We start from the raw sequence: 162,571 nt of genomic DNA on the forward strand, positions 1-162,571 counted from the left end.
AGGAGGTAATGACGATCATCGGGGTCGACGACACGGACTCGCGCGAGCGGGGATGTGTACGACCTACGCGGCGAACCGCATCGCGAGCGAGGTGACCGCGGCGGGCGGAGTCATCTCTCGCGTTCTGCTGATACGGTTGAACCCCGCCGTCGAGCACAAGACCCGCGGAAACGCCGCGCTCGCGGTGCACACGGATCTCGCGCCCGACGTGGCGTTCGAGATTGCACACGAGTTCGTCGCCGACGCCGCGGCGACCGAGGACCCGCGGACGAACCCCGGCCTCGTCGTCGCCGAGAGCGGGCCCGACGCCGTCCCGGACAGCGTCGCCGCCTTTGCAAGGGATGCCATGCGTCGCCACCACGACCTCGCGGACGCGGAGCGACTGATCGACACACACGGCTACCGGAGCGCTGGCTGGAAAAACGCCAGAGGGAAGATCGGTGCACTCGCCGCAATCGGCGCGTGGCGCGCACACGAGGACTGGACCGTCGAGTACATCTCCTACCGCGAGGCAGAACGGCGGGGAACGCCCCGAGAGATCGACGTCGACTCCGTCTTCGACGCGGCCGAGGAGCAGTACTCGCAGGCGTGGGACACGATCGACCGGGTCGAAGGACAGGCCGTCTGTGTCCCGCACACCCCGGGACCGATCCTCCACGGGATCCGTGGTGACGACGAGCAAGCGGTTCGGGCCGTCGCCGACCGCATCGAGAGCGAACCGGTCGAGTCCGCCAGGCTATTTTATACCAATCAGGGAACCGACGCACACCTCCTCGACGGGGCGCTCGGGGACGTCGAGAACGGGCACGCCTACCGCGTGGACGGGACGGTCGTCGCACCGCCCGAGACCCGCGAGGGCGGCCACGTCTTCCTGACGCTCGGCGACGAGAGGAGCGGAAACGGCGAGGCCGACGAGCAGGGGACGGAACTACCCTGCGCGGCGTTCGAACCGACCAAACGCTTCCGGAATCGCGTCCGTGCGCTCCGGGTCGGCGACCGACTCACTGTCTGTGGCGAGGTGAGCGACGGGACGCTCAAACTGGAGAAGTTCGCCGTCCGGGCGCTCGACGACGTCGAGTACGTCACGCCGACCTGTCCCGACTGTGGCAACCGGATGGAGAGCGCGGGCGCGGGACAGGGCTACCGCTGTCGTGACTGCGGAACGAGCAGAGACGGAAAAGTCGAACGGCGAGTCGGCCGTGACCTGGACCCCGGTTGGTACGAAGTGCCGCCCTGTGCGCGCCGACACATCGCGAAGCCGCTCGTGCGGGGCGGGTTCGACGCACCGATCCATCCGGAGCGGTGAGGCGGGGGCGGCGAGTCCGTCGCAGTTCGGCCCGTTCAGAGCGTCTTCATGCCGCTCCCGGTGAGCGGGACGACCACGTCGTCGTCCGGGGAGAGGACGCCCCGGTCGCGGTACTCGTGGAGGGCGGCCGTCGCGACTGCGCTCGTCGGTTCCACGTAGAATCCGTTGCGGTGGAGCCGATCGAGTTCGCTCTCGACGTCGTCGTCGTCCAGCGCAATCGCGTCGCCGTCGGTCTGCTCGATGGCATCGAAAAGCTGGCCTTTCCGCGCCGGGTTCCGGATCTGGATGCCGTCCGCGAGGGTGTTCGGCTCCGGATCGCTCTCGTCGTTGCCGAGCGCTTCGGTCAGGGCGTTCGTCGGTTCCTCGGGGTCGTCACCGTGGAGTTCGCTGGCGATCGGATCGTAGCCGACCGCCTGCGCGCCGAGCAATCGAGGCATAGCGTCGGTGTAGCCGGCGTCCCGGAGCGCGCTGAACCCAAGATACGCGCCGAGGAACAGGGTGCCGTGGCCGAGCGGGACGACGACCGCGTCCGGCACCGACCACTCGCGCTGGGCGGCAATCTCGTAGGCGAGCGTGGCCGTCCCGGCGTAAAACGCGGGGTTCCACGCGTGGCTGGCGTACCAGCCAGTCCCGGACTGGTGTGGGCCGTCGACCGCTCCCTCGCCCTCGCCGCTTTCGACGGCGTCGAGGCAGGCCTCGGTGACGTCCGCACGCGACCCCTCGACACGGATCGGGCGTGCCCCGGCCCGCTGGATGGCGACCAGTTTCGACTGTTTCACGTCCGCAGGGACGTAGATGTCGGCCTCGATGTCGGCGCGGGCGGCGTAGGTGGCGATTGCCGCACCCGCATTACCGGAGGAGTCCTCGATCACTTTCTCGACGTCGAGCGCCGCGGCCCGGGACAGCGTCAGCGTTGCGCCGCGGTCCTTGTAGCTTCCCGACGGAAACAGATACTCGAGTTTGAACTGTGCGTTCCAGTCGTCGCTGTCGACCAGCGGGGTAAACCCCTCGTTCAGCGTGACCAGCGGCGGTTCGGGAAGGAACTCCTGAAACGCCCACAGTCCGAGGTTTCGGTCGATCGAGCGGGCGACCGGCGGGGAGGTTCGGCCGGGGAGCGGTTGTTCGGCGTAATCCAGCGGTGCGCCGCAGACGCACCGCCACGGCTCCTCGGCGCTCGCGGCGTACGTTCTGTCACAGGACCGGCAGTGGAGATCAGTCGTCATGGGTCAAGTACTCGCAGGGCAGCAGGGGTGCTGCCGTCGTCTGTGCGATACTCACACACATCAGAGCCAAGAACGTTTCGCAGTCCGATGACGGCACCCGACGCTCAGTAGGTGTCGATGCTGGTCCCGACCGAGCAGACGTACTCGCCCGTCGCGACCTGTGGGAGGCGACGGGTCCGCCAGAACACGCCGTCGCTGTCCGCGGTGACCTCCGATTTGACCGTGCCGAAGACGTCGGTGATCGTAAAGAGCGTCTCGCCCGCCGAGACCCGGTCGCCCAGATCCGTCTGGAAATCGACTATCCCTCCGGAGGGGGAGCCGTACTGATCGAAGCCTGACGCGCGGATCTGTGGCTCGACCTCGCCCATTCCGGACAGGAAGTCGTACTCGTGGAGGACGTTGAACAGCCCCTCGACGCCTCTCTGTACGCTCTCCTCGTCGAGGCCGACAGCGCCGCCGAGTTCCGGATCTATCGTCGGGACCCCCTCGTCCGGCGCGGCCCGGGCAGCTGTCCGTCCGGCCCTTTCTGATCGAGAATATAGCCACAGCCGAACGTCTTGGCCAGGTCGAGACAGGCCCGGTGTTTACGATGGCGTGAGCCACAGCGGACCCGCGTCTCGTTGATCATCCGGCTGGTCGAACCCTGATGCAGATCGACGACGAGATCCGACCCCGCTGCGATGTCGAAAGTCGCTTTCGCGATCCGTTCGCTCGATGTTCCGTTCTGGTCGCCGGGATAGACGCGGTTCATCTTGGTGTCGTCGATCGGATTACGATGCTCTGCGACCTGGAAGGCGTGGTAGTTGACGATACCGACGATCAGGATCTCTCCCGCAAGCGCCGCGGGATCGACCTGGGGTACGAACTCCCGGAGCACTCCAACGCCGTTCAGTTCGTCGCCATCGCTCGCCGCCTGGAGGTACAGTCGTTTGCCGTCCTCAGCTCCGTTGATCACCGCGACCGGCAATCCCACCGGGCTGCCGTCACGGGTCTCGCCGACTTGCAGTCGCCCGGTTTCGATCTCTCCGGGGTCTGCGCTGGCGGTACCCAGCGTTGTCATTACCTACACTGCGGGATGCCACGCTCTTAGTCAATTCGGTATTCGCAAGGGCAGGAGCTATCGCTGGCGGACCGGAGACACGACCGGAATACGAAGATATCAGTGTGCGTCGTCCCACTCGTCCTCGCAGGACGCCGAACAGAAATGTCGATGTTCGACCGCTCCGTCGTCCACCCAGCTCCGGACACGGTGTGACGGGTCCCCCATGATCGGCACGTCGCAGACGACGCATCTGGGGGCGTCGTCTTCAGTGACGTCCTCCTCGAGATCTGAAGTCGGATCTACCATTGTTCCCACTGAAGTAGACGACAGGTTTTAAATGTTCTATTTCAGGGACGCTACAGCTCTCGCGCCGCGGCAACGGCCTCGTCGAGGCCCGGCGCGTCGAACAGCTCTCGGCCGAGATAGGCGTTCGCACCGGCAGTGTAGATACTGCGTGCGGTCTCGATGACGACCTCGTCGAGTGACTGGGGCTGGACATCACAGAGCGTTCGCCAGTCGGCGACGTCGGTCTCTTTTGCCTCGGCTTTCGCGGCGTCGACGGCCTCGACCCAGTCTGGCTGGGTGCGCTTGTGGTACTGGCGGATGACCTCCTTCGAGAGTTGCTGGCCGTCGTAGCTGAACCGGTTCTCGTCGAACGTGCCGACGACGTCGGCGACGCGGATCTCGTCGTCGTACAGCAGACACTCGATCTTCCCGTCCTCGTGGGTCATCCCGACCGCTTCGGCGCGCTCGGTGACGACGCGGTTGACCTCGCGGGCGACGGTTTCGAGGTCATCGATCGACGCGATGCCGGCGATCCGGTCGGCTTCCCCGCGGTCGAGATACCGGTCCGACTCCTCGTACTTCGTCGAGAACTCGACGACCGGTTCGTCGAGGTCGACCGCCTCGTCCGGCCACTCCGCGAGGTCGAGGCCGTGATCGGCCGGGGCGGTCCGGCGGCGCAGGCAGAGCCGACCGGCACGCGGTTCCGGAACACTATCTCCAGGGGGACGAGATAGTTCTCGCCCGCGGCCTCGTGGTAGGCGTCGTAGTCGTAGCTACGCCCCTCGTGTGGCAGGTCGGGGACCTGCGTGAGATCGATCGCCATCTCGGTCGGCGGGGCGTCGACGTCCGCGAGCGGGAGGACTTCGCCGTCCTCGACGACGCCGCGGTAGTGCGTCGGAACGCCCTCGCGTTCGAGCAACTCGAAGTTGTACGCGCCCATCGCACAGAGGCTGGCCCCCTTCTCCGGAATCTCGTCCGGCATCTGGCCCCAGTCGAACACCGAGTATGCGTCGGTGAAGACGAACGCGCCCCGACCGAGTTCGTCGGCGGTCGCCTCCCTGTCGACGCGGAACTGCTTGACGCTGGTCATACTCCAACTCCCGAAGTCGCGGATTATGTACCTGCCGGAACCTAACGAGCGCCCCCGTCCGAACCCACGCACGTTTTTACCACGGAGTCCCCTAACTCGGGTGATGGCCGACGGCTTCGAGACGGGCGTGGACGTGGACGACGAACCGTCGCTACGGTTCGAGCACACTCCGACCAGCGACCAGTCCTTCGAAAACGCGCTGGCGAAAGCGCGGAGTGGTGACAGACTCACGGTCGACGACGCCATCGAGTTATTCACGACCGGGAGCGAAAGCGAGGGCATCGACCGCCAGCGCAAAGAACAGGTGCTCGAAGCCGCGGACCGCCGCCGCGCCGAGGTCGTCGGCGAGGAAGTGACCTTCGTCGCGAACCTCAACAACAACGTTACGACAGCCTGTGACGTTGGCTGTCTGTTCTGTAACTTCAAGGACGCCGCCCAGCGATTCGAGAGCGACTACGAGGGCGAGAACGACGGCTTCACCAAGACGCCCGCCGAGTCCCGCGATATCGTCGACGGCGCGCTCGACATGGGGATCTACGAGGTCTGTTCGGTCTCGGGACTCCATCCCGCCTTCGCGCTGGACGACGAGCATCGCGAGATCCTGGAATCGCTCGACGACGCCGAGGTTCAGTACACCCCACCCGAGGAGTACGACGCCGATCCCGGCACCTACGTCGAGCAGATAGAGGCGATGAACGTCGACGACATCCACGTCCACTCGGTGACGCCGGAGGAGGCCTATCACGCTCGCCGCGGCACTGACTGGGAGTACGAAGAAGTGTATCGCCGACTGCGCGAGGCAGGCCTCGACAGCGTCCCCGGCACCGCCGCGGAGATACTCGTTCCGGAGGTCCGTGAAGCGATCTGTCCCGGCAAGGTCGGAACCGAGGAGTGGCTGACGGCGATGGAAGGGGCCGCGAACGCCGGCCTCGATCTCACTGCAACGATCATGTACGGCCACGTCGAAAACGCCGCCCACCGGGCGATGCATCTCGAACGTGTACGAGAGCTCCAGGACCGAACTAATGCGATCACCGAGTTCGTCCCACTCAGCTTCATCCACCCGGAGACCCCGCTCTACCGCCAGGGACTGGTCGAGGGGGCGCGAGCGACGACGAGGACGAGTTGATGATCGCGGTCTCGCGGCTCTTTCTCGACAACATCGAGCACATCCAGTCCTCGTGGGTCAAGTACGGCGACGAACAGGGCCTGAAGATGCTGAACTGCGGGGCCGATGACTTCATGGGGACGATCCTCTCCGAGGAGATCACCAAGCGTGCGGGCGGGGACTACGGCGAGATCCGCACCTTCGAGGAGTACGTCGAGATGATCGAGTCGATCGGCCGCGTCCCCGTCGAGCGCTCGACGGATTACCGGAAGCGGCGGCGACTCGACGGCGACGACGACCCGCTCGGCCCGTTGCTCGGCCCGCGCGCCGACGGGACGCCGATGCTCGATCGTCCGAAGACACCCCGTCCGGCAGCAGACGACTAATCGTCCGCGATAATGCCGCGATAGCGCTTACCGGCCGGCGATTGCTCGGTCATGGCGGCCACGACGCGCTCGGAGAGCCAGTCGTCTCCCTCCGCGACGATACCGTCGAACCCGGGAGAGCGCAGTTCGGGCGGCAAGAACCGCTCGTACACCGGTAGGCGCTCGCGAAGGGGCACCCCGGCGTAGTCCGCAATCGCTTCGAGTTCGTCCAGCGCCGGCCACGCGTACTCGGGATTGATGTGGTCGTCGGTGATCGGCGAGACGCCACCCAGATCGTCGACACCGCAGTCGATCAGTTCTCTGGCGGGAGCGAGGTTCGGTGGGACCTGGACCGAGACCTCCTCGGGAAGCGCGACACGCGCCATCGAGACCACGCGTCGCATCGTTGCGATGTCGGGCGACCCGTCCTGCCAGCGCTCGTTCTCGCTGACCGGCTGGACGATCACCTCCTGGATGTGGCCGTACCGTTCGTGCAGCGCGCGGATCGCAAGCAGGCTCTCCGCCCGGTCGCGCCAGTCCTCGCCGATGCCGACCAGAATACCGGTCGTGAACGGGACCGAAAGCTGCCCCGCGTTTTTGATCGTGTTCAGCCGCTGTCCCGGCGTCTTCTGGCGCGGGCCCGCGTGGACGTCGAGGTCGGCAGTCGTCTCCAGCATGACGCCCATGCTGGCGTTGAGGTCCGCGACGGTCGCCATCTGTTCGTAGCTCTGATCGCCGGGATTGCTGTGGGGGAGGATTCCCTCATTCAGCGCGATTTTACAGACCGCCCGCAGGTACTCGTGGATCGAATCGTGGCCCCACTCCGAAAGCTGGTCGTTGACGGCTGTGTAGCGGTCGTCGGGGTCGTCGCCGAACGTAAACAGCGCCTCCGTACAGCCCGCGTCAGCGCCGGTTTGCAGGATATCGCGAACCGCTTCGGGCGAAAGCAGCGTCGCCTCGCCCGGCGCGTCGAAGTAGGTGCAGTAGGTGCAGGTGTACCGACACGCGGTCGTGAGTGGGACGAACACGTTCCTCGCGAAGGAGAGTTCTGCCGCCGGTTCGACATCCTCCGGTCCGACGTCGAGTAGCGACTCGACGGCTGTCGGGTCCACGCTCACGTCTACGCCGTACTCGTCGGTCCCTGGGATCACGTCGTCGGGAGTAGCGGAGCCACTGATATAAACGTCTCACTCCGGGATCAATACTGCCGGGATCGGCACCAGCAAAAAACTGGATCGGCGGTAACCGCCGTCGAAACGCGGTGTCCCGCTCAGTCCGGGTTCGGTGCGGTCTGCTCCTCCAGGTCTTCCAGCGCCGTGACGACGTCCCGACGGTAGTTTTCGAGCGGCAGTTCGTACTCCTCGTCGGCCATTGCGGCGTACTCGTCCGTTTCGGGATCGAACGTGTCGATACGATCGATCGTTCGATCGGCAGTTTCGACGACCCAGCGGTCGCGGATGTCGTCGTCGACCACCGTGATCGACTCGGGCCGAACGGAGACGTTGGTTTCGCCGTCGTCGGTCTCGTAGGTCCGAGGTTTGCCGACCACCGCGACGTACTCCGGCGGTTCGAGATCGCGGAGCATCGAGGCGGCCTCGGGCTGGTACTGGCCAGCGTAGACGAAGAACGTCCCGGTCGGATCGACGATCCGGCCGCGCCAGTACTCGTTGTCGTCCCCGACGTCCTCTTTCTCGGTCAGCGTCCCGACGAAGAACACGCGGTTCGCGTGCTCGCCCGTCGGCAAGAGCGCGTAGACCGGCGCGCGCTCGTCGTCGGATTCCTTGAACGTGAAGCCTGCGTCGTTGAACTCACTGGCGAAGACGCGGCGTGCGACCTCGCGGGATGGTGCGTCACTCATATCAGATCGACCTCGCTTTGATCAGCGTTTCTTCAGCATCATCTGGCGCGTCAGCTCCTCGACGACATCCGCGAGGACGTAGCGGCCGAACACCGGCCCCTCGACGCGGTAGTACTTGCCCAGCAGTTTGCCGGAAATCTCGTCGGCGACAACCGTCGTGTCGAGCGCGTCCATCGCCATTTCCTTTGCCTCTGCGAGGGTGATGTCGGCGACCGCTTCGGTCGCTTCCTTGTCGAAGATGACCTCGTGGGCGTCGAGGCCGTCGTCGATCACGCCCTTGATACGCAGGTCGAACTCGCCCTCGCCCTCGCCGTGTTCGGCACAGCGGCCGTTCTGGAGGACGCGGGTGCAGTCTTCCTCGGGACAGCGCTTGATCAGGCCGCTACCGCTCTGGATATCGACCAGCGCGCCCTCGACTGCCTCGGTGTCGTCGCCGACTTCGATCTCCGCGTCTATCTCCTCGATAGTGGTCGTCCGGTTGAGTTTCACCGAGTGCTGGCCCTCGTACTCGTCGGTGACGACGTTTCCGAGCCGGTAGGCCTGGCCGGCTTCGAGTTCCTCGAGATCCGATTTGGCCCACTTGGTGAACTTGATCGTCCCGCTCTCGTCGCCGAGCAGGCCGACCTGTCCCACGGAGTCGCTCCGTGGCTCCCAGAGGTCGACGACTTTCGCCTCGACCGTAACCCACTGTTCGGCCTCGTCGACCTCGGCCAGTTCGACGAGTTCGCTGCCGTCGCCGCCACCGAGCGCGTCGCGCTCTGCCCCGCCTCGTCGAGGTAATGGTTGGTGACGCTGCGGCGCGCCTCGTCGACCGGCACCTTGTACTCGTCCACCAGGTTCGAGAGTCGCGACTCGATGTCGTCTACGTCTACGTCCAGGTGGTCCGAGAACTGTTCGTGTATGTCTTCCGCGTGGTTTCGAAGATCGCTCATGGTGTGTCTCGTCTCCGCTTTGTTTTCTGGTGGGAGACATCCGAGAGTAGGCCGGGATCGTATATAAATATCAGGGAGCCGCATCGGAAGTAAAACCGCAAGAGTACGGCGACATACTGCTGTCGACACGTATGAGAGACGAATCTGGTCACACGCTCGGTTTTACACCCCGATGGGTCTTAGTGGCCAGACCACCAACCCGGGGGTATGACACCGGTCGGTGGTCCCCGTGCCTGACCGCGAGCGCGTCGAGCGGTTCATTCGTTCGACCCTGCAGAACGCGGGCCGACAGGTCGCCGAGGCGAAGGAGTCCTACCGCGAGGGGAAGACAACGGCACAGTTACCGCGCGACGACAAGGGCCGGGTGCGACTCGTCTGTCGCCGCTACGCCGAGCGCCGCGCCGTCCGCCTCGATTCGGACGGACGGCCCGCCTGTTTCGATGCCGACCATCCCGACTGCCGCGGCTGTGCGGAAGACGTCCAGGAAGGCATCGTCGAAACGTGGTAACGGTTCACGAAGCGCGCGGTGAAAGTGAAACCTGAGAGTACAAGTGCCGAGCTTTCTTGCGGTTTCAGAAGCGAAGCAGCGGGGTTAACTCCGATCGCGATCAGTCGCCAGTCGCGGGCTGGACGTCCGCCGCCTCGATGTCCTCGCCGCCGACCGAGGAGCGGTAGTTATCCATCCCGTCGTCGCGCTCGATACCGAAGTTGTCGGCGTAGAGATCCTGTACGCGCTCGTATTCCTCGTCGGTGAGGGCGGGCGCGTCGCTCGCGGCCGCCCACGCGTCGATGTCGTCGGTGGTGCGGAACGTCGGCGTGACGGTAGCGACCGAGTCGTGATAGAGGAGCCACTGGATGGCGGCCTGGGCCATGGTGCGCTCGCCGCCGTGTTCTCGCGGTTGTTCACCGCTCGAATCCGCCGCGGAGCGTTGCTCCGCGCGTTCCAAAAATCGGAGTTGCTCCAGTTTCTCCCAGCCGGTCTCGTACCATGCCGTCGGGCGGTGCGAGCGGTGGTCACCATCGCCGAGTTCGGTGTCGGGAGTCACCTGTTCGTTGAGTAGTCCCGAGGAGTGGGGAACGCGGGCCATGACGCTGGTGTCGGCGCCGGTGCGTTCGATCTCGTCGACGAAGTGTTTGCCCGGCCCCTGCTCGAAGAGGTTGAAAACGGTCTGGAGTGCGTCGAACTCGTGTTCGACCGCGGCCTCGCCCTCCGCAAGCCAGCCAATGGAGGGGCCGAGCGCCCAGCCAACCGAGCCGACCCGTCCGGACTCTTTCAGTTCGTCGAGCGTCTCCAGAACGTCTCGGTCGACCTCGTCGACGTTGGCGTTGTGTAGCTGCAGCAGGTCGACGTAGTCGGTGTCGAGACGATCCAGCGAGCGGTCGAGCGCGGTCTCGATCCACTCGGGCGTGACCTCTTTCGGGAGTTCGCCGTGACCTGCCTGCGGGTTGTTGTAGAAGTCGTAGCCGACTTTCGTGCCGATAGTGACTTCCTCACGGCGGTCCGCGAGCGCCTCGCCGATGATCTCCTCGCTGGCACCGTGACCGTAGACGTCGCCAGTATCGAAGAAGGTGATCCCCTGATCGACAGCGTGACGCACCATTTCGATCGCTTGCTCTTCGTCACGGTCGCCCCACCAGTCAGTGCCGACGACCCACGCACCGAAGCCGACCTCGCTCACTTCGACGCCGCTCTCTCCGAGCGTTCGGTAGTTCATAGATGCCCGTTGGAAGTGAGGATACTTAGCGCGTGCGGATACTCACCGTGCGGAAACTTTCTTTTGAGCAAGAGCCAATTATTTTGAGCAAACAGCAGTGTAGAGATTAACTCCAGAATGGGAGTATATTTATTATCTTCCAGCTACCAGCAGTCTGTATGGAAAACCGGATCGCCGCGGAAATTAACTCTGAGGAGGGCGGGAACGAAGGTGACGAAATCGATGGCGTCGATCCCGACGAGGTCGTCGAACTGGACGAGGAGCCAGCCGTCGAAGCCGAGGGCCCGACCCCGGAACGGTTCGAGGAGTTCCTCGACGGCGTCGAGACCGATCGCGTGGAGACGGACGCGGGCGAGGACGACCCCATCGACGCCTCGATGGACGAACTGTTCGACGACCGGTAGCGGATCTCCCGGATGGCGCTGTCCTGTCCCGTCAGCTCGCCCCTCAGAGAAGCGGCGAAGGAGACCCGGACGGAAACCCCTTTTAGCTCCGGCGGATAACATGTCCCATGACCAAGCGCCACGTAAGCCTTCCAGCGGAGGCCGAGGGGGCCTAGAGGCGTTCATCGGCGAAATCGACAGGCGACTCGCATCGGACGAGGATACCTGTGCTATCGTCGAGGACGTACTCGTCGACCTCCACGGTGACCGCGAGGCCTACAATCGGTGGCAACAGGGCGGGGACGTCTCGCCCGCCGAGCAGGTCCGTCTGCAGGGGTACGATCCGTGTAACTCGACGTTGGAAAGCGAGTACTACGCGGAGAAGGACGAAGAAAAGTTCCAGCGCTCGAAACACCTCCAGTGGCTCTGGCGGCAGTTCGACGCGACACCGATGGCCGACAACGTCGAGTTCGCCCTCCGGTTCCGCCGAATGCTCGCCAACCACCTCTTCGCGGAGTGTGGTGAGAACTGCCGTTTCTTCAAGGGGATCTCGGTCACGTACGGCCACAATATCGAGGTCGGCGACAACGTCGTGATCCACGACGACGTGCATCTGGACGACCGCGGCAAACTCACCATCGGCGACCGGGTCTCCATCTCGGACGGCGTCCATCTCTACAGTCACGATCACGATATCGTCGACCAGACGGAGGTCCGGAACTACCACACGACCGTCGACGACGACGCGCGCGTCACCTACGACGCGATGGTCCGGGCCGGCTGTCACGTCGGCGAGAACGCCATCGTCGGCGCGCGCGGTGTCGTCCAGACCGACATTCCGGATCACCACATCGCGGTCGGGATGCCAGCCAAAAGCGTCAAAATCAAACCCGGATTCGAGGACAAAGCGGTTCCCGTCGACGCTGACGGCGTCAACGCGAACAGGCAATCCGAACGCGAACTCGAGTACGACCTTCCCGATGATCTGGAGCAGTTCGACGAGTTCCAGCGCGACCTCGATCCAGTCCGGTCACACGACCGATAGAGCGGGCGCTCGTCGGCGAAGAAAGTGAGAGAGGTCAGCCGACCCGTCGAACGACCGGCGGCAGTCAGTCAGGCAACGGTAAACCCACGGTCTCTGAGGAAGTCCTCGACACGTCCGGAATGGTTGCCCTGGAGTTCGATTTGACCGTCCTCGACGGTTCCACCGCACGCGAACTTGGATTTCAGGTCCGAAGACAGGCTATCCAGATCCACGTCGTTGGGATCGAATCCATCAATAATCGTTACCTCTTTGCCGTATCTGCGCTCGTCAATGCGGATCTCTATCTGTTGGGATTCCTTGGCCACGTCTTCGCAGACGCAAAGCTCTTCGGGCAGCCCGCACGTCGAGCAGACTTCCGACATTACACGTGAATGTATGCTACTATCATATTAAACGTTGTCGGGACCGGAGTGCAACGCCAGACAGCTGTTCTGCGACTGCGAGCGCTCGAATGTCGAATATACTCACTCGAACAGACGCCGAAGCCGACTGCGCTCCGCGACGAGTTCGTCGACGAGCTGGATCGCCTCCCTGGCTTCGTCGGACGTAATCGTCCCGCCGTACCGGGCCCGTTCGTGGATCCGTGCGACCCGTTCGACCCGTTCGTCGACATCGTCGACCGATGTGAGGTACTCCCGATGCGTTTCTGCGGGGTCGCGGTCGCTGTGTTCCCCGGCGAGCAGCAGTTCGAGGCGGAGGAACGCCCGTTCGACGTCGGATTCGGGGTCCCCCGTCTCACCCTGCCAGTGTAGCTGTGCGGTCCGCTGAGCCCGGTCGACGTAGCCCGCGCGGTGTGCGCCAGCGGCCACGCCGAAGAGCACGACGAGACTCAGTACAATCGTCTCCCGGGAGGGGAGCGGAACTATCGGTTCGTCGTCCTGTGACTGGTACGCGTCGGCTCCGGACAGCCCATCGGTTGATGCGTTCTCCGGAGTCTGTGAGAGGGTCTCCTCTGACGACCTCTCGTCTTCCCCACTGGGGTCTTCCTCTTCGACCGGTTCGTTCTGGCTATCGTTGGTGTCGACCTGGGGGTTCCCTGCGGCGCGTTCGTCCTCGATCCGATCCGAGCGGGTGCTATCACGTGGGCCGCCCGGCGTCGGATCGAACGTCACCCACCCCTCATTGGGGAAGTACACCTCCACCCAGGCGTGTGAGTTCAGGCCGCGGACGACGTACTCGTCATCGCCGACAGACTGCCCGGTGGAGTAGCCCGTCGCCATCCGGGCAGGGATGCCCTCGGACCGAAGCATCACGGCCATCGTCGTCGCGTAGTAGGTGCAGTAGCCCTGATTCATCTCGAATAGGAAGCCGTCGGCGATGTTGCCGTCGGGCCGGTCGACGTCGAGCGAGTAGTCTTTCTCCCCTTCGAGATACTGTTCGATGGCGACCGCGGAGTCGTACGGGTTGTCAGTGTTGGCCGTGATGTCGCTCGTTAGCTGACCGACTCGCTCCGGTTGGTCGCCCGGTAGCTGTAGATACCGGTCTTCGATACCACTGGGATAGTCCGTCCCTGCCTTGCGAAGTTGGTCCGGTGAGGCGTCCGGCCGTTCGCTTCGGATACCGTAGCTGTCCCCTTCGAGGAGCGTCCGACTGGTCACCACGCCTCCGTTTGCGGTCACTTCGGTCTGGTCGGCGATGCCGCCACGGACTTCCGTCGGCTGGTTCGCCGCGGGCATTGCACTCGTCTGGGCTTCGACGCGGTAGCTCTGGACGAGCGTTTCGGTCGACCCCGGCGGCCCGCGCAGCGGCCCATCGTAGCTTTGCCTTCCGCCTGACCGGACCCAGCTGTCGCCGGTGAACGTGTCGTAGGTGCCGACGCGCCAGTTGGCCGGTTCGTTGCTCTCGACGGTGAACCGAACTGACGGCGAGAGGTCGACGCTACCCTGCACCTGTACCTGATCGGGTGAATTCATCAGGCTCCCCTCGACGGTGTCGGCGTCCCCGCCGTTCTCTAACCCGCCGAGCGATCCGGGGCTGTCGAGTGCCAGCGGCGACCCGCTCCCGTCGGGAACGACGCTTACCGAGAGCGAGAACACGAGCATGAGAACTATCACCACGACGAGGACGTCTAGCTGCCGGAACGAGCCATCCCGCCGATCGAGTTCCCCGAACCCTACCGCGCTGGCGGCGGCGAGAACCCCGATCAGTGTTGTTTGCGCCCCGACGTCGCCGGTGAGCACGAGCGCCAGCAATGCGACACTGCCGACGGCCGCACCGCCGACGTATCGACCGCGGACGGCAAGATACCACGAGAGGAAGACGGGTGCTGGCGCGGTTCCCGCCGCCCACACCTCGGCATCGGCGATCTGGACCATCGACAGTCCGGTCAACAGCGACACGGCGTCGTTGAGCAGGACGTCCCACGATCCGATCACCGTCTGGATCGTCCCCGGAGACATCGCCAGATACCAGCCGTAGCCGACCACCAACAGTCCAGCCGCGAGCAACATTGCGGTCCGTTCGGCGACGAGTTTCGCGAGGATGGTGGCGACGAGAAGCGACACGAGCACCGTCGCGAAGACGTCCGATGAATCGTCGACGATGATCGCGATATCTCGTAACACCGTGGCGTACGATGCCGTGAGCACCAGAATCGAACCCAGCGCCAGATACCGATATATCGAGCCGATACCCAGGCCGCTCGGCATCCAGCCCGCTATCCCGGCGTCGGTCGTACTCACGGTGCCACCTCCCGGGACTCCCCGGCGTCGAACCGGGTGGCGCTCTCGCTGGGAATGGGATCGCTGTATCCGACCCGGTCGCCGCCCTGTGTCGCGACGATGTCGCCGAACGGTGCCGCCACGTGGTCCATGCTGACCGTCACGTCCCCGTCACCGCTGACAAGCAGGTCTGCACGGTCGAGGGCATCGTCGTCCGGCGTTCCGTCGGAGAGCCGAGCGAGCGCGGCCAGTACCGCTCGTCGGTGCGTTGGTCCCGTGTCGGGTTCGATCGTCTCTGTTGGCATGGTGAGACCGACCTCGAAGCCGTCGTCGAGGAGGTAGACCGCGATGCTGGCGGCCGCCACAGCCACTTCGTCAGGATCACCCTCGGCGACGTCGACGGCGATCCGAAGGGTCTCTCGCGTCCGGTTATCGACGTACTCACCGACGAGGAGGCCATCGTCCGGCTGTTTTGCGCTCGACTTCCAGTGGACGTCGCGGAGCATATCGCCGCGCTGGTACTCGCGCAGGTGAGCGAACTCGTCGGAGCCGTACTGCTCCGTGACCGTGGAGAACACACTGAGTCCGGTCGATCCAGGATCGAGACGATAAGCGGGGGGTACACGAGGAGACTGTCGGTCATCTCGACCTGAAACCGTCGGGCGAACAGTCCCAGCACGTCGGTCGTCTCGACATCGAGCGGCCCGATCCGGTGTTCGCCCCGTTTTGTGAGGCGGAGTTCGTACGAGAGCGGCCCGGCACCGATGGTCGTCGTCTGCCGGTTCCCGGTGGCATCCAGCCCCGGTCCGACGTGATCGTGGATCGTCGCCGCGGTCGGCGAGCCGGAATCGAACGTGAGTTCGACGGACCGGGTGGCACCGACGCCCCCGGGCTTTGGCATCTGCCGTTCGATCTCCGGGAGACCGCTGAGTTGTACCTGCAGGGCCGCGGCCACGAGCGCGACGACTACCGGGCCGACGACAGCGTCAAGCGACCGGGGGCCGAACTCGGCGGCCATGTATAGCCACGTCGGGACGAGTGCCATCAACACCCCACCCCGGCGCGTCGGCCTCATCGGAGCGCCCCCGTCATTCCACCGGCACCGTTGCCAGTGCGTCCTCGACGACCTCCGCGGCGGTTCGGCTGCCGTCTCCGGTACGGATCCGGTGTGAGAACACGGCCGGCGCTTCGGTCTTGAGGTCGTCCGGGAGCACGTAGCCGCGCCCCGAAAACGCTGCCCGTGCCTGTGCGCTCCGGAGGAGCGAGACCGTTGCACGGGGACTGGTGCCAAGTTCTGCATTCTCTCGCGTGTACGTGGCGAGGCGGGTCGCGTACTCCCTGATCGGCGCCTCAATGGTCACTTCGGCAACGGCCTGGCGTGCGCCGACGAGCGTCGCCGTGTCGGTGACAGCGGAGAGCGATTCGATCGGATGCGTCCCGACGACCCGGTCGAGCATCTCGACTTCGTCGTCCGGGTCGGGGTAGCCCAGTTGGAGCTTCTTTGTGAAGCGGTCGACCTCGGCCAGCGGCAGGTCATAGGTCCGGTCCGGTTCGACCGCGTTCTGCGTCGCGATGACGGTGTAGGGCTGCGGAAGCGGGCGCGTCGTGCCGTCGACGGTTACCTGTTGCTCCTCCATCGCTTCCAGGAGCGCGCTCTGGGTCTTGGGCGGTGCCCGGTTGATCTCGTCACCCAGTACGACGTTGGCGAACACCGGCCCCGGCTGGAACTCGAACTCGCGGCTCTGCTTGTTGAACACGTTGACGCCCGTGATGTCGGCCGGGAGCAGGTCAGGCGTGAACTGGACCCGTTTGAACTGGCAGTCGACCGAGCGGGCGATCGACCGGGCGAGCATCGTCTTCCCAACACCGGGGACGTCTTCGAGTAACACGTGACCGCGGGCAAGTATCGTGACGATGACGTGTTCGATCACGTCGTCCTGCCCGACGATCACCCGTTTCACGTTGTCGACGACAGACGTAGCAAGCGAGTTGACATCGTCGACCGGGACCGGTTTCGTTTCGACAGAGGATCGAGGCGGCTCGAATACGTCGGGAGAGTTAGCATCCGTCATTGTTGTGCGATGGTCCCTCCGCGACTGCAACCGCCGAGTCGCGGATAGAGCTATGACAAGATGCGGCTCCAGCAGTGAAAATCTTTGTGACGGTTACCGGGGCGAAACGAGCGTTAGATCTGCTCTACGAGGTCACAAACAGCGTCAGCGTCCGCGACGATAAACGCGTCCTCGTGGAGGGCGTCCTCGTCGGCAGGGAGGAAGAGCCGCTGGTCGCGATCGGACCGCTCGACGGAGACGATGTCGAGTTCCGTGGATTCATAGCCGAGGTCTTCTGCCGCATCGGGATCCATCCGGAGGCTTTCCCACTCCTGTCGTGATGTTCCGTCCATTATTGCTCACCTACCGGCTCGACAGCGACCGGCGTTGCTTTCTCACAGGTCAGGCCGCGACAACCGGTTCCGTCACCGAGGTCGTTGGACGTGTCGCCATCACCGGTTATATGGAGATTATCCGATTCCCAGTCACCGCCAAGGTGGCCGACCGCCGTGGCATCGCCCTCGTTGTAGACGCGAGTATCTTCGATCACGCCGCTGCCACCCCCGTCACGCGGGTTGACCTCGATCGGCGCGTACGGCAGTTCGCTGTAGACGTCACAGTTCTTGATCGTAATATCGTGACCCTTCCCGTCCGTTCCCTCGCGGACCCAGATGCCACGCATATTGACGCTCCGACTGGAGCCCCACTGCTCGCGCTGCTGGTCGGTGAGTACGACCGTCGCGCCGTCAACTGTCGAGTTCGACCCGCCGACGCGGATGTTCGCGATGTTGTTGTTCCGGTAAAGGCCACCGATCACGTTGACCTCGCCATTGTTTCCGCTGGAGCCACCCGGTGCGCTGCCATAGACGCCATTGTCAGTGAACGCTTCCATCCAGCAGTCTTCGAGGGTTACGACACCAGCGTGTTCTGGCCGCACGAACACGCCCTCCCCGTTGTCGTTGCTGCCGTCGGGTCGAGCGACGCGACGGAGCGTCACCTCGTCACCATCGTGTGCGCGGGCAGTGATGTTACCGTTACCGTCAGCGACGCCCCGCCAGGTGATGTTGTCGACCAGAACGTCACCGCCGTTGGCGGCGATCACTTCCGAGAACGTGTAACCGTCGCCGTGGTCGAACACCACGTCGCCGAACTCGCCTTCGCCGCGGACTACGAGGTCGGCGTAGCCGGAGCCATGACCGCGGGTGAACGCTCTCGTGGAGTAGTCGTACGTGCCCGCGGGGACAATAATCTCCATCCCGTCGTCGATGTAGTCCGATAACCACGCACCGGCGTCGTCGCCTTCCTTCATTCCTTCCTCGCCGAGGTGAACGACGTTCGGGTCGTCCACGTCAGGCTCGTCTTCCACACTGAATCCGCCGGTCGGTTTCGGTGTCAGAGTATCTTCCGAAGCTTTCAGATCGCTGGACCGACCGAGTAGAGCCAGCGTACCGAACAATAGGCCGCCGCCGCCAGCACCAGCGAGCCAGGAACGGCGGGTAAGGCCAGTCGAGCGTGATTCGTCGGCTTCGGTGTCATCTACCATACTCGGGTAGGGTTGGAGTAGCATAAAGGGGCTTTTCGCAGGTTACCGACTCGTTATCCGAACCATCACGTTTTATACTATTTTTTAACTACTGATAGCTGCTATCTGATTGCGGCTAACTGACACGATCAGTGACAGGTACCTATCAGGACAGCGGTGCGTAGCCACCGCGCGAAATAGTAGCTTATTCTGAGTATGGTGTGTTTATTGTTACCATGGTTCAGAGGGGATCTACCGTTACTATATTGTTTAGAGTACCGGCGCTCGGTCGGAAGCGGACCACAAAAAGCGGGGTAAACTGCCGTATACCGCCAGTAAGCTCTCCCTTCCCAAGGGCTGGGAGAGTCGGTTCAGACTGAGTAGTAGTACTCGCCGTCGCGTTTCTGTTCGCGGTCGAGTTGGCTGTCGGGCTTGTTGATCCGCGGGCGCCCGACGCGCCCGTCGCGGCGGAACGTGATCTCCAGGTTCGCGAGGAACTCGTTCATGCCCGACCGCATCGCCTGTGGTTTTCCGGCGTGACCGTGCTCGGCCGGTTCGCCGTCGAACACCATCAGCCGATCGGCCAGCAGATCCATCATGTATATGTCGTGATCGATGACCATGACGGTCGCGTCCTGTTGCTCACCGTACCGACGGATCGCGCTCGCCGCCTGCACCCGCTGTTCGACGTCCAGGTGCGCCGAGGGCTCATCGAGTAGGTACAGATCCGCCGAGTCCGAGAGACAGGCCGCGATAGCTACGCGCTGGCGCTCACCGCCGGAGAGGTCGGTGAGGTTCTGCTCCATGATGCGTTCGAGCTGGAGCGGCTGAGCGATCTCCGTGTCCCAGTACGAGGAGCCGAACTTGTCGGTGATCGACGAAAGGAACGCGTCGACCCGCATCGGCTGGTCAATATCGATATACTGCGGCTTGTACGAGATATCGAGCGAGACGTCGAGGTCGCCCTCGTCCGGTTCCAGCGAACCGGCGAGCATCTTCGCGAAGGTCGACTTTCCGATCCCGTTCGGACCGACGACTCCCAGCACCTCGTCCTTGCGGATCGTTCCCCCTCGACGTCGAGAGTAAACTCGCCCTCGCCGTAGCTCTTGGAGAGATCCGGATACTCCGTGAGCGTCTGGGCGTTGTTGACCGGGCGCGGGGCGTGCTCCTCGAACTCGATCGGGTTCGGCCGGATCCGCATGTTCTCGTTGTCGAGATAGCCGGAGAGATACTCGTTGATGCCGTTCCGAACCGACTTGGGCGACGTCACGACACCGTACGCGCCCGGGGACCCGTACGCGATGTGGAGCGTATCCGCGAGCAGGTCGAGGATCGCCAGGTCGTGTTCGACGACCAGCATCGACTTGTCTTCCTCCTCGGCGAGTTCACGGACCAGTCGGGCGACAGTCATTCGCTGGCCGATGTCCAGATACGGCGTGATCTCGTCGAGGAAGTAAAAGTCCGCCTCTCGCGCGAGACAGGCCGCGATGGCGACTCGCTGAAGCTCTCCGCCGGAGATACTATCGATATCCTGATTCATCACCGGGCCGATATCCATCCGGTCGATCAGGTAGTCGAGTTCCCCGCGCTCGTCCGTGTGTTCGAGCAGTTCGCGCGTGTTCCCGTCGAACTGGCCCGGGATCTCGTCGACGTACTGGGGCTTCCGGGAGACCTCGATGTCGCCGTCGCGCACGGCGGCGATGTAGTCCTGAAGCTCCGATCCCCGATACCGTTCGAGGACGTCGTCCCAACTCGGCGGCGACTCGTGGTTCCCCTGGTTGGGGACCATCTCGCCCGCGAGGATGCGGACGGCGGTCGTCTTCCCGATCCCGTTCGGACCGAGGATCCCCGTGACTTTGCCGTCTTCGGGGACCGGCAGGCCGTACAGCGAGAACGCGTTCTCCCCGTAGCGATGGGCCGGTTCGTCATCTAGCTCCTGTGGGAGATTGATGATCTCGATGGCGTCGAACGGGCACTTGTCGACGCAGATGCCACAGGTCTCGCCAAGACAGATCTCCTCGGAGATGTGAACCTGCTCCGGTTGTCCCTCCCGCGCTTCCTCGCCGCGGAGCGTGATACACTCCTTTCCGGTCCGGTTCGGCGGGCAGTAGTTCTTGCACTCGTAGTTACATCGATCCGGCTGACAGCGCTCCAGATCGACGACTGCGATACTGTCGTCCGCCATCTCAGAGTGAGAAGCCGGTCGTCAGCATGATGCCCCACGAGACGAACCAGAAGGCGAAGGTCATGAACGCGACGTACAGGTAGTCTTTCACGCCGCCGTAATCGTCGAAGCCGAGGAGGTCGTAGAGGGGTATCTGTGCGATGATCGCGACGACGACGACAACCTGGGCCATGCGGTCGCTCGCGGCCTCCGCGCCCGTCCCGCCGATGTACAGCGAACCGAACGCCGCGGCCACGCCGGCAAGCGCGGTGATGGTCGTAATCGTCACCGCCCGTAGGTGTTCAGCCTTCGGGCTGGCAGTTTCGGTCGACATATTTCACTATTCGGGCATCACCGGTAAAAAGGAGTTCGTTCCACTGCTATCGTTCAGTCAGGGTCGATACCGCGCGACTGCCGCAATCGAAAACGGCATCGTCGACGGCTACGCCGTCGTTTCTGGCCGTGGATCGTCGATTCCCCCGATTCAGCCCATCAGGTAGCGCAACACGGGGAACGTCTCGATCAGGGGGTCGCCACCCACCTCGAGTTGTTCGAGGTACCTGTCCACTCCGAGGATCCGGCCCGCGCCGAAGGCGGCGACCGCCAGGAACACGACGGCGTAGGTCAGCGTCGAATCGAACAGCGCCAGAAACTCACCTGCCCAGCCGCCCAGGTAGAACGCCATCATCTGGACGCTGCCGAAGAACGCCGCCAGGCGGACGAACGCGCCAGTGATCAGCGCGATGCCGATCAGCAACTGGCCGACGGGCACGGCGATGTTGACGACGTCCATCACGAGCGCGCTCTCGGCCATCGCCGCGTAGAGCCCGCTAACGGGGCTGGCCGGGTCGACGCTGTGGACGAGATAGCCAGCCGCATCGAACGGCCATTCGCTGACCTTGCCCAGACCGGCGAACAGGATCATACCGCCGATGACGAGTCGGAGCGCGACGACGAACCACGCGCTGAGCGCGTGGGGTTGGCCGTCGAGGTCGATTCCGGCGAACTGGCCTTCGAGTCGGTTTTTGCTGTTAGTTGACATCGTGATCTACCGCTTACAACTACAGCTTGCCCGGCACCCCTATTGAACTGTAAAAGTGGTTCTCATACGTTTGGAACGGCTTCGTAGCCGGGTAGGATCTACTTACACTGTCTCGGGGCCGTGAGGACTGTTCCGTGGAGAGCCAGTAATCTGTTGCAACGCCGCGGTCACCCGGGGGTAACCCCTCAATCTTTATGCCTCTGGACCAACCTGAGTATAACGATGGCTGGCACTGATGGGGAAGATATCGAAGACCTCCCGCCGAGCGCAAAACTCGTTTTCAAGGTACTAGAGTATGACGGACCCCTGACACAAAAACAGATCGTCGAGGAATCAATGCTCTCAGCGCGAACCGTTCGTTACGCTCTGGAACGGTTAGAAGACATCGGTATCGTCGACGAGGACGTCTACTTCGCCGACGCAAGACAGAGCCTCTACGAGATCGACGAGGAAGCCATGATGCGCGCAGAGAGTTCCGCTGAACCCGGAGCCTGCGCGGAGTAACGACAGTTCTGACGGTAGTTCGCTAGAACTGGGCCGTCTCGCGCGAGGGGAAGAGCAGTGTGGGGTGCGCGATGGGAAGAGCGGTACTCGGACGCACCCATCCGATAGCTACTCGCACCGATAGTTAAAGCCCCGTCAGACGGTCGTATGACGGCTGTAGGGCAGGCCGATCCGTTTTTGTCGGGCGACGCCGTTACAACAGCCATGAACTGGTCGGAGCTATTCGAGCGCGGCGAGCGTTGGACAGTCGAGGAAAGAGAGCTTATCGAAGCGCTCGCCGACCGTCGAGCGGAGCGTGCCGATGACTGACCGGGAGACGACAGTCGATCCCGCGAGCGTCGTCGCGGATGCGGACGTGCTGGCCGCCGACCTCCTCGTTGGCGGCGCGGCACGGGAGGCCCTCGATCACGTCCGATCTCACTCCTGGGTCGAGTTGCTCGCGAGCGACCCGCTCGTCGACGACGCAGCGGCGCTGATCGAGCGGTTCGCGTCCGAGAAGTTAGCGCGAGACTGGCGCGACCGCATCGAGCGCGAGCGCGTCCGTATCGAGCATCCGACGGGGGATCACCCGGCACTGGCCAGCGCGTACCGCGGGCAGGCGGCACATGTTCTCTCCTTCGATGAACAGTTGGGGAGCGTCCAGACCGGTGCGTCCCTGCAGGGGCACGTCTCCATGAGCGTCCGGCATCCGAAGGCGTTCGCCGCCGTCTTCGATCCCGAGAGTCTGTACGGGGCGCTTCACGAGGGAGAGTATCCCGGTCCAGACAGTGATCCCCGCGCCTGATCAGGCCTGCTCGGCCAGCCAGTCGGCGAACGTCGATAACGCCCGTGCGCGGTGTGAGATCGCGTTTTTCTCTTCGGTCGATAGCTCCGCAAGGGTCCGGCCGTCGTGCTCGAAGATCGGATCGTAGCCGAACCCGCCGTCGCCACGCGGCGGGACGATCCGCCCACGGAGACTCCCCTCGAACGTCTCGACGGTCTCGCCGTCGCAGTAGCCCAGTACGGTGCGGAAGGCGGCACGGTGGTTCTCCTCGTCATCGACGAGTCGCTGGACGCGCTCGATCCCGAGCGTGTCGTCGACGTACGCAGAGTACGGTCCCGGGAAGCCGTCGAGCGCCTGGACGAACAGCCCAGTGTCGTCGACCAGCACCGGCTCGTCGCCGTCGATCTCGCGATGCGCCTCGCGTGCGCCCCGTTCGACGATTGCGCCGAGGTCGTCGCTCTGGATCTCCGTGTAATCGTAGTTGACCTGTCGAACCGCCTCGGGCAGGTACTCGCGGGCCTCGCGGACCTTGCCCTCGTTGCTGGTGACGAACTGGATCATACCCGCCGGTCGGAGGCCCCGGGGAAAATAGGCGTCGGTTAGTCGTCGTCGACGATCACTTCGACCGGCTCTTCGTCGGCATCGCCCTCGCTCTCGTCGCCGCCGCGTTCGAGCCAGAGCAAGACACCGGCAACGGCCAGCACAACCCAGGAGCGCCAGTTGGCCAGATTCAGCGTGTAGCCGATGCCAAACGGCTTCTCGACCAGCATTCCCTCGCCCGGCTCCCAGTACGAGGAAAGTAGCCGCCGCATGTTCGGTCGCTCGAAGTTGTACGGTACGCCGAGAATCTCGCCGGACGTCGGTTTGTCGGCCATACGAGATGTTAAGAGCGGGGGCGTAATCAACGTTAGTGTCTAGCGAACAGTCGATACGAACTGGAGTACGGCGTGGTGTATCGAGCACCTGCACAGGCCAGCGCCGTAGCAGCAGCGTCAGCGCATGGGCCGGTTGGAAGCGTGATCGTATATAAACCTGTGAGCGGCTGCTCTATCGGCCCTCACTCGCCGTACTGGTGTGACTCGAAGGTCCGGACGGCATAGCGATAGGACAGGCCGCCTGCGAGCATCGATACCACGAGAGTAACGACGCCGCCGCTCACCACAGCGATGGGAGCGATGTTGGCAGTCGCGCTCTGGAGCAAGAATGCCCCGAGTACCGGTACGCTGCGAGCGCGAGCACGAGCGAGTAGGCGAACACGGCGTAGACGTGGGGCGTCGTGAGGCCCGCGCTGTCGGCGGGGCGAAGCCCGTCGAACTCGGGGAGCCACGCACCGATGCCGACCGAGACCCCCACGAAGGCGACGGTGAGGATGGCGGCGAACAGCCCCATCGCAACCGTTGCGACGGGCGAAGCCGTCACGCCGAGGGTCGCGAGAGCGACGAGAACCACGACCGGGAGCACGCCGACGAGGGCGGCCGAGAGCACGTACCCGCGAACGAGGTGACGCGGTCCGCCGGGCGTCGTCATCGTGACCGGGAGGGTACGGCCCTCGTTCCCGAGGGGGTTGAGGGTCGCACCCGCTCCGACGGCACCGGCACCGTAGACGGCGACGAGAACCGGGATGGACGCCGGCGCGGTGGCGGCGAGTTCGATCCCGATGACCAGCAGCAGGACGAACGGCAGGAAGACGTACAGCAACGCTTGTGGTGCCCGAACGGTCCGGCGCCAGACGGCGTAGATCACGGCCCTGGTGGGGCGAGAGAGCCAGGTCGTGGGCACTCTTTCGAGCAGTCTGGGCGACTGGTCGGTCGTCGGGGATCGGGCCGACGACTCGACCGAAGCCGGAGCGACCCCGTCGCCGAGCCACGCCCGCTCTGCGAGGTGCGCGCTGGTCCACCACAGCGAGACGCCGCCGAGCGTCGTCCCGAATAGCGCCGCACCAGCGGTCGTGACGCCAGTCCCCGTCGCCGCCGTCATCGGGATGTCGGCGTACCAGCCGATCGGTAGCCCGCCGAGAACTGCGCTCGCCCGGCGACTACCGACGAAGAGCCCGAAGTACAGCGCCACGAGCGGAGAGCCAACGAGGACCCGATGCTCGCGGACGAACGGCGAGTAACTGGCGAGCGCGAGTCCCGCAAGGCCAGCGGTGTAGCCGACCGCGGTCGCAGTCGAGGCGAGCGCGAACGCAGCGAGCACGAAGAGGACGCCGCCGAGCACCGATTCGCTCCCGGACGCGAACGCGATAGCACCGGCAAGCGACGCGACCGAGAGAAATCGACCCACTTTGAGTATCTTCGAGAGCAGGTCGCCGGCGACGAGTGTCGGAATCGGGACGGTCGTCAGCAGTCCGTCCGCCTGCTCGCGCCAGTCCTGAGCCTTCATCGTCCAGAGCATGGTCACCAGCGTGACGATAACGAAGACGATACCGACGAACCCGCGTGCGGCGACGAGCGCGGTCCCCGGCGACTCGCTGGCGGCGACCTGTCCGTAGTGATACGCGCCGGGTTCCGGATAGAGGCCGACCCCGGGGACGCGTCCGACGACGACGAGCGTGACGAACACGACGAGAAATAGCTCGAAGAAGATCCGCCAGGGCTGTTCGCGTTGCTGCCGAGCATGACGCACCGCCTCGGTTCGAGCGATCCTGACGGCCCGTTCGAGCGCCCGCCTCATAGGGGCGTCCGACCGCTCTTGTGTTCGTCGGGTGCTTCGCCGTCACGCGTGATATCGAGGAAGACGTCTTCGAGGCTCCCGTCGTCCTCTCCGTCGGCCCGCTCCGCTTCTGCCCGGGTTTTCAGGCCCTCGGGCGTCCCCTCGGCGACGAGGCGACCGTCGTAGAGCACGCCGACCGTGTCGGCAAGGTCGTCGACGACCGGCAGGATATGCGTCGAGAGGAACACCGTCATCTCGCGGCTCGCGAGGTCGGCAATCGTCTCGCGCATGGTTCGGGCTGCACGGGGGTCGAGCCCGCTCGTCGGTTCGTCGAGAAAGACCACGTCGGGTTCGTGCAGGACGGCCTGAATGACGCCGACCTTCTGGCGCATCCCCTTCGAGTAGGCGTCGATCCGCTTGCCGGCGTCCGCCGCGAGGTCGAACCGGCCCAGCAGTCGGTCGATCCGCTCGGTCGCGACCTCGTCCGGCATATCGCGGAGCCCGGCCACGTACTCTGCTGTTCGCGCCCGGTTAGCTCGTCGTACAGCGGCGGCTCCTCCGGGAGATAGCCGATATGCGGCGTGACGCTGTCGCGCTCGGTGATCGGCTGACCGGCGACGCGAGCCTCGCCCGCAGTCGGTTTCGTCAGCGTCGTGAACATCCGCATCGTGGTCGTCTTGCCCGCGCCGTTCGGGCCGAGAAAGCCGTAGACGTCGCCCTGCGGGATCGACAGCGAAAGGTCGTCAACCGCCGTCATGTCGCCGTAGCGCTTCGTCAGATCGTGCGCCTCGATGGCGGGAGTGGTCACAGTGTGAAAGCGGTACGATGTCGAGGTGTAAAACCCTGCTTACGCGGTCTGGGCGCTCAGGGACGCTCGAACTCGATCGCCGCTCCCTGTCACGACCACCTTTTCTCTCGGCCGTCGCGCTCGCGATGCTCGCGCTCGGCCTTGCAAAAGCTGGGCCAAAAAGTCCAGGCCGATCAGCTCAGGGACGCTCGAACTCGATCGCCGCTCCCTGTCCGAAGCCGACACAGAGCGTCGCAAGCCCGCGGTCGGCGTCGCGTTTTATCATCTCGTGGACGAGCGTCACGGGCAGGCGCGCGCCGCTGGCTCCGAGCGGGTGCCCGATGGCGATTGCGCCGCCGTTGACATTGAAGATGTCCGGATCGATCCCCAGTTCGTCGCGTGCGTAGACGGTCTGGCTCGCGAAGGCCTCGTTCAGTTCCACGAGGTCGTAGTCCTCGATATCCCGGTCGGCGCGGTCGAGGAGGCCACGGGTGGCAGGAACGGGACCGATCCCCATCACCGTCGGATCGACGCCGGCGACGTTGTTGGTGCCGATTTCGACGAGAACGTCGAGGCCGTGCTCCTCGGCAAAGGCCTTGCTGGTCACGAGCGTCGCCGACGCGCCGTCGCTGACCTGCGAGGCGTTGCCCGGCGTGACCGTCCCGTCGGACTTGAACACGGTCGGGAGTTCGGCGAGTTTCTCCAGCGAGGTGCCCGGGCGGATCCCCTCGTCCTCGGTGACGAGACCGTCCTCGGTCTCGATGGGGACGATTTCGTCGTCGAAGCGCCCGGACTCGGTCGCCTCGTGGGCGCGCTGCTGGCTCTGCAGGGCGTACTCGTCCTGTTCTTCACGGGAGACGCCGTACTCTTCGGCGACTTTCTCGGCCGTCATCCCCATCTGGAGTTCGCCGATGTTGTACAGTTCGGCCAGGCGCGGGTGGACCTTGTGGGTGTTCTCGCCCATCGGGACGCGGGACATCGATTCGACGCCGCCCGCGATCAGGGCGTCACGGTTGCCCGCGGCGATGGCGTCGGCCGCCGAGATGACCGACTGCATCGAGGAGGCACACCAGCGGTTGATCGTCGTTGCGGGGACGGATTCGCCGAGCTCCGAGAGCAGGGCGATGACCCGTGCTACGTTGTTGCCCTGCTCGTCGCGTTGCTGGGCACAGCCCCACAGCAGGTCGTCGATGTCCTCGCCAGTGAGACCGCTCTCGGCGAGGATGTGGTCGATCAGCGGGACGGACAGATCCTCGCTTCGTACGTCGGCGAAGACGCCGTCTTCTTTCCCCTGGGGTGTGCGATACGCCGCGGCGATGACTGGAGTCGTTTCGTCGGACATGTATCTGCAATAGTCGTTAATGAACTTAAAAACACGTAGAACTGGAAGGGGTCACTCCCGGAGTTCACCGAGAGGGACGGCATCACCACGTTTATATTCGATACCGAACCAGTGATAAATATGGACCGTTCCGCCCTCCACTCGATCGCGATAGCGTGTGCGCTCGTCCTGTTTTCGGGCGTCGCGACGGCACAGCAACAGGATCCCCAGGAGCTCGCGACAGCAGTCGACGAACTGAGTCTGACAGCCGTCCTCGTAGGCATCGCTGGGACACTGATCTTTTTCGCACTGATCGCGGCAGTCCTGATCCACCTCAAACCCAAGTACGCGAACTCGACGAACCGGCATATCCGGTCGGAGCCAGTTACGACCGGGTTGATCGGATTCGGCATCATCGTCGGGGCCGTCATCGTCAGTGTCGTACTGATACTGACGATTCTGGGGGCGCTCATCGGGCTCCCGCTGCTGCTGGCGCTCGTGGTGGTGTCGTTCGTCGGGACTGTGATCGCCGAAATTACGGTGGGTCGGTATCTCCTCGAGGAGTTCGCCGACCGGACGGAGCGCCCACCGACGACGGAGACGCTCTGGCTGGCGTTCGGCATCGGATTCGTGCTGGTGCTGGCTCTCACCTACGTACCGATCGTCGGTGGTATCGTGGGGGTGACGGTCTCCTCGGTCGGAATCGGAGCTATGGTCCAGCAGTACCGAAACGGCTCCGAGAGTACGGACGGGCAGTCGCCCGGAATCGATGACGAAACCTCGTGGACGTCGGATTCCGGATCGAGTTCCTGGGACGATTCGGAGTTTAGCGACGACGGCGGCTGGGACGACACAGCCGACGGATCCGGTGAGTGGGGAACGCAGGACGGCGATGGTAACGACGACAGTTCGTGGTAGCCGCCCCGAGCGCGGTCGTCTTCGACGGCCTTAACATTCGGCCACACCAACGTTTTCTAGAATGAGCGATGCGTCGATAGATGTCGTCGAATTTCTGCTGACGACGCGACTCTACACTGACAACCGGTCGCTCGACGAGAACGACCTGCCGCCGCGATACCGGCAAGTGTTCTGGTCGGAGGGAGAGATTGAGCGGCCGCTGTCTGCGACGAACAGCACCGCACGAACAGCGACGGGGATCGATCAGCCATGGGCCGCGATTTCGGATCTGATGTTCACCGAACGCGACGAGTTCTCCGGGTCGATCTCGCTGACCGACCAGGACATGGCCGAGGACTGGTTCCGCGACCGCATCGACGCCGAGCGGATCCAGTCGAACCCGACGCTCGCCTACGTCTTCGAGAGCGAGGTCGAGGGCGTCGACTACGATCGAGCGCGGAAGGCGAACCGCCCGATCCAGGCCGATCGCGTCTGGATCGACAGCCTGCTCGACGAGTTCTTCGACGATGACGAGGAGGAACTGCTGGACCTCGTCGACGTCCGCGCACCGGAGGAGATCGAGATGACGCTCGACGACCTCGTGCTGACGCCGGATCAGGAAAACGAGATCCACAAGGTCGTCAAAGCGATCGAGCACCGGGATTATCTGGCCCAGATCGGACTCCGCGAGATCGGTAAACTGCTCTTTGTCGGCCCACCGGGGACCGGCAAGACCACCGCTGCGCGAGGACTGTCCCACGAACTCGATCTGCCCTTCGTCGAGGTGAAACTCTCGATGATCACGAGCCAGTATCTGGGCGAGACGGCCAAAAACGTCGAGAAGGTGTTCGAGGTCGCAAAGCGACTCTCGCCGTGTATCCTGTTCATGGACGAGTTCGACTTCGTCGCCAAGACGCGCGCCTCGGACGAACACGCCGCGATCAAGCGCGCGGTCAACACCCTGCTCAAGTCGATCGACGAAGTGAGCCTCATCGAGGACGAAGTGCTCCTGATCGGCGCGACGAACCACCCGGACCAGCTAGACGCCGCCGCGTGGCGACGGTTCGACGAGATCGTCAACTTCCCCAAGCCCGATCGTGGCATGCGCTCGGACATCCTCCGGGTGATCACGCATGCGATGGACATCGAGGAGTTCGATCCCGATGCCGTCGCCGATATCACCGAAGGGCTGACCGGGAGCGACCTCCGGATGGTGCTCCGCGAGGCCGTCCTCGACGCGCTGACAGAGAACCGGACGAACCTGACCCAGAAAGACCTGATCGACGCCGTCAAGGACTTCGAGGAGCGCGACAACCTCAAGAACATGGACATGATGGACGGCGACCACGAGGCGCTGGTCGCCGGCGGCGACATCAGCGGCGGCGGAAGCGACGACGGGCACTCACACGACCACTGATAGAATGCAGGTAACGCTCCTCGGGACGGGCGATACGACCGGAACGCCGACGCTGGACTGCGACTGTGAGACCTGTGAGTACGCCCGGGAGCACGACATCGAGCGGACCCGGTTTTCGGTGTACATCGAGAACGAGCGCACCGGCGAGTCGTTGTTGATCGACGCCAGCCCCGACTTCCGCTACCAGTTCGAGCGCGAAGGCGTCGACCTCCCTGACGGCATCCTGATCAGTCACATCCACTTCGACCACCTCGACGGACTGGGGAACGTCTACCGACTGCTGAACGAGGCACCGGTCTACGCCGCCGACGAGACGGATCCAGTGACCGGCGAGAGCGTCGCCGAGACGGTCGACCGGAAGTACAGCTATCTCGACGCCATCGACGTCCAGCCGACGACCCCGTTCGAGTCGGTCCGGACCTGCGGGTTCGACGTAACGTTCGTCCCCGTCGAGCATCCGCCCTTGCTCTGTTACGGCGTCGTCGTCGAGGATCCGGAGACGGGCGCAAAGCTAACGCTTTCGGGCGATACGAGCTATGCCGTACCCGAGGAATCTCGGTCAGTAATGACTGATCCGGACCTGTTTCTCGCTGACGGCATCGTCCCGGCACATCTCTGTGAGCACCACCCAGCAGGCGGAGATCACCACGACGCCGAGGGCGTCGCCCGGACGTTCGGGACCAAACACATGACCCGCGAGGGAGCGCTCTCGCTGGCCGACGACCTCGATGCCGACCGAACTCGGCTGGTCCACCTCGCCCACTACTACCCCGTCGACGAGGCGTTCGAGGAGCCACTGGCCGTCGACGGCGAACAGTTCTCGTTGTAGGAGAACACCGATATGGCCTCGACAGCGAGAGCCATGGTCTGGGCGTCGGACGCGAGTCGTTTTCTCGTGTTGTTCCTCGTCGGTGCTGTCGGCTACGTCGTGGCGACGGTCTCCCTCATCGAGTTCCTGACCCCGCTCGAGCTGGTATCTTCGGACTCGGGGTTCTGGCGGTGCTTGGCCTGTTCCGGTACTACGCCGACGAACTCCACGAGTAGCGGGCGCTATCCGAACCGATCCAGCCCCGACTGTCGCCGCTGTTTTCCCTTCGGATCGGCGACCCATGGCGACGTCTCGGCGCGGTCGGCGTCGAAGTCGGCCGCTGGAGCGTCGGCCGCCTCGTAGCCCGGACAGTCCGAGCCACATTCGCTTGCGGCATCGACGAACCGGCCGTACCACGAGCAGTGGGGGAGACCGTCACAGCCCGCAGAAGGGGTCAGGCTCGCGTGTTTGCAGGCCGGTGCGTCGTAGGTCCGCCAGCCCTTGCCGTAGGCGCGCTCGGCGATCCGCCGCCGGGCCGTGGCTTTGGCGGCGGGACCGGCCGGTTCGACTTCGGCGCGGCCGGCGTGACGCTCCAGCAACTCGATCCCGGTCGACTCCGGGGCGAGCGGCGTCGGCTCCCGGACGACCTCGACCGGGGCGGAAACCCCATCCGAGTCGACAGCATCGGGGTCGAACCGCCAGACTCCGACCTCCTCGGGAAGCCGATTGAGATGCGCGCCCGTGACGTGGCTCTCGGTCGCCAGGACGACCTCGTTTAGCAGGCCCAGACTGACGTCTTTCCGTAGTTGAGTCGCCAGCGCGCCCGGTCGGCCGAGATCGGGTTTGTTCTCGATGCCGACGAGCCGACCGAACCAGTCGTCCGGATATCGGGCGACCTGCCGGACGTGCTCGCGGCCGTCACGACGTTCGCGCTCGAAGAAGCCGGCCTCGACCGCGCGGTCGACGACTCGGCGGGCGTACCGCGGTAGCCCGTCGATTACGGAGCGCCGGTCGCGAAACCGGCCCGGCCCTGCGTCGCTCTCGATTGCGGCGGCAGGGATCGTTTCCGGCGTGATCGCGGTGCGCTCCGTGAACGCCGGCCCCGGTTCGACGAGCACGGTATCGAGCACTCGCTTGCCGGGGGCGGCGACACCGCCACCGAGTTGGCGAGCCACCAGGTGGTCGGTCGTCGCTTCGAGGTGGGCACACAGCGATAGCTCGAACGCGAACTCGCTCACGAAGCGGGGTTAGGGTGGCCGGATAAAAAAGCTCGCGTGAATTTAGAGCGCGACTGCGATCGAGATGACGATCGCACCCATGACGATGTAGAACATGACCGGGATGAGGTTCAACCGGATTACCCGGCCTTCCTGTCCGACGAGGCCGACCGTCGCCAGCGCGGCGATGACGTTGTGGATAGCGACCACGTTCCCGATCGCACCGCCGATCATCTGGCCGCCGACGATCAGGTGCTGTGGGAGTCCGGACTGGGTCGCTACCTCGTACTGGAGGCCGCTGAAGGTGATGTTCGAGACCGTGATCGAACCGGTGATGAACGTCCCGAGGACGCCGATCGGTACGGCGACGACCGTGTAGACATCACCGAAGACGGCGGCAGTCCCGTCGGCGAGCACGACCATCATGCTGTCGCCGCCGGGCGCACCCGGATACTGGCCCGATTCGAGCATAATGCCGACCATCCCGATCACGAACACGAGCGCGACCGCCGGAGAGACGATCTTCTGTCCGGCCTCACGCCACGCACTGGCGACCTGCGAACCGTCCAGGCCGAACAGCGGGATGGCGAGCAGTGCGCTCAGCACCAGCCAGGTCCCGGGGACGTACGCCCAGTCGATGCTGTTCGTGACCTCGGTGCCAAGAATACCCTCCCAGGTCGGCGTGAACACCGCGAGGTCCGTGAGAATCTCGCCGATCGGGGTGAAGTCCCGCGTGACGATCAGCAGGACGACGAGCAGGAGGTACGGGGCCCAGGCGCGAGCGAGCGACATCGAGGGGGTATCGTCGACCCCGGCGTCCGCCGCACCGCCCGCACCGTTCTCACCGCCAGGTTCGACCGAGCCGACCCAGTAGTCAGGCCAGACGTCGCGGTCTGGGAACGTCCACTCTTCCTCGGGCAGGAAGTAGCCCGCACGGAGCGCCGCGACGGTGGCCGTGATCCCGACCATCGAGCCGACGATAGACGGCAGTTCGGGGCCAATAAAGAGCGCCGTCAGCGCGAAGGGAATGACGAAGGCGACCCCAGCGAACAGACAGAGCGGCAGGACCGGGCGGACCGGCGCGAGCGAGCGCTCGTCGGGATCGCCGAAGAAGTAGACGACCATCGAGACGGCCATCAAGGGCATGAACACCCCAATTAACACCTGATATATCGCCGCGGTTCCCGCGGCCTGCGAGACGAAGTCGGCCGCTTCCGCGGGCGACAGCGTACCGAGCGCTTCGATCGGATCTAGCGTGCCGGGACGGACGGGGACGCCGACGGCCCCGAACGTCGTCGCGATAGCGTGCCCGATCAGTGCCGCGACCACCGCCGCCATGGCGGGGAAGCCGAGCGCGAGCAAGAGCGGAGCGACGACTGCTGCGGGCGTCCCGAAGCCGGCGACGCCTTCCAGAAACGTCGCCATGAAGAAGCCGAGCAGGACGATCTGTACCCGACGGTCTTCGCTGATCGCCGCGAACCCTTCGTTGATCCGGTCGATCGCGCCTGCCCGCATCAGCGTGTAGAGCAACACCAGCGCGCCGAAGACGATCCACAGGATCTCGATGGCGAGCATCACACCCCAGATGCTCGTTGCGGCGATCCAGTCGAGTGGCATTCCCCAGACGACTCCTGCAACGACCGCCGCGGTAAGCCAGGCGACGGGCATCGACCTGACGGCGGGCCAGAGCAGCCCGACCAGGAGGACTGCGACGACGATCAGTGGCGCAAGCGCGGCCAGGACGAGTGTCGTGTCAGTCATCATATCACCGTCCTGAGAGCCGGTCTGCGTGGTCTACCGTTCTGTTGTTCGATAACCGTTCTCCGAGAGATTCCATCGCTGTACAACGACATACCCCGACCTTTCCCGAGGGGGAAAATAAATGTACGCTGTGTTCCCGCTGGGCGAGAACGCTGGCGAACCGGGCACTGAGACGGTCGTCTCCCCCGTTCTCCGGGTCGAGAACAGTAGGTTTATCAGGCGTTCGGGGCGAATCACTACCAAGATTACTGTCCCATATGTCAGATAACAATCGACAACCGGAGGTGAACATCGGACTCGTCGGTCACGTGGACCACGGCAAGACGACGCTCGTACAGGCGCTGTCCGGCGAGTGGACGGACCAGCACTCCGAAGAGATGAAGCGGGGTATTTCCATCCGTCTCGGCTACGCCGACGCCACGTTCCGCGAATGCCCAGGACTCGACGAACCGGAACGGTACACCGTCGAGGAGACCTGTCCTGACGGCTCCGAAAGCGAGGTCATGCGCACCGTCTCGTTCGTCGATGCGCCGGGCCACGAGACCCTGATGGCGACGATGCTATCCGGTGCGTCGATCATGGACGGTGCGGTCCTGGTCGTCAGCGCGAACGAACCGGTCCCCCAGCCACAGACCGAAGAGCACCTGATGGCGCTCGACATCATCGGCATCGACAACATCGTCATCGCACAGAACAAGATCGATCTCGTCGACGCCGACCGCGCCCAGGAGAACTACGAGGAGATCCAGGAGTTCGTCGAGGGCACAGTCGCCGAAGACGCCCCCGTCGTTCCGGTCAGTGCCGGCCAGGACGTCAACATGGACGTCCTGATCGGGGCGGTCGAAGAGGAGATCCCGACGCCTGATCGGGATCCGGACGCCGACGCGACGATGCACGTCGCCCGGAGTTTCGACATCAACCGACCGGGGACGACCTGGGAGGACCTGACCGGTGGCGTCATCGGCGGGAGCCTCTCGCAGGGCGTCCTCGAAAACGGCGAGGAGATCGAGATCCGTCCCGGTCGCGAGGTCGAAGAGGGCGGGAAATCGGAGTACCAGCCCATCGAGACGGAGATCCGCTCGCTAGAGGCGGGCGGCGAAACCGTCGACCGCGTAACGCCGGGCGGCCTGCTCGGCGTCGGCACCGGACTGGACCCCAGCCTCACGAAGGGTGACGCGCTGGCGGGACAGGTCGCCGGCCCATCGGGGACGCTCCCGCCGACGTGGGAGAGCTTCGAGATGGAGGTCGACCTGCTCGATCGGATCGTCGGCCAGGAGAGCGGTAGCGTCGACGAGATCAGCACGGGCGAACCGCTGATGCTGACGGTCGGGACGGCGACGACGGTCGGATCGGTCACCAGCGCGCGCGGCGACGAGTGCGAACTCAAGCTCAAGCGCCCGGTCTGTGCGGCCGAGGGTGACAAAATCGCGATCAACCGCCGCGTCGGCGCGCGCTGGCGGCTGATCGGCGTCGGAACGCTGAAAGGATAGTCGGCGATGGCACCGACAGTCGCTATCGACACCAACGCGCTGATGATGCCGGTCGAACTCGACGTCCGGCTGTTCGACGAACTCAACAGGCTGCTGAACGGGTACAAACCCGTGACGCCGCAGGCAGTCATCGAAGAGCTCCGGGCGCTCTCCGAGAAAGGAGGGACCGAAGGCATCGCAGCCAGCGTCGGACACGATCTAGCGACGGAACGGTGTCTCATCCTCGACACGGACGCATCGTACGCCGACGACGCGGTGGTCGAACTCGCCCGCGAGGGAACGGCCGACTACGTCGTCACGAACGACCAGCCCCTACAGCAACGTGCACTCGACGCGTCCGTTGCAGTAATTGGTTTAAGGGGCAAGAACAAACTCGCAATCACTCAACCATAGCCATGTACAAACGGGTCAGACTAAAAGACACAGTCGAAGTACCGCCGCGGGAGCTGGCGAACGTCACGCCGGACCTCGTGAAGAAACTGCTGCAGGACAAACTCGAAGGACGAATGGACGAGGAGATCGGCTCGGTCGTCAGCGTCGTCAACGTCCGCGATATCGGGGATGGGGCAGTGCTCCCGAACCGACCCGGCGTCTACTACGAGGCCGAGTTCGACGCCGTCACGTTCGATCCGCAGATGCAGGAAGTCGTCGACGGGACCGTCGTCGAAGTCGTCGAGTTCGGGGCGTTCGTGGGCATCGGGCCGGTCGACGGACTACTCCACGTCTCGCAGATCTCCGACGAGTATCTCGCCTACGACGGCGAGAACCAGCGACTCGCCTCCAACGAGTCCGACCAGGCGGTCGCGGTCGACGATGCCGTCCGAGCACGGATCGTCACCAAGAGCATCGACGAGCGGAATCCGCGAGACTCCAAGATCGGTCTGACGGCGAAACAGCCGGGCCTCGGCAAACACGGCTGGCTCGAAGACGAGCGGAGCAAGCGCCAGGCGCAAGCCGGTGAGAGCTAATGGCAGAGGATCGACTCGTCTGTCGGGAGTGTCACCGGGTCAACGGTCCGGACGAACAGAACTGCGTCGCCTGCGGATCGAGCAGTCTCACCGGGGACTGGGCCGGCTACGTCTATATCGCCCATCCTGAGGAGAGCAAGATCGCGACCGAGATGGAAGTGACCGAGCCCGGCGCGTACGCGCTGAAAGTCCGGTAACGTGTCAGCCGAGGATCACGGCGGCGCAGATATCGTCGTCACGCTTCCCGACGAACTACGCTCCGCGTTCAAAGAGCCGATGGGGACGGTGTACACCGATCCCGAGGAGCTACTGGAAGGGGCTGGATCACCGCTGATCGCCGTCGGCGACATCGTCACGTACCATTTCGATCGGGTCGATTACCAGCCGGACGTCGCACTCGTCGACGGGCGGACGAAGCGGCGTGATATCGCTGCCGAGGTGCGCGAGCGGGTCGACGAGCTACCGAACCGGATCGAGGTGGTCAATCCGGCGGGCACCCTCAGCGCGGAGCTACTCAGCGCACTGGAGCGGGCGCTGGCCCACCGCAAGCCGACGACCATCGTCGTCGATGGGGAAGAGGATCTCGCCACCTTACCGGCAGTGTTAGTCGCCCCAGTGGGTGCGTCCGTCGTCTATGGCCAGCCGGACGAGGGGATGGTCGAAGTGACGGTCACCAAAGAGCGAAAGACGCAGTTCCGGGCCCTGCTGGAGCGAATGGACGGCGACCACGGCCGACTGTGGACGCTACTGGAGTAAGGGTATCGTCGGAGGAAGACGAGGCTCGTTCCGGAGCGTCGGATCGCCCGATGAGATCAATCGGATCCAAGAGTGAGTTCGATCAGTCTGCGATCCTGTTCGGTATAGATCGTGACGAGGTCGTGCGAGCGTAGTTTCGGGAGGTGAACGTGATGCAATCGAACGAGCGCTTCCCCTGCTTGGCAATGTCGACCCTTTCGGCCTCGGCAATCCGTTCGGCGAGTTCCTGCACCGACAGCGTATCCTCCGCCCGCACCAACTCGTCCAGAACGCGCTTTCAGAAGCGGCGAACTGAGAACGTCGTGAAACTCCGTTGGGGCGTCGAGAAACGGATCGAAGCCGTATCTATCGACGACATCGGCAAGCGAGGAGAACGAGTTCGTAACCGCATCCCCCCGACGATTTTCGGTTCCGTGGTCGTTTGCCATCCGTATATCACCTCACGCAGTAGCTTCATAATATAGTGGGCTGAATAAACAGGTGTTTTTTTTAAATACCGAATCGACACGGCGTCAGCGTCTGACAGGCGTCGAACACCCGACAGTGCCTCGCTATCCCCCGCCATAGACACCCGTGCCCCCCGTCGGGCCGTTCGTCCGAGTCCTACCGACGCGGCGACTCGTTCGAAATGCTTTTACCCGTTTCAGAGGGAGTAATGTACAACTGAGTATCCATGGACGTCGAAATCCTTGACGAAGAAGAAAACCCGATGTTGCACCGCACCGACGTGACCTTCCAGATCGTACACGAAGAAGCGACCCCGGAGCGTCTCTCCGTTCGTGACAGCCTCGCCGCGAAGCTCAACAAGGACGCGAGCGAAGTCGTCGTCCGCAAACTCGACACGAAGTTCGGGATGCGGAAGACGATCGGCAAGGCGAAAGTCTACGAGAGCGCGGATCACGCACAGGACGTCGAGCAGGACCACATGCTCGAACGGAACAAGATCGAACTCGGCGACGCCGAAGCCGAAGAGGCGGAGGAAGCCTAGATGCCCCGTCACGAACTCTACAACGACGACGGAACCACGGAAAACGAGAAGTGCCCCCGCTGTGGCGACGCGTTCCTCGCCGACCACGGTGACCGCCAGCACTGCGGTCGCTGTGACTACACCGAGTGGGAGTAAGGCGATGCACCGAGCGGAGAGGGGCATCGATAGTTGTGAGCGGCCAGCAGCTGCGAACTGTTGTACACCGTGAGTAATCGACCGCGCGTTCTCGGGATCGAGGGCACTGCCTGGGCGGCCAGCGCCGCAGTCTTCGACCCCGACGACGGCGTTTGTATCGAGACCGATGCTTACCAGCCAGAGAGCGGCGGCATCGATCCGAGCGAGGCCGCCGAGCACATGCATAACGCGATTCCGGAAGTCGTCGCGGCGGCGCTGGATCACGCCGCAGCGCTGGGCGACGATGACCCGCCGATCGACGCAGTGGCGTTCGCCCGTGGCCCGGGGCTGGGTCCGTGTCTGCGGATCGTCGGGACGGCCGCGAGAGCGCTGTCCCAAGCGTTAGACGTCCCGCTCGTCGGCGTCAACCACATGGTCGCGCATCTGGAGATCGGCCGCCACCGCTCGGGCTTTGACTCGCCGGTCTGTCTCAACGCCAGCGGCGCGAACGCCCACGTGCTGGGCTTTCACAACGGCCGGTATCAGGTGCTCGGCGAGACGATGGACACCGGCGTCGGCAACGCCATCGACAAGTTCACCCGCCACGTCGGGTGGTCCCATCCCGGCGGCCCGAAAGTCGAAGAGGCGGCAACGGATGGTGAATACACCGCACTCCCCTACGTCGTCAAAGGGATGGACTTCTCGTTTTCGGGGATCATGAGCGCCGCGAAGCAGGAGTACGATGCGGGAACGCCCGTCGAGGACGTCTGCTGTGGCCTGCAGGAGACGGTCTTCGCCATGCTGACCGAGGTGGCCGAACGCGCGCTCTCGCTCACCGGGAGCGACGAACTCGTGCTTGGCGGCGGCGTCGGCCAGAACGACCGACTGCGGGAGATGCTCGCGATGATGTGCGAACAGCGCGGCGCGGAGTTTTACGCCCCCGAGCCACGGTTCCTGCGCGACAACGCCGGGATGATCGCCGTCCTCGGCGCGACGATGTACGAGGCCGGAGATACGATCGAAGTCGCGGACTCGCAGATCGATTCGGACTTCCGACCCGATCAGGTGCCGGTGACGTGGCGAGACGGGGAGAGTGTCGCGCGCAGCGCGACGGAACCAACGAGCGGACAAGGCCCGCGAGAGGAGAGCGTGGCGCGGAACGCCACGGAACCAGCGAGCGGTCGGGAACCGCGAGAGGAGAGTCTCCCACGCGGTGCGGTCGAATCGAATCGCCAGCAGGGTGCGGAGGCGACCGTCACCTTCGACGGCGACCGCGTCTACAAGGAGCGTGTTCCAAAGGCGTACCGCTACCCCGACCTCGACGACCGACTGCGCCGCGAACGGACGACGCTCGAAGCGCGACTCACCAGCGAGGCGCGGCGCAACGGCGTCCCGACGCCGCTGGTCCACGACATCGACCGCCGCAGGGCACGGATCACCTTCGAGCGCGTCGGGCGTGCCGACCTGCAGGCCGACCTCACCGCGGAGCGGGTCCGGTGGGTGGGCAAGCACCTCGCGGCGCTCCATGCGGCCGGTATCGTCCACGGCGATCCGACGACCCGGAACGTCCGGTTCGACGACGAGCGAGTGTACCTGATCGACTTCGGACTGGGCTACTACTCGGATCACGTCGAGGACTACGCGATGGATCTCCACGTCTTCGAGCAGAGTCTGGACGGCACCGCGGCGGATCCGCCGGCCATGCGCGAGGCGGTCGAGGCCGGCTACGTGGCCGCCGGCGAGCAGCGAGTGCTCGATCAGTTGCGAGAGATAGAAGGCCGCGGCCGGTATCAGTAGCTCACTCGACGCGCCCGAGGACTCGCGCCGGTGCGGCGTCGGCGTCGGGCAGCGGAAGCGGCGCGACGTCAAGCGTGAATCTCGTCGGCATAGCCCCGAGGTTCGTCAGGTTCTCTACGATAAGCTTTCCAGCGCCGAGTAGTGCGTGGTGGGCCGGGATGCCGTGAGTCGAGACATCCGAGTCCACGCTGCCCGTCGGATCCACGTTCAGCGCGTCGATGCCGACGTGACAGTCCAACTCGGCGATTCGCCGGGCCGTCTCGGGCGCGAGATACGGATGGTCGAGATACCGCTCGTCGGGCCAGTGGGCGTCCCAGCCGGTATGCACCACCAGCGCGTCTGCGTCCGGGTCGCTCGGCAGGACGGCGGGTGGAATCGGCTGGCCGTCGCCGTACTCGGTGCAGTCGAGTTTCAGCGCGTCCATCGTGAACGTCTCCACCGGAACCGAGTCCAGCGTCGCGCCGTCCGGTTCGGTATGGGCGGGCGCGTCGACGTGCGTGCCGCTATGGCTCCCGAGTTCGAGTGCAGTAACGCGGTAGCCATCGGCGTCGTGAGTTGCGTGGGGCCGGAGGAGACCTCCGGATCGCCAGGATAGACGGGGACGCCGGGATCGAGCGGCTGGGAGAGGTCGTAGGGTGGCATACCGCAATCGTTCGGCCGCCACCGGCCTAACGGTTCGGGACGGCGGCTACCCCGACGGAAGCGACTACTCGGACTCTGCGGGTGTCGCCGTGCCGCCCTCGGCCTCCGTATCCGGCTCCGAGTAGATCGCCTCGATCTCGTCGGCGTACATGTCGAAGATGTTGCGCCGCTTCTTTTTCATCGTCGGGGTCAGCAGGTCGTTGTCCTCGGTGAACTCGATCGGGACGAGTCTGAACTGCTTGATCTGCTCGTGGTACTCGAAGTTCTCGTTGACGGCGTCGACCTCCTGCTGGACGACCTCCCGGACGCGCTCGTCCCGACAGATCTCCTTGGGCGAGTCCGGCAGGTCGATCCCCTCTTTGTCCGCTCGGGCGCGGATCCGCTCGAAGTTCGGTACCAGGAGCGCGCCGACGAACTTCCGGCCGTCGCCGACGACGAAACACTGCTCGACGACCTCGTTCGAGGCGAAGGCGTCCTCGATCGGGGCCGGTGCGACGTTTTTGCCCGTCGAGAGTACGAGTAGCTGTTTGGCCCGCTCGCGGAAGACCAGATAGTTGTCGGGGCGTTGCTGGACGATATCGCCGGTCCGGAACCAGCGGCCGTCCTCGTCCTCGACGAACGATTCCTCGGTGGCCTCTGGCTTCTCCCAGTAGCCTTCGGCGACGTTCGGGCCCTGCACGAGCAGTTCGCCGACCTCGCCGAGCATGTCGTCGAACTGCTGGCGGGGAACGACCGAGGTGTCGATCTTGACGTCGATCTCCGAGAGCGGCAGGCCGATAGTCCCGATCTTGGTGTCCTCTGCCGGGTTCGTTGAGACGACGGGGGCGGTCTCGGTGAGGCCGTAGCCCTCGTAGATCGGTAGCCCCATGCCGTGATAGAGTCGGCAGAGATCGGCCGAGAGCGTCCCGCCGCCGGAGTTCATGATCTCGAGCTTCCCACCGAGGGCGTCGCGGACGTCCGAGAAGACGAGCGCGTCGGCGATTTTCATCTTCGTTCTGAGACCGAGTCCCGGGGCGGAGGCCTGCTGGTACTCCTTGCTGACCGCGGTCGCCCACTCGAAGATGCGCGCTTTGAGATCTGACTCCTGGGCCTGCTCGCGGATCGCATCGTACATCTTCTCGTACACTCGCGGGACACTCGTCGACGCTGTCGGCTGGATCGTCTGGAAGTCGTCTTTGAGCGTGTCGGCGCTCTCGGCGTACCCGATAGTGGCACCGACGGCAAACATCAGGTAGTGGCCGACAGTCCGCTCGTAGACGTGCGCGAGCGGCAGGAACGAGACCGTATCGGTCTCCGGGGTGAGCGTCGGCAGGTCAGCACCCTTGTCGGGCCGGGGTGCGTACCGCCGGTAGGTCTGGTTGACGTTGGCCCGCAGATTACGATGGGTGAGTTTGACGCCTTTGGGTTGGCCCGTCGTCCCCGACGTGTAGATCAGCGTCGCGAGGTCGTCGACGGCCGGTTCGTCGAGCCAACTCTCGTACGCCTCGGCATCGAAGGCGGCATCGCCGATCTCGTAAACATCGGCAAGCGTGTAGATCCCCTCGTCCTCGCGGTCGTGATACTCCGGATCGAGGTCGTCCATCGACACGACAAACTCCAGGTCGAGATCGTCGGTGACCGAGAGCACGCGTTCGAGATGCTCCTGACTCTCGACGACGACACCGTCCGCGTCGGGGTCGTCGAGCAGGTACTCGACCTGTTGTTCGGACGACCCCTCGTATATCGTCGTCACGACGGCACCTGCTCCGAGCAGTGCAAAGTCGCTCTGGGCCCACTCCATCCGGGTATCGCTGAAGATGGCGACGCGAGCGCCGTCGTCGACGCCGAGTTCGCGAAAGCCGGCCGCCAGTCGCCGGACGACATCGTCCATCTCGGCGTAGGTGATCGACGCGAACTCCCCGTCGGGAGCGGGATCGATCACCGGGCCGACCAGCGAGCGGTCGTAGATCCCGCCCTTGTAGCGCTGGGCTGGTCTGTCGGCGTTTCGGTCGACTGTCTCGGCGAACAGTCGCGGGATCGTCGACATCCCCGTTACTTCGTCGGAGTACTCCCGTTCCGCCTGTCGCAAGCTCATGGGTTGACTGACAATATCTTTCAATAACAATAAATCAGGTGGGTTATTTCACCCCGAAACAGTGGTCACAAGTCAGAGAGCGGCGAAACTCTTCTCGACACGCAGAGTCAGTCCTCGTACATATCTTCGACCCGGTCCTCGAAGTGTTCGAGGATGTTCCGGCGTTTCTTCTTCATCGTCGGCGTCATCAGGTCTTCGTCCTCGGTGAACTCCTCGGGGACGAGCCGGAACTTCTTGATCGTCTCGTAGGACTCGAACCGTTCGTTGATCTCCTCGACTTCGGCCTCGATCCGCTCACGGACGCGGTCGTCCTCGATGAGTGCGGTACGGCTCTCCGGCAGATCGAGTCCCTCCTCCTCGGCCCAGGACCGGAGCCCCTCGACGTTCGGCGCGATCAGCGCGCTGACGAACTTCCGACTATCGCCGACAACCATGCACTGCTCGACGACTTCACTGGAGGCGAAGGCGTCCTCGATCGGTCCGGGCGCGACGTTCTTGCCCGTCGAGAGCACCATGATCTGTTTGGCGCGCTCTTTGAACTCGATGTAGTCGTCGGGGCGCTGGTGGACGATGTCGCCGGTGCGGAACCAGCGCCCGGTGTCGTCCTCGGGCGTCTCCCCGCCGTCGGCGGACGCCTGCTGGCTCTCCAGTTCGGTGAACGCCGACTCGGTGGCCTCGGGCTTTTGCCAGTAGCCCTCGGTGACGTTCGGACCGCGGACGAGCAGTTCGCCGACCTCGCCCGGCAGGTCGCTGAACTCACCCGGTCCGACGAGGCTGTCGTCGATGTGGACCTCGACATCGACGACGGGCGGCCCGATCGTCCCGACTTTCGGCTCCTCGGGGGGTTGACCGCGACGACCGGCGATGTCTCGGTCAGCCCGTAGCCCTCCATGATCGGCAGGCCCATCCCGTGATACAGCGCACAGAGCTCCGGTGAGAGGCTCCCGCCGCCGCTAATGAAGAAGTCGATGTTGCCGCCCAGTGCGTCCTTGACGGTGCTGAAGACCAGTTTGTCGGCGACGGTCCGCTTCGCTTCGAGGACGACCCCGGGGTCGTCGGCCTCGTGGTACTGCTGGCCGACATCCGTGGCCCAGTCGAAGATGCGCGCCTTGAGGTCGGACTCCTGGGCCTGCTCGCGGATCGCGTCGTACATCTTCTCGTACACCCGCGGCACGCTCGTCGCGGTCGACGGACCCACGAGATCGAAGTCCTCCTGGATCGTATCGGAGCTTTCGGCGTAGGCGACGCAGGCACCCACCCCGAACATCAAAAAGTGCCCCGCCAATCGCTCGAAGACGTGGGCGAGCGGCAGGAACGAGACCGTCGTAGTGTGTTCGTCGATGACCGGCGTGTCACCCTTGTCGGGCCGCGGACCGTACCGGGTGTACACCTGATTGACGTTCGACCGGAAGTTGGCGTGGGTCAGTTGGACGCCTTTCGGCTGCCCGGTCGTACCGGAGGTGTAGATCAGACTGGCGAGGTCGTCGACGGAGCGCTCGTCCAGCCAGCCCTCGTACTCGTCAGGATCGAAGCGTTCCGCGCCACGGTCGTGGATCTCCGCAAGCGTGTAGATATCGTCGCGGTCGTAGGCGTCGTCGTCCTCGTCGTACGTGTCCATCACGACGATGAACTCCAGATCGAGTTCGTCCTCGACCGAGATGACGCGATCCAGTAGCTCCTCGTTCTCCACGACGACGCCCTCCGCACCCGGGTCGTCGAGCAGATACTGGGCCTGATGGGACGACGAGCCAGTGTAGACCGTCGTGACGACGCCCCCGGCGGCCAGCACTGCGAAGTCGGTCTGGGCCCACTCCATGCGGGTGTCCGCGAACAGGCCGACTCTGGTGCCGTCGGCGACGCCCAGATCACGAAAGCCGGCCGCGAGATGGTGGACGATATCGCGCATCTCGGTGTAGGGTATCGCCCGATAGTCGCCGTCCGGTGGTTCGGCTAACACCGTCTCCGTGAGGGAGCGATTGTAGACACCACCCTTGTACTGCTGTGCTGGCCGGTTCGCGTGGCGCTCGGCCGCTCCCTCGAACAGCCGCGGGAGCGTCGTCAGCTCCGTTACGCGATCCGAAAACGTCCGTTCGGCATCCCTCCAGTTCATACTGGTGTGACTGTTCACCATCATAATAAAACAGTATGAACGTAGGGAGAGTTTGGAGTTGTTTTACCGCTGATCGAGATAGCCCAGCACGCCACGGACGTTCATCGCCGTCTCCGCCCGGGCCTTGTGCTCGCCCCAGACCTCGATGAGGTCCTCGTCGACGCCGTCGACGAAGTGATCGACGACTGCCGCCTCATTACGAAGCACGTTCCACTTCTGTTCGACCTCCTCGACCCACTCACTGAGCACCGACTCGTACTCGTCGAGCAGGTCGTCGGTCGGATGGGGACCGAAGTGGGCGAACAGCAGCGTCTCGGGGTCGATCGCTCGAATCGTCTCGATATCGTCAAGTGCCGTTTCGAGATCGAAGTTGGAGGGTGGTGAGGTCGGTTCGACGCGTTCGAGGTCGGGCACCCAGATCCCGGCGGCGTCGGCAGTGAACACGGCATCGTTGGCCGGGTCCTCGAAGACGACCTGATGGGGCGCGTGGCCCGGCGCGTGGTGGACGTGGAGTTCGTGATCGCCCAGATCGACGACGTCGCCGTCGATCAGGGGCTGAAGCCGATCCTCCGGGACCGGTTTGGGGTCGGTGTAGTACTCCCACTGGTCGCCGACTGCGCGTTTCGTCCCCTCGACGAGTCGCGAGGGGTCCGCGAGGTGGGGGACACCGATCTCGTGGGTGTATACGTCCGCGTTCGGGCAGTCTGCCGCGAGAAAGCCCGCACCGCCGGCGTGGTCGAGGTGGACGTGTGTCGGCGCGATCACTTCGATATCGTCGGTTGTGAGGCCGGCGGCCTCGATGGCGTCGAGGACGTGTTCGTAGTTCGTCCCGATGCCGGTGTCGACGACTGCGGGGCGCTCGGCGTCGAGAACGTAGACAGCGCCGTAGCCCGGCGAGTCGTACATGCCGGTGTCGACGTAGTAGAGGTCGGTACATGCACCAGTCGTAACGTCAGAGACGTCGCCTGCGGCCATATCGGAAGGCCGTGCGGGAGGGTAAAAGAGGTTGCCACCGATTCCACGGAGTTTCTTCCGTGAGAAACGCTTATAAGAACTGGGGGAGGAAACAACCAGTCAATGCGCTACTGTCACGAGTGTGGGGCCGAAGTCGGGTCAAAAGCGACGGAGTGTGACGAGTGTGCGGCGAACCTCATCGGGTCGACATCGGACTCGCAGGGGGCTGTCTCGAGGGACGGCGGGTTTCTGGCCAGCCTCACATCGCTGTTCGACCGTGGCGGAGCGGAGGACTCGTCGGCGACATCTGGGACGGAGACAGGCGGCGCGAGCGACGACGAGTCAGGCGGCGAATCCTCCGACGACGATGGGATGTTCGCGTCGATTACGAAGCGGTTCGGATAGGGTGCATCGACACGGTTTTGCCATATGCACCTGAATAGGCCGATAAGAATGCTCGATAGGACGACCCTTCGTGACCGGGCCGACGAGGTCCGGGAGGCGCTGGCAGCGCGCGGTGCCGACGCGGACCTCGACACCGTGCTCGAACTCGACGAGGAGTGGCGAGAGCTAAAAGCACGCGGCGACGAACTGCGCCACGAACGCAATCAGGTCAGTAGCCGGATCGGCGAACTAAAACAGGACGGCAAAGACGAGGAAGCCGAGGAGGCCATCGAGCGCTCCCAGTCGCTCAAAGCCGAGATCGAGGAGATCGAGGACCGCGCCGACGAACTGGCCGAGAAACTCGACGCGGCGATGCTCGAACTCCCGCAGGTACCCCACGAGAGCGTCCCGGTCGGCGAGGACGAGGACGACAACGTCGAGACCCGACGCGAGGGCTTCGACGACCTCCGAGAGCTACCCGAGGAGATCACGCCACACTACGACCTCGGCGAGGACCTGGAGATCATCGACGAGGCCCGCGGCGCGAAGACGACCGGCAGCGGCTTTTACTTCCTCAAGGGCGAGGGCGCACAGCAGAGCACGCCCTGATCCAGTTCATGCTGGACCTCCACCGCGAGCAGGAGTACCACGACGTCTTCCCGCCGGTCCCGGTAAAAAGCGAGTCGATGCGGGGCACCGGACAGCTACCGAAGTTCGCGGACGACGCTTATCGCGTCGGCGGGAGCAACGAGGAGGCCTACGACGACGACGACCTCTGGCTCTGCCCAACCGCGGAGGTCCCGGTCACCAACATGTACGCCGACGAGATCCTGCTCGCCGACGACCTGCCGCTAAAACATCAGGCCTACACGCCGAACTTCCGGCGCGAAGCGGGCGAACACGGCGTCGCGACACGCGGCATCGTCCGCGTCCACCAGTTCAACAAGGTCGAACTCGTCAACTTCGTCGAACCCGAGGAGAGCTACGACCGACTGGAAGAACTGCTCGACGAGGCCGAGGAAGTCCTCCGACAACTCGGTCTGCCCTACCGGATCCTCGATCTCTGTACGGGCGATCTCACCTTCGCCTCGGCGAAGACCTACGATATCGAGGTGTGGGCTCCCGGCGACGACATGGAGGACGGTCCGGACGCCGGCGGACGATGGCTCGAAGTCTCCTCCGCGTCGAACTTCGAGGAGTTCCAGGCACGCCGTGCCGGACTCCGCTACCGGCCCGAACGCCACGAGTCGGCGGAGTATCTCCACACGCTCAACGCGTCGGGGACGGCCGTCCCCCGCGTGATGGTCGCCATCCTGGAGTACTACCAGAACGAGGACGGCACCGTTACCGTTCCCGAGCCGCTGCGCCCGTACATGGGCGGCAAAGAGCGCATCGAGGGCCACGAGCCAGTCGGCGAGTCGGCGCTCGGAGCGGGAGACCGCGAGTAGCGCGGACGACGGTCGTTTTTTACGATTCGACGCTATCGGAGTGGCTCTGCGTGTAGGTTCGGACGCTCGTAATCTGCTCGTCCGAAACGGTATGGACGTCGACGAAGCCAAAGAGCGCCTCGTCGTTCAGAATCGAGTAACTGCCCCTGAACAGCCGCGCCATCCGCGTGCAGAAACACCCGCTCTAGCTCGTGGGCCGTGTCGGTCATCGGCCGCCCATCGCGCATAAACGAGACGAACGCGGTCCGACCCTCGAACGTCCGGTCCGGCCGGTAGTGGATAAAATCGGAGGCGATCAGTGACGCGAGATCGTCGTAGTTGTGCTCGTCGAGCGCGGTATAGAACGCTCGGACCAGCGGTTCGGCATCGGCCATGGGGTCGACTCCGTGCCGAAGACTAACAAACGCTGTGGACCGGAACGATCATCTGCGAGGCGCGGAAAGGAGCGGGCATATGGTCTATGCGGATCTCCACGCCCACACGACGCGCTCTGACGGGTCGCTGACGCTCTCGACGCTGCCCGACGCCGCACGCGACGCCGGGGTCGCCGTGGTCGCAGTTACCGACCACGACCGCCTCCATCCCGCTCTCGACCGGGCGATCAACACCGTTGACGGCATCACCGTCGTCAGCGGCATCGAACTCCGTGTCGAGACGCCAGGCGGTCAGCGGATCGACCTGCTGGGCTATGGCGCACGTCCGACACCGGCGCTAGACGACGAACTCACGCGGATCCAGCGCGACCGGATCGAGCGGGGGCGGGCAATGATAGATCGGTGTGAGAGCCGCCTCGACGTCGATCTCGGCCTCACGGTCGAGGAGGGATTCGGCCGGCCGCATCTGGCCAGAGCGATCGACGCGCATCCCGATACCGACCTGAACTACGAGGAGGCGTTCGCGGAACTGATCGGCAATGATGGTCCGTGTTTCGTCGCCCGCGACGTGACACCGTTCGAGGAGGGCCGGCGGCTTCTGGACGAGGCGTGTGCCCTCGTCGGACTGGCACATCCACTCCGGTACAGCGACCCCGAAGCCGCACTGGCGCTGACCGAGCATCTCGATGCTGTCGAGCGGTTCTACCCGTACGGCCGGGAGGTCGACACCGCGCTGGTCGACCGGGCGATCAGCGAGTACGACCTCGTCGCGACGGGCGGTACGGACGCCCACGAGATGGAGTTAGGCCGGGCAGGACTCGACGAGTCGTCGTATCGGCCAGTCGCGGCGGCACTCGAACGCGCCGAGGATTGATCCGGGAGGTACCGAGAACGTAGCGTTCAAACGGGGTCGGCCCGTACGGTCTGGTATGCAGTGCCATTACTGTGACGAGACCGCGACCGTCGCCGCCGAGTCCGACGGCATCAAGGTGGGCCTCTGCGAGGGTCATTTTCAGGAGCGACTCGAAGAACTTGCTGAATCCGACGCTCTGGACGAACTGCGGGAGAGCGTCGACGTCGATCATCAGGAATAGTCCCCCGACCGGTCGAACGAGTGCTTCGGCTCCTGTAGCGGCGTCGCCCCGTGCGCCTGGGTGAGACGACCCCGAGCATCCTCCGTACTACGTCCCGGAGATGCACGCCAACCAGTTCACCGCGAACGACCGACCCCCATCGGTTTCCGGCAGTCCTTGCAGAGAAACAGATCATTGTTCTCGTACAGTGAAAAGCTACCATCCTCTTCGACCTCGAACTCTCGAACGGAGTCCGTCTCGAAGTCGTCGATGGTCTCGTGTTCGGCACCACACTCGGAACAGGTGAGTGACATATGCGATCATCTCTCGCTTAGAATAAATGCTTATACCGGGTGTGCGAGAGCGATACACGGCGGTCGCAGGGCCGTTTAGTGCCCGACTGTCTCGTCTCCCGTGCGGACATCCGTGGAGATTAGTGAAGGGAGCACTGCCTGTGAGTATGGAGCAGATGGACGGCACCTCAGTCACCGCCTGCGAACGCTGTCCCGAACTGTGCGCGTCCCGGAGTCGGATCGTCAACGGCGTCGGCCCCGAGGACGCCGCCATCGTCTTCGTCGGAGAGGCCCCCGGCGCAACCGAGGACGAGCGCGGCGAACCCTTTGTCGGCCGGAGCGGCGACGTACTCGACAACGCGCTCAGAGATGTCGGACTCGCCCGTACGGACGTTCGGATCACCAACTGCGTACGCTGTCGTCCGCCGGACAACCGCGATCCGACCAGCGAGGAACTGGCGAACTGCGAGTCGTATCTCGACCGCGAACTCGAACTCGTCGATCCGGACGTGATCGTCACGCTCGGAAAGGTTCCGAGCGAGCACCTCCTCGACCGATCCGTCGGAATTACGTCGGAAGCCGGCAGCGTCGAAGAGGTCCGGATCGGCGGCCAGTCGCGGCGTGTGCTGTTGTCGGTCCATCCGGCGGCGACGCTGTACGACCGCAGCCAGCGCAGTACCTTCGAAGAGACCATCGCCACCGCAGCGGATCTCGGCGGCGCTGGGGGTTCGGGTGGCCAGTCGCGGCAGGAGAGTACGAGTAACGAGCGAGAGAGATTTGCGGGGAGAGAACCCCCGCAGTGACACCGTGAGAAGACGGAGAAAGCAGGTATGCACCCCCGGTCCGGAGAGTAACCGACGATCACCCGGCAGCGATATCTGAGCGAAACGGAAGGAACTTCCCGACCGAAAGCAAACCGTGAGGTATGAGCCAGCAGACGGATACGACGGAGTCAGAGACCGCCTCGGTCGTCGTCGTCGACTACGGTCTGGGGAACCTCCGAAGCGTCACGCGCGGCCTGGAGCGCGTCGGCGCGACCGTCGAGATTACCGACGACCCCGAGGCGTTCGCGGCCGCGGACGGCATCGTCCTGCCCGGCGTCGGCGCGTTCCGCGAGGGCGTCGAGAACGCCGGCCCCTACCGCGAGGCGCTCCACGAGGCCGCCGAGCGCGGGCAGCCCTCTTCGGCATCTGCCTCGGCATGCAGATGCTGCTGACCGACAGCGAGGAGGCCGACCACGCAGGCGAGGGTGACGTGAAAGGCCTCGATCTGATCCCCGGCACGAACGTCCGGTTCGACGGCGACCAGAAGGTGCCCCAGATGGGCTGGAACGAACTGAACGTCGAACGCGAGCACCCGCTGGTCGACGGCGTCGACACCGTTGCGTCGGAGACGCACCGGGCAGACGGGGCCGCGTCTGGCGGTTCCGTCGATGGCGAGTACGCGTACTTCGTCCACTCCTACTACGCCGAACCCGACGACGACACGGCAGTCGTCGCGACGACCGACTACGGCATCGACTTCCCGAGCATCGTCGCCAACGAGGAGGGCAACGTCTTTGGGACGCAGTTTCACCCCGAAAAGAGCGGCGAGACCGGGCTGACGATCCTGAAGAACTTCGTCGATATCTGCCTCGAAGAGTAGCCCCACGTGGCTGTGAGCGAAGCGTCGACGAGGCTTCGCCGCGTCAGTTTATGGCCCAGATTTTTCGAGGCGTGGTTCGCGAGCAGGGCGAGCGAACCCAACGATGAAAAAGGTGGCCGAACGAAGAGCGGCGAGACCGGGCTGACGATCCTGAAGAACTTCGTCGACATCTGCCTCGAAGAGTAGTGGAGCGGTCGTTGCAAGTGTTTTTTTACGTCTTCGGGAGGGAATGTACGACTGGTATGACAGTACTATCGACCTCCGACGAAGGGAAGTTTCTCATGGATATCGAGGCCGAGCAGATCGGAATCGTGACCGAAGTCGACACCGACGAACAGGTCGCGTACGTCGACCCGGACCCGGATATCGCGGACGCGGTCATCCAGGGTTTCGGCTTCGGTGCCGCCGCAGATGACGACATCGAAGTGCCCGCAAACAGCGTTGAGACGGTGACAGACACCGAACTCCGCGTCGCCCGGGACCTGTAGGTCGAGGCCCCCGCTATCTTCGCTCGGCCAGTTCCGCTCGCAAGTCCTCGAGATCCATGTCTTTCATCGCGAGAAGCACGAGCAGGTGATAGACGATGTCGGCGCTCTCGTAAGCGATTTCGTCGGCATCGTCGTCTTTGGCCGCCAGAATCAGTTCGGTCGTCTCCTCGCCGAGTTTCTCCAGCACTTCGTTTTCACCCTTCTCGTGAGTGAACAGCGATGCCGTGTACGAATCTTCGGGTAGCGTTTCCTTGCGATCCTCGATGACGGCGAACAGCTCGTCGAGTACGTCCTCGCTCATGAAAGGGCAGTCGGTGCGGAGCGTATAAAGTGACCCGTCTCCGCTTCGCTACGCCAGCTCTGCGACGTCCTGGATCGGATCGAGATCCTCGAACTCCGATGCGGGCCGCGCGCCGGCCGCGAAGACGTCCGGTGCGACCTCGATGCTCGCATCGGTCCGGGAGGCCAGCGCCAGCGAGTCGCTTGGCCGGGCGTCGATGGTCGTCTCGCCGCGCGGGGTGTCGATACACAGGTCGGCGATGTAGGTGCCGTCCTCGACGGCGGTGACTTCGACGTGGCGGACGCGTCCGCCGAGTTCCTCTACGACGTCCAGGAGGAGGTCGTGTGTGAGCGGCCGGCCGATGTCCTCGGCGTCGATTCCTCGGGCAATGCTGGCGGCCTCCTCGAAGCCAATAAAGATCGGTAGCACGTCGCTTTCGTCTTCGACGGACAGGATAACGACGGCGACCGGCCCCTCCCTCGTTCCGGCGACCCGGACGGCATCAATGCTCGCCTTCATACTACCTCGCACGGTGTCCAGAGAGAAAAGTCCACGTCCCGCAGGGGGTGATCCGCCAGACTGCTTACACGGAGGCGTCGGCGGCCACGAACAGCGCAAGCCGGTGGAGCCGACTATCCTCGGTCAACTCGGGGTGGAAAGAGAGTCCGACGACGGGTCCCTGTCGGACGGCCACGGGGCGGTCGTCCCACGAGGCAAGCACGTCGACGTTCGGGCCGACCTCGTCGATCACCGGCGCGCGGATGAAGACCGCGGGGAACGGGTCGTCCAGTCCGTCGACCGGAAGCGGTGCTTCGAAGCTATCCTTCTGTCGGCCGAAGGCGTTGCGCTCGACGGTGACGTCGAGGATATCCAGCGTCTCGACGCGGTCGTCCCCGGCGTCTTCGGCGGCGACGATCAGGCCCGCACAGGTCGCAAGGACCGGCTTGCCTGCCGCGACGTGCTCGCGGATCTCGGGCGCGATGTCGTCGCGATGGATCAGACGGGAGATGGTCGTCGACTCGCCGCCGGGCATCAGGAGGACGTCACAGTCGGGAACGATGCCTGCAGATCGAATCGTCCGGACGTCGACCTGTTCGCCGACGTCATCAGCGGCACGCTCGACGGCATCGACGTGTTCGCTCACGTCGCCTTGTACGGCGAGCACGCCAGCAGTAATCGTCATTACCTGTTGTAGGAATCTGAACGGCAAAAATCTCGCGTCTTCGGCCAGTATCGAAGGGGTGGCTACGCTGGTCTCAGATCCGGATGCCGTAGACCATGATTCCCAGAAGATGGATGAAAATGCCGAGTGCTACGGACGCAACCACGACCGTTCGCGGATCTATCTCGATCGCGTTACTGTCCTCCGAGTCGAAGTACCGGACCAGTCCTGCACTCGACATCAGCCCACCGCTGTTCTCGCCGCTACCACTCATACTCGACACTGATCGTCGGGGGTAACTAAGTCTTTCGACCCCTCTTCACCGCTCGTGCGAGCGATCGACGAAAGTGGGAAACCCTTATGCGCGCACACCTGAAACACCCGATGTACGTATCATGACTGTAACGCTGAAAGACTTCCATGCCGACTGGTGCGGCCCCTGCAAAACGCAGGATCCCATCCTCGAAGAGATCGAGGAGGAGTGGGGCGACCGCTTTGCCCTCGAAAAAGTCAACGTCGACGAGGAGCAGGATATCGCCAACGAGTATCAGGTTCGGTCGCTACCGACCCTGATCGTCGAGAACGAGGACGGCATCGTCGAGCGGTTCGTCGGTGTCACCCAGCGCGAGGACATCGAGGACGCCCTCGAATCCGCGGGCGCCTGAAGCCGATCGTTTTCGAGCGGGTGGAACGAGTTAGAACTCCGCGAACCAGTAACAGACCAGCACCGCCAGTGTCCTTCCGTAGAACGCGACAGCGCCGGGTCAGCCGAGCGCCACACGCCGAAAATTCAGTTACGCCCCACCGATCAGAACGAAGAGCGCGAGGACGTACGCGACCGGAGGGAAACGACAGGAGCGTCCAGAAGCGAGTTACAGGAATCGGACGCCGACGTCGTGCATCCCGTCGTTGTGTTTTGCGATATTGATGACCAGCGGTGTAATGCTCTCGACTTCGGCCGCGTTGGCGATCGGTCCGGCGTCGAGCACGCGGATGCCGTCGATCGATTCTGCCAGCATCGTTACGGTCCCCTTGGCATCGCCGTCGTCGCCGACAACGAGGGTGTCCAGATCGAGTTCGATATCGAGATTCGCCAGTCGGTCAGCCGCGAGGTTGTGAAAGGCACCGACGACCGGCACGTTCTCGGGCGCGGCCTCCGCCGCGACGGCAGTGACGCTTCCCGCACCGGGGCGGTGATAGTGCATCCCGTTTTCGTCACCTTTCATGCCCACCGCGGGCGAAACGAGGATGGTTTCGTCGTCCAGTCGATCCGCGACCGCCTCTACGGTGTCGGAGACGTGATACGGCGGGACGGCGAGGACGACGATGTCCGACCGGTCGGCGGCCATCGAGTTCTCGAAGCCCTTGATCGTCTTCTCCAGTCCTCTACTATCGAGTTCGGTCTCGTACTCATCGGCTTTGGTCCGGGCCTTTTCAGGGTCTCGAGAGCCGATCAGGATCTCGTGATTCGTGTCGTACGCCCAGCGCAGGGCCAGTCCCTGTCCGATGTCGCCAGTCCCACCGAGTAGCGCGATTCGCATACTCGTCCGGTAGACCGAGCGGGGCAAAAGGGTTGCGTGACCGGCAACAAGAATTGGCGCGTGGTGGAGACCTCAGTCGAGGCGTTCGGGCAACTCGGCGACCGAATCGAGCACGGCCGTCGCCCCCGCATCCTCGTACTTTGCCGTTCCTGCCGCGCCGGAAAGCCCGCCGGTCAGGACGCCGATGCCGTGATACTCTCGGTCAGGATCCGCCTCAGCGGCGTTGACCGCCGTCCTGATGTCGTCGAGGGTATCGCCGACGAAGACCACGGAATCGGCCTCAAAACGCTCCGCGAGCGTCGTCAGCGCGTGGGGATGGGGCTTTCCCGCTTCCCAGTCGTCCATCGTGAACCGCCGCTCGGTGGGGACGTCGAGACCGGCCCGCTCCAGGGCGATTTCCGCTTCCGCCTCCGGGCGACCGGTGACGACGCCGACATCGTAGCGCTCGATGAGTCCCTCGCGCGTCTCGGCGTCGAGCAGGAGCGGTTCGTCGTGGATGTATCCGCGCGTCTCGGCATCCGGCTCACCGCCCTCCAGTTCGCGATACAGATCACTGCCGAGGTAGAGTTGCTGGAAGACGTCCCGGAGTCGCTCGGGATCCCAGCGATCCCGGACGAAGGTCCACGCGTCCGCGTCGAGAGCCTCCGCAGCGACGCGTTCGGCGGCGTCAAGACCGCCGCCGTGCTCCGCAATGGCGTCGGTAAAGGCCGCGATATCCAGTTCCATCCCCTCCCGCTCGGCGAGGACGAACAGCGCGGCCGCGTAGGTGAGTTCCCAGTCGTTGTTGAACCCGCCGGCGTCTTTGAACGCCTGCACGTCGGCCTTCTCGATCGTATCGCCGTACACCGTCTCGACGGATTCGAGGATGGCCCGCCGGTAGGAGTTCTCGACGTCGACCACTACGCCGTCGATATCTAGTACGACCGCATCGGGGGCGAGGTTGGGGGCTTCGGAGTCGCTCGGGGCGTCGGTCATAGACGGCCGAACGGCCGCCGGGACTAAGGACGTATCGGCTTCCTGTGGGAGCCCCAGTTAGCCGGGACCGTCCCGTGCCCAGTACAGCGTCTCGGTTGGCAGCGTCTCGCGTTCGACCGGAATCACGGGTTCGTCGCCGCCCAGCGTTGTAAAGACGAACTCTGCGTTCTGCTCGCGCGCGACGGCCGCCACAGGTCGGTGTAGCTCCGGCGGGAGATCCAGCGCGTAGACCGCGTCCACGTCGGCGTAGATATCCGGATCGGGGACTGTGACGTCGTCGAGGACGAACGCGACGCTCTCTGGGACCGTACGGGGCGTAACGTCGGTCGTGGTGACACGGACACCACGGTCGGCAAGCGCGCTGGCGACGTCCGGCCGCCGGCCGACGCCCACTTCGACGACGCGGTCGAAGCGGGCTAATCGATCGACGATCGGACCCGAATCGGCGTGGGGCATGGCGGGATGTTTATGACCGCCGCGATATTAGGCGTTCGTATGCTCGTTGACGTCGTGCCGGTGGGGGACGTCTCTGCGCGAGTCAAGCGCGAGGCGTCGGCGGGGTTACGGACGATCTACGACTGCGATGTCACCGTCCATGAACCCCAGCAGATCCCAGACGGCGCGTTCGACGCGAACCGTAACCAGTACCGTGCAGAGGACTTCATCGAACTCGCCAGCCGCGTAGGTTCGGGCGAAAAGAACATCGCGGTGACTCCCAAAGACCTGTTCTACCGGAAGCGGAACTACGTGTTTGGCCTGGCCTACCTCGACGGCAACGGGAGCGTCGTCTCCACGTATCGGTTACAGACCTCCAGCGACGGCGGCTTCTCCGAACGCGACTCCGAGGAGATCTTCGGCGACCGCGTGCGCAAGGAGATCGTCCACGAGATCGGCCACACGTTCGGTCTCGAACACTGCAACAACAAACGCTGTGTAATGAACTTCTCGCCGACTGTCAGGGAGGTCGATATGAAAGAACAGAGCCTCTGTGGCACCTGTCAGCGACAGGTGCTCTGACGGCACTCAGCTCTCGTCGTCGCCTGCGCTCTCGCTCATTCTCCCCGAGTAGTCCCAGCCATAGACCGTCTCTGGGTCGATCCGAATACGGACCTCCTCGCGCTCGTCCGAAAGCAGGTTCTGCGCCAGGTCCGAGTCGGCCCCGCCGAGATACCGCTCGACGAGCGCATTGAGCAGTGCCTTCTCCTCGTCGGCGTCGACGTGGGCGACGCCGTTGCCGCGCACGCCACGGTAGGGCGGATCGTTCGTCGACACCTCGAAGGCGACGGCGTCGTCCGCGCGGACGAAGCGGACGATGTCGGCGCTGGCGGAGGTCGCACACTCCAGATAGCCATCCCGATAGCGAAACCACAGCGAGAGCATCCAGAGGTCCCCGCTGGGCCGATGACAGGAGAGTCGCACCGGGACGACGGTCGAGCGCAGGAACTCTTCGACGGTCTCGGGCGGGAGCGATCCACGGACGGTGAAAGGTAGCTCGGAGGACACGCGTTCGACCCAATTCTCGGTGGCAATCGACAAGTAGCTTTGGTCGACGCTGGATAATTCTCCGAGCAGCGGAGCGGTTCGCGTCGAATCCCGACCCCGTTCATCATCTCACAGCAGACGCGCTACTCCTCGTCCCACAGCGTGTACAGGGCCTCCCGTTCCGGTTCAGTGAACCGCTCGCCGTCAAGGAACAGGGCTGGCTCGTCGGCCGCCAGAACAGCGCCGATATCCGCGGCCTCGATTCCGGCGTCGGCCAGCGCGTCAGCGCGGCCTCGATATCGGCCTCCGAGACCGTCGCCAACACGGCCCCGGAGCCGAACGCGTTGAGCGGGTCGAGGTCGAGCGCCGCACAGAGGCGCGCCGTCTCGGTCCGTACCGAAATCGCCTCGGTCTCGACGTCCAGCGCGACACCGGACGCCGTCGCCAGTTCGATCAGCCCGGTGAAGACGCCACCCTCGGTCGGGTCGTGCATCGCGGTCGCCCACTCCCGCAGGACGCGCGCGTCGGGAACCACGCTGATCTCGTCGAAGAACTCCGCTCCGCGGTCGAGGACGTCGTCGGGAATCCCCTCGAGGTCCTCACGGAAATCCGTTGCCAGGATCGCAGTCGCCTCGATCCCCGCCCCCTTTGTCAGCACGACGCGGTCGCCCGGTTCCGCGCCGCCCGTCAGGACTGCTCGATCGGTCCGACCCATCGCGGTCATCGACAGTATCGGGCGGGAGAGCTGGTCGACGTACTCGGTGTGGCCGCCGACGATGGAGACGTCGAGGGTGTTCGCCTCTCGTTCCATGTCGGCCATGATCGCCTCGATACGATCGCTCCCGTCTGCGTCCATCACCTCCTCGCTACTTGGCACCTGCAGCACCGCAGTCAGGAACTCGGGATCTGCCCCACTGACCGCGACGTCGTTGCAGGCAACGTGGACGCCGAGGGTGCCGATCCGCTCGGTAGCGAGCGAGATGGGATCGGAGGAGATGATCAGCAGTTCGTCGCCGAGGTCGATCACCGCGGCGTCCTCGCCGTAGGCCGGGCCGACCAGGACGTCCTCGCCGACCCCACCGGTTCGATCGAGCACCGCCGCGAGCGCCCCGGGATCGAGTTTTCCGACCATCGTGTCGATATCTGCGGGCGACGCCCTTTGCAGTTGCGACACCAACGGACAGGAGATTCCGGAAACGACATGCTCGTTTACTGTGGTGTGTACGGTAGATGAGTAACGCTGTGGACGGGGCTCAGAGTTAGCTGTTTATGTCGGGTTACCACAGCAGAACGTGTTCTGGACGGCCAGAGAACGCCGTCTCAAACGTAACAGACCGCCTTATTCCGGCACGACTGCTTCGTAGAGATATCCGACACCCACTGCTGCAGTAAATACGCCGATCATCAGCAACTGCCCGACAGCGGCTACCGATGGACTCCGGGCCGTCTCTCGAATCCGCTCGGGCACCCGCTCCGTGAAGAGGAACTTCAGATAGCCGGTCTCCTCACTGCCGACGCCGTCCGATTCTCCTGCCATTCGTCGCTTCGACACGCCCTGTTCGAAGGCTCGTGACAACAGCCATGGAAGCTTCGTCCGGCGTTCGAATACCTTGTGCGCGACGACGGCCTCGGGGTTGTACACCACTCCACGACCGTATTCGGCCCGCAATCGATCCCCGACCTCGGCGCCTTCCGAATTACTGTACGAGTTCGCGTCCCGTCCGAGGCTTTCGTCGAATCCACCGATGTCGAGGAACACATCCCGGCGAAAGGAAATATTCGATTCTGAAGGTGTTGCGCACTTCTGTATCAGGTTCAGCAAACCCTGGATACGTGACGCCGACTACCCAGTCGAACTCCTCGGGGAGGAACCAGGGACGGCCGACCAGCCACTCGCCAACCATCCGCCCGCCAGCAGCAAGCGCGTCGTGCTCCTCGTAGGTCCGAACGAGTGTGTCGATCCAGTCCTCCTCTGCAACCGCGTCGTCGTCGATGAACGCGACGATGTCGCCGGAGGCAGCTCGGCGCCCTTCGTCCGACTGTAGGATATCCCGCGGTTCTCGTCGTTGTCGTGAACGATAACGTGTTCGTGCTCGCCGAAGTCCGTTACTGCGCGCTCGAATACCCTCGGATTACCATCGATTACCAACACGATCTCGATCGGTTCGTAGGTCTGTTCGAGGATGCTCTCGACGGCCTCCGTAAACGCGTCGTAGCGATCCATCGTGTAGGTACAGACGACAACGGAGACGTGCATTCGTTCGACAGTGTCTCAACTGGGTCAATAAGGGTTGTGAACCATCCGTCTCCCAGTTGTCGGTCGAAGTTAGATGGTAAGCCGCCATTAGCAACGAGAGACAGTACCGCGTCGATGCTGTCGCTGTTCCGACCGGTCGAAATACCGACAGAGAGTCCACGAAGCGATAGATTAAACCAACGTTACCTGAACTACAAGAGCAGGTACTCTGGTCAGTATGGATCCACTCATCCTTCTCGGCGCTGTCGTCGTCCTCTTCCTTACACTCTGCCTCGGTACCATCGTCCACGAGCACGCTCATGCGCTCGCCCTGCAGGCGTTCGACGTCGACTACCGGATGGACTGGCTCGGCGGTCGAGACGGTATCGGACGGCTCCGCGCCGGCGTGCTCGGCACGTGGGCGTCGGTGACACCGCGACTCTCCGAGGATACCTCCGTCACGGGGCTTCGCCTCGCCGCACTGATGCCGCTCACACTGACACTACCGTTCGCACCCGTCGCACTGGGCATCGTCCCCGACCCGATTTCGACGGGGAACCCATACGCGATTGCGGCCACTGGTGCGTGGCTCGCCTGTGCACTGCCGAGCCCACAGGACTTTTCGACGGTCTGGTACGCCCATCGGCTCGTCGACGAGCGAGCTACGGTCGTCGAGTGACCGTCGGCAGCCGGGAATATATCAGCGCTCGGAACGATACAAAAAATAATGTGTATTCGGTACAAATCTAGCATGTATGAGTGACCACGACGACAGGAGTTGGGGGCAATTCGTCGAGGAGATACCCGACGACAACGTCGTCGACAGGTTCGATGGCGCGGAGCCGAAGACGGCGACCGAAATCGCCGACGCGCTCGCCTGTACCGAGTACGAAGCCCGGAGCAAACTCGATGCGTTGTGCCGTGCGGGGGAACTCGACAGGAAGCGCGTGCGCGAGGAGCCACCGCTGACGGTCTGGTACCGGCCACGTGCAACCTTCGTCGGCGAGGGGAGCGAAACGGGCCAGCCTGTCGGCGAACGAGTCTCCGAACTGCTCGAAGACATGGACGTGCCCGGAACGAGCGGAATGATGTGCGACTGGCGGCGCGACGCGATCCGCGCGGCATTCGACCAACTCCGGGAAGTTACCGAACTCGACGAGGACGAACTGCGGGCGGAGGTGTACCCCGCACACTCGGCAGGCTACGACGATGCGACCGAGTGGTGGGAGATGGTGTCCGCACACCTGGGCGACCTGCCAGGCGTCGTCGAGCCACGCTGGGGCGGCGAGACCTGGCGCTACGACGGTGAGTGAAAAACGGCTCGTCGCCGCCAGTCTCAGTAGATCAGTTCGTCGTCGCCTTCGATCATGTACAGCGTCCGCGCCGAGATGTTGACCGCGTGATCACCGACGCGTTCGAGATCCCGGATCGTCAGCAGGAGCCGGGACACGTCGTTCATCACCGCTTCGATCTCCTGGCCGGAGCCCTCGGTGAACTCGCGTTCCAGCAGATCTCGGACGACGGTCTGGCTGGCCTCCTCGCAGAGCGCATCGATCTCGTCGTCGCGATCCGATATTTCGCGGCAGGCATCGGGATCTTCCTCCGAGTACGCCGCCATCGCATCCTCGACCATCTCGTGTGTGAGATCGCCGATCCCCTGAACGTCGACCTCCGGGTAGACGTCTTCCTCGGCGTCGTACGAGTACTCCGCAAGGTTCGTCGCGAGGTCACCGACCCGTTCCAGATCGGTGATGATCTTGAACGACGAGGCGATAAAGCGCAGATCGCCGGCGACTGGCTGTTGGAGCGCCAGAAGATCGATACAATCCTGTTCGAGATCGAGATATAGCTGGTTGATCTCGTGGTCACCTTCGATGACCTCCTCTGCAACTGCCTCGTCCTTTTGTTCGAGCGCGTCGAAACTCAGCCGAAGCCGTTCGAGGACGAGCTCGCTCATATAGAGAACGTCCTCCCGAAGGGACTCCAGTTGTTGTTGGTAGTCCTGTCGTGCCATACTCGGCCAGAGATCCGCCGGCCGTATAAGTGCTGTCCGATCGGGCAAGCTTGCCACAGTATGGGAACCGATAACGGTGAACGTACTAACGGGCGGACTACCGACTCCTTTTACCCGCGCGGACGGTAAACGACCAGTATGAGCGACACCACGGAGCGGGTCGGGACGCGCTGTCCGTCCTGTTCCCCTGACGAACAGACTGTCCACGAGGTGCTCAAGCCCGGCGGACAGGCGACCGTTCGCTGTACGGAGTGTAGCCACGTCCACAAGATCCGCATCGAAGAGGAGCGAACCGTCCAGCGCGACGTCGTCGTCTCCCAGGAGGGCGACTCCTTTTCGGCGACGGCCGAACCGCCTGCCGACGAGCAACTCGCGTCCGGCGAGGAGTTCGTCCTCGACACGCCCGAAGCGATCATGACGGTCCGGATCACCAGCCTCGAACTCGAGAGCGACAAGCGTGTCGACGAGGCGAGCGCCGAGGACGTCAGCACGATCTGGACCCGCGCGGTCGGAAACGTCGGCGTCAAGACGACGATCCACCCGCAGGACGGCCGCCGCGACGAGAGCAAAAGCGTCACGCTGCAGGTCCCCGGCGACTACGAGTTCACCGTCGGCGCGACCGAGGAACACGGCGAGGAAGAGTTCAGTGTCGAAGGAATCGCAGTCCGCGACGACGCGACCGGCTACGAGTTCGACAAACTGGACCGTGACCGCGACACGGCTGTCGCAAAGGATATCAAACGGCTGTACGTGCGCGACGAGACGACGACTGCCTGGTCTGCCTGGTAGCCGATGACCGGGGGATCGCCCGCCGACCGTCGCAACCGGATGGTCGAGCGCCTCGCCGAGAGCGGGCGGATCACCGACGAGGCGACGCTCGACGCGCTGCGAGCGGTGCCGCGCCACGAGTTCGTCCCCGAGGCCCGCCGTGACGCCGCCTACGAGGACCGCCCCCTCCCGATCGACGACGGCCAGACGATCAGTGCCCCGCACATGGTCGGGATCATGGTCGAACTGCTCGACGCCGCCCCGGGCGATACTGTCCTGGAGATCGGTACTGGCTGTGGCTATCATGCCGCAGTGACCGCAGAGGTCGTCGGAGCAGAGAACGTCTACTCCGTCGAGTACAGCGACCGGCTTGCCGAGCAGGCGCGGTCGACACTCGACGACATCGGCTACGGCGACATCTCGATCCGTGTCGGTGATGGCCGGGACGGCTGGCCGGAGCATGCGCCCTACGACCGTGCCTATCTGACCTGCGCGGCCAGAGAACTCCCCGAACCAGTCGCCGAGCAGGTGTGCCCCGGCGGCCGAATTCTCGCGCCGATCGGCCGTCGACGGCAGACGCTCGAACGGTTCGACAAGCGTACCGACGGGACGCTCGAGCGGAGCGCGCACGGCGGCGTCCGGTTCGTACGGATGCGGCGTTGAAACCGCGTGCCACGCCGGCGACTCTTATATTGAACGACCGATAGCCAGTCGCGCGATTGATTACGCTCCGGATCTATCCGTCGACTATGGAACCCGCAATCCTCCGCGACGACATGGTCGATAGCCTCGAACACGAGGCAAAGCGGGTCGTCCGGAGCGAACGGATCGGCCTCGCGATGCGTGAAGTGCCGCGCCACGAGTTCGTCGAGGCCGAACGCGCCGCCTACGCAGATATCTCGCACCAGGAGCACGGCACCCGCGTCCTCTCACCGAGCGACGCCGCCAGACTGCTCGAACTGCTCGACGTCGAGCCGGAGCAGTCGGTGCTGATCGTCGGCGTCGGCGTCGGCTACACCGCGGCCGTGGTCGCCGAAATCGTTGGCGCACGAAACGTCCACGCGGTCGATATCACCCGATCGTTGGTATACCAGGCCCGCGAGAACCTCGCGGCAGCGGGCCACGAGGAGGTGCTGGTCGACTGGCGGGACGGTGCCGAGGGGCTACCGGAGTACGCGCCGTACGACCGGATCCTGCTCGAGGCCGCCGCGGTCCGGCCACCGCCCGCCCTGCACGACCAGCCAGCCGCCGATGGCAAACTCGTAATGCCCCACGGCACCGGCGAACAGCGGCTCTCGGTCGTCGACGCCAATGGCGACGTCGAGGAGCACGGCAACGCCGCGTTCGCGCCGCTGCTCGTCGAGGGCGAACAGGCCGACGCCATCGAGCGCAACCGGACCGCACGCGAGGACCGCGAGCACGCACAGCGCAGCGCCGAGTCGCGACACGGCTGGGAGCGCGACTGGATCGACTGGGACGGCGTCTAGTCGTCGATCACCAGTAGCTCGGTGTTCTCCCGCTGGTCCTCGTACTCGGTCCCCGCAGGCGGATTAATCTCTATCTCCAGAGTACCCTTGTCCTGATTGTCGCGTAGCTCCGGCGAGATACTGACTGTGGCCTCGCCGTTCGCATCCGACTTCTCGTTCTCGATGCCGTCGATGCTCGCAGTGCCGCTGGAGACGATCACCGTCGCCCCTTCGACGGCGTCGCCCTGCTCGTCGATCACCGTGAGATCGACCGAGTTGTAGCCAGCGTTGATCACTTCGTCGTCAGGCTGGACGTCGAGTTCCGTCGTCCCGAGCGTACCGACCCCCGAGAGCATAGACATCATGATGCTGAGACTCGCGACGCCGACGACGATGGCGATGACGAGTCTGATCGGTAACCCCTCGATTGCCCGGTCATCCAAGCGGAACGCTTCTGAATCGCATGGCCACCGCTGGCCGCCCCATCGTATATAAACAGTCGGCTCAGGTGCCGTGGCTGAATAGGATGATCCTACTCACCGGTCCCGAAAGACAGGTCGAGTGCGGGCGCGCTGTGAGTGAGCGACCCCATCGAAATGACGTCGACGCCCGTTTTCGCGTACGCCGGAACGTCCTCGACGGTGATTCCGCCCGAGGCCTCCGCGAGCGTCTCGTACTCGGCCAGCAGTTCGACTGCGTCGTGGGTCTTCCCGGGCGTCATGTTGTCGAGCAGGACGATGTCCGCTCCGGCCGCCGCGGCCCGTGGGGCATCCTCGACTCGCTCGACCTCGACGTCGATCTTCGTGGCGAACGAGGTCTGCTCGTCGAAGCGCGTGATCGCCTCTTCCAGCCCTAACTCCGCGATCTGGTTGTCTTTCACCATCACCATATGCGAGAGGTCGAGGCGGTGGGTGTCGCCGCCACCCGCGACGACCGCCCGCTTCTCGACGCCGCGGAGACCGGGCGTCGTCTTGCGGGTCGCCGCAATCTCGACCGTGCTGTCCGCCCCGGCCGTCGCTTCGTTCGCCCGTTCGACCGCACGGCGCGTCTTCGTGGCGATACCGGAGGCGTGGCCGGCGATATTCACGGCGACGCGCTCGCCGCGCAGGACGTCGGTAGCCGCCCCCTCGACAGCCAGTACGGTATCACCGGTGTCGACCGGGTCGCCGTCGGCAGCGACTGCGTGACGTCGACGTCGAGGTACTCGAAGACGGCTTCGGCGGCGTCGAGTCCGGCGAGGACGCCACTCTCTTTCGCGACGAGGCGGCCGGACGTCCCGCCGGGGACTTCGTTGGTCACGTCGTGATGGCCCAGATCCTCACGGAGCCATCCCTCGATCTGTGAGTCCGTGATCATCAGTCGTCCGCTGGCTCCGCGACCTGTTCGGTCGCCTCGTCGAGGTAATGACAGCCGACTGACCGCTCGTTCTCGGCCGCGGCGCGGGCGATCAGTAACGCGGTGACGCTGGCGTGGCGTAACTCGTAGATGTCCCGTGCGGTTCGGGTCCGGACGTAGGCGTCGACCTCGCCCTTGAGGCGGCGCAGTACCGCGGCGGCGCGTCCGAGTCCGTCGCGGTCGCGGCGCAGACCCACGTACTCACCCATCACGCGACGCAGGCGCGTGAACTTCTCGGCGGCAAACCGGGGCGGGAGGTCGGGGTCGCTATCGAGCAGATCGGCGGCCTCGATCGGTCGGGGCTCGTTGCCGACCGCCGTCTCGCCCGCCCGGAGTCCCCAGACCAGCCCTTCGAGCAGGCTCGTCGAGGCAGCCGGTTCGCGCCGTGGACGCCGGTGCGGGCACACTCGCCGACGGCGAAGAGTCGGTCGAGGCTCGCCCGACCGCGGTCGTCGACGGCGACGCCGCCACAGAGGAAGTGCTCGCAGGGTGTGACCGGGATCCCCTCGGCGGGATCGACGCCACGCTTGGCACACCGGTCGGCGAGGTCGGGGAACTCCCCGCGAAGTCGAAGGTCGACACGTCGAGACGGACTGTTCCCGTCTCGGACCGTTCGCGGGCGACCGCACGGGCCACCACGTCCCGCGGCGCGAGTTCGGCGTCCTCGTGGACTTCAGGCATGAACCGCTCGCCGTCCCCGTTCAGCAGGTGTGCGCCCTCGCCGCGGACAGCCTCGCTGATCAGCACCGTGTCCATCCCCTCGGTCTCGTCGGCCTCGGCCACGCCGTCGGCGGCCTCGTCGAGCGCCGTCGGATGGAACTGGACGAACTCCATGTCGGCGACGTCCGCGCCGGCGAGCGCCGCCATCCCGATGCCGTCACCGGTCGATCCCGACGGGTTCGTCGAGTGAGGATAGAGCGATCCGATCCCGCCGGTCGCCAGTACGGTCGACCCGGCAAAGACCGGGTAGCCGGTGTTGGCCTGCTCGCTCCCTGGGGTCCGGTCGAGTTGTGCGCCGTGAACTCGCCCCTCGTGCGTGATCAGGTCGAGCACGGCCGTATCTTCGAGAATCGTCACGCGCTCGTGATCGTCGAGATACGCGAGCAGTGGTCGGAGGATGTGCGTGCCCGTCTCGGCGTTGACGTGCATGATCCGGTCCTCGGAGTGGGCCGCCTCGCGGCCGTAGTCCCACTGCTCCCCCGTCGATTCGGCGCCCTCGTCTGCCGTATCGAACTCGATGCCGAGCGTCTCCAGCAGGACGTCTTCGACCGCCTCGTTGGCGCTCTCGACGAGTACGTCGACCGCCTCGGGGTCGGCAGTGTCGCTACTCGCCGTGAGGATATCCCGTTTGAACTGCTCGGGGTCGTCCCGGGAGACGGCGATGCCGCCCTGCGCCCAGTCGGTACTCGCGTCCTCGGGGCGTTCGGCCTTCGTCGCGACGAGCACGTCGCTGCCCTCACGTGCGGCCGCGAGCGCCGCGGCACAGCCAGCGATGCCGGTGCCGACGACGAGCACATCCGCGGTAGTATGGTCACCCATCCTTTCACCCCTGAAGCTCCAGCATCCGGTTCATCGCCACTTCGGCGAGTTCTTTCTCCCGTTCTGCGACCTCGATGACGTTGCGTTCGCGGCCCTCGACCAGCTCTTCGAGCACCCACGTCAGGTAGTTCGGGTCGATCTGGCGCATCGCGTTGCAGTCCATGCAGGCGTCGCCACACAGCGGCAGGACGTTCACATCCGGATGCCAGCGGTCGAGGTGGTTCGCCAGGTGGATCTCGGTACCGATCGCCCAGGTGTCGCCGGGGTCGGCCTCCTCGACGACCTCACAGATGGTACTCGTCGATCCGGCGATATCGGCCGCCTCGACGACTTCGCGGCGACACTCGGGGTGGACCACGACGTTCGCGTCAGGGTGGTCCTCGCGCATCGTCTCGATGTGATGCTCGCGGAACCGTTCGTGGACCTGGCAGTAGCCGTCCCAGAGGATGATGTCCGATTCGGCGACCTCTGCGGCGTCTTTGCCCTCCGGGTCCCACGGATCCCAGTCGGCGGTCTCGTCTTCGAGGCCCAGTCGGTGGGCCGTGTTCTCGCCGAGGTGTTTGTCGGGCAGGAAGAGGACTTTGTCGCCTTTCTCCAGCGCCCAGTCGAAGACGAGGTGGGCGTTCGAGGAGGTACAGATCGCTCCTCCGTGCTCGGCGGTAAAGGCCTTCAGGTCGGCGTAGGAGTTCATGTACGTGATCGGGATGATATCCTCGTCGGGCGCGGCCTCGGTGATTTCGGCCCACGCGGCGTCGACCTGCAGGGCCTCGGCCATCCCGGCCATCGGACAGGACGCCTCCATGCTCGGCAGGATCACCGTCTGTTCGTCGTCGGTGATGATATCCGCGCTCTCGGCCATGAACGTCACGCCGCCGAAGACGACGTACTCGGCGTCCGCGGCGGCCGCTTCCTTCGATAGCTGGTAGGAGTCACCGATGAAGTCGGCGTGTTCGACGATCTCCCGTCGCTGGTAGTTGTGGCCGAGGATGACGACGTCGTCACCCAGTTCGGCCAGCGCGGCCTCGATCCGCTCAGTCCGCTCGGCTTCGTCCAGTTCCCGATATCGTTCGGGTAACTGTTCGAGGTTGTCGTATTTGAAGAGACTCAGGTCGGTATCGATTTCCGCTGTTTCCATTCGTGGCACAATATGACACCAGTGGTTGATCTACACTTCAGAACCGAACTATGAAAAGATTTTCTTTTCAATAACATCTATGTATCTCCAGATGTCGTTAGATTAGAGGTATGGAAATATTACGTGGGCTATTTCCCGGGATAGGAGACTGAAATCTAACGACCGGGCGAACACAGTGAAATACCACTCGTCGATATCGGAGGGACCTCTGAACGTCTCAAGCCGCGTCTCGCGAGCGTGTTGCAGTTTCTGGCGCGTGAGTTCCTCCGGCCATACGATTATGCTCCGGACACGCGTTACTCACCGTATGGCAGACGATCGAAATAGTCGAGACAAACAGGCTCGCGACGCGGACGAACGGCAGCGACAGCGCGAACTCACAGAGGCGGTCGAACGAGGAGACGAGAAAGAGCCGCCACGCGAAGAAGTCGTCGCCGAACCGCCTCAGGAATGTCACCGTCGGGGCTGTACCGAGTCACCCGACTTCGTCGTCGTCGAGCGGTATCAGGAGGAGACCGGACACGGGGCGGTCGAGGCGACGGCGTTCCTGTGTCGGGAGCACACGAGAGAGGAGAGTCCGGCGAATCTCGACGGCGTCTATCCGGGCTACCGGTTCCGCGTCGAACCGCTTTCGAGTAGCTAACTGGCCGAGACAGCGACTCACCGCACGACGACGACGGGGACCGGGCTCCGACGGAACACCTGCTCTGCGACGTTCCCGACGAAGAGTCGCTCGGCAATGGTCCCCCCGTGAGTGCCGATCACGACGGTGTCGTACTCCTCGGCCTCGTTGATAATCGCCCGACCAGGATGGCCCAGTTTGCTCTTGGTCTCTATTTCGATGTCGTACTCCTCGGCGGTCTCGCGCGCGGTTGAGAACACTTCTTCGGAGAGTTCGGCCGTGGCTTCCTCGAGATCATCAGCGAGTGCGAGTCCGGTCGCCTCGCCCCACATCGGGGAAGGGCCCCCGACGACGTGTAGAACCGTAAACTCCGCGTCAGGGAAGTGTTCGAGCGCGTACTCCAGCGCTTCGCGCGCCATCTCCGAGTCGTCCATCGGGACCAGAATCTTGGATGCCATAGGAAAAATACGAGCGAAACGGGCTTAACCGTATTGTGAGGGAATCATACGGTAAATATACTCGGCTCTACTGTATCTCTCGGTTGGATCGGAGACGGGAAAACGTGCGACGGACTCGTTTCGGATATCTGCTCTGGTGACGTGCAACGACGAACGCGACGCTGGCCCAGTTAGCTGTCGCCGTCCGTCTCTGCAACCTTCTTTTCGACAGTCTCTTCGACCTTCTCGTCCACCGTCTCCTCCACGGTCTCTTCGACTGTTTCCTCGACTGTCTCCTCCACATCGACCGCCTCCTCCACGGTCTCTTCGACTGTTTCCTCGACCGTCTCCTCCACATCGACCGCCTCCTGGACAGTCTCTTCGACCTTCTCTTCGACCCTTTCTTCGACGGTGTCACCGACGGTCTCCTCAACCCTCTCTTCCATCGTTTCTTCGACTGTTTCCTCCACCGTCGCCTCTACAGTCTCCTCGACTGTATCCTCCATCGTCTCGCCAACCGTTTCTTCGACTTTTTCGCCGACCGTCTTTTCAACGGTTTTCTCGACCCTCTCACCGACCGTTTCGCCGACTGTATCCTGTACCTCGCCCTCGCTCGGACGGCGGTCGACACGCTCGTTAACCTCGTCGATCTGGTCGCGTACCTGATCGACCTCTTCCTCGACCTGTTCTTCGACGCGCTCGGAGACCCGCTCCTCGACCTGTCGGGTCATCCAGTCCGGATCGAATCGACCCATCTTCCAGACGACGTGGATGACGTACGAGGCGATGATTCCCAGACCGAACGCGACACCGGTTTGCGTGCCGACAGTGACGATGATTATGATGGCAGCCAGCAACATGGCGCCGTAGGCCATATCGACGAGAAAATCGATTCTCCTCGGATTCATCGCGCATCACCGTTCGGAGAGAAATATGTCGTATTCATGTGAAAGTAACTCTTATTAAGCATTACTCCCCCACGTAGTAATATCCGTGGATTTAGTTCGCACGTCGCTCTGTGGGGCGAAACGGCCGAGGACGGTCGGAACCCGGAATCCTTTCCTCGGGAGCAACCTAACACGAAGATATGTTTACAGGAATCGTCGAGGAGACGGGCGAAATCGTCTCGCGAACGGAGACCGACGACGGCGTTCGGCTACGTGTTAGTGGAGAGACGGTCACCGACGGCCTCGAACATGGCCAGAGCATCAGCGTCAGCGGTGCCTGCCTGACCGTCGAGGAGTTCGGCGACGACTGGTTCGAGACGTTTCTGGCCGCAGAAACCGTCGAGAAGACGTATCTCGGATCGCTCGACGAGGGCGATGCCGTCAACCTCGAACGCGCGCTGGCAGCAAACGACCGCCTTGACGGCCACTTCGTGCAGGGACACGTCGACGGTGTCGCAGAGGTCCGTGACATCCGTCAGGTCGGCGAAGACTGGGAGTTCGAGTTCGGCGTCCCCGAGGAGTTCGACCAGTACGTCGTCGAGAAGGGTTCGATTGCCCTCGACGGCATCAGTCTCACCGTGGCGGACCGGACCGACGAGTCGGTCAGCGTCGCCATCATTCCGACGACCTACGAGATGACGACGCTCTCGGAGAAATCGGTCGGCGCTCCCATCCACCTCGAAGTCGACGTCATCGCAAAGTACGCAGAACGGATGCTGGACGGCTACTAGAACTCCCAGTCGTCGAGGGAGTCGTTGGTGTCGCCACGGGATCTGTCCAGCCCCTCGCTGCTCTCTTCGGATCGGTCCCCCTCGGTGCTCCCGTCAGATCCCTCCTCGTGCGTGTCTCCCGCTCCGCTCCTCCGGGCTGAGTCCCCTTCGTCCGGCCGCGAATCAGGAGCCGACGCCTCCTCGCCCCCGGTGTTGTCTCCGCCACTGTCGGCCGTATTCGTCGTATCCTCCATAGCCGGACTGCTCGACGCCTCGGAACGCACGACCGGCGGTTCGACCGGCGGTGCTCCCGAAGCGATAGACGGGGCGTGGGTCGATCCATCGAACTCGGTCAGCACGGGCGTCGGATCGCGGTCTAACTGACCCGCATCGACCGATCTGTAGGTGTCCTGATAGCGCTTGAGCTTTCGATAGAGGTAGTAGCCGGCGGCACCGTCGAACACGAGGACGTAGACGAGGACCGCCGAGAGCGAGGACATGGACGTCGTCTCGACGAGCCAGTCAGGAATGATGCTCGCCCCCGTATTGTAGGTCGCGTGGATGACGGCGGCGAGGAAGAGTCCTTTCACGACCAGCGGGACGGCGTACTCGCGGTTGAACTTCGCCAGCCCGAGGTAGAACCCGGCGAGCGCGGAGTAGATGACGTGGCCCGGACCGGCGAGTGATCTGGCGGCAGTCGCCCCGCTCGCCGTCTCCAGAATGTCGGCCACCGTCGCCACCGAGTCCAGCGGGCGGGTGATGTAGAGCGCGTTCTCGATCGTCGCGAAGCCAAGCCCTGCAACAGCGCCGTACACCGCACCGTCGATGACCGCGTCGAAGCGGTCGTCGCGATACGCGTACAACCGCACTGCGAGCAGTTTCACTGTCTCCTCGACGGGACCGACGACGAGGAAGAAAAAGAGGAACAGCATCACAGGGGTGCCACCGACCGCCTCGCCGAGTGCGGCCGTCCCGAGCACGGTGACGACACCCTGACCCACCTCGTTCAACAGCGCCGCGGCACCGGCGAGGACCATCGTGAGCAGGAACGTGACGGCGAGTAGTGCGACCGGTTCGTCGGTGGTCACGTCCGTCTGCCAGATGTATCCGGCCAGAATCAACGCGGGGACGACCGAGAGAGCAATGAGCGTCGTGACGACCGGATCGGTGATGGCATCGAGGTTGCCGAACTGGAACTCCGCCACGATGACGAGCGCTGAAAGGGCGATGACGGAGAGAAGTAACAATCCGAACGCGAGCCAGATCAGCAGGCGATAGAGCCGACGACTTTTGTTCTCCGCACCCACGAGCACCCGGTCGAGTCGAGAGCGGGGCTCCCACGTCGACACCTCGTAGAGGTCGACGCCTTCGTCGGCGGCACGTTCGATCGGATCGCGACCGGATCCCATACACCCGCTAAAGGGCGGGATCGGGTTAGTTGTTATCCTATCCGAACTTGCCCGTGATGTAGTCCTCGACGCGCTGGTGCTCGGGGTTCTCGAAGATCTTGTTGGTGTCGTCGAACTCGACGAGCTGGCCGCCGGTCAGGAAGACCGCGGTCTTGTCGGAGATGCGGGCCGCCTGCTGCATGTTGTGCGTGACGACGACGACGGTGTACTCCTCGGCGAGGTCGGCGATCAGGTCCTCGATCTGTGATGTCGCGACGGGGTCGAGCGCGCTTGCTGGCTCGTCCATCAGGACGACCTCCGGATCGGGGGCGATGGCCCGGGCGATGCAGAGCCGCTGTTGCTGGCCGCCCGAAAGGTTGAGCCCCGACGAATCGAGTTGATCTTTGACCTCGTCCCAGAGCGCGGCGCGTCTGAGCGCCTGCTCGACGGCCGCGTCGAGGTCCTCGGTCTGGCCCTTGATACGGAGGCCGTAGGCGACGTTGTCGTAGATCGATTTCGGGAACGGGTTCGGCTTCTGGAACACCATCCCGATCTTCCGCCGGAGCGCGACCGGATCGACGTCGTCGTCGTAGACGTCTTTCCCACGGAAGCGCAGGCTCCCGGTGATGTCGGCGGCGTCGACCAGATCGTTCATCCGGTTGATACACCGCAGGAACGTCGACTTTCCACAGCCCGAGGGGCCGATGATCGCCGTCACTTCCTTCTCCGGGAGGCCGACCGAGACGGGCTGGAGCGCCTGAATGTCGCCGTACTTGACGACCAGATCTTCCGCCTCGAGGATCGGGTTCCGGACGGTGGCGATCGATGGTGCCATCTCGTCGTCAGCCTGAGAGCCGAACTCCCGTCCGGCCTCGTCGTCTGTTTCGGTGTCGGTCTCCGTCGCCGTCGTCGTGCCGAGTGTTGTGTCGCTCATGGATTATGTGGGTGTGTCGTATTTGTTTCGGATATAAATCGCCGTTGCGTTCATCAGCAGTAGCGCGGAGAGCAGGACGATGATCCCGGCCGCCGCGACGTGCTGGAACTCGTTTGCTGGCTGGCGTGCCCAGTCGAAGATCTGCATCGGCATCGCCGCGAAGGCGCTGAGCGGGCCGTTCGGCGGGACGAACATCGACGTCGCCGCGCCGATCATGATGAGGGGGCCGTCTCGCCGATCGCCCGGGAGAGCGACAGGATCGTTCCCGTCATGATGCCCGGGAGTGCGTTCGGGAGGACGACGTTCCGGATCGTCTGCCAGCGCGTCGCGCCGACGCTGTAGGAGGCGTTTCGGAGCGAGTCCGGCACCGCCCGCAGCGCCTCCTGCGAAGAGACGATAACGATCGGGAGGATCAGCAGTGTCAGAGTCAGTGCGCCGGCGAGCAGACTCGATCCGGTGTTGAGCGCCCGGACGAACATCGCCAGTCCGAGCAGACCGTAGACGATCGAGGGGACGCCCGCGAGGTTGGAGATGTTGGCGTTGATCAGAGTTGTCAGCCAGTTGTCGGCGGCGTACTCTTCGAGATAGATCGCCGCACCCACGCCGAGAAACAGCGTGAATATCGCGGTCATGATGATGAGATAGATCGAACCGATGAGTGCGGGATAGATCCCGGCGGGACGCGTCTCCGGGTTGCCGTACATCGAGGGGTCGAAGTTCTCGATGAACCGCGAAGGCGGGTAGGTCAGGAACTCCCAGGTCAGCCAGCCCCACGCCTCGGAGACCACGTCCGCGAGGAGTGCGACCAACGCGACGATACCGACCATCGTCGCGGCCAGACAGACGCCGACGAATAGCTTTCCGTACAGGCGCTTGCGCTGTAACTGCTCGCCGCCAGCAAGCGGGAACCGATCCTCGACGACGCCGCCGTCAGTCTCTTTAGAGCTCATTGGTACTCCTCCCGATATCGCGATCTGATCGCCAGACTCAGCACGTTCATCGCGAACGTCATCACGAACAACGTGATTCCGACCGCAAAGAGGCTCTGGTAGCCGACCGAGCCAACCGAGACGTCGCCAGTCCCGACCTGGACCATGTACGAGGTCATCGTCTGGACCGGGTCGAGCGGGTTGGCCGTGATCTGCGGGGTCAACCCTGCTGCCAGTACGACCGCCATCGTCTCACCGATCGCCCGCGAGACCGCGAGGATGTACGACGCGAGGATCCCTGAGACGGCCGAGGGGACGACGATATCAGTGCTGACCTCGAACTTCGTCGCGCCGAGGCCATAGCCCGCGTTACGGAGTTCGTCCGGGACTGCGCTCATCGCGTCCTCCGAGAGCGAGGAGACCATCGGAATGATCATGATCCCGACAACGATCGACGCCGACGCCGCGTTGAACGTCCCCGTCTCGGGGAAGACCCGCTGGATAACCGGCGTAATAAACGAGAGCGCGAAGAAGCCGTACACGATCGTCGGGACACCGGCGAGGATCTCGAGCGTCGGTTTGACGACCGATCGGATCCGTTCGTCGGCGTACTCGCTGAGATAGATTGCCGTCGCCGTTCCCACAGGCAGGGCGACGAGCGCGGAGCCGACAGTGATCATCAGCGTCCCGTAGACTAGCGAGAGAACGCCAAAGCGTGCCGGGTTCTGCTGTGGTGCCCAGTCGGCGCTCGTGTAGAACGAAACGATAGAGACCTCCGAAAAGAAGGTCCAGGCCCCACGAAACAGGACGACGATGATCGCGACCGTCGTCAGGACTGACAGGAACGCGCAGGCGAAAAACACCCATTTGACGAGTTTGTTCCGGATCTGTTCGCCGCCCGTTCCCGCACCCGTGAGCCCCGAATCACCGGAGTATGTGTCCATTCCTGCCATTAGTTGACCTCTTCGATTGCCTCACGAAGCCGTTCTGCCTCCCGATCGACGAGCGAATCCGGAATCGCGTACGATCCGACCCGCGGGGCGACTCTCTGCGTGACCGCGGGCCCGTCCGGGTCCTCGCGATGGAAGAAGAACTTCACGAACTCCCGGACCGTCTTCCGTGTCAGTTCGGCCACGTTCACGTAAACGTACATCGACCGGGAGAGCGGCGTGTACGCGTCGTCGCCCGGGTTGTCCTCGAACGCCTTGCCGATCGTCTCCTCGGTCGGGATGACGCCGCCGTTGTCGTCGTCGACGGCGATCAGTTTCAGGTCCTCCTCGTTCTCGTAGTAGTAGCCTGCGCCCCCGAAGCCGAGAGCGTGTTCGTTGCCCCGGACGCCCCGGACGATGACGTTCGTGTCGGACGTCTTGTTGTAATCGCCCGTGACGTCGCCAGCGGTGCCGTTGATCTCTTCGGTGAAGTAATCGAACGTCCCCGAGTGCGAGTCACGGCCGTACAGGACGATCTCCTCGTCGGGCCAGTCCGAATCGATATCGCTCCAGCGCGTCGCGTCCGCGTCGGAGCCCCAAATCCGATTGAGTTCCTCGACGGTGAGCGTATCACACCAATCGTTTTGCGGGTTGGCGTAGAGCGCGATCCCGTCCAGCACGACCTCGAGTTCGAGAAACTCGATGCCGTTCGCTTCGGCGGTCTCGCGTTCGCCGTCGGTGATCGGCCTGCTCGCGTTCTGCAGGTCCGTCTCACCGACGGTGAACCGCTGGAACCCTGCCCCGGTACCGGAGCCCCGGATCGGGATCCGAACCTGGTTGTTCTGCCACTGGAACTCCTCTGCGACGGCCGCGGTATGCAGGAAGACCGTATCACTGCCGTCGATAACAATCTCACCGGACAGATCGCTGCTCTGTCCACGAGCAACACAACCAGCGAGGCCGGCTAACCCGGCACTTCCGGCCGTCAAAAGGAACCCACGACGCGACGAGTTGTTCAGGCGGTCACCAGACTCCCGGTGATTTGCCATCACAAATACTGTGGAGATGGGAGGTCTAAATACGCTTCTATGATCAATAAATAGTGCCATATAGATATATATTTCTTAGTTCATTAACGACCCATAACAATCGGAAACAGCCATCAGGGCGGCGCAATCTCGCGGAGTGATCAGAGACGGCTGCTCTATAGATGGGAGGAGTTTAGTATCGCACGCCCGAACGGCAGGTATGGAGACGCGGAAAGTCCAGATCACCGGCGGCTCGACGTACACAGTCTCGCTACCGAAATCGTGGGCGACGGAGAACGACGTCGCGGCCGGGAGCGAGGTCGAGTTTTACGTCGAGAACGATTCCCTTCTGTTGATGCCGAAAACCGACGAGGAACACACCGAGGGAACGCTGGACGTGACCGACCTCGAGGGCGACCAACTCACCAGAGCTGTGATGACGATGTACGTCAGCGGCTTCGACATGATTGCTCTCGAAGGCAACGAGATCACGAGTGAGCAGCGCCGCGCGATCCGGAGCGCCACCCAGAGCCTGATCGGCGTCGAAGTGCTCGAAGAGACCGGCGAGCGCGTCGTCCTGCAGGATCTACTGGACTCCTCGGAGCTATCTATCACGAACGCCGTGACGCGGATGCGCCTGATCGCCGAGTCGATGCTCGCGGACGCGGTGACGGCACTCGTAGAGAACGACGACAACCTCGCACGGGACGTCATCCAGCGGGACGACGACGTCGACCGGCTCTGGTTCGTCGTCTCGCGAACCTTCCGGGCTACGCTCCGGAACACGAGCGCGGCCACGGAACTCGGCCTCCCGCGCGAGGACTGTTTCGATTACCACTCCAGCGCGCGCCAGCTCGAACGCAGTGCCGATCACGCGGCCAAGATCAGCAAGCTTACTCTCCAGCTCGACGATATCCCCGAGGACGTCACCGACGAGATAGTCGACCTCCACGAGGAGGCCGCCGGCATCATCGATCAGGCGATGGACGCGCTGCTGACCGACGACAGTTCCCGATCGAGCGAGATCGCCCACCAGGTCCGGGAGTCGATCCTGGAACTGGACGAGCGGAGCCGCCGCATCGACGACGAACTGCGAACGCTCGATCCCCACGAGGCACAGCTACTCGGGATCATCGTCGACTCGCTCTCCCGGAGCGCCGACTACGGCGGTAACATCGCCGAAACGGCGCTGCAGAAGGCTGCACCGCGGCCCTGAAAGGGGGCTGCTCACTCACACTCGACCGTTCGGTCGAGCGACACCTCGACACCGGAGCCGCTCGCCTCAATCGTGATCGGATCGCCACAGTCGATTGATTCTGAATGTTTTCGTCTCACTCTCACCAGCGTCGAGACTCATCTCCTGGCTCTCCCCACCGACGCTCACGTTCATTTCGTCGAGATCAGTGCCGCCAGAGAACTGATTGGTGACGGTGAGGTTCAGCGTGGATCCATTGTCGGCCTGTTCGGTCTCCTGTTCGACGCCCAGATACGCGTCCGGATCGTCGACGACAGTCACCTGCGCCGGGCGCTCGGCGGTCATCGCACTGAACGATCCGGTAGACGTGATCAACAGGAGTGCAACGATTAGCGCGACCACCCCGACCACGAGTCGACTGTTCCGTCTCATCAGTCTGCCACCTCCGGCGGTTTGTCGCGGGCACCGACCCGCATCCGGTACTTGTTATCGTAGTAATGCCCGATGGCCGATACCGCGAGAACGGTGACCAGAAAGACCTGCCACGAGAAGGGCGAAAAGAACGAGAACGGAGCGATTCCAAGCCCGATACCGGCGACACAGAACGTGCAAAAGCCAGCTAACCCGAGATAATACGTCCCCCAGGGGATGCCGCGTTCCGGTAACACGTCGACGTAGAAATCACAGTTCAGGACGGGTTCGGTGAGTTCGACGGTCCCCCGCTGTGAGTCGTAGTCGACGAACCCGTAATCGTCCATCTTCGGCAGATGGAACTGCCGCAGCGCGTTCTGGACTCGTTTCCGCTCCTGTGCGGTGAGGTGCTCGGCCGGCTTGTCGTACTCCCAGCTTGCGATCTGTTCGGCCAGTTCGCCGATATCGACGGGGGCGGGACGCTGCGAAGTGAAACTGTACTGCTGTTTGAGGTAGTGGATCGCGAATCGACGTCGTTGGTTGCTCAATACCTCCAGAACCGTATCTCTCGAGAACTCTCCGTGTCCGATCGAAGGGCTCTTCGATCCTACCGAGGAGTCGGAAGATACACTCATTGCTCGATCAAGAGTTCAATGCAGTATCATTTTAGTATATCCAGCTATCTTGGGGTAACCTCACATAACTTCGGACGGAGGCGGATACGAGAATACAGTTCGAATAGCCGGTCTGAAATCACGAAGCAAAGAACTGGACTAGATACGTTTACTTGGGTATGTAGTTTATATTTGAGTTATTCTGTACAGTTTGATTATGACTTCGAGAGACGTCGACGGAAGGACGCTTCTTCAGGTGCCAGAGGGAACCGCATTCGTGCGAATTGCTACGAGTACACACGTACGAATTATAAGCATCTTAACCGATTGGAACAGACTGTTTGTTCACGCTCCATAGGCTCTATTTCGATAGCACAAGCGTTCTCTCCGTCGATGCTGGTCGTATATACCAAAGTGGGACACCGTGGTGCAACACGATGTGCGCCGCAGCGGAACGACGGTCGACGTGTGGGTGCTGACGAGTCAGTGGGTGAACCGGCGTACGACAAACTAAAGTGAGACAACAATGGAACGACGCAAATTTCTGATCGGAACGGGATCGCTCGCCGCCGGCGCGGCGGCAATAACAGGGAGTGGTGCGTTTACCGAGGTGCAGGCTGATCGCGACATCAACGTCAATGTCGCCGACGACTCAGATGCATTCCTCGAAATCAAACCCGCCGACAGTCCAAACGGCGACGCGTACGCGGAGGAAACGGACGACCCCGGAACGATACAACTGACTTTCGACGACAACGCTACCGGTGTGGCCGGAAGTGGCGTTAACGACCGTGCCCTTGTCGAGTTCAAGAACGTGTTGACTATCAGGAACTCAGGCACTCAAGAGGTCAGACTGGGCATGACTTTTGGTCCTGATGGCTTCGACGACGATTACAGTGGGAACCAGGGTGCTGTCGCGCCCACCGGGCCGCTCCTTCGTAGGGAACCCGATTCTAGCCAACCCACGCTCGGCAAGGGGGAAACTTTCACTACCGGTCTCTTCTTCAATCTGAAAAAGGACAAAAACGCCGACGAATTCCTGGAAGCGTTGGAGACGATCACCATCCACGCCGACGCCGAACAGGTCTAACAGAAACCCCCATCAAGACAGGGGCTCCAAGCTGAAACGGCGAAAAATACTCGGACTCGAGACGACGGCGGCAGGCGGGGCCTCGCTGCCTCGGGTCCGAAGCTTTCGCCTCGGTCGAAGCAGATCGCGACCTTACAGTCAATGACACCTCTGATAGTGGCACATTCCTGGGACTGCGGACCAGCGACGGCCCGAACGGTGAGTACGTCACCGAAACGAACGGCTAACTCTCCCTCACTATCACGGAGACCGACGCCGGTGGCAGTGGCGTGAATCCTGATGCCGAGACGCTCATGGACGATGTCCTCGTGGTCACTAATAAGGGGACCCAAGAGATCTCGTTCCTATTCAGCGGTTGTGGAATGGACGGTTGGTTCACCTCTAGGTTCGGTGTCTACGTCGTCGACGGAAACGAATGGATCTCCGTGATGACATGTGACGCAAACTTTGCGAACGAGTTCGAGGAGAAATCACGAGGCGCGGCGGTCTCGACGGACAGAACGTCCTCGAACCGGGCGATTCGGCTGTAGTTGGGGTCGCAGTCAAATCAGGAGGCACTACCATCAAGAGCCGGACCGATCTGACGATCACAGCCGAGGCGACTGCCGACGACTGAAATCTCGCACTAAATCGCGCGTTCTGGGTCGGCTTCTTTTTGAATACACGACCCGCAAATCGTGTGAATCAAAATCATGCCAGTGGACTGGATGAGCGGAAGTAACTGAAAAGTTCTGTGTGGAATATGGCTCTTACCGGGAGTATGTAGCACATATAAAATACCGATACTGGAGCGAGTACATCGTGGGATGAACCCACTCGAAAGCACCCGGAAGCCAACCATCAGGAACCGACGTTCGCATGTCGAGTCACCGATCGATCTTGTGCGGATATGAGCGTGCGATCTTACGTCGAGACCGGTGTCGTCGTGGTGCTACTGCTCCTCGTCGCAGCCTTACTCGCCGGCCAGGCCCTCGGTCAGCCGATCCTGCTCTCCTATGCCGAAACCGGCAGCATGGAGCCAACCATCGACGCCGGCGACGGCTTCGTCGCGATCCCCGCCGAACTCACCGGCTCCGTCGACGAGGGCGACGTGATTACCTTCCAGTCCGAGGAGGTCCACGGGGGTGACGTCACGACGCATCGGGTCGTCGAGATAACCGAGGAAGGGTACGTCACGAAAGGCGATGCGAACCCGTTTACCGATCAGGACGATGGGGAACCGCTGGTTACTGAGGGGCAGGTCCTGGCGAAGGCCTGGCAGGTAAACGGCGAGGTCGTCGTGATCCCGAACCTCGGGACGGCCGTGTCGACGGTCCAGTCGGGTGTCGAGCGGGTGCAACACACCGTCGCGTCTGCGCTCGGGATCACCGCCTTGCTGCAGGTGCAGTGGGTCGCCTTCTTGCTCCTGCTCGTGAGCGCCGGAGCGTTCCTGAGTGGACTGCTCGGCGAGGGGCGTCGACGCCGGGACCGCGATCGAACGCAGTCCCGAAAGGGGGTCTACAACGCCGGGCTCGTGATCGGGGTGCTCACGCTGCTCATCGTCGCCACGGCGGCAGGGACGATGCTCGCCGCCGGGGGACCCAGGACTACGGGGTCGTGAGCGCGGAGTTCGACTCCGATCGGCCGGACGTGATCCCGCAGGGGAGACGGCGACGTGGACCGTCACCACACAGAACAGCGGCTTGTTACCCAGCTACGCCGTGATGGAACCGGCGAGTTCGGGCGTCGAAGTCGAGCCGGAACAGCAGTATCTCGGGCAGCGTAGCGAAGCCAACGCGACGGTGCAGATCACGGCACCACCGGAGACCGGCTACTACGTCAGAACCGTTGCGGAGTACCGGTATCTGGCCGTCCTGCCGCCCTCGGCGATACAGGCGTTGCATTCGGTGCATCCGTGGTTGGCGGTCGGCACGATCAGCGGCGTGATCGGCGCTGCGTTCGCCCTGCCGCTGGTGTTGCTGTTCGGGACGGGGACGATTCTGAACGCGACAGCCAAGACGAACGATTCTGGGGGAGAGACAATCATGAGCGACGACGACAATCGACACGGAGTGGCATCGACTTCCGACAAACGGCTGGCTGGGCTTCGCAGGTTCGTTGCGGCGCGGTACACGACCATCGTCGTCGCCCTGGTCGTCTTACTGCTGATCGGCGGGGCGTTCACCGCCACGACGCTGGCCGGTCCGGATACCGAGGGCGACCAGGAGCGTGTCGTGTGGACGGATTCGGGCGAGTTTACGCACTCGGCTGTCGTACAGAACGACACCGAAGCGTTCGAGCAGGGCGACGTGTTAGAGAACCGCGGGACGTACTTCACACGCGTCTCGCCGGAGCTAGATGTCGAGTACGAGTACCGACACGAGACGGCGAACGGGACCGTCGACGTCGAGACGGAGCTCCTGTTGATACTGCAGTCGAGCGACGGCGAGGAGGTGTACTGGGAGCTGACAGAATCGCTCGACAGCGAACAGTCGGCCTCGATCGCGGCCGGGGATTCCCACACCGTCGCCTCGTCGGTCGACGTGAGCGATCTTCAGGAGCGGGTCGAAAGGATCCAGGAGAACCTCGGTGCCGACCCCGGAGAGACCGACGCGAGAATCGTCGCCCGGTCGGAGATCGAGGGCACGGTCGAGAACCAGTCGGTTAGCCACGTCCGAGAGGACGTGCTCGTCATCACCCCAGACGGCGAAACGTACAGCGTCGACACGACGATGGACGATACAGGGTTCGGGGATCGGAGCGAAACCGTCGCCGGAACCGCCGAGAGGAGTTCGCTCAGAACGCTCGGCGCACCGCTGCTGTTCGTCGTGTCGCTGGTGGGTCTCGTCGGTGTCGTCGGCGCGGAGAAACGCGGCCATCTGCAGATCCCCGCCGATACACGACATCACGCCGACCGCAGGAAGTTCGACGACTGGATCACGACCGGATCCCTGCCGGCATCGCTTGCGGACCAACCGACGATCGAAGTCGATTCGCTCGAAGGGCTCGTCGACGTCGCCATCGACAGCGATCGGCGCGTCATCGAAGACTCCAGTGCGGAGTGCTACTACGTCACAGAGGACTCTATACTGTACAAGTACGAGCCAGCGGCTGATTCCGCTGGGACGCAGGAAGACGGGTCGGACTCGGAGGGAGACCGGGACGAGGAGTCCGATCCCGCTGCGTGACGGCCAGTCGGTGAATGACTGAAACGGCCGTGTTGAATCGCTGTAAGGCGTTGGAATTCATTGTTTGACGAAGCGCTTTATGTTATAGACAACACACATCAAGGCAATCTCGCGGAACTCACGGAACCAAGACCGCGCTCGCACGGCGAAGCCGAGCGAGCGCTTCACAGCCGAGTTCACGGTTTCGGTCATAGAGCGCTGATTGTAGCGGTTTTCGTCGATTCTGGCGTTGTGTGCGTGGTCGTACGGCGCGAAGATACGATGCTTGATCAGTGGTCTGATGTCGAGATCACGTAGTGCTTCACGGAGTGACTGCTTGTCATAACCTTTATCGGCGGCAAGAGACCGCAGATCGCCCGCATTCCGGCGGGCGATCTGCTCGGCAAGGTCTGCGTCGCTTCCTTCCCGGTTCGTCGAGCAGTGTACGTCAAGGACGGCTTGAGACTCTGTATCGACGAGTTTCGTGACTTTGAGTTTCTGGACGCGGTAGCTGATTCGCTGGCAGTAGTGGCGGCTCGCAGCTGATCGTTCGTAGAATGTTGCGTCAATAGCTCCGTGTTTCGAGGGATCGTGCAGCTGCGCCGACTGGCGCAGCAGCACTCGGCAGACGCTCATACTGATTCGGTCGAACGCTTTACACAACGTGGATGGAGAGGGGAGATCGGCCGCGCTGAGGCCGATCTCCCCGGTTATTTGTGGCATTTCCTTGAGCAGGTCAATCGTCATCCGGTAGGACGCATCGAGGTAAATCCGTAGACAATGTAGGGAAACAAGAGCATAGTCGGCGAATCCGCCGCCACCTTCCGGGGCGGCGGATTCGCTTCCATCGCCAGTAACGTTTTGAGCAATCGGCACAACTTCCCCAGTGAAGCGGGAGATTTGCGTCATAGACACTCGCATCCTCCCGCTTCAACTCCTTTGATTTACTGACTCGTTCCGCCGCTATCTAGTGATTCAACGCAGCCACTGAAACGGTCGCTGGGAGTTCGGTCAGACTTTTTGGATAGCTCTCAGGTCCACAATGGCGCTTCAGAAGGCTGCACCGCGTCCGTGAGAGTCAGATGGAACCGCCGTGCCGGCGTCTAATTGTCGCTATTAGCCATTTCTAATAGCTATATTATTCCGCTGCTACGACATGTTACACGAATGCTTGCGAGCTAAAGACTCCGTCTAGCGAACCATCAGCTTGTATATATATACGCCCCATCACCGGGCACTATCTGATACGTGGCAGTTGGCGAGACGCCGTCTGTCGCGTGGAAAAACTATGGCAGACGAAAACAGCGGACGACTCAATCGACGTAGCGTACTCGCCGGAATCGGCGCTGCCGGCACCGGTGCAGCGCTCGGAGGGCTTGGCACATCAGCGCTGTTTACCGACGACAATCACCTCAACGACAACGAGATCGTCGCGGGTGAACTCGACCTATTTGTGGACTGGCAGGAAGCATACGACATGGGTGACGGGCTGAAACTCATCGACGTGTTCCCTGATGCCCACCCCACTGACGGTACCCAGGATGATCTAAAAAAGGGTATCTGTGAACATGAAAAGTACGAACTCAGCGACTTCGAGGATCCGCTCAACAGCTCGAAACGATCGATAATCGACTACCACAGCAGGGATATCACATCGGGAGACAATTCTAACGAGCCGCTCGTCCACCTTGACGATGTCAAACCGGGCGACTGCTGGGAGACGACACTCAGCTATCACCTCTGTGGCAACGACGGTTGGGTCTGGTTCCGGACAAAGAACCTCCGCTTTGAGGACAAGAATGCCGATAATAAACCGACCGACCACCTCGCTGACAAGGCGGAGGCGCGCGTCTGGTATGACATGTACGAGGGGATGTATCCCCCGACCAACGGTGCGGGCTCCGTAAGCGGCGAAATCGGCGAGGGAACATCGGGGATCGACGAGATCATCACGACGGGCAGCGACGACCGGTTCGGTCAGGCGGCTCGAAACTACAACTGTGACGACTACGAGGAGCGGCTCGAACAGTTCGCCGAGGGCGACCTCGACGGAGACGAGTATTTCGGAGAGGAGTTCGAAGAGGAGACGTCGGTTAACGGACCCTGTGGCGAAATAACAGTCAATAGTAGGGACACGAACGACGGAAGCGTCACGCTCTCGTCGGACGGTCCCGTCGTGATCGTCAGTGTGAAAGGCGGTGACGAGGGCGAGCAGGTCTACGTCTTCGAAGTGCCCGTGATCCTCGATGAGGCGACGTTCTCGACGCCCACCGGGCAGGGTATCAGCAACATCGACGTGTGCTGTCTCGAAAACGGCGACAACGGCGGCAACGGCGAGATGGTCGAGCCCGGCGACAACGTCTATCAGTACGGCAAAGAGCCAGTCATCGCGGAAGGGACCCTGCGGGAAGTTCTTGAAGAACTCGAAGGCGGCGCCCTACTCGATGGCGATTTGGACTCCGACGATCCCGCCTGCACAACCGCGTCGAACACCTATTACATCGGCTTCGAGTGGTGTCTCCCGAAGGAGGTCGGCAACGAGGTCCAGCAGGATCGTCTGGAGTTCGACTTCGGCTTCTACACCGAGCAGTGCCGCCACAACGACGATCCGTCGAATCCGTTCTAGGAACAATAGAGCAGAGACGACGGCAATGACGGTGCTGGCGGGAGCCGAAGTACCGTCGCAGTTCGGTGCCACGCTGCCATTCGACGTTCTGATTTTTAGTGGTACGCTGGAGATGTCGGTGAAAGAGTACCCAGTTTCATTTGCTGGCGGAGTACTCTGAGCCCTCTCACACGCAGTCCCGCCGACGTCGACGAGGGAAACGACATCACAAAGGGAGGCCGAAGTAAGACGAGAGAAGCTACTGGCGTTCGAGCGGGTGAGAAATCACGCAGTGTGTCCCTCAAGCGGACAAGCCCTCACGGTATGACCGCTGGTCGGAGAAAACGGGCCGATCAAAATACGTGGCGAACGCTACTCGGACTCCTCGCTGCTGTCTTCATCATCCGACTCGTCTTCGTCAGCATCGTCTGATTCCTCCTCGACCGGTTCGTCACCCTCCTCGTCAGTCGGATCGCTAACCTCCTCTCCGGAGTCCGTCTCGTTCTCCGGCGTGTCGTCGGCCGTCGGCTGCCCAGTTTCGTCGTTTACTTCATCAGGGCCTTCGATCTCGTTGCCGTCCAGCGAGAGTCCGTCGCTGAGCAGTCCGCCGGACATCCCGATCGAGAGACTGACAAGCCCGAGCACGGCAATCACGCCAACGAGTGCGACTCTACGTTGTCGGCTCATTGTTTTCTCACCTCCTTGTCGTCGGCCTCGGCCGGTTCGTCTCCCTCTGCATCAGGCTCGTCGGCGCCTTTCGCCTTCTGTAGCTCCCAGATCTCGGTGCCGATCAGGGCTATCCCCGGAAGGACGATCAGTGAGACGATCCCGAGCCACGTCTGGGCGAAGGCGACGAACCGCCCGAAGTAGGGGATTGTGAGGGTCACCTCGCCGATCACCCGTTCGCCCGCGACCGGTTGTGCGTCCGGGGTGTCGTTCGCGTCGCCCTGCGTGACGAACTGTATCTGTCCGCCATCCTCCTCGATGTCGACGACGCGATGTGTCGTCCGGCGGTCGTCGGCGCCCGGTGGGGTGAACGTGATCACGTCGCCTTCCTCGATCTCGTCGGGGGTACGTTCGGTGACGACCACGACGTCACCCCCGTCGATAGCCGGCGACATGCTGTCAGACGTGACGACGTAGCTCTGGTCGGCACCGACCAGTTGGGGAACGGCAACGACGCCGACAAGACAGAGCATCATGATGAGGGCGAAGCCAAGCAACAGGCGTGCGGCAGCACTGAGCTTTCTGCGGATGTGCGACATCAGTGATCACCCTGTGGCGGCCCCTCGGCCCCGATCTGCATTCGTCTGTCGTGCAGCACGTGTGCGATACCGGAAACGAAAAACAGGGCCGAAAACAGCACCGCGGCGATTCCGCCCGCCAGGACCGAAAAGGGCGGGAGCCCGACCACCACGAGCGCGGCGAAGCCGACACAGAGCGCGCCGAGACCGGCGTAGTAGCTGCTCCACGGGATACCGTCGTGTGGGACGACGTCGAGATACACGTCGAGCTGGGTAGCCGCGTCGGTAAGTGCAACTGTCGACCGGTCGGGATCGAACTCGACGACGCCGCCATCGTCCATCTTCGGGAGATGGGACTGGCGCAGTGCCGTGTACACCCGGACCCGTTGCTGGTACGTCACGTCGCCGGGCTCGATATCGTTTTCCCACGCCGCGATCTGTCGCGAAAGCGTCCGGAGCGTCGCCGTGCCGCCGTCCCGGCGGAGGTAGTGAAGGACGTGGCGGCGTCGCCGACAGCTCAACATCTGAAAAGCGAGCTCCTGGTCGATCGGCCCGTGCTCGACGCTCGAGTGGTCGCCCTCGGCCGACTCCCCCGGATCGGCCTCCACAGATGCTCCCTCCTGTACCGCGGTCTGGCTCATACCCGATCACTCCCGGATCGGCTCCCGGTAGCGACATAGTTGCTTGCTGCCATCGTTCCACTTTCGGATGCAGTCGCCCTCCCGAAAGTAATGAAATATATTCCAGCAGGTAAAGAATGGCATCGTTTGGTAACCTGCGTTATCGCGCCAGTAAGGTGCTACTACTGGCACTGAGCGGCCCGGACTGGTCAACCCCTCTGCGGCGTCACCGACTACGCTGGCGAACTTGACGACGACGGTTCGACATCGACGGGCCTCGACCCTTGCGAGGCCCACCGCTGTGGCGACCGTCGATTCGCTCTCGCAGAGCGCCAACTACGGTACCAACATCGGCGAAACGGCGCTTCAAAAGGCCGCGGCGTGACCCGGATCGGCAAGGTCGTTTCGGTTCGTCCCGGTCGCCGATTGGTTCACATGCCGCCGTGACGATGCCAACGGCCGATTCGATAGGCATTATTTTGTTTGGACAATTACACGTGTATTATATATTATATACTTGCCAGTCAATAAAGAATGATCTTACTTCGACTACAGAAGATAGCTCTCTAACATCTATCTTGTTGTGTATATATATCATGCCCCCTCCGGTCAGCATTTTGTGTAGTGTTCCCGAGCAAACCGGGGCACACGGTGAAAGCATGTCGAAGGAATCCAACCGAAACATCACACGACGCAACGTGCTTGCTGGCATCGGCGCTTCCGGCATCGGGGTCGCGCTCGGCGCGCACGGCGTCGCCGCAGGCGAACAGGAGGACGGAAACGACAAATATCAGGTCCCGGTCGCGATGGACTGGCAGGAATCGTTCTACAAGAGCGGCAAATGGAAGCACGTCGAGGCCTTCCCGGACAGAAACCACGACGCGATGCAAGACGATCATATCGACTACTGCGACGGGGGAGCTGAACGGCGCCCTGGTCGACGTCGAAGACCCGCTCAGCTCGGGCCTGCGCACGGACAACAAGTACACCGATCCGGGCGACCCGCTGATCGACTTCCACGGGGTCAAGCCGGGCTATGGCGGCGAGGCGACGCTGAGCTACCACCTCTGTAACGAGCCGGGCAAACTCAAGTTCAAAGCCCGCGATGTCCACGTCGACAAGAAGCTCGCGCACTTGGCCCGAGCGCGCGTCTGGTACGACGAGTTCGACGGCGCGAAGCCGCCGAGCAACGGCAACAACGGCCCGATGTACCCGACGGTCATGGGGCCGGTCAACGACGGTACCGACGGTACCGACGAGATCGAAGAGATCATCGTTACGGGTGACGATTCCCGCTTCCCCGAACCCGGTGCCCGAAACTACGACTGCGACGACTACGAGGACCGGCTCGGCCGGTTCGAAGACGGTGATCTCCAGGGAGACGAACTCTTCGGGGAGGATTCAGCGAGGGCGACACGGCGTCGGGGGAGTGTGGCACGATCACGGTCGACGCCAGGACCTCCGGAACCGTCACGCTGTCCTCTGATGAACCCGTCCTGATCGTCAGTGTGAAAGGCGGAAACGAGGGAGAGAACGTCTACGTCTTCAATGACTCCGTCATCCTCGACGGTGCCACGTTCTCGACGCCCACCGGGCAGGGTATCAGCAACATCGACGTGTGCTGCTTCGAGAACGGTAATGGCGGCAACGGCGGCAACGGCGGCAACGGCCACGACGACCGGGGAGACAACGTCTACCAGCCCTACGAGCCGATCATCGCCCAGGGATCGCTCAAGAAGGTGCTGTACAAGCTGAAGAAGGGCGTTCACATCTCCGGCGACCCCTACGTCGCCGATCCGTTCGACCGGGAGGGTATCCACTACTACGCCTACCCGCGGAAGAACACGAGCAGCATGGAGACGGCGCCCGCCGAAAAGTACGACCCCGGATGGATCACCGATCACAACGTCGACGAGCACGTTCACGGGAAGAAGGCCAAGGAGTTGGCAGATCTCAAAGAGGGCATCGAGATCCACATCGAGGGTACCGGGTACGCCGCACGCAGCAAAGACCAGCCGCTTCCGGACCTCCGTATCACGGTCGAGGAGGTCATCACTGACAAGAAAGGCAAGCCGGTCGGCTTCGAATGGAAGAGCAACCTACCGATCTGCCGGGTCGAGATCGCCAGCGGCCAACATACGAAGCTGAACGTGTTCGACCGTACTCGGGAAGGAACCGCGCTTGCGCCGCTCTATGACGACTACGACGACGACCACGGCCGACGGCGGCCGATGACCGCTGTCCGATTCGGCGTCTGCGGCGAACGCGACGATGACGACTACTGCATCGAGAACTCCAACACCGGCTACATCGGCTTCGAGTGGTGGGTTCCCAAGCATTCGGGCCTCGAAAAGAAGACCAAATTCGAGGCAAACTTCGATTTCACTGCGGAGCGGTGCCTGAGGGAACCGGGGTGTCCGGATTGTGAGGTGCCGGATCCAGGCGAGGACGACTTCGATGTCACCATCGAGAGCATCGACGATAGCGCCTTCCCGACCGTAGAAGCTACTGCCCGCGTGGACACTGCTGCGGGCGGCAAGGGCGATCTGGAAGCAAGCGACTTCCAACTCTGCGAGGAGACAGTCGGTGGGCTCGGTGACGGGTACTGTGGCCAAGAGATCGAAGACGTCGCTTTCGGTGGCGAACAGGAGGAAACCCTCGCCGACATCATGTTGGTGATGGATACGTCGGGATCTATGGGGGTAGCAAAATCGAGAACGCTAAAGACGGTGCAATAACGCTCGTTGGCGGTGATACCGATACCGACAACGATGCGAACGTCGGCGGGTTCGACCCGACGGTCAACGTCGGTCTCGTCGAGTTCGATAGCTCCGCATCCCTCATCTCGGAGCTTGGAACTGATCAGAACCAGGTCGAAGACGACATCGACGGCCTCAGTGCTGGCGGTGGCACGGACGTCGGTTCTGGAATCTCCGAGGCTCAGCTTGAATTCGACACCTCCGAGAACAACCGCGACAACGCTCCCGACTTCATGATCGTTCTCGGGAACGGGGATACGTCAGGGGGCGAAGTGCCAGCGAACGATGCCAAAAACAGCGGGACGACGATCTACGGGATCGCGTACGGTTCCGGTGCGGCGGTGAGTGATTTCGATGATATCTCCGGGGAAGTCCCCAACGACCCCGACTACGAGGACTACACCTTCGACGCCGACGGGGACGATATTACGGACATCTTCGACGAGATCGGCCAGCAGATCTTCGGCACCTACACCCTCAAATACGAGACGGAAAACTTCGCGACCGACGGCAACGACCGCAACGTGCTGGTGTACGTCGACGACCCCGACGAGGGCGACGCCGACGCAACAGAAACGTACACTGCACCGAGCAGTTGAACACCAGATCGACCGGTATCGCACCCGGTCGGTCTGATCGGCCGGTCGCGCGTCCGGTTCCAGAGTCTGGAGATGACCAGATTGCTCCCAAGGAGAACGCTCAGCGAACCGAACGTATCTACGTCGGGAGGGGAACTTCATCGATCTCGTCCGGACTGCGCTCGGTAAGCATTGTCCCGCCAGTATGCCTATTCTACCGATACTGGTTGAGCCGTTTTTTCAGCCGTTTTGCGGCGTCGCCCGCCGCGCCCGTGAACTGGTCGACGTCTACCTCGCCCCGCCCGGCGCTCTCGCCGGCGAAGATGATCCCTCGCGAGGAGTTGACGACGCCGACACCGTCGGCGAGACCGTGTTCGACCGCGGCTTCGGCGTCGCCGCCCTGACTGCCGACGCCCGGGACGAGGAAGGGGAGGTCGGGAACCTGCTCGCGGACCGACTCCAACTCCTCCGGCGTGGTCGCGCCGACGACGAGTCCGACGTTGTCGTTCTTGTTCCACGTGTCCGCGAGCGCGGCGACGCGCTCGTAGAGCAGGTCTCCCTCGGCGAGTTCGAGGTCCTGCAGGTCCGCGCCGCCGGGGTTCGACGTCCGGCAGAGGATGAACACGCCAGCGGTCTCGGTGTCGAGGAACGGTTGTAGCGAGTCCCGGCCCATGTAGGGGTTGACCGTGATGGCGTCCGCGGCGGTACTGCTGGCGTCCGGGTCGACGAGTTCGGCGTACTGGCGCGTGGTGTTACCGATGTCCGCCCGCTTGGCGTCGAGGATCACTGGCACGTCCTTCCCCTTCGCGTAAGCGATGGTCTCTTCGAGCGCGCGCCAGCCGTCGGGGTCCTCGTAGAAGGCGGCATTGGGCTTGAACACCGCCGCGTGGTCGTGCGTCGCGTCGATGATCCGGCGGTTGAACGCGAAGCGCGGGAGGTCGTACTCGTGGAGCGGCTCGGGGATCCTGCTCGTGTCGGGATCGAGGCCGACGCTGACGACGCTGTCGACCGTCTCGATGCGGTCGGCCAGTCGGTCGAAGAAGTTCATGCTTGCTCGTGCGAGAGCAGTCCACTACAAGATACCGATCACTGCCGGAGAAGGGCAGATAGCGATATCCGCGACAGACAGGCTCAAATCCCCTGCCACGTAGTAGTAGATATGACGCTGTCGGCTGTCGTCTTCGATCTGGACGAGACGCTTGCCATCCCACGCCGCGAGCGAGGAACGATCCTGACTGACGCGATGGCCTCCATCGACGCCCCCTGCCCACGCGACAGGAGTACCAGAGCGCACACGGGCGCCATCTGACCGACGAGACCCGTGCACCGATCTTTTCGGAGATCTTCGAGAACTACGACGCAGACACTGATCCGGACGCCGCGGCGACGGCCTACCGCAACGAGATAGCCGCCTCGCTCGTGCCCGTCGCCGACGCGGAGTCGCTGATCGCTCGGCTTCGCGAACGCTACCGGGTCGGACTGTTGACGAACGGCCCGGTCGTCGCCCAGCGGGACAAGATCGAGACGCTTGGCTGGGGCGACCTCTTCGACAAAACGATCGTCACGGGTGAACTCTCGGCCGGAAAGCCGGACTCGCGTGCGTTCGAGGCGATCCTCGGTTCGCTATCGGTGCCGGCGGAGGAGACAGTGTACATCGGCGATCAGGTACGGACCGACGTTCACGGCGCGAAAGACACGGGTATGCGAGCAATTCAGGTGCTGTACGAGGGCGGCCCCGACCCGGATAGCCGGGCCGACGCACACGTCGAACGGGCGGCGCTGGCGACGGAGCTACCGGCCACGCTCGGCGCGTTCTGAACCGCCGGATGATTGAAGTTCGTGTACTCCTTGACACCGACTATGCCACAGATTGACGGTATCATCAAAGAACGGTACACGAGCGACGAGATCGCCGAGGACCTCCGGGACCTGATCGACGCCGATGTCCTCGACCCCGACGACGAGGACGCGCTCGAACGCGTTGCACGAGAGTTCTACTTCAGAGGGCTCGTTCATGGCCACGCCAGCGAAGAGAAGGTCTCGGATATTCGGGCCGATTTCGGCTACTAGCGCGGAGCGACACGACCGGGTTCGTCTCTCACTCGTGGCTGCTGTTCGACCCGTGATCTGTTGGCAGATCTTCACTTGCGACATCGTCAGTATAGCGGCATTTATTGGCGTAAAAGCGGTCCAGCGCCGCTTCTCGTTTCGACGGTGTTATTACCCGATAGTTTCCAGAAAGGTGTAAGCATAACACATGATAATCGGTGTCCCAGAAGAACGATACGAAGAAACTCGGGTGGCATTGATTCCACCCGTCGCTGAGGGACTCGTCGAAGACGGGTTCGACGTCCTCGTCGCCGCCGGAGCGGGCGACGATGCAGGATGGAGCGACGACGAGTACCAGGCTGTCGGGTGTGAGATAGTCGATGACGACGACGTCTTCGAGCGGTCTGACGTCCTCTTTCAGGTGCGAGCACTCGGTGCCGCAGCGGAGAGCGAGACGGACCGCTATCAGGAAGGCCAGATCGTCATCGGACTGCTCGGTCCGTACGACGTCGACGACGAACTGGAGACGCTTGCCGGACAAGACGTCACCTCGTTCGCACTCGAGTTGATGCCGCGGATCAGTCGGGCACAGAGCATGGACGCACTCTCGGCAATGGACAGCATCAGCGGCTACAAGGCGACGATGATGGCCGCAGAGACGCTTCCAAAGATCTTACCGATGGAGATGACCGCTGCCGGAACCATCCAGCCAGCGGACGTCTTCGTCGTGGGTGCAGGGGTCGCCGGACTGAAGGCCATCGCGACCGCCGAACGCCTCGGCGCGTCCACGAAGGCCTACGACATCCGGCCGGAGGTCAAAGAGGAAGTCGAGAGCCTCGGCGGGGAGTTCGTCGAACTGGATCTCGAAACCGACGACGACGCCTCCGATGATCAGGGCCAAGCGACCGAACAGGACGAGGAGTTCATCCGGAAACAGCGCGAGATGATGACCCGGGTTGTCGGCGAGGCCGACGTCGTCATCACGACGGCGAACATTCCGGGGCGGCCAGCACCGGAACTCGTTACCACTGAGATGATCGAGGAGATGGCTCCCGGCTCGGTCGTCGTCGACCTCGCGGCAAAGCGAGGCGGCAACTGCGAACCCACTCAGCCCGACGAACGGATCACCCACGAGGGCGTCGAGATTATCGGCCCGACGAACGTTCCGGCGACCGTCGCCAGCACGTCGAGCAGACTCTACGCCAACAACGTCGTGAACTTCTTCGAGAACCTGCTCGACGACGGCGAGGTAGTCGTCGATACTGATGACGAAATCATCGACGATACGATGCTAACCAGAGACGGCGTCGTTCGGGATCCGCATCTCGACGACGAAGCGGAAGAAGAGGAAGAAGAGGAAGGAGTAGAGCAGGAAAGGACGGAGGTAGACGAATGATCGAGACGACTCACGCACCTACTGCGGACCGACCGGAGGCGAACCGATGAGCCTGATCCAGAACCTGACCCTGTTCGTGCTGGCGGCGTTCCTGGGCTACGAGATCATCACGAAGATTCCGACGAACCTGCACACGCCCCTGATGTCCGGATCGAACGCGATTACGGGAATCACGCTGGTCGGTGCGGTCGTCGTAGCCGGATCCGGCGAATCCACGATAGCGACCGTCCTCGGCTTTCTGGCGGTCGTCATGGCGACGGTCAACGTCGTCGGCGGATATCTCGTCAGCCACAAGATGCTCAGTGACTTCAAGAAGGGAGGTGGCGCCTGATGCTGCTGGACGTCGCGCCCGACTGGGTACTGCCGATTGCATACCTGCTCGCCGCGATGATGTTCATCCAGGGGTTGCGGGACATGACTCACCCCCGCACCGCGATGCGGGGCAACCTGATCTCGGCCGCCGGGATGTTCGTCGCCGTCGCGGTGACCGTCGTCTGGTTCGAGATCATCTCGCCCATCGTTCTCTTCAGCGGACTGATCGTCGGAACGGCCGCCGGGACGGTGCTGGCACTCCGGGTCGACCGCACCGAGATGCCCCAGCTAGTCGGCGTATTCAACGGCTTCGGTGGCGGCGCGTCCGCCGTCGTCGCCGGCGCTGAACTGATCGAGATACAGATCGGCGGCGGCGTACTCCCGACAGAGGTTGCCGTCGCCGCCGTCTTTTCGGGGATCATCGGCGCCGTCACCTTCTTCGGTAGCATGGTCGCAGCCGGAAAGCTCCACGGCGTCGTGACGAGTTCGGCGGTCCGATACTCCGGCGAACAAGCTGTCAAGCTCCTGACGCTGGGACTGGCGCTGGTGGCCGGTGGCTACCTCGTCACCCAGCCGGACGTGCTGGCGGCACAACTCCAGGGCGACTTGCTGCCGTCGTACTGGTTCCTGATCGCCGCCGCATCGCTGCTCGGCGTCTTGCTCGTGATTCCGATCGGCGGCGCGGACATGCCGGTCGTGATCGCACTGCTGAACGCCTACTCCGGGCTCGCGGCCGCCGCGACCGGGTTCGTGCTGAACAACACCGCGCTGATCATCGCCGGCACCCTCGTCGGGGCCGCCGGGATGATCCTCACCGTGATCATGTGTGAGTCGATGAACCGGTCGCTGACGAACGTGCTCTTCGGCGGCTTCGGCGAGGAGCCAGACCAGGCGGAGATGGACGACATCTACGAGGGGAACATCACCGAGACCTCCCCGAAGAGGTGGAGATGCTGCTCGACGTCGCTGACCGAGTCGTCATCGTGCCGGGCTACGGGATGGCCGTCGCCCAGGCACAGCACGCCGTCGCCGAGCTGCCGGTGAACTCGCGGACAACGGCGTCGACGTGGAGTTCGGTATCCACCCGGTCGCCGGCCGGATGCCGGGGCATATGAACGTCCTGCTGGCGGAGGCCGACGTGCCCTACGAGCAGATGCGCGAACTGGAGGAGGTCAATCCGACCTTCTCCCAGACCGACGTTGTAATCGTCACCGGCGCGAACGACGTCGTCAACCCCAAGGCGAACACCGACGAATCCAGTCCCATCGCGGGAATGCCCGTGCTCAACGTCTCTGAGGCCGGGACGGTCATCGTCAACAAGCGGAGCCTGAGCCCCGGCTTCTCCGGGATTCCGAACCCGCTGTTCGCCGAGGGCAACACGAGCATGCTCTTTGGCGACGCCAAAGCGTCGATGCAAGACCTCGTGAACCTCTACAAGGAGAACAACTAGACGGTTTTCGCGGCCGCTTTACGCGTCGTTTTCTGCCAGTGCCGCGCTGACCACATCGAGGACGGCCGCCGCACGCTTCGTTTCTGCGCCGCTCTCGACGAAGACGAGCGTCTTCGGCCGATGGACGGCTTTCGGACGAACCCGGAGCCCTTCGCTTTCGGCGCGGTCCGCCGCGACCTCTTGGCCTGCCGAGAGCTCTATCCGGACCCGGTCGTCGTGGGCGAACGCCTGTGCGATCCGGCAGCCCTCGCCGCTTGCGTGCTGGCGTCTGGAATCGTCCGGGTCTTCGACTCGCTCTTCGGTCCACTCGATATCGTAGGCGCGGTCACCGTCGGCAGTCCCCGAGACCGCCCGGTCCGGATTCGTCACTGAGAGCCGCCCGAGCGCACCGTCGACGCGCCCGTCTATCTCCGAGGAGAGCAGTTGGGCGATCCGGACGCCGTCGGTGACGCGTTTCTCGACCATACCGAATGCTCGCGCTCGGCGGGTTTCGGCTTTGCGTTCTCTCGAAGCGTCCGAGAGGATGTCACTCCCCGCCCAGTTTCTCCCGCGCCTGCCGCGCTACATCCGAGAGGTCGACCCCGTTCCGGCGCCCGAAGACGACGGCGGCAGTCTCGATAGTCACGCCGAGGTCCGACTGGAGACGGTTGATGCCCGCGACCGCCGCCTGTTTCTCGATCCCCTCGTCTTCGAGCGCCGAGAGCGCCTGCTCGAAGGGTGATCGCTGCTGGATGATCTCCTCGTCGGGGACGAAGCCGTCGGGAACCGCGACCTCGTTCGGGTCGAACGTGATCTCGACGTGGCCGTCCGACCGGTCGAGCAGGCCACGCCCGGTCGCAACGTCGACGAGTCGGGTCGCCTGATCCGGCGAGAACCAGTCCCGGTCAAGCGACAGCGCGACGACGAACTCGTTTTCGGCGAGCCGTTCGGCTCCCTTCTGGCGGAACGGCGCGGCGACGGTGATCCGGAGGCTCATGTCTTGCAGGTACAGGACGCGCTCGGTAAACCTGCCGGTCTTCGGCCCACAAGTCGATCCATTCAAGTGTTGCCCGCTGTTTCTCCACTGTATGGTAGACCACGGACGCTCTATGCGAAAGCGAACAGGCGGGCGACTCCGACCGAACACTGACCGCAAGAAACACCAACTCGGCCGCGAACCGACCGAGACCGGCCTCGGCGAGACGTCGATCCGAACCATCGACGCACGCGGTGGCACCCGCAAAGTTCGCGCACTCAACATCGATACCGCAAGCGTCGCTGACGGCGACGAGACGGTCCAGGCGGAGATCGAGGACGTCGCCGAGAACGCGGCGGACCCGAACTACGCTCGACGAAACATCATCACGAAAGGTGCGGTCATCGAGACGACCGAAGGGCGTGCCCGCGTGACCTCCCGACCCGGTCAGACCGGTCAGGTCAACGCCGTTCTGGTCGAGTAACGCTCAGAACTGCTGGGTCGGCCCGCCCCAGGACGGATCGGTGTCGACGGCACACTCGACACAGATCCCCATATCCTCCTGATAATGTGTTCGGCAGACCATCGCTCCACAGTTGCGACACTGATCGACTGACTGCGCTTGCTCACAGACCTCACAGAGGCCAGTCACGCTCATACGAATGATACCGAGGCGCACGATATTAATTGGCAATGGTCAGAACGCCCCAGAACTCTTCTCAGACGCTGGGAATCGCCGGCCCGTTAAACAGGAAAACGCGCTGAGATACTGGTACGAACAGCACCCGGGTGACACAATGGCTACGTCTAGACAACACGAAGAGATCGTCGGGGAACCGTCGGAACAGAGACAGCGTTCGGCCGACCGACAGGAGAGCGAGACGCCGACCGCCGATCGAACGATTCTGACACTCGACAGTGCAACCAAGCGCTACGGTCCCGAAGTCGCCGTCGACGAACTATCGCTGTCGGTGGTCGACGGGGAGTTCATCACGCTACTGGGGCCGTCAGGCTGTGGCAAGTCGACCACGCTGCGACTGATTGCCGGCCTCGAACGCCCCGACGAAGGGGCGGTCCGGATCGACGGCGAGACGGCCGCCGAGGCCGGTGACGGACCCTTCGTTCCCCCGGAGAACCGCAACGTCGGCGTCGTCTTTCAGGACTTCGCGCTCTTTCCGCACATGACCGCCGCCGAGAACGTCGCGTTCGGCATCGAGGACCTGCCCGACGCCGAACGGGACGGGCGCGTCGAAGACCTGCTCGAACTCGTCGGTCTGGCCGACCAGGGCGACTCCCGGCCGGAGGCGCTCTCGGGGGCCAGCAACAGCGCGTCGCGCTCGCACGGGCGCTCGCCCCCGAACCGGAGATTCTCCTGCTCGACGAACCGTTCTCGAACCTCGACGTGGATCTGCGCGTCGAGATGCGCGAGGAGGTCCGACGGATCGTCAAAGATACCGGCGTGACAGCGGTCTCTGTCACTCACGACCAGGAGGAGGCGCTGTCGATCAGTGACCGCGTCGCCGTGATGCACGAGGGAGAACTCGAGCAGGTCGGTGCGCCCGAAGCCGTCTTCCAGCGACCGACGTCTCGCTTCGTCGCGAACTTCCTCGGCCACGCCAGTTTTCTCTCCGGCTACGTTCAGGGAGACGAGGTCGAGACGTCTGTCGATAGCCTCCCCCGCGAGCAGGTCCACGGCCTGCAGTCCGAGTACGACCACACCGAACTCGACGTACTGGTCCGGCCCGACGACGTGCTCACGACGTGCAACTGCAACGGTGAGGCCGACGGCGTGATCACATACCGACGCTATCTCGGCCCGACCGTACTGTACCGCGTCGAACTCGATAGCGGCGAGACGGTACAGTGTATGCACAACCACAGCGAGAAACTCGAACTCGGCGACCGGGTCGACGTGGGACTCGTTGCCGATCACGAACTGGTCTGGTTCCCCGTCGAGGACGACGCCGGAGCCTGATCGGGTCCACATCGTTTTGTATCCGATCCCCATAGAGTGGGGTATGTACAGACGAATCCTGCTGCCGACCGACGGGAGCGCGGGGAGTCAGCGGGCGCTCGAGCACGCCGTAGCACTGGCTGACGAGGTCGGAGCGACGATCCACGCGGTCTACGTCGTCAACACGAGCGAGTACGACGAACTCGAGGGGAACTCTACCGACGAACTGGAGCGGACCGGCGAGACCGCCCTCGATGGAGTCCAGCGGACCTGTGGACGGGTTGGCGTGGACGTCGAGACGGAGTTACGGCACGGGGCTCCACACGAGGAGATCCTGGCGGCCGCCGACGATGCAGCGGCGGACGCCATCGTGATGGGCACCCATGGTCGGACGGGGATCGACAGGCTCCTCGTGGGAAGCGTCACAGAGCGGATCGTCAGGGAATCGCCGATTCCGGTAACGACGGTTCGCGTCTCCGAGGAGACGAGCGCGATCGATTCTCCCGAGCGCGCGCTCGAACGCGCTCGTGAGGCGGTCGAAGAGGCCGGTCACGACGAGATCAAAGTGGTCGACGACCCCTATCGGGGAACCAGTTTCTGGATCGTTCCGATGGAGCTAGAAGGGGTGATGCGCGGGTGCATATCGACGCGGCGACGGGGGTATCCGTATCGCATCCCCGGAGAACTGAGACTGGAACCGATCGACAACGAAAGGAACGTGTTAGCTGCGGACGATTGGGGGTGACGAGTCGCGAGTGCGCTCGACGAGGAGAGTTCGAGCCGCATCTCGAAGGAGGGGGCACGGCGGCCGATCCCTGTGCGGTCAGAGGTCTGCTCGACTCGCTCGAAACCGAGGCGCTCGTACATCGAGATTGCTCTTCGGTTCGAGGGTTCGACTTCGAGGACGAGCGCATCGCGAGCGGCGGCCGACGCGCTCGCGATGATGTGTTTGCAGAGCTCTGTGCCGATCCCGCGGGACTGGTAGTCCTGATGAACGAAGACGGCTAGCTCCGGTTCGGGCTCGTGGGTTGGCATGTAGACGGCGTGGCCGGCGATATCGCCGTCCGCAGTCGCGACGAAGTTGCCACCGTCGGCGACGAGCATGTCGACCCACTCCGCCCGGCGCTCGTCGGTCAGTGGCGGCAAGCCCTGCGCTCGGTCCGTGGAATCGAACTTTCGATACATCTCGAGGAGCACCTCCCGGTCGTCGGTGTCGTAGGGCCGGACGGTCCAGGCCGACCCAGTCGCGTCGACGAAGCGCGGACAGCGTGCCGGGCAGTGGGCGGTCCCTTCGCACTCGGACGGGTCCCAGTACTCACAGCTGCTGGTGTTCGATCCCATGATGGGAGATTCGTCTGGACGCGTCATAAGCCGATAGCTCGGTCTCAGAAACTGAGAACGAATCAAGCACCCATGAACTGGCGCGCCCATCAGTGCTCTGGCAGCAGCTCCGACAGTGGGACAGCAGCCGCCGCCTCGGGGTCGAGCGTCGCGACGACGCCGCTGTCCTCGGTGACGGGCGCGTGGAGTACCAGCACGTCCTCGTAGCTGTAGACGGTCGCGGTGTGTTCGCCGTAGGGGCCGCCGACGGGCTGATAGCCGGTCGTTCGTTTGAGGACGGGGAGTTTCTTCTCGGGTGGGATCCCGTCTTTCGCTCCCGGGTTCATACGCTGTATTTCGATACTTCCCTCGTCGTACCGGACGACAGCACGAAGATAATCGCCGCAGATCCGGTCTAACTGCGTATCTAGTTCCGCCGCCAGTTCCTCAGCAGTCGTCCGATCAGTCGTTGATGACATGGTGTTCGGTATTGCTGGAGTCGCGTCCATTTGCTTTCGGGGCGATGGGGGTCGGTTTACCGCGATAACTGCCCGGGAGAGGTCGGCTCTGTAGTCGAAGCGACAGACACCGATCCGTAGCCGCCCAGTGAGACCGCACCCGGTTGCCACCGAGCAGTCTCGACCCGCGTACAGACCGAGCGAAGCGCGTCGAGCGTCGCGCGGTGGTCCTCACCGGTGGTGAATCGGTCGAGTGTCTGCCGGTCCGCGAACTCGAACTGCAGTCGGACACACGTCCCGTCGACGGCGCTCATCGGACGGAAGCCAGCCAGCCCATCGACGGCAATCCACCGGACCACCGCATCGGAGACGAGTTCGCGGTACTGCTGCTCACGTTCGGGGTCGATCTCGCAGGTCAGTTCGTACCGGTAGCCGCCGGTGTTCATTATCGAAATCCCCCGGGCGGGCCAGCAGGTCCGTCGCGGTGCAATCGGCGAGCGTTGAGGGGATGCCCGGTCATATCATACAGTATCACAGCCAGATCAATCGGAACTACGCTGTATATTGGAGGGTTTAATACCGGTGGGAGTGATGACTCGGCTAGTTCCTGTGGATCTCCTGGATTACGTACGTGCTCGGCGATCTGGACGCGTCGGTCGTCCAATACGTCGGCGTCGCGGTCACCTACGGCCTCGAAGCGCTCTAGCACCGGGTCGGCCCCTGGACGACGGTATCGATAGAGGGCACCTCCAGTGAGACCGAAGAATCGACGGACAGGACGCCGACCGTCCTGAACTGCCGACGGATAAACAACTGTATATTACAGCCAAACGGTGTTGGCGAAGTAGATACACAGTACTGGTATGAGCCGCACCTCCCAGCTCTACTCGGACGGCGGGACCAACGAGCGCGAGATACGCGAATGCTTCGAGCCGAAGCTTGTCGTCGAGTTACTCAACGACGACGAGGCCCTCAAACTGTTCCGAACGGCAACGGAGCCGATGACGATCCAACAACTCACCGAGGAGTGCAACATCTCGCAGTCGACTGCCTACAGGAAAGTTGAGAAACTGAACGACGCCGGATTGCTGGTCGAAACGACAGCAAAGCGCCCGGACGGCGACCCGCCTGCACGGTACAAACAGCGCGCACCCGCGGTGACAGTAACGGTCTCAGACGACGTCGACGCCGTCTGTGCCGATCTGCTATCCGGGATCGAAACTGCCGAAACCCGACCAGAGGAGTAGCGTCCGCCCTCTCACTCGTCTGTTGCTGCCCCGGCCGCCGTCGAGGTTGTACGCCCGACGCCATCTTCTGACTGAAGTAATCCGACGACGAGTTTCGAGGCGACCGCGTTCAGTCGCTGAGATGCCGCTGATTTCGAGACGCCGAGTTCGTCAGCGACGTCGCCGAGGTCGGCCTCGCGAGGCGTCTCGTAGTAGCCGAGTTCGTACGCAAAGCGGATCGCTTCACGCTGTTTGTCGGTGACGACGCTGTCGGCCGCGGTAGAGCCCCCACCGCCCCCGGAATCCATATCGACCAGACGCTGGAGACGAACAGTCGCCCCGGACTCACGGAGTTCCGCGACGATGTTCCGTAGCTCTTCGCGGCCGCGGATCGTCAGCGAAAAAACGAGTTCGTTGCCCTGGACATCCTCTATGTCGGAGACGCAGGCGTGGTTCTGGAAGATCCGACAGGCACACGATTCCGTGACTTTCTTGCTGAGAAGGTGCGGCTGTGTCGACGCGTCGCTGGACGGCGTTACTTCCGCGTGACACTCACAGGAACGGTCGTCGCGGTTGCTGTCCGGGTAGGAGAGTGACTGGCGGACTGATTCGGACTCGGACGCCGCCGAGAGCAACTCGCATCCTGCACTCGACGGAGGTTCGACCCTGAGACGAGCGCGGAGCGTGTCGACCTCCTCGGAGGCAGGGTCGGCACCGGGGGCTGCGGTCATACTCCGTCCTATGTGTGCCTCTTTTGAATGGGGGTGGGTCGTTCCCATGGAGTGAGAAAAGCTGAGTCACAGTGGAAACCGCAGAGAGCGCGCTACCCGTGGCTGTAGGTGACGCCGGAGCCGTTCTCGGGATAGGTCCAGACGACGTTGTTGTGCGGGCAGGCGAACCGACAGCTGCTACATTCCAGGCAGTTCTCGTAGGCGATCTGCGGGACGCCGTCCTCGCCCTCGCGCCAGACGTCGGCCGGGCAGACGTCGACGCAGTCATCGGTACGACAGCGTTCCTCACAGATGCCCGGGACTTTGACGTCGAGATGTGATTCGCCGGGATCCTCGTACTTGACAGTGTACAGTCGGTCTTCGAGCGATGCGTTGTCTACGGATTGTTGCGTGCTCATGAGGTCATCACCTTCCGGTACCGCCAGGCCAGTTTCGCTGCGCCTCTCCAGCCGCCGACCGTCTGGAGGATCCGGTCTTTCGCGTCTTCGGCGTGCTCGGCTTTCGGTTCGCGATCGATCGTGAAATACTCCTCGCTGGCGTCTGCGATCGCTCGCGGCAGATCACGGAAGAGGAGGTCCTTGTCCTCGACTGCCGTCTCCATCAGCCATTCGTAACGTTCGAGGTTCTTGACGACGAAGGAGTCTTCCAGATTCTGTGGGTACTCCATCAGCGCGTTCGGGTCCGTGCGGTCGTTCGCCAGCGCCGTGATGATGGCGTTCCCCGCGTGGTAGCCGCTCTCGACGGCCATGTTGGTTCCTTCGAGATGGACGCCGTTGTTCAGGACCAGTCCCGCAGTGTCCCCGACGAGCACCGCGCCGTCGTGGACGAGATCCGGGATGGCGTCCGCACCGCCCTCCGGAATCGTTTTCGCGGAGTACTCCACAGTACGGCCGCCCCGGACCAGCGGTGCGACCGCCGGATGGGACTTGAACTGGTTGAGCGTCTCCTCGGGCTTTGCCTGCGTCGTCACCGCGTCCTCGATCCGGTAGGCGAGGCCGATGCTTACCGTGTCGTCGTTGGTGTAGATGAACGCGCCACCGAAGGAGTCGCCGACGGCGCCATCGCCGAAGTAGTGATAGGCGGCGCCGGACTCGTCGGTCAGTCGGAACCGCTCTTCGATCTCGTTTCCGTTGCCCGGGAACTCGATGACCTCCTTGACAGCCACCGCAACGTCCTCGCGCGGCGATTTGTCCTTGAGATCGGCACCTTCGGCGACCAGCGAGTTGCCACCTTCCGCGAGCACGACCATCGGCGCACGCAGTTCGCCATCCGGTCGGTCGGTGTCGACGCCGACGATCCGGCCATCCTCGCGAATCAGATCGGTGACGGTCGTTTCGGTGATCAGCGTCGTCCCCGCTTCGACCGCCTGCTCGGCGAACCACTCGTCGAAGTCGCCGCGCAAGACGGTGTAGGAGTCGTTGTGTGGCTCCTGGTGCCACTGGTTCGGTTTGATCGAGACTGCCGTCTCGTCCTCTGGCGAGAGCATGCCGAACCGCTTCTCGCCGACGTATCGCTCCAGCGGTGCGTCGTCGATATCGGTCAGTTCGCGGATGGTCGGCGTGTACAGCACGCCGCCGAAGACGTTTTTCGCACCGGGGTAGGCGCCACGCTCGATCATGATCACGTCGAGACCGGCCTGGGCCATCGTCAGCGCCGAGGCGCTCCCGGCGGGGCCGGCACCGACGACTATCGCGTCGAACTCCTCGTCGTAGCTGGGATCAGCGGGCGGTTTCGCTCGCTCGGAATCTTCGCTCATGCGATCACCTCCGGAGCGGGGATCCGGCGTACTCGCACTCGTTCGTTATGCTCTCTCATGCGATCACCTCCGCTGGATCGTCGACGTCCTCTAACTGTTCGACCAGTTCGGGGCAGACTTCGAAGAGGTCGCCGACGATTCCGTAGTCGGCGTGCTCGAAGATCGGTGCGTTCGGGTCGTTGTTGATAGCGACGACGACGTCGCTATCGTTCAGCCCCTCGATGTGCTGGACGGCACCGCTGATACCGACGGCGACGTAGAGGTCCGGCCGGACGGTTTTCCCGGTCTGACCGACCTGTCGTGCGCCGTCGATCCAGCCTTCGTCGACCGCCGCGCGACTCGCGGCGAGTTCCGCATCGAGCGCATCCGCCAGTTCAGCGACCGGTCCGACATCGCCCTCGACGCCGCGACCGGCCGCGACGACGCGGTCGGCGTCGGTGATATCGGCAGTGTCGCCGACCTCGCGTTCGACGACCTCGGAGACCGTGTCCTCCTCGTCGACGATAACCTCGACGTCCTCGATCTCGCCCTCGTGATCGGGTTCGGGTTCGGCAGTCGCGAAGACGCCGGGACGGATCGTCGCCATCTGCGGGCGGTGGCGCTCGCACTTGATCGTCGCCAGCACGTTGCCGCCGAACGCCGGTCGACGGGCTTCGAGATGGCCGTCCTCATCGATGCCGAGTTCCGTACAGTCGGCGGTGAGTCCCGCGTACGCGGGAACAGCGACCCGACCGGCGAAGTCGCGGCCGGTGTGGGTCCCGCCGATCAGCACCACGTCGGGTTCGCGTTCCTCGACGAGGTGGCGGAACTGCTCGCCGTAGGGGTCCGCACGGTAGGGCTCGAACACCGGGTCGTCGGCGACGAGTACCCTGTCCGCGCCGCGCTCGATGGCTTCCTCGGCGACGTCGTCGAGGTCCTCGCCGATTGCGAGCGCAACGAGCTCTTCATCGAGTTCGTCAGCGAGCGATTTGGCCTCCGAGAGCAACTCCCAGGAGACGGGCGCGACCTCGCCGTCGTGTTCCTCGATGAACACCCAGACGTCAGAGTGATCCTCGATATCTACGTCCGACATCTAGACCACCTCCTCCTCGACGAGCGTTTCGAGCAGTTCCTCGGCCGAATCGAGCCGCTCCTGTTCGCGTTCGACCGGATCGACGGTCTCCATCCCGCCGACCTGTGTGGGCGAGGCGGCAAGCCCGACCCGATCAGTATCGATCGGGAGGTCCTCGGCAGTGACCTCGCGGGCCTCGAACTCGGTCTCGGCGTAGATCTTTCTGTGGAGTCCGGCGGGCCGTGGCTCGTTCTCGCCGTAGGCGAAGGCGATAACGACCGGTAGGTCCGCAGCGACGTATTCGTGACCGCCCTCGACGTCACGTTTGGCCACGATCTGATCGTCCTCGAACCGGGGTCTAGCTCTTCGGCGTAGGTTAGCTGGGCCCAGCCGTTGTGGGCGGCGATCCCCGGCGGGACCTGACCGGTGGAGGAGTCCGTCGTCTCCTCGCCAGCGAGCACGACATCCGCGTCGAGATACTCGGCCGTCGCCGCGAGCACGAGACTCGTCGGCCACGTGTCGCTCCCGGCGAACGCACGGTCGGTGACGAGCACCGCATCGTCACAGCCCATCGCGACTGCCTCTTCGAGAACTGGCGTCGCCTGTGGCGGGCCCATCGTCACGGCGATGACTTCCGCATCCACCTCGTCTTTGATCGCTAACGCTGCCTCAAGAGCGTTTCTGTCCGGCCGATTCAGGATCGCATCCGCACCCGATCGATTGAGTGTCCCACTGTCAGGATCGATCGTTACGTCGTCCTCGTCGGGCACCTGCTTGATCCCTACTACGACGGTCCATTGATCAGTCATAGTAGCTGTTCACGGTGGCGGCTACGCCGTACCGGGCTATGAGGGGTCGAGACGCTTCCCAGCGATTGAGAAATCTATAGACGAAACGCAATATTCGACGGGGTTTTAAATACGCGGCCGGCCGCCGGAGACGCGATTTCGACGACTATTTGTCGATCAGTACTGCGGTTTCCGGTCCTGAAGCGGTCGCCTCGTCCTGCTGGGCGAACGCGTCGTGCAGTCGCTCGTAGGTGTCTTCGAGCGCTTCGACGATTACTTTCGTATCGCTGACGGTCGCCATGAAGTTCGTGTCCTCTTCCCAGCGCGGGACGACGTGCGTGTGAAGGTGGTCGTCGATGGACCCGCCAGCGCCGCTGCCGAGGTTCAGTCCGGTGTTGAACCCATCGGGGTTCAGTGCCGTCTCCAGTGCATTGAGAGTGCGCTGTTTCAACCGCGCGTGATCCGTCAGTACCGCCTCGTCCAGGTCGCCGTACTCCCCGGTGTGTCGGTGCGGGATCACCATCACGTGGCCGGGGTTGTACGGGTAGTTGTTGAGGAGTACGAACGCGTGCTCGCTCCGAGCGACGATCATGTTTCGCCGGTCTGCGTCCTGCTCCGGCAGTTCGCAGAAGACACACTCGTCGATGTCGTCCCGAGAGCTATCGCGTTCGACCCAATCGATTCGCCACGGCGCGAACACCTGCTCCATACGAGACAGTGTGGCCGCCCCGCACATATACTGTCGGCTATCGGACGACGCCGCGACGATCACGGTATGAAACCGGCGTTGTACTGTCTGAATCGTTTTTGAACGGTCTAAAGCTCTCTCGGCTCGTCTCGGCGAAAACCCACTGGCGTAGCCATAGCGGGGCGTTAAACGATCCATAACGGAGTGGGGTTTTTATATCTCTCTCAGGACTGGAAGCTGGTATAATGGCTATCACCGACGACTCCGTCGACGGCATCCACGAGTGCTGTGAGAGCTGTGGTCGGAAGACGAGACATCAGGTCTCGGTAGAGATCAAGACCGAAAGCAGAAAAGAAAAGAACGCGGAGTTTTCGCGCGAGCCCTACCGGGTGTCCGAGTGTCAGGCGTGCGGATCGCGGACCAGCCAGCGGATGAACAACGCCTAGTCCGTCGTCACTTCACAGCCCTCCGGCGTGACGATGATCGTATGCTCTTTCTGACTGACCAGACAGCCAGCGTCCTCTTTGAGCACCGGGTAGCCGTGGACGATATCCTGTGATTTGAGCCGTCGGAGCGCCATCTTCGCGCGGGAACTGTCGAGCCACCGCGTCGCGAAGGGGAGCGTTCGGAACTCTTCGGTGATCTGATCGAGTACCTGCCGGGCCTGTCGGTTCCGGACCGAGCCCTCCCGTTCGAGCGCGAAGATTTCCTCGTCGCCGCCCTCGCTGACTTTGCCCGAACCGTCGGTGGCGAACGGCTCGATTGCGACGACGTCGCCCACCTCCAGAGTAGTGCCCTGCGAGACGGCGCGGTTCGGAATCGTCGGCTCGGTGTGCTGTTCCCAGTGACCCAGTCCGTGGCCGGTGAGGTTGACGACGGGATTGTAGCCGTAGCCGTCGATGACCTCCTCGATCGCCCCGCCGATCTCGCCGGTCTGAACGCCGGGTTCGATCATCTCGAGGGCGGTGTCGAGCGCCTCAGCCGGGGCGTTCGCTGCTCGGATTGCCGGAGAGATCGACGGTGATCGCGGTGTCGGCCAGCCAGCCATCGACGCTGACGCCGATGTCGAGGTTGATCATCTCCTCGCCGAACGTCGACTCGTCGCCGATACTCGGCGTCGCGTGGGCCGCTTCCTCGTCGATACTGATGTTGACGGGGAAGGCGGGTTGGCCGCCGAGTTCGCGGATCCGGTCTTCGGCGAACTCGGCTACTTCGAGGTGACTCTCGCCGACCTCGACCCGCTCGACTGTCTCCGCGCGCACCTGAGAGAGGATCTCGCCAGCCTCGCGGTGTTTCTCGTACTGCTCGGATTCGAGATCGACGTCGGATGTTGCCATACAGGTATCTCGTCCGAGGGCGCAAAAGGCGTTACGCAGTATCGCCGGCGGATGACGAGTCCGTAGCGACGCTCGTCTGCATCGCGTCGCTGTTGTACGCGCTCCCAACGGTGCCGTCCGCGTCGGCGACGATGACGCCCGCGGAGTCGCCGGTCACGGTATCGAGTTCGTCGATCGCCCGGGTCGCCGCAGTCTCCGGATCGTCGCCGCTTTCGAGGTGGCCGACCGCCGCCCGGGCTACGCCGGTCCGGGCGATAGCTTCGCCCGCCCCGGTGGCGCTCGCACCCCCGCGTCCGCCGCGAAAAAGCCCGCGCCGAGTTGTGGGACGTCACCGACACGGCCAGCGAGCGCGTACCAGCGCCCACCGGTCGACGTCGCCGCGGCGACCTGCCCCTCCTCGGCCGCGACTGCGCCGACCGTGTCGTGATCCTCGGGCGCTCGCGAGGACGTATCGCCGAAATGCTCCTCGATCCAGTCCAGTTGCTCGCTGGCCGGTCCCTCCGGCGGGGATTCCGACGCCCAGCGCTCTCGGGAGCGCTCGGACCAGAGGTCGACGTCGGTGTCGATTCCGTACTCGCCCGCGAGCGAGCGGGCGTGCTCGCCGGAGACGAACACGTGTGGCGTCTCTTCGAGGACGACTCGGGCAGCAGCGAGGGCGTGCTCGACACCCTCCATCGAGCAGACCGCGCCCGCCTTCCCGTCCTCGGTCATGACTCCCGCATCGGTCCGGATCGATCCGTCACTCTGGACGGCGCTCCCGATGCCGGCGTTGAACCGTGGCGACGTTTCGAGAACCTCTACCGCGCGCACGACGGCGTCCAGCGGAGCCGATTCGGTGACTCCTCGATCAGCCGCGTCGTCGAGCACTGCCTGTCTGGACTCGGGGGCTTTCGGCTCTTCGCCTGCGCCGCCGTGGACAATTACGTGCATACCACCATCGTGGAAATCGACTGCCTTCAGTACTTTCGTCCGGAGTTCCCGACCGGCGTCGAGAGGCCTACTGGTCGCAGTATTTGCGCCATCAGAAGCAAAAGACAGGGCTTTTAGCCCCAACCTGATTTCGTAGAAACGACCATGAGCTATGACAAGGTCGAAGTCCCCGAGGACGGGGAACCGATCACTCTCGCAGACGAGGAAACTGGCGAACTCGACGTGCCAGCAAACCCGATTATCCCTATTATTCACGGTGACGGGATCGGCACCGACGTCGGCCCGGCCGCACAGAAGGTACTTGACGCCGCTGCGGAAGCGACCGGCCGCTCGATCTCCTGGATGCGTCTCTACGCAGGCGAGTCCGCTCGTGAAAAGTATGACGAGAACCTCCCCGAGGACACCGTCAGTGCCATTCGCAACCACCGCGTGGCTATCAAGGGCCCGCTGACGACACCCGTCGGAGCGGGCTTTCGCTCGCTCAACGTCGCGCTCCGGCAGACGCTGGACATGTACGCCAACGTCCGGCCGACCTACTACATCGACGGCGTTCCCTCGCCCGTCAAATCCCCCGAGGAGATGGACATGATCACCTTCCGGGAGAACACCGAGGACGTCTACGCCGGCGTCGAATGGGAAGCCGGTACCGACGAAGTCGAACAGGTCCGTGACTTCCTCGAAGACGACATGGAGATCGCCGACGTCATCCACGATGGGCCGGTCGGCATCGGCGTCAAACCGATCTCCGAGTTCGGCTCCAAGCGACTGGTCCGCGAAGCGATCGACTACGCCCTCGCCAACGACCGCGATTCGGTGACCCTCGTCCACAAGGGTAACATCATGAAGTTCACCGAGGGAGCCTTCCGCGACTGGGGCTACGAGGTCGCCGAAGAGGAGTACGGCGAGGACGTCATCGTCGAGGACGATCTGTGGGAGGACTACGAGGGCGAACAGCCCGAGGGCACCGTTGTCGTGCAGGACCGCATCGCCGACAACATGCTCCAGCAGCTCCTCACCCGAACCGACGAGTACGAGGTCATCGCAACGATGAACCTCAACGGTGATTACATGTCCGACGCCGCCGGCGCACAGATCGGCGGGCTCGGCATCGCACCCGGCGCGAACTTCGGCCACGGCCGCTGTCTCGCCGAACCGGTTCACGGCTCCGCGCCCAAGTACGCCGGCGAGGACAAGGTCAACCCGACCGCGATGATCCTTTCGGGCCGCGAGATGCTCGATTATCTGGGCTGGTCCGACGCCGCAGACCTCATCCGGGACGCCGTTGAGGAGACCATCTCCTCGGGCACCGTTACCTACGACCTCGAACGACAGATCGAGGGCGGTACGAAGGTAGCGACCAGCGAGTTCGCCGAAGCAGTCATCGAGAACATCAAGAAACTCTCGTAGAGAGTTTCTCTGGCGCTCGCCCGTTGGGCGAGCACATCGAAAAGCTGTCGTAGACCGCTTTTCGAGCACCCGGAGATCAGAGATATCCGGGGACATCGAGAAACTCTCATAGAGCGCCTGCTCTCAGTCTCCGATTTTCTGCGGTACGAGTCACCCCGAGCGACGGGTCGTAACGCTAACCAACCACCGTTCCGTACGCCACTCTCATGACCGAAGTACGAGTCGTCGAGTCGATGGCCGAGCGCGAGGACGCCTACGCGGTCCGACGGACCGTCTTCGTCGACGAGCAGGGCGTCGACGAGGAGTTGGAGTATGACGAGCACGAGGACCACGCGACACATTTCGTCGCTTACGACGGCGACGAACCGGTCGGGGCCGCACGGCTCCGCGAACCGGAGGACGGCCTCGGGAAGGTCGAACGAGTCGCCGTGCTCGAATCGCGGCGCGAGCAGGGCGTCGGCGAGGCGCTGATGCGGGCCGTCGAGGCCGAGGCCCGAGCAGGAGGAATGACGAAACTCAAACTTCACTCGCAGACGCGCGCGGCCGGCTTCTACCGGTCAGTCGGCTACGAGCGCCGCGGCGAGGAGTTCGAGGAAGCGGGCATCCCCCACGTGAAGATGTACAAGACCGTCGAGTGATCGTCACAAACGGTTTGCGCCCAGAGGGAGACGACTGAACTATGAGCGAGGAACCGGAGACAGTCCGCGTCTGGCTGGTCGAACGGACCTACTCGGACGACGAGCAGAACCTGATCATTCTCACCTACGCGACGACGGACGGCGAGCAGTATTTCCGCAAGGAGCGGGCGCTCACCTCGTTTACCGACGTGCGGGAGACCACTGCCGCGGTCGAGGCCGACCCGAGCAATCTCGGCGATGTCAACGACGAGTCGCTGCGCGAGCGGTACGCCACGGAGGCCCGGCGCATGGCCGAGCACCACGACCCGAACGATGCGATCTGATCACTCGACGTCGTCCTGCCACGCCGGATCCGTCCGGGGCGGGGCGAACACGTCGATGCCTTCGACGACTTCGTCGGTCCGGTTCTCAGCGCCGTGGGGCTCCCCGCCGGGAATCGCGTAGGTGTCGCCGGGGCCGACCACTTTTTCGGTGCCGTCCGCGAGAACGAACGTGAGCGTCCCCGAGAGGACGACGCCGGTCTGTTCGTGCGGGTGGTCGTGTTCGGGAACGACGGCGTCGGGGTCGATCTCGAAGCGCTGGACGTTCATTTCCTCGCCGCCGGCGAGCAGGGAGAGGTGGACGCCGTCGACGGCTTCGGTCGAGTCGCTGTCGTCCGGGCCGAGAACTTGCATACCGGGGCATACGGAGGAGGATCGTAAATAGCTGGCTGGGCGGCTCCCGGGGCGACCGACGGATCGGTCGGGGGCCCGGTGATTGAGGTCGACCGGACCTACCGCCGACCGTCGCCGGTGCGTTCATTACCGTCCACCGACAAGCTGGCGGTATGTACGCGGTCGTCGGCTGTAACAACTGCAGTAATCTCTGGCTCGTCGAGGGACGCCAGGGCACAGCACAGTGTTCCCGGTGCGGGAAGACCCACCAGTTCGACCGGCTACACAAGTTCGCCGAGACCGACGACGAGGACCACGCCCGCGAACTGCGCGCGTCGATACTCGCCAACCGTAGCGACCACGGCGATGCGTTCGCGAACGTCGACTCCTTCGGCCAGCTAGAGAACCAGATCGAGGACGCCGGCGTCGACGACCGGGAGTATCTGGAAGGTTCGGGGCTCGACGCCGACGAAATCGACGCGGCCGCCGAGCAGTTCGACGACCGGGGCGGGAGTTCCCAGACCCGGAAGGAAACGGTTCTAGAGGCATTGCGAACGCTCGACGCACCGACTGAGGACGAGGTTGTCGAGTACGCCGCAGAACGCGACGTTCCGGCGGAGTACGTGACGACGAGTCTGGAGAAACTGGCCCAGCGGGGACGTGTCTCGGAGAGTCGGGGCGTGTACCGGCTGATCTAGACGCTCGAACGTACCCGGGCGTCGTCCTGGGCCGGGACGACGAGCCGAACCGAGCCATTCAGGGAGCCACGGCTACAAACTCCGGTATGATCGAAGGAGAGCCCCGTGACGGTGGTGACCGATGAGCGCGAACAGCAATGAGGCCGATTACGGACTGGTCGCAAAGGCCATTGCCATCGTTGCGGCGGGAGTCGTAATACCCGGAATCATCGCCCGGTTTCTCAACGCCGCCGGCTACAGCATTATCGGGACGTTCGTGTTCGGGATGAGTTTCTTCGGGATGGTCGTGCTGGTCTGGTACGTCTGGATCCGACCGCTCGACCTCGCCGGCCCGATGGGATAAGAGATGACCCGCGGAGTAACGGAACTTTAATCATCCGCACGGTAGCAATATCGGATAACCAATGAACGCGCTTCCACTGCAACTGCTGGACACGTTCCTGCTCGACTACCACATCGGGCACGTGCTGGCACTGACGTTCGTTCTGGTGATGCTGGGATCGCTCCCCTCCGGTCGCGCAAGATACTGGCCCTGAACGCGATTCTGTTCGGCGTCATCTTCATCGCGGTCCCGTTTTCGATGACCGAGAACATTATGTACCGGCTCGTCGGCTTCGCGCTGGTCATCGTCGCACCGATCCTCTATACGACCGCAGAGTAGCTCACACCAGATCTTCGTAGCGCGCCCCGGTCTGTTTCAGCGTCTCCGTCGAGTACAGCCGTTCGTGATCGTACGGCAGGTGCTCGGCCGCCAGTTCGTCTATCTTCTCGTCGACGGCATCAGGATCCCGTCCATGAATCATCGTGAAGAGGTTGTACTCCCAGTCGAGTTCGGGACGGCGTGGACGGTGATAACACAGCGTCACGTACGGGAGTTCGCCGACTGCAACGCCGCGCTCGTCGAGTTCCTCGTCGTCGACGTCCCAGACGACCATGCAGTTGTTGTCGAAACCGGTCACGACGTGGTTGACCACGCAGCCGATCCGCTTGATACAGCCGGTCTCAGCAGGCGATTGATCGCCCTAATGACGTCCGAGACGTCGGCGTCAAGCGCCTCGGCGATGTCCGCGTACGGAGTCGCCGAGAGCGGAAAGCCCGCCTGAATCTCCAGCAGCAGTTCGCCCTCGAACTGCGAGAGGTCGCCCGCAGCATCCTCGCTGATCCGCGTCGCGCTGGCATCCGTCGAACCCTCGCTGGCCAACCCCTCGCGGGCGAACCGATCGGCGTTGACGACGGGGAACTCCAGATTGATGTAGAAGTCCGTTAGCATCGGTAGAACCAGCACGGTACAGCCAGTTCGCTCTTCGATTTCGGCGAGAATCTGGTCGCGGCGCTCCCGGGAACCGGCCGTGACGACGAACCACATGTTCCACTCGTGATCCCGGCGGTAGTTGTGGTTGATCTGCTGGTAGCCGTTGATCACGTCGGCGATCTCTCCGAACCGTTCGTCGGGAGCCTGCACCGCCGCGAGGGCCGAACTACCGATGACGGGGGTTGAGGACCGCGCCGAACCGGCGGAAAATACCCTGCTCGTACAGCCGCGTAACACGCTCTATCGCCTCCGCCTCGCTGACACCGACCGCCTCTCCGACGGCACGGAACGGCCGCGCTTCGATCGGGAAGCCGCTCTGGAAACCGTCGATAATCGACGCGTCGACGTCGTCGATAGACTCGCGCCAGTCGGTCGACCGGGAGTTCATTGTCCCGGAGTTGGACGGCGTAAACCTACGTCTTTCGGGTCGATACGGAGCAGCCGTCACTTTCGGGCAGTCCACACGTTTTTGAGTGATCCCGCGGCACGGCCCCGCATGCTCTGACCGACCGCTCCGGGGCGGTTCGCGGGTGTGCGGCACGCCGCTCCGGCGATACGACCTGCCGCCTGTTAGCTATGCAGTGGGTTGCAGTCACCTGCGGGAAACGGGACGTTTTTGCGCGTGCTCCTCTAACGCGCAGTTATGACCCAGACGTCTCAGAAGTACGGCGAGTGGCCGCTCAAACGCTTGATGACCGCAGTCGTCGGCTCCGGTCCGAAGTCGGCCGACGACATGTCCCGGGAGCAGGCCCGCGAGGCCTTTCAGCGCATCCTCGGTGGCGAACCGGACCACACGACGCTCGGTGCGTTCTGGCTGGCAAACCGCTGGAAACGCAACACGCCCGAGGAACTGGCCGCATACGTCGATGTGATGGCCGAGGAGTCGACAGTTGTCGCCGAACCGGACGCCGACCCGGTCGACTGTGGCGCGAACTACGACGGGAAACACCGGTCAGCACTGCTCGGCGTCGCCGCGGGAATCGTCGCCGCGGGAGCAGGAACGCCCATCGTCACCCACAGCGGCGACCGCGTCCCGACCCAGAAGGAGACGGCGTACAAGCACGTCCTCGACGAACTCGGCGTTCGGACCGAACTCGGCGTCGAAGAGAGCGCCGAGATGGTCGACGAGACCGGCTTTGGCTTCTACTACCAGCCCGAATTCAACCCCGAGATCGACGACCTGTTCGATCGACGGGATATGATGGGTGTCCGGACGTTCGTAAACACCATCGAGACGCTCGCGAACCCGGCCAACGCCGACGTCCACCTCGGAAGCTTCTATCATCTCTCCTTTGCCAAGAAGGTCGTCGACACGTTCCGACAGACCGAGCAGGTCTCGCCCGGGAAGGTGATCATGTTCCAGGGCATGGAAGGCTACGACGATATCCGACCCGGCTACACGAAAGTCGCCGAGTGGCAGGCGGACGGCACCGACGAGGGCGAGTTCGAGGATTACGAGATCGAGACGCCGGAGTACGGCATGGATTTCGAGGAGGAAGACCTCCACGTCGACGACGTCCGGACGGACTCGTCGACGATTACCGAGGAGGTCGTCGCAGGGGAGCGTGAGGATCACTTCGCGGACGCCGTGGCACTGAACGCTGCGTTCCGGATCTACGCCGGCGGCGACGCCGAAACCCTCGACGAAGGGCTCGAGGCCGCACGAGCGGCAATCGACGACGGCAGCGCAGCGGCAGTTCTCGACGACCTGCGAGCGTTCTGGGCTATCCAACGTTTATCGAGCTATCAACCCCGTGAGCATTATATCGCCGGCGCTCCAACATCTACCCGTATGTTCGGATCGAAACTGCGAAAGATCGGCTACGGGTGGATGGCGTTACAGGGACTGCTCTCACTACTGCTGCCGAGACAGTCGCTCAAACTAAACCTGAAGTTGCTGGGAAGTGGGTTCGAGAACCCAACCGAACTACAGCCACGGGACTGGTACGTCAGACAAACCCGAGCGCTGGGGGCGGGGCTGGTCGTCGCCGGTCTCACTGGACTGCTGTTGGAGGATCGTGGAGACGGATCGGAGAACGATAACGTCTCCGTCGAGAAAGTCGAGTAGTCCGCCCGCTATCGAACGACTGTCACTGGGACCGTGGACCGGCGCATCACCGTTTCGGCGACGCTCCCGAGCAGGATCCGGCTCATGCCAGTCCGTCCGTGACTGCCCATGACGATGTGATCGATGTCGTGTTCTTCGGCGTATCTGACGATCGTGTTCGCCGGTCGGCCGATCTCGCTCGCCTTTTTGAGGTCGGCTCCAGCCGATTTTGCATGTTCTTCGGCCTCTTCGAGCACGGAGTTTGCGTCCTCTTCTGCTGTCTCGTACCAGCTTGACGGGAACTCGGCGGCGGCACCCTCGACGGCGTAGCCGGCCTCGCCCGGATCGATCACGGTCAACCCGATTAGTTCAGCGTCGGGAAACTCGGCGATGGCGTGATCGAGAGCGTCGTCCGACTGTGGCGATCCGTCGATCGCGATCAGTACTGTCTTGCTCATACAATAGTTCCAGGCGGCATCCTCAAAAATCCACCCCCGGGAACGGGTGTTGGGACAGACTATCTAGTTGTGTCTGGTCAGACAGTTCGAGAGCCCGATTATTTCGACCGGTTCGGAGTTGTCCGGCGAGTAGACGACCATCTGGCCTTTCTCCATGTACGGCACCTTGCTCTCCAGGTTCGATGGGATGTTGACGCTCTTGATAGCGTCTTCGTCACCGAGGTTCAGGACGACAGTCGTGTTGATCTGCTTGAATACGGGGTCGGCGATGTCCTGTGGATCCTGCGTGATGAGGAAGAGCCCCAGTCGCTCTTTTCGACCCTGTTTGGCGGCGTCGGTGAACTTGCCGATCACTCGACGGGCCTGTGCGCTCTCGGCATCGGTCAGGAAGTTGTGTGCCTCGTCCATCCCCAGCACGACCGGCGTCTCCTTGATACGGTCGTAGTTCGGGTCATTCGAGAGCTTCTGATCGACGAGCAGGCTCGACACCGCGAGGACGATGGTCTCGGCCGCCCGTGTATCGTTGATGTGATACGTCGGCACGACCGTTAGCCCGCCGGGCCGGACGAAGCGGTTGATCTGCTCGGTGATCGGCCGGGCGTCCTGATCAAACACCGACCCGAACCCGCGAACGCGTCGGTTGACCGCGTCGAACGTCGCCTCGTGGACGCGCCCGGACTCGTTGAGTTCCTCGCGGAGCGCCGGGTCGTCCATGAACGTCTGGAACTGATCGTAGGTTCCACTGGCACCGTATTCGCGGAAGAACCGGTCGAGCAGATGGCGGAGCCCGTTGTACTGGTTGTCGTTGAGGCCACCCCCGGCGACCAGCCACTCGTTGTCCCGCACCATCGAGAAGGGGATGGTGAACTCGACCTGCTCGGCGCGGTGGTCGTCGGTGGCGTAGGTCGCGTTGCCGACTTTCGGGACGAACGCGATGGTGTCATCGTGGCCGCCGTGAACGACGCCCTCGCGCTCGTAGCGGCGGGCAGTCTCCCGATCCAGCGACTCGTTGTCGTCGTGCATCTGGGCGTACTCGTCCTGCGGGTCGAACTGGACGACCGCCGGCGTCACCGAACGCCCGTCGTCCATCCGGTAGGTGCGTTCGTCCGCGAGGAACTGCCGGAGAACGTTCTTGGCGCTGTGGGTCTTGCCTGACCCGGTGCCGCCCGCGATCAGGGTGTGCCGGAAGACGAGGGGGTCGCCGTCCTCGTAGTCGTCGTTGAGCCGGTAATCGATCGTCGGTGGCTGGGCGCTCGTCCGAACCTTCTCGCCGCCGACGGCGAGGTGGCCGAGGAAGACGCCGTCCTCGGGGATCTTGAGGCCGGTCTTGATCTCGGACGTATCGTCGGCTTCCTGATCGTGGTCTGGGGTTTGGGAACCCGGTCGGTCATTCGGCGCTTGAGGTCGCCGTCAGTACTGTACAGAACGGCCAATGGCTCCAGATCCGCGAGGAACTTGTAGTCGGCCTCGTCGATACCGTCCTGCGCCATCGCGCGCCGTGCGTGGATCTCCGTTGCGTCGTCGGCGTGGAACTCCTGGGCGTACTCCAGTCCCGCGATCCGGCAGAACAGCGTCTCGCCGTCCGGATACGGCGCGAGCAGATACTTGCCGATCCGGACCGAGGACCGGTTCCCCTTCGTGACGTAGGCCCGGACCGTCGAATCCTCCTCGTCCTCGTGGATCCGAAGCCCCTGCGAGACGGCGATAGTCCCGATGCCCTCTTCGGCCGTTGCAGGCGCCGTCTCGACGGTCTCGAACTCGTCGTCGGCATCGCTCTCGGCGGTGGACGCGCCGTCACCCGTCCCACCATCGTCCCCGCCGTACTCGTCGAAATCGTTCAGATCGGCCATGCTCAGGGAATGTAGCCCATCAGTGAAACGCGTTTCCCTGAACGTACGGACTGGAAAAAACGAAAGAGCGTCGAAAAGCGGGACCGCGCCGCGAACGAAGTGTTAGTCTGCTACCTGTTCAGCCGTCTGGGTCTCCTCCGTCTCGACGTAGATATCGGAGCCATAACGAGGACGGTTGAGCGCAATCACGCCCTGCAATGGCCTTTTCACTGCTGGCGCCCTCTGGTAGAATATGCTACTGGTGCGCGGGCAGGCGGGCGGAACGGCCCTGACGGGCACGCTGTACGAGCGGGGCGAATCGGCACCGACGTTCAAGGGCGCGCCCGACGAGGACGCCGCCTATGTCTGGGTCTGTGACGCGTTTTACGAGGTCGAGAGCGGCGGGGGCGAACAAAAAATCGACGGCGAACCGATCAACGTGGCCTTCGAGTCGCCGATGCCGCGCGGGTTCGACACGCGCGAGCAGGCGGTCGAAGCGGCCAAAGAACACGTCCGGACGCAGTTCGCTCGCGTCGGCGTCGCCGCCGCTGACGTCGATGTCGAACTCGAAAAGACGGAACCGGACGTTCCGGCCTAGAACTCCTCGCCGCCCCACCGGCGGTCATCGTAGCTATGCATGCGGTCAGTGTTGAACGTCGCTTCAGCTCCGAGCGTAGCGAATCCGTCCCCTCGGCACTGATCCGGGCGAGTTCGTCCGCTTTCTGGACCGAGAGCGGCGGGCCGCGCTCGGCGGCGACGTCTGCGAGCAACTGCATCGCGAGGCGCTCGCGGCAGTCGGCCGACTTCGTGAAGGCGTAGGGGGCCTCGATCCGGTAGAGCAGGTCGTCGCGGGGGTCGTAGATCGGAAAAAACGTAACCTCGTAATCTTCCGGATCGAGAGAGCGCTCGACGCCGAAGGCATCGCCGTCCGCACTGAGGAAGCGATCCGCACCGCCGCGCGAGCGGAACCAGTTAGTGAACGTGAGTACGTCGGTCGCGCGGGTGCGTTCACGGCTGGAGTCGCCGTTTGGCCCCTCTCGCTCGGCGAACTCGACCTGTTCGAGCACCCGAGTAAAGAAGGCGGTATCGTTGACCCACGGCGCTTCCTGACCGGTCTCTCGAAGCGTCCGGGTGATGGCTTTTGTCGTCGGGTTCTTCACGAAGCCGACCAGCGGCACCTCCCGCTCGACGAACGTCTCGACGAGTTCGACGTAGTTCGCGATGACGTCGCGAGGCTCCTGTTCGTCCTGAAGGAGGTCGGCGAGTTCGGGTGCCCGGTCGGTCCAGTTCAACATCCCTTTCGGATAGATGGGCCCGTCGAGCACGAACAGGTCGTCGACGGCGTCGGCGTGTTCGAGCGCATGGTGGCTCTCCGCGAGATACAGGCCGAGTTCGTGGACGACGCTCTCCTCGAACCGGGAGACGCGTGGGGCCTGGAGGATCCGCCGGTCGGTGTTGCCCTCGTCCCACTGTGTCCAGTCCGTCGAGACGTCTTTCGACATCTTGTCGCTGACGTGGGCCGTCACGACCACGGTGCGATCCCTGTGGAGATCGAGATCCGAGGGACTCGACGCCATCGCGGCCTGCGCGACGTCGAGAACGAGTCCGTTTTTGAACGACGTGGGGTTGATCGTCCCCGAGTCGAGTCCGTGACTGCTCTGGAACTCCGGATCCTGCAGGGCGACGTCGTCGATAGCGACCTCACAGCGGCGTTGCTCGCCGAGTGGCTCCAGAACCACCCGACCGTCGTCGGCCAGCGGATCGAGAAACTCCTCCCAGACGGTCCGGACGAACTGCTGTTGGTCGGTCTCGTCGACCGACTGATTGATCCGTCTCGCGAGTTGGGTGATCCCCTCGAACTGTACCGGATCCAGCGTCACGTGCTCACCACTCGGCGGCGGAGCGATAAAACCAGCGGGTTCTCGTGGTTCCCGGCCGTCAGGCCGCCTCGGTCTCGGCGAGCAGTTCGTCGAACAGGTCGTCGACACGCCCGGCAATCTCGTCTCTGATCTCTCGGACAGCGTCGAGACCCTGCCCGTCCGGATCGTCGAGCCCCCAGTCGCGGTTCTCGCCGTTCCAGGTCGCCGGACAGACGTCCTGGGCCGAACAGCCCATCGTAATGACGTAGTCGACTGCCTGGAGTTCGTCTGGCGTGATGTCCTTTGGCGTCTTTTCGCGCAGATCGAACCCCTCCTCGTCCATCACGGTCACGACCTCCTCGTGGACGTGCTCTGCGGGATGAGTACCCCCGGTCAGGATCTCGATCTCGTCGACGACGCCCCGGTGCTTCCGTTCGCGCTGGGCGAAGGCTGTGGCCATCTGACTCCGGCCGGCGTTCTGGACGCAGACGAAGGCGACGCGGGTCATGTCTGTAGATCCGGTCATCACTGTCGAGTTGCGGCAGTAGGGGCATAAGCGTTGTTTTCAGCAGATACGTCCGAGTATATAGCGGTACTGAGGGATGGATAGGCGACCGTAGTGGACCCCGTTCCGAACGGGCACCGCGCCCTCGTCCTGTCGAACCGGCACTGCGCTCCGCAGACTGTCGACAGGGCGGCGGATGCTCCGGCCGATCACTCCCCGTCCGTCCGATCCGGCATGGAGAGCACCGGAACGTCGGCCAGACGGGTGACCGTCTCGGTGACGCTCCCGATCAGGTACCGTTCGAGACCGGACCGGCCGTGCGTGCCCATCACGACCAGGTCAATATCGTGATCGTCGGTGTAGTCCAGAATGCTTCGGGCGGGCGACCCGCTGAGCACCGACGCCTGGACGGAGCGGACCTCCGCCCCGTTCGCCCGGTCGATGACGTCGTCGACGGCCTTTTTCCCGGCGTCCTCCAGTCCTGCGAGGACGGCGGCGCTCTCGCCCAGTGGTGAGGTCGCGGCGACGTCGACGACGTGAACGACGTGCAGTGCGGCGTCGTGACGCTCGGCGAGGCTGATCGCGTGGTCGGCGGCGGCGTTCGCGACATCGCTTCCGTCAGTCGGTACGAGGATCGTCTCGAAGTCGGGGTCGAGGACCGCTCCCTCGTGCATGGTCAGGACCGGGACAGGCGACGCGCGGAGCGTCCGTTCAGTGGTGCTCCCGAGCAATCGCTGGTCGATCCCCCTGCGGCCGCGGGTCCCCATGACGATCAGATCGGCGTCGTGGTTCTCGGCGTACTCGACGATTTCCTGGTGGACCGACCGATCCGTTTCGACGGCCTCCGTGGTCGGCGTCACCCCGACCTGATCCCCCGCGCTGACGACCGACGCCAGCAACTGATCGGCGTCCTGAGAGAGTTCTTCGGCCGCCTCGGAGGCGACCTCGGTGGGGAACTCGCCGAGTTCTATGACGTGAATAACGTGCAGTGCGGCGTCGTGACGTTCGGCGAGGGCAACCGCGCCGTCGACTGCCGCCTCCGCTACCTCGCTTCCGTCAGTCGGCACGAGAATCGTGTCGTACATATCCGTCACTACGAGTAGATACGAGCGGATGGACTGTCAACTGGGGTGTCCAGCACACCTCCGGCATCCTGTCGAGGGCACCGAACTCCGCGCCGGCAAACGAAGAGTAGTTACAGGATAAGCGTCTCTGTTGAGCCATGGATGCTGCACTGGTCATCCTCGACGGCTGGGGTATCGGCGAACACGACCGCCGCGACGCAGTAAAGGCCGCCGACACACCAAATTTCGAGCGGCTGGCTGATACAGGCGCGTACGGCACGCTGGAGGTCGCTGGACGCCGCGTCGGACTCCCGGATGGACAGATGGGCAACAGCGAGGTCGGTCACCTCAACATCGGTGCGGGCCGCGTCGTCTACCAGGAGTACACCCGGATCAACGACGCCATCAACGACAGTTCGTTCCAGAGTAACGACGCGATCCAGACTGCCTTCGACCACGCCGAGGCAAACGACGGGCGGGTCCACTTCATGGGACTGGTCAGCGACGGCGGGGTCCACTCCTCGCAGGAACATCTCCACGCGCTGATCGAGATGGCCGCCGAACACGGCGTCGAAGCGACCACGCACGCCTTCATGGACGGCCGCGACACCGCACCCCACGGCGGCGAGGGCTACCTCGAAGACCTCGAAGCCGCCGTCGAACGCCACGGCACCGGCGAAATCGCCACCGTCACCGGCCGCTACTACGCGATGGATCGGGACCAGAACTGGGAGCGCACCCGCCGCGCCTACGACGCAATCGTCAACCGCGAGGGCGACCACACCGCCGAGTCCGCCGTCGAGGCCGTCAGGCAGTCCTACGACCGCGACACCACCGACGAGTTCGTCGAACCGACCACGATCGAGGGCGGCGAAGCGCTCGACGACGGCGATAGCGTCGTCTTCTTCAATTTCCGCTCGGATCGTGCCCGACAGCTTACCCGGATGCTCGCGGACATCCGCCCCGAGTGGGAGTTCGAGACATCGCCACCGGATATCACGGTCACGACGATGACCCAGTACGACAAGACGTTCGACGTCCCCGTTGCCTTCCCGCCGGACCAGCCAGAGGACGTCCTCGGCGAGGTGCTCGCGAACACCGGCAAAACGCAGTTACGACTCGCCGAATCGGAGAAGTACGCCCACGTCACCTACTTCCTCAACGGCGGCCGCGAGGTCGAGTTCGAGGGCGAGATCCGGGAGATCGTCGAGAGCCCGGACGTGCCGACCTACGACCTCCAGCCGGAGATGAGCGCGCCCGAGGTGACCGACACCGCCATCGACGTCCTCGGGAGCGACGACCCGGACGCGATGGTGCTCAACTACGCCAACGCCGACATGGTTGGCCACACGGGCGACTTCGAGGCCGCCACCGAGGCCGTCGAAGCGGTCGACGAACAGCTCGGCCGGCTCGCCGACGCGCTGGAGGAGTACGACGCCAACGTCCTCGTCACCGCCGACCATGGCAACGCCGACGACATGGGCACCGAAGACGACCCACACACCGCCCACACCTACAACCTCGTCCCCTTCCTCTACATCAGCCCCGACGGCGACGACGACGGGAAGACGATCCGCGAGGGCGGTTCGCTCTGTGACCTCGCGCCCACGATGCTCGACCTGATGGATATCGACCAGCCCGAAGTCATGACCGGCGAGAACCTGCTGGAGTAAGGTCGAGCACTTCTTGCAGTAGCTATCAGGGCGGCTTTTCCCGGGTTTTTCAGCGTCTCAGTCGGCGAGCGGGTTGCTTCGAGAGTCGTAAAAACCGCCGCAGAGGGTGCGCCCGAGGCGGGAGTGTACTGAGCAAAGCGAAGTACACGCCGACTGACAGCGACAGTCGAGACTGAGCGAACGCAGGGCGTTCGCGAAGGTCGGAGCGGCATTGCCGCTCCGGAATTTGAACCCGTGCAAGACTCGCTCCGCTCGTCTTGCGTAGTTCAAATCCCATAGAGGGTATTTACGGCTCACGGAGTGACGAGCACACGCTGCGCGGTGCTCGTCGATGTTGTTCGCCGTGGCGCCGCCGACGCCACGAGGTGTCACTCACGGGTTCGTGAAACCGCCGCAAAAGTACGCCCGAGGCGGGATTGTGAACTGCCGGAACTTCGCTCACGATGTTCGCTCGTTCCGTCGTTCAAATTCCGCAGTACGGCGTTCTGCTCACAGACGTCCGAGCGACACGCAACGCGGTCGCTCGTGGATATTGGTTCGCAGAAAGCGCCCGAGGCGGGATTTGAACCCGCGTCACGACCGTGACAGGGTCATATGATAGGCCACTACACCACCCGGGCTGACTACACCTACGCTTTCCCGGGGACTAACTTAAGCCCCTCGCATTGGAGCCGCCCTGCGAACCGTTCTCCCGCGGCCGATCCATGCCCGGGTATAACACACAAGTTCCAAGCGGTACAAGCACCGGTATGGCCGCGATTCCATCAGAGTACCACGACCTATTCGAGCGATCGACAATCGCACACATCGCGACGAAGCTCCCCAACGGCTTCCCCCACGTCACACCGGTCTGGATCGACTACGACGTCGAGGAGGAGCTACTGCTGGTCAACACCGAGCGCGACCGCCGGAAGGAGCGGAACGTCCGGGAGGACCCGAAGGTGGGCGTTAGTATGACCGATCCCGACAATCCCTACCGGCGCGTCTCGGTGTATGGCGAAGTCGTCGAACACACGACCGAGGATGCACGCGAGCATATCGACGAACTCTCAGAGCGCTACACTGGTCAGGAGTACACCGAATCGAACGAGATCGTCACCGAACGCGTGCTGCTGAAGATCAGCCCGAATCATGTGTTTTGAGCAGTCCAAGACGGCACTCACAGGCAGGTATTTTCCTTCGTGATCCCTAGAACAGGTATGACCGAGACACCCGACGTCACCGCAGAACGGCCCGACAGCCCGATTCAGCTAGCCGGCACCGACCACATCTCCGTCATCGGTAGCAACGAAGCGGACACCGTCGAGTTCTATCGCGACCTGCTCGGCATGCCGCTGGTGCTTCGCCAGCCCAACCTCGACGACCCCAACCAGACGCACCTCTTCTTCGACACCGGCGACGGCCGCATTCTCACGTTCTTCGTCACCGACGAGCGCGACTCGGATCCCCGGCCCCAGCGCCACAGCGTCGGCTCCGTCCACCATCTCTCCTTCTCGGTCGACCCCGAGCAGTTCGTCGCAACACGCGAGGCGCTCGACGACGCCGGCCACGGCTACAACGAGTTCGACCGGGGCATCTTCCACTCGCTGTACACCCGCGATCACAACGGCCTCACCATCGAACTCGCGACCGACAAGTTCGACGTGCCCGACGAGCGCCGCGGAGAGGTGCTTGCGACCGCCCAGCGTCTGCGCGTCGAAGACGGCGCGGAGTACGCCGAGGAACGTCACCTCGAAGCCGCGCTGGAAGAACTGGGTATCGAGAGCGAGACGTACGAACTGCCGGACGCCGACAGCGGCACCGGCCTCTAGAACGGGTCGATCAGTTCCAACAGATCGAGCGCACGGTCGACGTACGAGTCGTACTTTCCGCCCTCATCGTCCTCCGACTCCTCGTCCTGCTGGCGCTCGGCCATACTCGATTCGTCATTGGGGAGTCTCATGAGTGTTGTGCCAGTGACAGATAGCGCAGGAAATGCAGAACTGAGGTTTGAACCCGAGGCAAACCTCCGTCCGTTCGGTTTGCGTAGTTCAAATCCCTTAGAGGGTATTTACGGCTCACGGAGTGACGAGCACACGCTGCGCGGTGCTCGTCGATGTTGTTCGCCGTGGCGCCGCCGACGCCACGAGGTGTCACTCACGGGTTCGTGAAACCGCCGCAAAAGTACGCCCGAGGCGGGACTGAGCGAACGCAGGGCGTTCGCGAAGGTCGGAGCGGCAATGCCGCTCCGGGATTTGAACCCCGGTCACAGCAAAGCTGTTCCCTGCTTCAAATCCCTTCTATCGGCGTTTCGCTGACGCAGTGGCTCGCTGCGCTCGCCAATTTGCGTCAGCAGAAAGCGCCCGAGGCGGGATTTGAACCCGCGTCACGACCGTGACAGGGTCATATGATAGGCCACTACACCACCCGGGCTTTCGAACGCATCCTATCGTTGCCCAGTCTCGTTCTTAAGGCTTTCCAAATAAAGAGCGTATGGCACCGGGAGACAGCCGTGCCACGACGCCACAAACCCTATAAACATCGCTCTTGTAGCGACAGATACTGACAGTCGACAGATCCGTGTGCGTTGACCCGAGTTTGCCCGCTCCTTCTGGGGCCCGATAGCTGTAAATCCCAACGTACTTGGTAAGCCTTAATAGCCCTGCGTCTTTACGGGCCTGTAGTATCTCGTGATAGCAGTTTCTCTCTCCGATCAGACCCACAACACATGGTAGACGTAAGCCAACACGAACTCGTCCCCGAGCACTCAGTCGTCGAGGAAGACGTTCTCGACGAACTGCTCGAGGAGTACGACATCGGACGCACAGACCTGCCGAAAATCAAACGGGCGGACCCGGCACTGCCCGATGACGCGGAGGTCGGCGACGTAATCAAGATCGTTCGGGACTCGCGGACGACCGATCGAGCCGTCACCTATCGAATGGTGGTTGAATAATGAATCAGGAAGATAGACGTACGATCTCGCGGGAGTATTTTGGAAAGGAACGACTCGCAGAACACCACTACCGTTCGTTCAACTCCTTCCTCAATCGAGGGATGCAGCAGGTCGTCGACGAGAAGGAGACGATCGACACCGACATCGGTGACAAGGAGGGCGAAGAGCCTGTCCACGTCGAACTCGGCGACGTCCGCGTCGTGACGCCGCGGGTTCGCGAGGCCGACGGTAGCGAAGAACTGCTCTACCCGCAGGAAGCGCGCCTGCGCAACATCACCTACTCCGCGCCGGTCTTCATGGAGATGGAGATCGTGAAAGGCGATCCGGAAGAGGGCGAAGAGCGCGTCGTCGACAGCACCGAGACGAAAGTCGGTCGGATGCCCGTCATGGTCGGCTCCGAGAAGTGTAACATCGCCGGCTTCAGCGACGAGGAACTGATCGAGATCGGCGAGGACCCCGCCGACCCCGGTGGCTACTTCATCGTCAACGGCTCCGAGCGCGTACTGATGACGAGCGAGGACCTCGCGCCGAACAAGATCCTCGCCGAGTACGACACCAAGTACGGCGACGAGATCCAGGTCGCCAAAACGTTCAGCCAGCGCCGTGGCTACCGCGCTCTCGTGCTCACCGAGCGTACCCGTGACGGCCTGCTCGAAGTCTCGTTCCCGTCCGTGTCGGGGAGCGTCAACTTCGTCACGCTCGTTCGCGCGCTCGGACTCGAATCCGACGAGGAGATCGTCCACCGCGTCTCCGACGACCCGGAGATCGTGAAGTTCATGCTCGAAAACCTGGAGGCCGCCGACGTCCAGACGACCGAAGGGGCAATCGAGACGCTGGGCGAGCGCGTCGCCTCCGGCCAGGGCAAGAACTACCAGCTCAAACGCGCCAACTACGTTATCGACCGCTACCTGCTTCCGCACCTCCACGAGGAGGGCGTCGAGGAGGAGGACGTCCGTATCAACAAGGCCTATTACCTCTGCCGGATGGCGGAGGCCTGCTTCGAGCTGCGCTTGGCCGCCGCGAATCCGACGACAAGGACCACTACGCCAACAAGCGTCTGAAGGTCAGCGGCGACCTGATGAAAGACCTGTTCCGGACCGCGCTGAACAAGCTCGCACGGGACGTCAAATACCAGCTCGAACGCGCCAACATGCGGAATCGTCAGCTCTCCGTGAACACGGTCGTCCGCTCTGACGTGCTGACCGAGCGGCTCGAACACCCGATTGCGACCGGGAACTGGGTCGGAGGCCGCTCCGGCGTCTCACAGTTGGTCGATCGGACCGACTTCATGGGCGTGCTCTCTCACCTCCGCCGACTGCGCTCGCCGCTCTCGCGCAGTCAGCCACACTTCGAGGCGCGGGACCTGCACGCCACGCAGTGGGCCGTATCTGTCCCTCCGAGACCCCCGAGGGACCGAACTGTGGGCTGGTGAAGAACTTCGCGCAAGCGATGGAACTCTCACAGGACGTCGAGGACGAAAAGGAACTGAAACGAGAACTCGCCTCTATGGGTGTCGAGGGGATCCCCGGCATCGAGGGCGTCGACAGACGAGTGGAGAGTGACTGATATGAGCCAACAACAAGAACGCGAAGCGAAGGTGTACGTCAACGGAAGTCTGGTCGGAACACATCCCGAGCCCGAACGGCTCGCGGATCAGATCCGAGAGGCCCGCCGCCGCGGCGAGGTCAGCGAGATGGTCAACGTCTCGGTCGACCAGCGAACCCGGGAAGTGATCGTCAACGCGGACGCGGGCCGTGCCCGTCGCCCGCTGCTCGTCGTCACCGACGGCGACACGCTCGTCTCCGACGAGGAGATAGAGGCCCTCGAAGAGGGCGAACTCGAGTTCGAGGATCTCGTCGAGATGGGCTACGTCGAGTTCATCGACGCCGAGGAGGAAGAGGACATCTACGTCGCCGTCGACGAGGACGATGTGACCGAGGATCACACCCACATGGAGATCGACCCGCAACTGATCTTCGGGATCGGTGCAGGGATGATCCCCTACCCCGAGCACAACGCCAGCCCGCGAATTACGATGGGCGCAGGGATGATCAAGCAGTCGCTCGGTCTCCCCTCCGCGAACTACCGGATCCGACCGGACACGCGCCAGCACCTCCTGCACTACCCGCAGCTATCGATGGTCAAGACCCAGACCACCGAGCAGATCGGCTACGACGACCGACCGGCGGCACAGAACTTCGTCGTCGCCGTCATGTCGTATGAAGGGTTCAACATCGAGGACGCACTGGTGATGAATCAGGGATCGGTCGACCGCGCACTCGCCCGCTCGCACTTCTTCCGAACCTACGAGGGCGAAGAACGGCGCTATCCCGGCGGTCAGGAGGACCGCTTCGAGATTCCCGACGATGACGTCCGCGGCGCACGTGGCGAGGACGCCTACACGCATCTGGACGAGGACGGCCTCGTCAACCCCGAGACGCGCGTCGACGAGAACTCCGTGCTGCTCGGCAAGACGAGTCCACCGCGATTCCTCGAAGAGCCGGACGACATGGGCGGTCTCAGCCCGCAGAAACGCCGCGAAACCAGCGTCACCATGCGCTCGGGCGAGGATGGTGTCGTCGACACTGTCACGCTGATGGAGGGCGAGGACGGGTCCAAACTCTCGAAGGTCTCGGTTCGGGACGAGCGGATTCCCGAACTCGGCGACAAGTTCGCGAGCCGACACGGTCAGAAAGGTGTCGTCGGCCATCTCGCGCCCCAGGAGGACATGCCGTTCACCGAGGAGGGCGTCGTCCCGGACCTGCTCGTCAATCCGCACGCACTGCCGTCGCGGATGACGGTCGGGCACATCCTGGAGATGATCGGCGGCAAGGTCGGTTCGATGGAGGGCCGCCGTGTCGACGGGACGCCGTTTACCGGCGAGGACGAGAGCGAACTCCGCGGGATGCTCGAAGAACACGGCTTCCAGTCCTCTGGCAAAGAGACCATGTACTCCGGCATCTCCGGTGAGAAGATCGAGGCCGAGATCTTCGTCGGCACCATCTTCTACCAGAAACTCTACCACATGGTGTCGAACAAACTGCACGCCCGCTCGCGCGGGCCGGTGCAGGTCCTGACTCGGCAGCCAACCGAGGGACGTGCCCGCGAAGGCGGACTCCGTATCGGAGAGATGGAACGGGACGTCTTCATCGGTCACGGCGCGGCAATGACGCTCAAGGAACGACTCCTCGACGAGTCCGACCGCGAAGAGGTGTACATCTCCGCCGAGACGGGGATGGTCGCCGTCAACGACGTCAACCAGAACCGCGTATACGACCAGCTTACCGGGGACGAAAGCGACATTCACAAGATCGAGATCAGCTATGCGTTCAAACTGCTGCTCGACGAGATGATGGCGCTTGGCATCCGGCCCCGACTCAAACTGGAGGATGCAGTCTAACATGAACGTAGAAACACCAAAAGAGCTCGGCGGCATCGAGTTCGGGCTCATGGATCCGGAGACGTACCGCGATATGTCCGTCACGAAGGTCATCACGGCGGACACCTACGACGACGACGGGTTCCCCATCGACATGGGGCTGATGGACCCGCGACTCGGCGTAATCGACCCCGGACTCGAATGTCCGAGCTGTGGCCAGCATTCGGGCTCGTGCCCGGGTCACTTCGGTCACATCGAACTCGCCGCCCCGGTCATCCACGTCGGCTTCACGAAGCTCATCCGACGTCTACTGCGTGGGACCTGTCGTGACTGCTCGAAGCTACTGCTGACCGAGGACGAGAAAGAGGAGTTCCACGACGAACTGGAGACCACGAAGAAGCTGAGCAACGACGTCAACGACGTCACCAAGGCCGGGATCCGCCAGGCTCGCAAGAAGGATGTCTGCCCCCACTGTGGCGAGCAGCAGTACGACATCAACCACGAGAAACCGACGACCTACTACGAGGTCCAGCAGGTGCTCACCAGCGAGTACCCACAGCTGATCTCCGCGGCAATGCAGGGAGACGAAGAAGAGGACCGCGATCCGATGCCGCCCCAGGATCTGGCCGACAAGACCGGCATCGACCTCTCCCGAGTCAACGACATTCTCGGCGGCGAGTTCCGGCCGCGCGAAGACGACCGGAAAGCCATCGAGAAAGCACTCGACCTCGACCTGACCGAGGAGGACATGAACAAGCTAATGCCCAGCGACATCCGGGACTGGTTCGAGGCTATCCCGGACGAGGACATCGAGGTACTGGGAATCAACTCCGAGCGCTCGCGCCCGGAATGGATGATTCTCACTGTGCTGCCAGTGCCGCCGGTGACCGCACGCCCCTCGATTACCCTGGACAACGGTCAGCGTAGCGAGGACGACCTGACCCACAAACTGGTCGACATCATCCGCATCAACCAGCGGTTCATGGAGAACCGTGAGGCGGGTGCACCGCAGTTGATTATCGAGGACCTCTGGGAACTGCTCCAGTACCACGTCACCACGTTCATGGACAACGAGATCAGCGGGACGCCGCCGGCGCGACACCGCTCCGGTCGCCCGCTGAAGACGCTTTCACAGCGACTCAAAGGGAAGGAGGGTCGCTTCCGAGGCAGCCTCTCCGGGAAGCGCGTGAACTTCTCGGCCCGAACCGTCATCTCGCCGGACCCGACGCTCAGCCTCAACGAAGTCGGCGTCCCGGACCACGTCGCAAAGGAGATGACCCAGACGATGAACGTCACCGAGCGCAACCTCCGGCAGGCCCGACAGTACGTCTCGAACGGGCCCGAAGGCCACCCCGGTGCGAACTACGTCAAGCGACCTGACGGTCGCCGACTGAAGGTGACCGAGAAGAACTGCGAGGAACTCGCCGAGAAGGTCGAGTCCGGTTGGGAGGTCAACCGTCACCTGGTCGACGGCGACATCATCATCTTCAACCGACAGCCGTCGCTACACCGGATGTCCATCATGGCGCACGAAGTCGTCGTGATGCCGTACAAGACGTTCCGACTGAACACCGTTGTCTGTCCGCCGTACAACGCTGACTTTGACGGCGACGAGATGAACATGCACGCCCTCCAGAACGAGGAGGCCCGTGCGGAGGCACGCGTCCTGATGCGGGTTCAGGAACAGATCCTCAGCCCGCGCTTCGGTGAGAACATCATCGGCGCGATTCAGGACCACATCTCCGGAACGTACCTGCTGACGAACGATAACCCACACTTCAACGAGACGCAGGCACTGGACCTGCTTCGTGCGACACACGTCGACGAACTGCCGCCCGAGGACGGCGTCGAGGACGGCAAACCGTACTGGACGGGTCGACAGCTGTTCTCCGAACTGCTGCCCGATGACCTCAACCTCGAGTTCATGTCCTCGGCGGGCGACGACGTGCTCATCGAGAACGGCCAACTCGTCAAGGGAACGATCGACGAGGACGGCGTCGGCGCGTTCGGCGGCGAAATCGTCGACACCGTCACGAAGGTCCACGGCGAGACACGAGCCCGACAGCTGATCAACGAGATCGCCGCGCTCGCGATGCGCTCGATCATGCACTTCGGGTTCTCGATTGCGATCGACGACGAGACGGTCTCCTACGACGCGCGCGAGCGGATCAGCGAGACGATTGACGACGCCTACGACCGCGTCGAAGAGCTGATCGAGACCTACGAGGCGGGCGAACTCGAATCCCTGCCCGGTCGAACGGTCCACGAGACCCTCGAGATGAAGATCATGCAGACGCTGGGCAAGGCGCGTGACAACGCCGGAGACATCGCCGAAGAGCACTTCGACGACGACAATCCGGCCGTCATCATGGCCGAGTCCGGTGCGCGTGGGTCGATGCTGAACCTGACCCAGATGGCCGGCTGTGTCGGCCAGCAGGCAGTTCGTGGCGAGCGGATCAACCGCGGCTACGAGGACCGGACGCTCTCTCACTACAAGCCAAACGACCTCTCGGCGGACGCACACGGCTTCGTCGAGCACTCGTACACGGAAGGCCTGGACCCGCGGGAGTTCTTCTTCCACGCGATGGGTGGCCGTGAGGGCCTGGTCGACACGGCAGTCCGGACGTCCAAGTCCGGCTACCTCCAGCGCCGGCTGATCAACGCTCTCTCCGAACTCGAAACGCAGTACGACGGCACTGTCCGGGACACCTCGGACACCATCGTCCAGTTCGAGTTCGGCGAGGACGGCACCAGTCCGGTGAAGGTCTCCTCACACGCGGATAACGAGATCGATGTCGAGGATATCGCCGACCAGATCGTCGAGGCGGAGTTCGCCGACGACACCGAGAAAGAACAGTTCATGGGCCGCGAGGAACCGCCGACGAACCTCTCGGAACACTCCGACGCGCGGCGCATCCAGCCGCCGATGACGGAGCCGGAGAGTGAGCCTGAACCGGCAGCCACGGAGGTGGACGATGACTGAGCGACTGGAGTTCGACATCAGCAACGACGAGGAGGCGATCGTCGAGGACACCGACCTGCCCCGCCGACTCAAGAACAAGGTCTACGAGACGCTCGAAGAGCGCGACCTGAGCATCGAAGAGGCAAACGACATCGTCACCGTCGTCGAGAACCGATATCTCGACACGCGGATCGATCCGCTCGACCCCGTCGGGACCGTCAGCGCCCAGTCGATCGGGGAGCCCGGAACGCAGATGACCATGAACACGTTCCACTACGCGGGTGTCGCGGAGATCGACGTGACGCAGGGACTGCCGCGACTGATCGAACTCGTCGACGCGCGGAAAGAGCCCGATACGCCGACGATGACGGTCCACCTCGAGGACGAGTACGCGGAGGACCGCGAGAAAGCCCACGAGGTCGTCTGGAACCTCGAAGCGACGAAGATCCTCGCGCTCGGTGACGTCTCGACGAACGTCGCGGACATGCGCGTGCGGATCGACCTCAACGAGGACACGCTCGAAGAGCGAATGATCGAGCCCGAAGGCATCGCCGATACGATCGAGGCGAACCTCGGCGTCGAGACGATCCAGGACGGATCGGTCATCCAGTTCGGCCCGAAAGAGCCCAGCTATCGTGACCTGCTCCAGCTCGTCGAGGAGCTTCGCGAGATCACGTTCAAGGGGATCGAGGAGATCTCCCGGGTCGTCATCCGGAAGGAGGAAACCGAGGACGGCGAGGAGTTCGTCCTCTACACCGAGGGATCGGCCTTCGGCGACGCACTCGCCATCGAGGGCGTCGATTCCTCTCGCGTGACGACCAACAACATCCACGAAGTGAATCGGAACCTCGGCATCGAGGCCACTCGCGAGGCCATCATCAACGAGACGATGGACACGCTCGAAGAGCAGGGTCTGGACGACGTGAACGTCCGGCATCTGATGCTGGTCGCCGACATGATGACGAACCCCGGGACGGTCGAGTCGATCGGCCGACACGGCATCTCCGGCAACAAGGACAGCGTGCTCGCTCGCGCGGCGTTCGAGGTGACGGTGAACCACCTGCTCGACGCCGCGATCCATGGCGAGGTCGACGACCTCGACGGCGTCACGGAGAACGTCATCGTCGGGAAGCCGATCAAACTCGGCACCGGCGACGTCGACCTCCGGATGGGTTCGTTTAGCCCGGACGTCGAGACGAGTTCCGACTGATGACGGTCACCCTGTCGGACGCGGCGCGGCAGTATCTGGTCGCCTTCGAGGACGCGACAGGTGCCGAAGCCCGCGATTGTGTGGTCGACGAGGAGGAGGACCGACTCCTGATTCTCGTCGCCACCGGCGACATGGCCCAGGCAATCGGCCCCGGCGGGGAGAACGTCAGAAAGGCGGAAGAGCGGATCGGCAAGGACGTCAAACTGGTCGAGGACGCGCCGACCGCCGAGGAGTTCGTCGCGAACGCGCTCGCTCCCGCCGCGGTGTACAACGTAACGATCAGCGAAAACGACGGACTGGTCGCGTATGCCGAAGTCGCAGAGGAAGACACCGGCGTCGCCATCGGGGAGGGCGGATCGAACATTGACGCCGCCCGCCTGCTGGCCGAGCGACATTTCGATATCGAAGACGTGCAGTTGACGTAGCGGCACTGTTTTTCGTCTCGACGTAGCTGATCGAAGCGTTAGCTGGCGGTCACTCCGAAGACTGTGCCCAATCGTCGAGTAGCGGCGCTGAGGCGAGCTGTATCGCCGAAAACGCTGCCAGCCCCTGGGAGGTATCCCCGGCAGTCCGACGCTCGGCGTGTGCTTCGGCCATCTCGTCGGCTGCCGCGACCGGGACGTATTCGATCACCGTTCCGTTCGGCCCGATGTCGACCAGCACGTACCCCTGAGGGTAGCTGCAGGTAGCCGGGACCGTCAGTTCACGAACCGTCCCCGTCTCGGCTACCCCGGGAATGTGTAGATGGCCGCTGAGCACCAGCGGCACGTCGTGTTGCTGGAGCGTCTCGACGAGTCGGTCGGGCTCGCGCATCGTCGGCGGCATCCCCATCTCGGGATGGGCGGCCTCAGCGTACGAACGGAGCTGTTCGTACATCTGGGGCGTGTTGTGATGCATGAGGACCACCGCGGAGTCCAGTTCCGCGAGCCTGTCGTCGAGCCACTTTAGCTGCTCGGGAGAGACCGTTCCGTCGTGTGATGTCGATAGCTCGCCATCCGGCGTCGAAGCCGAGTTCAGGCCGAGCAGGTCGATGTCACCAAGTCGGAGATGAAACGGTAGCTCTCCGGTCGTATACTGTGCGACGAACCGATCGATCGGCGGGGTCTCGTGTTCGTCGCCGTGCTGGTAGACGTCAGTCGACGCTTTGGGCGCGTCGTGGTTTCCGGGAACTGAAAAGAAGGGGACGCTCAGGTCGTCGAGACACTCGTCGAACTGGGTGTATTCGTCGGGTGCACCGTCTTTCGTCAGGTCGCCGACCGAGAGCACCGCGTCGATGTCGCGGGTTTCGGCGTCGGCGAAGGCGCGTCGGAGTCGGCCGACACCCTGGTGGTAGAGCTTTGGCGTTCCCGCAGCATCAGGAGAGACGTGCGGGTCGGCGACGACGGCAAACCGGGTTCGCTTCTCGGATGTCGGGCGGTCGAGGCGGGCGAGGGTCAACAGTGCCTCGCTCGCACCGCCAGAGCGGCGTGTCCCGGCGCGTGTCGACCGCTCGAGTTCGGCTTCGATACGAGCGGAGTCGTCAGTGCTGACTCCGGGTGCATCAGTTCGGCAAGTTCAGACAGCGATGTGAGGTCGTAGGTCGGTTCGATTTCAGCGGTTTCGGGGAATCCCCGTTTCGGCACAGAAGGGCGCTATCGATTCCCGCCAACTGTGCCGCGTGGATGTCTGAAAGGCTATCTCCGACGAACAACGCTGTCTCGGCGTCGAGTTCGTCGAGCATCGCTTCGATGTAACAGGGTGCTGGCTTCGCGCGACGGAGCCCCTCAACCGTCGGGTCGAGCCCCGACCAGGCGTCGAACTGGCTATCGAGACCGTTCCGGCTAACGATTGCGTCGACGGTTCGTTGCTGATTATTGCTGACGACACCGACCGCAACCTCGACCGAACGCAACGTCACGACGTCGTCGTACACCCGTTTTCCGCCCTCATCGAGGGTTGCTATCTGCCGGTCGGCGGCGATCCGTTCACGCATTCGCCAGAGGGTCTCGGTATCGACGTCGTAGGTGCGACCGACTCGGTCGACCGTCTGCGGCGTGGCGGCAGACAGCGAGCGAAGGACCTCGTACGCCTCGGGATCCGGGTCATCGACGTCGAACGCCTCGAACGTCGCAGAAACGGCACTGTCGAGAACGGGTCCGGGCGTGGGTTCGACCAGCACGCCGTCCATGTCCAGCAACAACGCGTCATACTCGGTGGGTCCGGTACTGTCCGACATCACGAATCAGCGCTCGCAATCGGCTGTTGGCGCTCCTCGTGGTTCGACCGGGTATCGGCGTGGTCCGAGTGATACACGGCGTCGCCGGCCCGGCCCCCATCGCTCTGTGTTGGGCTCTGTTCGCCCTGACCTCGGCATCCGGCCGGCCCGCCACTGGTCAGGGGCCCACCGGTTCCAGCGAGAAAGGATCGTCGACAAACCGTGCGTATCGGCCGTTCCGATGGGTTCGAGGCCATCATGACGGTAGAGAGGTCACTACCTCATGAAACTTAATAATTTTTATATATCGTATGGGGTAGATGTACGAGTCTCTATCGCGGTCACCAGACTGGAACGTACGGCTATAGTTCGAGATGGGTGGTTCGTTGCCGCTGCGGGGAGGCAAGCCGCTCGTATCTGCACGAGTTCTGATAAAGAAGCTTCGGGGCGACCTCACCCGAGCGAGATGAGCAGGATACCGAAGACGGCGAGTCCCGCCGCAGTCAGCCTGACCCGGACCCGTGATTCACCCAGCAGGAGACTCCCGAGGACCACCGCAACGACGGCCTGCGTGTTTACGACCGGCGAAACGACACTTGCCGGCAGCGTCTCGAACGCCATCGCAACGACGTGTTGTCCGACGACGAGGACCAGACCGGCGACAGCCAGTTTCCGGCGGTCTCCCCACCAGTCGACTGCGTGGCGGTTACCGACGGCCGCCGGCGAGAGCAACAGGGGGACCAGCACGAGCATGGTGAGGACGAACCCTTCGGGCGGAATACCGAGTTCCTGCATACTGACGCGCTTTCCGATGTCGACGACGCCGAACGCGGCCGCGCTCGCGAGCGCAGCAGAGCCGCCTTGCTGTGGACGAGTCGTCGAACCGGCGCAAACAGCGAGCCGCTGCGATAGTTCGCTACGTAGACTGCGAACGTTGCGACGACGACGCCCGCGACCTGCAGGACCGAAAGGTACTGCCCGAGCAACACCACCTCCAGTGGCAGAACAAACACCGGAACAATCTTGCTAATCGGTGCAACGTAGGAGACGTCGCCGAGCGTGAGCGCCCTGTAGAACGTAAATAGCGCAAGCGCGGTGAAGCCGGCCGTTCCGAGCAGGACGATGCCGCCACGTGGCCCGACAACGGGGACGACCGCAGCGACGGGGGTCGTCAGTAATACTATCGGGAGATACCACGTAACGCCGACAGCGTAGGTCGCTCCGACGAACAGCGTCGGCGGGTAGTGGTCGAAGTATCGTTTGACTGCTACGACATAGCTACCCAGTATCACGGCTCCGGCGACGGACAGCGCAAGGCCGTTGCTCACGATATCGGCCTCGGGACTATCGGGCCAGCGGCCAGCGGGTAGCAGCCTGCGTCAGTCGACAGCACAGACTACCGCAACCCCTGTGCAGCATCGAGTAACTGCTCGTGCACTGCACCGTTCGAGACGACCATACTATCACTATCCGCGGTCCACCGGTCGCCGTCGAGGTCAGTAACGACGCCGCCGGCCTGACGAACCAGGTGTGCTCCGGCGAGACTGTCCCAAGGGTTCGGTCGCTGTGGCGTTACCGCGGCGTCGAGACTCCCGTCTGCGATCAGCGCGAACGTCGCCTGCGCGCTACAGAGCCGGAGTGTCGTCCCGAACCGTTCGAAGACCGCTCCCAGCCCCTCGACGTACGTCTCGCGCTCACCGTAGGACGGAGGAATAATCGGGGCGACTGTCGCGGATCGTTCGTCCGACTGCTCGCTGACGGTGATCGGCTCGTCGTCGCGATGCGCGCCCGTTTCCTCCGCGTGATACGTCGTTCCAATCGCGGGGAGTACGCTGCAAGCGGCTACTGGCTCGCCGTCGACAGTCGCCGCGACGCTTGTCGTCCAGTAGTGGAGGCCCCGGACGAAATTGAACGTGCCATCGATCGGATCGATTACCCACGCCCGCCCCGTCGATGGGACCGTTTTGACGGCGTCGTTTTCCTCGCCGACGATGGTCGCCGCGGGATCCCGGTCGGTCAGAACCTCGACGACGTGGCGCTGTGCTTCCCGGTCGGTTTCGGTGACGACATCCGCCGGGCCGACCGGGCCCTCGCCATTACCTTTGATATCGACGTCGAGGTCGGCCTCGAAACCGGCAGCCGCGACCTGTGCGCCGGCCGCTGCCGCGGCGGTCGCCACGGCCCCGATATCGACGCGTTCAGACATCGCCGTTCCCCGTTAGGATCGGGACTGGCTTCAGATCGATCGACTGTCCGAGCAGTGGTTGGTCCATGGCGAAGGAGAGTCCCCCGCGGGTACAAATATCTTACAATGAGCTGATAGTACTCGAACGTACTCGAACGTATCGGGACTGACGGGTCAGTTCTACTACGTTACAGTTCGGGGAGGGTTACACGTCCGACCAGGGCTTCGACGCCGAAGCCACTAAGTCGCCGTAAGGCGGCCGATCCGAGACTCGCTTGTGATCGGATAGCCCCGACAGGAACCGTTTCGTTTCACGACCGAGGCGAACCGCTACGACCATACAACGGTCTCAGATCGCTTTATCACACCCTGTCGAGGCACCTCACGCCGTAACTCCGGAGATAAAAGGGGATGCTTAAGTGGTTCCATCGGGTAGTCGGGTGTACTATGGCAAACGGCAAATACGCCGCGCGGAAGATAAAGAAAGACCGCCAGAGCGCACGGTGGTCCGACTCGGAGTACGCGCGACGCGAGCGCGGCCTCGGCGAGAAGTCCGACCCACTGGAGGGCGCTCCACAGGGTCGAGGTATCGTTCTGGAGAAAGTGGGCATCGAAGCGAAACAGCCCAACTCTGCGATCCGGAAATGCGTCCGTGTCCAGCTGATCAAGAACGGCAAACAGGTCACGGCCTTCTGTCCCGGCGACGGCGCAATCTCCTTTATCGACGAACACGACGAAGTTACCATCGCCGGGATCGGCGGTGCGAAAGGTCGTGCGATGGGTGACCTCTCCGGCGTTAACTACAAGGTCGAGAAAGTCAACGGCGTCTCGATGATCGAACTCGTGCGCGGAAACGCGGAGAAACCGGTTCGATAATCATGGCGGCAGAAGACCAATCCGACGCCGACGAGTCAATCGAGACCGAGGACGAAAGCGCAGTCGCCAAACTGTTCGGCGAGTGGGACGTGACGGGGATCAGCTACTCCGACCCCAGCACCGAACGGTACATCACGGTCACGCCGGTCGCCCACACGATGGGTCGACACGCCGGCAAGCAGTTCCAGAAATCCGAGATCTCGATCGTCGAGCGACTCATCAACCGTCTGATGCAGACCGACGAGAACACGGGCAAGAAGACGCAGGCTCTCAACATCACCCGAGAGGCCTTCGAGATGATCCACGAGCGCACCGAGGAGAACCCGATCCAGGTGCTCGTGCAGGCCGTCGAGAACGCCGCCCCGCGTGAGGAGACCGTCCGCCTGAAGTACGGTGGCATCTCCGTCCCCAAGGCCGTCGACGTCGCGCCCCAGCGCCGCGTCGATCAGGCCCTGAAGGTCATCGCAGAAGGCGTCTACGGCTCCTCGTTCAAGACGACGATCGACGTCGAGGAGGCGCTCGCGAACCAGCTTATCGGCGCCGCAAACAACGACGTCAACACGTACGCAGTCAGTCAGAAAGAAGAGAAGGAACGCGTCGCCGCCGCCGCAAGGTAACTCTACTCTCGCTTCTTCGTTTTTGTTCGTTCGCTACTGGCAAGACTCAGTCGGCGGCCTGGTCGCTCCCGGCCGCGTAGGCCCGCGTGGCGTCGACGAGATGTTTCCGGTAGTCACTTGGGTCCGGGTCGTCCTGCAGGTCCTTGAATCGGCGTTTGAACCCCTCCAGTTCGATTCCGGGCGCGTCCCGGGCCGCCGCGTACGCGAGGTCGTAGAGGCGATGGTCGGCCTCGACGAGGTCGTGGCGCTCCAGCAGCGCAAGCGCGAAGGCGGCGTTGACGACGGTCATCTCCGTATCCGACGCCGCGGTGAGTCGTCGCGCTGGTTCGCGGTGACCGTCGAAGCGCACCTCGGGGGTTGCAGGGGCGGCCCCTGGCTGGTCGGCGAGCGCGGCGGCGAGTTTCGACTCGAAGAAGGCGACGAGTTTGTTCGTCGGGCCGACGGAGAGGGTGATGTCATCGGCGTAGATATCCTTCATGTGGTTGGCGATCTGATAGCAGTGCGTGAGCGTCCGCTGCTCGACGCTCTGTCCTGCGAGCGCGAGAAAGAGCACTTCCTCGGTCGATTGGACGTGAGATGGGTGGCCCTCCTCGTGGCGTAACATGTGGGAGAGTTCGTGGAGAGCGAGTTCGCGAGCCATCGTGCTCGTCGCCGCCTGCTCGGAGATGTTCAGGACGTGGTGGTCGTCGTAGTGGGAGGTCCACGTTCGCTCGTCGGGGTTCGAGCGGACGTACACCTCGACCGGTCGGGCGAGATCGTGTTCGGTCTCGAACAGGTCCTGTGCCCCGAGAAACGGGGCGGCCGAGGCGGCTCCCTGTACGTTCAGTTCCATGTCTACTTCAGCACGGAACGGAGCGGTATGAGGCTGTTGGCGAGGTCGGAGCAGTCCGGAGCAGTAATCCGTTCGAGTACCGGAGAGACCGTGCCTGTCAGGAGCATTTACAATCGGGCGGCCCTACCCACCGAGTATGCAACCTCTATCGGGACAGTCTGTCGCCGTAATCGGAAGCGGGTTCGGCGGCCTCTCCACTGCCTGTTACCTCGCTGATGCCGGTGCGGATGTCACCGTCTTCGAGAAGAACGAGCAACTCGGGGGCCGAGCAAGCCGTATGGACCGCGACGGCTTCCACTTCGATATGGGCCCGTCGTGGTATTTGATGCCCGATGCCTTCGAGCGGTTCTTCGGCTACTTTGATCGGGAGCCAGAGGAGTTCTACGAACTCGAACGGCTCGACCCCCATTACCGGATCTTCTTCAAGGACGACGGCGAGACCTCACTCTCCGGTTCCAAGAGCGTCGAGGACGTCCCCAACCGCCACCAGCGCGAGAGCGGCGAGGTCATCGACCTCGTCCCCGACATCGAACAGAACAAGGCGCTGTTCGAGTCCTACGAACCCGGCGCTGGCGAGGCGCTGGACCGATATCTCGACCAGTCACGCGAGAACTACCGTGTCGGAATGGACGGGTTCGTCTACACCGACCGTAGCCGGTTCCGCGACTGGATCGACATGGATGTCCTGCGCAACGCGCGCGGCCTCTCGCTGATCGGATCGATGCAGGACCACGTCGAGAACTACTTCGACCATCCGAAACTGCAACAGATCGTCCAGTACACGCTCGTCTTCCTCGGCGGGTCGCCGACCAACACGCCTGCGCTGTACAACCTGATGAGCCACGTCGACTTCAACCTCGGCGTCTGGTACCCCGAAAACGGGATCGGCGGCGTCGTCGACGGGATCATCGAACTGGGTGACGACCTCGGCGTCGAGTACCGGACCGGCGAGGCAGCCACGGAGATCAAGGGCCGCGCGGGCGGCTTCCGTGTCGAGACGGAGACGGGCGGCGAAGAGGTCGACTACGTGGTCAGCGACGCCGACATGCCCTACACCGAGCAGGAGCTACTACCGCCCGAGAAGCGCCAGTACAGCGAGGAGTACTGGGAGTCGAAGACCTACGCTCCCTCCGCCTTTCTCATGTATCTCGGCGTCGAGGGCGACGTACCCGAACTCGAACACCACACGCTCGTACTGCCATCGCAGTGGGACGAGCATTTCGAGCAGATCTTCGACGAACCGGCGTGGCCCGACGACCCCGCCTACTACCTCTGTGTCCCCTCGAAGACCGACGATACCGTCGCGCCGGAGGGTCACAGCAACCTCTTTGCGCTCGTGCCCATCGCGCCCGGCCTCGACGACGACGAGGAGACTCGCGAGTGGTACCGGGACCGCATCCTCGACGATATCGCCGAGAACACCGGGACGGAACTCAGAGATCGAATCGTCGTCGAGGAGATATTCTCCGTCTCCGATTTCGCCGGGCGGTACAACAGCTACGACGGGACGGCACTGGGGATGGCCCACACGCTCACCCAGACCGCGGTCTTCCGGCCGAACCACCGTTCCAGCAAGGTCGACGGCCTCTACTTCGCGGGATCGTACACCAACCCCGGTATCGGCGTGCCGATGTGTCTGATCAGCGGCGAACACGCCGCGAACAAACTGATCGAGGATTACGGCGACGCGACTAAGTGATCCGAAACACGTGACTCAGACGACGTGATTCCGACCACGACCACTGGCGGTGCGGCGAACCAGCAGACGCCCGGCGAGCGGTTACGCTACCTGTTCGTGCTGTCGCGGCCGCGGTTCTGGCTCTATCTGGCCGGGCCGGTCGCCGTCGGCGGCGTCTACGGGGCGTCGGAACTGTCCGCACTCGTATCGCCCGTGCTGGTCGCCCTCTTTGCGTACTTTCTCGTGCCCGCGAACGTCTTCCTCTACGGCATCAACGACGTCTACGACGCCGAAATCGACGCCGAAAACCCCAAGAAAGACGATGGCGGCCGCGAGGCGCGCTGGGGCGGCCAGCGTTTCGTCGTCTACGCCGTTTTGCTCTGTGGCGTGCTGCGATTCCGACCGCCCTGCTGTTGCCAGCGGCGGCCTGGCCCTGGATCGGCCTGTTCGTCCTGCTCGGCGCGGAGTACAGCGCTCCCCCGGCGAGATTCAAGACGACGCCGCTGCTCGACTCGCTCTCGAACGGGCTCTACGTCGTCCCCGCGATGGCGGCGTACGCGACGGTTGCAGGGAGCCAGCCGCCCGTAATCGCCGTTATCGGGGCGTGGCTCTGGGCGATGGCGATGCATACGTTCTCGGCGATTCCCGACATCGAACCCGATAGACGCGCCGGTATCCAGACGACGGCAACGCTACTCGGCGAGCGGACGACCTACGGCTACTGTACCGTCGTCTGGGGACTGGCCGCAGTCGCCTTTGGACTGCTGGATCCCCGACTCGGTGCCGTCTTCGCCGTCTATCCGGTGCTCGTCGCCGCTATCGGGCTTTCGTCGGTCCCCGTCGACCGCGCATACTGGTGGTATCCGGTGATCAACACTGCCGTCGGCGCGGTGCTGACGATGGGGAAACTCTGGGAAATCGCACCGCCGATGTAGGGCGCGCCGAAGCGGTTCGTTGATGTGTCATGCAACCGGAGTACGGGGTAATGGAGCGACGCGCTGTCGAAGGGAGACTGGATTCGCTGATCCGGGACAACCGTGTGACGATAGCGATCACCTTCCCCTCGTCGGGACCGTTCTGCTGATCGCTGCGGCCGAAGGCGTGGTGCCGCGGTCGCTGGCGTTCAATCCGTTTCTCCTGCTGGGCGCGGTGATGGTGATGCGACTCCCGCTGATCGGCGGGCTTGCACCGCTGATCAATCGACGGGTCGCTACCGGGCTCTCGGGGCTGGTCGGGTTTAGCTGGGGGATCGAACTTCTCGGGGTGACTACCGGATTCCCCTACGGCGATTTCGAGTACCTGATCGAACTCGGGCCGATGCTACTGACGCCGTCCCAATCGCGCTGCCGGTGTTTTATTTCCCCATCCTGCTCAACAGCTATCTGCTCTGTACGCTGATGCTCGGCGACCGGATGGAGTCGCTACCGATCCGGTTCCTGTCGGTCCTGCTCGTCGTCATCACGATGGATCTCGTGCTCGACCCCGGTGCGGTCGCGCTCGGCTTCTGGGGCTGGGACGCCGGCGGCGCGTACTACGACGTGCCGGTGCAGAACTACGTCGGGTGGCTTATCTCCGGCATCGTCGCGGTCGGCGTGCTCACGCTATCGTTCGACGCCGACGCCCTGGACCGACGTCTCGACCGATGTGAGTACGTACTCGACGATCTGATCAGTTTCGGCATTCTCTGGGGACTGGTCAATCTCTACTTCGGCAACCTCGTTCCGGTCGCGCTGGCCGCAGCACTGCTGGTGGCACTGTTCCGCGCGGACTGGTTCGACTTTGCCGGCCTGACGAGAACGACGCCCCAACAACCGATCGAACAGTAGCTACTGCGCTGGCGTGGTGTCCGGCCGATCCGGGTCGTGTCGCGGCGTGTCGGTTGCCGAAATAGAGCTGACACGCTGGAAGACGGCTTCCGGATCACGGTTCCACTGCCAGTGCCAGCGGGTCCGCGCCGCGAGCCAGAGCTTTCGGGCCATACTCAGGTCCGGTTCGTTCGAGACCGTATCGAAGCCACACTTGCGGATGAGTCGGTGGTGGTCGGCGTACAGAACTGCCGACAGCAGGACGGGGAACTGGCAGTCCTCGGGGAGATACTTGATTCCGGCGACCCCCTCCTGATAGAGCGCCTCGGTCCGGGCCATCTCGGACTGGATCGCACTCCCGATTTCGGGCGTGAACTCCAGGTTTTCGACGTCCTCGACCGACGCGTCGTGCTCTTCGAGCGTCTCTAACGGGAGGTAGATGCGGTCCCGGTCGATCACGTCCTCGCGAACGTCCCGGAGGAAGTTCGTCAACTGGAACGCCTCCCCGAGCGCGACGGCATGCGGGAGCGCGGCCTCTGGCTGATCGAGATCCATTATCTCGGTCATCATCACGCCGACGGCGGCAGCCGACCCGCGCATGTACTCTTCGAGTTCCGCGTAGGTTTCGTAGCGACTCTTGTAGATATCCGTCTTCATCGCGTCGATGAAGTCGTCTATCTCGCTCTCGGAGATGTCGTGTTCGACGGCGATGTCACGGAACGCTTCGAGTACTGGCCCCTCCGGTTCGCTCTCGCCGAGTGCCTGTTCGCGAAACGCTTCTAGCTGTGCGGCCTGCTCTTCTGCCGGTGTATCTCCGGCATCGTCGACCACTTCGTCGGCCACCCGGAAGAACGCGTAGAGGACGTACGTTGGATGTCGCGCGTGCTCGGGCAGAAATCGCGTTGCGACATGGAACGTCCGCCCGGTTCGGCGCTGGATGGCCTTCGTTCGTTCAATCTGTTTGCTATCGACCATATTACGTGGGAGACCTGACGGCTACGACGTTGAGATCATCGAGTCGGGCGAACATGTTAGATTCGTGTAACCCGCTCAGGAGCGATGGCGTATAATTATTTGTGTGGCGCGACGATCAAAAATGGCCCGTTCCCGGGGAATATATCGGCGGGTTTAGGAACGAGGAGCGTGTCCCTGTCACACATGCGTTATCTTCTCGGGACGGACTCGGTACACACGACCGCAAGCGCCTGCGACTACCTCGAAGGGCGGGCCGGAGCGGGCGATACTGTCGTGGCGGTTCACGTTCAGTCGGCCGACGACGACGCGCGGGACGGCCGCGAGGCACTCAACGTCGCAACGGTCCGCCTCGGTGCCATCGCGGACGTCGAGACGGAGCAACGGACCGGCGACCCCGTCGAGGAGTTGCTCGCGAGCGCCGGGGACCACGACGTCGACGAACTGGTCATCGGCCCGCGGAGCGGCGAACCCGGTGCCGACCAGGGCATGGGTTCGGTCGCCTCTGAGTTGCTCGGCCAGTCCTCGCGGCCCGTCGTCGTGGTCCCGCTGGAGGAGTTGTAGCGTCGCGACCCACCGCCGGCGCCAGTGCCGATATCTTCTTTCCGACGCGCCCCAACTCACCCAGTATGCTTCACGTCTGTCCGGCCTGCCGGGTGCAGCGCGCCGATATGACCGTTCGATCGGACGAGTCGCTCGTCGTCTGTCCCGAGTGTGGCCACGAGCGGTCCTTCGTCCAGCCACCCCTCTGTATCGTCACCGGCGCGGCCGGGACGGGCAAGTCGACGATCCGTCGCATGCTTGCTGGGCGGGTCGATGCCGTGTTGCTGGAGGACGACGGTATCGCGCACGAGGACTGCGCGTTCGAGGAGGCCACGTTCAACGAGTACGTGCTCCGACTCTGCCGGACAGTCGCACAGTCGGGCGTTCCACCGGTGCTGTTCACAACGGGGCTTGGCGTCCCCGAGAACGTCGAGGGGTTAACCAACAGACGTTACTTCGGCGACTCTCACTATCTGGCGCTGGTCTGTGAGGATGCCGTGCAGGCCGAGCGCCTCCGAGACCGGGCAGGCTGGGAGGGCGATAGTTACTGGGCCGATGTGGACAAACAGGCCGAGTTCAACCAGTGGTTCCGGAAGAACGCGGACGAGGCGGGTATCGAGTTGGTGGATACGACCGGGGCGACGGTCGAGGAGACGGCCACGGCCGTCGAGCAGTGGCTCGACGCACGACTCGACGAGTTCGAGACGGCCTGAGCGGTCTATCCGACCAGAACGTCGGATTCGTCCCGATACCGGCTACAGCTTTCGGCGATCCACGCCCGGAGTTCGGGGGCGCGGCTTACGAGCAGCGCGCCCGGTTCGCCGGTAGCATCGAACGCACAGAGGACGGCGACGTCGTCCAGCAACAGGAGGCCGATGGGGGCGTCGCCGTCGTGACCGTAGAGCGTAACGTCCTCGCCGGCCAGGCGTGATTCGACGAGCGAGAGGGCAGGCCCGTCGAGGCGCTCGCGGGCCGCACCGGTGACGACGAGCGCGGCCCGCAGGCCGTCGAAACCGTCCGCCCCGTCGAGCAGTGACATCGGAAGGGTTGGCAGGACGCCGGTCGCCGAGTCGGCGTCGGCGACGAGCGAGAGCAGTTGCCGGCCTGGCGTCGGGTCCTGCCCCGTAACCGTCGCCGTCGCATCGAGGTCGTCGATGCTCATGTCGAGGACGCGCTCGACGAACGTCGCGAGGGCCGCCGCTGGTTTCTCGGCATCCGTTTCGGGCGATGCGTCGGTTGGGGAGTCGGCCGCGTCGGATGGCGCAGTCTCGGCAGGATCAGTAGGAGGCATTGATACCGAGTAGCCGTCCCACGCAGTTGAAGTTGTGGCGTCACGCGATTTGGCATGTCGCCGCGCTCACGGGGCAACGATATCGACCAGAAACGCGCTGACGCGATCCGCGACCGTGGTGTGCTGGCCGACGAAGAAGTGGTCCGCGGCGAGTTCGTCAGTCCGGTGATCCAGTTCCAGGGCGCGCTCGACGACCGGTTCCCAGTCGACGGTCGCGTCGCGAGCACCGTAGACGACCTGCACCGGCGCGTCGATGGCGTCGAGTGCCGGTACAGCATCGAGGTCGGGTGCAAGCGAAGCCGTGGGGGCGAGAGCGGAGACTGCCCCAGGGTTGGCTTCGACGGCCGCGAGTAGCGCGATGGTCGCGCCGAAGCTATAGCCGAACAGGCCAACGCGCTCGTAGCGCTCGCGCGCCCAGGCGACCGCGTTGTGGGCGTCTTCTCGCTCGCCGTGGCCCTCGTCCCACGCCCCGTAATCGAAGCGCAGGCAGTCGATTCCGGCACCAGTGAGCGCGTCCGAGACCGCCGTCAGTCTGGCGTCGTGACGCGTCCCCCCATGCTCGGGATGGGGTGGGCAGGCAACGACGACGGCGTCGCTTCCCGTACCGGCCTGATCGAGCGACCCGCGGACGTCGCGCTGGCCGGGAACGAGTACCGATTCTGGCATGCATTTCGGTTACGTCGGTGATGTTTTTAATCACGCGGTACACAGGAAAGGTATGGGAGTGCTCTCGCGCGCAAGTTACGTAATCCGATCGAAAGTAAACGCCCTGCTCAACAGGGCCGAAGATCCCAGCGAGACGCTGGACTACTCGTACGAGCAACTTCGTGACGAACTACAGGACGTCAAGAAGGGAATCGCCGATCTGACGACCCAGAAGAAGCGATTGGAGATGCAAAAACGCAAACTCGAGGACAACGTCGAGAAACACAACGAGCAGGCCCGACAGGCGGTCAAGCAGGACCGCGAGGACCTCGCCCGGCGTGCCCTCGAGAAGAAGAAGACGAAGATGACCCAGATCGAGGAGCTAGAGGGCCAGATCGCCGATCTACAGAATACACAGGACCAACTCGTCGAGCAGAAAGAGACCCTCCAGCAACGCATCGAGGAGTTCCGAACAAAAAAGGAGACGATCAAGGCCCGCCACGAGGCCGCGGAGGCCAGCGCCCGCGTTTCCGAAGCCGTGACGGGCGCGGGCGACCAGTTCGGCGACGTCGGCCGAGCAATCGAGCGAGCCGAGGAGAACACCGAAGAACTCGAAGCGCGCTCGGCCGCCCTGGACGAACTCCAGGACGAGGGCGTCCTCGAGGATCAGCTTTCGGACAAGAACGATCTGGAGCGGGAACTGGAAGACGTCCACACGCAGGGAACCGTCGACTCGGAGCTAGAGACGCTCAAATCCGATATGGGCAAGGAGACCGAGGAGGCCGAAGAGACGACGCAGGAGGAGCCACAGTCGGTGGCGGAGCCTGATCTCGAAACCGAACTCGAAGAGGACGTCGACGTTGAGGCCGAAATCGCCGATTCCGAGATCGACGACGAACTAGAGCAACTCCGCGACGACGAGGAGTAAGCGACCTCCAGACGGGGAGACGCCTCAACCGATCCCGTACCGACCAGTTCCTACATCGGTTCGATAGAAGTCCCGGCCAGTACGGCGGCGCAGTCGGTCGGGGCGTGCACGAGTCGTCTGGTCGAACGGCCACTCCGTTCCGAGTTCGCCCACAAACATTTATAACTATTAATAATAAATTTGCAGCCATGGGTGGACACGATCAGACATTGTCGCCGTTCCTGTGGCGTGCCGAGCACATCTATCCGGACCACGAAATAGTCGCTCGAACCCCGGAGGGCGTGACCCGATACACGTACGACGAGTACGCCGACCGGACGAAACAACTGGCGAACGCACTCGACGAGTTTGGCATCTCGAAGGGTGACCGGGTCGGGACCTTCTGCTGGAACACGGCGAGACACTTCGAGACGTACTTCGGCGTCCCGAACATGGGGGCACAGCTCCACACGATCAACCCCCTGCTTCCGGACGGTCACATCCAGCATATCGTCGAGGATGCCGACGACAGAATCCTCTTCGTGGACCCGTCACTCGCGGAGAAACTCGCCGGGGCGTACGACCCCGAGGCCTTCGAGAGCGTCGAGCAGTTCGTGATCATGGGCGAGGCGGTGCCGGACGTCGACCTCGGCCCGATGGTCGATTACGAGTCGTTCGTTGGGGACCAGCCCGCGGCCTACGAGTGGCCCGACCTCGACGGCGAGCGCCGTGCTGGGATGTGTTATACCTCCGGGACGACCGGTATGCCGAAAGGCGTCGAGTACACCCAGCAGATGATGTGGTCACACACGATGGCGATGTTGACGCCCCAGGCGCTGGGCGTCGACGATTCGGACGTCATCATGCCGGTCGTACCGATGTTCCACGTCAACGCCTGGGGGATGCCCTACGCGGCGGCCGCCGCCGGCGCGAAACAGGTGTTCCCCGGTCCGGCACCCGAGCCCGCGGATCTGGCAGGGCTCATCGAGGAGGAAGGGGTGACGATGGCAGCGGGAGTGCCGACGGTCTGGCTCGATCTGCTGGAGTACGTCGAGGACAACGACGTGGACCTCTCGACGCTCGAGTACATCATCATCGGCGGTGCGGCCCCACCGAAGGCGGTCATCGAGCAGTTCGGCGAACTCGGCGTCGACGTCCTCCACGCCTGGGGGATGACCGAGATGTCGCCGGTCGGGACCGTCGCGACCATCAAGCACGACCTGGCGGACGCGTCGGCCGAGACCAAACTCGAGAAACGGGCGAAACAGGGACTCATCGTCCCCGGCCTGGAGTTCAGAGTCGTCGGCGACGACGGCGAGGAGATCGTGTGGGACGGCGAGGCCTTCGGCGAGTTGTACGTGCGCGGCCCGTGGATCACGACCGAATACTACAACCGACCCAGAGCGAACGAGACGGACTTCGAGGGCGAGTGGCTGCGAACCGGGGATATCGTAACCGTCGACGAGGACGGGTACATCGAGATCGTCGATCGGGCCGACGACGTGATCAAATCCGGCGGGGAGTGGATCTCCTCGCAGGAACTCGAAAACGCGATCATGGCGCACGACGACGTGAGCGAAGCCGCCGTCATCGGCGTGCCACACGAGCGCTGGCAGGAGCGTCCCGTCGCGATGGTCGTCACCGCGTCGGACGTCTCGCGTGATCGTCTCGTCGAAGAGCTACGATCGATGCTCGAAGCGGAGTATCCGAAGTGGTGGCTCCCGGACGGGTTCAAGTTCATCGACGAGATTCCGAAGACTGCGACCGGAAAGTTCTCGAAGAAAGACCTCCGCGAGGGGTTCGAGAGCGAGGAACTCCTCGAAGGAGAGCCGCCCGAGGAGGCCGCCCCCGACCAGGACGACTGACGCCCGCCGAGAACGGGGCCGTTTCCGCTGCAGGTTCCGCCATCTCTCAAAGCGCCACACAGACTTACTACTGCGGGCGTCGTGGTTTGCGCATGGGCCATGGTCAGGTTTTCAACGATACTCATCGGTCTTGGACTCGTCCTCGCAATTGTTCCGCTGCCATTTCCGTTCCCCGGCGCCGGTGTCGTCGCTGGAATCCTGTTGATACTGATCGGACTGGTGATACGACTGTTCGGTGGGTGACTCGAACCGGGACGGCCGAATGCTTCTCGCACTGTCCATTTTTGGATTCAGCAACCGACACTCACCACGATAGATGAGTTCGGAACCAAGCGACACGATGCACGAGCGAGTCAGTGGCAGCGGTGTCGGGTTCTGGATCCTCCTCAGGGTACAGCGGTGGGCGCTGGTCGGTGCGATCCTGGTGATCGTCTACGTCGCACTGGTCGCGCTGAGTACTATCGGATTCAGCCCGCTCCGGACGGTCGTAGCGAGCGCCAACGCGAACCACTGGATCTTCTCGGCGTTCATCGGAGCGATCATCACCGGGACGTCGATCGTCGTCACGATCAACCAACTCGTGCTTTCACAGGAACTGGGCGCAGTCGGCGATCAGCGCGAGCGCATGAGCGAGGCAATGGCGTTTCGTCAGGACGTCGAAGCGGCGATCCAGGACGGCACGAGTCCGGCGGAGCCGTCCGCGTTCCTCTACGTGTTACTCGACAGTATCGAGGAGCGGGCAAACGGACTCAAAGAGCAGATCGAAGACGAGCGCGACGAGACACTCGAAGAAACGATCGACGAGTACGCAGACAACGTCATTCGGAACGCCCAGTCCGTGAAAGCGAACCTCAAGGGGGCAGAGTTCGGTACCTTCGAGGTGATCTGGAGCGCGCTCGATTTTAACTACTCCTGGAAGATCAGCAGAGCACGACAGCTCCGTTCCAAGCACGCCGAATCGCTGTCTGACGAGGCGACCGAGGAAATGGACGAGATGATCGAGGTGCTGAAGTTCTTCGGGCCGGCCCGCGAGCACTTCAAGACGTTGTACTTCCAGTGGGAACTGATCAACCTCTCGCGCGCGCTGCTGTACATCGCGATTCCCGCACTGACCGTGATGGGGACGATGCTCATGTACGTCGATGCGAGCACGCTACCCGGAGCCACGCTCGGTATCGACAATCTCGTCTGGCTCATCAGTGCGGGCTTCGTCGTCGGTATCGCCCCGTTCGTCGTGTTCATCGCCTTCGTCCTCCGGATCACGACCGTCGCAAAGCGAACACTAGCCATCGGGACGTTCATCCTCCGGGAGACCGATCGCGAGTACGAGTTCGACGAGTGACGTCACGAAGAGCGACGCCGACCTGATCGGTCAGTCCGGTTCCGGGGATCCGATGCCGAGGGGCTCCGGCAAACCGCGGGGACTGCTGTGCCCGGAGGATCCGGGCGCTTTTTTCCGGCGGTCCCATACACGCTGACGTGTCAACTACGTACCCGGACGAACTCGATGACCGGCTCGACGGCGACGAACCGTTCGTCCTCGACATCCGCCCTCGCGACGCTTACCAATCGGGCTCGATAGCGGGCAGTTATAACGTGCCGGTGTACAACGACCTCCGGAGCGGCGACGAGTCGTCGTTCCGCGCGGAGTTGGACGAACTACCGGACGACGAGGAGATAGTCGTCGTCTGCAAGATGGGCATCGTCGCCAAGCGGGCGACGGGGCTCCTGAACGACGAGGGGTACTCGGCAAGCACGCTTGCCGGTGGAATGAGCGGCTGGAACGGCTATCAGACGGGCTCTATCGGCTACAAGCTACGGTCGCTGCTCTGGCGACTGCGCCGATAGCGGGTCGGCACGCTTTTTTCCTCGACAGCCGAGCTATCGGTATGCGACTGCTCGCCGTCCACGTCGAATCGCTCTCCTCTGTGCCGGTCCACTCGCGGGCGGACACCGAGCCCGACGAGCATCCCGAGCGCCTGACCGTCGAGCAGTGCGTCGGCGCGTTCGTCGGCGTCGAGGCGAGCGATAGCGCGCGACTCGAGTCAGTCGTCGCGGCGGCGGCAGAGGAGCTACGCGCGGCGAGCGAGCAACTCAACACCGACCGGATCGCACTCGTCCCGACACCGCATCTGGTCGACGATCCGGCCGATCCCGCCATCGTCGAGGACGTCTTCGACGGTATCGCGGCAGCGGTCGCTGGACTCGACGTCCAGCGCGTGCCTGCGGGCTGGCATCTCGAACTCGACGTCCGGACGAAGGGGCATCCGTACTCGGTTCGCTCCCGACGGCTCACCGGCGAGGAGCGGGCGGCAGCGACGGCGTGCGAGAGCGAGTGGTTCGTCGTCGACGGGGGGCGGACGGTGGAGACGTGCTGCATCCGATGGCCGATGACACCGACATCCCACCACGACTCGAACCGATCGTCGCGGACGGGAGACGGGGGCACGGCGCGGCAGTCGGGTCGAGCGCGTCCTGGTCGAGCAGGAAGTGGCAGCCGAGGACGGCATCGCCGCGAACGGCGAACTCCGGTGGAACCAGCGCGGTGTGACGATGCGTGCGTGCGTCCGGGCGCTGCTCGACGACCAGTTCGAGGGGGTGGGAGCGACGCCGATCCGGACGCCGGAGAGCTACGATCCGGCAGTGAAAGCGGTTCGCGAGCATCTCGCGGCGGAGGGCTGGAGGACGGGCGGGGAGACGGTGCGCCGACGAGCGCTCTGTCCCGGCCATCTCTGGGCGTTCGCGGACACCTCGCTCGATGCCGACGCACTACCGGCGACCCTCTGGGAGGTCGGGACGTGTACGCGAGACGGGCCGTCGGGACCGCGAACCGCGACGCTCCCGGAGGCCCACACTGCGGTCGGTGATATCGACGCCGCGCTCTCGACCGTGGAGGACCGACTCTCGCTCGTCGACGCGCTCGATTCGACGCTCGGACTCGACCGGGTGCCGGTCGTGCGCGTCACCGGCGCGTTCTACGACCAGCACGGCACCTGGGTCGACGCCGTCGTCGAGGGGCAGACGCGCCGGTCGCCGTCGAGCGCGGTGCCGTCGGCTCTCCGTTCACCGTCGAGTTCGTGACGGACGCGGGAGACGGCATCGTCGACGCTGGCTGGGTGCGACTCGACGTTGACGGCCCGGCGCGGTTCGGCGTCGAGAGCCGCGGGGAGACGCCCGTCGTCGTCCACACCGCGCCGGTCGGGACGGTCGAGGCACTGTTGGCGGCACTTCTCGGCGGGGACGCGCCGGTTCCGACCTGGCTTGTGCCGACGCAGGTCAGACTCGTACCGGTCGCCGACCGGCATCTCGACCGCTGTCGGTCAGTCGCGGCGACGCTGGCAGAGCGCGGCGTTCGCGTCGATGTCGACGACAGGAAGCGGACGGTCGGCGAGCGCATCGACGCGGCTGGCGACGACTTCGTCGCCCAGTATGCCATCGTGGGCGACCGGGGCGACGAGCGCGACGAACTACGGCTGACCGACGCGCGGGACGGGACGACGCGAGAGACGACCGCCGAGGACGTCGCCGACCGGATCCGCTCGTCGACACCGCTTTCGCGGGCAGTTCCGCGCCGCGGCCCGTTACTACTGAGCGAACGACTGGCCATCGGCCGGATAGACGACTAGCGTACGGCGGGACGCGAGCGGCGGCCTACCAGCGGTGGTGGACGTGGTCGTGGACGTACTCCTCGTAGACGTCCCGGACGGCACCGTGCTGGGTGTTCGTGAGCGGGTCAGCCTCCGAGACGGCGGCGTTCTGCTGGACGTGGTCGGCCGAGGTCGACCCTGGAATCACTGCGGAGACGGCGTCGTGGTCGATGATCCAGCGGAGCGTGAACTGTGCCATCGTCAGGTCCTCGGAGACGTACGGGCGGAGCGCATCGACGGCCTCGAGGCCCGTCTCGTAGGGAACGCCGGCGAACGTCTCGCCGACGTCGAAGGCGTCGCCCTCGCGGTTGTAGTTTCGGTGGTCGTCCTCCGGGAACTCGGTGTCGCGGTCGAGTTTGCCGGTCAGCAGTCCCGAGGCGAGCGGGACGCGGACGATGACGCCGATGTCGCGGCGTTTCGCCTCGCGGAAGAACAGTTCCGCCGGGCGCTGGCGGAAGGGGTTGAAGATGATCTGGATCGTCTCGACGCCGGGATACTCGATAGCTTTGAGCGCTTCCTCGACGCGCTCGACGCTGACGCCGTAGTGATCGATCTTGCCCGCGTCTTCGAGGGCGGCCAGTGCGTCCCAGGGTTCGGGCCGATAGTACGCGTCAGTCGGCGGGCAGTGCAGTTGCAGGAGGTCGAGCGTCTCCCTGCCGAGGTTCTCACGGCTCCGGTCGACAAAGTCTTCCAGATGCTCGTGGTCGTAGTCCTCGGCGACGTGCGGGTCGAGTCGCCGCCCGGCCTTGGTTGCGACGGTCACCTCGTCGTGAGCGTCTCGCTCGTCGAGCACCTCGCGGATCAGGCGCTCGCTCCGGCCGTCGCCGTAGACGTCGGCGGTGTCGATGAAGTCGACCCCGGAGTCGAGCGCCGTTCGGATAGCCTCGCGGCCTTCTTCTGCCGGAACCTCGCCCCAATCAGAGCCGATGTTCCAGGTGCCGAGACCGATCTCAGAGACGTGAAAGCCAGTGCTGCCGAGTCGTCGATTGTTCATACTCACGAGTATCGTCGCCACCCACCTAACGGTTCGTCCGGCGGCAGACTGGACGGTCGGGATCGGATTCGCCGACACCGGGGCAAGATTCACGTACAATTGTGGAGAATATCGACAGGAGATGTACGACGACATCCTCGTGCCGACCGACGGAAGCGACGGGACCGAGCAGACCCTCGATCACGCCATCGAGATCGCACAGAACCACGACGCCACCGTGCACGCGATCTCTGTGATGGACCAGCGGGTCTATCTGGCGGCCGAGGACGACGAACGACCGGAGATCAAGGAACGACTGGAGGGCGACGCGAAGGAGGCAATCGAGGAACTCACCGAGCGACTCGCGGATACAGGTCTGGAACTCGAAACCGCTATCGTCGATGGCACGCCGTACAAGGAGATCCTGAACTACGCCGACGGCCACGACATCGACCTGGTCACGATCGGAACCCACGGCCGGACGGGCCGTGATCGGCTAGAGAACCTCGGGAGCGTCACCGAGCGAGTCGTGAGAGAAGCCGACCGGACGGTGCTGGTCGTGAGCATCGGCGAGTAATCGCGGAGAAAACGTTTCCTGACCGGAGTCCAAAACGGTGCCATGACCGAGACGACGCTGTACGGGCGACTCGGCGGCGAGGAAGCGATCGGTGCGGTCGTCGAGGAGTTCTACGACCGCGTGCTCGCGGACGACCAGTTGGCACCGTACTTCGAGGAGGTCGACATGGAACGCCAGCGCGCACACCAGACTGCGTTCATCTCCGCCGTAGCTGGCGGTCCTGACAGGTACGAGGGTGAAAACATGCGTCGGGCCCACGAGCATCTCGCAATCGACGAGGGGGAGTTCGCGGCGGTGGCGGGCCATCTCGACGATGCACTGGGCGAGTTCGACATCGCCGACGAGGACCGAAAAGCGGTGATGGCGGCCGTCGCCGAAACGAAAGGCGACATTCTGGGAAAATAACCTACGGATCGTCCGAGCGAAGCGCCGACTGGAGACCCGTCTCGGCGATGTTCGCGCCGTACTCGGCGATCCGCTCGATACTGTCGAGGACACTCGCGAGCAGTTGTGGCTCCGGAACTTCCTCGTCGTAGAGCGAGCGGTCCAGCGTTCGTACGTCCTCGACGACCGTATCGCGGTCGACCAGTACCTCCTGTAAATCCGATATCGAACCGCCATCCAGCGTGGCGTCTAGCGAGGCCCGCAGCAGGTCGCGCGACTGATCGCCGAGCGCCACGAGTTCCTCGTGGAATCGCTCGGGCGGGGCGTCGTGTTGGCGCGTCGCCACGACCGCGGTTTTCTCGGCGTGATCGCCAACCCGCTCCAGTTGTCTGGCGATCCGATAGTGAGCAAACGCTGTCTGTCGGTCCACGTCGAGTTGGGCGATCTCGCGGAACTCCGCGAGGCCGCGGTGGAACTGACGACTCACCAGGGCGAACAGGCGGTCGACATCGTCGTCCTGGTCGACGACGCGGCGTGCCAGTTCTGCGTCGTCTTCGACGATTGCCAGGATCGCATCCTCGTGCATCGAGAGCGCGGTCAGTTGCATCTGTACGACGGTCTGGCGGAGCGATACCTCCGTACTGTCGAGCAGGCTGTGGACGAGCAGGGACTCCTCGGTGACCGACTGGATCTCGACGCCGACGAGGCCGTTGACGGCCGATCGGGCCGCGCGGCGCTGCTCGGGCGTGAGCGAGGTGGACGACTGGAGCGTGATCTCGTCGTAGCCCGTGACGTAGGCGGTTTCGAGGGTCTTCTTCAGCGCCTCGGGGTCGACGTCGCGGATGTCGATAGTAATCGCATCAGCCCCGGTCTGTGCCGTCCGTTTGAGCGCCACGAGACGGTCGTCGCTCGGATACAGGACGAGCGGCGTGCCCGTCTCGACGTTGTTCGTGGTCGCCCACTCTTTGGGCAGCGAAATCGTGTAGGTCGAACCACCGGTAAGTTGCACCTTCCGCTCGACCGGTTCGGCGTTCCCGTTCGCGTTCGCCGTCATCGGCCGGCACCCGGTGTAGTTGGGGACATGATCAGTAGATCAACTCGTCGTCGTTCTCGACCATGTACAGCGTCCGGGCGGCGATGTTAACCGCGTGGTCGCCGACGCGTTCGAGGTCCCGGATCGTCAGCAGATGCGTCGAGACGTCGTCGAGCATCGACTCGACCGGGCCATCGACCGGGCGTTCGCTCTCGAGCAGGTCCCGGACGATCCGGCTGCTCGCCTGCTCGCAGTAGTCGTCGACCGCGTCGTCTCGCTCCGCGACGTCGTAGGCCGCATCGGTATCGTCGCGAGCGTACGCGTCCATCGCCGTCTCGACCATCTCGGTTGTGGCCTCGCCGATCTCTCGCAGTTCGGACCGTGTGGTCTGATCGTGCGCGACCGTACCGGCGTATTCGGCCAGGTTCGTCGCCAGATCGGCGATCCGCTCCAGATCGGTGATAATCTTGAACGAGGCGGCGATAAACCGGAGATCGGTCGCGACTGGCTGCTGGAGCGCCAGCAGGTCGACGCACTCACCCTCCAGATCGAGATAGAGCCGATTGATCTCGTCGTCACCGGCGACGACACGCTCGGCGAGTGTCTCATCCCCTGTATCCAGCGCTTCGAGCGCAGTATCGAGGCGCCCGACGACGAGGTCACTCATGTCGAGGACGTCCTCGCGAAGCGATTCGAGCTGTCGTTGGTAGTCGTTTCGTGGCATGGTTATCCGAATTTGCCGGTGATGTAATCCTCGACGCGCTGGTGCTCGGGGTTCTCGAAGATCTTGCTGGTGTCGTCGAACTCGACGAGTTTGCCGCCGGTCAGGAAGACAGCGGTTTTGTCGGAGATGCGGGCCGCCTGCTGCATGTTGTGCGTGACGATGATGACGGTGTACTCCTCGACCAGGTCGGAGATGAGATCCTCGATCTTCGAGGCGGCAACCGGGTCGAGTGCCGAGGTCGGTTCGTCCATCAGGATCACTTCTGGATCGGTCGCGATAGCACGAGCGATACAGAGCCGCTGTTGCTGGCCGCCCGAGAGAGCCAGTCCAGACGAGTCCAACTGGTCTTTGACTTCGTCCCAGAGGGCCGCGCCACGAAGCGCCTCCTCGACGGCGTCGTCGAGGTCGACCTCGTCCGCTTTCCCCTGTACGTGGAGACCGTAGGCGACGTTGTCGTAGATCGATTTCGGGAACGGGTTCGGCTTCTGGAACACCATCCCGATCTTCCGGCGAAGCGCAACGGGGTCGACGTCGTCATCGTAGATGCCCTTCTCGCGGAAACTGAGGTTCCCCTCGACGTTGCAGGCGTCGATCAGATCGTTCATTCGGTTGACACAGCGCAGGAACGTCGATTTCCCACAGCCGGAAGGGCCGATAATCGCCGTTACCTTGTGTTCCGGAATCTCGATTGAGACGTCGCTGAGGGCACATTCGTCGCCGTAGTAGACGTCGAGGGCCTCCGACGAGACGATAGTCCGGTCGGGCTGATCGGCCCGCTCAGTCGGTTCGTCGACCGATACGTTCGTCGTGATGAGTGATTCGTTCGTTGTCATAGATCTCGTTCGGACCGGTTACGCATGATGATTGCCGTCGCGTTCATACCCAGCAGGACGACCAGTAGTGTGACGACACCGGCCGCCACGACGCCGTAGCGGAAGTCTTCTTGCGGGAAGTCGGACCAGGCGAAGATCTGCATCGGCATCGCACTGGCACGGCTCCAGAGGCCGTCCGGCGCATTGAACACCGTCGTCGGGGCGCCGATCATGATCAGGGGAGCCGTCTCACCGATTGCCCGACCGAGTGCGAGAATCGTCCCGGTCAGGATGCCCGAGAAGGACTCGGGCAGGACGACGTTTTTCGTCGTCTGCCATCGGGTTGCCCCCATCGCGTACGACCCCTGTCTGAGGTCGTCGGGCACTGACCGGATCGCCTCCTGTGCCGAGATGATCGTGATCGGTAGGATCAGTAGCGAGAGAGTCGCCGCGGCGGTCACCACGGTCCCGAAACCAAAGCCGAGCGCGTTGGCGAAGAGGCCGAGTCCCAGTAGACCGTAGACGACCGACGGGACGGCCGCGAGGTTCGCGATATTGATCTGGATCACTCGCGTGATTCCGCCGACGATACCGCTACCAGCAGTGTACTCCTCCAGGAAGACTGCCGATCCGATCCCGAGGACGAACGAGAGCACTGCAACGAGTGCGATGATCATAACCGATCCGACGATTGCGGGATACAGACCGGCCTGACTCGGCGTTCTCGACGGACTGTTCGTCACGTAGGATGGGTCGATCCACGGATCCGGTGCCGGGAAACCGAAGGTGCTGACCAGCGTCGCGCCGGCAAGCGTCCCCACGACGAGTACTACCGGAAAGAGCAGGCCGATCCGACCGGCAGTAGTATCGACCACCGTCCCGGCGTAAACGGTCGTCGGAACGATGGTCGTCACCAGGACCAGCGCCGCATTGCCCTGGGGTATCCCCATCACACCCGCGAGGAGACTACCGACGACGACTGACACGAGAACGAAGCCTCCGATTGCGAGACCGGCCCGCCGGCCGCGTCGGCGGGAGTACAGTAGCCCAGTCGCCGCTGCGACCGGGATCACGACGGTCCAGATGTAGATCGGCCAGGCCGTCGGATACACCGAAATGCTCTGGTTGACGAACACGGCGGCGGCGGTCCCCGCAATCGCGACTGGGAGCGTCAGGGCGGAAAGTCGGGAGCCGGAAATCCGTCCCCACGCGTACAATCCAAGGGCCGGCAGGAGTGCAATCGTGTACGTCAGGAACCAGAGTCGGGCGTCGAAGACGTCGAACAGGATCACGAAGGCACCGCCGAGGCCAGCGCCCCCGAGCAGTCGGCCGAGGACGCCGAATCCGACCTGCCCCATCTGCTCTCGAGTCCCGGCAACCGCCACGTAGCCCGTGGTCGGGATAACGACGACGAACAGATATGTGAGTTGCCAGGAGAGCCGCGGGATCGGTCTGATCAGTAGCTCGAAGGCATAGAAAAGGACTGCCGTCGCGACGAGGCCGCCGCCGAGCGCGACGACGATCTGTCTGGTCAACGTCCTGTCGTTCGCGCTGTACAGCGAGAAGGCGACAAAGGGCAGGACGAGCGTAATGAAGAACGTCAGCAGCCATTCCGGCGACGCGGCGGTGAGATCGAACGCGTCGATGACGACGTAGATCAGCAACACGGCGAGCGCAACGATTCCGAAGACGGACGCGCCCAGCGACAGTTTCTCGAAGACGACACCTCGCAGTCGACTCACCGGTTCGAAGTCGGTCGTAGAGTCAGTAACAGCCATATTAGTACTCCTCGCGATAGCGTTCCGCGATTATATCGCTGATAATGTTCATCGTCAGCGTGACGACGAACAGTGAAAGCCCTAGCGCGAACATCGCGTCGTAGGGGAGCGATCCGCCGGTGAGGTCGCCACCGACGATCTGTACCATCGCCACAGTGATCGTCATGCCCGGTTCGAGCAGGACGTCGCCGGGGTGGATGAAGGGAATACCACCCAGGCCGCTCCGGATCGCCGGCAGGTTGGCCTGGGCCCCCATCGCGACCACGACGACCATCGTCTCACCGATCGCACGCGAGACCGCGAGAATGTACGAGGAGACGATTCCGGAGATCGACGCCGGGACGACGATTCCGGTCGAGACCTCGAACTTCGTCGCTCCGAGGCCGTAGCCGGCCTGTCGAAGGCTGTCGGGAACCGCACTCATCGCGTCCTCGCTGATCGAGGAGACCATCGGGATGGTCATGATGCCGACCATCAGCGACGCCGAGAGCGCGTTGAACGTGCTCATCGACGGGAACAGCGTCGCCTTGAGCGCGGGTGTGACGTACACCAGTGCGAAGTAGCCGTAGACGACCGTCGGGATGCCCGCCAGGATTTCGAGCATCGGTTTGAGGACCGAACGTGCGCGGGGTGTGGCGTACTCGCTGAGGTAGATTGCCGTCAGCGTTCCAATCGGTAGGGCGACAAACGCCGCAGTGATCGTCACGACGATAGTTCCGATCAGTAGGGGATGATACCGAACGCGACACTACCACCGGCCGGATTCGGACTCCAGCTGAGACCGAACAGAAAGTCTCTGATCGGATACTCGAGGAAAAACGCGACGGAGTCGGATAGCAGTGTCAGAAAGATCCCAACGGTCGTAAAGATCGTTAGCGCCGCACAGGCCATAAACAGCCCCGCATACGTGCTCTCGCGGATCCGTTCGATACCGCGAGAGCCGGAGAGATCCGGAGACGCGGACGCGTCGCTCATCGTCCCTCGCCTCGCGACGGGTTCGCGTCACTCGGGGCGGTGCCGTCGAGTCGGACCCTTCGCCCCGAGCCAGCATCGAAGTGACGGGGGAGACAGTTGCCGACGCCACTTCGGGTAGTACACCGTTTCATTGTCAGCGGGTTATCCCTGAGCCTCTTCGATAGCGTTTTCGAGTGTCTCCATCTGGGCCTCTTTGGTCTCTTCGGTACTCGGCACGTAGCCGACGTCTCCGGCGACCAGTTCCTCGTTGGTGGTCTGTTCGAGGAAATACCGGGAGAACTCGGCGATGTGTTCCTTGCCGAGAGACTCCATCGAGGGGTAGGTGTACAGCTTCCGCGAAAGCGGCGTGTACTCGCCTGCAGAGGCAGTTTCGAGGCTGGGTTCGACGGGACCGTCGCCGTCGTCGATTGCGACCGCAGTCACCGTGTCGGGGTTCTGGTAGTAGTACGCGAATCCGAAGTAGCCGATGGCGTACTCGCTTCCCGAGACACCTTCGACGATAGTGTTGTCCTGCTCGGTGGCCTGATAGTCGTCGGTGTGGCCACGGTCTTCGCCCTGAACGTTGCTGATGAAGTAGTCGTAGGTACCGGAGGTGTCGGCGGCACCGTACCGCTCGATCGGTTCCTCGGGCCAGTCGGAGTTGACCTCGTTCCACGTCGACGCCGCGTCGGACTCCCAGATCTGGGCGAGTTCCTCGACGGTCATCTCCGTCGCGAAGTCGTTGTCGTTGTTGACGACGACTGTCAGGGCGTCCGTCGCGGCGACCAGTTCGATGTATTCGACGCCGTTGTCCGCACACAGCTGCTCTTCCTCCTCTTTGATCGGGCGGCTCGCGTTGTTAAAGTCCGTGTTTCCGGGACAGAAGTGATCCGCGAACCCACCGCCCGAGCCTGTACTGCTGATGTTGGTTTCGACTTCAGCGTCGGGGTACTCCTCCGGGAGGTACTCCTTTTCAGACTTCTAGGACGGCGCTCATCAGGGGAAACACCGTACTCGATCCGGCGACATCGATCGTTCCTGAGAGGCTTGCTTCTTCGTCGGCCTCACTTTCGAGGCAGCCAGCCATCGCCAGTCCACCGACGACACCCGCAGATGCGAGGAAACTTCGTCGCGTGCTGTCAGTTCGTCCGGCGCTGTGCTCCGTTCCCGAGTGGTTCTGTGCCATCGACTATTGCTATGAAAGAGTGTAATAAGTAGGCTGCTATGAGCTATATATTTAATGTCATAACGATATGTTCTTCACAATAGTACTATATTCTGCTATATATTTGTGGCAGTAGCGCCCCCAGCAGTGAGGACAGGTTTATATCGATTACCCGCCGACCTACGACCGTTGTGGGAGTCAACGCGCCGACGGGACCGATCGACGCAGCGAGACGAGCACTGCAACGGGAGCGCAGACAGTTGCGCGACGAACGCGAAGCGCTCAAAGCGTTCAAAGAGCGCGTCACGGAGATCGACACGACGAGTCCGGGGGCGGGGCACCAGCAGTTCCCGCTCACTGGCGCGGGGTCGACAGGCCTGCAATCCGTGCGTGACGCCTACGCCGACACCGTGATGGACGTCCCACACTACGAACTGGCCTACAACGAGTCGCTACCAGAGCACATGGCCGGCGAGGCTGGGCGAGGAACTCGCCGCCGCAGTGACGGGTGAGGGCGGGCTGTATCCCCCACTGAAGCGGAATCTCGTCGTCACGACGAACGAGGCCATCAGGGCTCGTGGTGAGATACTCCGGCTGATCGACGACGAGGAAGCCCGCCTCGACGAGGCCGAAGAGACCGTCATGAAGATGATCCAGCAGATCGACTCGATCCTCGACCAGCCGATCGAGCGGATGGAGTTCAACAGCCTTCGGCTGACCCGAACCCGCCTGCTCGAACTCCGCGAGCAGTGTGACGACATCGTCGACGAGCGACAGGCGTTTCTCGAACGACAGCGCCGCGACCTGCCCGACCCGATGACCGGTCTCGCGGAGTATCTCTACCAGCACTGCGAGACGACGTTTCCGTTGCTCGCGGTGTACGCACGACTCGCCGAAGTGATCGACCGATCCGTCGACCGCGCGGAAACGCGTCTCAGCGAGGCCTCCGCAGAACTCCGCGGACGGCTAAACGCCGGTGATCTCGAAGCGAGCGCCGCCAGTCTCGCTCTCTATGATATCGATCGACCAGCCGTGGGCGTCGACGATGTCGTCGACGATAGAGAGGCCAAAGCCGGAGCCTCCGTCGTCGATGGTGTAGTTCGTATCGAAGACGCAGTCACGCTCGTCGCTCGGGATGCCCGGGCCGTCGTCCTCGATAGCGAATCCGATCGTCCGACCCGAGGGGTCGTACAGCGCCTCGACGATGATCGAAACGTCGTCACTGCAGTGGTCGAGTGCGTTTCTGAAGAGGTTCTCGAAGATGCGCAAAAGCTGTGAGCGGTCGGCCACGAACTCCGCGTCTTCCTCCCGAATCGAGAGCGAGGCACTCGAAGAAACGACGTTTTTCCACGCCGTCCGACAGACCTCTGCAAGCGAGACCGTCTCGGTA

General features: G+C 63.4%; 159 protein-coding genes, 2 tRNA genes and 35 pseudogenes. 94 read left to right on the forward strand and 102 right to left on the reverse strand.

The features are described 5' to 3' along the window. Positions 1-8 precede the first annotated feature (8 nt). Positions 9-1,306, forward strand: a pseudogene (locus ACFQH2_RS16130) (TiaS agmantine-binding domain-containing protein). 35 nt (positions 1,307-1,341) lie between these two features. Here the strand turns inward: ACFQH2_RS16130 and ACFQH2_RS16135 are convergent. The 4 genes and pseudogenes from ACFQH2_RS16135 to ACFQH2_RS16150 form a co-directional block, all read right to left on the reverse strand. Beyond that, positions 1,342-2,529, reverse strand: coding sequence for a pyridoxal-phosphate dependent enzyme (locus ACFQH2_RS16135; protein WP_377055357.1), 1,188 nt, complete (start codon positions 2,527-2,529; stop codon positions 1,342-1,344). Between the two features lie 104 nt (positions 2,530-2,633). Then, positions 2,634-3,589 (reverse strand): annotated as a pseudogene (locus ACFQH2_RS16140) (succinylglutamate desuccinylase/aspartoacylase family protein). 99 nt (positions 3,590-3,688) lie between these two features. Then, on the reverse strand, positions 3,689-3,877 hold the full coding sequence (locus ACFQH2_RS16145; protein ID WP_377055361.1) for a DUF7576 family protein: 189 nt from the start codon (positions 3,875-3,877) through the stop codon (positions 3,689-3,691). A 50-nt stretch (positions 3,878-3,927) separates the two neighbouring features. Next, positions 3,928-4,946, reverse strand: a pseudogene (locus tag ACFQH2_RS16150) (phosphoribosylaminoimidazolesuccinocarboxamide synthase). A gap of 103 nt (positions 4,947-5,049) precedes the next feature. Between ACFQH2_RS16150 and cofH the strand changes: the two are divergent. Further along, positions 5,050-6,440 (forward strand): annotated as a pseudogene (gene cofH / locus ACFQH2_RS16155) (7,8-didemethyl-8-hydroxy-5-deazariboflavin synthase subunit CofH). Here cofH and cofG read toward each other — a convergent pair. The 3 genes and pseudogenes from cofG to ACFQH2_RS16170 form a co-directional block, all read right to left on the reverse strand. Continuing rightward, complete coding sequence (gene cofG / locus ACFQH2_RS16160; RefSeq protein WP_377055367.1) at positions 6,437-7,570, reverse strand: 7,8-didemethyl-8-hydroxy-5-deazariboflavin synthase subunit CofG; 1,134 nt, start codon at positions 7,568-7,570, stop codon at positions 6,437-6,439. The pseudogene cofH and the gene cofG sit on opposite strands and share 4 nt — an antisense overlap. A 119-nt stretch (positions 7,571-7,689) precedes the next feature. Next, positions 7,690-8,277 (reverse strand): RPA family protein, encoded by a 588-nt coding sequence (locus ACFQH2_RS16165; RefSeq protein WP_377055369.1) that lies wholly within the window; start codon positions 8,275-8,277, stop codon positions 7,690-7,692. A 1-nt stretch (position 8,278) separates the two neighbouring features. Beyond that, positions 8,279-9,209 (reverse strand): annotated as a pseudogene (locus ACFQH2_RS16170) (replication factor A). A 229-nt stretch (positions 9,210-9,438) separates the two neighbouring features. Between ACFQH2_RS16170 and ACFQH2_RS16175 the strand changes: the two are divergent. Continuing rightward, the gene (locus tag ACFQH2_RS16175) at positions 9,439-9,717 is read left to right on the forward strand and encodes a DUF7091 family protein (RefSeq protein ID WP_377055373.1); all 279 of its coding nucleotides are present in this window, start codon (positions 9,439-9,441) and stop codon (positions 9,715-9,717) included. 100 nt (positions 9,718-9,817) lie between these two features. Here ACFQH2_RS16175 and ACFQH2_RS16180 read toward each other — a convergent pair whose 3' ends face one another. Continuing rightward, positions 9,818-10,924 carry an aldo/keto reductase gene (locus tag ACFQH2_RS16180; protein WP_377055375.1) on the reverse strand — a complete coding sequence of 369 codons (1,107 nt, stop codon included), beginning with the start codon at positions 10,922-10,924 and terminating at the stop codon, positions 9,818-9,820. A 158-nt stretch (positions 10,925-11,082) separates the two neighbouring features. Between ACFQH2_RS16180 and ACFQH2_RS16185 the strand changes: the two genes are divergently transcribed. Next, the gene (locus ACFQH2_RS16185) at positions 11,083-11,328 is read left to right on the forward strand and encodes a hypothetical protein (protein ID WP_377055377.1); all 246 of its coding nucleotides are present in this window, start codon (positions 11,083-11,085) and stop codon (positions 11,326-11,328) included. Between the two features lie 107 nt (positions 11,329-11,435). Continuing rightward, positions 11,436-12,352 (forward strand): annotated as a pseudogene (locus tag ACFQH2_RS16190) (acyltransferase). Between the two features lie 68 nt (positions 12,353-12,420). Here ACFQH2_RS16190 and yciH read toward each other — a convergent pair. From yciH to ACFQH2_RS16205, 3 genes are all read right to left on the reverse strand, one after another. Then, positions 12,421-12,714, reverse strand: coding sequence for a stress response translation initiation inhibitor YciH (gene yciH / locus ACFQH2_RS16195; protein ID WP_377055381.1), 294 nt, complete (start codon positions 12,712-12,714; stop codon positions 12,421-12,423). Between the two features lie 102 nt (positions 12,715-12,816). Next, entirely contained in the window at positions 12,817-15,033 is a 2,217-nt protein-coding gene (locus ACFQH2_RS16200; RefSeq protein ID WP_377055383.1) for a transglutaminase TgpA family protein, read from the reverse strand. Then, the gene (locus ACFQH2_RS16205) at positions 15,030-15,590 is read right to left on the reverse strand and encodes a DUF58 domain-containing protein (protein WP_377076927.1); all 561 of its coding nucleotides are present in this window, start codon (positions 15,588-15,590) and stop codon (positions 15,030-15,032) included. Before ACFQH2_RS16205 ends, ACFQH2_RS16200 begins: the two co-directional genes overlap by 4 nt. A gap of 134 nt (positions 15,591-15,724) precedes the next feature. Between ACFQH2_RS16205 and ACFQH2_RS16210 the strand changes: the two genes are divergently transcribed. After that, positions 15,725-16,036: a hypothetical protein gene (locus ACFQH2_RS16210; RefSeq protein WP_377076928.1), complete on the forward strand. Its 312-nt coding sequence runs from the start codon at positions 15,725-15,727 to the stop codon at positions 16,034-16,036. 64 nt (positions 16,037-16,100) lie between these two features. On the opposite strand, the gene ACFQH2_RS16215 is transcribed toward ACFQH2_RS16210, so the two are convergent. The 6 genes and pseudogenes from ACFQH2_RS16215 to ACFQH2_RS16240 form a co-directional block, all read right to left on the reverse strand. Next, the gene (locus ACFQH2_RS16215; RefSeq protein ID WP_377055387.1) at positions 16,101-17,084 is read right to left on the reverse strand and encodes an AAA family ATPase; all 984 of its coding nucleotides are present in this window, start codon (positions 17,082-17,084) and stop codon (positions 16,101-16,103) included. Positions 17,085-17,197: 113 nt separating this feature from the next. Next, positions 17,198-17,416 carry a hypothetical protein gene (locus ACFQH2_RS16220; RefSeq protein WP_377055389.1) on the reverse strand — a complete coding sequence of 73 codons (219 nt, stop codon included), beginning with the start codon at positions 17,414-17,416 and terminating at the stop codon, positions 17,198-17,200. After that, positions 17,416-18,606, reverse strand: coding sequence for a hypothetical protein (locus ACFQH2_RS16225; protein WP_377076929.1), 1,191 nt, complete (start codon positions 18,604-18,606; stop codon positions 17,416-17,418). The genes ACFQH2_RS16220 and ACFQH2_RS16225 overlap by 1 nt, the downstream gene beginning before the upstream one ends. Positions 18,607-18,956: 350 nt before the next feature. Then, positions 18,957-20,770 (reverse strand): annotated as a pseudogene (locus tag ACFQH2_RS16230) (ribosome biogenesis/translation initiation ATPase RLI). 1 nt (position 20,771) lies between these two features. Beyond that, positions 20,772-21,083 (reverse strand): hypothetical protein, encoded by a 312-nt coding sequence (locus ACFQH2_RS16235; protein ID WP_377055395.1) that lies wholly within the window; start codon positions 21,081-21,083, stop codon positions 20,772-20,774. 150 nt (positions 21,084-21,233) lie between these two features. Next, the gene (locus tag ACFQH2_RS16240) at positions 21,234-21,791 is read right to left on the reverse strand and encodes a DoxX family protein (RefSeq protein ID WP_377055397.1); all 558 of its coding nucleotides are present in this window, start codon (positions 21,789-21,791) and stop codon (positions 21,234-21,236) included. 222 nt (positions 21,792-22,013) lie between these two features. Between ACFQH2_RS16240 and ACFQH2_RS16245 the strand changes: the two genes are divergently transcribed. Further along, positions 22,014-22,295 (forward strand): MarR family transcriptional regulator, encoded by a 282-nt coding sequence (locus ACFQH2_RS16245; protein WP_377055399.1) that lies wholly within the window; start codon positions 22,014-22,016, stop codon positions 22,293-22,295. Between the two features lie 301 nt (positions 22,296-22,596). Continuing rightward, the gene (locus ACFQH2_RS16250; protein ID WP_377055401.1) at positions 22,597-23,079 is read left to right on the forward strand and encodes a DUF7384 family protein; all 483 of its coding nucleotides are present in this window, start codon (positions 22,597-22,599) and stop codon (positions 23,077-23,079) included. Here the strand turns inward: ACFQH2_RS16250 and ACFQH2_RS16255 are convergent, their stop codons facing one another. The 5 genes and pseudogenes from ACFQH2_RS16255 to ACFQH2_RS16275 form a co-directional block, all read right to left on the reverse strand. Beyond that, the gene (locus tag ACFQH2_RS16255; RefSeq protein ID WP_377055403.1) at positions 23,080-23,619 is read right to left on the reverse strand and encodes an XTP/dITP diphosphatase; all 540 of its coding nucleotides are present in this window, start codon (positions 23,617-23,619) and stop codon (positions 23,080-23,082) included. It abuts the gene before it with no gap. A 38-nt stretch (positions 23,620-23,657) separates the two neighbouring features. Then, positions 23,658-23,933, reverse strand: coding sequence for a DUF5808 domain-containing protein (locus ACFQH2_RS16260; protein WP_377055405.1), 276 nt, complete (start codon positions 23,931-23,933; stop codon positions 23,658-23,660). A 280-nt stretch (positions 23,934-24,213) separates the two neighbouring features. After that, complete coding sequence (locus ACFQH2_RS16265) at positions 24,214-25,731, reverse strand: hypothetical protein (RefSeq protein WP_377076930.1); 1,518 nt, start codon at positions 25,729-25,731, stop codon at positions 24,214-24,216. Beyond that, positions 25,728-26,443, reverse strand: a pseudogene (locus ACFQH2_RS16270) (ABC transporter ATP-binding protein). Before ACFQH2_RS16270 ends, ACFQH2_RS16265 begins: the two are co-directional and overlap by 4 nt. 253 nt (positions 26,444-26,696) lie before the next feature. After that, on the reverse strand, positions 26,697-27,839 hold the full coding sequence (locus tag ACFQH2_RS16275) for a thiolase family protein (RefSeq protein ID WP_377055409.1): 1,143 nt from the start codon (positions 27,837-27,839) through the stop codon (positions 26,697-26,699). 120 nt (positions 27,840-27,959) lie between these two features. Between ACFQH2_RS16275 and ACFQH2_RS16280 the strand changes: the two genes are divergently transcribed. The 3 genes from ACFQH2_RS16280 (at position 27,960) to ACFQH2_RS16290 (ending at position 30,961) form a co-directional block, all read left to right on the forward strand. Next, positions 27,960-28,736 (forward strand): hypothetical protein, encoded by a 777-nt coding sequence (locus ACFQH2_RS16280; RefSeq protein WP_377055411.1) that lies wholly within the window; start codon positions 27,960-27,962, stop codon positions 28,734-28,736. A gap of 61 nt (positions 28,737-28,797) precedes the next feature. Further along, a complete protein-coding gene (locus ACFQH2_RS16285; protein ID WP_377055413.1) occupies positions 28,798-30,132 on the forward strand; it encodes an ATP-binding protein in 1,335 nt (444 codons plus the stop codon). A gap of 4 nt (positions 30,133-30,136) precedes the next feature. Beyond that, positions 30,137-30,961 (forward strand): MBL fold metallo-hydrolase, encoded by an 825-nt coding sequence (locus ACFQH2_RS16290; protein ID WP_377055415.1) that lies wholly within the window; start codon positions 30,137-30,139, stop codon positions 30,959-30,961. 221 nt (positions 30,962-31,182) lie between these two features. Here ACFQH2_RS16290 and ACFQH2_RS16295 read toward each other — a convergent pair whose 3' ends face one another. Both ACFQH2_RS16295 and ACFQH2_RS16300 read right to left on the reverse strand, forming a co-directional pair. Then, entirely contained in the window at positions 31,183-32,178 is a 996-nt protein-coding gene (locus tag ACFQH2_RS16295) for a DUF5787 family protein (RefSeq protein WP_377055419.1), read from the reverse strand. A 42-nt stretch (positions 32,179-32,220) separates the two neighbouring features. Continuing rightward, on the reverse strand, positions 32,221-33,918 hold the full coding sequence (locus ACFQH2_RS16300) for an L-lactate permease (protein WP_377055421.1): 1,698 nt from the start codon (positions 33,916-33,918) through the stop codon (positions 32,221-32,223). A 257-nt stretch (positions 33,919-34,175) separates the two neighbouring features. On the opposite strand from ACFQH2_RS16300, the gene ACFQH2_RS16305 reads away from it, so the two are divergent. The 5 genes from ACFQH2_RS16305 to ACFQH2_RS16325 are packed head-to-tail and all read left to right on the forward strand — an operon-like array spanning position 34,176 to position 37,132. Next, the gene (locus ACFQH2_RS16305) at positions 34,176-35,408 is read left to right on the forward strand and encodes a translation initiation factor IF-2 subunit gamma (RefSeq protein WP_377055423.1); all 1,233 of its coding nucleotides are present in this window, start codon (positions 34,176-34,178) and stop codon (positions 35,406-35,408) included. Between the two features lie 6 nt (positions 35,409-35,414). Then, positions 35,415-35,801, forward strand: coding sequence for a twitching motility protein PilT (locus ACFQH2_RS16310; RefSeq protein WP_377055425.1), 387 nt, complete (start codon positions 35,415-35,417; stop codon positions 35,799-35,801). Between the two features lie 2 nt (positions 35,802-35,803). Beyond that, the gene (locus ACFQH2_RS16315) at positions 35,804-36,376 is read left to right on the forward strand and encodes a DNA-directed RNA polymerase (RefSeq protein WP_377055427.1); all 573 of its coding nucleotides are present in this window, start codon (positions 35,804-35,806) and stop codon (positions 36,374-36,376) included. Next, positions 36,376-36,573 (forward strand): transcription elongation factor subunit Spt4, encoded by a 198-nt coding sequence (gene spt4 / locus ACFQH2_RS16320; protein ID WP_377055429.1) that lies wholly within the window; start codon positions 36,376-36,378, stop codon positions 36,571-36,573. Before ACFQH2_RS16315 ends, spt4 begins: the two co-directional genes overlap by 1 nt. A gap of 1 nt (position 36,574) precedes the next feature. Then, on the forward strand, positions 36,575-37,132 hold the full coding sequence (locus ACFQH2_RS16325) for a GTP-dependent dephospho-CoA kinase family protein (RefSeq protein ID WP_377055431.1): 558 nt from the start codon (positions 36,575-36,577) through the stop codon (positions 37,130-37,132). An 82-nt stretch (positions 37,133-37,214) separates the two neighbouring features. Here ACFQH2_RS16325 and ACFQH2_RS16330 read toward each other — a convergent pair whose 3' ends face one another. Next, positions 37,215-37,388 (reverse strand): hypothetical protein, encoded by a 174-nt coding sequence (locus tag ACFQH2_RS16330; protein ID WP_377076931.1) that lies wholly within the window; start codon positions 37,386-37,388, stop codon positions 37,215-37,217. Between the two features lie 417 nt (positions 37,389-37,805). Here ACFQH2_RS16330 and ACFQH2_RS16335 point away from each other — a divergent pair, with 417 nt between their 5' ends. The 3 genes from ACFQH2_RS16335 to ACFQH2_RS16345 all read left to right on the forward strand — a co-directional run bounded on the left by ACFQH2_RS16335 (position 37,806) and on the right by ACFQH2_RS16345 (position 40,031). Next, positions 37,806-38,120, forward strand: coding sequence for a 30S ribosomal protein S24e (locus tag ACFQH2_RS16335; RefSeq protein ID WP_377055435.1), 315 nt, complete (start codon positions 37,806-37,808; stop codon positions 38,118-38,120). Then, positions 38,121-38,255, forward strand: a complete 135-nt coding sequence (locus ACFQH2_RS16340; protein ID WP_377055437.1) for a 30S ribosomal protein S27ae — start codon at positions 38,121-38,123, stop codon at positions 38,253-38,255. Positions 38,256-38,324: 69 nt separating this feature from the next. Next, positions 38,325-40,031, forward strand: a complete 1,707-nt coding sequence (locus ACFQH2_RS16345; RefSeq protein ID WP_377055439.1) for a bifunctional N(6)-L-threonylcarbamoyladenine synthase/serine/threonine protein kinase — start codon at positions 38,325-38,327, stop codon at positions 40,029-40,031. A gap of 1 nt (position 40,032) precedes the next feature. On the opposite strand, the pseudogene ACFQH2_RS16350 reads toward ACFQH2_RS16345, so the two are convergent. The 5 genes and pseudogenes from ACFQH2_RS16350 to ACFQH2_RS16370 all read right to left on the reverse strand — a co-directional run bounded on the left by ACFQH2_RS16350 (position 40,033) and on the right by ACFQH2_RS16370 (position 45,832). Next, positions 40,033-40,673: pseudogene (locus ACFQH2_RS16350) on the reverse strand (cyclase family protein). A gap of 64 nt (positions 40,674-40,737) precedes the next feature. Then, on the reverse strand, positions 40,738-42,747 hold the full coding sequence (locus ACFQH2_RS16355) for an AMP-dependent synthetase/ligase (protein WP_377055443.1): 2,010 nt from the start codon (positions 42,745-42,747) through the stop codon (positions 40,738-40,740). A 107-nt stretch (positions 42,748-42,854) separates the two neighbouring features. Continuing rightward, positions 42,855-43,181, reverse strand: coding sequence for a hypothetical protein (locus tag ACFQH2_RS16360; protein WP_377077032.1), 327 nt, complete (start codon positions 43,179-43,181; stop codon positions 42,855-42,857). 312 nt (positions 43,182-43,493) lie between these two features. Continuing rightward, positions 43,494-44,881 (reverse strand): annotated as a pseudogene (locus ACFQH2_RS16365) (AMP-dependent synthetase/ligase); the annotation flags it as partial. Positions 44,882-44,920: 39 nt separating this feature from the next. Further along, positions 44,921-45,832, reverse strand: coding sequence for an MBL fold metallo-hydrolase (locus tag ACFQH2_RS16370; RefSeq protein ID WP_377055447.1), 912 nt, complete (start codon positions 45,830-45,832; stop codon positions 44,921-44,923). A 102-nt stretch (positions 45,833-45,934) separates the two neighbouring features. Here ACFQH2_RS16370 and ACFQH2_RS16375 point away from each other — a divergent pair, with 102 nt between their 5' ends. Further along, a complete protein-coding gene (locus ACFQH2_RS16375) occupies positions 45,935-46,216 on the forward strand; it encodes a hypothetical protein (RefSeq protein WP_377055449.1) in 282 nt (93 codons plus the stop codon). Between the two features lie 48 nt (positions 46,217-46,264). Beyond that, positions 46,265-47,643, forward strand: a pseudogene (serS, locus tag ACFQH2_RS16380) (serine--tRNA ligase). 32 nt (positions 47,644-47,675) lie between these two features. On the opposite strand, the gene ACFQH2_RS16385 reads toward serS, so the two are convergent. Then, the gene (locus ACFQH2_RS16385) at positions 47,676-48,017 is read right to left on the reverse strand and encodes a nuclear transport factor 2 family protein (protein ID WP_377076932.1); all 342 of its coding nucleotides are present in this window, start codon (positions 48,015-48,017) and stop codon (positions 47,676-47,678) included. Positions 48,018-48,096: 79 nt separating this feature from the next. On the opposite strand from ACFQH2_RS16385, the gene ACFQH2_RS16390 reads away from it, so the two are divergent. Both ACFQH2_RS16390 and ACFQH2_RS16395 read left to right on the forward strand, forming a co-directional pair. Continuing rightward, positions 48,097-48,891: a PHP domain-containing protein gene (locus ACFQH2_RS16390; RefSeq protein ID WP_377055455.1), complete on the forward strand. Its 795-nt coding sequence runs from the start codon at positions 48,097-48,099 to the stop codon at positions 48,889-48,891. Between the two features lie 55 nt (positions 48,892-48,946). Beyond that, the gene (locus tag ACFQH2_RS16395) at positions 48,947-49,111 is read left to right on the forward strand and encodes a DUF6757 family protein (RefSeq protein ID WP_377055457.1); all 165 of its coding nucleotides are present in this window, start codon (positions 48,947-48,949) and stop codon (positions 49,109-49,111) included. A gap of 116 nt (positions 49,112-49,227) precedes the next feature. Here ACFQH2_RS16395 and ACFQH2_RS16400 read toward each other — a convergent pair whose 3' ends face one another. Further along, positions 49,228-49,404, reverse strand: coding sequence for a hypothetical protein (locus ACFQH2_RS16400; RefSeq protein ID WP_377055459.1), 177 nt, complete (start codon positions 49,402-49,404; stop codon positions 49,228-49,230). Between the two features lie 146 nt (positions 49,405-49,550). On the opposite strand from ACFQH2_RS16400, the gene ACFQH2_RS16405 reads away from it, so the two are divergent. From ACFQH2_RS16405 to ACFQH2_RS16420, 4 genes and pseudogenes are all read left to right on the forward strand, one after another. Next, positions 49,551-50,186 carry a uracil-DNA glycosylase gene (locus ACFQH2_RS16405; protein WP_377076933.1) on the forward strand — a complete coding sequence of 212 codons (636 nt, stop codon included), beginning with the start codon at positions 49,551-49,553 and terminating at the stop codon, positions 50,184-50,186. A 122-nt stretch (positions 50,187-50,308) separates the two neighbouring features. Then, a pseudogene (gene hisH, locus ACFQH2_RS16410) lies at positions 50,309-51,027 on the forward strand (imidazole glycerol phosphate synthase subunit HisH). A gap of 6 nt (positions 51,028-51,033) precedes the next feature. Next, positions 51,034-51,213: a hypothetical protein gene (locus tag ACFQH2_RS16415; RefSeq protein WP_377076934.1), complete on the forward strand. Its 180-nt coding sequence runs from the start codon at positions 51,034-51,036 to the stop codon at positions 51,211-51,213. Positions 51,214-51,269: 56 nt separating this feature from the next. After that, positions 51,270-51,515, forward strand: a complete 246-nt coding sequence (locus ACFQH2_RS16420) for a hypothetical protein (RefSeq protein ID WP_377055467.1) — start codon at positions 51,270-51,272, stop codon at positions 51,513-51,515. Positions 51,516-51,528: 13 nt separating this feature from the next. On the opposite strand, the gene hisE is transcribed toward ACFQH2_RS16420, so the two are convergent. The 4 genes from hisE to ACFQH2_RS16440 all read right to left on the reverse strand — a co-directional run bounded on the left by hisE (position 51,529) and on the right by ACFQH2_RS16440 (position 53,231). After that, complete coding sequence (gene hisE / locus ACFQH2_RS16425; protein ID WP_377055469.1) at positions 51,529-51,816, reverse strand: phosphoribosyl-ATP diphosphatase; 288 nt, start codon at positions 51,814-51,816, stop codon at positions 51,529-51,531. Positions 51,817-51,864: 48 nt separating this feature from the next. Continuing rightward, positions 51,865-52,314 carry a bifunctional nuclease family protein gene (locus tag ACFQH2_RS16430; RefSeq protein ID WP_377055471.1) on the reverse strand — a complete coding sequence of 150 codons (450 nt, stop codon included), beginning with the start codon at positions 52,312-52,314 and terminating at the stop codon, positions 51,865-51,867. A 64-nt stretch (positions 52,315-52,378) separates the two neighbouring features. Next, complete coding sequence (gene pdxT, locus ACFQH2_RS16435; RefSeq protein ID WP_377055473.1) at positions 52,379-52,978, reverse strand: pyridoxal 5'-phosphate synthase glutaminase subunit PdxT; 600 nt, start codon at positions 52,976-52,978, stop codon at positions 52,379-52,381. Between the two features lie 73 nt (positions 52,979-53,051). After that, positions 53,052-53,231, reverse strand: a complete 180-nt coding sequence (locus ACFQH2_RS16440) for a preprotein translocase subunit Sec61beta (protein ID WP_377055475.1) — start codon at positions 53,229-53,231, stop codon at positions 53,052-53,054. A 121-nt stretch (positions 53,232-53,352) separates the two neighbouring features. Between ACFQH2_RS16440 and ACFQH2_RS16445 the strand changes: the two genes are divergently transcribed. Beyond that, positions 53,353-53,622, forward strand: coding sequence for a thioredoxin family protein (locus ACFQH2_RS16445; protein WP_377055477.1), 270 nt, complete (start codon positions 53,353-53,355; stop codon positions 53,620-53,622). A 207-nt stretch (positions 53,623-53,829) separates the two neighbouring features. On the opposite strand, the gene npdG is transcribed toward ACFQH2_RS16445, so the two are convergent. The 3 genes from npdG to ACFQH2_RS16460 all read right to left on the reverse strand — a co-directional run bounded on the left by npdG (position 53,830) and on the right by ACFQH2_RS16460 (position 55,929). Continuing rightward, positions 53,830-54,498 (reverse strand): NADPH-dependent F420 reductase, encoded by a 669-nt coding sequence (gene npdG, locus ACFQH2_RS16450; protein WP_377055479.1) that lies wholly within the window; start codon positions 54,496-54,498, stop codon positions 53,830-53,832. Positions 54,499-54,570: 72 nt separating this feature from the next. Continuing rightward, entirely contained in the window at positions 54,571-55,473 is a 903-nt protein-coding gene (locus tag ACFQH2_RS16455) for a TIGR01548 family HAD-type hydrolase (RefSeq protein WP_377055481.1), read from the reverse strand. A gap of 57 nt (positions 55,474-55,530) precedes the next feature. Then, positions 55,531-55,929, reverse strand: coding sequence for a UPF0146 family protein (locus ACFQH2_RS16460; protein WP_377055483.1), 399 nt, complete (start codon positions 55,927-55,929; stop codon positions 55,531-55,533). A gap of 39 nt (positions 55,930-55,968) precedes the next feature. Between ACFQH2_RS16460 and ACFQH2_RS16465 the strand changes: the two genes are divergently transcribed. Then, positions 55,969-56,490, forward strand: a complete 522-nt coding sequence (locus ACFQH2_RS16465) for an archaemetzincin family Zn-dependent metalloprotease (RefSeq protein ID WP_377055485.1) — start codon at positions 55,969-55,971, stop codon at positions 56,488-56,490. A 6-nt stretch (positions 56,491-56,496) separates the two neighbouring features. On the opposite strand, the gene ACFQH2_RS16470 is transcribed toward ACFQH2_RS16465, so the two are convergent. The 3 genes and pseudogenes from ACFQH2_RS16470 to aglG all read right to left on the reverse strand — a co-directional run bounded on the left by ACFQH2_RS16470 (position 56,497) and on the right by aglG (position 59,212). After that, the gene (locus ACFQH2_RS16470; protein ID WP_377055487.1) at positions 56,497-56,976 is read right to left on the reverse strand and encodes a pyridoxamine 5'-phosphate oxidase family protein; all 480 of its coding nucleotides are present in this window, start codon (positions 56,974-56,976) and stop codon (positions 56,497-56,499) included. Positions 56,977-57,098: 122 nt separating this feature from the next. Continuing rightward, positions 57,099-58,087, reverse strand: a pseudogene (locus ACFQH2_RS16475) (AIR synthase family protein). A 207-nt stretch (positions 58,088-58,294) separates the two neighbouring features. Further along, a pseudogene (gene aglG, locus ACFQH2_RS16480) lies at positions 58,295-59,212 on the reverse strand (glucosyl-dolichyl phosphate glucuronosyltransferase). A 217-nt stretch (positions 59,213-59,429) separates the two neighbouring features. Between aglG and ACFQH2_RS16485 the strand changes: the two are divergent. Both ACFQH2_RS16485 and ACFQH2_RS16490 read left to right on the forward strand, forming a co-directional pair. After that, entirely contained in the window at positions 59,430-59,870 is a 441-nt protein-coding gene (locus ACFQH2_RS16485) for a hypothetical protein (protein WP_377055493.1), read from the forward strand. A gap of 76 nt (positions 59,871-59,946) precedes the next feature. After that, on the forward strand, positions 59,947-60,504 hold the full coding sequence (locus tag ACFQH2_RS16490; RefSeq protein WP_377055495.1) for a FaeA/PapI family transcriptional regulator: 558 nt from the start codon (positions 59,947-59,949) through the stop codon (positions 60,502-60,504). A gap of 23 nt (positions 60,505-60,527) precedes the next feature. Here ACFQH2_RS16490 and phoU (ACFQH2_RS16495) read toward each other — a convergent pair whose 3' ends face one another. Continuing rightward, complete coding sequence (gene phoU, locus ACFQH2_RS16495) at positions 60,528-61,205, reverse strand: phosphate signaling complex protein PhoU (RefSeq protein ID WP_377055497.1); 678 nt, start codon at positions 61,203-61,205, stop codon at positions 60,528-60,530. Between the two features lie 138 nt (positions 61,206-61,343). On the opposite strand from phoU (ACFQH2_RS16495), the gene ACFQH2_RS16500 reads away from it, so the two are divergent. The 3 genes from ACFQH2_RS16500 to ACFQH2_RS16510 all read left to right on the forward strand — a co-directional run bounded on the left by ACFQH2_RS16500 (position 61,344) and on the right by ACFQH2_RS16510 (position 63,460). Beyond that, positions 61,344-61,994, forward strand: coding sequence for an HVO_0476 family zinc finger protein (locus tag ACFQH2_RS16500; RefSeq protein ID WP_377055499.1), 651 nt, complete (start codon positions 61,344-61,346; stop codon positions 61,992-61,994). Between the two features lie 3 nt (positions 61,995-61,997). Continuing rightward, a complete protein-coding gene (locus tag ACFQH2_RS16505; RefSeq protein ID WP_377055501.1) occupies positions 61,998-62,636 on the forward strand; it encodes a protein-L-isoaspartate(D-aspartate) O-methyltransferase in 639 nt (212 codons plus the stop codon). A gap of 86 nt (positions 62,637-62,722) precedes the next feature. Beyond that, on the forward strand, positions 62,723-63,460 hold the full coding sequence (locus tag ACFQH2_RS16510; protein ID WP_377076935.1) for a protein-L-isoaspartate O-methyltransferase family protein: 738 nt from the start codon (positions 62,723-62,725) through the stop codon (positions 63,458-63,460). Here the strand turns inward: ACFQH2_RS16510 and ACFQH2_RS16515 are convergent. The 4 genes and pseudogenes from ACFQH2_RS16515 to nadA all read right to left on the reverse strand — a co-directional run bounded on the left by ACFQH2_RS16515 (position 63,457) and on the right by nadA (position 67,508). Then, on the reverse strand, positions 63,457-63,882 hold the full coding sequence (locus tag ACFQH2_RS16515; protein WP_377076936.1) for a DUF7382 domain-containing protein: 426 nt from the start codon (positions 63,880-63,882) through the stop codon (positions 63,457-63,459). The two genes, ACFQH2_RS16510 and ACFQH2_RS16515, sit on opposite strands and share 4 nt — an antisense overlap. An 89-nt stretch (positions 63,883-63,971) precedes the next feature. Beyond that, positions 63,972-64,795, reverse strand: a pseudogene (nadC, locus tag ACFQH2_RS16520) (carboxylating nicotinate-nucleotide diphosphorylase). Further along, positions 64,795-66,373 (reverse strand): annotated as a pseudogene (locus ACFQH2_RS16525) (L-aspartate oxidase). Before ACFQH2_RS16525 ends, nadC begins: the two co-directional pseudogenes overlap by 1 nt. A gap of 4 nt (positions 66,374-66,377) precedes the next feature. Then, entirely contained in the window at positions 66,378-67,508 is a 1,131-nt protein-coding gene (nadA, locus tag ACFQH2_RS16530) for a quinolinate synthase NadA (protein WP_377055511.1), read from the reverse strand. Positions 67,509-67,815: 307 nt separating this feature from the next. Between nadA and ACFQH2_RS16535 the strand changes: the two genes are divergently transcribed. Next, on the forward strand, positions 67,816-68,151 hold the full coding sequence (locus ACFQH2_RS16535) for a hypothetical protein (protein WP_377055513.1): 336 nt from the start codon (positions 67,816-67,818) through the stop codon (positions 68,149-68,151). A gap of 17 nt (positions 68,152-68,168) precedes the next feature. Here ACFQH2_RS16535 and ACFQH2_RS16540 read toward each other — a convergent pair whose 3' ends face one another. After that, entirely contained in the window at positions 68,169-68,588 is a 420-nt protein-coding gene (locus ACFQH2_RS16540; protein ID WP_377055515.1) for a universal stress protein, read from the reverse strand. A 170-nt stretch (positions 68,589-68,758) separates the two neighbouring features. Then, complete coding sequence (locus ACFQH2_RS16545; RefSeq protein ID WP_377076937.1) at positions 68,759-69,442, reverse strand: hypothetical protein; 684 nt, start codon at positions 69,440-69,442, stop codon at positions 68,759-68,761. 212 nt (positions 69,443-69,654) lie between these two features. Between ACFQH2_RS16545 and ACFQH2_RS16550 the strand changes: the two genes are divergently transcribed. After that, complete coding sequence (locus ACFQH2_RS16550) at positions 69,655-70,245, forward strand: riboflavin synthase (protein ID WP_377055519.1); 591 nt, start codon at positions 69,655-69,657, stop codon at positions 70,243-70,245. On the opposite strand, the gene ACFQH2_RS16555 is transcribed toward ACFQH2_RS16550, so the two are convergent. The 5 genes and pseudogenes from ACFQH2_RS16555 to ACFQH2_RS16575 form a co-directional block, all read right to left on the reverse strand. Beyond that, positions 70,242-71,633, reverse strand: coding sequence for a PrsW family intramembrane metalloprotease (locus ACFQH2_RS16555; RefSeq protein ID WP_377055521.1), 1,392 nt, complete (start codon positions 71,631-71,633; stop codon positions 70,242-70,244). The genes ACFQH2_RS16550 and ACFQH2_RS16555 overlap by 4 nt on opposite strands. Positions 71,634-71,670: 37 nt before the next feature. Continuing rightward, complete coding sequence (gene pstB, locus ACFQH2_RS16560) at positions 71,671-72,546, reverse strand: phosphate ABC transporter ATP-binding protein PstB (protein ID WP_377055523.1); 876 nt, start codon at positions 72,544-72,546, stop codon at positions 71,671-71,673. Positions 72,547-72,549: 3 nt separating this feature from the next. After that, positions 72,550-73,496: pseudogene (pstA, locus tag ACFQH2_RS16565) on the reverse strand (phosphate ABC transporter permease PstA). Beyond that, a complete protein-coding gene (gene pstC, locus ACFQH2_RS16570) occupies positions 73,493-74,419 on the reverse strand; it encodes a phosphate ABC transporter permease subunit PstC (protein WP_377057120.1) in 927 nt (308 codons plus the stop codon). The pseudogene pstA (ACFQH2_RS16565) and the gene pstC (ACFQH2_RS16570) overlap by 4 nt, the downstream one beginning before the upstream one ends. Positions 74,420-74,427: 8 nt before the next feature. After that, complete coding sequence (locus ACFQH2_RS16575; RefSeq protein WP_377055527.1) at positions 74,428-75,453, reverse strand: PstS family phosphate ABC transporter substrate-binding protein; 1,026 nt, start codon at positions 75,451-75,453, stop codon at positions 74,428-74,430. Between the two features lie 199 nt (positions 75,454-75,652). Between ACFQH2_RS16575 and ACFQH2_RS16580 the strand changes: the two genes are divergently transcribed. Further along, positions 75,653-76,648 carry a PhoU domain-containing protein gene (locus ACFQH2_RS16580; protein WP_377055529.1) on the forward strand — a complete coding sequence of 332 codons (996 nt, stop codon included), beginning with the start codon at positions 75,653-75,655 and terminating at the stop codon, positions 76,646-76,648. A 66-nt stretch (positions 76,649-76,714) separates the two neighbouring features. Here ACFQH2_RS16580 and ACFQH2_RS16585 read toward each other — a convergent pair whose 3' ends face one another. Beyond that, a complete protein-coding gene (locus ACFQH2_RS16585; RefSeq protein ID WP_377076938.1) occupies positions 76,715-77,059 on the reverse strand; it encodes a hypothetical protein in 345 nt (114 codons plus the stop codon). Beyond that, the gene (locus ACFQH2_RS16590) at positions 77,059-77,586 is read right to left on the reverse strand and encodes a DUF7344 domain-containing protein (protein ID WP_377055533.1); all 528 of its coding nucleotides are present in this window, start codon (positions 77,584-77,586) and stop codon (positions 77,059-77,061) included. The genes ACFQH2_RS16585 and ACFQH2_RS16590 overlap by 1 nt, the downstream gene beginning before the upstream one ends. Before the next feature lie 592 nt (positions 77,587-78,178). Here ACFQH2_RS16590 and ACFQH2_RS16595 point away from each other — a divergent pair. The 4 genes from ACFQH2_RS16595 to ACFQH2_RS16610 all read left to right on the forward strand — a co-directional run bounded on the left by ACFQH2_RS16595 (position 78,179) and on the right by ACFQH2_RS16610 (position 81,909). Continuing rightward, positions 78,179-78,742: a hypothetical protein gene (locus ACFQH2_RS16595; protein ID WP_377055535.1), complete on the forward strand. Its 564-nt coding sequence runs from the start codon at positions 78,179-78,181 to the stop codon at positions 78,740-78,742. A gap of 269 nt (positions 78,743-79,011) precedes the next feature. After that, the gene (locus tag ACFQH2_RS16600; protein WP_377055537.1) at positions 79,012-79,272 is read left to right on the forward strand and encodes a hypothetical protein; all 261 of its coding nucleotides are present in this window, start codon (positions 79,012-79,014) and stop codon (positions 79,270-79,272) included. A gap of 359 nt (positions 79,273-79,631) precedes the next feature. Further along, positions 79,632-80,342, forward strand: a complete 711-nt coding sequence (locus ACFQH2_RS16605; protein WP_377076939.1) for a signal peptidase I — start codon at positions 79,632-79,634, stop codon at positions 80,340-80,342. A 103-nt stretch (positions 80,343-80,445) separates the two neighbouring features. Then, entirely contained in the window at positions 80,446-81,909 is a 1,464-nt protein-coding gene (locus tag ACFQH2_RS16610; RefSeq protein ID WP_377076940.1) for a DUF5305 domain-containing protein, read from the forward strand. Between the two features lie 57 nt (positions 81,910-81,966). Here the strand turns inward: ACFQH2_RS16610 and ACFQH2_RS16615 are convergent, their stop codons facing one another. After that, positions 81,967-82,797, reverse strand: coding sequence for an IS5 family transposase (locus ACFQH2_RS16615; protein WP_377055543.1), 831 nt, complete (start codon positions 82,795-82,797; stop codon positions 81,967-81,969). A gap of 379 nt (positions 82,798-83,176) precedes the next feature. On the opposite strand from ACFQH2_RS16615, the gene ACFQH2_RS16620 reads away from it, so the two are divergent. Beyond that, positions 83,177-84,514 carry a SipW-dependent-type signal peptide-containing protein gene (locus tag ACFQH2_RS16620; protein WP_377055545.1) on the forward strand — a complete coding sequence of 446 codons (1,338 nt, stop codon included), beginning with the start codon at positions 83,177-83,179 and terminating at the stop codon, positions 84,512-84,514. Positions 84,515-84,865: 351 nt separating this feature from the next. Here the strand turns inward: ACFQH2_RS16620 and ACFQH2_RS16625 are convergent, their stop codons facing one another. The 3 genes from ACFQH2_RS16625 to ACFQH2_RS16635 are packed head-to-tail and all read right to left on the reverse strand — an operon-like array spanning position 84,866 to position 86,378. Further along, a complete protein-coding gene (locus ACFQH2_RS16625) occupies positions 84,866-85,180 on the reverse strand; it encodes a hypothetical protein (protein ID WP_377055547.1) in 315 nt (104 codons plus the stop codon). Further along, positions 85,177-85,758 (reverse strand): signal peptidase I, encoded by a 582-nt coding sequence (locus ACFQH2_RS16630; RefSeq protein ID WP_377055549.1) that lies wholly within the window; start codon positions 85,756-85,758, stop codon positions 85,177-85,179. The genes ACFQH2_RS16625 and ACFQH2_RS16630 overlap by 4 nt, the downstream gene beginning before the upstream one ends. Further along, on the reverse strand, positions 85,758-86,378 hold the full coding sequence (locus tag ACFQH2_RS16635) for a DUF7344 domain-containing protein (protein ID WP_377055551.1): 621 nt from the start codon (positions 86,376-86,378) through the stop codon (positions 85,758-85,760). Before ACFQH2_RS16635 ends, ACFQH2_RS16630 begins: the two co-directional genes overlap by 1 nt. A gap of 226 nt (positions 86,379-86,604) precedes the next feature. On the opposite strand from ACFQH2_RS16635, the gene ACFQH2_RS16640 reads away from it, so the two are divergent. The 4 genes from ACFQH2_RS16640 to ACFQH2_RS16655 all read left to right on the forward strand — a co-directional run bounded on the left by ACFQH2_RS16640 (position 86,605) and on the right by ACFQH2_RS16655 (position 89,715). Continuing rightward, positions 86,605-86,742 (forward strand): hypothetical protein, encoded by a 138-nt coding sequence (locus tag ACFQH2_RS16640; RefSeq protein ID WP_377076941.1) that lies wholly within the window; start codon positions 86,605-86,607, stop codon positions 86,740-86,742. Positions 86,743-87,059: 317 nt separating this feature from the next. Next, the gene (locus tag ACFQH2_RS16645) at positions 87,060-87,857 is read left to right on the forward strand and encodes a hypothetical protein (RefSeq protein WP_377076942.1); all 798 of its coding nucleotides are present in this window, start codon (positions 87,060-87,062) and stop codon (positions 87,855-87,857) included. An 8-nt stretch (positions 87,858-87,865) separates the two neighbouring features. Next, positions 87,866-89,095 (forward strand): hypothetical protein, encoded by a 1,230-nt coding sequence (locus ACFQH2_RS16650; RefSeq protein ID WP_377076943.1) that lies wholly within the window; start codon positions 87,866-87,868, stop codon positions 89,093-89,095. Beyond that, entirely contained in the window at positions 89,092-89,715 is a 624-nt protein-coding gene (locus tag ACFQH2_RS16655) for a vWA domain-containing protein (RefSeq protein ID WP_377077012.1), read from the forward strand. Before ACFQH2_RS16650 ends, ACFQH2_RS16655 begins: the two co-directional genes overlap by 4 nt. 193 nt (positions 89,716-89,908) lie before the next feature. Here ACFQH2_RS16655 and pyrF read toward each other — a convergent pair whose 3' ends face one another. Further along, the gene (pyrF, locus tag ACFQH2_RS16660) at positions 89,909-90,742 is read right to left on the reverse strand and encodes an orotidine-5'-phosphate decarboxylase (protein WP_377055555.1); all 834 of its coding nucleotides are present in this window, start codon (positions 90,740-90,742) and stop codon (positions 89,909-89,911) included. Between the two features lie 111 nt (positions 90,743-90,853). Between pyrF and ACFQH2_RS16665 the strand changes: the two are divergent. The 6 genes and pseudogenes from ACFQH2_RS16665 (at position 90,854) to ACFQH2_RS16690 (ending at position 94,901) form a co-directional block, all read left to right on the forward strand. Beyond that, positions 90,854-91,512: pseudogene (locus ACFQH2_RS16665) on the forward strand (HAD family hydrolase). Between the two features lie 42 nt (positions 91,513-91,554). After that, on the forward strand, positions 91,555-91,764 hold the full coding sequence (locus ACFQH2_RS16670) for a hypothetical protein (protein WP_377055559.1): 210 nt from the start codon (positions 91,555-91,557) through the stop codon (positions 91,762-91,764). A 187-nt stretch (positions 91,765-91,951) separates the two neighbouring features. Beyond that, entirely contained in the window at positions 91,952-93,139 is a 1,188-nt protein-coding gene (locus tag ACFQH2_RS16675) for a Re/Si-specific NAD(P)(+) transhydrogenase subunit alpha (protein ID WP_377055561.1), read from the forward strand. Between the two features lie 46 nt (positions 93,140-93,185). Further along, positions 93,186-93,470, forward strand: a complete 285-nt coding sequence (locus ACFQH2_RS16680; RefSeq protein WP_377055563.1) for an NAD(P) transhydrogenase subunit alpha — start codon at positions 93,186-93,188, stop codon at positions 93,468-93,470. Positions 93,471-93,553: 83 nt separating this feature from the next. Beyond that, a pseudogene (locus ACFQH2_RS16685) lies at positions 93,554-94,566 on the forward strand (NAD(P)(+) transhydrogenase (Re/Si-specific) subunit beta). Further along, a complete protein-coding gene (locus ACFQH2_RS16690; protein ID WP_377076944.1) occupies positions 94,518-94,901 on the forward strand; it encodes an NAD(P)(+) transhydrogenase (Re/Si-specific) subunit beta in 384 nt (127 codons plus the stop codon). The pseudogene ACFQH2_RS16685 and the gene ACFQH2_RS16690 overlap by 49 nt, the downstream one beginning before the upstream one ends. A gap of 18 nt (positions 94,902-94,919) precedes the next feature. Here ACFQH2_RS16690 and ACFQH2_RS16695 read toward each other — a convergent pair whose 3' ends face one another. Both ACFQH2_RS16695 and ACFQH2_RS16700 read right to left on the reverse strand, forming a co-directional pair. After that, positions 94,920-95,366, reverse strand: a complete 447-nt coding sequence (locus tag ACFQH2_RS16695) for a hypothetical protein (RefSeq protein ID WP_377055567.1) — start codon at positions 95,364-95,366, stop codon at positions 94,920-94,922. 61 nt (positions 95,367-95,427) lie between these two features. Next, positions 95,428-95,877 carry a DUF2240 family protein gene (locus ACFQH2_RS16700; protein WP_377055569.1) on the reverse strand — a complete coding sequence of 150 codons (450 nt, stop codon included), beginning with the start codon at positions 95,875-95,877 and terminating at the stop codon, positions 95,428-95,430. A 91-nt stretch (positions 95,878-95,968) separates the two neighbouring features. On the opposite strand from ACFQH2_RS16700, the gene ACFQH2_RS16705 reads away from it, so the two are divergent. Continuing rightward, on the forward strand, positions 95,969-96,340 hold the full coding sequence (locus tag ACFQH2_RS16705) for a 30S ribosomal protein S8e (RefSeq protein WP_377055571.1): 372 nt from the start codon (positions 95,969-95,971) through the stop codon (positions 96,338-96,340). Between the two features lie 3 nt (positions 96,341-96,343). On the opposite strand, the gene ACFQH2_RS16710 is transcribed toward ACFQH2_RS16705, so the two are convergent. Continuing rightward, a complete protein-coding gene (locus ACFQH2_RS16710) occupies positions 96,344-96,514 on the reverse strand; it encodes a hypothetical protein (protein ID WP_377055573.1) in 171 nt (56 codons plus the stop codon). Between the two features lie 139 nt (positions 96,515-96,653). On the opposite strand from ACFQH2_RS16710, the pseudogene ACFQH2_RS16715 reads away from it, so the two are divergent. Beyond that, a pseudogene (locus tag ACFQH2_RS16715) lies at positions 96,654-97,831 on the forward strand (ABC transporter ATP-binding protein). 43 nt (positions 97,832-97,874) lie between these two features. Continuing rightward, a pseudogene (locus ACFQH2_RS16720) lies at positions 97,875-98,222 on the forward strand (universal stress protein); the annotation flags it as partial. A gap of 167 nt (positions 98,223-98,389) precedes the next feature. Here the strand turns inward: ACFQH2_RS16720 and ACFQH2_RS16725 are convergent. The 3 genes from ACFQH2_RS16725 to ACFQH2_RS16735 form a co-directional block, all read right to left on the reverse strand. After that, the gene (locus ACFQH2_RS16725) at positions 98,390-99,151 is read right to left on the reverse strand and encodes a GNAT family N-acetyltransferase (RefSeq protein WP_377076945.1); all 762 of its coding nucleotides are present in this window, start codon (positions 99,149-99,151) and stop codon (positions 98,390-98,392) included. 89 nt (positions 99,152-99,240) lie between these two features. Further along, positions 99,241-99,609, reverse strand: a complete 369-nt coding sequence (locus ACFQH2_RS16730; protein ID WP_377055582.1) for a hypothetical protein — start codon at positions 99,607-99,609, stop codon at positions 99,241-99,243. A gap of 56 nt (positions 99,610-99,665) precedes the next feature. Next, positions 99,666-100,034, reverse strand: coding sequence for a hypothetical protein (locus ACFQH2_RS16735; RefSeq protein WP_377055584.1), 369 nt, complete (start codon positions 100,032-100,034; stop codon positions 99,666-99,668). A gap of 417 nt (positions 100,035-100,451) precedes the next feature. On the opposite strand from ACFQH2_RS16735, the gene ACFQH2_RS16740 reads away from it, so the two are divergent. Then, the gene (locus tag ACFQH2_RS16740) at positions 100,452-100,835 is read left to right on the forward strand and encodes an HTH domain-containing protein (RefSeq protein WP_377055586.1); all 384 of its coding nucleotides are present in this window, start codon (positions 100,452-100,454) and stop codon (positions 100,833-100,835) included. Positions 100,836-100,846: 11 nt separating this feature from the next. On the opposite strand, the gene ACFQH2_RS16745 is transcribed toward ACFQH2_RS16740, so the two are convergent. From ACFQH2_RS16745 to ACFQH2_RS16775, 7 genes and pseudogenes are all read right to left on the reverse strand, one after another. After that, positions 100,847-101,545 (reverse strand): helix-turn-helix domain-containing protein, encoded by a 699-nt coding sequence (locus tag ACFQH2_RS16745; RefSeq protein WP_377055588.1) that lies wholly within the window; start codon positions 101,543-101,545, stop codon positions 100,847-100,849. A gap of 92 nt (positions 101,546-101,637) precedes the next feature. Then, complete coding sequence (locus ACFQH2_RS16750) at positions 101,638-101,943, reverse strand: ferredoxin family protein (protein ID WP_377055590.1); 306 nt, start codon at positions 101,941-101,943, stop codon at positions 101,638-101,640. Further along, positions 101,940-103,301, reverse strand: coding sequence for an FAD-dependent oxidoreductase (locus ACFQH2_RS16755; protein ID WP_377055592.1), 1,362 nt, complete (start codon positions 103,299-103,301; stop codon positions 101,940-101,942). The genes ACFQH2_RS16750 and ACFQH2_RS16755 overlap by 4 nt, the downstream gene beginning before the upstream one ends. Positions 103,302-103,356: 55 nt before the next feature. Beyond that, positions 103,357-104,373: an electron transfer flavoprotein subunit alpha/FixB family protein gene (locus ACFQH2_RS16760; RefSeq protein WP_377055595.1), complete on the reverse strand. Its 1,017-nt coding sequence runs from the start codon at positions 104,371-104,373 to the stop codon at positions 103,357-103,359. Continuing rightward, entirely contained in the window at positions 104,374-104,685 is a 312-nt protein-coding gene (locus ACFQH2_RS16765) for a hypothetical protein (protein WP_377077033.1), read from the reverse strand. Positions 104,686-104,768: 83 nt separating this feature from the next. Next, positions 104,769-105,161 (reverse strand): annotated as a pseudogene (locus ACFQH2_RS16770) (electron transfer flavoprotein subunit alpha); the annotation flags it as partial. Positions 105,162-105,306: 145 nt separating this feature from the next. Then, positions 105,307-105,849, reverse strand: coding sequence for an HIT family protein (locus tag ACFQH2_RS16775; protein WP_377055599.1), 543 nt, complete (start codon positions 105,847-105,849; stop codon positions 105,307-105,309). 224 nt (positions 105,850-106,073) lie between these two features. Between ACFQH2_RS16775 and ACFQH2_RS16780 the strand changes: the two genes are divergently transcribed. Further along, entirely contained in the window at positions 106,074-106,274 is a 201-nt protein-coding gene (locus tag ACFQH2_RS16780; RefSeq protein ID WP_377055601.1) for a hypothetical protein, read from the forward strand. Here ACFQH2_RS16780 and map read toward each other — a convergent pair. Further along, positions 106,271-107,165 (reverse strand): annotated as a pseudogene (gene map / locus ACFQH2_RS16785) (type II methionyl aminopeptidase). The gene ACFQH2_RS16780 and the pseudogene map overlap by 4 nt on opposite strands. 31 nt (positions 107,166-107,196) lie before the next feature. Next, positions 107,197-108,095 (reverse strand): annotated as a pseudogene (locus ACFQH2_RS16790) (isoaspartyl peptidase/L-asparaginase). Positions 108,096-108,239: 144 nt separating this feature from the next. Here ACFQH2_RS16790 and icd point away from each other — a divergent pair. From icd to ACFQH2_RS16805, 3 genes are all read left to right on the forward strand, one after another. Continuing rightward, a complete protein-coding gene (icd, locus tag ACFQH2_RS16795) occupies positions 108,240-109,502 on the forward strand; it encodes an isocitrate dehydrogenase (NADP(+)) (RefSeq protein ID WP_377055608.1) in 1,263 nt (420 codons plus the stop codon). Positions 109,503-109,708: 206 nt separating this feature from the next. Next, positions 109,709-110,140 (forward strand): GNAT family N-acetyltransferase, encoded by a 432-nt coding sequence (locus ACFQH2_RS16800; RefSeq protein WP_377055610.1) that lies wholly within the window; start codon positions 109,709-109,711, stop codon positions 110,138-110,140. A 41-nt stretch (positions 110,141-110,181) separates the two neighbouring features. Next, positions 110,182-110,463 (forward strand): hypothetical protein, encoded by a 282-nt coding sequence (locus tag ACFQH2_RS16805; protein WP_377055612.1) that lies wholly within the window; start codon positions 110,182-110,184, stop codon positions 110,461-110,463. Here the strand turns inward: ACFQH2_RS16805 and ACFQH2_RS16810 are convergent, their stop codons facing one another. After that, entirely contained in the window at positions 110,464-110,814 is a 351-nt protein-coding gene (locus ACFQH2_RS16810) for a cupin domain-containing protein (protein ID WP_377055614.1), read from the reverse strand. It lies immediately after the preceding gene. A gap of 152 nt (positions 110,815-110,966) precedes the next feature. Here ACFQH2_RS16810 and ACFQH2_RS16815 point away from each other — a divergent pair, with 152 nt between their 5' ends. From ACFQH2_RS16815 to ACFQH2_RS16825, 3 genes are all read left to right on the forward strand, one after another. Further along, entirely contained in the window at positions 110,967-111,491 is a 525-nt protein-coding gene (locus tag ACFQH2_RS16815) for a DUF5817 domain-containing protein (protein ID WP_377055616.1), read from the forward strand. A 121-nt stretch (positions 111,492-111,612) separates the two neighbouring features. After that, entirely contained in the window at positions 111,613-111,834 is a 222-nt protein-coding gene (locus tag ACFQH2_RS16820; protein WP_377055618.1) for a hypothetical protein, read from the forward strand. 61 nt (positions 111,835-111,895) lie between these two features. Then, complete coding sequence (locus ACFQH2_RS16825) at positions 111,896-112,027, forward strand: hypothetical protein (RefSeq protein ID WP_377076946.1); 132 nt, start codon at positions 111,896-111,898, stop codon at positions 112,025-112,027. Between the two features lie 126 nt (positions 112,028-112,153). Here the strand turns inward: ACFQH2_RS16825 and ACFQH2_RS16830 are convergent. After that, positions 112,154-113,191: pseudogene (locus tag ACFQH2_RS16830) on the reverse strand (Lrp/AsnC family transcriptional regulator). A 255-nt stretch (positions 113,192-113,446) separates the two neighbouring features. On the opposite strand from ACFQH2_RS16830, the pseudogene ACFQH2_RS16835 reads away from it, so the two are divergent. Continuing rightward, positions 113,447-114,523: pseudogene (locus ACFQH2_RS16835) on the forward strand (anthranilate phosphoribosyltransferase); the annotation flags it as partial. Between the two features lie 356 nt (positions 114,524-114,879). Here ACFQH2_RS16835 and ACFQH2_RS16840 read toward each other — a convergent pair. Together ACFQH2_RS16840 and ACFQH2_RS16845 are read right to left on the reverse strand one after the other, a co-directional pair. Beyond that, positions 114,880-115,308 carry a universal stress protein gene (locus ACFQH2_RS16840; RefSeq protein WP_377055628.1) on the reverse strand — a complete coding sequence of 143 codons (429 nt, stop codon included), beginning with the start codon at positions 115,306-115,308 and terminating at the stop codon, positions 114,880-114,882. Positions 115,309-115,371: 63 nt separating this feature from the next. Continuing rightward, a pseudogene (locus tag ACFQH2_RS16845) lies at positions 115,372-117,158 on the reverse strand (ATP-binding protein). A gap of 232 nt (positions 117,159-117,390) precedes the next feature. On the opposite strand from ACFQH2_RS16845, the gene ACFQH2_RS16850 reads away from it, so the two are divergent. Further along, entirely contained in the window at positions 117,391-117,735 is a 345-nt protein-coding gene (locus ACFQH2_RS16850) for a DUF7113 family protein (protein WP_377055632.1), read from the forward strand. A gap of 160 nt (positions 117,736-117,895) precedes the next feature. Here the strand turns inward: ACFQH2_RS16850 and ACFQH2_RS16855 are convergent. The 3 genes and pseudogenes from ACFQH2_RS16855 to ACFQH2_RS16865 all read right to left on the reverse strand — a co-directional run. Further along, positions 117,896-119,125 (reverse strand): annotated as a pseudogene (locus ACFQH2_RS16855) (DNA double-strand break repair nuclease NurA); the annotation flags it as partial. Next, complete coding sequence (locus ACFQH2_RS16860; RefSeq protein WP_377055636.1) at positions 119,076-119,522, reverse strand: arsenate reductase ArsC; 447 nt, start codon at positions 119,520-119,522, stop codon at positions 119,076-119,078. The gene ACFQH2_RS16860 and the pseudogene ACFQH2_RS16855, both read right to left, overlap by 50 nt. Positions 119,523-119,710: 188 nt before the next feature. After that, positions 119,711-120,586 (reverse strand): universal stress protein, encoded by an 876-nt coding sequence (locus tag ACFQH2_RS16865; RefSeq protein WP_377055638.1) that lies wholly within the window; start codon positions 120,584-120,586, stop codon positions 119,711-119,713. Between the two features lie 137 nt (positions 120,587-120,723). Here ACFQH2_RS16865 and gpmI point away from each other — a divergent pair, with 137 nt between their 5' ends. Next, positions 120,724-122,238, forward strand: a complete 1,515-nt coding sequence (gene gpmI / locus ACFQH2_RS16870; protein ID WP_377055640.1) for a 2,3-bisphosphoglycerate-independent phosphoglycerate mutase — start codon at positions 120,724-120,726, stop codon at positions 122,236-122,238. 547 nt (positions 122,239-122,785) lie between these two features. On the opposite strand, the gene ACFQH2_RS16875 is transcribed toward gpmI, so the two are convergent. After that, positions 122,786-122,858: transfer RNA gene (locus ACFQH2_RS16875), tRNA-Asp, on the reverse strand. 129 nt (positions 122,859-122,987) lie between these two features. Between ACFQH2_RS16875 and ACFQH2_RS16880 the strand changes: the two genes are divergently transcribed. Together ACFQH2_RS16880 and ACFQH2_RS16885 are read left to right on the forward strand one after the other, a co-directional pair. Next, a complete protein-coding gene (locus ACFQH2_RS16880) occupies positions 122,988-123,380 on the forward strand; it encodes a PPOX class F420-dependent oxidoreductase (protein ID WP_377055642.1) in 393 nt (130 codons plus the stop codon). 57 nt (positions 123,381-123,437) lie between these two features. Beyond that, a complete protein-coding gene (locus tag ACFQH2_RS16885; protein ID WP_377055644.1) occupies positions 123,438-124,049 on the forward strand; it encodes a VOC family protein in 612 nt (203 codons plus the stop codon). A gap of 528 nt (positions 124,050-124,577) precedes the next feature. Here the strand turns inward: ACFQH2_RS16885 and ACFQH2_RS16890 are convergent. Then, positions 124,578-124,650 (reverse strand) — tRNA-Asp (locus ACFQH2_RS16890). 295 nt (positions 124,651-124,945) lie between these two features. Between ACFQH2_RS16890 and ACFQH2_RS16895 the strand changes: the two genes are divergently transcribed. The 8 genes and pseudogenes from ACFQH2_RS16895 (at position 124,946) to ACFQH2_RS16930 (ending at position 133,149) form a co-directional block, all read left to right on the forward strand. Beyond that, a complete protein-coding gene (locus ACFQH2_RS16895) occupies positions 124,946-125,173 on the forward strand; it encodes a DNA-directed RNA polymerase subunit H (protein ID WP_377055646.1) in 228 nt (75 codons plus the stop codon). Further along, complete coding sequence (locus ACFQH2_RS16900) at positions 125,173-126,234, forward strand: DNA-directed RNA polymerase subunit B'' (RefSeq protein ID WP_377076947.1); 1,062 nt, start codon at positions 125,173-125,175, stop codon at positions 126,232-126,234. Before ACFQH2_RS16895 ends, ACFQH2_RS16900 begins: the two co-directional genes overlap by 1 nt. A gap of 227 nt (positions 126,235-126,461) precedes the next feature. Beyond that, positions 126,462-126,509: pseudogene (locus tag ACFQH2_RS16905) on the forward strand (hypothetical protein); the annotation flags it as partial. A gap of 92 nt (positions 126,510-126,601) precedes the next feature. Beyond that, on the forward strand, positions 126,602-126,739 hold the full coding sequence (locus ACFQH2_RS16910; RefSeq protein ID WP_377076948.1) for a hypothetical protein: 138 nt from the start codon (positions 126,602-126,604) through the stop codon (positions 126,737-126,739). 1 nt (position 126,740) lies between these two features. Next, positions 126,741-128,573: a DNA-directed RNA polymerase subunit B gene (gene rpoB / locus ACFQH2_RS16915; RefSeq protein WP_377055651.1), complete on the forward strand. Its 1,833-nt coding sequence runs from the start codon at positions 126,741-126,743 to the stop codon at positions 128,571-128,573. A gap of 1 nt (position 128,574) precedes the next feature. Beyond that, on the forward strand, positions 128,575-131,535 hold the full coding sequence (locus tag ACFQH2_RS16920) for a DNA-directed RNA polymerase subunit A' (RefSeq protein ID WP_377055654.1): 2,961 nt from the start codon (positions 128,575-128,577) through the stop codon (positions 131,533-131,535). Beyond that, on the forward strand, positions 131,528-132,724 hold the full coding sequence (gene rpoA2 / locus ACFQH2_RS16925) for a DNA-directed RNA polymerase subunit A'' (RefSeq protein ID WP_377055656.1): 1,197 nt from the start codon (positions 131,528-131,530) through the stop codon (positions 132,722-132,724). The genes ACFQH2_RS16920 and rpoA2 overlap by 8 nt, the downstream gene beginning before the upstream one ends. Next, complete coding sequence (locus ACFQH2_RS16930; RefSeq protein ID WP_377055658.1) at positions 132,724-133,149, forward strand: NusA-like transcription termination signal-binding factor; 426 nt, start codon at positions 132,724-132,726, stop codon at positions 133,147-133,149. Before rpoA2 ends, ACFQH2_RS16930 begins: the two co-directional genes overlap by 1 nt. Before the next feature lie 49 nt (positions 133,150-133,198). Here ACFQH2_RS16930 and ACFQH2_RS16935 read toward each other — a convergent pair whose 3' ends face one another. The 5 genes and pseudogenes from ACFQH2_RS16935 to ACFQH2_RS16955 all read right to left on the reverse strand — a co-directional run bounded on the left by ACFQH2_RS16935 (position 133,199) and on the right by ACFQH2_RS16955 (position 137,124). Further along, positions 133,199-134,161 (reverse strand): metallophosphoesterase family protein, encoded by a 963-nt coding sequence (locus tag ACFQH2_RS16935; protein WP_377076306.1) that lies wholly within the window; start codon positions 134,159-134,161, stop codon positions 133,199-133,201. Between the two features lie 103 nt (positions 134,162-134,264). Next, positions 134,265-134,939, reverse strand: coding sequence for an HAD family hydrolase (locus ACFQH2_RS16940; RefSeq protein ID WP_377076949.1), 675 nt, complete (start codon positions 134,937-134,939; stop codon positions 134,265-134,267). Positions 134,940-135,371: 432 nt separating this feature from the next. Then, positions 135,372-135,713, reverse strand: coding sequence for an EamA family transporter (locus ACFQH2_RS16945; protein WP_377076308.1), 342 nt, complete (start codon positions 135,711-135,713; stop codon positions 135,372-135,374). A 176-nt stretch (positions 135,714-135,889) separates the two neighbouring features. Next, a pseudogene (locus tag ACFQH2_RS16950) lies at positions 135,890-136,246 on the reverse strand (EamA family transporter); the annotation flags it as partial. Positions 136,247-136,314: 68 nt separating this feature from the next. Continuing rightward, a complete protein-coding gene (locus ACFQH2_RS16955) occupies positions 136,315-137,124 on the reverse strand; it encodes an inositol monophosphatase family protein (RefSeq protein ID WP_377055664.1) in 810 nt (269 codons plus the stop codon). A gap of 426 nt (positions 137,125-137,550) precedes the next feature. On the opposite strand from ACFQH2_RS16955, the gene ACFQH2_RS16960 reads away from it, so the two are divergent. Further along, positions 137,551-137,979, forward strand: a complete 429-nt coding sequence (locus ACFQH2_RS16960; protein ID WP_238478078.1) for a 30S ribosomal protein S12 — start codon at positions 137,551-137,553, stop codon at positions 137,977-137,979. 2 nt (positions 137,980-137,981) lie between these two features. Beyond that, positions 137,982-138,596: a 30S ribosomal protein S7 gene (locus tag ACFQH2_RS16965; RefSeq protein WP_377055667.1), complete on the forward strand. Its 615-nt coding sequence runs from the start codon at positions 137,982-137,984 to the stop codon at positions 138,594-138,596. A gap of 46 nt (positions 138,597-138,642) precedes the next feature. Here the strand turns inward: ACFQH2_RS16965 and ACFQH2_RS16970 are convergent, their stop codons facing one another. Next, the gene (locus ACFQH2_RS16970; protein WP_377055669.1) at positions 138,643-139,428 is read right to left on the reverse strand and encodes a DUF5781 family protein; all 786 of its coding nucleotides are present in this window, start codon (positions 139,426-139,428) and stop codon (positions 138,643-138,645) included. 136 nt (positions 139,429-139,564) lie between these two features. On the opposite strand from ACFQH2_RS16970, the gene ACFQH2_RS16975 reads away from it, so the two are divergent. The 3 genes and pseudogenes from ACFQH2_RS16975 to ACFQH2_RS16985 all read left to right on the forward strand — a co-directional run bounded on the left by ACFQH2_RS16975 (position 139,565) and on the right by ACFQH2_RS16985 (position 142,932). After that, entirely contained in the window at positions 139,565-141,127 is a 1,563-nt protein-coding gene (locus tag ACFQH2_RS16975; protein WP_377055671.1) for a phytoene desaturase family protein, read from the forward strand. Positions 141,128-141,151: 24 nt separating this feature from the next. After that, positions 141,152-142,041 (forward strand): annotated as a pseudogene (locus tag ACFQH2_RS16980) (prenyltransferase). Between the two features lie 223 nt (positions 142,042-142,264). After that, positions 142,265-142,932: pseudogene (locus ACFQH2_RS16985) on the forward strand (carotenoid biosynthesis protein). Here the strand turns inward: ACFQH2_RS16985 and ACFQH2_RS16990 are convergent. Continuing rightward, positions 142,933-143,886 (reverse strand): phytoene/squalene synthase family protein, encoded by a 954-nt coding sequence (locus ACFQH2_RS16990; protein ID WP_377055677.1) that lies wholly within the window; start codon positions 143,884-143,886, stop codon positions 142,933-142,935. A 183-nt stretch (positions 143,887-144,069) separates the two neighbouring features. Here ACFQH2_RS16990 and ACFQH2_RS16995 point away from each other — a divergent pair, with 183 nt between their 5' ends. Together ACFQH2_RS16995 and ACFQH2_RS17000 are read left to right on the forward strand one after the other, a co-directional pair. Then, positions 144,070-144,447: a universal stress protein gene (locus tag ACFQH2_RS16995; protein WP_377055679.1), complete on the forward strand. Its 378-nt coding sequence runs from the start codon at positions 144,070-144,072 to the stop codon at positions 144,445-144,447. Between the two features lie 107 nt (positions 144,448-144,554). Continuing rightward, the gene (locus ACFQH2_RS17000) at positions 144,555-145,139 is read left to right on the forward strand and encodes a hypothetical protein (RefSeq protein WP_377055681.1); all 585 of its coding nucleotides are present in this window, start codon (positions 144,555-144,557) and stop codon (positions 145,137-145,139) included. A 5-nt stretch (positions 145,140-145,144) separates the two neighbouring features. Here ACFQH2_RS17000 and ACFQH2_RS17005 read toward each other — a convergent pair whose 3' ends face one another. Then, positions 145,145-145,717 carry a hypothetical protein gene (locus ACFQH2_RS17005; RefSeq protein WP_377055683.1) on the reverse strand — a complete coding sequence of 191 codons (573 nt, stop codon included), beginning with the start codon at positions 145,715-145,717 and terminating at the stop codon, positions 145,145-145,147. A gap of 66 nt (positions 145,718-145,783) precedes the next feature. Next, a complete protein-coding gene (locus ACFQH2_RS17010) occupies positions 145,784-146,383 on the reverse strand; it encodes an alpha/beta hydrolase (protein ID WP_377055685.1) in 600 nt (199 codons plus the stop codon). Between the two features lie 52 nt (positions 146,384-146,435). On the opposite strand from ACFQH2_RS17010, the gene ACFQH2_RS17015 reads away from it, so the two are divergent. The 8 genes and pseudogenes from ACFQH2_RS17015 to ACFQH2_RS17050 all read left to right on the forward strand — a co-directional run bounded on the left by ACFQH2_RS17015 (position 146,436) and on the right by ACFQH2_RS17050 (position 152,760). After that, positions 146,436-147,290 (forward strand): PspA/IM30 family protein, encoded by an 855-nt coding sequence (locus ACFQH2_RS17015; protein ID WP_377055687.1) that lies wholly within the window; start codon positions 146,436-146,438, stop codon positions 147,288-147,290. 188 nt (positions 147,291-147,478) lie between these two features. Further along, positions 147,479-149,134: a long-chain fatty acid--CoA ligase gene (locus tag ACFQH2_RS17020; RefSeq protein WP_377055689.1), complete on the forward strand. Its 1,656-nt coding sequence runs from the start codon at positions 147,479-147,481 to the stop codon at positions 149,132-149,134. A 316-nt stretch (positions 149,135-149,450) separates the two neighbouring features. Continuing rightward, positions 149,451-150,476 (forward strand): hypothetical protein, encoded by a 1,026-nt coding sequence (locus ACFQH2_RS17025; RefSeq protein WP_377055691.1) that lies wholly within the window; start codon positions 149,451-149,453, stop codon positions 150,474-150,476. Between the two features lie 137 nt (positions 150,477-150,613). Continuing rightward, positions 150,614-150,982, forward strand: a complete 369-nt coding sequence (locus ACFQH2_RS17030; protein ID WP_377055693.1) for a rhodanese-like domain-containing protein — start codon at positions 150,614-150,616, stop codon at positions 150,980-150,982. A gap of 41 nt (positions 150,983-151,023) precedes the next feature. Further along, positions 151,024-151,365 (forward strand): annotated as a pseudogene (locus tag ACFQH2_RS17035) (threonyl-tRNA synthetase editing domain-containing protein); the annotation flags it as partial. A gap of 152 nt (positions 151,366-151,517) precedes the next feature. Next, a complete protein-coding gene (locus ACFQH2_RS17040) occupies positions 151,518-151,685 on the forward strand; it encodes a hypothetical protein (protein WP_377077034.1) in 168 nt (55 codons plus the stop codon). Next, the gene (locus tag ACFQH2_RS17045; protein ID WP_377077035.1) at positions 151,625-152,215 is read left to right on the forward strand and encodes a hypothetical protein; all 591 of its coding nucleotides are present in this window, start codon (positions 151,625-151,627) and stop codon (positions 152,213-152,215) included. Before ACFQH2_RS17040 ends, ACFQH2_RS17045 begins: the two co-directional genes overlap by 61 nt. Then, positions 152,212-152,760 carry a His/Gly/Thr/Pro-type tRNA ligase C-terminal domain-containing protein gene (locus ACFQH2_RS17050; RefSeq protein WP_377076310.1) on the forward strand — a complete coding sequence of 183 codons (549 nt, stop codon included), beginning with the start codon at positions 152,212-152,214 and terminating at the stop codon, positions 152,758-152,760. Before ACFQH2_RS17045 ends, ACFQH2_RS17050 begins: the two co-directional genes overlap by 4 nt. A gap of 25 nt (positions 152,761-152,785) precedes the next feature. Here the strand turns inward: ACFQH2_RS17050 and ACFQH2_RS17055 are convergent, their stop codons facing one another. Further along, entirely contained in the window at positions 152,786-153,775 is a 990-nt protein-coding gene (locus tag ACFQH2_RS17055) for an aldo/keto reductase (protein WP_377055697.1), read from the reverse strand. A 121-nt stretch (positions 153,776-153,896) separates the two neighbouring features. Here ACFQH2_RS17055 and ACFQH2_RS17060 point away from each other — a divergent pair, with 121 nt between their 5' ends. Next, positions 153,897-154,331 (forward strand): universal stress protein, encoded by a 435-nt coding sequence (locus ACFQH2_RS17060; protein WP_377055699.1) that lies wholly within the window; start codon positions 153,897-153,899, stop codon positions 154,329-154,331. 42 nt (positions 154,332-154,373) lie between these two features. Next, positions 154,374-154,736 carry a group I truncated hemoglobin gene (locus tag ACFQH2_RS17065; protein ID WP_377055701.1) on the forward strand — a complete coding sequence of 121 codons (363 nt, stop codon included), beginning with the start codon at positions 154,374-154,376 and terminating at the stop codon, positions 154,734-154,736. Between the two features lies 1 nt (position 154,737). On the opposite strand, the gene ACFQH2_RS17070 is transcribed toward ACFQH2_RS17065, so the two are convergent. From ACFQH2_RS17070 to ACFQH2_RS17095, 6 genes and pseudogenes are all read right to left on the reverse strand, one after another. Continuing rightward, positions 154,738-155,769: a PhoU domain-containing protein gene (locus ACFQH2_RS17070; protein ID WP_377055703.1), complete on the reverse strand. Its 1,032-nt coding sequence runs from the start codon at positions 155,767-155,769 to the stop codon at positions 154,738-154,740. A gap of 31 nt (positions 155,770-155,800) precedes the next feature. Then, entirely contained in the window at positions 155,801-156,472 is a 672-nt protein-coding gene (phoU, locus tag ACFQH2_RS17075) for a phosphate signaling complex protein PhoU (protein ID WP_377055705.1), read from the reverse strand. 2 nt (positions 156,473-156,474) lie between these two features. Then, positions 156,475-157,305, reverse strand: a complete 831-nt coding sequence (pstB, locus tag ACFQH2_RS17080) for a phosphate ABC transporter ATP-binding protein PstB (RefSeq protein WP_377055707.1) — start codon at positions 157,303-157,305, stop codon at positions 156,475-156,477. Then, a complete protein-coding gene (gene pstA / locus ACFQH2_RS17085) occupies positions 157,302-159,062 on the reverse strand; it encodes a phosphate ABC transporter permease PstA (protein ID WP_377055709.1) in 1,761 nt (586 codons plus the stop codon). The genes pstB (ACFQH2_RS17080) and pstA (ACFQH2_RS17085) overlap by 4 nt, the downstream gene beginning before the upstream one ends. A 1-nt stretch (position 159,063) precedes the next feature. Further along, positions 159,064-160,037: pseudogene (pstC, locus tag ACFQH2_RS17090) on the reverse strand (phosphate ABC transporter permease subunit PstC). 141 nt (positions 160,038-160,178) lie between these two features. Beyond that, positions 160,179-161,202, reverse strand: a pseudogene (locus ACFQH2_RS17095) (PstS family phosphate ABC transporter substrate-binding protein). A 170-nt stretch (positions 161,203-161,372) separates the two neighbouring features. On the opposite strand from ACFQH2_RS17095, the gene ACFQH2_RS17100 reads away from it, so the two are divergent. After that, positions 161,373-161,693, forward strand: a complete 321-nt coding sequence (locus ACFQH2_RS17100) for a DUF7260 family protein (protein ID WP_377076950.1) — start codon at positions 161,373-161,375, stop codon at positions 161,691-161,693. Positions 161,694-162,147: 454 nt separating this feature from the next. Here ACFQH2_RS17100 and ACFQH2_RS17105 read toward each other — a convergent pair whose 3' ends face one another. Further along, positions 162,148-162,471, reverse strand: a complete 324-nt coding sequence (locus ACFQH2_RS17105; RefSeq protein ID WP_377077013.1) for a sensor histidine kinase — start codon at positions 162,469-162,471, stop codon at positions 162,148-162,150. Positions 162,472-162,571: the final 100 nt, after the last annotated feature.

Origin of the sequence: Natronoarchaeum sp. GCM10025703 (genome assembly GCF_042661985.1) — an archaeon.
Taxonomy (GTDB): domain Archaea; phylum Halobacteriota; class Halobacteria; order Halobacteriales; family Natronoarchaeaceae; genus Natranaeroarchaeum.

Coding starts and splice junctions, on each gene's coding strand:
- ACFQH2_RS16400 (WP_377055459.1), bottom strand. CDS start 49,404: ATGTCACTCACCTGTTCCGAGTGTGGTGCCGAACACGAGACCATCGAC.
- ACFQH2_RS16285 (WP_377055413.1), top strand. CDS start 28,798: ATGAGCGATGCGTCGATAGATGTCGTCGAATTTCTGCTGACGACGCGA.
- ACFQH2_RS16695 (WP_377055567.1), bottom strand. CDS start 95,366: ATGGTCGAGAAACGCGTCACCGACGGCGTCCGGATCGCCCAACTGCTC.
- ACFQH2_RS16355 (WP_377055443.1), bottom strand. CDS start 42,747: ATGAGCTTGCGACAGGCGGAACGGGAGTACTCCGACGAAGTAACGGGG.
- ACFQH2_RS16995 (WP_377055679.1), top strand. CDS start 144,070: ATGCGTTATCTTCTCGGGACGGACTCGGTACACACGACCGCAAGCGCC.
- phoU (WP_377055497.1), bottom strand. CDS start 61,205: ATGGCACGACAGGACTACCAACAACAACTGGAGTCCCTTCGGGAGGAC.
- pstB (WP_377055707.1), bottom strand. CDS start 157,305: ATGACAACGAACGAATCACTCATCACGACGAACGTATCGGTCGACGAA.
- ACFQH2_RS16885 (WP_377055644.1), top strand. CDS start 123,438: ATGACCGAGACACCCGACGTCACCGCAGAACGGCCCGACAGCCCGATT.
- ACFQH2_RS16630 (WP_377055549.1), bottom strand. CDS start 85,758: ATGTCGCACATCCGCAGAAAGCTCAGTGCTGCCGCACGCCTGTTGCTT.
- ACFQH2_RS16930 (WP_377055658.1), top strand. CDS start 132,724: ATGACGGTCACCCTGTCGGACGCGGCGCGGCAGTATCTGGTCGCCTTC.
- ACFQH2_RS16185 (WP_377055377.1), top strand. CDS start 11,083: ATGGAAAACCGGATCGCCGCGGAAATTAACTCTGAGGAGGGCGGGAAC.
- rpoB (WP_377055651.1), top strand. CDS start 126,741: ATGAGCCAACAACAAGAACGCGAAGCGAAGGTGTACGTCAACGGAAGT.
- ACFQH2_RS17025 (WP_377055691.1), top strand. CDS start 149,451: ATGAGTTCGGAACCAAGCGACACGATGCACGAGCGAGTCAGTGGCAGC.
- ACFQH2_RS16975 (WP_377055671.1), top strand. CDS start 139,565: ATGCAACCTCTATCGGGACAGTCTGTCGCCGTAATCGGAAGCGGGTTC.
- pyrF (WP_377055555.1), bottom strand. CDS start 90,742: ATGAACTTCTTCGACCGACTGGCCGACCGCATCGAGACGGTCGACAGC.
- ACFQH2_RS16755 (WP_377055592.1), bottom strand. CDS start 103,301: ATGAGCGAAGATTCCGAGCGAGCGAAACCGCCCGCTGATCCCAGCTAC.
- ACFQH2_RS16730 (WP_377055582.1), bottom strand. CDS start 99,609: ATGTCATCAACGACTGATCGGACGACTGCTGAGGAACTGGCGGCGGAA.
- ACFQH2_RS16725 (WP_377076945.1), bottom strand. CDS start 99,151: ATGGGATCGAACACCAGCAGCTGTGAGTACTGGGACCCGTCCGAGTGC.
- ACFQH2_RS16550 (WP_377055519.1), top strand. CDS start 69,655: ATGTTTACAGGAATCGTCGAGGAGACGGGCGAAATCGTCTCGCGAACG.
- ACFQH2_RS16535 (WP_377055513.1), top strand. CDS start 67,816: ATGGCAGACGATCGAAATAGTCGAGACAAACAGGCTCGCGACGCGGAC.
- ACFQH2_RS16420 (WP_377055467.1), top strand. CDS start 51,270: ATGACAGTACTATCGACCTCCGACGAAGGGAAGTTTCTCATGGATATC.
- ACFQH2_RS16775 (WP_377055599.1), bottom strand. CDS start 105,849: ATGGAGCAGGTGTTCGCGCCGTGGCGAATCGATTGGGTCGAACGCGAT.
- ACFQH2_RS16760 (WP_377055595.1), bottom strand. CDS start 104,373: ATGTCGGACGTAGATATCGAGGATCACTCTGACGTCTGGGTGTTCATC.
- ACFQH2_RS16385 (WP_377076932.1), bottom strand. CDS start 48,017: ATGGCCGATGCCGAACCGCTGGTCCGAGCGTTCTATACCGCGCTCGAC.
- pstC (WP_377057120.1), bottom strand. CDS start 74,419: ATGGACACATACTCCGGTGATTCGGGGCTCACGGGTGCGGGAACGGGC.
- ACFQH2_RS16745 (WP_377055588.1), bottom strand. CDS start 101,545: ATGACCGCAGCCCCCGGTGCCGACCCTGCCTCCGAGGAGGTCGACACG.
- ACFQH2_RS16545 (WP_377076937.1), bottom strand. CDS start 69,442: ATGGCCTACGGCGCCATGTTGCTGGCTGCCATCATAATCATCGTCACT.
- ACFQH2_RS17065 (WP_377055701.1), top strand. CDS start 154,374: ATGACCGAGACGACGCTGTACGGGCGACTCGGCGGCGAGGAAGCGATC.
- ACFQH2_RS16895 (WP_377055646.1), top strand. CDS start 124,946: ATGGTAGACGTAAGCCAACACGAACTCGTCCCCGAGCACTCAGTCGTC.
- ACFQH2_RS16670 (WP_377055559.1), top strand. CDS start 91,555: ATGCCACAGATTGACGGTATCATCAAAGAACGGTACACGAGCGACGAG.
- ACFQH2_RS16260 (WP_377055405.1), bottom strand. CDS start 23,933: ATGGCCGACAAACCGACGTCCGGCGAGATTCTCGGCGTACCGTACAAC.
- ACFQH2_RS16165 (WP_377055369.1), bottom strand. CDS start 8,277: ATGAGTGACGCACCATCCCGCGAGGTCGCACGCCGCGTCTTCGCCAGT.
- ACFQH2_RS16920 (WP_377055654.1), top strand. CDS start 128,575: ATGAACGTAGAAACACCAAAAGAGCTCGGCGGCATCGAGTTCGGGCTC.
- ACFQH2_RS16490 (WP_377055495.1), top strand. CDS start 59,947: ATGAGTGACCACGACGACAGGAGTTGGGGGCAATTCGTCGAGGAGATA.
- ACFQH2_RS16880 (WP_377055642.1), top strand. CDS start 122,988: ATGGCCGCGATTCCATCAGAGTACCACGACCTATTCGAGCGATCGACA.
- ACFQH2_RS16825 (WP_377076946.1), top strand. CDS start 111,896: ATGAACGCGCTTCCACTGCAACTGCTGGACACGTTCCTGCTCGACTAC.
- ACFQH2_RS16135 (WP_377055357.1), bottom strand. CDS start 2,529: ATGACGACTGATCTCCACTGCCGGTCCTGTGACAGAACGTACGCCGCG.
- ACFQH2_RS16395 (WP_377055457.1), top strand. CDS start 48,947: ATGCAGTGCCATTACTGTGACGAGACCGCGACCGTCGCCGCCGAGTCC.
- ACFQH2_RS16315 (WP_377055427.1), top strand. CDS start 35,804: ATGTACAAACGGGTCAGACTAAAAGACACAGTCGAAGTACCGCCGCGG.
- ACFQH2_RS16335 (WP_377055435.1), top strand. CDS start 37,806: ATGGACGTCGAAATCCTTGACGAAGAAGAAAACCCGATGTTGCACCGC.
- ACFQH2_RS16500 (WP_377055499.1), top strand. CDS start 61,344: ATGAGCGACACCACGGAGCGGGTCGGGACGCGCTGTCCGTCCTGTTCC.
- nadA (WP_377055511.1), bottom strand. CDS start 67,508: ATGGAAACAGCGGAAATCGATACCGACCTGAGTCTCTTCAAATACGAC.
- ACFQH2_RS16615 (WP_377055543.1), bottom strand. CDS start 82,797: ATGACGCAAATCTCCCGCTTCACTGGGGAAGTTGTGCCGATTGCTCAA.
- ACFQH2_RS16145 (WP_377055361.1), bottom strand. CDS start 3,877: ATGGTAGATCCGACTTCAGATCTCGAGGAGGACGTCACTGAAGACGAC.
- ACFQH2_RS16635 (WP_377055551.1), bottom strand. CDS start 86,378: ATGAGCCAGACCGCGGTACAGGAGGGAGCATCTGTGGAGGCCGATCCG.
- ACFQH2_RS16540 (WP_377055515.1), bottom strand. CDS start 68,588: ATGGCATCCAAGATTCTGGTCCCGATGGACGACTCGGAGATGGCGCGC.
- ACFQH2_RS16970 (WP_377055669.1), bottom strand. CDS start 139,428: ATGGAACTGAACGTACAGGGAGCCGCCTCGGCCGCCCCGTTTCTCGGG.
- ACFQH2_RS16990 (WP_377055677.1), bottom strand. CDS start 143,886: ATGGTCGATAGCAAACAGATTGAACGAACGAAGGCCATCCAGCGCCGA.
- ACFQH2_RS16735 (WP_377055584.1), bottom strand. CDS start 100,034: ATGAACACCGGCGGCTACCGGTACGAACTGACCTGCGAGATCGACCCC.
- ACFQH2_RS16575 (WP_377055527.1), bottom strand. CDS start 75,453: ATGGCAAATCACCGGGAGTCTGGTGACCGCCTGAACAACTCGTCGCGT.
- ACFQH2_RS16485 (WP_377055493.1), top strand. CDS start 59,430: ATGGATCCACTCATCCTTCTCGGCGCTGTCGTCGTCCTCTTCCTTACA.
- hisE (WP_377055469.1), bottom strand. CDS start 51,816: ATGAGCGAGGACGTACTCGACGAGCTGTTCGCCGTCATCGAGGATCGC.
- ACFQH2_RS16850 (WP_377055632.1), top strand. CDS start 117,391: ATGCTACTGGTGCGCGGGCAGGCGGGCGGAACGGCCCTGACGGGCACG.
- ACFQH2_RS16620 (WP_377055545.1), top strand. CDS start 83,177: ATGGCAGACGAAAACAGCGGACGACTCAATCGACGTAGCGTACTCGCC.
- ACFQH2_RS16820 (WP_377055618.1), top strand. CDS start 111,613: ATGAGCGCGAACAGCAATGAGGCCGATTACGGACTGGTCGCAAAGGCC.
- ACFQH2_RS16275 (WP_377055409.1), bottom strand. CDS start 27,839: ATGTCCGACGAAACGACTCCAGTCATCGCCGCGGCGTATCGCACACCC.
- npdG (WP_377055479.1), bottom strand. CDS start 54,498: ATGCGAATCGCGCTACTCGGTGGGACTGGCGACATCGGACAGGGACTG.
- ACFQH2_RS16250 (WP_377055401.1), top strand. CDS start 22,597: ATGACTGACCGGGAGACGACAGTCGATCCCGCGAGCGTCGTCGCGGAT.
- ACFQH2_RS16705 (WP_377055571.1), top strand. CDS start 95,969: ATGGTAGACCACGGACGCTCTATGCGAAAGCGAACAGGCGGGCGACTC.
- ACFQH2_RS16815 (WP_377055616.1), top strand. CDS start 110,967: ATGTACGCGGTCGTCGGCTGTAACAACTGCAGTAATCTCTGGCTCGTC.
- ACFQH2_RS16255 (WP_377055403.1), bottom strand. CDS start 23,619: ATGATCCAGTTCGTCACCAGCAACGAGGGCAAGGTCCGCGAGGCCCGC.
- ACFQH2_RS16800 (WP_377055610.1), top strand. CDS start 109,709: ATGACCGAAGTACGAGTCGTCGAGTCGATGGCCGAGCGCGAGGACGCC.
- ACFQH2_RS17070 (WP_377055703.1), bottom strand. CDS start 155,769: ATGACGGCGAACGCGAACGGGAACGCCGAACCGGTCGAGCGGAAGGTG.
- rpoA2 (WP_377055656.1), top strand. CDS start 131,528: ATGACTGAGCGACTGGAGTTCGACATCAGCAACGACGAGGAGGCGATC.
- ACFQH2_RS16375 (WP_377055449.1), top strand. CDS start 45,935: ATGCGCTACTGTCACGAGTGTGGGGCCGAAGTCGGGTCAAAAGCGACG.
- ACFQH2_RS16860 (WP_377055636.1), bottom strand. CDS start 119,522: ATGACCGGATCTACAGACATGACCCGCGTCGCCTTCGTCTGCGTCCAG.
- ACFQH2_RS16305 (WP_377055423.1), top strand. CDS start 34,176: ATGTCAGATAACAATCGACAACCGGAGGTGAACATCGGACTCGTCGGT.
- ACFQH2_RS16965 (WP_377055667.1), top strand. CDS start 137,982: ATGGCGGCAGAAGACCAATCCGACGCCGACGAGTCAATCGAGACCGAG.
- ACFQH2_RS16750 (WP_377055590.1), bottom strand. CDS start 101,943: ATGAGCACGCAACAATCCGTAGACAACGCATCGCTCGAAGACCGACTG.
- ACFQH2_RS16455 (WP_377055481.1), bottom strand. CDS start 55,473: ATGACCGACGCCCCGAGCGACTCCGAAGCCCCCAACCTCGCCCCCGAT.
- ACFQH2_RS17055 (WP_377055697.1), bottom strand. CDS start 153,775: ATGAACAATCGACGACTCGGCAGCACTGGCTTTCACGTCTCTGAGATC.
- pdxT (WP_377055473.1), bottom strand. CDS start 52,978: ATGACGATTACTGCTGGCGTGCTCGCCGTACAAGGCGACGTGAGCGAA.
- ACFQH2_RS16740 (WP_377055586.1), top strand. CDS start 100,452: ATGAGCCGCACCTCCCAGCTCTACTCGGACGGCGGGACCAACGAGCGC.
- ACFQH2_RS16945 (WP_377076308.1), bottom strand. CDS start 135,713: ATGCAGGAACTCGGTATTCCGCCCGAAGGGTTCGTCCTCACCATGCTC.
- ACFQH2_RS16430 (WP_377055471.1), bottom strand. CDS start 52,314: ATGAAGGCGAGCATTGATGCCGTCCGGGTCGCCGGAACGAGGGAGGGG.
- ACFQH2_RS17020 (WP_377055689.1), top strand. CDS start 147,479: ATGGGTGGACACGATCAGACATTGTCGCCGTTCCTGTGGCGTGCCGAG.
- ACFQH2_RS16370 (WP_377055447.1), bottom strand. CDS start 45,832: ATGGCCGCAGGCGACGTCTCTGACGTTACGACTGGTGCATGTACCGAC.
- ACFQH2_RS16245 (WP_377055399.1), top strand. CDS start 22,014: ATGGCTGGCACTGATGGGGAAGATATCGAAGACCTCCCGCCGAGCGCA.
- ACFQH2_RS16360 (WP_377077032.1), bottom strand. CDS start 43,181: ATGGTTGTCGGCGATAGTCGGAAGTTCGTCAGCGCGCTGATCGCGCCG.
- spt4 (WP_377055429.1), top strand. CDS start 36,376: ATGGCAGAGGATCGACTCGTCTGTCGGGAGTGTCACCGGGTCAACGGT.
- ACFQH2_RS16225 (WP_377076929.1), bottom strand. CDS start 18,606: ATGGTAGATGACACCGAAGCCGACGAATCACGCTCGACTGGCCTTACC.
- ACFQH2_RS17060 (WP_377055699.1), top strand. CDS start 153,897: ATGTACGACGACATCCTCGTGCCGACCGACGGAAGCGACGGGACCGAG.
- ACFQH2_RS16220 (WP_377055389.1), bottom strand. CDS start 17,416: ATGGACGGAACATCACGACAGGAGTGGGAAAGCCTCCGGATGGATCCC.
- ACFQH2_RS16440 (WP_377055475.1), bottom strand. CDS start 53,231: ATGAGTGGTAGCGGCGAGAACAGCGGTGGGCTGATGTCGAGTGCAGGA.
- icd (WP_377055608.1), top strand. CDS start 108,240: ATGAGCTATGACAAGGTCGAAGTCCCCGAGGACGGGGAACCGATCACT.
- ACFQH2_RS16585 (WP_377076938.1), bottom strand. CDS start 77,059: ATGAGACGGAACAGTCGACTCGTGGTCGGGGTGGTCGCGCTAATCGTT.
- ACFQH2_RS16940 (WP_377076949.1), bottom strand. CDS start 134,939: ATGTCGGACAGTACCGGACCCACCGAGTATGACGCGTTGTTGCTGGAC.
- pstA (WP_377055709.1), bottom strand. CDS start 159,062: ATGGCTGTTACTGACTCTACGACCGACTTCGAACCGGTGAGTCGACTG.
- ACFQH2_RS16300 (WP_377055421.1), bottom strand. CDS start 33,918: ATGACTGACACGACACTCGTCCTGGCCGCGCTTGCGCCACTGATCGTC.
- ACFQH2_RS16710 (WP_377055573.1), bottom strand. CDS start 96,514: ATGAGCGTGACTGGCCTCTGTGAGGTCTGTGAGCAAGCGCAGTCAGTC.
- ACFQH2_RS17000 (WP_377055681.1), top strand. CDS start 144,555: ATGACCGTTCGATCGGACGAGTCGCTCGTCGTCTGTCCCGAGTGTGGC.
- ACFQH2_RS16955 (WP_377055664.1), bottom strand. CDS start 137,124: ATGTCTGAACGCGTCGATATCGGGGCCGTGGCGACCGCCGCGGCAGCG.
- ACFQH2_RS16510 (WP_377076935.1), top strand. CDS start 62,723: ATGGAACCCGCAATCCTCCGCGACGACATGGTCGATAGCCTCGAACAC.
- ACFQH2_RS16680 (WP_377055563.1), top strand. CDS start 93,186: ATGAGCCTGATCCAGAACCTGACCCTGTTCGTGCTGGCGGCGTTCCTG.
- ACFQH2_RS16780 (WP_377055601.1), top strand. CDS start 106,074: ATGGCTATCACCGACGACTCCGTCGACGGCATCCACGAGTGCTGTGAG.
- ACFQH2_RS16460 (WP_377055483.1), bottom strand. CDS start 55,929: ATGCCCCACGCCGATTCGGGTCCGATCGTCGATCGATTAGCCCGCTTC.
- ACFQH2_RS16675 (WP_377055561.1), top strand. CDS start 91,952: ATGATAATCGGTGTCCCAGAAGAACGATACGAAGAAACTCGGGTGGCA.
- ACFQH2_RS16700 (WP_377055569.1), bottom strand. CDS start 95,877: ATGAGCCTCCGGATCACCGTCGCCGCGCCGTTCCGCCAGAAGGGAGCC.
- ACFQH2_RS16240 (WP_377055397.1), bottom strand. CDS start 21,791: ATGTCAACTAACAGCAAAAACCGACTCGAAGGCCAGTTCGCCGGAATC.
- ACFQH2_RS16610 (WP_377076940.1), top strand. CDS start 80,446: ATGGAACCGGCGAGTTCGGGCGTCGAAGTCGAGCCGGAACAGCAGTAT.
- gpmI (WP_377055640.1), top strand. CDS start 120,724: ATGGATGCTGCACTGGTCATCCTCGACGGCTGGGGTATCGGCGAACAC.
- ACFQH2_RS16290 (WP_377055415.1), top strand. CDS start 30,137: ATGCAGGTAACGCTCCTCGGGACGGGCGATACGACCGGAACGCCGACG.
- ACFQH2_RS17005 (WP_377055683.1), bottom strand. CDS start 145,717: ATGCCTCCTACTGATCCTGCCGAGACTGCGCCATCCGACGCGGCCGAC.
- ACFQH2_RS16810 (WP_377055614.1), bottom strand. CDS start 110,814: ATGCAAGTTCTCGGCCCGGACGACAGCGACTCGACCGAAGCCGTCGAC.
- ACFQH2_RS16900 (WP_377076947.1), top strand. CDS start 125,173: ATGAATCAGGAAGATAGACGTACGATCTCGCGGGAGTATTTTGGAAAG.
- yciH (WP_377055381.1), bottom strand. CDS start 12,714: ATGTCGGAAGTCTGCTCGACGTGCGGGCTGCCCGAAGAGCTTTGCGTC.
- ACFQH2_RS16505 (WP_377055501.1), top strand. CDS start 61,998: ATGACCGGGGGATCGCCCGCCGACCGTCGCAACCGGATGGTCGAGCGC.
- ACFQH2_RS16605 (WP_377076939.1), top strand. CDS start 79,632: ATGAGCGTGCGATCTTACGTCGAGACCGGTGTCGTCGTGGTGCTACTG.
- ACFQH2_RS16235 (WP_377055395.1), bottom strand. CDS start 21,083: ATGTCGACCGAAACTGCCAGCCCGAAGGCTGAACACCTACGGGCGGTG.
- ACFQH2_RS16465 (WP_377055485.1), top strand. CDS start 55,969: ATGCTCGTTGACGTCGTGCCGGTGGGGGACGTCTCTGCGCGAGTCAAG.
- ACFQH2_RS16215 (WP_377055387.1), bottom strand. CDS start 17,084: ATGACGGATGCTAACTCTCCCGACGTATTCGAGCCGCCTCGATCCTCT.
- ACFQH2_RS16625 (WP_377055547.1), bottom strand. CDS start 85,180: ATGAGCCGACAACGTAGAGTCGCACTCGTTGGCGTGATTGCCGTGCTC.
- ACFQH2_RS16840 (WP_377055628.1), bottom strand. CDS start 115,308: ATGAGCAAGACAGTACTGATCGCGATCGACGGATCGCCACAGTCGGAC.
- ACFQH2_RS16180 (WP_377055375.1), bottom strand. CDS start 10,924: ATGAACTACCGAACGCTCGGAGAGAGCGGCGTCGAAGTGAGCGAGGTC.
- ACFQH2_RS16445 (WP_377055477.1), top strand. CDS start 53,353: ATGACTGTAACGCTGAAAGACTTCCATGCCGACTGGTGCGGCCCCTGC.
- ACFQH2_RS16405 (WP_377076933.1), top strand. CDS start 49,551: ATGGAGCAGATGGACGGCACCTCAGTCACCGCCTGCGAACGCTGTCCC.
- ACFQH2_RS16865 (WP_377055638.1), bottom strand. CDS start 120,586: ATGTACGACACGATTCTCGTGCCGACTGACGGAAGCGAGGTAGCGGAG.
- ACFQH2_RS17040 (WP_377077034.1), top strand. CDS start 151,518: ATGGCCGATGACACCGACATCCCACCACGACTCGAACCGATCGTCGCG.
- pstB (WP_377055523.1), bottom strand. CDS start 72,546: ATGAGCGACACAACACTCGGCACGACGACGGCGACGGAGACCGACACC.
- ACFQH2_RS16595 (WP_377055535.1), top strand. CDS start 78,179: ATGGAACGACGCAAATTTCTGATCGGAACGGGATCGCTCGCCGCCGGC.
- ACFQH2_RS16580 (WP_377055529.1), top strand. CDS start 75,653: ATGGAGACGCGGAAAGTCCAGATCACCGGCGGCTCGACGTACACAGTC.
- ACFQH2_RS16280 (WP_377055411.1), top strand. CDS start 27,960: ATGGACCGTTCCGCCCTCCACTCGATCGCGATAGCGTGTGCGCTCGTC.
- phoU (WP_377055705.1), bottom strand. CDS start 156,472: ATGCCACGAAACGACTACCAACGACAGCTCGAATCGCTTCGCGAGGAC.
- ACFQH2_RS16805 (WP_377055612.1), top strand. CDS start 110,182: ATGAGCGAGGAACCGGAGACAGTCCGCGTCTGGCTGGTCGAACGGACC.
- ACFQH2_RS16340 (WP_377055437.1), top strand. CDS start 38,121: ATGCCCCGTCACGAACTCTACAACGACGACGGAACCACGGAAAACGAG.
- ACFQH2_RS17015 (WP_377055687.1), top strand. CDS start 146,436: ATGGGAGTGCTCTCGCGCGCAAGTTACGTAATCCGATCGAAAGTAAAC.
- ACFQH2_RS16265 (WP_377076930.1), bottom strand. CDS start 25,731: ATGAGGCGGGCGCTCGAACGGGCCGTCAGGATCGCTCGAACCGAGGCG.
- ACFQH2_RS17010 (WP_377055685.1), bottom strand. CDS start 146,383: ATGCCAGAATCGGTACTCGTTCCCGGCCAGCGCGACGTCCGCGGGTCG.
- ACFQH2_RS16555 (WP_377055521.1), bottom strand. CDS start 71,633: ATGGGATCCGGTCGCGATCCGATCGAACGTGCCGCCGACGAAGGCGTC.
- ACFQH2_RS16960 (WP_238478078.1), top strand. CDS start 137,551: ATGGCAAACGGCAAATACGCCGCGCGGAAGATAAAGAAAGACCGCCAG.
- ACFQH2_RS16310 (WP_377055425.1), top strand. CDS start 35,415: ATGGCACCGACAGTCGCTATCGACACCAACGCGCTGATGATGCCGGTC.
- ACFQH2_RS16390 (WP_377055455.1), top strand. CDS start 48,097: ATGGTCTATGCGGATCTCCACGCCCACACGACGCGCTCTGACGGGTCG.